The 230,686-nt window shown below is 61.7% G+C and carries 205 protein-coding genes, 9 tRNA genes, 2 pseudogenes and 1 riboswitch (1 of these 217 running past the window's edge); of the genes and pseudogenes, 92 read left to right on the plus strand and 124 right to left on the minus strand.

Features of this window, described 5'->3' with window-relative positions:
* Positions 1-66: 66 nt before the first annotated feature.
* The gene (locus ATH90_RS17740) at positions 67-612 is read right to left on the minus strand and encodes a sigma-70 family RNA polymerase sigma factor (RefSeq protein WP_257785540.1); all 546 of its coding nucleotides are present in this window, start codon (positions 610-612) and stop codon (positions 67-69) included.
* A gap of 190 nt (positions 613-802) precedes the next feature.
* Here ATH90_RS17740 and ATH90_RS17745 point away from each other — a divergent pair, with 190 nt between their 5' ends.
* From ATH90_RS17745 to ATH90_RS17810, 14 genes are all read left to right on the plus strand, one after another.
* Positions 803-1,972 (plus strand): efflux RND transporter periplasmic adaptor subunit, encoded by a 1,170-nt coding sequence (locus ATH90_RS17745; RefSeq protein ID WP_098466898.1) that lies wholly within the window; start codon positions 803-805, stop codon positions 1,970-1,972.
* Positions 1,962-3,944 (plus strand): MacB family efflux pump subunit, encoded by a 1,983-nt coding sequence (locus tag ATH90_RS17750; RefSeq protein WP_122712374.1) that lies wholly within the window; start codon positions 1,962-1,964, stop codon positions 3,942-3,944. Before ATH90_RS17745 ends, ATH90_RS17750 begins: the two co-directional genes overlap by 11 nt.
* The gene (locus ATH90_RS17755) at positions 3,937-5,340 is read left to right on the plus strand and encodes an efflux transporter outer membrane subunit (protein ID WP_098466899.1); all 1,404 of its coding nucleotides are present in this window, start codon (positions 3,937-3,939) and stop codon (positions 5,338-5,340) included. The genes ATH90_RS17750 and ATH90_RS17755 overlap by 8 nt, the downstream gene beginning before the upstream one ends.
* Positions 5,341-5,460: 120 nt before the next feature.
* A complete protein-coding gene (locus tag ATH90_RS17760) occupies positions 5,461-6,210 on the plus strand; it encodes an alpha/beta fold hydrolase (RefSeq protein WP_098466900.1) in 750 nt (249 codons plus the stop codon).
* A 107-nt stretch (positions 6,211-6,317) separates the two neighbouring features.
* Positions 6,318-7,088, plus strand: a complete 771-nt coding sequence (locus ATH90_RS17765) for a FadR/GntR family transcriptional regulator (RefSeq protein ID WP_034107352.1) — start codon at positions 6,318-6,320, stop codon at positions 7,086-7,088.
* Positions 7,089-7,330: 242 nt separating this feature from the next.
* Complete coding sequence (locus ATH90_RS17770; RefSeq protein ID WP_098466901.1) at positions 7,331-8,533, plus strand: ABC transporter substrate-binding protein; 1,203 nt, start codon at positions 7,331-7,333, stop codon at positions 8,531-8,533.
* Between the two features lie 57 nt (positions 8,534-8,590).
* Complete coding sequence (locus tag ATH90_RS17775; RefSeq protein WP_034107356.1) at positions 8,591-9,451, plus strand: branched-chain amino acid ABC transporter permease; 861 nt, start codon at positions 8,591-8,593, stop codon at positions 9,449-9,451.
* Between the two features lies 1 nt (position 9,452).
* On the plus strand, positions 9,453-10,463 hold the full coding sequence (locus ATH90_RS17780; protein WP_034107358.1) for a branched-chain amino acid ABC transporter permease: 1,011 nt from the start codon (positions 9,453-9,455) through the stop codon (positions 10,461-10,463).
* Positions 10,460-11,209, plus strand: a complete 750-nt coding sequence (locus ATH90_RS17785; RefSeq protein WP_098466902.1) for an ABC transporter ATP-binding protein — start codon at positions 10,460-10,462, stop codon at positions 11,207-11,209. The genes ATH90_RS17780 and ATH90_RS17785 overlap by 4 nt, the downstream gene beginning before the upstream one ends.
* Positions 11,209-11,904, plus strand: coding sequence for an ABC transporter ATP-binding protein (locus tag ATH90_RS17790; RefSeq protein WP_098466903.1), 696 nt, complete (start codon positions 11,209-11,211; stop codon positions 11,902-11,904). The genes ATH90_RS17785 and ATH90_RS17790 overlap by 1 nt, the downstream gene beginning before the upstream one ends.
* A 13-nt stretch (positions 11,905-11,917) precedes the next feature.
* Positions 11,918-13,186 carry a Zn-dependent hydrolase gene (locus tag ATH90_RS17795; RefSeq protein WP_098466904.1) on the plus strand — a complete coding sequence of 423 codons (1,269 nt, stop codon included), beginning with the start codon at positions 11,918-11,920 and terminating at the stop codon, positions 13,184-13,186.
* Entirely contained in the window at positions 13,183-14,589 is a 1,407-nt protein-coding gene (locus tag ATH90_RS17800) for an amidase (RefSeq protein WP_069077743.1), read from the plus strand. The genes ATH90_RS17795 and ATH90_RS17800 overlap by 4 nt, the downstream gene beginning before the upstream one ends.
* Positions 14,590-15,236: 647 nt before the next feature.
* Positions 15,237-16,100: a LysR family transcriptional regulator gene (locus tag ATH90_RS17805; RefSeq protein WP_034107370.1), complete on the plus strand. Its 864-nt coding sequence runs from the start codon at positions 15,237-15,239 to the stop codon at positions 16,098-16,100.
* Positions 16,101-16,158: 58 nt separating this feature from the next.
* Positions 16,159-17,163: a LacI family DNA-binding transcriptional regulator gene (locus tag ATH90_RS17810; protein WP_034107372.1), complete on the plus strand. Its 1,005-nt coding sequence runs from the start codon at positions 16,159-16,161 to the stop codon at positions 17,161-17,163.
* On the opposite strand, the gene ATH90_RS17815 is transcribed toward ATH90_RS17810, so the two are convergent.
* The 6 genes from ATH90_RS17815 to ATH90_RS17840 form a co-directional block, all read right to left on the minus strand.
* Positions 17,160-17,885, minus strand: coding sequence for an SDR family oxidoreductase (locus ATH90_RS17815; protein ID WP_034107375.1), 726 nt, complete (start codon positions 17,883-17,885; stop codon positions 17,160-17,162). The genes ATH90_RS17810 and ATH90_RS17815 overlap by 4 nt on opposite strands.
* A gap of 74 nt (positions 17,886-17,959) precedes the next feature.
* Positions 17,960-19,492, minus strand: coding sequence for an FGGY-family carbohydrate kinase (locus ATH90_RS17820; RefSeq protein WP_098466905.1), 1,533 nt, complete (start codon positions 19,490-19,492; stop codon positions 17,960-17,962).
* Positions 19,493-19,500: 8 nt separating this feature from the next.
* A complete protein-coding gene (locus ATH90_RS17825; protein ID WP_034107379.1) occupies positions 19,501-20,586 on the minus strand; it encodes an alcohol dehydrogenase catalytic domain-containing protein in 1,086 nt (361 codons plus the stop codon).
* A gap of 22 nt (positions 20,587-20,608) precedes the next feature.
* Positions 20,609-21,601 (minus strand): ABC transporter permease, encoded by a 993-nt coding sequence (locus ATH90_RS17830; RefSeq protein ID WP_098466906.1) that lies wholly within the window; start codon positions 21,599-21,601, stop codon positions 20,609-20,611.
* A complete protein-coding gene (locus tag ATH90_RS17835) occupies positions 21,567-23,075 on the minus strand; it encodes a sugar ABC transporter ATP-binding protein (RefSeq protein ID WP_034107384.1) in 1,509 nt (502 codons plus the stop codon). The genes ATH90_RS17830 and ATH90_RS17835 overlap by 35 nt, the downstream gene beginning before the upstream one ends.
* A gap of 63 nt (positions 23,076-23,138) precedes the next feature.
* Entirely contained in the window at positions 23,139-24,062 is a 924-nt protein-coding gene (locus tag ATH90_RS17840) for a substrate-binding domain-containing protein (RefSeq protein WP_034107387.1), read from the minus strand.
* Between the two features lie 294 nt (positions 24,063-24,356).
* On the opposite strand from ATH90_RS17840, the gene ATH90_RS17845 reads away from it, so the two are divergent.
* Together ATH90_RS17845 and ATH90_RS17850 are read left to right on the plus strand one after the other, a co-directional pair.
* Entirely contained in the window at positions 24,357-25,034 is a 678-nt protein-coding gene (locus ATH90_RS17845; protein WP_069077761.1) for a sterol desaturase family protein, read from the plus strand.
* Positions 25,031-26,131, plus strand: a complete 1,101-nt coding sequence (locus ATH90_RS17850) for an SMP-30/gluconolactonase/LRE family protein (protein WP_098466907.1) — start codon at positions 25,031-25,033, stop codon at positions 26,129-26,131. Before ATH90_RS17845 ends, ATH90_RS17850 begins: the two co-directional genes overlap by 4 nt.
* Positions 26,132-26,181: 50 nt before the next feature.
* Here ATH90_RS17850 and ATH90_RS17855 read toward each other — a convergent pair whose 3' ends face one another.
* The 6 genes from ATH90_RS17855 to ATH90_RS17880 all read right to left on the minus strand — a co-directional run bounded on the left by ATH90_RS17855 (position 26,182) and on the right by ATH90_RS17880 (position 33,438).
* Positions 26,182-27,624 carry a PPC domain-containing protein gene (locus ATH90_RS17855; protein WP_098466908.1) on the minus strand — a complete coding sequence of 481 codons (1,443 nt, stop codon included), beginning with the start codon at positions 27,622-27,624 and terminating at the stop codon, positions 26,182-26,184.
* 113 nt (positions 27,625-27,737) lie between these two features.
* The gene (locus tag ATH90_RS17860; protein WP_025854917.1) at positions 27,738-28,118 is read right to left on the minus strand and encodes a hypothetical protein; all 381 of its coding nucleotides are present in this window, start codon (positions 28,116-28,118) and stop codon (positions 27,738-27,740) included.
* A gap of 2 nt (positions 28,119-28,120) precedes the next feature.
* On the minus strand, positions 28,121-29,116 hold the full coding sequence (locus tag ATH90_RS17865) for a hypothetical protein (protein WP_098466909.1): 996 nt from the start codon (positions 29,114-29,116) through the stop codon (positions 28,121-28,123).
* Between the two features lie 138 nt (positions 29,117-29,254).
* A complete protein-coding gene (locus ATH90_RS17870) occupies positions 29,255-30,316 on the minus strand; it encodes a lipocalin-like domain-containing protein (RefSeq protein ID WP_098466910.1) in 1,062 nt (353 codons plus the stop codon).
* A complete protein-coding gene (locus ATH90_RS17875; protein WP_098466911.1) occupies positions 30,306-32,768 on the minus strand; it encodes an ABC transporter permease in 2,463 nt (820 codons plus the stop codon). The genes ATH90_RS17870 and ATH90_RS17875 overlap by 11 nt, the downstream gene beginning before the upstream one ends.
* Before the next feature lies 1 nt (position 32,769).
* The gene (locus ATH90_RS17880) at positions 32,770-33,438 is read right to left on the minus strand and encodes an ABC transporter ATP-binding protein (RefSeq protein ID WP_098466912.1); all 669 of its coding nucleotides are present in this window, start codon (positions 33,436-33,438) and stop codon (positions 32,770-32,772) included.
* A gap of 275 nt (positions 33,439-33,713) precedes the next feature.
* Here ATH90_RS17880 and pmrG point away from each other — a divergent pair, with 275 nt between their 5' ends.
* Together pmrG and arnT are read left to right on the plus strand one after the other, a co-directional pair.
* Positions 33,714-34,388: a lipopolysaccharide core heptose(II)-phosphate phosphatase PmrG gene (gene pmrG / locus ATH90_RS17885; protein WP_177431179.1), complete on the plus strand. Its 675-nt coding sequence runs from the start codon at positions 33,714-33,716 to the stop codon at positions 34,386-34,388.
* A gap of 178 nt (positions 34,389-34,566) precedes the next feature.
* Positions 34,567-36,222, plus strand: a complete 1,656-nt coding sequence (arnT, locus tag ATH90_RS17890) for a lipid IV(A) 4-amino-4-deoxy-L-arabinosyltransferase (RefSeq protein ID WP_098466914.1) — start codon at positions 34,567-34,569, stop codon at positions 36,220-36,222.
* 2 nt (positions 36,223-36,224) lie between these two features.
* Here arnT and ATH90_RS17895 read toward each other — a convergent pair whose 3' ends face one another.
* Together ATH90_RS17895 and ATH90_RS17900 are read right to left on the minus strand one after the other, a co-directional pair.
* A complete protein-coding gene (locus ATH90_RS17895; protein ID WP_034107407.1) occupies positions 36,225-37,151 on the minus strand; it encodes an ATP-binding cassette domain-containing protein in 927 nt (308 codons plus the stop codon).
* A gap of 320 nt (positions 37,152-37,471) precedes the next feature.
* Positions 37,472-43,693: a non-ribosomal peptide synthetase gene (locus ATH90_RS17900; protein ID WP_098466915.1), complete on the minus strand. Its 6,222-nt coding sequence runs from the start codon at positions 43,691-43,693 to the stop codon at positions 37,472-37,474.
* A 488-nt stretch (positions 43,694-44,181) separates the two neighbouring features.
* Here ATH90_RS17900 and ATH90_RS17905 point away from each other — a divergent pair, with 488 nt between their 5' ends.
* Entirely contained in the window at positions 44,182-44,976 is a 795-nt protein-coding gene (locus ATH90_RS17905) for a helix-turn-helix transcriptional regulator (protein WP_098466916.1), read from the plus strand.
* A complete protein-coding gene (locus ATH90_RS17910; RefSeq protein WP_141537496.1) occupies positions 44,976-46,418 on the plus strand; it encodes an efflux transporter outer membrane subunit in 1,443 nt (480 codons plus the stop codon). The genes ATH90_RS17905 and ATH90_RS17910 overlap by 1 nt, the downstream gene beginning before the upstream one ends.
* A gap of 6 nt (positions 46,419-46,424) precedes the next feature.
* Here ATH90_RS17910 and ATH90_RS17915 read toward each other — a convergent pair whose 3' ends face one another.
* The 7 genes from ATH90_RS17915 to ATH90_RS17945 all read right to left on the minus strand — a co-directional run bounded on the left by ATH90_RS17915 (position 46,425) and on the right by ATH90_RS17945 (position 52,268).
* Positions 46,425-46,829, minus strand: coding sequence for a RidA family protein (locus ATH90_RS17915; protein ID WP_098466917.1), 405 nt, complete (start codon positions 46,827-46,829; stop codon positions 46,425-46,427).
* A 277-nt stretch (positions 46,830-47,106) separates the two neighbouring features.
* Complete coding sequence (locus ATH90_RS17920) at positions 47,107-48,039, minus strand: pyridoxamine 5'-phosphate oxidase family protein (RefSeq protein ID WP_098467695.1); 933 nt, start codon at positions 48,037-48,039, stop codon at positions 47,107-47,109.
* Positions 48,040-48,118: 79 nt separating this feature from the next.
* The gene (locus ATH90_RS17925) at positions 48,119-49,003 is read right to left on the minus strand and encodes a LysR substrate-binding domain-containing protein (protein WP_098466918.1); all 885 of its coding nucleotides are present in this window, start codon (positions 49,001-49,003) and stop codon (positions 48,119-48,121) included.
* The gene (locus ATH90_RS17930) at positions 49,003-49,923 is read right to left on the minus strand and encodes a LysR family transcriptional regulator (RefSeq protein ID WP_034107419.1); all 921 of its coding nucleotides are present in this window, start codon (positions 49,921-49,923) and stop codon (positions 49,003-49,005) included. The genes ATH90_RS17925 and ATH90_RS17930 overlap by 1 nt, the downstream gene beginning before the upstream one ends.
* 18 nt (positions 49,924-49,941) lie before the next feature.
* Positions 49,942-50,562, minus strand: a complete 621-nt coding sequence (locus tag ATH90_RS17935; protein ID WP_098466919.1) for a glutathione S-transferase family protein — start codon at positions 50,560-50,562, stop codon at positions 49,942-49,944.
* Between the two features lie 240 nt (positions 50,563-50,802).
* Positions 50,803-51,594 carry an ABC transporter permease gene (locus tag ATH90_RS17940; RefSeq protein ID WP_098466920.1) on the minus strand — a complete coding sequence of 264 codons (792 nt, stop codon included), beginning with the start codon at positions 51,592-51,594 and terminating at the stop codon, positions 50,803-50,805.
* On the minus strand, positions 51,591-52,268 hold the full coding sequence (locus tag ATH90_RS17945; protein ID WP_034107426.1) for an ABC transporter ATP-binding protein: 678 nt from the start codon (positions 52,266-52,268) through the stop codon (positions 51,591-51,593). Before ATH90_RS17945 ends, ATH90_RS17940 begins: the two co-directional genes overlap by 4 nt.
* Before the next feature lie 132 nt (positions 52,269-52,400).
* On the opposite strand from ATH90_RS17945, the gene ATH90_RS17950 reads away from it, so the two are divergent.
* The 3 genes from ATH90_RS17950 to ATH90_RS17960 all read left to right on the plus strand — a co-directional run bounded on the left by ATH90_RS17950 (position 52,401) and on the right by ATH90_RS17960 (position 55,145).
* Positions 52,401-53,477 (plus strand): aldo/keto reductase, encoded by a 1,077-nt coding sequence (locus ATH90_RS17950; protein WP_098466921.1) that lies wholly within the window; start codon positions 52,401-52,403, stop codon positions 53,475-53,477.
* Between the two features lie 81 nt (positions 53,478-53,558).
* The gene (locus tag ATH90_RS17955) at positions 53,559-53,801 is read left to right on the plus strand and encodes a hypothetical protein (RefSeq protein WP_052211128.1); all 243 of its coding nucleotides are present in this window, start codon (positions 53,559-53,561) and stop codon (positions 53,799-53,801) included.
* A 150-nt stretch (positions 53,802-53,951) separates the two neighbouring features.
* Positions 53,952-55,145, plus strand: a complete 1,194-nt coding sequence (locus ATH90_RS17960; RefSeq protein ID WP_098466922.1) for a DUF1835 domain-containing protein — start codon at positions 53,952-53,954, stop codon at positions 55,143-55,145.
* A 14-nt stretch (positions 55,146-55,159) separates the two neighbouring features.
* On the opposite strand, the gene ATH90_RS17965 is transcribed toward ATH90_RS17960, so the two are convergent.
* On the minus strand, positions 55,160-55,696 hold the full coding sequence (locus tag ATH90_RS17965) for an ANTAR domain-containing protein (RefSeq protein ID WP_034107432.1): 537 nt from the start codon (positions 55,694-55,696) through the stop codon (positions 55,160-55,162).
* A 193-nt stretch (positions 55,697-55,889) separates the two neighbouring features.
* On the opposite strand from ATH90_RS17965, the gene ATH90_RS17970 reads away from it, so the two are divergent.
* From ATH90_RS17970 to ATH90_RS18010, 9 genes are all read left to right on the plus strand, one after another.
* Positions 55,890-56,573: a fimbrial biogenesis chaperone gene (locus ATH90_RS17970; protein WP_238339939.1), complete on the plus strand. Its 684-nt coding sequence runs from the start codon at positions 55,890-55,892 to the stop codon at positions 56,571-56,573.
* 50 nt (positions 56,574-56,623) lie between these two features.
* Entirely contained in the window at positions 56,624-57,577 is a 954-nt protein-coding gene (locus ATH90_RS17975; protein WP_234010337.1) for a fimbrial protein, read from the plus strand.
* Between the two features lie 57 nt (positions 57,578-57,634).
* Positions 57,635-60,451 carry an ATP-binding protein gene (locus tag ATH90_RS17980; protein WP_034107436.1) on the plus strand — a complete coding sequence of 939 codons (2,817 nt, stop codon included), beginning with the start codon at positions 57,635-57,637 and terminating at the stop codon, positions 60,449-60,451.
* Complete coding sequence (pvrR, locus tag ATH90_RS17985) at positions 60,438-61,631, plus strand: response regulator cyclic di-GMP phosphodiesterase PvrR (protein WP_034107438.1); 1,194 nt, start codon at positions 60,438-60,440, stop codon at positions 61,629-61,631. The genes ATH90_RS17980 and pvrR overlap by 14 nt, the downstream gene beginning before the upstream one ends.
* An 81-nt stretch (positions 61,632-61,712) precedes the next feature.
* Positions 61,713-64,898: a hybrid sensor histidine kinase/response regulator gene (locus ATH90_RS17990; RefSeq protein ID WP_034107440.1), complete on the plus strand. Its 3,186-nt coding sequence runs from the start codon at positions 61,713-61,715 to the stop codon at positions 64,896-64,898.
* A 23-nt stretch (positions 64,899-64,921) separates the two neighbouring features.
* A complete protein-coding gene (locus tag ATH90_RS17995; protein ID WP_098466924.1) occupies positions 64,922-65,569 on the plus strand; it encodes a response regulator in 648 nt (215 codons plus the stop codon).
* A 194-nt stretch (positions 65,570-65,763) separates the two neighbouring features.
* Positions 65,764-66,369, plus strand: a complete 606-nt coding sequence (locus tag ATH90_RS18000; protein ID WP_098466925.1) for a fimbrial protein — start codon at positions 65,764-65,766, stop codon at positions 66,367-66,369.
* A 76-nt stretch (positions 66,370-66,445) separates the two neighbouring features.
* Positions 66,446-67,177: a fimbrial biogenesis chaperone gene (locus ATH90_RS18005; RefSeq protein ID WP_034107446.1), complete on the plus strand. Its 732-nt coding sequence runs from the start codon at positions 66,446-66,448 to the stop codon at positions 67,175-67,177.
* Positions 67,178-67,233: 56 nt separating this feature from the next.
* The gene (locus tag ATH90_RS18010) at positions 67,234-69,744 is read left to right on the plus strand and encodes a fimbria/pilus outer membrane usher protein (RefSeq protein WP_098466926.1); all 2,511 of its coding nucleotides are present in this window, start codon (positions 67,234-67,236) and stop codon (positions 69,742-69,744) included.
* Between the two features lie 243 nt (positions 69,745-69,987).
* On the opposite strand, the gene ATH90_RS29405 is transcribed toward ATH90_RS18010, so the two are convergent.
* The gene (locus ATH90_RS29405) at positions 69,988-70,221 is read right to left on the minus strand and encodes a hypothetical protein (protein ID WP_170041132.1); all 234 of its coding nucleotides are present in this window, start codon (positions 70,219-70,221) and stop codon (positions 69,988-69,990) included.
* 25 nt (positions 70,222-70,246) lie between these two features.
* Between ATH90_RS29405 and ATH90_RS18020 the strand changes: the two genes are divergently transcribed.
* The 4 genes from ATH90_RS18020 (at position 70,247) to ATH90_RS18035 (ending at position 74,370) form a co-directional block, all read left to right on the plus strand.
* Positions 70,247-71,092, plus strand: coding sequence for a 5'-nucleotidase, lipoprotein e(P4) family (locus tag ATH90_RS18020; protein WP_098466927.1), 846 nt, complete (start codon positions 70,247-70,249; stop codon positions 71,090-71,092).
* 222 nt (positions 71,093-71,314) lie between these two features.
* The gene (locus tag ATH90_RS18025; RefSeq protein WP_098466928.1) at positions 71,315-72,133 is read left to right on the plus strand and encodes a transporter substrate-binding domain-containing protein; all 819 of its coding nucleotides are present in this window, start codon (positions 71,315-71,317) and stop codon (positions 72,131-72,133) included.
* On the plus strand, positions 72,130-72,960 hold the full coding sequence (locus tag ATH90_RS18030) for an amino acid ABC transporter permease (RefSeq protein WP_069077781.1): 831 nt from the start codon (positions 72,130-72,132) through the stop codon (positions 72,958-72,960). Before ATH90_RS18025 ends, ATH90_RS18030 begins: the two co-directional genes overlap by 4 nt.
* A gap of 36 nt (positions 72,961-72,996) precedes the next feature.
* A complete protein-coding gene (locus tag ATH90_RS18035; RefSeq protein WP_098466929.1) occupies positions 72,997-74,370 on the plus strand; it encodes an LLM class flavin-dependent oxidoreductase in 1,374 nt (457 codons plus the stop codon).
* Positions 74,371-74,417: 47 nt separating this feature from the next.
* On the opposite strand, the gene ATH90_RS18040 is transcribed toward ATH90_RS18035, so the two are convergent.
* Positions 74,418-75,749: an LLM class flavin-dependent oxidoreductase gene (locus tag ATH90_RS18040; protein ID WP_098466930.1), complete on the minus strand. Its 1,332-nt coding sequence runs from the start codon at positions 75,747-75,749 to the stop codon at positions 74,418-74,420.
* A gap of 299 nt (positions 75,750-76,048) precedes the next feature.
* On the opposite strand from ATH90_RS18040, the gene ATH90_RS18045 reads away from it, so the two are divergent.
* Complete coding sequence (locus tag ATH90_RS18045; RefSeq protein ID WP_080758313.1) at positions 76,049-76,426, plus strand: cytochrome c; 378 nt, start codon at positions 76,049-76,051, stop codon at positions 76,424-76,426.
* A gap of 3 nt (positions 76,427-76,429) precedes the next feature.
* Here the strand turns inward: ATH90_RS18045 and ATH90_RS18050 are convergent, their stop codons facing one another.
* The 31 genes from ATH90_RS18050 to ATH90_RS18205 form a co-directional block, all read right to left on the minus strand.
* Positions 76,430-76,864: a RidA family protein gene (locus tag ATH90_RS18050; protein ID WP_098466931.1), complete on the minus strand. Its 435-nt coding sequence runs from the start codon at positions 76,862-76,864 to the stop codon at positions 76,430-76,432.
* 11 nt (positions 76,865-76,875) lie between these two features.
* Positions 76,876-78,459, minus strand: a complete 1,584-nt coding sequence (locus tag ATH90_RS18055; protein ID WP_098466932.1) for a flavin monoamine oxidase family protein — start codon at positions 78,457-78,459, stop codon at positions 76,876-76,878.
* A gap of 12 nt (positions 78,460-78,471) precedes the next feature.
* Positions 78,472-79,395, minus strand: coding sequence for an ABC transporter substrate-binding protein (locus ATH90_RS18060; protein ID WP_098466933.1), 924 nt, complete (start codon positions 79,393-79,395; stop codon positions 78,472-78,474).
* 18 nt (positions 79,396-79,413) lie between these two features.
* On the minus strand, positions 79,414-80,187 hold the full coding sequence (locus ATH90_RS18065; RefSeq protein WP_034107465.1) for an amino acid ABC transporter ATP-binding protein: 774 nt from the start codon (positions 80,185-80,187) through the stop codon (positions 79,414-79,416).
* On the minus strand, positions 80,180-81,145 hold the full coding sequence (locus ATH90_RS18070; protein ID WP_069077786.1) for an amino acid ABC transporter permease: 966 nt from the start codon (positions 81,143-81,145) through the stop codon (positions 80,180-80,182). The genes ATH90_RS18065 and ATH90_RS18070 overlap by 8 nt, the downstream gene beginning before the upstream one ends.
* 16 nt (positions 81,146-81,161) lie before the next feature.
* The gene (locus ATH90_RS18075; RefSeq protein WP_098466934.1) at positions 81,162-83,555 is read right to left on the minus strand and encodes a TonB-dependent receptor plug domain-containing protein; all 2,394 of its coding nucleotides are present in this window, start codon (positions 83,553-83,555) and stop codon (positions 81,162-81,164) included.
* A 1,118-nt stretch (positions 83,556-84,673) separates the two neighbouring features.
* Positions 84,674-86,797 (minus strand): type II secretion system secretin GspD, encoded by a 2,124-nt coding sequence (gspD, locus tag ATH90_RS18085; RefSeq protein ID WP_098466936.1) that lies wholly within the window; start codon positions 86,795-86,797, stop codon positions 84,674-84,676.
* Positions 86,798-86,802: 5 nt separating this feature from the next.
* The gene (locus ATH90_RS18090; RefSeq protein WP_069077789.1) at positions 86,803-87,321 is read right to left on the minus strand and encodes a general secretion pathway protein GspN; all 519 of its coding nucleotides are present in this window, start codon (positions 87,319-87,321) and stop codon (positions 86,803-86,805) included.
* Complete coding sequence (gene gspM / locus ATH90_RS18095; RefSeq protein ID WP_034107475.1) at positions 87,318-87,920, minus strand: type II secretion system protein GspM; 603 nt, start codon at positions 87,918-87,920, stop codon at positions 87,318-87,320. Before gspM ends, ATH90_RS18090 begins: the two co-directional genes overlap by 4 nt.
* Positions 87,895-88,887 carry a PilN domain-containing protein gene (locus ATH90_RS18100; protein WP_098466937.1) on the minus strand — a complete coding sequence of 331 codons (993 nt, stop codon included), beginning with the start codon at positions 88,885-88,887 and terminating at the stop codon, positions 87,895-87,897. The genes gspM and ATH90_RS18100 overlap by 26 nt, the downstream gene beginning before the upstream one ends.
* On the minus strand, positions 88,884-89,585 hold the full coding sequence (locus ATH90_RS18105; protein WP_034107479.1) for a hypothetical protein: 702 nt from the start codon (positions 89,583-89,585) through the stop codon (positions 88,884-88,886). Before ATH90_RS18105 ends, ATH90_RS18100 begins: the two co-directional genes overlap by 4 nt.
* Entirely contained in the window at positions 89,582-90,151 is a 570-nt protein-coding gene (locus ATH90_RS18110) for a prepilin-type N-terminal cleavage/methylation domain-containing protein (protein ID WP_069077792.1), read from the minus strand. Before ATH90_RS18110 ends, ATH90_RS18105 begins: the two co-directional genes overlap by 4 nt.
* Positions 90,148-90,480 carry a type II secretion system protein gene (locus ATH90_RS18115; protein WP_034107483.1) on the minus strand — a complete coding sequence of 111 codons (333 nt, stop codon included), beginning with the start codon at positions 90,478-90,480 and terminating at the stop codon, positions 90,148-90,150. The genes ATH90_RS18110 and ATH90_RS18115 overlap by 4 nt, the downstream gene beginning before the upstream one ends.
* Complete coding sequence (locus tag ATH90_RS18120; RefSeq protein WP_069077794.1) at positions 90,477-90,902, minus strand: GspH/FimT family pseudopilin; 426 nt, start codon at positions 90,900-90,902, stop codon at positions 90,477-90,479. Before ATH90_RS18120 ends, ATH90_RS18115 begins: the two co-directional genes overlap by 4 nt.
* Positions 90,903-90,909: 7 nt before the next feature.
* Positions 90,910-91,299, minus strand: coding sequence for a type II secretion system protein GspG (locus ATH90_RS18125; RefSeq protein ID WP_010209194.1), 390 nt, complete (start codon positions 91,297-91,299; stop codon positions 90,910-90,912).
* 13 nt (positions 91,300-91,312) lie between these two features.
* Positions 91,313-92,509, minus strand: a complete 1,197-nt coding sequence (gspF, locus tag ATH90_RS18130; RefSeq protein ID WP_069077795.1) for a type II secretion system inner membrane protein GspF — start codon at positions 92,507-92,509, stop codon at positions 91,313-91,315.
* Complete coding sequence (gene gspE, locus ATH90_RS18135; protein ID WP_098466938.1) at positions 92,506-94,197, minus strand: type II secretion system ATPase GspE; 1,692 nt, start codon at positions 94,195-94,197, stop codon at positions 92,506-92,508. The genes gspF and gspE overlap by 4 nt, the downstream gene beginning before the upstream one ends.
* Before the next feature lie 374 nt (positions 94,198-94,571).
* On the minus strand, positions 94,572-95,363 hold the full coding sequence (gene fecE / locus ATH90_RS18140; protein ID WP_098466939.1) for a Fe(3+) dicitrate ABC transporter ATP-binding protein FecE: 792 nt from the start codon (positions 95,361-95,363) through the stop codon (positions 94,572-94,574).
* A 4-nt stretch (positions 95,364-95,367) separates the two neighbouring features.
* Positions 95,368-96,336 (minus strand): iron chelate uptake ABC transporter family permease subunit, encoded by a 969-nt coding sequence (locus tag ATH90_RS18145; RefSeq protein WP_098466940.1) that lies wholly within the window; start codon positions 96,334-96,336, stop codon positions 95,368-95,370.
* On the minus strand, positions 96,333-97,322 hold the full coding sequence (fecC, locus tag ATH90_RS18150) for an iron-dicitrate ABC transporter permease FecC (RefSeq protein WP_034107496.1): 990 nt from the start codon (positions 97,320-97,322) through the stop codon (positions 96,333-96,335). The genes ATH90_RS18145 and fecC overlap by 4 nt, the downstream gene beginning before the upstream one ends.
* A 2-nt stretch (positions 97,323-97,324) precedes the next feature.
* Positions 97,325-98,239: a Fe(3+) dicitrate ABC transporter substrate-binding protein FecB gene (locus ATH90_RS18155; protein WP_397457503.1), complete on the minus strand. Its 915-nt coding sequence runs from the start codon at positions 98,237-98,239 to the stop codon at positions 97,325-97,327.
* 184 nt (positions 98,240-98,423) lie between these two features.
* Positions 98,424-100,829, minus strand: a complete 2,406-nt coding sequence (locus tag ATH90_RS18160; protein WP_098466941.1) for a TonB-dependent receptor — start codon at positions 100,827-100,829, stop codon at positions 98,424-98,426.
* Positions 100,830-101,024: 195 nt separating this feature from the next.
* Entirely contained in the window at positions 101,025-102,635 is a 1,611-nt protein-coding gene (locus tag ATH90_RS18165) for a gamma-glutamyltransferase family protein (protein ID WP_098466942.1), read from the minus strand.
* 55 nt (positions 102,636-102,690) lie between these two features.
* Positions 102,691-102,903, minus strand: a complete 213-nt coding sequence (locus ATH90_RS18170) for a hypothetical protein (RefSeq protein WP_244905988.1) — start codon at positions 102,901-102,903, stop codon at positions 102,691-102,693.
* 22 nt (positions 102,904-102,925) lie between these two features.
* Positions 102,926-103,705, minus strand: a complete 780-nt coding sequence (locus ATH90_RS18175) for an amino acid ABC transporter ATP-binding protein (protein WP_098466943.1) — start codon at positions 103,703-103,705, stop codon at positions 102,926-102,928.
* 2 nt (positions 103,706-103,707) lie between these two features.
* Positions 103,708-104,484, minus strand: coding sequence for an amino acid ABC transporter permease (locus ATH90_RS18180; protein ID WP_098466944.1), 777 nt, complete (start codon positions 104,482-104,484; stop codon positions 103,708-103,710).
* A gap of 12 nt (positions 104,485-104,496) precedes the next feature.
* Positions 104,497-105,303: an ABC transporter substrate-binding protein gene (locus tag ATH90_RS18185; protein WP_098466945.1), complete on the minus strand. Its 807-nt coding sequence runs from the start codon at positions 105,301-105,303 to the stop codon at positions 104,497-104,499.
* Positions 105,304-105,367: 64 nt separating this feature from the next.
* Positions 105,368-106,036, minus strand: coding sequence for a GntR family transcriptional regulator (locus ATH90_RS18190; RefSeq protein ID WP_098466946.1), 669 nt, complete (start codon positions 106,034-106,036; stop codon positions 105,368-105,370).
* Between the two features lie 278 nt (positions 106,037-106,314).
* Positions 106,315-106,755: a hypothetical protein gene (locus tag ATH90_RS18195; RefSeq protein WP_098466947.1), complete on the minus strand. Its 441-nt coding sequence runs from the start codon at positions 106,753-106,755 to the stop codon at positions 106,315-106,317.
* A 57-nt stretch (positions 106,756-106,812) separates the two neighbouring features.
* On the minus strand, positions 106,813-108,096 hold the full coding sequence (locus ATH90_RS18200) for a HAMP domain-containing sensor histidine kinase (RefSeq protein ID WP_098466948.1): 1,284 nt from the start codon (positions 108,094-108,096) through the stop codon (positions 106,813-106,815).
* Positions 108,093-108,776, minus strand: coding sequence for a response regulator transcription factor (locus tag ATH90_RS18205; RefSeq protein WP_098467696.1), 684 nt, complete (start codon positions 108,774-108,776; stop codon positions 108,093-108,095). The genes ATH90_RS18200 and ATH90_RS18205 overlap by 4 nt, the downstream gene beginning before the upstream one ends.
* A 188-nt stretch (positions 108,777-108,964) precedes the next feature.
* Here ATH90_RS18205 and bamA point away from each other — a divergent pair, with 188 nt between their 5' ends.
* The 12 genes from bamA (at position 108,965) to ATH90_RS18265 (ending at position 123,231) form a co-directional block, all read left to right on the plus strand.
* Entirely contained in the window at positions 108,965-111,331 is a 2,367-nt protein-coding gene (gene bamA / locus ATH90_RS18210; RefSeq protein WP_098466949.1) for an outer membrane protein assembly factor BamA, read from the plus strand.
* A gap of 78 nt (positions 111,332-111,409) precedes the next feature.
* A complete protein-coding gene (locus ATH90_RS18215) occupies positions 111,410-111,844 on the plus strand; it encodes a YeeE/YedE family protein (protein ID WP_098466950.1) in 435 nt (144 codons plus the stop codon).
* 2 nt (positions 111,845-111,846) lie between these two features.
* Positions 111,847-112,266 (plus strand): DUF6691 family protein, encoded by a 420-nt coding sequence (locus tag ATH90_RS18220; protein WP_098466951.1) that lies wholly within the window; start codon positions 111,847-111,849, stop codon positions 112,264-112,266.
* A 238-nt stretch (positions 112,267-112,504) separates the two neighbouring features.
* On the plus strand, positions 112,505-113,497 hold the full coding sequence (locus ATH90_RS18225; protein ID WP_098466952.1) for a SphA family protein: 993 nt from the start codon (positions 112,505-112,507) through the stop codon (positions 113,495-113,497).
* A gap of 15 nt (positions 113,498-113,512) precedes the next feature.
* Complete coding sequence (locus tag ATH90_RS18230; protein WP_098466953.1) at positions 113,513-114,694, plus strand: MFS transporter; 1,182 nt, start codon at positions 113,513-113,515, stop codon at positions 114,692-114,694.
* A gap of 35 nt (positions 114,695-114,729) precedes the next feature.
* A complete protein-coding gene (locus ATH90_RS18235) occupies positions 114,730-116,175 on the plus strand; it encodes a carotenoid oxygenase family protein (protein WP_098466954.1) in 1,446 nt (481 codons plus the stop codon).
* Positions 116,176-116,398: 223 nt separating this feature from the next.
* On the plus strand, positions 116,399-117,250 hold the full coding sequence (locus ATH90_RS18240; protein ID WP_098466955.1) for a fumarylacetoacetate hydrolase family protein: 852 nt from the start codon (positions 116,399-116,401) through the stop codon (positions 117,248-117,250).
* Between the two features lie 3 nt (positions 117,251-117,253).
* The gene (locus ATH90_RS18245) at positions 117,254-118,072 is read left to right on the plus strand and encodes an IclR family transcriptional regulator (RefSeq protein ID WP_098466956.1); all 819 of its coding nucleotides are present in this window, start codon (positions 117,254-117,256) and stop codon (positions 118,070-118,072) included.
* Positions 118,073-118,093: 21 nt separating this feature from the next.
* On the plus strand, positions 118,094-119,740 hold the full coding sequence (locus ATH90_RS18250) for a bifunctional 3-(3-hydroxy-phenyl)propionate/3-hydroxycinnamic acid hydroxylase (protein ID WP_098466957.1): 1,647 nt from the start codon (positions 118,094-118,096) through the stop codon (positions 119,738-119,740).
* A gap of 22 nt (positions 119,741-119,762) precedes the next feature.
* Positions 119,763-120,611 carry a VOC family protein gene (locus ATH90_RS18255; protein ID WP_098466958.1) on the plus strand — a complete coding sequence of 283 codons (849 nt, stop codon included), beginning with the start codon at positions 119,763-119,765 and terminating at the stop codon, positions 120,609-120,611.
* Between the two features lie 70 nt (positions 120,612-120,681).
* The gene (locus ATH90_RS18260) at positions 120,682-122,160 is read left to right on the plus strand and encodes an aldehyde dehydrogenase family protein (protein WP_098466959.1); all 1,479 of its coding nucleotides are present in this window, start codon (positions 120,682-120,684) and stop codon (positions 122,158-122,160) included.
* A gap of 72 nt (positions 122,161-122,232) precedes the next feature.
* The gene (locus ATH90_RS18265) at positions 122,233-123,231 is read left to right on the plus strand and encodes a helix-turn-helix domain-containing protein (RefSeq protein ID WP_098466960.1); all 999 of its coding nucleotides are present in this window, start codon (positions 122,233-122,235) and stop codon (positions 123,229-123,231) included.
* Positions 123,232-123,243: 12 nt separating this feature from the next.
* Here the strand turns inward: ATH90_RS18265 and ATH90_RS18270 are convergent, their stop codons facing one another.
* Complete coding sequence (locus tag ATH90_RS18270; RefSeq protein ID WP_098466961.1) at positions 123,244-124,179, minus strand: AraC-like ligand-binding domain-containing protein; 936 nt, start codon at positions 124,177-124,179, stop codon at positions 123,244-123,246.
* 359 nt (positions 124,180-124,538) lie between these two features.
* Between ATH90_RS18270 and ATH90_RS29410 the strand changes: the two genes are divergently transcribed.
* The 11 genes and pseudogenes from ATH90_RS29410 to ATH90_RS18315 all read left to right on the plus strand — a co-directional run bounded on the left by ATH90_RS29410 (position 124,539) and on the right by ATH90_RS18315 (position 134,724).
* Complete coding sequence (locus ATH90_RS29410; protein WP_170041135.1) at positions 124,539-124,700, plus strand: hypothetical protein; 162 nt, start codon at positions 124,539-124,541, stop codon at positions 124,698-124,700.
* A 42-nt stretch (positions 124,701-124,742) separates the two neighbouring features.
* A complete protein-coding gene (gene oxdA / locus ATH90_RS18275; RefSeq protein WP_098466962.1) occupies positions 124,743-125,801 on the plus strand; it encodes an aliphatic aldoxime dehydratase in 1,059 nt (352 codons plus the stop codon).
* 84 nt (positions 125,802-125,885) lie between these two features.
* Complete coding sequence (locus tag ATH90_RS18280) at positions 125,886-126,752, plus strand: transporter (protein ID WP_098466963.1); 867 nt, start codon at positions 125,886-125,888, stop codon at positions 126,750-126,752.
* A 189-nt stretch (positions 126,753-126,941) separates the two neighbouring features.
* On the plus strand, positions 126,942-128,456 hold the full coding sequence (locus tag ATH90_RS18285; RefSeq protein ID WP_098466964.1) for an amidase: 1,515 nt from the start codon (positions 126,942-126,944) through the stop codon (positions 128,454-128,456).
* 71 nt (positions 128,457-128,527) lie between these two features.
* Complete coding sequence (nthA, locus tag ATH90_RS18290; protein WP_069077825.1) at positions 128,528-129,121, plus strand: nitrile hydratase subunit alpha; 594 nt, start codon at positions 128,528-128,530, stop codon at positions 129,119-129,121.
* Positions 129,122-129,162: 41 nt separating this feature from the next.
* A complete protein-coding gene (gene nthB / locus ATH90_RS18295; RefSeq protein ID WP_069077824.1) occupies positions 129,163-129,825 on the plus strand; it encodes a nitrile hydratase subunit beta in 663 nt (220 codons plus the stop codon).
* Positions 129,822-131,081 (plus strand): GTP-binding protein, encoded by a 1,260-nt coding sequence (locus ATH90_RS18300; protein WP_098466965.1) that lies wholly within the window; start codon positions 129,822-129,824, stop codon positions 131,079-131,081. Before nthB ends, ATH90_RS18300 begins: the two co-directional genes overlap by 4 nt.
* Before the next feature lie 354 nt (positions 131,082-131,435).
* Positions 131,436-132,098, plus strand: a pseudogene (locus ATH90_RS29970) (PAS domain-containing protein); the annotation flags it as partial.
* A gap of 48 nt (positions 132,099-132,146) precedes the next feature.
* Positions 132,147-132,368 (plus strand): annotated as a pseudogene (locus tag ATH90_RS29975) (methyl-accepting chemotaxis protein); the annotation flags it as partial.
* A 93-nt stretch (positions 132,369-132,461) separates the two neighbouring features.
* Positions 132,462-134,102, plus strand: a complete 1,641-nt coding sequence (locus ATH90_RS18310; RefSeq protein ID WP_098466967.1) for an AMP-binding protein — start codon at positions 132,462-132,464, stop codon at positions 134,100-134,102.
* Between the two features lie 58 nt (positions 134,103-134,160).
* On the plus strand, positions 134,161-134,724 hold the full coding sequence (locus tag ATH90_RS18315) for a TetR/AcrR family transcriptional regulator (RefSeq protein ID WP_098467697.1): 564 nt from the start codon (positions 134,161-134,163) through the stop codon (positions 134,722-134,724).
* Positions 134,725-134,787: 63 nt separating this feature from the next.
* On the opposite strand, the gene ATH90_RS18320 is transcribed toward ATH90_RS18315, so the two are convergent.
* The gene (locus ATH90_RS18320; protein ID WP_017478880.1) at positions 134,788-135,270 is read right to left on the minus strand and encodes an Lrp/AsnC family transcriptional regulator; all 483 of its coding nucleotides are present in this window, start codon (positions 135,268-135,270) and stop codon (positions 134,788-134,790) included.
* Positions 135,271-135,454: 184 nt separating this feature from the next.
* On the opposite strand from ATH90_RS18320, the gene ATH90_RS18325 reads away from it, so the two are divergent.
* Both ATH90_RS18325 and ATH90_RS18330 read left to right on the plus strand, forming a co-directional pair.
* Entirely contained in the window at positions 135,455-136,495 is a 1,041-nt protein-coding gene (locus tag ATH90_RS18325) for a zinc-dependent alcohol dehydrogenase family protein (protein WP_069078744.1), read from the plus strand.
* 170 nt (positions 136,496-136,665) lie between these two features.
* Positions 136,666-138,201, plus strand: coding sequence for a diguanylate cyclase (locus tag ATH90_RS18330; RefSeq protein WP_098466968.1), 1,536 nt, complete (start codon positions 136,666-136,668; stop codon positions 138,199-138,201).
* A gap of 99 nt (positions 138,202-138,300) precedes the next feature.
* On the opposite strand, the gene ATH90_RS18335 is transcribed toward ATH90_RS18330, so the two are convergent.
* The 4 genes from ATH90_RS18335 to ATH90_RS18350 form a co-directional block, all read right to left on the minus strand.
* Positions 138,301-139,002: an MlaA family lipoprotein gene (locus ATH90_RS18335; RefSeq protein WP_098466969.1), complete on the minus strand. Its 702-nt coding sequence runs from the start codon at positions 139,000-139,002 to the stop codon at positions 138,301-138,303.
* 85 nt (positions 139,003-139,087) lie between these two features.
* Entirely contained in the window at positions 139,088-140,482 is a 1,395-nt protein-coding gene (locus ATH90_RS18340) for an efflux transporter outer membrane subunit (RefSeq protein ID WP_098466970.1), read from the minus strand.
* The gene (locus ATH90_RS18345) at positions 140,479-143,613 is read right to left on the minus strand and encodes an efflux RND transporter permease subunit (RefSeq protein WP_098466971.1); all 3,135 of its coding nucleotides are present in this window, start codon (positions 143,611-143,613) and stop codon (positions 140,479-140,481) included. Before ATH90_RS18345 ends, ATH90_RS18340 begins: the two co-directional genes overlap by 4 nt.
* A 2-nt stretch (positions 143,614-143,615) precedes the next feature.
* Entirely contained in the window at positions 143,616-144,800 is a 1,185-nt protein-coding gene (locus tag ATH90_RS18350) for an efflux RND transporter periplasmic adaptor subunit (RefSeq protein ID WP_098466972.1), read from the minus strand.
* A gap of 144 nt (positions 144,801-144,944) precedes the next feature.
* On the opposite strand from ATH90_RS18350, the gene baeS reads away from it, so the two are divergent.
* Together baeS and ATH90_RS18360 are read left to right on the plus strand one after the other, a co-directional pair.
* Positions 144,945-146,330, plus strand: coding sequence for a sensor histidine kinase efflux regulator BaeS (gene baeS / locus ATH90_RS18355; protein ID WP_098466973.1), 1,386 nt, complete (start codon positions 144,945-144,947; stop codon positions 146,328-146,330).
* A 3-nt stretch (positions 146,331-146,333) separates the two neighbouring features.
* On the plus strand, positions 146,334-147,017 hold the full coding sequence (locus ATH90_RS18360; protein WP_098466974.1) for a response regulator: 684 nt from the start codon (positions 146,334-146,336) through the stop codon (positions 147,015-147,017).
* A gap of 840 nt (positions 147,018-147,857) precedes the next feature.
* Here the strand turns inward: ATH90_RS18360 and ATH90_RS18370 are convergent.
* Positions 147,858-148,061: a hypothetical protein gene (locus ATH90_RS18370; protein WP_098466975.1), complete on the minus strand. Its 204-nt coding sequence runs from the start codon at positions 148,059-148,061 to the stop codon at positions 147,858-147,860.
* A gap of 779 nt (positions 148,062-148,840) precedes the next feature.
* Between ATH90_RS18370 and ATH90_RS18380 the strand changes: the two genes are divergently transcribed.
* On the plus strand, positions 148,841-150,466 hold the full coding sequence (locus ATH90_RS18380) for a methyl-accepting chemotaxis protein (protein ID WP_069078743.1): 1,626 nt from the start codon (positions 148,841-148,843) through the stop codon (positions 150,464-150,466).
* 190 nt (positions 150,467-150,656) lie between these two features.
* Here ATH90_RS18380 and ATH90_RS18385 read toward each other — a convergent pair.
* From ATH90_RS18385 to thrS, 9 genes are all read right to left on the minus strand, one after another.
* Positions 150,657-150,733: transfer RNA gene (locus ATH90_RS18385), tRNA-Pro, on the minus strand.
* A 90-nt stretch (positions 150,734-150,823) separates the two neighbouring features.
* Entirely contained in the window at positions 150,824-151,180 is a 357-nt protein-coding gene (locus ATH90_RS18390; RefSeq protein WP_003174972.1) for a MerR family transcriptional regulator, read from the minus strand.
* Entirely contained in the window at positions 151,161-151,463 is a 303-nt protein-coding gene (gene ihfA / locus ATH90_RS18395; protein ID WP_002553164.1) for an integration host factor subunit alpha, read from the minus strand. The genes ATH90_RS18390 and ihfA overlap by 20 nt, the downstream gene beginning before the upstream one ends.
* A gap of 3 nt (positions 151,464-151,466) precedes the next feature.
* The gene (gene pheT / locus ATH90_RS18400) at positions 151,467-153,845 is read right to left on the minus strand and encodes a phenylalanine--tRNA ligase subunit beta (protein ID WP_098466977.1); all 2,379 of its coding nucleotides are present in this window, start codon (positions 153,843-153,845) and stop codon (positions 151,467-151,469) included.
* A gap of 26 nt (positions 153,846-153,871) precedes the next feature.
* Positions 153,872-154,888, minus strand: a complete 1,017-nt coding sequence (gene pheS / locus ATH90_RS18405) for a phenylalanine--tRNA ligase subunit alpha (RefSeq protein WP_003192486.1) — start codon at positions 154,886-154,888, stop codon at positions 153,872-153,874.
* A 108-nt stretch (positions 154,889-154,996) separates the two neighbouring features.
* Positions 154,997-155,353: a 50S ribosomal protein L20 gene (rplT, locus tag ATH90_RS18410; RefSeq protein WP_002553161.1), complete on the minus strand. Its 357-nt coding sequence runs from the start codon at positions 155,351-155,353 to the stop codon at positions 154,997-154,999.
* A gap of 30 nt (positions 155,354-155,383) precedes the next feature.
* The gene (gene rpmI / locus ATH90_RS18415) at positions 155,384-155,578 is read right to left on the minus strand and encodes a 50S ribosomal protein L35 (protein WP_002553160.1); all 195 of its coding nucleotides are present in this window, start codon (positions 155,576-155,578) and stop codon (positions 155,384-155,386) included.
* Positions 155,579-155,638: 60 nt separating this feature from the next.
* Positions 155,639-156,190, minus strand: coding sequence for a translation initiation factor IF-3 (gene infC / locus ATH90_RS18420; RefSeq protein WP_015884933.1), 552 nt, complete (start codon positions 156,188-156,190; stop codon positions 155,639-155,641).
* A complete protein-coding gene (thrS, locus tag ATH90_RS18425; RefSeq protein WP_034107518.1) occupies positions 156,190-158,112 on the minus strand; it encodes a threonine--tRNA ligase in 1,923 nt (640 codons plus the stop codon). Before thrS ends, infC begins: the two co-directional genes overlap by 1 nt.
* 367 nt (positions 158,113-158,479) lie before the next feature.
* Here thrS and ATH90_RS18430 point away from each other — a divergent pair, with 367 nt between their 5' ends.
* Together ATH90_RS18430 and ATH90_RS18435 are read left to right on the plus strand one after the other, a co-directional pair.
* The gene (locus ATH90_RS18430) at positions 158,480-158,794 is read left to right on the plus strand and encodes a hypothetical protein (RefSeq protein WP_016978147.1); all 315 of its coding nucleotides are present in this window, start codon (positions 158,480-158,482) and stop codon (positions 158,792-158,794) included.
* A 289-nt stretch (positions 158,795-159,083) separates the two neighbouring features.
* Positions 159,084-159,296: a cold-shock protein gene (locus tag ATH90_RS18435; protein WP_003234260.1), complete on the plus strand. Its 213-nt coding sequence runs from the start codon at positions 159,084-159,086 to the stop codon at positions 159,294-159,296.
* A gap of 74 nt (positions 159,297-159,370) precedes the next feature.
* Here the strand turns inward: ATH90_RS18435 and ATH90_RS18440 are convergent, their stop codons facing one another.
* Both ATH90_RS18440 and ATH90_RS18445 read right to left on the minus strand, forming a co-directional pair.
* Positions 159,371-159,691, minus strand: coding sequence for an I78 family peptidase inhibitor (locus ATH90_RS18440; RefSeq protein WP_025857833.1), 321 nt, complete (start codon positions 159,689-159,691; stop codon positions 159,371-159,373).
* 144 nt (positions 159,692-159,835) lie between these two features.
* Positions 159,836-160,144, minus strand: a complete 309-nt coding sequence (locus ATH90_RS18445) for a hypothetical protein (protein ID WP_034107523.1) — start codon at positions 160,142-160,144, stop codon at positions 159,836-159,838.
* A 171-nt stretch (positions 160,145-160,315) separates the two neighbouring features.
* Here ATH90_RS18445 and ATH90_RS18450 point away from each other — a divergent pair, with 171 nt between their 5' ends.
* Positions 160,316-160,528: a hypothetical protein gene (locus ATH90_RS18450; RefSeq protein ID WP_034107525.1), complete on the plus strand. Its 213-nt coding sequence runs from the start codon at positions 160,316-160,318 to the stop codon at positions 160,526-160,528.
* A gap of 33 nt (positions 160,529-160,561) precedes the next feature.
* On the opposite strand, the gene ATH90_RS18455 is transcribed toward ATH90_RS18450, so the two are convergent.
* From ATH90_RS18455 to ATH90_RS18485, 7 genes are read right to left on the minus strand one after another with little or no spacing between them, the layout of a single operon-like run.
* Positions 160,562-161,590, minus strand: a complete 1,029-nt coding sequence (locus ATH90_RS18455; RefSeq protein ID WP_034107527.1) for a nucleoside hydrolase — start codon at positions 161,588-161,590, stop codon at positions 160,562-160,564.
* Between the two features lie 26 nt (positions 161,591-161,616).
* Positions 161,617-162,021 carry a D-ribose pyranase gene (gene rbsD / locus ATH90_RS18460; RefSeq protein ID WP_034107529.1) on the minus strand — a complete coding sequence of 135 codons (405 nt, stop codon included), beginning with the start codon at positions 162,019-162,021 and terminating at the stop codon, positions 161,617-161,619.
* Positions 162,018-162,935 carry a ribokinase gene (gene rbsK / locus ATH90_RS18465; RefSeq protein WP_069077809.1) on the minus strand — a complete coding sequence of 306 codons (918 nt, stop codon included), beginning with the start codon at positions 162,933-162,935 and terminating at the stop codon, positions 162,018-162,020. Before rbsK ends, rbsD begins: the two co-directional genes overlap by 4 nt.
* 23 nt (positions 162,936-162,958) lie before the next feature.
* Complete coding sequence (locus ATH90_RS18470; RefSeq protein ID WP_098466978.1) at positions 162,959-163,981, minus strand: LacI family DNA-binding transcriptional regulator; 1,023 nt, start codon at positions 163,979-163,981, stop codon at positions 162,959-162,961.
* 3 nt (positions 163,982-163,984) lie between these two features.
* The gene (locus tag ATH90_RS18475; protein WP_034107535.1) at positions 163,985-164,962 is read right to left on the minus strand and encodes an ABC transporter permease; all 978 of its coding nucleotides are present in this window, start codon (positions 164,960-164,962) and stop codon (positions 163,985-163,987) included.
* Positions 164,959-166,512, minus strand: a complete 1,554-nt coding sequence (locus tag ATH90_RS18480) for a sugar ABC transporter ATP-binding protein (protein ID WP_098466979.1) — start codon at positions 166,510-166,512, stop codon at positions 164,959-164,961. The genes ATH90_RS18475 and ATH90_RS18480 overlap by 4 nt, the downstream gene beginning before the upstream one ends.
* 57 nt (positions 166,513-166,569) lie before the next feature.
* Positions 166,570-167,526 (minus strand): sugar ABC transporter substrate-binding protein, encoded by a 957-nt coding sequence (locus ATH90_RS18485; protein WP_034107538.1) that lies wholly within the window; start codon positions 167,524-167,526, stop codon positions 166,570-166,572.
* 562 nt (positions 167,527-168,088) lie between these two features.
* On the opposite strand from ATH90_RS18485, the gene ATH90_RS18490 reads away from it, so the two are divergent.
* The 3 genes from ATH90_RS18490 (at position 168,089) to ATH90_RS18500 (ending at position 170,298) form a co-directional block, all read left to right on the plus strand.
* Positions 168,089-169,177, plus strand: coding sequence for an asparaginase (locus ATH90_RS18490; protein ID WP_034107540.1), 1,089 nt, complete (start codon positions 168,089-168,091; stop codon positions 169,175-169,177).
* A 175-nt stretch (positions 169,178-169,352) separates the two neighbouring features.
* Entirely contained in the window at positions 169,353-169,604 is a 252-nt protein-coding gene (locus tag ATH90_RS18495; RefSeq protein ID WP_174555860.1) for a DUF1654 domain-containing protein, read from the plus strand.
* Between the two features lie 4 nt (positions 169,605-169,608).
* Complete coding sequence (locus ATH90_RS18500) at positions 169,609-170,298, plus strand: endonuclease (RefSeq protein ID WP_034107545.1); 690 nt, start codon at positions 169,609-169,611, stop codon at positions 170,296-170,298.
* A 31-nt stretch (positions 170,299-170,329) separates the two neighbouring features.
* Here the strand turns inward: ATH90_RS18500 and ATH90_RS18505 are convergent, their stop codons facing one another.
* Entirely contained in the window at positions 170,330-170,695 is a 366-nt protein-coding gene (locus tag ATH90_RS18505) for an SPOR domain-containing protein (RefSeq protein ID WP_098466980.1), read from the minus strand.
* A gap of 262 nt (positions 170,696-170,957) precedes the next feature.
* On the opposite strand from ATH90_RS18505, the gene csrA reads away from it, so the two are divergent.
* From csrA to ATH90_RS18520, 3 genes are all read left to right on the plus strand, one after another.
* Entirely contained in the window at positions 170,958-171,152 is a 195-nt protein-coding gene (gene csrA / locus ATH90_RS18510; protein ID WP_003192511.1) for a carbon storage regulator CsrA, read from the plus strand.
* Positions 171,153-171,363: 211 nt separating this feature from the next.
* A complete protein-coding gene (locus tag ATH90_RS18515) occupies positions 171,364-171,615 on the plus strand; it encodes a hypothetical protein (protein WP_098466981.1) in 252 nt (83 codons plus the stop codon).
* A 93-nt stretch (positions 171,616-171,708) separates the two neighbouring features.
* Entirely contained in the window at positions 171,709-172,002 is a 294-nt protein-coding gene (locus tag ATH90_RS18520) for a hypothetical protein (protein ID WP_098466982.1), read from the plus strand.
* A 19-nt stretch (positions 172,003-172,021) separates the two neighbouring features.
* Here the strand turns inward: ATH90_RS18520 and ATH90_RS18525 are convergent, their stop codons facing one another.
* Positions 172,022-172,699: an HAD family hydrolase gene (locus ATH90_RS18525; RefSeq protein ID WP_098466983.1), complete on the minus strand. Its 678-nt coding sequence runs from the start codon at positions 172,697-172,699 to the stop codon at positions 172,022-172,024.
* Between the two features lie 207 nt (positions 172,700-172,906).
* Here ATH90_RS18525 and ATH90_RS18530 point away from each other — a divergent pair, with 207 nt between their 5' ends.
* The 4 genes from ATH90_RS18530 (at position 172,907) to ATH90_RS18545 (ending at position 176,147) form a co-directional block, all read left to right on the plus strand.
* Positions 172,907-173,677 (plus strand): alpha/beta fold hydrolase, encoded by a 771-nt coding sequence (locus ATH90_RS18530; protein ID WP_098466984.1) that lies wholly within the window; start codon positions 172,907-172,909, stop codon positions 173,675-173,677.
* 113 nt (positions 173,678-173,790) lie between these two features.
* On the plus strand, positions 173,791-174,036 hold the full coding sequence (locus ATH90_RS18535; protein WP_034107557.1) for a DUF2790 domain-containing protein: 246 nt from the start codon (positions 173,791-173,793) through the stop codon (positions 174,034-174,036).
* 42 nt (positions 174,037-174,078) lie between these two features.
* Positions 174,079-174,750 (plus strand): heavy metal response regulator transcription factor, encoded by a 672-nt coding sequence (locus tag ATH90_RS18540; RefSeq protein WP_034107559.1) that lies wholly within the window; start codon positions 174,079-174,081, stop codon positions 174,748-174,750.
* Entirely contained in the window at positions 174,747-176,147 is a 1,401-nt protein-coding gene (locus tag ATH90_RS18545) for a heavy metal sensor histidine kinase (protein ID WP_098466985.1), read from the plus strand. The genes ATH90_RS18540 and ATH90_RS18545 overlap by 4 nt, the downstream gene beginning before the upstream one ends.
* Positions 176,148-176,188: 41 nt before the next feature.
* Here the strand turns inward: ATH90_RS18545 and pcp are convergent, their stop codons facing one another.
* Genes pcp through ATH90_RS18560 form a run of 3 tightly spaced genes read right to left on the minus strand, consistent with a single transcriptional unit; the run spans position 176,189 to position 178,501 of the window.
* Complete coding sequence (pcp, locus tag ATH90_RS18550; protein WP_098466986.1) at positions 176,189-176,830, minus strand: pyroglutamyl-peptidase I; 642 nt, start codon at positions 176,828-176,830, stop codon at positions 176,189-176,191.
* Between the two features lie 7 nt (positions 176,831-176,837).
* Complete coding sequence (locus ATH90_RS18555; protein ID WP_034107563.1) at positions 176,838-177,788, minus strand: DUF979 domain-containing protein; 951 nt, start codon at positions 177,786-177,788, stop codon at positions 176,838-176,840.
* Positions 177,785-178,501, minus strand: a complete 717-nt coding sequence (locus ATH90_RS18560; RefSeq protein ID WP_098466987.1) for a DUF969 domain-containing protein — start codon at positions 178,499-178,501, stop codon at positions 177,785-177,787. Before ATH90_RS18560 ends, ATH90_RS18555 begins: the two co-directional genes overlap by 4 nt.
* A gap of 207 nt (positions 178,502-178,708) precedes the next feature.
* Here ATH90_RS18560 and ATH90_RS18565 point away from each other — a divergent pair, with 207 nt between their 5' ends.
* The 3 genes from ATH90_RS18565 to ATH90_RS18570 are packed head-to-tail and all read left to right on the plus strand — an operon-like array spanning position 178,709 to position 180,599.
* Complete coding sequence (locus tag ATH90_RS18565) at positions 178,709-178,924, plus strand: hypothetical protein (RefSeq protein ID WP_098466988.1); 216 nt, start codon at positions 178,709-178,711, stop codon at positions 178,922-178,924.
* A gap of 9 nt (positions 178,925-178,933) precedes the next feature.
* Positions 178,934-179,119, plus strand: a complete 186-nt coding sequence (locus ATH90_RS29165) for a hypothetical protein (protein ID WP_105162577.1) — start codon at positions 178,934-178,936, stop codon at positions 179,117-179,119.
* A 58-nt stretch (positions 179,120-179,177) separates the two neighbouring features.
* A complete protein-coding gene (locus ATH90_RS18570) occupies positions 179,178-180,599 on the plus strand; it encodes an MFS transporter (protein WP_098467698.1) in 1,422 nt (473 codons plus the stop codon).
* Positions 180,600-180,685: 86 nt separating this feature from the next.
* Here the strand turns inward: ATH90_RS18570 and ATH90_RS18575 are convergent.
* Positions 180,686-180,762: transfer RNA gene (locus ATH90_RS18575), tRNA-Val, on the minus strand.
* A 184-nt stretch (positions 180,763-180,946) separates the two neighbouring features.
* On the opposite strand from ATH90_RS18575, the gene ATH90_RS18580 reads away from it, so the two are divergent.
* Positions 180,947-182,230 (plus strand): NAD(P)/FAD-dependent oxidoreductase, encoded by a 1,284-nt coding sequence (locus ATH90_RS18580; protein ID WP_098466989.1) that lies wholly within the window; start codon positions 180,947-180,949, stop codon positions 182,228-182,230.
* A 180-nt stretch (positions 182,231-182,410) separates the two neighbouring features.
* On the opposite strand, the gene ATH90_RS18585 is transcribed toward ATH90_RS18580, so the two are convergent.
* From ATH90_RS18585 to leuC, 19 genes are all read right to left on the minus strand, one after another.
* Positions 182,411-182,487: transfer RNA gene (locus tag ATH90_RS18585), tRNA-Asp, on the minus strand.
* A gap of 105 nt (positions 182,488-182,592) precedes the next feature.
* Positions 182,593-182,669 (minus strand) — tRNA-Asp (locus tag ATH90_RS18590).
* Positions 182,670-182,724: 55 nt separating this feature from the next.
* Positions 182,725-182,800 (minus strand) — tRNA-Val (locus tag ATH90_RS18595).
* Positions 182,801-182,907: 107 nt separating this feature from the next.
* Complete coding sequence (locus ATH90_RS18600; RefSeq protein ID WP_034107583.1) at positions 182,908-183,672, minus strand: SDR family oxidoreductase; 765 nt, start codon at positions 183,670-183,672, stop codon at positions 182,908-182,910.
* Between the two features lie 11 nt (positions 183,673-183,683).
* The gene (locus ATH90_RS18605; RefSeq protein WP_034107585.1) at positions 183,684-184,895 is read right to left on the minus strand and encodes an O-succinylhomoserine sulfhydrylase; all 1,212 of its coding nucleotides are present in this window, start codon (positions 184,893-184,895) and stop codon (positions 183,684-183,686) included.
* Between the two features lie 65 nt (positions 184,896-184,960).
* Positions 184,961-186,466: an amidophosphoribosyltransferase gene (gene purF, locus ATH90_RS18610; protein WP_034107587.1), complete on the minus strand. Its 1,506-nt coding sequence runs from the start codon at positions 186,464-186,466 to the stop codon at positions 184,961-184,963.
* A 41-nt stretch (positions 186,467-186,507) separates the two neighbouring features.
* The gene (locus tag ATH90_RS18615) at positions 186,508-187,065 is read right to left on the minus strand and encodes a CvpA family protein (RefSeq protein WP_003192538.1); all 558 of its coding nucleotides are present in this window, start codon (positions 187,063-187,065) and stop codon (positions 186,508-186,510) included.
* Positions 187,066-187,323: 258 nt separating this feature from the next.
* Positions 187,324-187,986 (minus strand): SPOR domain-containing protein, encoded by a 663-nt coding sequence (locus ATH90_RS18620; RefSeq protein ID WP_034107589.1) that lies wholly within the window; start codon positions 187,984-187,986, stop codon positions 187,324-187,326.
* Positions 187,970-189,277 carry a bifunctional tetrahydrofolate synthase/dihydrofolate synthase gene (gene folC / locus ATH90_RS18625; RefSeq protein ID WP_098466990.1) on the minus strand — a complete coding sequence of 436 codons (1,308 nt, stop codon included), beginning with the start codon at positions 189,275-189,277 and terminating at the stop codon, positions 187,970-187,972. Before folC ends, ATH90_RS18620 begins: the two co-directional genes overlap by 17 nt.
* The gene (gene accD, locus ATH90_RS18630; RefSeq protein ID WP_034107593.1) at positions 189,274-190,194 is read right to left on the minus strand and encodes an acetyl-CoA carboxylase, carboxyltransferase subunit beta; all 921 of its coding nucleotides are present in this window, start codon (positions 190,192-190,194) and stop codon (positions 189,274-189,276) included. The genes folC and accD overlap by 4 nt, the downstream gene beginning before the upstream one ends.
* 243 nt (positions 190,195-190,437) lie before the next feature.
* On the minus strand, positions 190,438-191,070 hold the full coding sequence (locus ATH90_RS18635; RefSeq protein WP_034107595.1) for a phosphoribosylanthranilate isomerase: 633 nt from the start codon (positions 191,068-191,070) through the stop codon (positions 190,438-190,440).
* 63 nt (positions 191,071-191,133) lie between these two features.
* Positions 191,134-191,958 carry a tRNA pseudouridine(38-40) synthase TruA gene (gene truA, locus ATH90_RS18640; protein ID WP_025856449.1) on the minus strand — a complete coding sequence of 275 codons (825 nt, stop codon included), beginning with the start codon at positions 191,956-191,958 and terminating at the stop codon, positions 191,134-191,136.
* 213 nt (positions 191,959-192,171) lie between these two features.
* Positions 192,172-194,739, minus strand: coding sequence for a motility hub landmark protein FimV (locus tag ATH90_RS18645; RefSeq protein WP_098466991.1), 2,568 nt, complete (start codon positions 194,737-194,739; stop codon positions 192,172-192,174).
* Positions 194,740-194,901: 162 nt separating this feature from the next.
* Positions 194,902-195,912, minus strand: coding sequence for an aspartate-semialdehyde dehydrogenase (locus tag ATH90_RS18650; protein WP_069077836.1), 1,011 nt, complete (start codon positions 195,910-195,912; stop codon positions 194,902-194,904).
* A gap of 238 nt (positions 195,913-196,150) precedes the next feature.
* Positions 196,151-197,263, minus strand: coding sequence for an aspartate-semialdehyde dehydrogenase (asd, locus tag ATH90_RS18655; protein WP_034107599.1), 1,113 nt, complete (start codon positions 197,261-197,263; stop codon positions 196,151-196,153).
* Between the two features lie 64 nt (positions 197,264-197,327).
* On the minus strand, positions 197,328-198,410 hold the full coding sequence (gene leuB / locus ATH90_RS18660; protein ID WP_029294134.1) for a 3-isopropylmalate dehydrogenase: 1,083 nt from the start codon (positions 198,408-198,410) through the stop codon (positions 197,328-197,330).
* 53 nt (positions 198,411-198,463) lie between these two features.
* Positions 198,464-199,228 carry a class I SAM-dependent methyltransferase gene (locus tag ATH90_RS18665; protein WP_098466992.1) on the minus strand — a complete coding sequence of 255 codons (765 nt, stop codon included), beginning with the start codon at positions 199,226-199,228 and terminating at the stop codon, positions 198,464-198,466.
* Between the two features lie 135 nt (positions 199,229-199,363).
* On the minus strand, positions 199,364-200,008 hold the full coding sequence (gene leuD / locus ATH90_RS18670; RefSeq protein ID WP_034107606.1) for a 3-isopropylmalate dehydratase small subunit: 645 nt from the start codon (positions 200,006-200,008) through the stop codon (positions 199,364-199,366).
* A 10-nt stretch (positions 200,009-200,018) separates the two neighbouring features.
* A complete protein-coding gene (gene leuC / locus ATH90_RS18675) occupies positions 200,019-201,437 on the minus strand; it encodes a 3-isopropylmalate dehydratase large subunit (RefSeq protein ID WP_034107608.1) in 1,419 nt (472 codons plus the stop codon).
* Between the two features lie 140 nt (positions 201,438-201,577).
* On the opposite strand from leuC, the gene ATH90_RS18680 reads away from it, so the two are divergent.
* Together ATH90_RS18680 and ATH90_RS18685 are read left to right on the plus strand one after the other, a co-directional pair.
* Positions 201,578-202,468, plus strand: a complete 891-nt coding sequence (locus ATH90_RS18680; RefSeq protein ID WP_034107609.1) for a LysR family transcriptional regulator — start codon at positions 201,578-201,580, stop codon at positions 202,466-202,468.
* A gap of 66 nt (positions 202,469-202,534) precedes the next feature.
* Positions 202,535-205,831 carry an EAL domain-containing protein gene (locus ATH90_RS18685; protein WP_098466993.1) on the plus strand — a complete coding sequence of 1,099 codons (3,297 nt, stop codon included), beginning with the start codon at positions 202,535-202,537 and terminating at the stop codon, positions 205,829-205,831.
* Here the strand turns inward: ATH90_RS18685 and ATH90_RS18690 are convergent.
* From ATH90_RS18690 to uvrB, 13 genes are all read right to left on the minus strand, one after another.
* On the minus strand, positions 205,828-207,537 hold the full coding sequence (locus tag ATH90_RS18690; protein WP_244906014.1) for a hypothetical protein: 1,710 nt from the start codon (positions 207,535-207,537) through the stop codon (positions 205,828-205,830). The genes ATH90_RS18685 and ATH90_RS18690 overlap by 4 nt on opposite strands.
* Positions 207,538-207,836: 299 nt before the next feature.
* The gene (locus ATH90_RS18695) at positions 207,837-208,787 is read right to left on the minus strand and encodes a hypothetical protein (protein WP_244905990.1); all 951 of its coding nucleotides are present in this window, start codon (positions 208,785-208,787) and stop codon (positions 207,837-207,839) included.
* A 79-nt stretch (positions 208,788-208,866) separates the two neighbouring features.
* Positions 208,867-209,613, minus strand: coding sequence for a hypothetical protein (locus tag ATH90_RS18700; RefSeq protein ID WP_098466995.1), 747 nt, complete (start codon positions 209,611-209,613; stop codon positions 208,867-208,869).
* 495 nt (positions 209,614-210,108) lie between these two features.
* The gene (locus tag ATH90_RS18705; protein ID WP_034107617.1) at positions 210,109-211,101 is read right to left on the minus strand and encodes a tRNA dihydrouridine synthase; all 993 of its coding nucleotides are present in this window, start codon (positions 211,099-211,101) and stop codon (positions 210,109-210,111) included.
* A gap of 55 nt (positions 211,102-211,156) precedes the next feature.
* On the minus strand, positions 211,157-211,591 hold the full coding sequence (locus tag ATH90_RS18710; RefSeq protein WP_098466996.1) for an acyl-CoA thioesterase: 435 nt from the start codon (positions 211,589-211,591) through the stop codon (positions 211,157-211,159).
* Between the two features lie 40 nt (positions 211,592-211,631).
* Entirely contained in the window at positions 211,632-212,465 is an 834-nt protein-coding gene (locus ATH90_RS18715) for an alpha/beta hydrolase (protein ID WP_034107621.1), read from the minus strand.
* Positions 212,466-212,480: 15 nt separating this feature from the next.
* Positions 212,481-213,020 (minus strand): TetR/AcrR family transcriptional regulator, encoded by a 540-nt coding sequence (locus ATH90_RS18720; RefSeq protein WP_034107623.1) that lies wholly within the window; start codon positions 213,018-213,020, stop codon positions 212,481-212,483.
* 180 nt (positions 213,021-213,200) lie between these two features.
* Positions 213,201-213,276 (minus strand) — tRNA-Glu (locus ATH90_RS18725).
* 79 nt (positions 213,277-213,355) lie between these two features.
* Positions 213,356-213,431: transfer RNA gene (locus ATH90_RS18730), tRNA-Ala, on the minus strand.
* A gap of 50 nt (positions 213,432-213,481) precedes the next feature.
* Positions 213,482-213,557, minus strand: a tRNA-Glu gene (locus tag ATH90_RS18735).
* A gap of 78 nt (positions 213,558-213,635) precedes the next feature.
* A tRNA-Ala gene (locus ATH90_RS18740) sits at positions 213,636-213,711 on the minus strand.
* A 147-nt stretch (positions 213,712-213,858) separates the two neighbouring features.
* Positions 213,859-215,340 (minus strand): glutamate--tRNA ligase, encoded by a 1,482-nt coding sequence (gene gltX, locus ATH90_RS18745; protein ID WP_025856465.1) that lies wholly within the window; start codon positions 215,338-215,340, stop codon positions 213,859-213,861.
* 198 nt (positions 215,341-215,538) lie between these two features.
* Positions 215,539-217,554, minus strand: coding sequence for an excinuclease ABC subunit UvrB (uvrB, locus tag ATH90_RS18750; protein ID WP_010209048.1), 2,016 nt, complete (start codon positions 217,552-217,554; stop codon positions 215,539-215,541).
* Positions 217,555-217,898: 344 nt separating this feature from the next.
* Between uvrB and ATH90_RS18755 the strand changes: the two genes are divergently transcribed.
* Together ATH90_RS18755 and ATH90_RS18760 are read left to right on the plus strand one after the other, a co-directional pair.
* Entirely contained in the window at positions 217,899-219,095 is a 1,197-nt protein-coding gene (locus ATH90_RS18755) for an amino acid aminotransferase (protein ID WP_098466997.1), read from the plus strand.
* A gap of 154 nt (positions 219,096-219,249) precedes the next feature.
* Entirely contained in the window at positions 219,250-219,459 is a 210-nt protein-coding gene (locus tag ATH90_RS18760; protein WP_017847720.1) for a hypothetical protein, read from the plus strand.
* Positions 219,460-219,493: 34 nt separating this feature from the next.
* On the opposite strand, the gene ptrR is transcribed toward ATH90_RS18760, so the two are convergent.
* Positions 219,494-220,363, minus strand: coding sequence for a putrescine utilization regulator PtrR (gene ptrR, locus ATH90_RS18765; RefSeq protein WP_098466998.1), 870 nt, complete (start codon positions 220,361-220,363; stop codon positions 219,494-219,496).
* A 103-nt stretch (positions 220,364-220,466) separates the two neighbouring features.
* Between ptrR and ATH90_RS18770 the strand changes: the two genes are divergently transcribed.
* On the plus strand, positions 220,467-221,849 hold the full coding sequence (locus ATH90_RS18770; RefSeq protein ID WP_098466999.1) for an aldehyde dehydrogenase family protein: 1,383 nt from the start codon (positions 220,467-220,469) through the stop codon (positions 221,847-221,849).
* Positions 221,850-221,880: 31 nt separating this feature from the next.
* Here the strand turns inward: ATH90_RS18770 and ATH90_RS18775 are convergent, their stop codons facing one another.
* Positions 221,881-222,789, minus strand: coding sequence for a LysR family transcriptional regulator (locus ATH90_RS18775; RefSeq protein WP_098467000.1), 909 nt, complete (start codon positions 222,787-222,789; stop codon positions 221,881-221,883).
* Between the two features lie 111 nt (positions 222,790-222,900).
* Here ATH90_RS18775 and ATH90_RS18780 point away from each other — a divergent pair, with 111 nt between their 5' ends.
* On the plus strand, positions 222,901-224,100 hold the full coding sequence (locus tag ATH90_RS18780) for an MFS transporter (protein ID WP_098467001.1): 1,200 nt from the start codon (positions 222,901-222,903) through the stop codon (positions 224,098-224,100).
* Positions 224,101-224,103: 3 nt separating this feature from the next.
* Here the strand turns inward: ATH90_RS18780 and ATH90_RS18785 are convergent, their stop codons facing one another.
* Positions 224,104-224,409: a protealysin inhibitor emfourin gene (locus ATH90_RS18785; RefSeq protein ID WP_034107641.1), complete on the minus strand. Its 306-nt coding sequence runs from the start codon at positions 224,407-224,409 to the stop codon at positions 224,104-224,106.
* Positions 224,410-224,423: 14 nt separating this feature from the next.
* Positions 224,424-225,485, minus strand: a complete 1,062-nt coding sequence (locus ATH90_RS18790; RefSeq protein WP_069077846.1) for a M4 family metallopeptidase — start codon at positions 225,483-225,485, stop codon at positions 224,424-224,426.
* A gap of 130 nt (positions 225,486-225,615) precedes the next feature.
* Here ATH90_RS18790 and ATH90_RS18795 point away from each other — a divergent pair, with 130 nt between their 5' ends.
* Positions 225,616-226,542, plus strand: coding sequence for a DNA/RNA non-specific endonuclease (locus ATH90_RS18795; protein ID WP_069077847.1), 927 nt, complete (start codon positions 225,616-225,618; stop codon positions 226,540-226,542).
* A 564-nt stretch (positions 226,543-227,106) separates the two neighbouring features.
* On the opposite strand, the gene ATH90_RS18800 is transcribed toward ATH90_RS18795, so the two are convergent.
* A complete protein-coding gene (locus tag ATH90_RS18800; RefSeq protein WP_034107647.1) occupies positions 227,107-227,550 on the minus strand; it encodes a hypothetical protein in 444 nt (147 codons plus the stop codon).
* 103 nt (positions 227,551-227,653) lie between these two features.
* Positions 227,654-227,848: riboswitch (cobalamin riboswitch) on the plus strand.
* A gap of 116 nt (positions 227,849-227,964) precedes the next feature.
* On the opposite strand from ATH90_RS18800, the gene ATH90_RS18805 reads away from it, so the two are divergent.
* The 3 genes in view from ATH90_RS18805 to ATH90_RS18815 are tightly spaced (each overlapping or abutting the next) and all read left to right on the plus strand, a layout consistent with a single transcriptional unit that may run on beyond the window.
* On the plus strand, positions 227,965-228,975 hold the full coding sequence (locus ATH90_RS18805; RefSeq protein WP_069077850.1) for an ABC transporter substrate-binding protein: 1,011 nt from the start codon (positions 227,965-227,967) through the stop codon (positions 228,973-228,975).
* Positions 228,972-229,976 (plus strand): FecCD family ABC transporter permease, encoded by a 1,005-nt coding sequence (locus ATH90_RS18810; protein ID WP_034107651.1) that lies wholly within the window; start codon positions 228,972-228,974, stop codon positions 229,974-229,976. The genes ATH90_RS18805 and ATH90_RS18810 overlap by 4 nt, the downstream gene beginning before the upstream one ends.
* Positions 229,973-230,686, plus strand: the 5' portion of a protein-coding gene (locus tag ATH90_RS18815) for an ABC transporter ATP-binding protein (RefSeq protein WP_034107652.1). It continues 51 nt past the right edge of the window; 714 of the gene's 765 nt are visible here — the first part of the coding sequence; the start codon lies at positions 229,973-229,975; the stop codon falls past the right edge of the window. The genes ATH90_RS18810 and ATH90_RS18815 overlap by 4 nt, the downstream gene beginning before the upstream one ends.

Here is a 230,686-nt window from a genome sequence, read left to right on the forward strand (position 1 = left end):
CCTGAACAACAGGCCGTGTGTTGATAGGAAACGAGGACAGTGAAATAAAATTTAACTGATCATTGATCAGTGGGCTTCCCACTCGCGCATCCGCACCCGACAGTGCTTCATGGCGTTGACGATGTGTTTTTCCACCAAAGCGCGGGAAATGCACAGGCGTTCGGCGATCTGTACGTGGGTCAGGCCGTCGAGCTTGCGCATCAGGAAGCTGTCGCGGCAGGCAGGCGGCAGTTCGGCCAACGCACGCTCGAGCAGTTCCAGGCGCTGGCCGTGGTCGTGGTGGGTGTGCGGCGAACAGGTAGCGAAACGCTCTTCGCTGTCCAGCACGTCCAACGGTTCGACCTGGCGCAAGGCATTGCGCCGATGGCCGTCGATCACCAAATTGAGCGCGGTGCGGTACAAAAAGGCGCGGGGTTGTTCGATGGGGGTGTCGCTGGAACGCTCCAGCACCCGGACATAAGCGTCATGCACCACATCCTCGGCCACCTGACGGTTGCCCAGCTTGGCGTTGAGGAAACGCACCAGCTCGCGATAGTAGTTTTCCAACATGACTCCCGACCGCCAGGTGGCGGCATTAGGTCCCTGGGTACAAAAAGACAGCGTTGAGGTGATGGCAGTTTGAGTGCGTGCAATTTATAGTAATTCTCATCTACTTTTAAAGCAGACTTGCATCAACGGACGATTTTTTTCTTCAAGGGAGCTGTAACTGCTTATGTAACCGCCTAAATCCCCATGCATTTCCCTCGTTTACTTGTCAGCTCCCCGCAACTGCGGTCCGAACTTTCCTGGCTGGAACCCAAGCATGAAACGCCCTCGACCTGCCCGACGCGCCTTGATCGTTATCGCGTGCCTGATCCCCATTATTGCCGTTGCGGCCTGGCAGGTGCTGCCGCCTGGGCGTGACACCCTCACCACCGTCACCGTTACCCGCGGCAATATCGAAAACAGCGTCACCGCACTCGGCACGCTCCAGCCTCGCCGCTACGTGGACGTGGGTGCCCAGGCATCAGGTCAGATCCGCAAGATCCACGTCGAGGCCGGCGACCAGGTCCAGGAAGGCCAACTGCTGGTGGAGATCGATCCTTCCACGCAAAAAGCCAAGCTCGACGCCAGCCGCTACGCCATCGAGAACCTCAAGGCGCAGTTGCAGGAGCAGAAAGCCCAGCACGAACTGGCGCGCCAGAAGTACCAGCGCCAGCAACGCCTGGCAGCCGGCAACGCCACCCGCGAAGAAGATGTGCAAACCGCCAAGGCTGAGTTGAGCGCCACCCAGGCCCGCGTCGACATGTTCCAGGCGCAGATCCTGCAAGCCCAGGCCAGCCTGCGCAGCGATGAGGCGGAGTTGGGTTACACGCGTATCTACGCGCCGATGACCGGCACCGTGGTGGCGGTGGACGCGCGAGTCGGCCAGACCCTCAATGCCCAGCAGCAGACGCCGCTGATCCTGCGGATCGCCAAATTGTCACCGATGACCGTATGGGCTGAAGTCTCGGAAGCCGATATCGGCCACGTCAAGCCGGGCATGACGGCCTATTTCACCACCCTGAGCGGCGGCAACCGGCGCTGGACCAGCACCGTGCGGCAGATCCTGCCGATCCCGCCCAAGCCGTTGAATGAGACCCAGGGCAGCGGCAGCCCCAACAGTTCGAATAAAAGCGGCAGCGGCCGTGTGGTGCTCTACACCGTGTTGCTGGACGTGGACAACAGCGATAACGCGTTGATGGCCGAAATGACCACCCAGGTATTTTTCGTCGCCAGCCAGGTCAAGGACGCCCTCACGGCGCCGGTTGCCGCACTGCTGGGCACGTCCAGTACCGACAAGCAGATCGCCCGGGTCGTGGGCAAGAACGGGCGTATCGAGGAGCGCCAGGTGCAGCTGGGCATCAGCGACCGCCTGCGCGTGCAGGTGCTCGACGGTCTGAACGAAGGCGATCGCTTGCTGATCGGCCCGGCCGACGGCAATGGGGGTTGAGTTGACCACACCCCTGATCGAACTCAAGAACATCCGTAAGTCCTACGGCGGCGGCGATAGCCCGCAGGTCGATGTATTGCGTGGCATCGACTTGTCGATCCATGCCGGGGAATTCGTGGCTATCGTCGGCACCTCCGGCTCCGGCAAGTCCACGCTGATGAATATCCTCGGTTGCCTCGACCGCCCCAGCGTCGGCGACTATTTGTTCGCCGGCGAGAATGTCGCCCACCTGGACAGCGACGAACTGGCCTGGCTGCGTCGCGAAGCCTTTGGCTTTGTGTTCCAGGGCTACCACCTGATCCCCTCGGGGTCGGCCCAGGAAAACGTCGAGATGCCGGCGATCTATGCCGGCATCAGCGCCGCCGAGCGCCATGCCCGTGCCAATGCCCTGCTCACGCGCCTGGGCCTGGCCGAGCGCACCGGCAACCGGCCACACCAGCTTTCCGGTGGTCAGCAGCAGCGCGTGTCCATCGCCCGTGCCTTGATGAACGGCGGCCATATCATCCTCGCCGACGAACCCACCGGCGCCCTCGACAGCCACAGCGGCGCCGAGGTCATGACCCTGCTCGACGAACTCGCCAGTCAAGGCCATGTGGTGATCCTGATCACCCATGACCGCGAAGTGGCCGCGCGGGCCAACCGCATCATCGAGATTCGCGATGGCGTGATCATCAGTGACTCGGCCGATACCAGCCCCGCAGTGCCCACGACCACGACAGGAGCCCTGCAAGCGGTAGACCTGCGCCAGCGCCTGGCTGACGGTGCCGAACACAATGGCGCCTGGAAGGCCGAACTGGTGGACGCGGTGCAGGCCGCGTGGCGGGTGATGTGGATCAACCGTTTCCGCACCGCGCTGACCCTGCTGGGCATCATCATCGGCGTGGCGTCGGTGGTGGTGATGCTGGCGGTAGGCGAAGGCAGCAAGCGCCAGGTCATGGCGCAGATGGGCGCGTTCGGCTCCAACATTCTCTACCTCAGTGGATCGTCGCCCAACCCGCGCACGCCTATGGGGATCGTGACCCTTGACGATGTCCATGCGCTGGCGGCCCTGCCCCAGGTCCAGCGCATCATGCCGGTCAACGGCAGCGAGGCCGGGGTGCGTTTCGGCAACGTCGACTACATGGCCTATGTGGGCGGCAACGACACTAACTTCCCGGCGATTTTCAATTGGCCGGTGGTCGAAGGCAGTTACTTCACCGCGGCCGACGAGCGTGCAGCGGCCACCGTCGCCGTGATCGGCCACCGCGTGCGCGAAAAGCTGTTCAAGGGCGAGGTCAACCCTATCGGCCAGTACATCCTGATTGAGAACGTGCCCTTCCAGGTGATCGGTGTACTGGCGGAAAAAGGCGCCAGCTCCGGCAACAAGGACAGTGATGACCGTGTCGCTATTCCTTACACCGCCGCCAGCGTGCGCCTGTTCGGCAGCTACGACCCCGAGTATGTGGTGATCGCCGCGGCTGACGCGCGCAAGGTCCAGGAGGCCGAGGTGGCCATCGACCAGTTGATGCAGAAGCTGCACAACGGCAAGCGCGATTACGAGCTGACCAACAACGCCGCCATGATCCAGGCCGAGGCCCGGACGCAGAACACCCTGTCGCTGATGCTCGGCTCGATTGCCGCGATTTCCCTGCTGGTGGGCGGCATTGGCGTGATGAACATCATGCTGATGACCGTGCGCGAGCGTACGCGTGAGATCGGCATCCGCATGGCGACCGGTGCACGCCAGCGCGACATCCTGCGCCAGTTCCTCACCGAAGCGGTGATGCTCTCGGTGGTCGGCGGCCTGTGCGGCATCGCGCTGGCCCTGCTGGTGGGCGGCCTACTGGTGCTGGCCAAGGTGGCGGTACAGTTTTCCCTGGTGGCCGTGCTGGGCGCATTTGGTTGCGCCCTGGTCACCGGCGTCGTATTCGGCTTTATGCCGGCCCGTAAAGCTGCCCGGCTCGATCCGGTTAAGGCGTTGACCAGTGAATAAACGATCCCTGTGCGTGCCCGGCCTGTGCGTGTTGCTCAGCGCGTGCGCCGGCAACCCGACCGCCCTCGAGAGCGGCATCGCCCCGCCCGCCGCCTGGCAATACGCTGAGCGTGACGCGGCGCAGGCGACTAATCAGCGCTGGTGGACCCAATTCGGCAGCCCGCAATTGAACCGCCTGGTCGACCAGGCCCGCCGTGACAGTTTCGATGTAGCCGCCGCCACTGCCCGCGTGCGCCAGGCCCAGGCCAGTGCGGTGATCGCCGGGGCACCGCTGTTGCCGGAGGTGAAGTTCAACCTCACCACCAGCCATCAGAAACTGCTGCGTGGCAAAGGTGGACCGGACCTTGACGCATCGCAAAGCGATGACGCCGTCGACAACTTCGGTGCCAACCTTACCGCCAGCTACGAAGTGGACTTCTGGGGTGGCCGCGCCGCCGCCCGGGACAGCGCCCTGCACAGTCTGCGCGCCAGCGAGTTTGACCAGGCCACCGTGGAACTGACCTTGCTCAGCAGCGTGGCTGACCGCTATGCCCAGACCCTCGCCGCCCACCAGCGCGAGCACATCGCCGAGTTGAACCTGGCCAACGCGCGCAACGTGCTCGACCTGGTGCAGACTCGCTATGACGCCGGCTCCGCCACTGCCCTGGAACTGGCCCAGCAAAAAAGCCTGGTCGCCAGCCAACAACGCCAACTGCCGCTGATCCAGCAACTGGCCGAGGAGTCGCGGATCACCCTGGCCGCCCTGCTCGGCCAACCGGTGCAGGCGCTTGACCTGGGCGCCGAGCCCTTCCAGGCACTCACCTGGCCGACCATTGGCGCTGGCATGCCCAGCCAATTGCTCAGCCGCCGGCCCGATATCGCCAAGGCCGAGGCACAACTGGCAGCGGCGCAAGCCGACGTCACCGTGGCCCGCGCCGCCATGCTGCCCGCCGTGACCCTCGGCGCAACCCTGGGCTCGGATGCCTATAAAGCCATGGACATCCTGCGCAGTCCCTACTACACGCTGACTGCCGGCCTGGTCGGGCCGGTCTTCAACAATGGCCGTTTAAGCGCTGAACGCGACAAGGTCCGCGCACGCCAGGACGAACTGCTGCAAACCTATCGCGGCGCGATCATCAACGGCTTCGCCGATGTGGAAAAAGCCCTCAGCAGCATCAGCCGGCTCGACCAGCAGCGCCAGTGGCAAAGTGAAGAACTGCAACAAGCGCAGAGCGCGTTCCAGATCGCCGAAAGCCGCTACCAGGCGGGCGCAGAAGACTTGCTCACCGTGCTGGAGACCCAGCGCACCCTGTATGCGGCGCAGGACCAGAATGTGCAGCTACGACTGTCTCGCCTGCAGGCCAGCATCACCCTGTACAAAGCCCTGGGCGGCGGCTGGCAGACAGAGCCCCGATAAACAATAGCTCCGATAAACAAAACTCCGGTTTCTTACACAAGCCGTCTTTTCACCCTACATTCTTCGACCCAAGGTCCTTGGTAAAAAAGCTGCTATTACACGGCCGCCCAGGACCTCTCGATGATTGTTGCAAGACACCTGCTGTGCGCCTGTCTCTGGCTGGTGGCAAGCATTGCCGCTGCCCAGCCGCTGATCCCGCCCACCGCCATCGACTGGCTGCTGGACTGCCCCCTCCCCGCCGTCAGACGCCTGGATTCCGAGGTGCTGCAACGCACTCAATGCGGCACCGTGACCGTACCGCGCAATCACGCCGCACCACGGCAAGGCAGCCTGCGCCTTTACCTCACCCGCGTCGGGGCCCGTGACCCGCTCAACCGCGAAGGCGTGGTGTTCGCCCAGGCTGGCGATGCCACCAGAAAGAACCAGGCCGGCACCTTTGTCATTCACCTGACGAGCCTCTGGGCCGGCCACGCCAACCCGGCCTATCGCACCCTGGTCAATCGCTACGACGTCATCGAGCTTGGCACCCGCGACCTGAGCAACGAGCGTGAAATCGAACAGGCCTCTCAAGACCTGGAGTTCGTACGCACCCAACTGGGCGAGGCCCAATTGCTCTACGTGGGCCACGCCAATGCCGCCCGCCTCGGCAACCGCTACGCCACACTGTTTCCCGAGCGCGTTGCACGCATGGTGCTGGTCAACGCGCAACAAGCCGGGACCAGCCCTCCATGGGTCGAACACCTGCGCCTGAAAGAGCCCACCAGGCAGGACGCCAGCGCGTGCGTCAACCGCTGGGTGGGCGACTTCCTGGTGTTCGGCAAGCAACCACCACGGTCCACGCGCTGCCTTGACCCTGCAGCCGGGGAGTAGCGACCCGTTTGCGACCTCTTGCCATCGAAAACGACACCCGGCGTTGACGCTGCAACCCGATCGTTATTAAGTACTATTTATCCGCATTAATACGATAAATCGAACCCATGCTAAGTCGCCCGCTACGACGCAAACGCCAGAAGCTGTCCGATGTGATTGTCGAGTCGGTCAAGCGCTCCATCGTCACCGACGCCTTGAAGCCCGGTGACCGCCTGCCCACCGAACGTGAGCTGATGGAAAGCTTCCAGTGCTCCAAGGGCTCGGCTCGCGAAGCGCTCAAGGCCCTGGAAGTGGAAGGCCTGGTGAGCACGCGCACCGGCCCCAGCGGTGGCGCCTACCTGAACCAGGCCGGTACCGAACCGGCCAGCCGCGCCTTGCGCAACTACCTGCACTTCCAGCACCTGGATGGCGAGCAGGTGTACCAACTGCGCAAAGTCATCGAAGTGGAATTGGCGGTGTCGGTCCTCGGGCGCTTGAGCGAGGCCGACTACCAGGCCCTGCAAGATAACGTGGATTTCTGCAGCGCCCCGGAAGACAGCGAGGCCGGCCAGCGCGAGCAACGCCTGGCGGAACTGGAGTTCCATAACCTGCTGGCCAAGGCCTGCCCCAACCCATTGCTGAGTTTCATGGCGCAGTTCCTCAACGACCTGCTGCGCGACCTGGTGGTGCTGAAAAAAGCCTACAAACCCAAGCGCAAGCAATTCGATGCGGCAAACCTGGATTATCACAAGCAGTTGCTGGCCGCCTTTCGCGCCGGTGATGAAAACGCCGTGCGCAATTTGATGCATGAACACATGTGCGATGCCGAACACCACATGACCGCCCTTGAAGGCCAGGTCAGCCCGCACTTTCTACTGGAGTTCGATCACACCCACTGACACATCACGGTACCTACTGTGCAAACCCGATCAATGTGGGAGCTGGCTTGCCTGCGAATGCATCGACTCGGTTTGACAGAAACACCGAGGCGCCTGCAGCGCAGGCAAGCCAGCTCCCACACTCGATCCAGTTCCAACCGTTAGAGCGTTTGCCCCAACCAATAACAGGCCTGCCCACAGGCCCTTGCTCCACCGTATCGCCATTGCCACTCCTGCCAATAACTAAACCAGGGAGTCACCCCATGCAGCGTCGTACGTTGTTGAAAGCCAGTCTTACCGCAGCCGCCGCCCTCAGCCTCCCGCTGAGCGTGCGCTCGGCATTCGCCGCCGAGCCCTTTACCTTTTACGGCCTCAAGTCCATGTCTGGCGCCTTTGCCAGCTATGGCAAGTTTGCCGACATGGGTTCGCGCCTGGCCGTGGAACAACACCCCGAGGTGCTCGGCCGTCCGCTGAACTACAAGGTCATCGACACTGAAGGCAACGCCGGCAAGGCCGTGCGCAAGGTGCAGGAAGCCATCCAGCAGGACGGCGCGCGATTCTTCCAGGGCTGCACGCTGTCGTCGTCGGCACTGGCGGTGGCCAAGGAAGTGGACAAGGTCGGTGGCGTGTTCATGACCCCGGTGGGCGCCGACGAAGTCACCGGCAAGGACTGCAACAAGGCGACCTTCCGCTGGTCCGTGCCCACCTATGGGGCTATCCGCGAAACCATCCTGCCGCTGATCAAGCTGCTGCCGGACGCCAAGCGCTGGTACACCATCACCCCGCAATACGTGTTCGGCGAAGCGCTGCTCGAGGGCGCAAAGACTGTGCTCAAGGAAAATGGCCTGGAACACATCGGCAACAGCTACCACTCGTTGCAGGAACAGGAATTCTCCGGCTACCTGACCAACGCCATCGCCGCCAGGCCCGATGTGCTGGTGCTGCTCAACTTTGGCAGCCAGTCGTCCAACACCTTGCGCCAGGCGGTGAACTTCGGCATCAAGGAACGCATGAAGGTGCTGCTGGTCTGGTCCGCCGGCCTCGACCAGTTCCAGGAACTGGGCAGCGATGTGCTCGAAGGCGTGTACCTCGGCGCACAGTACTGGCACCAGGTCGACACTCCGCTCAACCGTGAACTGGTCAAACTCACCCAGGCCAAATACGGCATCAACCCCACCTACCCGCTGGCCGCCGATTACATCAGCACCAAGGTCATGCTCGACACCATCATTTCCACCGGCAGCTTCGACGGGCCGACCGTGGCCAAGGCCATGCAGGGCCTGAGTTTCGAAGGGCCCACCGGCAAGGAATCGATCCGCGCCGGCGACCACCAGGTGATCAAGGATTACTACCTGCTGATCGGCAAGGCCGCTGCCGACATGGCCGACAAGGATGACCTGGCCAAGGTGCTCAGCGCCGGCCAGTCGTTCCCACCCGTGGAAGCCACGGGCTGCACGCTCGGCTGATCCCCTGAATTTTGTAGCGCAGGGCCGCGCAAGCGGCGTCCTGCCGAGGGTTCCTGCATGCTTAACCTGTACCTGTTCCAGATCCTCAACGGCCTTGGGCTAGGGATGATCTACTTCCTCATCGCGGTCGGGCTGACGATCATTTTCGGCCTGCTCAACTTCGTCAATTTCGCCCACGGCGCGTTCTTCCTGCTGGGGGCCTACATCTGCTACACCGCCGTGAGCCTGACCGGCAGCTTCTGGCTGGCGCTGCTGATCGCGCCGCTGGTGGTGGCCGCGCTGGCCTGGGCCATCGAGCGACTGTTGATCCAGCGGATCTATCACTTGCCGCACATGTTCCAGATCCTGGTGACCCTGGGCATCGCACTCATCATCCAGGAAGCCAGCGTGATGATCTGGGGGCCGGTGGGCAAGAGCGTCGCCGTGCCGGAACTGCTGCGCGGCGTGCTGGTGGTGGGTGATTTCGTCTACCCCTACTACCGCCTGTTCCTCATCGTGTTTTCCGGGCTGGTCGGCCTGGGCCTGTGGCTGCTGCTGGAACGCACGCGCTTCGGCGCCCTGGTGCGCGCCGGCAGTGAAAGCACCGAAACCGTGTCGCTGCTGGGCACGAATATTTTCCGCCTGTTCTCCATGACCTTCGCCCTCGGCGTTGCGCTGGCCGGCGTCGCGGGCGTGCTGTTCGCACCGTTGCGCGGCGCCCAACCTTTCGTCGGCCCGGAGATTCTCGGCGTCGCCTTCGTGGTGGTAGTGATCGGCGGCATGGGCTCGTTCAGCGGGGCGCTGGTCGGCGGTTTGCTGGTGGGCGTGGTGCAAAGCCTGATGACCACACTCTGGCCCCAGGGTGCGAGCCTGATGATCTACGGCGCCATGGCCGTAGTGATTCTGGTCCGTCCCTACGGCCTGTTCGGGAGAGCCTGACATGAGCGAGAAAAACCCCCTGCCGTTCGCCAAGACCCAATCCAAGGCCATGTTGCTGTGGGTGCTGGCCGTGCTGATCGGCCTACCCTTGATAGTGCCCTCGGCAACCCTGGCCACCGAGATCCTGATCTTTGCCATGGCGGCCCTGGCCTGCAACCTGTTGCTGGGCTACACCGGACTGCTGTCATTCGGCCAAGGCATCTTCTTCGGGGCCGGCGCCTACTGCGCCGCGCTGCTGATGATCCACCTGCAACTGGGCCTGTTCACCGCATTGCTCGGCGCCGCCATCGCGGGTGGGTTCCTGGCGTTGCTGGTGGGCGCCTTGGCGATCCGCCGCACCGGCATCTACTTCGTGATGCTGACCCTGGCGTTCAGCCAGATGGCCTACTTCGTTGCCTACACCCTCAGTGACTGGACCGGCGGCGACAACGGCCTGCTCAGCGTGCCGCGACCGGAAATCCGTGTCGGTGACACGGTACTGCTGTCACTGGCCGACGCCCGCGCCTTCTATGGTTTTGTCGCGGTGCTGTTCCTGCTGATCTTCATCGGGGCCCGCCGGGTCATCGCCTCCCCTTTCGGCAGCACGCTGATGGCGATCCGCGAAAACGAAACCCGTGCCTCGGCCATCGGCTACGACACACGCCACTTCAAGATCCTGGTGTTTGTGCTGTCCGGCGCGGTCACCGGGATTGCCGGCGCGCTGTACGCCATGCTGCTGCACTTTGTGCCGCTGTCGAATATCGACCTGGCGATGTCCGAGAACATCCTGATCATGACCATCGTCGGCGGCACCGGCTCATTGTTCGGTTCACTGCTGGGGGCCGGTTCCATCGTGCTGCTCGGGGATTTCCTCTCCGACCTGTGGCCACGCTGGTTGATGCTGCTGGGGGTGATCCTGATCCTGGTGGTGATCTTCATGCGCGGTGGTTTGTGGGGCGGCCTGGCGTCGCTGTTCGAGAAGGTGCGCGGCAGCCGCAAGACCGCCGCCGTCGCCAAGGAGGAAGGGCTATGAGCATCCTGCTGGAAACCAAAGACCTGGAACTGGCCTATGGCGCGTTCCATGCGGTCAATGGCGTCAACCTCAAGGTCGAGGCTGGCTCCATCCACACCATCATCGGCCCCAACGGCGCCGGCAAGACCAGCCTGTTCCACTGCCTCACCGGTGAACGCCAGGCCACCGCCGGGGCGATTCATTTCGACGGCAACAACCTGATGCGCAAGCCGGCCCACGGTCGCGTCGGCCTGGGCATGGCGCGCTCGTTCCAGCTGACGAGCCTGTTCCAGAACCTCAGCGTGCGCGAAAACCTGCGCCTGGCCGCTCAGGGCCGCGACGGAGCACGCGCGCTGAATTTCTGGCGCCGCGTGGACAGCAAGCGCGAGCACCTGGAGATGGCCGACCAGGTGCTGGAGCGCCTGCAACTCAGCGCCCGTGCCGACACCCTGGCCGGCGAGTTGTCCCACGGCCAGCAGCGAGTGCTGGAGGTGGGCATGTCGATCTGCTCCAAACCGAAACTGTTGATGCTGGATGAGCCTACCTCGGGTATGGGCATCGATGACATCCCGATCATGACCCAGTTGATCAGCGACCTCGGCCGCGATCACACGGTGCTGCTGATCGAACACAACATGAGCATTGTCATGTCCATCAGCCAACGCATCACGGTGATGAGCCACGGCCAGATCCTGGTGGAAGGCACGCCGGAATTCGTGCGCGCCGATGAACGTGTGCGTACGGCGTACCTTGGGGAGGCTGCCTGATGCTGATCGTCGAGAATATCCATTCCTACTATGACAAGAGCCATGTGCTGGAAGGCGTGTCATTGACCGTCAACCCCGGCGAGCTGGTCACGCTGCTGGGCCGTAATGGCGCCGGCAAGACCACTACCCTGCGCAGCATCCTCGGCATCATCTGCCCGCGCCAGGGCCAGATTCACTTCAACGGCCAGGCATTGGTCGGCCAGAAGGTCTTCGAAATCGCACGCCAGGGCCTGGCGCTCGTGCCGGAGCATCGCGGGATCTTCCGCCTGCTCACCGTCGAGGAAAACCTACGCATCGCCATGCGCAAGACCAGCCGCTGGCAGCTCGAGGACGTCTACGCCATGTTCCCGCGCCTCAAGGAGCGTCGCAAAAACACCGGCCACGCGCTGTCTGGCGGCGAGCAACAAATGCTCGCCATTGCCCGAGCCCTGCTCAACGACCCCAAGCTGCTGATCCTTGACGAGCCCACCGAAGGCCTGGCCCCGGTGATCGTCGACGAGTTGGTGAAGATCCTGCGCAAGGTCAAGGACGACGGTCTGCCGGTGCTGCTGGTGGAACAGAACCTGATGGTCTGCGACAAGCTCGCCGACCGCCACTACGTGCTCGAACAGGGCCGTGTGGTGTACGAGGGCAGCGCCGCCGAGTTCCGCGCCGACCCCACGATCAAGAACCGCTACCTGGCCCTGAGTGCCTGACCGGAGACTGCTGATGAATAGTTTTGCGCAACCGCTCCAGAGCAACGCCCCGCTGATCAACCGCGACCGCCTGTGGCAATCGTTGATGGACCTTGCCCAACTCGGCGCCACCGTCAAGGGCGGCGTGTGCCGCCTGGCCCTGACCGACCTCGACCGCCAGGCCCGCGACCTGTTTGTGCAATGGTGCGAGGCCGCTGGCTGCAGCGTCGGTGTCGACGCCATCGGCAATATCTTTGCGCGCCGTGCCGGACGCAACCCCGCCCTGCCCCCGGTGATGACCGGCAGCCATATCGACACCCAACCCACCGGCGGCAAGTTCGACGGTTGCTACGGGGTCATGGCGGGCCTGGAGGTGATCCGGACCCTGAATGACTTGAACATCGAAACCCAAGCGCCGATTGAAGTGGTGGTGTGGACCAACGAAGAAGGCTCGCGTTTCCCGCCATGCATGATGGGCTCCGGGGTGTTCGCCGGTCAGTTCGACTTGCAGGACACCCTCGACAAAGTCGATGACCAGGGCCTGTCGGTGGGCGACGAATTGCGGCGCATCGGTTATGCCGGCTCTCGCGCGGTACTCGGCCACCCGGTGGGGGCGTATTTCGAAGCGCATATCGAACAGGGACCGGTACTGGAAGACCAGGCCACCACCATTGGCGTGGTCATGGGTTGCCTGGGCCAGAAGTGGTTTGACCTGACCTTCACGGGTGTCGAGGCCCACGCCGGCCCGACGCCGATGCACCTGCGCAAGGACGCCCTGGTCGGCGCCGCCGAGGTGGTCAGCGCGGTCAACCGCATCGCCCATCAACAGCAACCCCACGCCTGTGGCACGGTGGGCTGCCTGAGCCTGCACCCGGGTTCGCGCAATGTGATTCCTGGCCAGGTGCACATGACGCTCGACCTGCGCCACCTGCACGCGGACAAGCTGCAAGCCATGGTCGATGAAGTGCGCAGCGTGATCGAAGCCACCGCCAAACAACACGGCCTGCACTTCGAACTGACCCCCACCGCCGACTTCCCGCCGCTGGACTTCGCCCCGGCCTGCGTCAACGCCGTGCGTGAAGGTGCCGAGGCCTTGGGCTTGAGCCATATGGACATCGTCAGCGGTGCCGGACACGACGCGATTTTCGTCGCCAAACTGGGCCCGGCCGGGATGATCTTTGTGCCGTGCGAAGGCGGCATCAGCCATAACGAAATCGAAAACGCCGCACCGGACGACCTCGCGGCAGGCTGCGCGGTGCTGCTGCGCGCCATGGTCAATGCGGCCCAGGGGGAAACGCCATGAGCGAGATCGGCCAACTGACGGCAGTGCAACTGCTGCAACATTTTCGCGACAAGACCTTGTCACCGGTGGAAGTCACCGAGGACACCTTGCTGCGTATCGAACGCTATAACCCGGTGGTAAACGCCTATTGCCACGTTGACCCGGAAGGCGCGCTGAACGCCGCGCGCGCCTCGGAACAACGCTGGCTCAACGGCCAGCCTTGCGGTGCATTGGACGGTGTGCCGGCGTCGATCAAAGACCTGACACTGACCCTCGGCATGCCCACTCGCAAGGGGTCGCGCACTTCATCGGCCGAGGGCCCGTGGGACGTCGACGCGCCCTTCACGGCTTTTATGCGCAAGGCCGGCGCGGTGCTGCTGGGCAAGACCACCACCCCGGAATTCGGCTGGAAAGGCGTCACCGACAACCCGCTGTACGGCATCACCCGCAACCCCTGGGACACACGCACCACGGCGGGCGGTTCGTCTGGCGGCGCGGGGGCCGCGGCCGCGTTGAACCTTGGAGTATTGCACCAGGGCAGCGACGCGGGCGGCTCGATCCGTATTCCCTGTGCGTTCACCGGCACGTTCGGCATCAAGCCGACCTTCGGTTATGTGCCACAGTGGCCGGCCAGCTCCATGACCATCCTCTCGCACCTGGGGCCGATGACCCGCACCGTGGAGGACAGTGTGCTGATGCTGCAGACCATCGCCCAGCCGGATCCGCGGGACGGCCTGATCGGTGCGCCGAGGGCCACGCCATGGTTGTCGGGCGCGGCTGATTTGAAAGGGTTGCGCGTGGCCTACAGTCCGAACTTTGGTTACGTGGACGTCGACCCGCAGGTGGCCAAGGTGGTCGCCCAGGCAGTGGCAGGCCTGGTGCAGCTGGGCGCGCATGTCGAGCAGATCGACCCGGGCTTCAGCGACCCGCTGGAAGTATTCAGCACCTTGTGGGCGGCCGGTGCCGCACGCCTGACCGGGCCGATGAGCGAGGCGCAGAAACAACTGCTGGACCCCGGCCTGCTGCGCATCGCTCAGCGTGGCGAGCAGTTGAGCCTGGACGACTTCAACGCAGCCCTTGAAGCCCGCGCCGCACTGGTGGCGCGCATGGCCGCGTTCCACGAACACTACGATGTGCTGGTATCGCCAATGATGCCCATCACGGCATTCGACGCCGGGCATGATGTGCCGCCCGGTTCCGGCTTGCAGGAATGGACGCAGTGGACGCCGTTCACCTACCCCTTCAACCTGACCCAGCAGCCGGCGGCGTCAGTGCCGTGTGGGCTGGCGGCGAATGGCTTGCCGGTGGGCTTGCATGTGGTGGGCGCACGGTTTGCGGATGAGCATGTGTTGAGGGTGTGCCAGGCGTATGCCAAGGCGTTCCCCACCGAGCACTTGCAAGCCCCAATCACCAGAAAAACCTAGCGCTCAATATGGGAGCGGCTCCCCCCAATAGCCATGGCTATCGTCATAGCAACCAACCCAAACCACGATGCGAAGCGAGCCGCTGTTGATCTGGCTGTTGATCTGGCTGTTGATCTGGCTTTTGATCTTGCCTTTGATCTGAGGCGCCCCATCAAACACGCTGGCCGGAATTCGACAGGGATTTGGGGGGTAAACCGGCAGGGATGCCGGTTTAGCCGCCCCGCGCCATGGAGGGCGCGTGGCGGCGGCCCCCCAAATCACTGTCGGATTACGGGCACACCGAGCGTGAGCGAGGTGCCGAGTGTTGGGGCAAGAGCCCTTTGGTTACTTTGGGGCTCTTTTCCAAAGTGACCCGCTGTAAGAGCGGAACCAATATCAGCCGTAACCTAAATAACGGATATGTACCCGGTCTGATCCAACATCCAGGTCGGCTGTCAGGCCGCCTTCGCGGGCAAGCCCGCTCCCACAGTTAGATCGCGGGATGACAGGTAGATAGTGGTTGGCTGTCAGGCCGCTTTCGCGAGCAAGCCCACTCCCACCTTTTTTGGATCGCGGGTCAGCTATCAGGTAGCCAGTCGGGGCAAAGCCCCCTGCCACAGGCTCGCCCGCATTCCATTACACTGTCCCCCATTCATCCCGGGGGCTTCATGGACATCGAACTGGCACGCACCTTCCTCGAAATTACCCGCTGCGGCAGCCTGGCCGCGGCGGCCGAGAAACTGCACGTCACCCAGACCGCCATCACCGCGCGGGTCAAGAACCTGGAAAGCCAGTTGGGCAGCACGCTGTTCGTGCGCAACCGCGCCGGCGCGCGCCTGACCGCCGACGGCGAAGCCTTCGTGGTGTACGCCAACCAGCTGCTGCAAACCTGGGAAGCGGCAAAACGCGACCTGCCATTGCCGGAGGGCTATCGCAATGTGCTGCACATCGGCGGCGAGGTCAGCCTGTGCAACCCGTTGATGCTCGGCTGGGCCCAGGCCCTGCGTCAACAAATCCCCGGCCATGCGCTGCGCACCGAAGTGCGCGAGGGCGACTACCTGTTGCGCCAGCTGGAACTGGGCGTGCTGGACGCTGCCTTGGTGTTCCAGCCGCAATACTGGCCGGGCTTGCAGGTGGAGCAGGTGCTGGAAGAGAAACTGATCCTGGTAGAACTGGTGAGCAACCCGGCCCCCTACGTGTACATCGACTGGGGCCCCGGCTTTCGCCAGCAGCATGACGCCGCCCTGCCCGACAAGGCCCGTGCCGCGCTGAGTTTCAACCTCGGCCCGCTGGCGCTGCAGTACATCCTGGAGAACGGCGGCGCCGGCTATTTCCGTACCCGCGTGGTGCAAAGCTACCTCGACAGCGGCGTGATGCAGCGCGTGCCCAAGGCGCCGGAGTTCAACTTCCCCACGTTTGTGGTGTATGCGCGGGCGCGGGATTCGGCGGTGTTGCAACAGGCGCTGGCGTTGCTGCGTGAAGTGGTCAAGGTGGAAAGTGACTGGTCGCAGCGCTGGGATCCGCTGATTTGAAGCAACAATATCGGCCGCGCATGCTAGCCTGCGGGTGTTTCCTTTTGCAGCCTTACCGATGAACAAGAAAAAGTCCGTCACCATCAGCGACATCGCCAAACGGGTCGGCATGACCACCATCACGGTGTCGCGCGCACTGAGCAAGCCCGACTTGGTCAAGCCGGCCACCCTGGCGCGCATCCTCGAAGTGGCGCGGGAGATGGACTATGTGCCCAACGCCTTCGCCCGCGGGCTCAAGCGCAGTGAAAGCCTGATCATCGGCGTGATCACCGCGTCGGTGGACAACCCGTTCTACAGCGAAATGATCAAGGCGATTTCCCGCGAGGCCAAACTGCACGGCTACACCATCATGCTGGTGGACACCGATGAGCTCGAAGAGCTGGAAAGCAAAGCCGTGGACACGCTGTTGGGCTACCGCGTGGCCGGGATCATCCTGTCGCCGGTCTCGGATGAGCCGAGCTACCAGCCCGATTACCTCGAACGCCTGGGCAACGGAAAGACCCCGGTGGTGCTGCTTGATCGCACGATCCACGAGAGCCCATTCAGCCGCGTGGTGCTCGACAACTACCACAGCGGCATCCAGGCCGCGCATTACCTGCTGCGCCAGACGCCCCAGCTCAAGCGCCTGCTGGTGCTGACCGGCCCCGAGCACTCACGCATCACCGTCGAACGCCTCAAGGGCCTGCGCGAAGTGTTGGCCGAACATCCCCAGGTGCAGGTCGAAGTGCAGGCCGGCGACTACACGCTGATGCCCTCCTACCTGCACACCCTCGACTACCTGGCCGAACACTCGGCGCCGGACGCGATCATGGGTTTCAACCAGTTGATCACCCTGGGCGCCCTGCGCGCGTTGCGCATGCACAATATCCCCCACGACAGCCTGACCATCTGCGGCATCGACCGCCTGCCCTTCGCTGATATCTTCGGCGTCCCCATCGCTTGCGTGGCCCACGACGCCTCGCTGGCTGGCAGCAGCGCAGTCCGCCTGCTGCTTGACCGCCTCGAAGACCCGTACAAGCCACGGGACAAAGTGGTGATCGCCGGCCAGTTGGAAAACGGCTAGCGGCTCGTGTAGCCACCGTCGATGGGCAGGCTGACGCCGCTGATCATGCTGGCGGCGCCGCTGAGCAGGAACAGGACGGGCAAGGCCACTTCTACAGATTGCGCAAAACGCCCCAGCGGGATTGCCGCCAGCGCCGGATCGCGCTTGGCTGGGTCCGACCAGGCCACGGCCGCCATGGGCGTGAGCGTGACCGTGGGGTTGACGCTGTTGACGCGAATGCCGAAGCGGCCCCATTCGGCGCATTGCACGCGGGTAATCGCATCGAGTGCGGCCTTGGAGGCGCAGTAACCGAGGTGATCGTCCAGGGCGACTAGCGCGGCCTGGCTGGAGACATTGACGATGCTGCCGGCAATCTTCGCCTCGATCATTTTTGCCGCCACACGGCTGCCGACCTGGGCGGCGGCACGGGCGTTGACCTGCATCACCTGGTCGAAGGCTTCGGCGCTGATGGCGGCAGCGGGCTCCAAGCGCGAGATGCCGGCGCAGTTGACCAGGCCGTGCAGCGGCGGCAGGGCCCGCAGGGCTTCGTCGAGGGCAGCGCTGTCGGCGATGTCCAGGCACAGGGTGTGGCAGCCAAGTTGGGCCAGGGCTTGCGCGTCACGCCCCAGGGCGAAGACTTCGGCGCCACTGGCGATCAACTGTTGGGCAATTTCGCGACCGATGCCGCTGCTGGCGCCGGTGACAAGGACACGCTGGTGGGTGAAGTCAAAGGTGGTGGTCATGGTCACGGTTCCCTAGACGATGAAGGTCCCCCGTGGGCGCTGGCTTGCCTGTGCCCACAAGGGATCGAGTTGATTCAGTGGGTTTGCAGGCTGTGCATGATCGGTTTCAGCGCCGGGTACAGCTTCAGGTACTCGCCAAACGCACGGTCATACGCCTCGACGTTTTCCGTCTTGGGCTGCGCCCGCAACGCCAGTTGCACCCACCCCTTGTCCATCTCCCCATCACTCACCAACCCCACCGTATGCGCCGCCAGCAACGCCGCCCCCATCGCCGCTTCCACCTCCTGGACAATGGTGTACACCGGGTACTGCGTGACATCCGCGATGATCTGCATCCACAGGTCCGAATGGCTCGCCCCACCGACCACGATCAAGCGCGGGTCCAGGGAATGCGCGCCGCGCGTGCCCGCTTCGATGTTGTGCCGCAGGGCAAAACTCACCCCCTCCAGCACCGCGCGATACAGGTGAATGCGACTGTGATAGAGGTTCAAGCCGACAAAGCTGCCGCTGGCACGGTCATCCCAAACCGGGCTGCGTTCACCCATCAGGTACGGCAGGAACAACAGGCCTTCGCTGCCCGCCGGGATGTTCATCGCGCGCTGTTCCAGCAACACCAGGCTGTCTTGGCCGGTGGCCTTGGCCTGCTGCTCCTCGGCCTGGCAGAACTGCTCGCGAAACCAGCTCACCGACGCACCGGCCGTGATCGCACCGCCGAAGATATACAGGTCGCGGTGGCCGTTGCAGACGTGGGGCATGCTCACCAACCCGTGGTGTGCATCCACCTGTTGGTTCAAGTAACCCCAGCACATGCTGGTGCCAATCATCGCCACGTGATTACCCGGCTGGGTAACCCCCGCGGCCAACGTGGCCATGGCCGCATCGACGCCACCGGCAAGCACCGGCGTGCCAGCTTGCAGGCCCAGGCGCGTTGCCCACGTCTCCAGCATCCCCCCTACCACTTCACCGGAATACACCAGACGCTCCGGCATCATTGCCTGGGGAATGCCCAGCGCATCGAGCATCTCGGCAGACCAGCCTCGCGCCTTCACATCGTAGACACCGCCGATATTGCCGGCACTGCTGTGGTCCACCGCCAACTCCCCGGTGAGGCACCAGTTGATATAGCTGTTGGGCGGCAGCAAGTAGCGGGTGTTCGCCCATACCTCTGGTTGGTGTTGCTTGAGCCAGAGCATCTTGGTGAAGCCGTAGTAGCTGTCCACCGAGTTCCCGGTCACCGCGAACAGCCGCTCCAGGTCCACCTGCTCACGCACCCAGGCCACCTGCTCGCCGGCGCGGCGATCCATCCAGATCAGGCACGGGTGCAGCGGTGTGATCTGCGCATCCACCGCAATCCCGGAACCGCCATACAGGCTGCTGATGCACAGCGCCTTTACGCGATCCTTGGCCACACCGGCCTTGGCCATGCAGTGCGCCACGCACGCCTCGACCGCCTCCAGCCAAACCTGTGGCCATTGCTCGGCCCAGCGCACTTTCGGGGTATCCACGCGATACCCCTGGCTGTGCTGGGCGATGATCGTGCCTTGAGCATCCACCAGCAGCGCCTTGGTGCTCTGGGTTCCGATATCGACGCCCATCACGTAATTCACAGTGCGACTCATGGAAGGGTAGCCGGCTTCAACAGCACCTTGATCGACTTGGTCGAGTTAGCGAGTTCAAAAGCCTCGGCCCAATCGTCCAGCGCGAAGTCATGGGTGACGATGCCTTTGGACGTGACCAGGCCACGCTCGAACAGATCGATGGCGATCGGGTAGCAATACGGGCCGAGGTGCGCGCCGCGAACGTCCAGCTCCTTGCGGTCGCCGATGATCGACCAGTCGACGCTGGTCTCGGCACCAAACACGCTGAACTCGACAAAACGCCCAAGCTTGCGGATCAGGTCCAACCCCTGGGTCACGCCCGCCGGTACACCGGTGGTTTCGATGTAGACGTCGCAGCCGTAGTTGTCGGTGAGGCCGTTGATGATTTCACGGGCGTTGTCGCGCGACGGGTTGATCACCACATCGGCGCCAAATTGCTTGGCCAGCGCCAGGCGCTCGTCGACCATGTCGATCACCACCAGCTTCTTCGGCGTCTTCAACGCGGCGACCTGGACCATGCACAGGCCAAGCGTGCCGGCGCCGGCGATCACTACCACGTCATCGAGCTGGATATCGCCACGGTTGACGGTATGGATCGAACACGCCATCGGCTCCACCAGCGCCGAGTCTTCCAGCGACACCGACTCGGGAATCTTGTGCACGATGGCGGTCTTGGGGATGCGCATGTACTGGGCCATGCCACCTTCAGCCACTTCACGCTGGAAGCCGAAGATATTGTGCACTTCGCACATCCAATACTTGCCCGACTTGCAGAAGCGGCACTTGCCACAGGGCACGATCTGCTCGGCGATCACCTTGTCGCCTACCGCGACTTCGAAATGCGCCTCGGCGCCCTCGCCCGCTTCCACCACATAGCCAAAAAACTCGTGCCCCGGCACCACCGGCGCCTTGACCCAAGGGTTGTCACCGCCCCAGAACATCGCCGCGCCGGAGTGGCACTTGCAGTCACTGGCGCAGATGCCACAGGCGGCGATGCGGATCACCAGTTCATTGGCACGCGCCTGGGGTTTGCCGATGCGTTCCAGGCGATAGTCTTTGGGGCCGTGGCAAACGACGGCTTGCATTTCGGTGTGCTTGTCCATGGTGTTCGGTCCTGTCTTGAGTTTATTTATGGCGCTGACGGCTGATAAAGATCGCCAGCAAAATGATCCCGCCCTTGATCACGCTCTGGACGTAGGGCGAAACGCCGAGCATGTTCAGCCCGTTGTTCAATACACCGAGCAGCATGGCGCCGAGCAAGGTGCCGACGATCACGCCACGCCCGCCGGCGATCGAAGCGCCGCCGAGCACCACGGCGGCAATCGCATCCAGCTCGAACGACACACCGGCATTCGGTTGGCCGCTCATCAGGCGTGAGGTGAGCACCAGCCCGGCAATCGCCGCCGTCAGGCCGCTGATGCCGTACACCAGCAGCTTGAAGCGCGCTGCGCGCACGCCGGACAAACGCACGGCCTCTTCGTTGCCACCGATGGCATAGATGTACCGACCGATGCGCGTGTGTTGCAGCAGCACATAGGCGGCCAGGTAGGTAAGCAGCATGATCAGGATCGGCACCTGGATACCGAACAGGCTTTCGCGGCCGAAGAACGCAAACCAGTCCGGCAACCCGGAAATCGGGTAGCCATCGGTGTACATCAGGCCCAGGCCACGGGCGATGCCCATGGTCGCCAGGGTGACGATGATCGGCGGCATGTGCAGGTAGGCGACAAACAGGCCATTGCCGATGCCGAACGCCACGCCGATCAACATCCCCGCGCCAATCGCCAAGCCGGGCGGCAGGCCCGCGACCATCAAGCCGGCAGTGAGCGTGCCGGACAATGCCATCACCGGCCCCACCGACAAATCGATGCCGCCCGTGAGGATCACGCAGGTCATGCCCACCGCGATAATCGCGTTGATCGACACCTGGCGAGCAATGTTCGACAGGTTGCTGGCGGTGAGGAAGGTGTCGCTGGCAAGGATCATCACCAGCGTCACCACCACCAACCCCACGAACGGGTAGAAGGCCGGTGAGCGCACCAGCCGCGCCAGATTCACGCGCAGCCGGCTGTCATCGCCGGTACTAATGGACGTATTCACTTGAGCCCCCTGTTGCATGGCGCATGACCTCTTGAGGATTGACGGCGGACGCTTCCAGCAGCTTGACGATGGCGCCCTTGTGGAACACGGCGACGCGGTCGCACATGCCGATGATTTCCGGCAACTCGGAGGAAATCATGATGATCGCGTAGCCCTGTTCGGTGAGGCTGCGCATCAGCGCGTAGATCTGCGCCTTGGCCCCCACGTCGATGCCACGGGTGGGTTCGTCGAACACCAGCACGTCGCAGTGGTGGTTGATCCAACGTGCGATCACGACCTTTTGCTGGTTGCCGCCGCTGAGGTTGAACACGCGGCTTTCGCTGCTGGGGGCCTTGATCGAGAGTTGTTTCATGAGCCCTTCGACGCTGGCGCATTCGCGGCTTTTGTCGATCAGGCCCGAGGCGTTCTGGTATTTGGGCAGGTTGTTCAGCGAGATGTTTTCACGAATGCTGAAGTCGGTGATCAGCCCCTCGCTCTTGCGGCTTTCCGGCAGCAGGCCGATGCCATGGGCCAGTGCCTGGGCCGGGTCGTCGAGGGTGATCTTTTCACCGCGCAGCCATACGTCTTTGCTCACCGATGGCAGCGCGCCCATCATGCCCAGCGCCAGTTCAGTGCGACCGGAGCCGACCAGCCCGGCAAACCCGAGGATCTCGCCCTTGTGCAGCTGGAAGCTGTTGTGGGGGCCGTTGCGTACCAGCTGGATGTCCTTGACCTCCAGCAACAGCGGGCCGCGGGCGCTGGTCGGCTTGGGTGGAAAACTGCATTCCAGGCGTCGCCCGACCATCATCTCGACCAGGCGGTCGATGTCGCTGTCGGCCACGTCCGTGACGCCCACATTGCCGCCGTCGCGCAACACACTGATGCGGTCGCACACCTGGAAAATCTCCTCCAGGTGATGGGAAATGAAAATCACCGCCACGCCCTGGCGCTTGAGCTCACGCATGATCTCGAACAGCAGTTCGGCCTCGCTGGGCGTGAGGGTGGCGGTAGGTTCATCCAGCACCAGCAGGCGCGCATCCAGGGCCAGGGCCTTGGCGATTTCGACAAACTGCTGTTCGGCTACGCTGAGGTGCTTGACCGCGCATTGCAAATCGATGGTCACGCCCAGGCGCTTGAACAACGCCTCGCAGGCCTCGACCATTTCGCGCTTGCGCAACAGGCCGAAGCGATTGCTCAGCTCGTGACCGAGGAAGATGTTTTCCACCGCCGTGAGGTAGGGAATCAGGCTGAATTCCTGGAACACGATGCCGATGCCGGCGGCAATCGCATCACGGTAGGTCGCGAATTGCTGCGCCTGGCCATCGATCAGGATCTGGCCTTCGTCCTGGTGCTCGACGCCGCCGAGGATCTTCATCAGGGTCGATTTGCCCGCGCCATTTTCCCCGAGCAAGGCATGGATCTCGCCGCGCTCGACTTGCAGGTTGATGGACTTGAGGGCCTGTACGCCCGGGTACCGCTTACAGATGTTTTCCAGCTTCAGAAGACTGCTCATACCGCCGACCTCGTATTCAGAAGGATGACCTGGGCCCCACGGGTTGCGTGGGGCCTGGGTGATTTACCAGCTGAAATCCTTGGCCTTGGCCTGGTCGATCAGGGTGATGTCCACCGGAATGGTGGCCGGTACTTGCGAGCCCCACTTCTTGGCCAGGGCGATGCCCAGGGCTAGGCGGATCTGGTCGCGAGGGTATTGGGCCGAGGTGGCGATGAATTTGCTGCCGGGCTTCTGGATCGCCTTGATGGCTTCGGGCGCGCCGTCAACGCTGACGAGCTTCACGTCCAGGCCACTGGCTTCGATGGCCGAGAGCGCGCCGAGCGAGCCGTTGTCATTGACGCTGAAAATACCCTTGAGGGTGGGCTGGGCCTGCAACATGTTTTCGGTAACGGTCAGCGCCTGGTCACGTTCCTGCTTGCCGTTCTGGATGCTGACGATCTTGATGTCCGGGTGCTTGGCAACCGCCTCCTTGCAGCCGCGTACGCGCTCCAGGATCGGCACCACGGCGATGCCGTCGAGGATGGCGATATTGCCCTTGTCGCCGATGTGCTTGGCCAGGTACTCACAAGCCTGGAAGCCGGCGTCGAAGTTCTTCGAACCGACGAAGGAGTCCAGCGGGCCGTCCGCCTGGGCGTCTACCGCGACGACCACGACACCGGCGGCGTGGGCGGATTTGACCGCCGATTGCACGCCGACCGAGTCGGTAGGGTTGATCAGCAGGATATCGATGCCTTTTTGCAGCATGTCTTCAACGTCACTGACCTGCTTGGACACATCGTGCCGGGCATCGGTGATGATCAGTTTCGCACCGATGGTCGCTCCGGCTTCTTCCAGGGCGTTTTTCATGGTGACGAAATAGGGGTTGTTGATTTCCTGGAAGGACGCGCCGATGCGGATGGGTTTCGCAGCGTCGGCAAAAGCAGGGGCAGCGGTGCCGAGGGCGATGCTTACAGCCAATAAACACAGGGTTTTCGGGAGCATTTTCATGGCATGGTTCTCTGTTTTGTTTTTATTGTTAGAGCAAATGTTATCGTTAACATTTTGCCAAAAGCTAGCAAGGAAATTCGACAGGCGCAAGGGGCCGCTGGTCGGTCGCCGTCGAAAGGTGGGAGCCGGCTTGCCCGTGAATGCGGTGCGTCGGTCACCCGATGTGTTGCCTGGCACGTCCTGTTCGCGAGCAAGCCCGCGCCCACACTCAGGCCTGTGTACGCTGTAAAACTCGCACATTCCCCACCACCAACTAAGCTCAGCCTCCAACAAAAAAAATCCGAGCCTGCTGCCATGCCCCACCCCACCGAGACTTTTCGCGCCCGTTACCGCGCCTCCATTGCGCCTCGTTACAACCCCTGGCTCCACGCCCTCTTCGTGTTCGGCTACGGCGCGGCATGCATCACCCTGGCCTGGTCCACCACACAGCACATCACGGCCCTGCAATGGCTGACCGTGCCCGCGACGCTGGTGTTCTTCAACCTCTGCATCTACCTGGTGCACCGCCACCTCGGCCACCACAAACACGCATTGGCCCGGCTGTTTTACGCGCGACATACCGGTGATCATCACAGCTTCTTTACCCCCGGCCATATGACTTACGACAGCCCCCGGGACTGGCGGGTGATCCTGTTTCCGGCCTGGCTGATCGTGCTGCACAGCGTGGCCATCACCCTGCCCGCCTGGTGGCTGCTCAAGCACTTGAGTCCCAACGTCGCCGGGCTGTTCGCCGGGTGCATGATCCTGGGGTATTTGCTTTACGAATTGTTTCACGCCTGTGAACACCTGCCCGTCGACCATCCCGTGGCGCGCTTGCCGTGGCTGCGCCAGATGCACCGACTGCACGCCCTTCACCACCGTCGCGAGCTGATGCAGGGACGCAATTTCAACATCGTCCTGCCGCTGATGGATTACCTCTTCGGCACCCTGCACTGGGAGCCGCGCGCCCAAGACAACCAGGAATCGTCATGAGTACCCGGCCAAAAAAACTGCGTCATCTGCTGTTCGTGCAGTTTCTGGCGGTGATGGCTTTTTTGCTGTTGATGCCGACCAAAGTGCAACCGGTGAACTGGACACCCCCCAAGGCGCCGTCGATGAAGGACGGTCCCTACGCCGAAAACCAGCGCCTGAAAGGCGTGCAGAAAATCGGCGCCCAGGACATCGCCGGCCCCGAGGCCTTATTGCTCGATGCCCAGGGCTACCTGATCAGTGGTTTGCATGACGGGCGCATCATCCGCACCGCACCCGACAGCCGCAGCCTGGAAGTACTCGCCAATACCGGTGGGCGGCCGCTGGGCATGGCACTGCACCCGGATGGACGCTTGATCATTGCCGATGGGGTCAAAGGTTTGCTGGCGCTGGACACCCATCGCCAACTGACCACCCTGAGCACGGGTGCCAATGACGTCGCCTTTGGTTTCACCGATGACGTCGCCGTGGACGCCAGCGGGCGGTATGCCTACTTCAGCGACGCGTCGAGCCGCTGGGGTTATGGGCAGGATGGTGAAGCCGTGATCGAACATGGCGGCGATGGTCGACTGCTGCGCTATGACTTCAGCAACGGCACCACCGAGGTGCTGCTGGACCAGTTGCAATTCGCCAACGGCGTGGCCCTGGGCCCGTATGAAAACTTCGTGCTGGTGAACGAAACCGGTGCCTATCGCATCAGCCGTTATTGGCTCAAGGGGCCGCGCGCCGGTACTCATGACTTGTTTATCGACAACCTGCCCGGCCTGCCGGACAACCTCAGCTTCAATGGCCAGGACCGCTTCTGGGTGGCGCTCTACTCGCCGCGCAATCCACTGCTGGACAGCTTTGCCGGCTACCCCCTGCTGCGCAAAGTGATGGTGCGGGCGCTGATGGTGGTACCCAAGCCCGTCGAGCGCAAAGCCTTTGTGCTGGGGTTGGACACCGAGGGGAAGGTCATCGCCAATTTGCAGGATGGCAGCGCGGGAAATTACTCGCCCATCACCACGGCCCGCGAGTATGGCGATTGGTTGTACCTGGGCTCGTTGAACAGCACGAGCATGGCGCGCTTGCCTTTGTCGCTCGCGTTGGCGGGCGAATGAAAAAAGGGGCAGCCTCACCAGGCTGCCCCTTCTCACTTACACCGTAGGAATCAGTGGATGATGTCCTGGGTGCAAATGTGCCCGAAGGTCACGTAAGGCACACTCTCGCCCCCCACGCCCACCCCCGGGAACTCGTCCAGCTCGATCCGCCAGCCGCCGAAGTTGAAGGTAGTGGCCCAGTTGTATTTGACGCCGGTGCTGCTGTCCGGGTATTCCACGCGGTAGTCACCGAAGCAGTCACCGATACCGGAGCTGGCCTGGGAGGTGCCCGCACTGTTGGTGGTGGCCTTGAAGTCGGTCCAGTGGAACTCGGCACCGTCGAAACGTTTGTCGATGCGCAGGACCGGCGTGACACCCAACAACGGTGCGCCAGTGGAATCGGACCAGTTGGTGGTCCAGTTCACCGTACGTGCAGCCTGGGTCGCCATCCAGAAGATCGAGGCCGGCACCCGCACCACGTTGTCACCCTTCACATCCGACGTGTTCAGGCGCGGCGTAGAGCCCAGGCTCAGCTGGTAGTGCTTGCTTGGGTCCTGAACCACGCCTGGGTTAGCCCGTACACGCACCTTCACCGTGGTGCCCGGCGTGACACTCGGGTAGGTCGAGGTAGAGCCCGCAGGAATGGTGACCCAATTGACGCCGTCGAAACGGTCGAAAATCCACTGGTTACGGCTGCCGTCCGCGTCACCGGCCAGGAACATGCTCACGCTCTGGCCACGCACCGCCTTGAAGTCGAAGTAATCGACGTCGGTGGCGTTGTCGAGGTTACCGGTCACCTTGTTCATCGAGTCCGGCAGCACAAAGGCAGTCTGCGGCGTGTCATTGGGCTCGTAGGCATCGATGTTGGTGTCTACCGCCACGCCAAAACTGAATTGCGCGTTGTTGGCGACCTTGGCGACCATGTACCAGTAGTAATCACCGGCCGGCAGTACACCGTTGAGGTATTCATCGGCATTGCCCGCCGCGTCCGAAGAACCCACCACGCTCAAATTACCCTGGCCATCATCCTGGAACAGGGTCAGCGACATGTCGGTGCCCGCACTCTGGTTGACCAGTTGCACTTGGATGCGGGCGTTCTCTGGCAGGTTGAAGTGATAAGCGAACTCTTCCCCCTGGGCCACACCGTTGAGGGTGTAGAGGGTGTTGATATCCAGGGTTGGGAACAGCGGCACGAAGGCCGCAACGGCAGCGCTTTTCAGCTCGGCCTGGCCAGGCTTTTTCAACTCGCCGACCACGGTATTGAAAGGCGCAGTCTTGATCGCCTGGGTGACAGCCCTGGACTGGCCGGTCTTGGCTGCCTGCAGCTTTTGCTTGAGGCTGGCCGGGACCTTCGCCGGGGTCAGCTTGCCGCCGGACTTGAGCGCTTTGTCCACGGCCTGCCTGACCGCTTCGGCGTTGAGTGACTGAGGGGGTTGCGCGGCCAGGGCAAAGGCCGAAACGAAGCAGGAGGCCGCCATGGCCGCACCCAGCATAAAGGCTTTTTTCGATTTCATTTTTTATCCATCCATAGTTAAAAACTGAAGGTCAGGTGACATCCGGTCACCTGGGATGGAATGTAAGATATGACTGTATGTATGTACAGTATTTTTTGAAAAAATTTCAATTCCTATGGAATGGGGATGTCACACCACCAGCGCCAGAAGCTCCAGACAGCCGTCCCGAAGACCCAGATATAGCCAACTTTATATGGCCACACCACCCAACGCTTAAGCGCTAAAGGAACTGCCGCTAATTCAGCCTTCGTCACAATACCGGCTTCCACATAGCGCTTTGAGTCTGAGAAAAACTCAGAAATAAGCAACATGCGATATTGCCTGTCGATCCACTGGTTTCGCCTCCAAAATCGCTTATTGTCTTGAACCCTTTCGTTCTGACAGAAATAACTTTCCACCTCATCGAGCTTTGCATATTCCGCAAAAATCATCAGTCCCAAGACAACAAACGTCCCGACAAACACCACGATGGTGTAGATGAGAAAAAAATCCATGGTTAGGCTCCCTCAGGCAGGAATATCAAATCCCCATCGACTTCCATGATCTCTCCTCCCAAAAACGCCCCAGCACTACCGACCCCATCACCTCCCACATACCCTCCCGCTGAGCCTCCGATTATTCCGCAGGCGAGTTCACCTTTTCCCTTCATGCGAATACCTAGGAACATTGTGCATGCCCTTCGAGCGGCTCCGGCACCGAGTCTTCCCAAAAGGGCAGCTCCTGAGACTCCACCTGCCAACCTCCCCGTCTCCACATACTTCGCCCTTCTACACTGCGCCTCCCTCCCCTCCACACACGCCTCCTTGATCTCCAACCCCGCCACCCCCACATCCAGCGCCAACCCCACATAGGTCCCTTTGCCCAACCACTTCGACATCTGCGCAATCTCCCGCATGCGCATGGCATACCCCGCGATCTCACCTTTATGCAGATAGCTCTTGGTCGACAGGCCCAACACCTTTTTCAACGACTCATTACCCTGCAACCCCGTCCCCAACCGCGCCGCGCCTTGCAGTTGCACTTCCAGCCGCCGGAACAACGCCTGGCGCTGCTGAATAAACGTAGCCCTGTCCAACGCACCGTCCTTCAACCGCTGATGCAACCGCTCGATCTCCTCCAGCGTCTGCGCCACGTCATCCAGATGCCGCGCCCAGGCTGATGTCGCACTGCCGACGCCAATCGAGGCATTCGCCATAAAACTCTGCAGCAAGTCATAGTTGGCGATCATCGCCGTGCCAGCCGCTGCATTCAGTTCCAGGTGTCGTCGGACCTCTTCGGCATGGCGCATCAACCAGGCCTCCTCGACCGAGCAACTCACGCGGTGGCTGTCGGGGATAATCACCAGTTGACCCGGCGCGACCAGGCCGGGCCGCAAGTGCCGGTTCAGCACATCAAAATGATCGGAACGCGGTCGGCTCAGGGCATTGCCCATCATTCGGGATTTGAGGCTGTGATAGTCCGTTGCGCGCTCGTTGATATAGCTCTGCGCCATGCTTTACATCCAGGATGCAATGAAAATGGCGTCGAAATATAAGCAAGCACCTACGCCCCGGACACACGTCCAGGGGGGGCTGATTCACATTTGGGAAGCTGCCTACACAGCGAAGAAATAGAACCTACAAAAACAACCCTAATACCCAGTCATCTCCAGGTAACCCACCCCGCCTTCGAACTGCACAGGTCCTTCCCAGTAGGGAATACTCAGGTTCATCCAGGCGTTCGGGTTAACGGCCCGAGTGGTGATATCCAGCTGTTTGCCGGGGATCTTCAGCGACCAGCGAGTAGGAATCTGACGCCCGTCAATGGCGGTGGTGTCCAGCGGTGTCAGTTGGATATCTGCATTGTGCAGCGTCTGGGTACGCCCTTCGCGATCAATCCAAGTGCCGGTCAGGTACGACGCACCGTCGGTTTGCCGCACACGGAACAGCATCAACTGCTCGCCTCGGTCCAGGTGCAGGGAGAACCAGTCCCAGCCGGTCTGGCTGGCGGTCAGCGGTTGGCTGCTCCATTCGCGGTCCAGCCAGGCCGGGCCGGTGACTTGATACACCTTGCCGTCAATGCTGACGCTTCCGCTGGCGTTGAAAAACGGCTGGCTGTAGTAGTACGACGCCTGGCCCTGGTCGGATTTGCGGCTATAGCCGTTGTCGCCTTGCAGCACCAGCGGACGGCTGGAGGTCAGGTGCAGGTCGTAGGCGAATTGAGTGCCGCTGGCCTTGAGTTGCATATCCGTCAGGCTGCTTGTCGCACCGGGACGGGTGGCGAAATTCCAGTCGTCGATCCAGGCGTTGAACGGCACCGCCTGGGCCCCGGCCTGGCCGACGCCACCGCGCGCGTAACGCTCGGCGGCATAGTGGTGGGTGGCCGACGTAACGGCTGCGTGGCCAAGCCAGACCGTCGGATCCTGCCAGCCCGCGTGCATCGGCCCGGCCTTGAGGGCATTGCGAAACAGTGTCCATTGCACGCCGAATACATGGCCCTGTTCATCCTTGAGGTTGGCGGTGACGTACCACCACTCGATACGAAAACCTTCGTGAGAGCCATGATCCTCGGGGAAGCTGAACACTCTGCCAGGCAGCACTTGGGCGAACTGCGACGCGTCGCTGCCCAAACCGGCGAAGCTTTCCTGTGGCGCGGGGACTTTGTCGCAAGCGACCAGTAACAGAAACACCCACGGCAGGCACTTAATCTTCATTGGCAAACGTCCTCAACAAGTCCGCAGGACGGCTGCGGTACAACTGCCACAACGGCCAGGCCGAGGCCAGCAAGGTGGCGAGCATTGCCAACCCGAGCAATTGCGCCAGCTGCCACGGAAACACCTGCAACGGCAGGCGCCAGCCAAAGGCCTGCACATTGATCACCGCATCCAGGCACCACGCCAGCAACAGGCCAAGCGGCAACGCCAGGACCAGGGTGAGCACTGCCAGCAGCCAGGTCTGGCCCAGGTTGAGCAGCATCAATTGCCGGCGCGTGACGCCCAGTGCCCACAGCGGGGCGAGTTGGCCAAGGCGGCTCTGGCTCTGGGTCAGCAGGCTGATAAACAGCGCCACACCGGCCACGCCCAACGTCAGGCTGTTCAGGGCTGCAGTGGCGGCGAAGGTGCGTTCGAACACCTGGCTCGACCAACCCTTGAGTTGTTGCTGGTCGACGATACGGCTGTCTTCCAGGGCAAAGGCGCGTTGCACCTCGCGCACCAGCGGGGCCACCTCCGCCGGCGACACCCGCAGGTTGAAACGCGCCGGTGACAGCGTCGGCCAGTGGGCCAGCAGGTGTTGGGCGTTGACCAGCACATGGCCCTTGGGGTTGCCGTAGTCGGCGTAGATACCCACCACTTTCGGCGCCCACACACCTTGGGGCGTAGGAATACTCACGCTGTCGCCCAGCCTCACGTCGAGCCGACGCGCCAGTTGCTCGCTGAGCATCAGGGTATCGTCGTGCAGCAACTGATCCCAGGGTTCACTTGCCGCCTCCAGCAGCGGCCAATGCTGGCGATAGGTGGGGTCGTCGACCACGCCAAACAGGTCCGCCGGCCAGCCCTGCAATTGCACCGCGACCTCCCAGGTGGGCAGCACGGTCTGTACACGGGGCTGTTGCGCCAGCCAGGTACTGAGTTGTTCAGCCTGGGCCGGGGTTTGTGGGTTTAGATACAGCTCGGCCGTCAGGCGTTGCTCCAGCCAGTTGTTGAAGGTGTGACGAAAACCCGAGGTCATGGAGCCGGCACCGATATTCGCAGCCAGGGCCAGGAGCAACGCCATCAGGGCCAGGCTCAAGGCCGGCAATTGCTGGCGGCAGTCCGCGAGAAACCATTGGCCGAGCACCGAGCGGCTGCGCCCCAGCACAGCCTTGAGCAGGCCATTGAGCACCACCGGCAAACCGAGGGCGGCCCCAAGGAGCAACGCCGCCATCAGCACAAAACCGGCCGCCAGGCTGTTGCCCAGCCACAGCGCCAACAACGCGATCAACAGTGCCGCACCGGCCACCCAGCCTTGGCGACGCAACCAACGGCCATGCGCCTCATGCCAGGCCTGGGCGTTGGCCAGCGCCAGCAATGGCAAGCGCGCTGCCCGCCACAGGCTGCTCGCACCGGCTAGCAAGGCACCGAGCAAGCTCAAGCCCAACCCAGCGCCCCACCACCAGGGACTGAGGCTCAACTGGCCCGGCACCTCGGCGCCATACAACCCGCGCAGGCTGGCGGCCACATCCGGCAGCAACAGGCTGGCCAGCAGGTAACCGCTGGCCACACCGAGCACGCCGCCGAGCAACGAGAGCACGCCCAACTCCACGCCAAGGCTGGCAATCAACATCCGCACGCTGACGCCACAGGCCCGCAGCGTACGCAGCAACCCGCGCCGTTGCTCCAGGGCCAGGCCGATGGCGGCGTGCACGATGAACAGCCCGACCACGAAGGACAGGACACCCAGTGCATCGAGGTTCAGGTGAAAGCTCTCGGTGAGGCGTGCAAGGTTATTGTCCTCGCCCTGCTTGAGCTGCAACCCGGCGGGCGGCGTGGGATGGCCTGCGGCGAATGCCTTGTCCACCAGCAGGCGCGACAGGCGACCCGGCATTTCCAGCAGCGGTTGGGCAAAACCGATATCAGTGAGCAACAGGCCGGGGGCCATGTCCGCTTGAGTTTGCAGCGGCGGCAATAGGTGCCCGCCCAGGGTGATAGGCCGCTCACCTTCGCGCAACCCCAGGGCCTGCAAGGTCTGTGGCGCGATCCAGGTGCGCCCTGGCGGGTCGAAGAACGCCAGCATCTGCGCCTGGCTCAAGCGCTGCCCCGCCACCGCGCCACTGCCGGGCAACGACACGGGGTCGATGCCCATCAATTGCAGGCGGGCTTCTTCCTGCCCCTTGAGTCGAACCCGCCCTTGCACCACCGGCGACACTGGCCAGCCGGCACGACGCAATTGGGCAAACAACGCTTGGGGAACACTGGCACCGTCCGGCGCGCTGAGACTGGCCTGGGGTTCACCACCGATCAATTGGCTGGCACGCGCATAGCTGTCGCGCGCCTGATTGTTGAGGGCTTGCACACCAATCAGCAGCGCGGTCGCCAGCCACAAACCGGTGAGCACGCTGAAAAACTGCACGGGATGCCGCCGCCAGTGGCTGAGCAGCGCGCGTAATGTCCAGTAGAACACCGCCATCTCAGGCGACGCCTGTGGGGACGACACGACCGCGATGCAGCACCACCTGCCGGCCCAGTCGTGCGGCGATGCGTGGGCTGTGAGTGACCATCAACAGGCTGGTGGGGCTGTCGCGCAACAGGTCCAGCAACAGTTGCAGCACTTCATCGCTGGTGCCTTCATCAAGGTTGCCGGTGGGTTCATCAGCCAACAACAACCCTGGTCGCGACGCCAGCGCGCGCCCGACCGCCACCCGTTGTTGCTGGCCACCGGAGAGTTGTTCCGGGTAGCGCTTGAGCAGGTCGCCCAGTCCCAGGCGCTCCACCAACTGTGCCTGCCATTGCGGGTCAAAACGCCCTGCCAACCGCGCCTGGAACGCCAGGTTGTCCTCGACCCGCAGGCTGCCGATCAGGTTGAACTGCTGGAACACCAGGCCGATTTCAGTGCGTCGCCAATGGGCCAGTTGCGCTTCGCTGAGCTGGTCGAGACGTTGCGCGCCAACCTGGATGCTGCCGCCATCCACCCGGTCAAGCCCGGCCACCAGGTGCAACAGGGTGCTCTTGCCACTGCCCGACTCGCCCATCAATGCCAGGCTGCTGCGCTCGGCCAGGTGCAGGTCCACCCCTGCCAATACCGCCAGCGGCCCTTGGGGAGTGGCATAGCTTTTAAACACCTCGTGCACCTGCAACATGGCAACTCTCATTTGATGGGCGGCAATCGAGAATAACGGCTGCCGCTCAGGGCCATGCAAATTTTTCACATGGATTTCACCGGTTACCCACCCCTGCCACTTTAAATTGCCGCCCAAGGGTCATTGGTCGGCAACTTGTTAGTTGCCCTGACTGGCAACTTTTAACCGCCCTATGTTCAGCGTAAAGACAGCCTGCCTGTGACAGCCTCCTGCTTCACCGCGGGTATTCGCCAACACCTTGAACCCAACTCATTACAACGCTGACAACGATGCCCATGGTGAATGAAGTGGTTGACCTTACCCTGACCAAACCGCGTTCGCGCCGGGCCTTTATCAAGCGCCTGCGACCGCTGTGGCTGGGGATCCTGGTGATCGGATTGCTGTGCGCTGGCAGCCTGCTGTGGCACGCCTCGCCACGAGACCTGGGCGTTGGCAACCGCCTGCTGACCTCCCAAGTGCTGCCCCTGTGGCGCGATGGCGACCTGATCGTACTGGTACGCCACGAAGAGCGCTGCGACCGCTCGACCAACCCCTGCCTGGGTCCCATGGAAGGCCTCACGGCCAGCGGCAGCCAGCAAGCCGAAACACTGGGTAGAGCCTTTAAAACATTGGGCATGGAGGGCAGCGATGTGCTTGCCAGCCCGGCCATCCGCACCGCCCAGACCTTGCGGTTCATGTTCGGTAAAAACGAATTGACCTCAGGCCAGCAAGCCGTCTGCGGCGCGGCCATGGGCGAGGAACTGCTCAGCCACAAAACCCCGGGGCGCAACCTGGTTTTCGTCACTCACAGCGGCTGCATTGCCGACTTTGAAAGCACCCTGGGCTTTCCCCATGCGACGTTCCCCCAGTACGGCAGCGCCCTGTTCGTGCAGGTGCTGCCCAATGGCAAATTCAAGGCCTTGGGCATCGTCAATAACTCGGACTGGCCCACCGCACTGAAACAACTCTAACAACTTACCCGTGCGCCCTGTTCAGCAAAAAGACAGCCCTGCTCTGGCATGTTGAGTTGCGCCTTTTAACTAAGCACTTCATGAAGACCTTCTGCAACTCAGTGAACGCTGTGAATCCTTTCGCTATTACTTCATTACTTCTAACCTCTGCCACTAAACGTCAGGGAGCGACGTTTTCATGACCCGATTAAAACCCCTGCCCGTATTATTACTGGCCGTTGTCGCGTTTTACCTGTTGCCCCTGGGCCTGCACGGTTTATGGACGCCCGACGAAACCCGCTACGCCCAGATCAGCCAGGAAATGCTCCAGAGCGGCAACTGGGTGGCGCCACATTTCATGGGTATCCGCTACTTCGAGAAACCCGCCGGCGGCTACTGGTTGATCGCCCTTGGCCAGGCCGTGTTTGGGCAGAATCTGTTCGGCGTGCGCATCGCCTCGGCCCTCACGACTGGGCTGAGCGTGCTGTTGGCCTACCTGATCGCTCGTCGCCTATGGAGCGACCCGCGCAAAAGTTTCGCCTGCGCCCTGCTCTACCTGAGCTTCGGCCTGGTGGCGGGGCAAGCGGGCTATTCCAATCTCGATCCGCAATTCACCCTGTGGGTCAACCTCAGCCTGGTAGCCTTGTGGTATGCGTTGGACAGCACCACGACACGTGGCCGCCTGGGCGCCTGGACAGTGCTGGGCCTGGCCTGTGGCATGGGGTTCCTGACCAAGGGTTTCCTGGCCTGGGCCCTGCCAGTGCTGATCGCCGTCCCCTACATGCTCTGGCAGCGGCGCCTGGGCGAACTGCTGCGCTATGGCCCGCTGGCCATAGCGGTTGCCGTGTTGGTGTGCTTGCCGTGGATGCTGGCGATCCATCTGCAGGAACCGGACTTCTGGCGCTTCTTTTTCTGGAATGAACACATTCGCCGCTTCAGTGCCGACAACGCGCAGCACGTGCGCCCATGGTGGTTCTTCCTGCCAATCATCGCAGTGTCGTGCTTGCCCTGGGCGGGACTGTTGCCCAGTACCCTGCGCGCAACCTGGCAGCAAAAACGCCAGCCGGCCATCGCCTTCCTGGCCCTGTGGCTGCTGCTGCCCCTGGGCTTCTTCAGCCTGAGCAACGGCAAGCTGCCGACTTACATCATGCCGTGCCTGCTACCCCTGGCGCTGCTGATGGGGCACACCCTTGCAGACCTGATCAGCAATGGCCGCGCGCGCACCGTCTGCCTCAACGGCCTGCTCAACTTCGTGATCGGCATGGTCACGATGATCGGCCTGATCTACCTGCAAATCGCGCGACCGCTGTACAGCAACAGCCACGCCGAAATGTTCAGCCTGTCCCTCGCGTTTATCGTGTTGCTGGTGTGGATCCTCACCAACCTGCTGCAAGCGTTTCGCCCACTGACGCTGTGGGCCATGCCGGCCCTGGGCATCGGTGTGCTGGTGATCCTGTTGCCGGCAAGCATGCCGGCGTGGATCGCGGACAACGAAATGCCCGACCAGTTTGTGCTCGAACACTTGGATGAATTGCAGCAGACCCAGGCCCTGCTGAGCAATGACCTGAGCAGTGCCAGCGCCCTTGCCTGGCGCCTGCAACGCCCGGAAGTGGCGCTGTATGACACCGAAGGCGAGTTGCGCTATGGCTTGCAGTACGCGGGGGTGGTGCATCGCAAAGTGGAATTTGAAGCGCTCCAGAGCTGGCTCAAGGACGCACGCCAGCGCGGCTCGGTGGGCGTGCTGATGCGGGTCAGGAGCACCAGCGAGATGCGTGAGGCGGGGCAGTTGCCGCCTGGGGGCAAGCGGTATCACAAAGGGTACCTGGAGTTGATTGTGTACCCGCAACTGCGATGAAATCAGCGAGGCTTGGTCTGAGCCGGGTCCACCCCATCGAACGGTGCGACACTACTGCCCAACCTCCCCACCTGCTCCTGCAACGCCCGCCCCTCCGCCCGGTTGCGAATGAACCCGGCGCGGGTAAACCGTTCCAGGAACGGCACCGGCATGGCCTTGTCAGGCGTCACCGCAGGATGCTCGGCCACCTCCCCAAGCAAGGTGCACGCCGCACTCGGCAGGTGCCGGGTATTGAGGTCACGGGCCAGTCGGCCTTCCTGCAGCACGATCGCGCGATTAGTCACCCGTTGCAGGTCGGACAAGCGCTGGGAGATGTAGAGGATCGCCACGCCCCGTGCGCGCTGGCTGTCGATCAGGCCCAGCAGGCGTTCAGCGTCGGTTTCCGACAAGGCCGCGGTAGGTTCGTCGAGGATCAGCAACTTGGGTTGCAGGGCAAAGGCGCGGGCCAGTACCAGCAATTGACGGTCTGCCCTATTGAGGCGTTCGACCGGGTGTTGCAGCGGCAGGTCCAGGCCGAGTCCGGCAGCAATGGCTTCGGCGCGTTGCAGCAGGCTTTTGCGATTGAGCAGGAAATCCGCGTCAGGCAGCCCCAGCTCATCGAGCAACAGGTTCTCTGCCACGCTTAGGCCAGGAGCGATGGCGTCGTCGGGCTGTTGGTGCACGGCCACGATGCCGACCCGGCGTGCCGACAGCGGCGAGGTGAAGCGTTGACGCTGCCCCTCGACCCATAGCTCACCGGCATCCGGCGCAAGGCCGCCGCTGAGGAGCCTGACCAACGTCGATTTGCCCGCCCCCGCCGCACCGAGCAAGGCCACGCCCTCTCCAGGGTAAATATCCAGGCTCACCTGATCCAGCGCCCGCTGGGTGCCAAAGGTCTTGCACAGGCCAAGCAGGCGGATCAGGGGCTCGGGGACAACCGGGTGGCTCATGGCTAATCTCGAAGGCGCAACGATGACTCATTACAACGCACGATAGCGCTGATTTATTCCGAACAACAATGAGTTAGGCCCTGAATTAAATGCATTACCTCATGAACAATCCAATAGCTGGATCGCATAGACGAATTGTTTTGAGTTATAAGGCACTTGACTGCAGTTGGGTGAATGCTTTCAGCACCTTATCGGTGCCTCCAGCATCCATTGATGCGCAAGAGTTGCCACGGTGGCGCGGGATCGACACCACACGACGAGCATGAACACCTCCCTGCGGCGCCGGCAAGCCGGCGTCCACACGGGGTGCGTTCCACCGCCTAGAGGCGGCGCCGGCGGTTAAGCTGAGGGATCGCAGCCTGGGGGACCTCCACGCGCGGCACATGCGTCGCCGTTTGCGCAGCCAGCTGTGCCAGGGTGGGATGACTGAACAACATCCGCGCATCCACCTCCAACCCGGCCTTGCGCATCCGCGCCACCAGGTTAACCGCCAGCAATGAATGCCCGCCCAGTTCAAAGAAGTGGTCATGCCGCCCGACCCGTTCGAGCTTCAACACCTCGGCCCAGACCCCGGCCATCAAGGTTTCCACGTCCCCGACCGGCGCTGCATAGGCACGGCTCACCACCGACTCCAACCCCGGCTCCGGCAATGCCTTGCGATCAAGCTTGCCCGCAGGGTTGAGGGGCAATGCATCAAGCTGCACAAAGGCTGCGGGCACCATGTACTCCGGCAATTGCGCCAACACATGGGTGCGCAGCGCTTCCAGGCTCGGCGCCTCTGCACGCACGGTGAAATAGGCCACCAAGCGCTCATCGCGAATCAACACCGCCACTTCACGCAATGCCGGGTGCGCCGCCAGGCGTGATTCTATTTCTCCCAGCTCCAGGCGCACGCCGCGCAGTTTGACCTGGAAGTCGTTGCGCCCGAGGAACTCCAGGTTGCCATCCGGCAGATAACGCACCAGGTCACCGGTGCGGTACAGCCGATCCCCTTGCACAAACGGGCTGACGATAAAACGTTCGGCCGTCATCTGTTCCAGCCCAAGGTAACCACGGGCAACCCCAACACCGCCGATATGCAACTGGCCGCTCACGCCCATCGGCACGGGTGCATCGTGCTCGTCCAGCACATACAAGCGCGTGTTGGTGATCGCCCGCCCAATCGGCAATTGCAGCGCAGGCACCGCCGCGCCGGGTTCCAGGGTCCAGGCGCTGCTGTCCACCGTGGCCTCGGTGGGGCCGTAGACGTTATGCAGGCGCACCTTGGGCAAGCGCTTCTGCACACCCCGGGCCAGGACTTCGGTGAGTTCGCCGCCGCCGCACAACACATCGGTGAGGCTGGTGCACAGGGCCGACTCTTCCAATTCAAGGAACTGCTGCAGCATCGCCGGCACAAACTTGATCACCGTGATCTGCTGCTCGCGAATCACCTGCGCCAGGTAGGCAGGCTCGCGATGACCATCGGGCCGCGCCAGGACCAAGCGCATGCCGTTGGTGAGTGGCCAGAACAGCTCCCACACCGAACCGTCGAAACTGAACGGCGCCCGTTGCAACAGCGCGCCGCCTTCGGCATTGGGGCACAGCCGAGAGCCCCAGTGCATCAGGTTGCCGAGGCCGCGATGTTCGATCATCACCCCCTTGGGTGTACCGGTGGACCCTGAGGTGTACATGACGTAAGCCAGGTTGTCGGCGCCCAAGCCCGGCACCCGCGGATTGCCGATGGGCGCCTGGCTCCAGCCACAGTGGTCGAAGTCGATCACCGGGATCGACACCTCGCCAGGCACGTCACGGGTCGCGGCGTGTACCAGCAACGCAACCGGTTGGCTGTCGCGGAGCATGTACGCCAGGCGCTCGCGCGGGTAGCCAGGGTCCAGCGGCACATAGGCGCCGCCGGCCTTGAGGATGGCCAGCAGGCCCACCACCAGGTCCAGCCCACGCTCGACACACAGCGCCACGCGGGCGTCCGGCTGTACGCCGCGTTCGCGCAGGTGGAAGGCCAGTCTGTTGGCGCGCTCGTTGAGTTCGCGGTACGTCAGTTGCAACGCGCCGGCCTGCACAGCCACGGCGTGCGGGATATGCCGCGCGTGGGCTTCGAACAACGCCTGCACGGTGAGGGTCTCGGGGTAGTCGGTTTGCGTGGCGTTGAAGTCCACCAGCAAGGTGTTCAATTCGCTGGCGGGCAGCACCTGCACCTCACGCAACGGCCGTTGCGGCGCCTGCTCCAAAGCGTCCGCCAGGTTGATCAGCACGGTTTCGAGGTAGTCCAGCAAACGCTCGGCGCCGACCTTGCGCGGGGCCTTGGCCTTGAGGCGAAAACCGCTGGCGCTGTCGTCCACGGTCAACATCAGCGGGTAGCTGAGAATGTCCTCGCTGCTGAGCAAGGCAATGCCCGGTACCAGGGTGAGGTCGCGCTCGGTGTCGGTATGCCGGTAGTTGAGCAGGCTGTTGAACAATGGCGAGGCGCTGCTGCAGCGTTGGGCCAGCGCAAGGGAGGCCTGTTCATGGGCAAGCAACGCGCTAAGTTGGGTGTGGGTGTGCATGAGCGCATCGGCCACCGTTCGTCCGGCCAGGCGCACCCGCAGCGGCAGCGTGTTGATGAACATGCCCAAGGCCCGGTCGGCGCCCTCGCCCGCCAGCAAACGGCCGAGCAGCACGGTGCCGAACAGCACATCGTCGCGGCCTGCGACACGGCTGAGCACCTGGGCCCAGGCCAGATGGAACAGGCTGGCGGCGCTCACGCCCATGCCGCGCGCCTGGGTCCGCAAGCGCTGATTGAGAGCGTCGCTCAGCCCACGCTCGGCCTCATCGGTCTGTGCGCGGTCCGCCTGGCGCTCCGGCAGCGCGAAGGCCAGCGTCGGCTCGTCCACATCCCCCAACTGTGCGCGGAAAAACGCTTCATGCCCTGCCTGTCGCGCCGGGGAACGGGCTTGCACCACGACATTGCGATACGGCACCGGCACCGGCAGTTGAGCCTGTTGGCCGAGCAAGTGGGCGCGAATTTCCTGCATCAGGATCGTGGTCGAGGTGGCGTCGTTGACCAAGTGATGGAAACGCAGCCGGGCAACCCAGCGTGGGTGCTGCGGCTCCTCGGCATAGTCCAGGGCCATCAGCGGCGCCTGGCGCAAGTCCAGCGGTGCATGGCCATCGCGCAGCGGTTCGACGCGCAAGTGCGCCTGGCGCCACACTACCTGCATGGGCTGCTCCAGGGCCTCCCACGCCAGGCTGGTACGCAGGATGTCGTGGCGGTTGATCACCTGCTGCAGGGCCTGGGCGAACGCGTCCAACTGCTCGCGCCGCGCAAAGCTGAACAGTGCCTGTTGTTGATAGGGATCACGCGCATCGGTGAGGTGATGGAAGAGCAACCCTTCCTGCAACGGCGCCAACGGGTAGATGTCCTGTATGTTGGCCGCGCCGCCGGGAATGCTGGCAGCGATCAGGTCCAGGCTGGCGGGGTCCAGTTCGGCCAGGTCCGCCTCATCTACATCGCTGTATTCACTCGCCGCCGCCAAGGCCGCCAGGGTCGGCTGGCCAAACAGCACCTGCACGTCGGCGCGCAGCCCGACCTGGCGCATGCGCTGCACCAGTTGCACCGCCAGCAGCGAATGCCCGCCGAGTTCAAAGAAGTGGTCGTGACGCCCAACCTGATGCACGTGCAACAGCTCGGCCCAAATCTGCGCGAGTAGGCTTTCCACCCCAGCGTGCGGCGCTTCATACAGGCGAGTGACGAAGGCGTCCTGGGCCGGTGCCGGCAACGCCTTGCGGTCGAGCTTGCCGTTGGCGGTCAAGGGCAGCGCCTCCAGTGGCTGGTAGGCGGCCGGCAGCATGTAGGCGGGCAACGAGGCTTGCAGGTGGGCGCGCAGGGCCTCGACCTGCACGGCTTCGCGCGGGACGAACCAGGCGAGCAACTGCCCTTCGCGCGACTGCACCACGGCTTCCTGGACGTGCGGGTGAGTGGCCAGGGCGGATTCGATTTCGCCCAGTTCGATGCGCACGCCACGGATTTTCACCTGGTCGTCATTGCGGCCCAGGTATTCGAGGTTGCCATCCGGCAGCCAGCGCACCAGGTCGCCGGTGCGGTACATACGGCCCTGTGCGAACGGGTCGTCGAGGAAACGCTCGGCGCTGAGTTCGGGGCGATTGAGATAACCCCGCGCTACACCTTTGCCACCGACGTACAACTCCCCCGCGACACCAATGGGCACTGGCCGTTGCTGGGCGTCCAGCACGTACACGCAGGCATTGGCGATAGGTGCGCCGATATGCAGCGGCGCGCCCACCTGCATACGGCCGGAGGTGGCAACCACAGTGGCTTCGGTGGGGCCATAGTTGTTGATCACCGCGAAAGACTGCGCCTGGGGGAAGGAACGCAGGCGGTCGCCGCCGATCAGCAGGGTGCGCAGGGTCGGGTGTTGCAGGCCCTGGCTGAACGCGTATTCGGCCACGGGGGTCGGCAGGAAGCACACGTCCAGCGGCTGCTTGCGCCACCAACCGAGCAACGCGTCGAGGTCTTCGGCGCCGTCATGGGCGGGCGGCAGGTGCAGCGTCGCGCCCACGCACAACGCCGGCCAGACTTCCCAGGCCATCGCGTCAAAACCAAAGCCGGCGACACTGGCCGTGTGGCTGCCGGCATGCAGGTCGAAGGCCTGGCAGTGCCAATCCACCAGGTTCGAGACGGTGTGGTGCTCGACCATCACGCCCTTGGGCAGGCCGGTCGAGCCGGAGGTGTAGATCACGTAGGCAAGGTGGGATGGGCTGACCGAGACGCGGGGGTTGGTGCCCAGGTGAAAGGTTGGGCGGTCGAGTTGAATCACCGGCACATCCAATGGCGGCAAGCGCTGCACCAATTCGTGCTGGGTCAACACCACGACCGGCTCGCTGTCCTGTAGCAAGTAGTTCAGGCGTTCGGCGGGATGAGCCGGGTCAACCGGTACGTAGCAGGCACCGGACTTTAGAATCGCCAGCAACCCCACCAGCGTGTCCAGCCCCCGCCGCGCCAGTATCACCACACGGTCGTCCGGCTGTACCCCTCGCTCCAGCAGTTGGTGGGCCAGGGCGTTGGCCTGCTGGTTGAGTTGGGCATAGGTCAGTTGCCGGCCCTGATGCTCCGCCGCCACCGCGTCCGGCGTGCGCGCGGCCTGGCCTTCGATGCGCGCGTGCAGGGTTTGCGGTTGCGCGTTGGGCTGGGCGGTAGCGTTCCAGTGTTGCAACTGGGCTTTTTCGGCGGGCGTTACCAGGGAAAAGTCGCAGATCTTCAGTGTGGTGTCTTCCAGCCCCTGCTCCAGCAGCCAGGTAAAGCGCTGCGTCAGGGCGAGCACTTCGTCGTGCTGGAAGTACGCTTCGTTGTAGACGCAATGCAGGCAGGCAGTGTCCTGATAGCGGTTGCTGCGCAGGTGGATAGCCAAAGGCAGCGGCTCATGGTGGTTGGACACCTTGATCGCACGGGCCTCAGTGGTGCCGTAGCGCAGTTCATGGTCGTCCTGCTCGAAGGACACCGACAGGTCGAACAACTGCCCGCGATCGCTGCGGCGCAGGCCCAGCTCACGGTTCATCTCGCTGAGCGGGAAACGCTGATGGCGGAAGTCCTGCTTGAGCTGGTCACGCACCCCGCGCACCAAGGCGCTGAACGACAACTGTTCATCGAACTGCAGACGTACCGCGCTGACCTGGGTAAACAGCCCGACGGTAGAACGGAACCGCGCATTGGAACGGTTGAGAATCGGCAGCCCCACCACCCAGTCCTGACGCTGGGCCGTGCGGGTGAAATACACGTGCATCGCCGCCAGCAACACATGAAACGCCGACGCCTGGTAACGGTTGGCCACGTGCTCCATGCGGTTGAGCAGTGCCACCGGAAACGCTTGCGCCAGGGTATTACTGGGGGCCTTGGCGGTGTGCCGTGGGGTCAGCAATGGCTCCGGAAGTACCCGGTATTTGTCCAGCCAGTAGGCCCGGTCGCGGGCATAGCGGGCCGAGGCTTGATAGCGCGTGTCCGTGTCGATGAAGTCGATGTAGGACGGTGCCAGCGGCTCGGATGGCCGGCCTTGTTCCAGGTCCGTGTACAGCCGGGCAAGCGACTGCAGCATCTGGCCAAAGCCCCATCCATCGAGAATCAGGTGGTGGGCCTGGGTGCCGAGGCGGTAGTGATGGGTATCGAGCTTGACCAGGAAGAAGCGGAACAGCGGCGCGCCCTGCATTGCAAAAGGCAACGCCATTTGCGCCTGCATCAGGGCGAGGCTTTCGGCGTGTGGGTCGGGCACTGCGCAAACATCATGCAGCGCGAGGTCAACGGCCAACGTGGCGGCGAAGGTCTGCCTGGGCAGGCCATCGGCATCGCTGTACAGGTGCGTGCGCAAGGCGTCGTGCTTGGCCACCAGTTGCTCGAGGGCACGCTGCATGAGGCCGGGGTCGATGGCGCCGGCGAAATCCACATAGCCGCCGATATTGTACAGCGGTGAGTCGCCCACGCGCAGTTGGTCGAGCCAGATGTCCTGTTGGGCAGCGGTGAGGGGGAAGCTGGCCGGCAGGCGGGTGGAATGCTTCATAAGATCCTTCTCATGGGGGTCAGGCACTGGCCGCGCAGGGAGGCCCATTACGACGAATGGGCCGGATTGGAGCATGGGGGCCAGGGGCTGTCTGTCACCCTAAACCCGGACATCCCCGGGCGAAAACAGGCTTGGCTGGGGGTTCAGTGCTGAAACGATTAAAGAGGTGTAGGACATTGACTATATTTGACCGATGTCGGATTTGATCGGCCTCGTTTGGAATTATTTTTTTCCTTTATTTATCAGATGTTTAATTAATTTATCGGGCATTTCCTGAATTATTTTGGCCGGAATTGCCTCTCAGAAACGTCGAATTAATGACGTGGTTTTTATGGCACGTTGTGTCCCTCGTTTCCGCTACATACGTAGGAACAATCCCCTGGCTAAATGCAATCTCGAGTACCGACTCTGGTGTGTGAGCAAAGGATCGCCCCCGCAGAGGCCCAGGGAATCTGTTGACGGTTTTCGACATCAAGGATGAGATGGCTATGAGTTTGACCAGCAGTATTGCCAACACGGAAAGCCCTAATTTCTACGCTGAAATGGGCGAGTTGATTGCCAACAGTGGCCACGCGGACTTTGCCGCACACATGCTGCACCTGGTGGACAAGTGGGTACCTATCCACCTGGTGGACCTCAGCGAATGGACCCTCGACGAGCTGCGCAACCGCGTGCTCGATATCAAGCTGTTGGGCAGCGCCGGCGAGAAGCAGGACCTGCCGCCGCCCCTGACCCTGAACTCGATGGACGACCACCCGCTGCTGCGGGACATCCTCGGCATGCAGGACCCGCTGCTGATCCAGCTCAAAGCCAAGGCCAAGAGCCTGTACCCTCGCGGCACGTCGCACCAGTGCAACCTGGTATCACGCCAGGGCAACCGACGCTGTGTGATTTCGTTTTATCGACCGCCCAACCATCGCGGGTTTTCGCTGGCCGAGCTGTCGTTTCTCAAGTGCCTGTCGGACACCCTGCTGCCGCTGATCGAATGCCACGCCCAAAGCCTGCGCCAGGCACCCCATACCGAGGTCGAACCGGCCCACACCTTGCTGGAGCAATCCCAATTGCAGCGTGAGTTCTACAAGCGCCTGTCCCTGGGCGACATCACCCTGTCGGCACGCGAGCAAGAGGTGTGCCTTGGCCTGTTGACCGGGGGCACCGTGCCGCAGATGGCGCAGAAGCTCAGCGTGAAAAACAGCTCCATCGAAACCTACCTCAAGCGCGCCGCTGCCAAGCTCGGCGTGAGTGGCCGGCATGGCCTGGCCAAATGGATGATCGGCGCCTGATGAACAAAATGTGCACCTTGGCGATAGCATCGATGCTCAGCGGTTGCTCGTTGATCCCGGACTATCAACGGCCGCCGGCCCCGGTACCGGCACAGTATCCCCAAGACGGTGTGTACGCACTGGCGCAGTCCGGCACGTCGGACTGGCAGGCATTGTTCCATGACCCGGCGCTGCAACAGTTGATTCGCGATGCCCTGGTCAACAACCGTGACCTGCGGGTAGCGGCGTTGAACGTCGAAGCGTTCCAGGCGCAGTACCGTATCCAGCGCGCGGATCTGTTCCCGGCCGTGTCCGCCACCGGGGCCGGTCAACGCCGGCGGTTACCGGGGGATGTGAACGGCACCGGCAAGCCCGCCATCACCTCCAGCTACTCTGCGACCCTGGGGGTCAGCGCCTACGAACTGGATTTTTTTGGCCGCGTACGCAGCCTCGGCGAACAGGCCATGCTCACCTACCTGGGCACCGAAGAGGCCCGGCGTAGCGCGCAACTGAGCCTGGTGGCGAATGTCGCCAATGCTTATCTCACCTGGCGCGCCGATCAGGAACTGCTGGCCCTGGCCGGCCAAACCCTGGTGGCCAACGAGCACAGCCTGCGCCTCACCCGTCGCAGCAAAACCGCGGGTAAAGCCTCGGCACTCGATGTGGTGCAGGCCCGCACCAGTGTCGAAAGCACCCGCGCCAGCGTGGCCCGCTACGAGCGCCAGGTAGCCCAGGACCTCAACAACCTGACCCTGCTGGTAGGCGGCCCGGTGGATGAAAAACTCCCCGCCCGCCCACTCGCGGCTGACTGGGTGGCGCGCGTGCCAGCGGGCCTGCCCTCGGACCTGCTGCAACGCCGCCCGGACATCCTCCAGGCCGAGTATCAACTGCGCGCCGCCAACGCCAATATCGGTGCGGCACGCGCTGCGTTTTTCCCTTCCGTGAGCCTCACCGCCAACGCCGGCAGTGCCAGCACGCAATTGTCAGGCCTGTTCAAGGGTGGCTCGGGTAGCTGGACGTTCCAGCCGCAGATCAACCTGCCAATTTTCAACGCCGGCAGCCTGCGCGCGAGTCTCGACTACGCCAAGCTGCAAAAAGACATCAGCGTGGCGCAGTACGAAAAATCGATCCAGACCGCCTTCCAGGAAGTTGCCGATGGGCTGGCGGCGCGGCAGACCTTCATCGACCAGCTGCAGGCACAACAGGATTTTGTGGCCGCCAACCAGCAGTATTACGACCTGGCCGAACACCGCTACCGCAGCGGTGTCGATAGCAACCTCACCTTCCTGGACGCACAGCGGGCGCTGTTCAGCTCGCAACAGGCGCTGATCGTCGACCGCCTGGCGCAGTTAGTCGCGGAGGTGAATTTGTATACGGCGCTGGGGGGCGCATGGGCAGAGGGCGCCACGTCCCCAGTGACGAGCAGGCTTGCCACACAAAACCCGCTTGCTTCAGGTTTTTAGTGCTAGTCAAACTTGTGGAATAACCGCCTCCGCCTCAATTTCAATCAACCACTGCGGCAACGACAATCCGCTGACGAGTATCCACGAAGACGGCGGCGGGTTGTGCGGGAAACGCTCACGCAACGCCTGCGCGATCGGCTCCTGCTGGTCACGGGCCGACTCGACGATATACAACCGCAGCATGATCACATGGGACAGGTCCCCCTCGACCTCGGCCAGGACCTTTTCGATATTGTCCAAGGCGGTGGCGGTCTGCTCGGCAATGCCAGGGCCGAAGGTGCGTTCGTCCGCATCCACGCCCACCTGCCCGGAAAGCAGGATGCGTCGGCCTTCCGGGACTTCAAGGGCCTGGCTGAAGCCGTACTGCAGGGAGTTGAATACCGTTGCGGGATTGATGACCTTTCGCTGCATGACGCGTCCTTGTTGTCCGTGGGAAAACAAGCCTAACCCAAAGGCATCGCTCAATCTGACGGTTCAACATCCCGCAACATATCGGGCTCGAGTGACCACCGGACGCGGCGCAATGGGGCAGTGACCTTGTGGGAGCCGGGCTTGCCCGCGATAGCGGCGTGCCAGGCGACAGCAATGCCGGCTGACACGCCGTCATCGCAGGCAAGCCAGCTCCCACATTGGATCTGCGTGATGACCAAGCGGGTGTTCCCGAATGCCTACTGCGGCCCGAGTCAGCCTACCAATGCCCCATCGCCAGACTGAATGGCGAAAATTCCGCAAACTGCCACCGCAACGCCAACGCCGCCGGGCGGCGGACCACCTGTTCCACGGTGACCGTCCATAGCCGCTGGGCACCCTCGAACAGGGCCACTTGCGGGCCGTCCAGAATCAACGCAGTGCGCCCGGCCACTTGCAGCACATCACCCGATTCGAAATCGATGAACAACAGGCCCGCCACCGGGTTCACCTGCAGATTACCCAGGGTGTTGAAGAACAGGTTGCCGGCGAAGTCAGGGATGGTCAGCACGTTGCCTTCTACCTGCACAAAACCCGTGTTGCCGCCCCGATGAGAAACGTCCACCGAGCGCTGGCCGTCGACCTCGACGTAGCTGGCGACGAAGAACGTGTCGGCGTTGCGAATCGTGGTTTGGGCCGCGTCGTCCAGGGTGTCGGAACGTTCGACCCGCGTGCCGGGTTTGCGCGCGATGGCGTCGACCGGCCGCAGCTGGATGTACTTGGGGCAATTGCCGAAGGTGTGCACCACGTCGACCGAAAAGCCATCGTCATCGAGTGCGCCGATACGCCCGTTCATGCGATTGCGGCGGCGGGTGTTGAGGTCGATGCCCAGCAGGCCGATGGAAGCACCGCCGAGCAATGCGCCGCGGGCCGGGTCGCTCGCGCAGGGCAGGCTGTCGATCTGCAAGGTTTGCGGATCCGGCGAATGCGCAAAGCCTGGGGCGCCTTCAAGCATGGTCGCCCAGGGGATGCCCTGCTCGTCCACCACGCCCAGCACCAGATACGGCAGCAAAGGGTAGAAATCCCGATGTTGTTCCGGCAGGTGATCACGTATCACCTTCGGCCCGACCACAGCCATGCGGTCGGCGACGCCAACCGCTGCTTGCAGGTGCCGTTCGCCGGCATGCCAGGGGGATTGTTCGATCAGGTTCATGGCGAGCACCTCAGAGTGGATGCCCCGATGCTGCGCCTTGCCAGGCATTGAGAGAATAACCACGCCAGGCAATCCACTATTACGCCAGCTGAAATGCCGGGTGCTCGCGCAGGGCTGCCAGGCAGTGGTCGACAAAACTGCGTACGCGCATCGGCGCATTGCGGCCTTGGCGATACACCATATGCACAGGCACTGGCGCCAGCTCAAAGTCCGGCAGTACGCGGCGTAACTGCCCGGTGAGCAGATGCTCGTGAACCGGGTAACTCAAGCAGCGAATCAGCCCGGCGCCCTGCACCGCCGCGTTGATCGCCCCCTGCACCGTGGTGCAGCCCAGGCGTGCGCGGGCCTTGAGCTGATAGCCGTGAAAATCCCAATGCACCTGTTCGGCACCGGCGATCAGCCTGTGCTGCTTGAGGTCTACGGGGTGCCGGGGTTCGCCGTTGTCAGCCAGGTAGCCGGGACTGGCGCAAAGGATGTGCCGCACGTGCCCCAACGGTCGCGCAGTCAACGCCGAGTCGGGCAGTTCACCGACGAGGATCGCCACGTCCAGTCCCTCTTCATGCAGGTTCGGGTAATAGTCGTGGTAATGGACTGCCAACTGCACGTCGGGATAGCGGTCCATGTAGCCGGCCAATACCGGCGCCATCACATAGCGGCTGAACAACAAGGGCAGGAACACCCGCAGATTGCCCTGGGCTTGCACATGCAAACCCTTGGCCGACGCTTCGGCAGCCTCCACAGCGGCGAGCAGGCGCAGGCAGTCAGCCAGGTACGCACTGCCGGCGTCGGTGAGGCTCACGCCCCGCGTACTGCGCTCAAGCAACGGCATGCGCAAACGCGCTTCCAGGCGCGCTATCGCCCGCACCAGCGTCGGCCCCGAGACTTGCGCCGCCCGCGCCGCCGCGGCCAGGCTCGGCTGCCCTGCCAGCGCGGCGAAGAGCTGCATATCGCGATAACGCTCCATCAACTGCGCCGTTTCATTGTCGGATTGAGGGCGGCGTCCTGGCCCAGTCGATGGGTGAGGAAATCCACAAAGGTGTTGATCTTGGCAGGCACGCGCGCACTTTTCTGGAACACCACCTGGATCGGCAGCGGCGGCGCCTCATAGGCGTCGAGGACAATCTCCAGCTCCCCCGCCGCCACGGCGGTTGCAACCTGATAGGACAGCACGCGCGTCATGCCCCAGCCCAGGCGTGCCAGGTTGATGGCGGCGTTGTTGGCCGTGACCACCAGCCGTGGCTCGATGGGCACGGCCAACGGCTGGCCGTCGTCGACGAACTCCCAGCCACTTACCAACTGGCTGGAAGACGACGTGGCAATCTTGGCCTCACGCAATTGCGAAGGGTGCCCGGGCCGCCCGTGCTGGTCGAGATACGCCGGTGACGCGCACACCACCCGGCGCACCTCGCCAACCTTGATCGCCTGCTGCCCGGGCTCGTGCAGATGACCGATACGTACCGCCACATCAACGCCCTCGTCGACCATGTTAACCACGCGGTCAACCAGCAAGGCGTTGATGTTCACCAAGGGGAACCGGTCGAGGTAGTCCCCCAGCACCGGCGCCACATACAGTTCGCCAAACAGCACCGGCGCGGTGACTGTCAGGTGGCCACAGGGGATGGAATAACTGCCCGCCGCCGCTTCTTCGGCTTCATCGAGTTCGGCCAGGATGCGCCGACAATCTTCCAGGTAGCGCTGGCCGGCTTCGGTCAGGTGCAGGCTGCGCGTGGTACGCGCCAGCAGTTGGGTGCCGATGCGCTCCTCCATGGCGGCGATGGCCCGCGTCACGCTGGGAGGTGAGGTGTTCAGGCGACGCGCTGCGGCGGCAAAGCCCTCCTCCTCGGCCACCGCCACAAACACCTGCATTTCATGAAATCGATCCATCGGCGCGCCTCCATGCAGTTAAAGCGACCGCAACCCCACCGGCGTACGCGGCATGCCGACAAACCCCGGCAACGCCTCGATGCTGGCGAGCCAGGCGCGCACATGAGGGTAGTCGGCCAGCGAGACATTGCCTTCGGGCGCGTGGGCCACGTAGGTGTAGAAGGCCACATCGGCAATGGTCGGCAGCTCGCTGGCCAGGAAGCGGCTTTGGCTCAGTTGCGCTTCCATCAGCTTCAGCAAGGCGTGGGAACGGGTAATCGCGGCGGCAGTGTCGACGTCAGCACCAAACACCAAGGCCAGGCGCGCAGTCGCGGGCCCGGCATGGAGTTGCCCGGCGGCGGCCGAGAGCCAGCGCTGCACGCGGGCTTGGCCCACCGGGTCACTTGGCAGCCATTGGCCGTTGCCGTAGGTGCTGGCGAGGTAGACCAGAATCGCAGTGGAGTCGGCCAGTAGAACGCCGTTGTCATCAATGGCGGGCACTTGGCCAAATGGGTTGATCGTGGCAATAAAGTCAGCAGCTTTATGCGCGCCTTGCTTGAGGTCGACCAGCACAAATTCCGAGGGCAAGCCCAGCAGGGACAGCATCAGCTCGACCCGGTGGGAGTGGCCGGACAACGGGAAACCGTAGAGTTTGATCATGAAAGGCTCCAAAAGAAGGGGTATCGACGCCCCGCATGTTCCATCGCTGCCCCGTCCGTTGGAATCACCAGGATTTACAATCCAGCATTTCATCCAGCGAAACAATAGCTCACTTGGATGCAGCCAAAAAATCCCACGATCGAACCCGCCCCCTGTGGGGCTCGACAGCGCCCACAGTTGAACTTCGGCGTGCCTCAAATTCCGCCAACGACGTAGGTGCTGCACAGGCCAGGGGTGTGCTCAACGCTCTTGGAGGCGATCGCGCAGGAATCGATGGCTGCTGGAAAACAACCGCCGATAGGTGAGCAACACCGCCCCCACCGTGCCTAACGCCGATGACGCGGCAATCAGGAACATGATCACGATCTGATACCGCACCGCATCCTCCGGGCTCTCCCCCGCCAGCACCTGACCGGTCATCATGCCGGGCAGGCTGACGATGCCCACCACCGTCATCTGGTTCAGCGTCGGGATCATGCCCGCGCGTACCGCTTGGCGTATCGCGTCCTGCGCCGCTTCCCAGCGTGAGCCGCCGAGGGCCAGGATCATCTCGATGGTGTTGCGCCCCGAGGTCAGTTCCTGGGTCATGCGCTCGATGCCCAGGGAGACGCCGGTCAGGGTGTTGCCCAGGATCATGCCCAGGATCGGGATCGCATACTGCGGCTCGTACCACGGGTGGATGCGGATCACCGCAAACAAGCCCACGGCCGTGACCAGCCACGAGCTGCCCCACACCGACAGGATGCTGTCGACCCGCTGGCCCCGGTACGTGCGCCGCCCTCGCCCGGCGGCCGAAAGCCCGGCGGTCAGGGTCATCGCACACATCAACGGCAACACCACGTACCAGTAGGCAAACTCGAAGACCCAGCCCAGCAGGTAACCGATGGCCAACAATTGCACCACGGTGCGCACCGCCGCCCACAGCAACTGGCGGCCAAGGCCCAGGCGCAGCAGCAGCGACAGTGCGCCGTTGATCAAAATCAACGAGGCGGCAATGCCCATGTCCAGCGCGGTGAGGTTCTGATAGTTCATGGCTGGGGCACTCCGCTCAACACACCGGCACTCATCTGCAAGTGGATGTCACTCATGCGCCGGGCCTGGTCCAGGTCGTGGGAGACCCAGATACAGGCACGCGCAGGGTCACCGGCAAACCAGGCATCGATCAACGCCTCCACCTCGCGGGATGAGGTTGGGTCGAGGGCGGCGGTGGGTTCGTCCAGCAGTAGCACTTCGGGGTTCAGTTGCAGGGTGCGGATCAACGAGACCACCTGGGATTCGCCGCCCGACAGGTCGCCGGCGCGCTTGGCGAGAAAATCCGGCGCCTTGCCGGCATGCCCGAGCAGCGTGGTGACGGCCGCCAGATCGAAGCTGCGCTTGCGCAACGTCTTGAGGCTGAAGGGGAACCGCAGGTTGTCTTCCACCGAACCATCAAGCAGCGCCGGACGTTGCGACAGGTAGCTGATATGGCTGCGATAGTGGGGAATCTGCGTATTGCCGATCGGCTGGTTATTCCACAGGATCTGCCCGGACGTGGGCGCATCCAGCAGCGCCAACGCGCGCAGGAATACACTTTTGCCAGAACCGGACGCGCCGGTGATGGACACGCGGTCGCCGGCATGCAGGGTAAAATCAATGGGCTGGAGCAACGGCACTTGGCGGCGCTCGTCCAGGCGCGTGAGGGCGCGGGTTTCGATCAGTGCGCTCATGGACGCGGTGTTCCTCTTAAATCCTGTTGGCCGCAATGGTGAGGCAGGCGCGGCAAGATTTCATGAAAAAATTCAAACTATCGCCACCCGTGCGGCTCAGAACTTCAGGTTCAACGTAGATACGGAGGCGACATGCACTACCGACAACTGGGCCATTCCGGCCTGCTGGTGTCCGAAATGATCCTGGGCACCGTGCCCTTTGGCGGTCGCGCCGAATTTGAACAATGCGGATCGGTGGACGTGCCCCTGGCCAAGCGCATGTTCGATATCGCGTTCGACGCGGGTGTGAACATGGTTGACACCGCCGACCTCTACTCCCACGGTCTGGCTGAAGAAGTGGTTGGCAAAGCCTTGGGCGACAAGCGCAACGATGTCCTGTTGGCTACCAAGGGCCGTAGCCCGGTGGACAGCAACCCGAACAATTCCGGTTCCTCGCGCTACCACCTGATTCGCGCGTGCGAGGCCAGTTTGAAACGCTTGGGCACCGACCATATCGACCTGTACCAACTGCACAATTGGGATGGCATGACCCCCATCGAGGAAACCCTCGAAGCGCTGCGGCTGCTGGTGGGTTCGGGGAAAATCCGTTACTTCGGCACCAGCAATTTCACCGCCTGGCAAATGATGAAAACCTTGGGCAAGGCCGAGTTGCACGGCATGCTCAAACCTATTACCCAGCAGATCTACTACACCCCGGAATCCCGCGAAGCCGAGTACGAACTGCTGCCCATGGCACTGGACCAGTCGGTGGGCACGCTGGTGTGGGGCCCGATGGGCGAAGGCCTGCTGACCGGTTCCACCCGCCGCGGGCACACGCCGCCGGCCAACACTCGCCAGGGCAGCGGCTGGCCGGAACCCTACGTGCATGACCAGGAGCGTGCGCTGGACATCATCGAAACCCTCGCCGCTGTCGGCGATGAGCATGGCGTCTCGGTCGCCCGCACGTGCCTGGCGTGGTTGAAGGATCGGCCAGGGATCACTTCGCTGATTGTCGGCGCGCGCACCGAAGAACACCTGCGCGACAACCTCGCAGCGACTGAACTGAAGCTCACCGAGGAACAGTCTGCGCGCATCGAAGCCGTGACGCGGCGCCAGCCGTTGTATCCCTACTGGCATCGTTTCACCGCCGGGATTGATCGCTTTGATCCAGCGGAGCAGCCGTTCCTGGCCGAGCACCAAAAGACCATGGATGCGCGCAAGGACAAGTAACCGCTATCGCCGTCAAGCCGGCGTCTATAGGCCGATATCCCTACAGGCGCTGGCTTGCGTCAACCCGCAAGGAGAAAGCCCGTGATCGCCCAAATCATGATCGCCGCCCTCGGCGTCGTCGCTATCTGGTTCAGCCAGAGCAAGCGCTTGAAGGTGCGCCGCTATGCCTGTCTGTTCGGTATGGCGGGACAGCCGTTCTGGTTTTGGTCATCGATCAATGCCGAGCAATGGGGGATCGTGCTGCTGAGCTGTTTCTACACGGTGGCATGGGCCAAGGGTATAAAGACCCACTGGATTGACCGCAAGCCGGACGTGCAAGGCTGATTTGCAATCGAGCGCCGCACTGCCTATATTTCCCGCCTGGCGCTCTCTACGCCACCTTCCGCGGAAAGGGCTGCGCCCAAGACACTGCACCCCCCTCATTTTCTACGACTCCCAACCTTGAAGCGGAACAGGTTTGTGCAAGGAGATCGTATGCCCCGACACATCAACACCGATGGCCGCCTCAACCTTGAGCAACAGCGCAAGCGCGCCAAGGAATTGCTGCCACACCTGAAAACCCAAGACCCGAACGCAACCCTGTCCCAGGCACAATGGGCGATCGCCAAGCAGCTGGGTTTCAGCAGTTGGCCCAGGCTCAAGGCCCATGTCGATGCCATCGCCTTCGCCGCGAACCACCCCGACTTCGCCGCCGGCGATGAAGCGCGCACCACCCATTGGCGCTGCGGCAATGACATTGCCCACAGCCTGCAGGTCGCGGGGTTCAAGGGACGTTTTCAGATGCTCACCGACCCCCTGTGCATGGGCCCGGTTCGCGATGTGCCCAGCGCCGCATTCCGTGCAATGCGCAGCGCATTTATCAGCCAGGCCTTCGCCCTGGACGAAGCACAGGTAGCGCGCCGCGTCGCCGATGAATATGACCAGCTCGAAGCCTTGGCCGACGCCGATCACAGCGTGCTGTGGTGCGAAGCGGATGCCTATGACCAACTGTTCCTGATGCGTGCACTTGCGGGTCTTGAGCAAGCCCCCCGCACACTGGAGCTGATCGAGGTGGACCGCATTCCCGGTGTGGAACGCTTTATCGGCATTGGCCAACTGGCGCCCGACCTGCTCGCCTGGCTCTGGCCGCAACGACGGCTGATCGACGACGACGCGGTGCACTTGGCCAAGCGGGCCTGGGCGGCATATTGCGCACCGTCACCAGAAAGCCTGGCGCAGCTGGCCCACGGCACACATTCGGCGCTGCCTCTGCTGGCCCCTGCGCTGTTGCGCCAATTGCAGGAACTGCCGGGCATTCGCGACGGTTTATCGCTCACCGAACGCCTGGCACTGACCTACATTGCCGAAGCCGGCCTCGTGCCGTTTGGTCGGGTGTTCGCCGAGTTGATGAGCAAGCGCGAACCACTGCCGTTTCTGGGGGACATGATGTTTCATGCGCTGATGCGGCCGTTGATCGACGGCAAGCAACCCTTGCTGATCGAGACACAGGTGGACCGGGACTGGCCCCGCCGTGAGTTGGCGCTGACGCCATTGGGGTATCAGGTGCTGAGCGGCGATGCGTATTGGCTTGAGCATGCCAGCCATGAACGCTGGGTCGGCGGTGTGTGCCTGAGCCCTGGCCGCCCTCACTGGGCGATAGACGCCACCCAGCCGGTCTGGCACGGCTGACGCCCGCCCGGCGGTTACCGCTTGGGCGATAGGCCAATCGCACAGGCGAACACCGCCGGGTCCCCCTGGCAAATGGCGCGCTTAGCAATCGACACCTTGCTCGCGCGGGGCGCCGCTCCCTCCGTATCCACCGCGCGCAGTACCGGGCGCTCAAGGGTCGGCAGATTCTGCAGGGGATCGACGATTTCCATGCAGCGACGCAACGAGTTGAAGTCCGGCGACTGCGACAGCGACAAGTGCAACGTCTGGCTCACTGACACCGACACCAGCGAACTCTGCGCACAGTGCCCGTCGTAGATCAGCGTGTGGCGTATCAGCGGGTTGTCGTGGCAATACTTCAGCAGGTTCACCTGCCGTGAGCGCACCAGCGCGGTGTCGATGATCAACAGGTCGAATGCCACGCCCTCGGAACGCGTCAACGCCTGCAACTCGTCGAACGAACTCAGTGGGGCGATGCGGTAGTAGCCCAGTTGGTTGAGCATTTTCTCTATCTTGATCCGTTGCAAAAGGTCGGCATCGGCAATCAGCAGGCGTAACGCTTTATTGGACATAGGGTAAACCTGACAGTTGGGCATCAGCGTCGATCACGGTAACGGTCAGGGCCAAACATGACTTTAAGGCGATTCTGAAACGGTATCCGGGGGCAGTGGCGCACTTTTAAGAATCGCCTCAAAGCCCTCGCACCGCCCGCGCCCTACCATGGCGTGCGTCCCTATCAACGCCCCATGGAATTCACCTGTGTTCATGTTTCTACTCAGAATGGTGCTGCTGGCCGGTGGGCTGCTCGCTCTCGCGCCTCCGCCCGCCGACGCCGCGCTGCAGATCGAAGGCACGCGCCTTATCTATTTCGGCCAGGACAAGGCCGCCGGTATCAATGTGGTCAACCAGGCACCGCGTGAAGTCGTGGTGCAAACCTGGATCAGCGGGGAAAACGAATCCGCCGGGCGCGAGGTGCCGTTTGCCGCGACCGAGCCGTTGGTGCAACTGGCTGCCGGCGAGCATCATCGCCTGCGCATCCTGTATGCGGGCGAAGGCTTGCCCGTGGACCGCGAGTCGTTGTTCTGGCTGAACATCATGGAGATCCCACTCAAGCCGGAGGACCCCAACAGCGTGCAGTTTGCGATACGCCAACGGCTCAAGCTGTTCTATCGGCCGCCCACGCTCGAGGGCGGTTCGGCCGAAGCGGTGCAGCAGTTGGAATGGAACACCGACGGGCACACCGTCACGGTCAGCAACCCCAGCGCGTTCCACCTGTCGCTGATCAATGTGCAAACAGACGACCAGGCGCTCAGTGATTACCTGCTGCTCGAACCCCATGAGCGCAAGACCCTCGACGCGCCCAGCCCCTTGCCCAAAGGCACCACACTCCACTTCACCGAAATCACCGATATCGGCTTGCAAGCCCGCCACAGCGCGGCGCTCAAGTGATAGACCGCGGGGAATATGCACCTATGTCACTCACCAAACGACTTCTACCCATGTTGCTGTGGGCCTGCGCCGCCCTGCCCGCTACCAGCCATGCGCTGGCCTGCCGCGAGGACGGCACCAACTCGATCATCACCCAGGAGGCCCTGGGCACCGCGCTGGCGGTGGCGGCCGATGCCCCCAACGGCAGCATCATCTGGGAGTCCGGCCCACGCTCCACCAATGTGATCTGCAAAGACGACTACAACTACGGCCGCGAGGAAATATATTTCTACGTCAACCCGGCCAACGTGAGCATCGGCACCGGCATTCGCGTGGGCATCCGCTACAACAACCAGCCCATTACCCAAAGTACCGGCAAGGTCGGCACCGGGTTCTTTTCCGACCGAGGCTGCACCTCCAACTGCATCGGCTGGGACAAGGCGCGTTTCACCCTCAACTTCAGCGTGTTCATCGAGAAATACGACCCCACGCCCCCAAGCGGCCAGGCCAGTACATTGACCTCGTACCGCGTGTTCCAACTGGACGGCGTGCGTGGGCTCAACTCACGCCCCAACAGCAACTTCAACTACGTGGTCACTGGCATGAACGGCATCCGTTTCGTGCCGTGCACGCCGGAGCTGACCATCACCCCCAGCGTGGTCAACTTCCCCACGCCGTCACGCAAGGCTGCGGTCGGTGAAGTCGCCAGCACCGCGAACTTCAGCCTGAACCTGCGCAAAGGCTGCGACACGCCCTACACCGTCAGCGCGCGCTTCGCCACCACCGCGGGCGGCGGCAGTGTGATCAACGGATTGCTGGTGCCGGACAACAACAGCTCGGTGGGCATCTCGCTGTCCCGCGCCGAGAGCCAGCAACAATTGCCGTTCAACAACTGGTTCACCCTGCAGGAACTCATGGGGCTGGGCCAGAGCCACGACGAATTCCGCGCCGACCTGAAATGGCGCACCCTGCCGCTGCCGGGGGCATTCGACGCCGCCGTGGTGGTAGATATGTATTACAAATAGACGGCTTTTAAGGATCGTCTTATGCCCGCGGTGCACGTCGCTATTTAAAGTGCGCCGATGCGATTGAAAAGTTATCTGCTCCAGATCAACCCCGTCCTCTCCCGACCCGAAGCAGCCAGAAGGCTGCTTCGTATTTTTGCGACCGTACTGCTGATCGGCATCCTCAGCGGGGTCTATACCTTCCTGCTGTCCACCTTCAACAACGATATTTCCCAGCGCCGCGGCTACATGAGCAGCGCCATCGCCGAAGCCCACACCTTTTTCACCAACCGCCAGGCCTTGCTCGAAAGCCTCAGCCTGTCCGCGGTACGCCGGCCCTCAAAGGCCCCGGCAAACACGTTTTCCCCGGAAGAGCAGCACCTGCAACTGGGCGATACACCGAGCAACCAGTGGAGCATCTGGCTGACCACGCGCCTGCGCGACTACCTCAAGGCCAAGCAGCTCAACCTGCTTTACGTGAACGCCGGCAACACCCCCCAGATGACGCCCCAAGTGACGCGCTTGTACGATGCCACCGCGCAGGTGCTGCCGATTTCCAAATGCATGCTCAACCGCCTCAAGGCCCTGCAGCACAGTGACCCGGCCACCCTCAACGAGCTGTGGCTGAGTGACCGCACCGAGCACCACTCGCACCTGTACATCTTCATCCGCCTGGATGATCGCGATCCCGACTCCGGCTGGCTCGGCCTGGAAATGGAGAGCCGCGAAGTGTCCTCCACCCTCAGCGACCAGAGTGCCGGCGAGTTCATGATGCTCAACTCCCAGGGCATGCTGGTGTTCACCAACAGCGACAATGCGCAGTTGAGCCAACAACACCCGCGGCCCGGGGAAGAGAGTTTTTTCGGGTTTGTCGGCAGCGGTTGGCTGCCCGATCACCTGGTGATCCGCAAGCACCTGAAATCCTCGGACTGGCAACTGATGTACTCCATCGACCTGCGCGCCGTGGTCACCGGCCTGTGGAAGCAGTTGCTCGGCTCACTGCTGTTCTGCCTGTTCAGCCTGACGCTGATCTGGCTGGTGATGAGGCGCGTCGACCAGCGTTTCATCATTCCGTCGATCCACCGCATCCAGGCGCTGATCGAAAGCGAAGCGTTCGGCCGCGACGTGATCCAGACCGCACCCGTCGCCCTGTGCGTGCTGCGGCGTACCGATGGCCAGGTGGTGCTGGAAAACACCCTGGCCCAGCAATGGCTCGGCCACGGCCCGGAGCGCGAGAGCTTGCGGGCCGGCTGGATCGAGCAGGCGTTTGCCGACGGGCCGTCGGAACGCAGCGACTACTTCGAGACCATCGACGGCCGCCACCTGTACCTGAGCAGCGCGCCGACCCGCTACAAAGGCGAGGATGTGCTGTTTTGCGCCTTCAGCGATATCAGTGCACGCAAGCAGGTCGAGGCGGCACTGGAAGAAGCGCGACACTCTGCGGACGCGGCCAACGCCGCAAAAACCTTGTTCCTGGCCACCATGAGCCATGAAATCCGCACGCCGCTGTATGGCGTGCTCGGCACCCTGGAACTGCTGGCACGCACGCAACTGGATGCCCAGCAAAAAGACTACTTGCACGCCATCGAGGGTTCATCCTCGACCTTGTTGCAACTGATCTGCGACGTGCTGGACGTGTCGAAGATCGAGGCCGGCCAGTTGGCCCTGGAATTGAGCGAGTTCTCACCGCTGGACCTGGTGCACGAGATCATCCAGGGCTACGCGGCCGCCGCCCAGGGCAAGGGCCTGCAACTGTATGCCTGCTTCGACCCCAAGTTGCCGGAACGCCTGATCGGCGATGTGACGCGTATTCGCCAGATCCTCAACAACCTGCTTAACAACGCGGTGAAGTTTACCGACTACGGGCGCGTGGTGCTGCGGGTCAAGGTCCTCGGCCGCGATGGCGAACGCTCCAGCCTGTTGTGGCAGGTCTCGGACACCGGCAAGGGCATTACCCAGGAAGACCAGGCGCTGATTTTCGAGCCGTTCTACCAGAGCGAAGGCAACACCAACGTGGTTGCCGGCACCGGCCTGGGGCTACCGATCTGCCAGCGCCTGACCCAGTTGATGAACGGCCATATCCGCATGGTCAGCGAACTGGGCCTGGGCAGCAGTTTCAGCTTGACCCTGCCGCTGGAAGAAGCCCCCACCGCGCCAATGACCCCACTGCTGGCCGAGACCATCTACGTGGCTTCGCCGATCCCGGAACTGGCGCACTCCATCAGCGGCTGGTTGCGTCGCTGGGGCGCTCGGGCCCAGACCGGCCTGCCGACCCTGCCGGAAAGCCATCTGCTGCTGCAATTGCACCCCGGCAGCGTCGACCCGTTGCTGGTGCCCGACTGGCCGGGGCCGGTGATCCATGTCAGCAGCAACGCCTGTAACGCCCTCGAAGCCGAAGCTGGCGCCTGGCATGTCAACCTCAACCACCTGGGTGCGATTCACCAGGCGGTCAGCCAGGCCCAGGGCCTGTGGGTGGCACGCGCCGATGAGCAAACGCGCCAGCGCGACCTGAAGAAGCTCAACCTGCACCTGCTGGTGGCCGAGGACAACATCATCAACCAGCTGATCCTGCGCGACCAGCTCGAGGAACTCGGCTGCACCGTGGAGCTGGCGGCCGATGGCCAGGAAGCGTTGCAGCTGTACGCCGCCGGCCAATTCGACGTGGTGCTGACGGACGTGAACATGCCCCACATCAACGGTTATGAACTGGCGCGCGAACTGCGGCGCCAGGACTGCCCGTTGCCAATAATCGGGGCCACCGCCAACGCCATGCGCGGCGAGGCCGACCTGTGCCTGGCCGCCGGCATGAACCATTGCCTGGTCAAACCCTTTGCGTTGCGGGCTCTATTCAACTCCCTGGCGCCTTATGCACGGATCACCCATGAAGCCCCTTAGTATTCTGATCGTTGAGGACCATCCCCTGCAGCACATCTACCTGCAGCACCTGCTCAGTGAGTTAGGGGATTTCATGCTCGAAACCGCCGAAGATGGCAAACAAGCGCTGGAGCGGCTGCGCCAGCGTGATTTCGACCTGGTACTGACCGACCTGCTGATGCCCGGCATGGACGGCGTGCAATTTATCCAGTGCCTGGCCAGCCTGCGCTGCAAGCCGGCACTGGCGATCATGAGCGCCGCGTCACGCCGCATGCTGATGGCCGCCAGCCTGGTGGCGAAGAACCTCGACGTGGAGGTGATCGGGCTGATTTCCAAGCCGGTCGCCGCCGACGCCTTGCGCAGCCTGGTGGACCAATTGCGCAACCGCGTACGCAGCCCCTCCCCCGCATTGCCCGAACACCTGGACATCGACCGTCACACGCTGATCCAGGCCATGGGCAACGGCCAGTTCCAGGCGTGGTTCCAGCCGAAGAAATCCCTGGCCAACGGCCGCATCGTCGCCGCCGAAGCGCTGGTGCGCTGGATGCACCCCGAGCAAGGCGTGATGCTGCCCGCTGCATTCCTGCCGGCCATCAAGGCGTTCGAACTGGAAGAGCGCCTGTTGTGGGTGGTGCTCAAGCAGGCTATCCACGCCCAAGAACGCTGGCGCCAGCGTGGCTATGAAATCCCGGTGGCGATCAACCTGCCCACGCACCTGCTCAACAGCCACGACCTGGCCGACCGCCTGCTGGAGTTCGTGCTGCACCACGATGGCATCCCCGGGATGATCTGCTTCGAGTTGATGGAGTGCTCGGTGCCCCAGGACATCAGCAACTTCTACGCAGGCGCCTGCCGCCTGCGCATCAAAGGCTTCGGGTTGTCCCAGGACGATTTCGGCAAAGGCTACAGCTCGTACCTCAACCTGGTGTCCACGCCCTTCACAGAACTCAAGATCGACCAGGCACTGGTGCAGGGCAGCCATGACAACGAGGGCATCGCCCAGGCCCTCGCCAGTATCATCGCGCTGGGGCGAAAACTCGGCCTGACCGTGGTCGCCGAAGGCGTGGAGACGCCCCAGCAACTGGCGCTGTTGCGCAAGATCGACTGCAACCAGGTGCAGGGTTTCCTGATTTCCCACGCGGTTTCTTCGGAACAATTTCAACAACTACTGAACAATGATGGCCCCGCGACATCTCACTAGGAACCGGCCACGGATGATGCGTCCAATATAGGACTAAGCTCAATCCAGTGCCGATGTGTCCTGCGCCTGCGGAAACCCATGATGAAGCACAACAACGCGATCCTCGAAGCCTTTACCCGCAGCTCCCTGCGCTTGAATATAGGCCTGATGGTGCTGATAGGGATCGCGTTGCTGCTGGTCCTTACCAATTACTGGTCCCTGCAACGGGGGGTCGAGACCCGCTACGGCGCCACGCGCTTTCATTTCGCGCGCCTGATGGAAAACCTCCAGGAACAGCAGTCGTACCTCAAGAGCCTGAGCCACCCGGGGATCCAGGCCGAATTGTTGCGTGAAACCAACGTTCAGGTCAGCCTCAAGAGCCGCATGCTCGAAAACCGCCGCACCCTGTATGAAGGGCAGAAGTACTCGTATTCGGTCCCGTTCAGCGTCACGTTCGATGAACAGCAGGTCGGCGCCGCCGCCAGGCCGCAGATATTCGCCCTGGGTGCGCACCTGACCAGCTACTACAGCGCCTTCTGGTCCTCATCCCCTTACGAGGCGCCGCAAACCTTCCTGCTCGACCGCCAGACGAACTACGCCATCACCGTCCCGTCCGTGGGCTACCAGCGTCGGGAAAGCACAGAGGACACCGGTAACCTTGTAGCCCTGGTCAACGCGGTGCAGCAAACCCTTAAAGAGACGCCGCAGCCCCTGGAGCAGGATCGCGTGTACTGGCAGGCCGGCCCCGCCCCCGACCACTTGCTGGCCTACATCGGCCTGCCGCTCGAAGGCACGGCCCAGGCGGTGGTGGGCACCCTGCTGGACCTGGCGCGGGTCGACGACGTGCAGCGCGCCCTGGAACACTCGGCGTTTGACCGCTTTACCCTGATCGCGCCCGACGGCAGCCGGCTGGTCGGGCCGGACGCAGCCACACCGCTCAGCGACGGCGTGCACTTCACGCTGGACGGCTTCGAATTCAAGATAACCCAGGCCGGGGACCAGCCTTGGAGTGCGGTCTATGGCCTGAATTATTCGCACTTCTTCCATTCGGCCTTGTGGCCGCTGAGCAGCCTGGCGCTGTTCTTCGGCAGCCTGCTGACCCTCGGTTGGGCCGGCAGCCGCTGGTACCGGCTCCAGGTGATTGCGCCGGCACGCCTGGCCCACGAACGCATTGCCGAAAGCGTGGCGTTCAGCCGGGTCATCATCGACACCGCCCCCACCGGGTTATGCGTGGTAAGGCGCAGCGACGCCAAGGTGTTGATCGAGAACCAGCGCGCCCAGGAATGGCCGGGCACTGCGCGCCTGGTGGCCGCCCTGGCCGGCGTGCACGAGGGCGCCGAGAGCGGCGAAACCCATCTGGAGATCGAGGGCCGGCACCTGCAGGTCGGGTTCGTGTCCACGCGTTATCAGGCCGAAGACGTGCGCCTGTACGCCTTCAACGATATTACCCGGCATATCGAGGATGCCCAGGCGCTGGATGATGCTCGCCACGCTGCCGACGCCGCCAATGAAGCCAAGACGCTGTTCCTGGCGACCATGAGCCATGAAATCCGCACCCCACTGTATGGGGTACTCGGCACCCTTGAACTGCTCGGCCTGACCGACCTGGACCCGCACCAGAAAACCTACCTGCACACCATCCAGCGCTCCTCCGCCACGCTGTTCCAGCTGATCAGCGATGTGCTGGACGTGTCGAAGATCGAGTCCGGGCAAATGGCGATCGAAACGGCCGAGTTCTGCCCGCTGGACATGCTCGAAGACACGTTGCACACCTACGCCGCCTTCGCCCAGCGCAAAGGCTTGCAGCTCTACAGTTGCATCGACCCGCAACTGCCCGACTGCGTGATGGGCGACCCGATGCGTATCCGCCAGATTCTCAACAACCTGGTGAGCAACGCCATCAAGTTCACGGACATCGGCCGCGTGGTGATTCGCGCCCGGGTCACGGCACTGGACAGCGAACACGTTGACCTGGAATGGCAGGTCACCGACTCCGGCGTGGGCATTCCCGAAGCGCAGCAAGCCAAGTTGTTCGACCTGTTCTACCAGGCACCGGACACTGCAGGTGAAGGCGGTGCCGGCCTAGGCCTGCCGATCTGCCGGTGGCTGGCGCAGATGATGGAGGGCGAGATCAAAGTGGTCAGCGAGCCGGGCCTGGGCAGCAGCTTCACCTTGAAGATGCGCCTGCCCCTGAGCAGCGGCACCCTGACTCACCTGCCGCTGATCGATCCCAGCCCGACGCCGGTGTACGTGCAGGCGCCGGTGCGCGAGTTGGCCCAGTCGCTGTGTGACTGGCTCAACCGCCTGGGCATCAGCGCGGCACTGGCGGCGAACGGGCAGGAACAGGACAACCGCCACGCGGTGCTATTGGATGCACTCCCCGGCGAGCTCGCCCACCCCTGGGCCGGCCCGCGCGTGGTGTGCCTGCCGGGCGCCCATAGCCCGCCGCTGCATACCGACCAGGGCTGGCGCGTGGACCTGCACGATGTGCGCAGTATCGCTGCCACCGTATCCCTGGCCCAGCACGGCAAACAGGAGCCACCGCCAGCCGCCCAGACGCAGAGCGCCGGGCACTTGGGATTGAGCATCCTGGTGGCGGAGGACAACCCGATCAACCAGGCCATCATCAAGGAACAACTGGAGGCGCTGGGCTGCTCGGTGACCGTTGCCGCCAACGGCGAACAGGCGCTGCACCTGTGGCAACCGCAGGCGTTCGACCTGGTGCTGACTGACGTGAACATGCCGCTGATGAATGGCTATGACCTGGCCCGGACGCTACGTGCCCATGATCCGGGCTTGCCGATCATCGGCGTCACCGCCAACGCCATGCGCGAAGAAGGCGTGCGCTGCCTGGCGGTGGGCATGAATGCCTGGATCGTCAAACCCTTGAGCCTGCAAACCTTGCGTGCGCAACTGGTCAAGCTGTGCAAGGTCAAGCCTGCGCTCGAGCCACGCCCCGAACCACTCGCCGAAACCTGCCGCGACACTGTGCAGATGTCGGACAAAATGCGTCCGCTGTTCATCAGCAGCGTGCAGCACGACTTGCAGCGCATCGGCGCGGCGCTGGAACAGCGTGACGCACGCGGCCTCGGCCAACTGCTGCATTCGGTCGCCGGCGCCCTCGGCGCCGTGCAGGCCCTCAACCTGGCCCAAGACTGTATCGAACTGGAAAACGCGCTGAACCGTGGCAGCCTCGACACCGCGCTGGCACTCAGGGTGAAGGCTGTAATGCAGCGTCTGTCTGCGGTGCTGGACACGCTCCAGCCCGGACACACTTCACTCACTTGAACTGGCATTACGGACGGCCCTTTATGAAAAAATTCAACGTGGTAATCGCGGACGATCACCCGATCGTGCTGCTCGGGGTACGCGAACTGGTGGAGCGTGACACACGCTTTCAGGTGGTCGGCGAGGCGGTCTGTTCGGCGGGCTTGATCGAGTTGTTGCAGCGCCAGGGCGCCGACATCGTGATCACCGACTACAACATGCCCGGCGACTCGCCCTACGGCGACGGCCTGAAACTGGTGGAGTACCTGAAACGGCATTTCCCGCAGGTGCAGATCCTGATCCTGACGATGATCTCCAACCACCTGATCCTCACCCGCCTGCAGGAACTGGGTGTGGTCGGCATCATCCAGAAAAGCCAGTTGCACACCGAGATCCAACTGGCGCTCAAGGCGATCGCCCAACACAGTGCCTACCGCAGCCTGGAGCCGGCCAAGACCTCCGTGATCGAGACCCTCACGGCCATCGACGAGCGCTTCTCGACCTTGTCACCCAAGGAGTTTGAAATCCTGCGCCTGTTTATCTCCGGCATGAGTGTCAGCGATATTGCGCGCAGCCAGAACCGAAGTTCAAAAACCATCAGCGCGCAAAAAATATCGGCCATGCGCAAACTTGAAGTCAGCAGTGACCAGGATCTTCTTGCCTATTGCCTGGCGCGTAACATTTTCAACTAAGCGGTAACTTAAAAGCCATTCAGGGACAATGGCTTGAGCCTTTGTTTTCCGGCTAAAAACCCTCCATAAGTGCAACTAGACCGCTCGCTGCGGCGCTTATAAGAATCGTCTTATTTGCCTGACTGCCCTCGCCTCTTACTATTTCCTGGCAGTTCAGAAACCGCACTTTCCAATTCACACTTATGGACATCATCATGAAGAAGTTTTCCCTGGCTGTTATCGCCTCGGCCATTCTCTGCGCCTCCGGCAGCGCATTCGCCGAAGAGACTGCAGCTCCGACGCCGACGCTGGGCGGCAGCGGCAAAATCACCTTCACCGGCGTCATCAACAACGATGCTTGCTCGGTAGACGGCGCCAACTCCGACCGCACCATTTCGGTCGACATGGGCAACGTCTCGATCAAGGACATGGGCACTGCGGAAAACCCAACCGCAGGTCGCGTAACCGCCAAAGACTTCAACCTGAACGTCAACTGCAACCAGGGCACCAAGGTCGCGATGATCTTTGACGCCAACAACGGCGGTTCGGGCCTGGTGACCGGCAAGAACGTCCTGGCCCTTAACCCGGGTTCGGCCACCGCGCAAAACGTCGGTATCGCCCTGCTCGACAGCAAAGGCACGCTGATCGACCTCAGCTCGCCAGCCACCGCACGCATCGAAAGCACCATGCACGGCCAGGGCACCGACGGCGGCGACGCCACCTTGAGCTTCGCCGCTGCCTACGTCACCACCGGTGCCGCCGGTGCATCGACGGCCGGTCGCGGTGACGCCACCCTGCCGTTCATCCTGCAATACGAGTAAACGCGGCGCTGTGCACCGTGCGCGCGAGGCCTTGCGGCCTCGCCATTCCCCCTTCTGATGACACCGGACAAACCTCATGCTGCCTCGTTCTATTGCCGTAGGCTTCGGCCTGCTGGGCATGCTCATGGCTGCCCAGGCCGCCGCCAGCATTTCATTGAATGCCACTCGCATCGTGTTCGATGGCGAGCACAAGGAAGCCAATATCACCGTGCGCAACGGTAACCAGGACGTGCTGATCCAGTCCTGGGTCGACCGCAACGACTCCAGCGGCAGCCGCGCGCCGTTTGCCGTCACCCCGCCGCTGGCACGCGTGTTCGCCAAGGAACAACAACTGCTGCGCATCTTGTACGAAGGCACTGGCATGCCCACCGACCGCGAGTCAGTGGTATGGCTGAATGTGCAGGAGATCCCCAAGGCCAGTGAAGCCGAGAACACCTTGCAGTTGGCCATCCGCCAACGCATCAAGATTTTTTTCCGCCCTGCGGGCTTAACCGGCAGTGCGTTGCAGGCCCCTGCCCAACTTGAGTGGACACTGGCCAGACACGGTGCGCAGAGCGTGCTGACGGTGAAAAACCCGACGCTGTACCACGTGTCCATGGCCGACATCAAAGTGCAGGAACAACTGGCCAGCGACTCCACCATGGTCGCCCCTGGCGAGGAAAAACAGTTCCCGCTCAAGGGCCTGGCGCCCAGCGGCGCGATGCAGTTGTCGTTCTCCAGCATCAACGACTACGGCGCCCAGAACCACTACACCGCCGCCCTGGCAGGCGGCACCACACACGCCAGTGAATCACGCCGCAAACCCTGAGCACTTCGCCTCAGGCTCACGCTTGCTCGCCAACCAGGGATGCCACAGGTCTTCGCATGTCTTTTCTTTCCAGCAACAGGTCCGCGCGTGGCGCACTGAAGTTAAAGACGCTGTCGCTGGCGATCGCCGCCAGCCTGCCCGCCTGGGCCATGGCTGACGAGGCCGCGGAGACCTTCAATACCACGTTCCTGCAGGGCTCGCAGTCATCGGTCGACCTGCAGCAATTGCTCTCGGCCAACAGCGTGTTGCCCGGCAACTACCGCGTGGACCTGTACAGCAACGAAGTGCTGGTGGGCCGGCGCGACATCGACTTCAAGCGCAATCCGCAAAACGGTCGGGTCGAAGCCTGCCTGACCCTCGATCTGCTCAAGCAATTGGGCATCGACATGGCCCGCCTGGAGGCCCAGGGCAAACTCGACCCGCAGCATCCTCAGGAATGCTACCCGCTGGCGGAGCTGATCGAAGACGCCACCGTGCGCTATGACAGCAGCCGCCTGCGCCTGTTGGCGAGTATTCCGCAGGTGGCCATGCAGCGCGGCCTGCGCGGCTACGTCGACCCGCAGTTGTGGGACGAAGGCGTGCCCGCCGCCTTCATCAACTATCAGCTCAACAGCAGCCGCACCGCTGGCGACTACAACACGCGCATCGCCAATAACCTCGGCCTGCGCAACGGCATCAACCTGGGCGCCTGGCGCCTGCGCAACGAGTCGAACCTGAGCGGCGGTACCGGGCGCTCGAACACCTACACGAGCAACCGCACCTATGTGCAGCATGACGTGACCGCTATCAAGGGCCAGTTCAGCGCCGGTGAGATCTTTTCCGACACCGACCTGTTCGACAGCGTGCGCTACCGCGGCGTGAAACTGGCCTCTGACGACGGCATGCGTGCCGACAGCGAGCGTGGCTATGCGCCGGTGATCCGCGGTGTGGCGCAGACCAACGCGACGGTGGAGATCCGCCAGAACGACTACATCCTCTACACCGCCAACGTCGCACCGGGGCCGTTCGAGATCAACGATATCTACCCCAGCGGCTCCAACGGTGACTTGCAGGTCACCGTGATCGAGGCCGACGGCACCCGCCGTGTGACGATGCAGGCGTTCTCCAGCTTGCCGATCATGGTGCGTGAGGGGCAGGTGAAGTACAGCGTCTCGGCGGGCCGTTTCAACAGCAACACCGACGGCCTGGCGACCCCGCGCTTCCTGAGCGGCACCCTGGCGTATGGCTTGACCAGCAACCTCAGTGGCATCGTCGGCGTGCAAGCCAGCGACGACTACAGCGCGCTGTCCCTCGGCGCCGGCCGCAACACCTCGTTGGGCGCAGTGTCGCTGGATGTGACCCACTCATCGAGCAAGGCCCAGGGGCAAACCACCCAGGGCAGTAGCGTGCGTGCGCTGTATGCCAAGACCTTTGCCGGCACCGATACCAACTTTACCCTGGCCGCCTATCGCTACTCCACCGAGGGTTATCGCAGCTTCAACGACCATGTCGAAGACATCAGCGACAGCATCCGCGTGCGCAGCGGCCATTCGAAAACCCGCACCGACCTGACCATCAACCAGAGTATCGGCCGCAACAGCGCGTTCGGCAGCGTGTATGTGAACGCCAGCGACCAGCGTTACTGGAATCGCGGCGGCTCGCAGAGTTTTTCCGCCGGCTACACCAGCAACTGGGGCAACCTGAGCTACAACCTCGGCGTGACGCGTACCAAGCAGATCGTCACCTGGGGCGAACCGAGCAGCGACACCCAGGTGAACCTCTCGGTCTCCTTCCCGCTGGGCAGCCAGGCCCGAGCGCCCCGCGCGTTTGTCACCACCAGCCACCAGCGCGACAACACCACCACCCAGGCGGGCATCAATGGCTACGTCGCCGATGCCAGCGACACGTTCTATTCGGTACAGGCCGGCCACAGCGACACCAGCGGCGATTCCGGCTCGGTGAACATTAACAGCCGCACCTCGGTGGCGGATGTCAGCCTTGGCTACAGCCAGGGCCAGGGCTACAACTCGCAGAACGTCAACCTCGCAGGTTCCGTGGTGGCCCATGGCGGCGGGATCAACCTGGGGCAGACCGTCAGTGAGACGTTCGCACTGGCCGAAGTGCCGGGCATTTCCGGAGCGAAGATCAGCAGCTACAGCGGTGTGGAGACCGGTTATAACGGCTATGCGGTGATCCCCAATGCGCAGCCCTACCGGGTCAATTGGGTCAGCCTGGATACCCGCGACCTGGGCGGCGATGTGGAAATCGCCAACGCCACTCAACAAGTGGTGCCACGCCGGGGCGCCGTGGTGGTCGCGCGTTACAGCGGTACCACCGGGCGGCGGGTGCTGTTCGAACTGATGGATGCCCAGCATAGGCCACTGGGGTTTGGAGCTTCGTTGGAGGACTCGACGGGGAAGCAGTTGGCGATTGCTGACCCGAACGGGAATGCGCTGGCGTTGGTGGAAGCAGACCAGGGAACATTGGTCATCAAGTGGGGGGAACGCAGGTGCAGCGCTTCGTATGTGTTGCCCGCGCAGAACAAGGCGCTGAATTATGAGCGACAGGCTTTGGTGTGTTCGCCTTGAGATGCCGGGTACACGTCCGTTGCTGCGGTAACGGCTGCCATGGGTTCTACCCTGACGAAGGCTCACCGTTGCAGCGCGCAACAGCAAGCAAAAACGTCCGTACCCTGACGCTCGGTGTGGCTGATGTACCGAGGTGCCTGCATCGCAGGCAAGCCAGCTCCCACAAAAAAGCAGATGTGTGATTGATCTCCCAACCAAGCGCGGCGGCCTTAGCGCTGAACAGTTTCTGACTGCCAAACTCGGTCAAAGGTGGACTACAGCGCCAGCAAATAAGCCAACCACGAAACCACGGCAAAGGTCGACGACGATGCGGTGCTCGATGCAGGTGGCCGCGACACCACCAAGGCCGGCAATTACGCTACTGTGCTGCGCCTGACCATCGACAATCTGTTCGACAAACGCTTGCGGTGCGACGTGAGAATCCGCAGGCGCCACCCTGTCCCTGGGTACGCCGCGCACCGCGCGGTTGTCCGCCACCGTCAATTTCCGAGGCTGAGTGTTTATGCGTAACCTGATATTTACCAGTGTGTGCCTGCTCTCCACCACCGCCCTGGTGGGCTGCCAACAGCAACCGCCCGCCAACGACCAACTGGACGCGGTGCTGTGGACCCAGACATCCATCGAGCACGAGCTGATTTATCGCCAGGTGTTCGCCAGCGCCACGCGCCAACTGGATACCGCACTGGCCGACCCTACCTGGGACGCCATGCCCCTGCCGCCGCGCAACCTTGCGGGCCTGCCGCCGGCGGTCGTGGTGGATATCGACGAAACCCTGCTGGACAACGTTCCGCTCAACGCCCGGGACATCCTCAATAACCAGGTGTACGCCTACGACCGCTGGGACACCTGGGTCGACCAGGCCAAGGCCCAGGCACTGCCCGGCGCCGTCGAGTTCCTGCGGGCGGCTGATGCAAAAGGGATTACCGTCTACTACATCACCAACCGCGAACACAGCCAGGTGCAGGCCACGGTCAACAACCTGCGCCTGCGCGGCTTCCCGGTGGCGCGCAACGAACAGGTGCTGGCCGCCAGTACCCCGACTGGTCACTGCGAACACGCCGGCTACGGCAAACAGTGCCGTCGCCAATGGGTGGCCAGCCACGCCCGTGTACTGATGCTGGCGGGTGACTCCTTCGGTGACTTCGTGCAAGCCGAGCACAACACCCTGGCCGATCAGCGCAAGGCCGCCGCACCGTACCTGGCGTGGCTGGGGCAACGCTGGTTCCTGCTGCCCAACCCGACCTACGGCAATTGGTACAGCGCGCCCTACGGCGACCAGGAAAAACTGCCTTTTGAACGCAAGCGCCAGCTCAAGCAACAGGCGCTGCACCTGGAAAATGAGTCCTGAAACAACCCTATGTCGCCACTGGAATCGTCGCCGTGATCGCGGCGTACGTCGGCCTCTTCCTTTTCAAGGGCCTGCACCTGGCTGCCTGGGTCTGCGGGCCCGGCAACATGACCTGCGGCAGCAAAAGCATATAACCAAAGCTTCGGTTTACAGCGTTTAATATCATTAAACATTGGTGCATCTATCGCGTTTAAATATAAAAAACCTCGCTTGGATGCTTTTATGAACTTACGCACAGCTGCCGCCCTCAGCGCCACCCTCCTTTTGGCAACCCCGGCCGTGTTCGCCGGGCAGACCCTGGACCGCATCACCCAATCCAAGCAATTGGTCGGCGTGCTGATGGAGAATTACCCACCGTTCTCCTTCCTCAACGAGCAAAATCAACTGGACGGTTTTGACGTCGATGTGACCAAGGCCGTGGCGGACAAACTCGGCGTGAAACTCAAGCTGGAGACCCCGTCCTGGGAAGTCATCGCCGCGGGCCGCTGGAATGGCCGCTACGACGTCTGCATCTGCTCGATGACCCCGAGCGCCGCGCGCGGCCAAGTGTTCAACTTCCCGTTTGAGTACTACGCCTCGCCCGCGGTGGTCGTGGTGAATGCCAGTGACAACTCGATCCAGTCCGCCGCCGACCTCAGTGGTAAAAAAGTCGGCGTGGGCAGCGCCTCCACCTACGAAGCGTACCTGGCCAAGGACCTGGTGATCGAAGGCGCCGGCAAGCCGATCGACTACCCGTTCAAGGCCGTACAGGCCGTGCCCTACGACAACGAAACCATTGCGTTCCAGGACCTTGCCCTGGGCGCCGGCAAGCGCCTGGATGCCATGGTCACCAACCTGGTCACCGCCAAGGAACGCATCGACCACGACCCGCGCTTCAAGATCACCGGCACTGTGCTGTACGCCGAGCCCAACGTGGTCGCCACCGAGAAGGGTGATCCGCAATGGGATGCCAGGCTGACCCAGATCCTGGCCGAGCTGAAAAGCGACGGCACGCTGGCGAAGATCTCGCAGAAATGGATCGGCTCAGACATTACCCAATGAGTGTCTTTCCTACGCCACCGACGACGGTGAAACCACCCGCCGTCAAGCGCACCCTCCTGTCGTTCCGCGTTCGACTATGGCTGACCTGGGGCGTAATGCTGTGCCTGTTCACCGCGATGTTCCTGAGCTTCGACCTCCAGTTCGCGATCGTCGCCGCCAAGTGGCAGAACCTGGTGGGGCTGCACCTCTCGCCCCAGGGCTTTCTGCAAGGCGCGGCACTGACGCTGTTCCTGTGTTTCTGTTCGATCTGGCTGTCGGTAGCCCTGGGTTTCGCCACCGCCCTCGCGCGTCTGTCGAGCAGCGCGGTGGCGTTCGGCATCGCCAGTTTCTACGCCTCGTTCTTTCGCGGCACGCCGCTGCTGATCCAGATCTTGCTGATCTACCTCGGCCTGCCGCAGCTAGGCGTGGTACCGGGTGCGATCAGTGCCGGCATCATTGCGTTGTCGCTGAACTACGGCGCCTACCTGAGTGAGATCTTCCGTGCTGGCATCCTTGGGGTTTCCCAGGGCCAGCGTAATGCGGCCGCTGCACTGGGGATGGCGCGCGCGGTGACGTTCTGGCAGATCGTACTGCCCCAGGCCATGCGTACCATCATTCCACCGACCACCAGCCAGTTCATCTCGATGCTCAAGGACTCGTCCCTGGTCTCGGTGATGGGCGTGTGGGAAGTGATGTTCCTCGCCCAATCCTATGGCCGGTCTTCTTACCGCTATATCGAAATGCTCACCACCGCCGCCGTCATCTACTGGCTGCTGTCCATCGGCCTGGAATTGATCCAGGCGCGGCTGGAACGCCACTACGGCAAGGCTTACCTTCACGGGCGATAGCCTGTCGCCCTCTTCCATTTGCACGCAGGAAGCACCATGTCCGATCCCACCCCGCTGTTATTCGGCCTCTATGAACAAGCCAGTGTCGGCTGCGGCGGCGCGCCCAGCCTGTGGACCCACCCCGCCGATGAAAGGCTGGGCATCAATACCCTCAAGTACTGGTCGAACCTGGCCCGCATGGCGGATGAAGCGAATCTCGACCTGATGTTTTTCGGCGACGTGCTGGGCTTTTACGATGTGTTCGGCGGCTCTGAAGCGATGGCGTTGAAATGGGCGGTGGAAGCCCCGGCCAACGATCCGTTGACAATTATTCCAGCCCTCGCGGCCCTGACAGAAAAGCTCGCCTTCGGGGTGACCGTCACCACCACCTATGAACACCCTTTCACCCACGCCCGGCGTTTTAGCACCCTGGATCATTTGTCGGATGGCCGCATCGGCTGGAACATCGTCACCTCGTACCTGTCCAGTGCAGCGCGCAATTTCGGCCTGGAGCAAATGATCAAGCACGATGACCGCTACGAACGCGCGGAAGAATTCCTCGACGTGGTGTACAAGCTCTGGGAAGGCAGCTGGGCCGATGACGCAGTGCGCGCCGATAAACGTTCGCACACCTACGCCGACGGTTCCCGCGTGCGGCCGATCCTGCATGCGGGCGAGCATTACCGGGTAGCCGGGCCGCACCTGACCTCGCCATCGCCGCAGCGCACACCGTTGCTGATCCAGGCGGGCTGGTCGGCACGCGGCCGGCAGTTCGCAGCCAAGCACGCGGAGCTGGTGTTTATCGCCAAGTCCAACCCGCTGGAAATCCGCCAGGGCCTGGAAGATATCTGGCGCCAGGCCGAAGCCCGAGGCCGCCGGGCTGCCGACGTGAAGTCACTGACGGTGCTGCGTATCGTCACCGCAGCCACCGCCATCGAGGCGCAAAAAAAGTACGACAGCCTGCAAAGCAACTATCACCTGCAGGCACAGCTGGTGAGCTATGCCGGCGACACCGGTATCGACATCAGCCGCTACGCCGACAACGAAGCACTGTCGACCCACACCGAAGGCATGACCTCCTACGTGATGAAGCCCGACGGCAGCGGCAAACCGCTGACCGCCGGCGAGGTGCGCCAGCGCTTCGCGAATGTCACCCGGGGCAGTGACCTGATCCTGGTCGGCACGCCGGAACAGATCGCCGACAAGATCGAGGAACACGCACGCATCTCCGGTACCAGCGGCTATATGCTCAACCCGCTGATCAGCCCCGGCTCGCTGAACGACTTTGTCGAGCTGGTGATCCCGGCTCTGCAAAAGCGTGGTCTGTACCGCACCACCGCGCAAACCGGCACGCTGCGCTCGCGACTCAGCGTCGATGGCAGTGATCGCCTGCCGGCATCTGCCCATGGCGCATCGTTCCGCTTTGCCTGAAGCCTGCGTGGGATCAGGTGACCTGCACGCAGAGTCACCACCCCACGTCATGCCTGCGCACGCGCCGCCGTATGCCGATTCACCGGCACCGGCAATCCCAAATGCCCCCGCAACGTGCTGTGGCTGTACTCACGGCGAAACAGCCCCCGCGCCCTCAGCAGCGGCAACACCTGATCAGTAAACCGCGCGAAATCCTCCGGCGCACCTACATGGATGTTGAACCCATCCACCGCCCCCTCGACAAACCAACGCTCGATCTCATCCGCCACGCGCTGGGGCGAGCCCACGAAACTGGAAAATGGCTTGGCAAACCGCAACGCTGCCTGGCGCAAGGTCAACCCTTGGGTACGGGCCACATGCTTGATGTTCTCCGCATGCCCGCGGTAGCCATTGCTACCCAGGTCGCCCAGCTCAGGAAACGGCTCATCCAGCGCGTACTGGCTGAAGTCGTGGTAGTTGAACGGCCGCCCCAATTGCACCAGCGCCTTGTCCAGGTCCAGCTCGCCATTGCGCTCGCGGTCGATGGCCTGGGCTTGCTCGTCGGTGTCGGCAATGATCGGTGAGATACCGGGCAGGATGGTCACGTGATCAGGGTTGCGCCCGGCGGCAGTCGTGCGTTGCTTGATGTCGCTGTAATACGCCTGGGCGTCTTCGAAATTACCCACACCGGCAAAAATCCCCTCGGCATACTTCGCCGCCAGACTGCGACCAGACTCGGAAATACCCGCCTGAAAGATCACCGGCTGGCCCTGGGCCGAACGCGAAATGTTCAGCGGCCCGGTGACGGAGAAAAACTCGCCGTGGTGATCGAGGCGGTGCTGGCGTTGCGGGTCAAGGAACATCTTGCTCTGCTTGTCTCGCACGAAGGCGTCGTCTTCGTAGGAGTCCCACAACCCCTGCACCACTTCGAGGTGCTCGGCCGCCCGGCGATAGCGCTCGGTGTGATCGATATGCTGCTCACGCCCAAAATTGCCCGCGGCACCTTCCAGGCCAGTGGTCACCACGTTCCAACCGGCGCGGCCGCCGCTGATATGGTCCAGGGACGCGAACTGCCGCGCCACGTTGAAAGGTTCGGTGTAGGACGTGGTGAGTGTCGCTACCAGGCCGATCTTCGAAGTGGCACCGGCGATGGCCGAGAGCAGCGTCAACGGCTCCAGGCGGTTGAGGAAGTGCGGCGCGGAGTCCGGAGTGATATAGGGGCTGTCGACGATGAACACCAGGTCGAACTTGGCCGCTTCCGCTCGCTGGGCCTGGGCGCGATACCAGTCGACATCCACACTGGCATCGCCGGGGATCTGCGGGTGCAGCCATTCGTTTTGTGCGGTGCCGACACCGGTGAGAATGGCGCCGAACTTGAGTTGTCGGGGTGAGGTGGACATCAAGGTATTCCTTCGTGGATGGCAGCAGCGCTGGCCTTGGGAGATCGACCTTAATGCCCGCGTGCGGGGCCTGTGAAAGGCTTTGTAGATCTATGCTAATTATTAAAAATACTGATCTAAAACAAACAAAGACATCCGCAATAAGCATAACGATAGACAGCACCGCGCCCCGGCCGTCGAAGCGGCTTTGGACACGGTCGCGGCACAACAAGGAGAATGGCGACCTTTCACACTTAACGCGCTTGCATCAGGCGCGTCCCTCGATCCAAATCGGGTTCAAACCACGAGGTCATATGGATATGAAACGGGTACTTATCGCTTGGTTCGGCATTTTGTCGCTCACCCAGCCCTTACTGTCCCTCGCGGATAACCTCAACGGCAAAACCCTTTTTTCCCAACGGTGTGCGATGTGCCACGGCGCAGATATCAAAGGCACAGGCCCCTTGGCCAATAAGAGCAACCCTCCAACACCTGACCTGACCACAGCCGCGTTCAAAAAACGCTTGCGTGATTACCCAGGCGTTATTGTTTCTTCAATAATTCTGCGCCCCAATGGAGACTTGATCCCAAGAACGTTGCGTGAGAACGGCGTAAAACTACCGCCGTTCGCTTGGAGGGTTAACGACTTCCGCGATTTGAATCAATACATGAGCGGCGTGATTGCACAGAGCCGATGAGCCTCACACCGCTCTTGCCGCGATCGCCTCCACTTCAACCAGCGCGCCGGGTAACGGCAACGCCACCACCTGCAACGCCGTGCGCGCCGGTTTGTTCGGCTGCTCCGGCGTGCCAAAGAACTGCGTGTAGCCCACCTGCAAGCCGGCGAAATCCAGCTTGCCGCCGGTCTCTTCGGCGCCGACCAGGAACACCCGAAGCTGCACGATATCCCCAAGGTCCAGGTCCTGCTGGCGCAGGATCTTGCGAATTTTGTTGAACACCGACACCGTCTGCACTTCGGTATTGCCATAGGCAGCCGGCGTGCCCGCCGCAGCATTGGCGTCATGCAGGTCGGGCAAGGTGCCGCTGACGAAGATCAGGCTGGCGGATGCGGGTACGGTGACTGTTTGCGAAATCGGGAAATCGCCGACGCTGGTACGTTGAATGCTGTCGCTCATGATGCATCTCCTTACGAGGCGGCCAGTGCCGCGCTGTGCCGTTGTTGAGTAACCCGTTCGGCCAGTTGCCCGACCACATGGCGCGCCGAATTGGCCGCCGACTCCTGCCAGATGCCGACGCCGCTTTGCACCAGGCCGTCGCCGGCGAAGTACACCCGGCCGTGACCCGCCTCGAGCAAGGCGCTGGCGTCGGCCGGGAAGTGTTCACGCTGCAGCCACGGGCCTTCGCTGTAGGGGATCTGTTCCCAGGACACCGCCAGAGGGTGGCGCAGATGTTTTGAATAGCCTGGATGCAACAGCTCCACCGCCTCCCTGGAGGTGGCGTACTGTTTGTCGAGCGGTTGCGCGCCAAATACATCGGCGCCCTCCCCAGTCACGTAGCCCGCCACCAGCAGGCCTTCGCGGGTGTTGAGGTCGTTGCTTGGGTACCACAACAGGCGCGCCGGGTGTTCGATCCACGACAGGCCACCGTAGGTGCGGTAGTCGGTTTCCCAGAAGCGCGGTGATTGCCACGCAACTTTGGTGGCCTGGTCGTTGCGGGTGCTGAGCAAGGCGGCCTTGATCGGGTCGCTGAAATCAGTGTCGAGCTTGGCCAGCAGCGGCAGCGGCAGGGTCGAGATCAGGTAATCGGCGCGTACGACCTGTTCGCGGCCGCTGAACGTGTCGTGGTAGGTCACCGCCACGCCGTCCTCCAACTGGCGGATCTGCCGCACGTGGGCGCCCAGCTGCACGTGGCCCCTGACACGCTGGTAGAAGGCATCGGTGATGCGGTCCATGCCTCCCACCGGCTGGAACATGGTGGCGCAGAACTCCGGAAATTCGGTGTGCAGCAGCGCGCCCCACAGCGCCGGGTGCAGCAACTGGTCCAAGGCCAGCGGGCGGCGACTGGCGGGCAACGCCCCGGGGTGCGCAGGCGATTCCAGGTGCCCCGAACGCAGCGTGCCCTCGAAGGCCAGTTCTTGGGACAGGTCGCCATACACTTGCAGGAACGCCAGCAACCGCGCGCGTTCCTCACCACTCAACACATCGTCGAGGGCATCGCGCTGCACCGCTTTGGCCAGCAGGCCGGAAAGGTGGCCGCGCGCATCGTTGATCGCCTGGCCAACGCTGAACGCCGGCTTGCTTACATCTGGCCGCACCTGGGCGCCATGGCTGCTGTTGACCAGCACCTCCAGTGGTACACCCAACTCGCTGCAATAGTCGAGGAGCGTACGGTGCTGGCTGGGAATCCGCGCAGGCCCGGCATTGAAGTAATGCCCTGGGTCGAACGCGGCGGTCTGCGTGCGGCCATCCTTGTAGTCCACGCGGTCGCCGTTGCGGATCGTCCAGGTGCGGCCGCCCACCCGTTCACGGGCCTCCAGCACCTGCACGTCGAATCCGGCACGGGTCAGTTCCAGGGCGGTGACCAGCCCCGCGATCCCGGCCCCCAGTACCAGCACGCGGGTGCCCTGCCCCAGGCCGCTCTTGAGTTTCAGCGGTTGCGGGCGACGGTGTGACGACGGCCCCAGGCCCAATACCGCCAGCGCATCCTTGACTGCCTGCTCGCCGCCCACGGCAGCAATGCTCGACAGCGCTTCACGTCGTGTCAGTCCCATGCTCGATGCTCCTTAATCCGGCAGGCCCGGTGGGTTGATCAGTGACTTGTCGACACGCTCCACGTCCAGGCCCCAGCGTTGCAGCACCTGTTCGTATTGACCACCGGCAATCGCGCCTTCCAGTGCCGTGTGGATCGGCTTGACCAAACCGTTGTCCTTGCGCGTAGTGACGGCGATATCCGCCTGCAACGGCCAGCCACCATTCACCGTACCGACACGTTTGATACCGCCGGTGATCGCCGCGGAATACGCGTACACCGAATTGGGCCCGAACAGTGCGTCACTGCGACCGGACTGCACCGCCAGTTGGGCGGCGGCCTGGTCGTCGAAGTACTGCAAGAGTGCGGGCTTGAGACCGGCCTTTTCATTGGCATCGTTCCAGGCCAGCAAGACTTTTTCCTGGTTGGTGCCGGAGCCGACGATGATCTTCAGCCCGGCAATGTCCGCCGCTTCCTTGATCTCGCTGATCCTGCTGGTGCTCTTCACGTAAAACCCGAGCACATCCTGGCGGTAGGTGGCGAAGTCGAAGCGCTTCTTGCGCGCTTCGGTCACGGTGACGTTGCTGATCACCGCATCGTACTTGCCGGAACTGACGCCCAGGGGCCAATCCTCCCAACTGGTCTGCACCACGTTGAGTTGCAGGCCCAGGCTGTCGGCGATCAACTGCGCGGTGTCAGCCTCGCTGCCGATGGTGGTCTTGTCGTCGTTGGCCAGCAGCGCCAGCGGCGGTCCGGCTACACCGGACACGGCCACGGTGAACTTGCCCGGTTGGGCGAACTTGAAGCCCGACGGGATCTGCGCGATGGCACCATCGTTACGCGGCACATGGATACGCGGGCGGTCGGGGCTGAGGTCGACCTGTTGCACGGCCAGCGCGGTGTGCGCGGTGCTGGCGGCAAGCGCCAGCAAGGCCACGCGTGCAGTATGGATAAACATGGACAGTCACTCCTTGAACTAAAGCACCTTGCCAAGAAAGGCCACGGTGCGGGGATGTCGGGGTTGGCGGAAAACCTGTTCGGGCGGGCCTTCTTCGATCAACTGGCCGTCGCAGAGGAACACCACGTGGTCGGCCACTTCGCGGGCAAAGCCGATCTCGTGGGTGACAATCACCAGGGTCACGCCCAGTCGGGTCAGGCCCTTGATCACGTCGAGCACTTCGCCCACCAGCTCCGGGTCGAGGGCCGAGGTGGGTTCATCGAACAGCAGCACCTTGGGGTCCAACGCCAGGGCGCGGGCAATGGCGACGCGCTGTTGCTGGCCGCCGGAGAGCTGGCGTGGGTAGGCCTCGACCTTGTCCGCCAGGCCGACCTTGGCCAGCAGTTCGGCGGCCTTGGCCTGGGCGCCGGCCTTGTTCCAGCGCTTGTGGGCCAGTGGCGCTTCGGCGACGTTTTCCCAGGCGGTGAGGTGCGGGAACAGGTTGAAGTTCTGGAACACGAACCCCACGTCGATGCGGCGCTTGAGGATTTCGCGTTCCTTGAGTTCGTAGAGCAGGTCGCCCTTGCGGCGGTAGCCGACGTATTCACCGTCGATGGTGATATGCCCGCTGTCGATCTTCTCCAGGTGGTTGATGGTGCGCAGCAACGTGGATTTGCCCGAGCCGGACGGCCCGAGGATCACCGTGACCTTGCCCGGATCGATCGTCAGGTCGATGTCCTTGAGCACCTGCTGGTTACCAAAGCGCTTGCCCACGCCCTGGATCTGGATGCGCCCGGCGCGTGCTTCACCCATGGGTTTTCTCCTTCACCCAGTGGCGCAGGCGTTGCAACGGCGTGGGCGGTAGCACCCGTGCGGTGCCGCGCGCAAAGTGACGTTCGACGTAGTACTGCGCGCTGGTGAGCACAGTGGTGATGATCAGGTACCAGACAGTGGCCACGATCAGCAGCGGGATCACTGCCTGGGTGCGGTTGTAGATGACCTGCACGGTATAGAACAGCTCGGGCAGGGCCAGCACGTAGACGATGGACGTGCCCTTGACCAGGCCGATGATTTCGTTGAACCCCGACGGCAGGATCGAACGCAGCGCCTGGGGCAGGATGATCCGGAAGATCCGTCGCGAGGCTGGCAACCCGAGGGCTGCCGCGGCTTCATGCTGGCCGGCGTCGACGCCGATCAGGCCGCCACGGATGATCTCCGCCGCATAGGCGGCCTGCATCAGGCTCAAGCCCAGCACGGCCACGGTGAACTGGCTGAGTACATCCACGGTGGACCACTCGGCGAACACCACGCTGGTAAACGGTACGCCCACCACGATGTGATCGTACAGGTAGGCAAAGTTGTAGAGGATGATCAGCACCAGCAGCGCCGGCATCGAGCGGAAGAACCAGATATAGCCCCACGCCAGGGCCGCCAGCAGCGGCGATCCCGATAACCGCGCCAGGGCCAGCGCGGTGCCGAGGAAGATGCTGAACACGGTGCTCAGCAGGGTCAGCAACAGCGTCTGCCCCAGGCCGCGCAGCACCGACGGCGAGAAGAACCACTGGCCGAACACGCCCCACTCCCAGCGCGGGTTGGTGGCCAGGGAATGCGCGATGGCCAGTAGCACCAGCGCCGCGAAGATCGACCCGGCCCAGCGCCAGGGATGTCGCGCGGGCACCACCTGCAGGGCCTTGATCGGCGTGGAGACGCGGGCCTGGCGCACCGGGCTGGGCGCTTCAATCAGGTCATAGGATTTGGCGACAATGGGCATGGTGTATTCCTCGGCCTCAGAAGGCATAGGTCAAGCGGGTGTAGTAGTACCCGCCGGTAAAACCGTAGGGCGAATAGACGCCGTAGCTGCTGACCATGGTGCTGCTCGGCACCCCTTGTTTCTTGGGGTAGATGTCGAACAGGTTCTTGGCGCCGACGGCGATGTTCAGGTCTTTGGTGAGGTTGTAGCCAAGGTCGAGGTCGGTGATCCACTGGGCGCTGTAGAGGCGGTCCAGGTCGCGATTGGCCGATGAATTGACTTCCTTGTAGGAGCCGTAGCGAGTCAGGGCCAGGTTGAGGTTGAAGCGGTCGATGCTCCAGTCACCACCCAGGATCAGCTTGGTGTTGGGCTGCACGCCGGTGATCAGGTTGCGCGCCTCACGGTTCATCAACTCGTAGGAAGTGCCGAGGATGTTGGTCGACTCCTTGTAGTTGAGGATTCGGGTCTGGTTCCAGTTGAACGCAGCGGTCCATTTCAGCGAGCCGTACTGGCCGAGGTCCTGGTTGTAGCTACTGACCAGGTCCAGGCCTTTGGTGCGAGTGTCGGCGCCGTTGATGAAGTACTGGCCGCCGGAAGTGGAGTTGATGCCGTTGTTTTGCAGCACCTGGGTGATCTCGGGGCCCAGCAAGGTGCCGGTGAGCGTGATGCGGTCGCGCAGGTTGATCACGTAGGCGTCGGCGGTGAAGCTCAGGCGATCCGTTGGCGTAAGGGTGAAGCCCAGGCTGAAGTTGGTAGAGCGCTCCGGCTTGAGGTCCTCGGCCCCCAGCGCCCTGGCCGCCGCCGAGCCCACCGGCAGCACGCCGTAGTTGATCGACTGATACACACCGTCCACTACGCCATAGGTGGTGGAGCGCGCACTGAACAGGCTGTTGGCCAGGGACGGCGCGCGAAAGCCGTTGCTCACGGTGGCGCGCACGGCGAACTGCGGGGTGAAGTCATAGCGCGTGGTCAGCTTGCCGCTGCGAGTGGCGCCGACGCCCTGGTTGTAGTGTTCGTAGCGAAACGCTGTGCCGACGTACCAGTCCGGTACTGGGTTGAAACCCACATCGACATAACTGGCCAGGCTGTTGCGCGAGGCACTGCTTTCTTCGTCCGGCGAAATGCCGTTGGTGACCTGCGCCCCTGACGACGCACAATTGCCCGGCGCCACGCAGTAGCCGCCGTTGGCATAGGACGCGTAATCACCGGCCTGTACCTCGTAGGTGTCACGCCGATGCTCGAAGCCGTAGCTCAGGTCCAGCGGCTTCTGCAGGCCGATATCGAAGCCGCGCTTGAAGTCGAGGTTGGTGGTCAGCTCGGTGGAGATCCAGGTGCCAGAGGTGAAGTGATTCGGCGTAGCTTCGCCCAGCGACGGGTTCTGGTTATGCGTAGTGCCCTGCTCCGCCTCGTTGCGCCCGTAGGTGGTGGACAGGTCCCAGTCCCAATCGCCGAGCGTGCCCTTGCCACCGAACGCGGCCTGGAAATCGTCCTCGTCGATATACCAGGTCGGCGTATAGCCCGATGGGTAGCCATTGGGCCCGGTGGTGATGGTGTTGGTGATGGTGGGCAAACGGAAATTCTGCCCCTGCTCGGCCTTGCGGTGGGAATAGGTGGTGAAGGAGTACAGGCTCAAGCTGTCATCGATCGGCAGTTCAGCGTTATAGCCCAGGGTCAGCAGGTTGGTCTTGGGCGTGCCGTAGCCGCCATACGTGGACTTGCCCGCTAGGCCGTAGGCTTGCTCATAGGTGTAGCCGTTGGCGCTGGCCTTGTTGTCGTCGTTCTGGCTGCGGGCGTCGAGCGCCAGTTGCACGATGCCGCCGTTGCCGATCTCGAAACCCTTGTTGAGGCTCTGTTGCACGGTCTGCTTCTTGCCGTCATAGCCGAGGCCGGCGTTGGTCACCGAGGTGCCACTTGTGTCGGCCTTGAGGATCACGTTGATCACCCCGGCGATAGCATCGGAGCCGTATTGGGCAGCGGCGCCGTCGCGCAGTACTTCGACGTGGTCGATGGCGCTGATGGGAATCAGGTCTAGGTCGGCTGGCGCGGCCCCGGTATTGATGCCGTTGATGTTCAGCGTGGCGCTGGTATGGCGGCGCTTGCCGTTGACCAGCACCAGCACTTCGGCGGCGCTCAGGCCACGCAGGTTGGGGGCTCGGGCAATGCCGCTGGCGTCCCAGCCGGTTTTTTCCGGCAGGGTCAGCGAGGGGATCACGGCGCTCAAGGCTTCCATGAGGCCGGGCTTGCCGGTGTTCTGCAATTGCTTGGCGCTGACCACGTCGATCGGCACCGGGCTGCTGGTGACGGTGCGCTGTTCGGCGCCGCGGTTACCGGTGACCACCACGGTGGACAGGGTGCTGTCGTCCTGGGCTTGTGCGGTGTTGGCCAGGACGGCCAGTGCCAGGGCGGCGGTCGGTTGTAAGGCTCGCTTCATATGCATTCCTGCGGTTCCAAATCGCGAAGTCGGGCAATCACGCGGTCGCGCGCGGTGCTCGGGTTTTCCAGGGGTGTCTCGGCGATGTGGAACTAGGTGTGGAGCGAGTGCGGGGTTTGAATTGGCAACATACGTTGAACTCCCTTCCAACGATTCTGCTGTGGGGTGGTTACCCGCTTTGGCAGCGCAGAATCCGATTGACGATTGGTACCATCCGAGGTCAGGGGTAGGCTGTTGAGTTCAAACATAACGGAATGGATTTTAAAAATATAATGCTATTTGGGTATAAGCTAATATTCTTGTATTTCATTATTTTTGAGTTTGTTTATTCATATAAGTAATGTCTTTTTGCGATCAGCTCGCGTGGGGTTGGGTGCCCAACACTCGGCACCTCGCCTAGGCTCGGCCTGCGCGAACGAGGGCTTGAATCCGTGAGCCGGCCAAGAACAAAAGCCCCTTCGTCTGATGAATAGAGAACCAACTGTGGGAGCTGGCTTGCCTGCGATGCAGGCAGCTCGGTACATCAGGCAGATCCGGTTGATGCTGTCGCAGGCAAGCCAGCTCCCACCTTTTTCCGAGGTCGACAGTCAGAGATCGATCGGCTTTCAGGCCGCTATGCTTGGCTGGGAAATCAATCACACATCCGCTTTTCTGTGGGAGCTGGCTTGCCTGCGATGCAGGTAGTTTGGTACATCAGGCGCACCGGGTTGATGCTATCGCAGGCAAGCCGGCTCCCACCTTTTTCCCGAGGTCGGCAGTAAGAAATCGATCTGCTTTCAGCCCGCTGTGCTTGGCTGGGAAATCAATCACACACCCGCTTTTCTGTGGGAGCTGGCTTGCCTGCGATGCAAGCAGCTCGGTACATCAGGCAGAGCCGGTTGATGCTATCGCAGGCAAGCCAGCTCCTACCTTTTTACCGAGGTCGACAGTCAGAGATCGATCGGCTTTCAGGCCGCTGTGCTTGGCTGGGAAATCAATCACACATCCGCTTTTCTGTGGGAGCTGGCTTGCCTGCGATGCAGGCAGCTCGGTACATCAGGCAGATCCGGTTGATGCTATCGCAGGCAAGCCGGCTCCCACCTTTCAGCCGTTACCGCAGCAATGGATCTGTACGCCACCTACCTCCCCACCTCCCCCCCAGGCCGCAACAACTGCATCTGCTGCCGATAATCATCGGTCACCTGCCGCGCCTGCCCACTGCTGGTAATCACCTTCGGCGTAATCAACACGATCAACTCCGTGCGATCCTTGGACTTACTGGTACTCCCAAACAACCACCGCAACCCCGGTATCTTCCCCAGATACGGCACCGCACTCACACTCTCTGCGTTGTCCTGCTTGATCAACCCCCCCAGCAACACCGTCTGCCCACTCTGCACCGCCACCTGCGTCGACACCGAACGCGTCGAGATACGCGGGTTCACCGGTGTGTCGCTGTTACCACTCTGGTTCTCGGCGTCACTGACCTGCTGCTGGATATCCATGTACACCAAGCCCCCCGGATTGATGCGCGGCACCACGTCCAGGATCACCCCGGTCTGCACATACTCGACGCTGCTCAAGGTGGTGTCCGCATCCCCGGTGTTTACGGTGGTCTGGCTGATGGGAATGTTGTCCCCCACCTGAATCTGCGCCGGCTGGTTATTCATCACCACCAGCGACGGCGCCGACAGCACCTGGGTGCGGCCGTTGGTTTCCAGTGCATGCAATGCCACCTGCAAATTCGAGCTGACGAACGAATAGAACAACGAATCCGTGGCCCCCAGCCCTGCCCCGCCGCCGCCGAGCGCGCCTTGGCTCCCGGAGGCATTGCCCACGGTGGTGCTGGAGGAATTGCCCGCCAGGCGCCCCAGGTACCACTGCACGCCAAGGTCCAGTTCACCGGTCAGTTTGACCTCAAGGATGCGCGTCTCGATCTGCACTTGCAGGGGCGGGTTGTCGAGGCGCTTGATCGCCGCCTCGATCTCTTTCCACTGCGCGGGCCGGGTGCGCACCAGCAGTTGGTTGCTGCTTTTTTGCGCGGTGATGCGGGTGCCGGCCTCAAGGCCGCTGGCAGGGGCGACTTCCTTCTCTTCCGGCTCCGCTTCTTCAGCCGCAGGCGGGGTGTTCTGCAAGCCACCGTTAGTGGGTGAAGACAAGGTGGTGGTGCGCAACCCCGGCGCGACCTTGGCCGGCGTGTCGTCCTTGATCGCGCCGGTACCGTAGATCTGTCGCAGGTACTTGGCCAGGTCGGCGGCCTTCATGTTGCGCACGTCGTAGACGTACATCTGTGGCTCGTTGCCGCCGCCCTCGTCGATGGTGCGGATCCAGTCGCCCACTTCACTGAGGTACTGGGGCTGGGAAGAAATCGCCACCACCGAGTTGGTCCGTTCGATCGGCAAAAAGCGCAGCATGCCGGCCAGGGGCATGCCGCTGTCGGGGCCGAACATGCTTTGCAACTGGGGCATCAACTCGGCCACGGAAGCCCTTTGCAAACCGAAGACGCCCACCGACATGCCCTTGAGCCAGTCCACGTCAAAGGTGTCAATGGTGTCCTGGTAGTTGGCCAGTTCATCCGGCGTGCCGGCCAGGCTGAGTACGTTGCGCGCCGGGTCGACCAGCAAAAATGCATTTTCGCGGGCGAACGGCTTGAGCAACTTCTGCATCTCGGTGGCGGAGATGTAGCGCAGTGGAAACAACCGCGCCGACAGGCCGCTGGACGGTGGGGCCACGCTCATCTGCGGTACCAGCTTGCCCGCCACCGCCTGGCTGGCGGGCAGGATCACGTAGCGATTGCCTTGCTTGATCATCGCATTGTCGGTCCAGGACAGCAGGGTTTCGAGAATCGACAGCGCCTGCTGCTTGTCCACCGGCTTGGACGTGGAAAAGCTCACGTTGCCCTTCACGCCTTGGGCGATGCTGTAGTTTTCGTGCAGCAGGTCACCCATCACGCTGTTGATCACTGCCTCGATAGGCTGGTCGGCAAAGTTGAACACGATATCGCCGCCCTCCTCCTTCGCCACCGACTGCGCTGCGGGCGCGCGGACGAATTGCTGGTTGCCGCGAATCAGTTGGCGCTGCGGCGGTGATTTCACCGAGGGTTGCACCGTTTCGGGCACGGGTTGCTCAACCGGCGGGCGCTGCGAGCCGGTGCCCTGCATGGCTTCGTGCAGCAGGTCATCGTCGGGGTCGAGACGGTCGGGGAAAGTGCCGCAGCCACCCAGGGCAAGAGCGGTGGCCAGGCAAAACGTTGAGGTGCGCATGTCGATCAAGGGAGGGGCTCGCGGGGCAAAGTAATGGGGAGCCGGTTGGATGGCGGCGGCAGGCGCTTGGCATAGAGACTCAAGGTCTGGGTGCGGCCATCCAGGCTGAAACGGGCGTATTGCGGGGTCAGGTGGTCCAGGCGCCAGCCGTTGGGCAGGGCCTGGCCCAGGCGAACGGTCAGCAGCGGGCCGTCGACCTGCTTGAGCATGGCCATTTGCAGATTGCCGGTGATCATGATGCCGCTGAGGGTGAGATTGGCCAGGCTGGTGACCTGTGCCTTGCCCACCACGCGGTCGGGGCTGCGATCGGGACTGAACAACGGTGCCTGCCAAGTTGCCGCAAGATTGTCCAGGGAGACCGTGGGCGCAACTTGCACGGTGGCCGACGCGTGGGCACGCGTCGGCGGTTCAGGCAACCACTGCGGCTCGTCACCGATGCTGCTGAGGATCACCGCCATCAACAGGCCCAGCAACCCGGCCAGGCCGAGCAAGCCCCACTCCACGGGGCGCAATCTGCCGATCATGGCGTCACCCGCGACGGTTGCAGGTAACCACGCACCAACAGGTGCACCACCAGCTTGCCCGCTCCGCCACTGGCCGGCGCCTGCTGGCTGCGGCGGATGCGCAGTTCATCGACAAACAGGAATGGCGGCTGGTACTCCAGTTCATGCAACAGCACTTCCAAGGGTTCGATGGCGCAGTTGAGGGTCAGGCTGACCTGGACCTGGCGATACGGCTCGCCGTCGTCCTGCTCCGGCGTGATGGGCTTGCGCTGGGTCAAGCTGCAACCGCCGCCGAGATCGGCGTGGCTGTTGATCAGGTCGGCGAGGCGTTGCATCAGGTCGGCGGCCACCACGTCGGGGTCATCGCCGGGCAACAGGCTGGTGTTGCTGGCCGGGTCCTGCCGCGCCTGCTCAAGCTGTTGGCGCAGCGCATCGCGTTGGCGCAATACACTGGCGTACCGTTGCTGCTGCTCCCGCAATTGCTCGGCCTGTTCGCCCATGTCGCGCAGGGGGCCGGCGAACCAGCTGTCGATCAACAGCCAGTAGGCCGCGCCGACCACCACGGCCAGCACCAGCAACGCGGCGCCGCGGCGTTCACGGGGTGTGAGGGGTCGGCGCATCGGCGGCCTCCTGGCGTAGATGAGCACGCAAGGCAAACTGGTCCTTGCCGGTACGTGCATCGGGCTGGATTACCCCTTCGAACTGGGCGTTTTCCAGGCTGCGGCAACCTTTGATACGGGTGATCAGCGCACTGGCCTTCGCGCTCTGCCCGGAGAGTGAAATCTCGCCGTCCTTCACATCCAGTTGATCCAGCCAGGTGTCGGCGGGCAGGCAGGTGGTCAGGTCGTTGAGCAGCGCGGCCAGCGGCGGTTGCGCCAGTTTGCGCCGAATGAGGTACTGCGCAGCGCCCCGGGTAGTGAGCAGTTGCTGGCGCAGGGCATGCACCTCGGCGACTTGGGCTTTTTGCGCTTGGACGCTGGCGTGCATGGCGTCGATGACGCGCTGACGGTCGTTGAGCCACAGCAGCATCGCGGCAATCAGCAAGGCGCCGCACAGCCATGGCAGGCTGCGTTGCAAGCCCATCCCGGCGGGGCGTTGGCGCGGTCGCAGCGGTGTGGGCAACAGGTCAATACCGAGGTTGGCCGCATCCACGCGATGGGGATGCAGGCCGAGGGCGGCGCAGTCGGCGAGGATCTGGTCCAGGCGCTCGCGCAGGATCGCCACCAGTGTCACCTCAAGGTGAGTGGGCGTGCGTCGTTCCTGCCGTGCGACAAAGTAGAGTTGATCGGCCTCGTACGGGGTGTAGCGGTCCAGTTCATAACCGACCACGGCACTCAGGTTGCGTCCGGCGGCCAAGGGCAGTTGTATGCGCTGCACCAGCACAGCGTCGGCCGCGAGCATCAGCACCTGGCGCGTGCTGCCCGCGGTAACCGGCGCTGCCAATGGCCAGTGATGGACCTGTTCGGGCGGTTCTTGCCGTGCCAGCCAACTCGGCACACAGGCACGCAATTCGGTTAGCCACACACGCCAACCCTGTTGCAGCAGGCTGCCGCGCCAATGCCGGGCGATGGGTTCCAGTCGATTCATTCTTGCCAACGCAACACCCGATAGGGTTGTGCGCTGTCCTCCGATGGGCTCAATAAAACGGTGACTTGCAGCCGCGCCTGATACCCGCCGGGGCGCTCGGCCCGGCTGTCGACCACCAGCACTTCGCCAGGGTCGACACCTTCAGCGTTTTGGCGCGGCAGGTTCAGCGCCTTGCGCATCAGCGGGCTGGCGAAGGCGGGATCGGGGCGATCCAGGTCGCTCCACAACGTGATCTCGGGCAGCAATTGGCTGTAGAGGGTTTGGGTCATGCCGGGCAGTTGGCGCACTTCCTCCAGCACCCGGAACGGCGCCAGGCCCTGGTGACGGCGTGCTTCGAGTGCCTTGGCCAGTTGCGTGGCCTGGGCCGGGGTGGCGCCGCAGGCCAGGGCCAGGTGCGTAAGGTCCTGCAGGTCGGCGTTGATGAGGTAAAGCTTGCCGCGCTCGCTGCGCAGGCTCACGTGCAATTGGGCGTCGTCAAAGGCCAGGGGGATATCACGGCCATCGGCGACCCAGCGTCGGTCGGCCATCACTTGGGCGATCCCGGCTTCGGCGGCCAGGACGGTCTGGGTGTGCTGGCGCAGCCACAGGGCCTGGCGGCTTTCCAGTTGCACCCACCCCGCCAGGCCGCCGAGCAACACGCTGAGCAACGCCAGCACCCACAGCACCAGCAGCAAGGCCGCACCGCGTTGGCGCTTCATTCTTCGACACTGCCGCTGGACAGGTTAAGGCGCAGGGCAATCACCTGGGTGACCCAGGGTACCGGCCCCCCGACGCTGACAGCGATGCGCACCGCTGAAGGCAGGCGCCTGGGCCACGGCCACGCATTGACCCAGCCGGTCGGCTGACCCAGCGGCGATAGGCCGCGATAACTGAACTGCAAACCCTCGATGTTGTTCAACAGCACCTGGGGTTCTCGTTGGGAAAACCCGACCTGCAAATCCCGTTCGACCTGTTGCAGGCTGAACCGATGAATCCCACCACCGAGCACACCGGGCAAGGTCGAGACAAACTCCAGGTGCTGCGCCGTGCCGACAAAAAAACCATCGTCCTCGCCCACCGCCAGCGGCAACGCTTCGCTGATCGCCGTGCGCAAGAACTGTTGGGCGGCGCGTACTTCGTCCAGGGTCACCGTATACGCCTGGGCCTTGGACACCGCCCGATTGGCCCCCAGCAATGCGCCCCCGACCAGCACCAGCAAAACGCCGAGCAAGCTGAGCACCACGAGGATTTCCAGCAAGGTAAAACCCTGCTCGCGGCGCTTCACAGGCGCGCCTTCAAGGTGCTGAAACGGGCCTGGTGCGGGCCCTCGGTGAGGACCAGGTCGAGACGAAAAATAGCGGCTTGCTGCCGGGTGCTGGTCAGTTGCCAGTGGATGCCGTCGAGTTCGCCCTGGCTGACACCGTTGCTCAATCGCCCCGCTGCCTCCTGGTCGAAAATCGTCAGCGCTGCGTGGGTGAGCCGGTCACTGTGGGCCACCTGGGACAACGAGCGCGCGCTTTGGCCGAACGCAACCAGCAGCACCGTGCTGCATACCGCCATCAGCGTCAGGGCGGCGAGCATTTCCAGCAACGTGAACCCGGCCTGGCGCTTCATGGCAGTGCCTTGGACTGCACGCTGCCAGTGAGCCAGCCGATATCGATGCGCCAACGCCGTGTGCCGTTGGCCACGAGCAGATTGCCGCCGGTGGAGCTGCCGTCAGGGTAGAACTCGACGGCAGCGCCGACCTGTTCGGCGGTGTGCAGCGTGACACGCAGTTGCGCCGGCCAGCGTTGCAGCGCTCGCCCCGGCGCCTGGAAGGTGCGCTCACGTAGATCGAACGACGTACGCGCGGCCTGCCCGCTGACAATCGCTCCCGCCCGTGTGGTACGCAGTGCCTCCACCATCTGCCCGACCGCCTGGCGCTCTTTCGCCGCCTGCAGGCCCTGGTGCACGCCCAGCCCCAGCAAACTGGCGGCCAGGCTGATCAACAGGATCACCACCAGCATTTCCAGCAGGGTAAAGCCGCGCTGGAACATGGCGACATTACTCCCAATTGCCCAGGTCGGCGCTGTAGCCTTCGCCGCCCGGCTGGCCATCCTGGCCATAGAAGATCAGGTCGAAGGCCCCATGTTCGCCGGGAAAGCGATAACCGAAGGCGTGCCCGAACGGGTCCTTGAGGTCTGAGGGCTTGGCATAGCCACCTGGCCTGTCCACCAGCTGTTGCAGGCTGGTGGGCGGTGCGCCGACGTCAAGGGCGTAGCTGTCGATCTTCATGCTCAGGCTGGCCAACTGGGCCTTGCCCGCGCCGTACTTGCCCTTGTCCACATTGCCGCCGACCTGGCGCACGACAATGGTGGCGACGATGCCCAGCAGCACGATCACCGCGAGCATTTCCAGCAGGGTGAAACCGCCTTGGCGGCGTGGTTTTCTCATGGGTTCAGCTCCTTCATATATGGCTGGTCAGGCTCATCAGCGGCAGCATGATCGCCAGCATGATCACCGCCACCAGCACCGCCATGACCACGGTCAGGGACGGCACCAGTGCGGCGAGCAGGCGGTCGATGCCGCGCTTGGCGTCGACATCGAAAATGTCGGCGACCTTGAGCAACATGCTGTCGAGTTCGCCGGCCTGTTCGCCGACTTCAATCATTTGCAGGGCCAGTTCGGGCAACAATGGCTGGCTGCCGAACGCGCTGGCGAGGGTGCCACCGCCTTTTACCGACTCCGCCGCACGCCCGACCTGGGCCTGCAGCGCGCGATTGGTGCAGACTTGCCGCGCAATCACCAAGGCGTGCAGCAACGCCACGCCATTGCTGAGCAGGGTGCCCAGGGTGCGGGTCAGGCGTGCTGCCTCGACACGTTGCAGCAACGGGCCGATCACACGAATGCCGAGCAGGTGCCGGTCGTGTTTTTCTCGAAATGCGGGGTCACGCAGGCGTGCGGCCCATAGCCAACCGGTCAGGACCAATCCGGCCAACAGTGCCAGGCCATAGCGGCCGAGGAACTCACCCAACGCCAGGATCACTTCGGTGATCCACGGAATCGGCACGCCCAGGTCCTGGAAGATCGGCACGAATTGCGGCACCACATAGGCCAGCAAGAGGGCCAGGGAACCAAGCACGCCCACCACCAGGAAGGCCGGGTAGATCAGCGCATTGACCACTTCGCCGCGCAGCCGCTGGCTGCGATCCAGGTAGTCGCTGAGCTGGCGCAGGGTGCTTTCCAGTGCGCCACCGGCTTCACCGGCCCGCACCATGCTCAGGTACAGCGGCGAGAAGCTGGCACCCTCCTGTTCCAGGGCTGCGGACAAGGGCTTGCCGGCCTTGACGTGATCACGCACGCGTTCGATCAGCGCGCGTACCTGGGCTGGGCCGGGTTGCTTGAGTAACAGGTTCAACGCACGTTCAAGCGGCTGGCCAGCCCCCAGCAGCGTCGCCAATTGCTGGGTAAAACTCACCAACGCCTGGCCCTTCAACTGCCCGCGTGCGTTGCGCAGCAGGGGGCTGGCAGCCGACTCAATCTGCAGCAGCAGCAGGCCGCGCTTGTGCAGGGTCGCGACCGCGGCGGCTTGGTCCGGGGCTTCCAGCGTGCCGTTCTGTGGCACGCCCTGACTGTCGAGGGCGCGGAATTTGAACAGGCTCACGCGCCCTCTCCACGGGTCACGCGCAGCACTTCTTCCAGCGACGTAATCCCCGCCAGCGCTTGGCGCAACCCCTCTTCATGCAGGGTGCGCAGACCCGCACGCCGGGCAGCCTGCTCAAGGGTGGCGGCGTCCGCATGGCGCATCAGCAAGCTGCGCAGTTCGTCGTTCATCACCAACAGTTCGGTGATGGCGCTGCGGCCGTGATAGTCCCCGCGGTAGAGCAGGATCGGGCGTTGTTCAGTCAGGCGGTCCAGCCCATGTTCAGCGATCAGTTCGGGCGGCGCCTCGAAGGCAACACGGGTGGCCGGGTCCAGCCGCCGCACCAGGCGCTGGGCGAGGATGCCGCTGACGGTCGAGGCGATCAGGTAGCTTTCCACGCCCATGTCCAGCAGCCGCGTGATGCTGGCGGCGGCGCTATTGGTGTGGAGGGTGGAGAGCACCAGGTGCCCGGTGAGGGACGATTGGATGGCGATGCGGCAGGTTTCCAAGTCGCGGATCTCGCCGATCATGATCACGTCCGGGTCCTGGCGCACGATGGAGCGCAGTGCCCCGGCGAAGTCCAGGCCGATGGCTGGCTTGACCTGGATCTGGTTGATGCCTTCAAGCTGGTATTCCACCGGGTCTTCCACGGTGATGATCTTGCGTTCGGCGGTGTTGAGCCGCGACAGCGCGGTGTAGAGCGTGGTGGTCTTGCCGGAACCGGTGGGCCCGGTGACCAGCAGGATGCCATGGGGCCGTTCGAGTAGGTCGAGGAACGCGGCCAGGCGCTGGCCGTCGAAGCCCAGGCTGGGAAAGTCGAACTGCACGGTTTGCCGGTCCAACAGGCGCATGACCACCGACTCGCCAAAACTGGTGGGCACCGTGGACACCCGCAGGTCCAGCTCCTTGCCCTGGATACGCAGCATGATGCGCCCGTCCTGGGGCAGCCGACGCTCGGCGATATCCAGCCGCGCCATGATCTTCACCCGTGAAATCACCGCGGCCGATGAACTGGCCGGCGGCGCCTCGGCGTCGTGCAGCACGCCGTCGATGCGGTAGCGCACCTTGAGCTGGTTTTCGAAGGGTTCGATATGGATATCCGAGGCGCGCTGTTCCACCGCGCGCTGCAGGATCAGGTTGACCAGCCGGATCACCGGTGCTTCAGAGGCCATGTCCTTGAGGTGTTCGATATCCTCCTGGGCCCCGCCCTGCTCATCGAGGTTTTCGATCAGCGTGCCCATGGCGGAGCGGCCCTGGCCGTAGTAGCGCTCGATCAGCGTGTCGACTTCATTGCGCGGGCCGATCGCCAACCACACCGGCACCTGGAACGCATAGGCCAGGGCCTGGAACGGGTACAACTGCGCCGGGTTGGCGGCCAGCACTCGCAGGCCGCCCTGGGTCCACCCCATGGGCACCACCTGATAGTGGCGCATGAAGCGTTCGGTCAAGCCGGGCAACGGATCGAGCAACGGCGGCGCGGCGTCGGCCAGCAGCAGCGGCGCGCCGAGCAGGGCAGCCCAGGCGCGGGCCAGTTCGACTTCGGAGACCAGGCCCAGACGTGTCAGCAAGCTCAGCAGGTCATCCGTGGACACGCGTCGGGCGCGCTCCAGGTCGACGGTTTTCAACCCGGCATGCTGCATCAGCCACGCGCACACCTGTTCTGTGTGCGGGATCTGCATCTGGCAGGCATCGATAGGCGCTGACGACATAATGTTCAGGTATCTAGTATTGCGGAAAAGTATGGCTATTTGGAACTACATGAAGAAGCCATTAGTTAGCCACAACCCAAGCGAGAGTAAGCCGGGGTTATCGACTGGAAGTTATAGCTCTAGTTCCTGAAGGAGGGGAATAAAATAAACACAATTGCCAAGAAGACCGGTACAGAGCCTTAGCAGCCATTTGCCATTACCTCACTAGTTGCAATTAGCCACTTATTCACTCTCACGCGTAATCAAACGACATCCCAATAAATTCAAACGGCTTACTTCATCTTCAACCGGCAGCACCCCCAAACTTTCGATGAGAGGCCAACCGTACTTTTGGGGCCTGACATGAGGGAGCCAGCGCTTACCTGTAAGCCGAGTCAGGCATGAAAACGGGTGCTTTTTTCTACCACGCACATCGGCGTGCCGGACACCGGTTCATTGATAATCTGCACCTGCACCTCAAACACCTGCCGCATGAGCTCGGTACTGATCACGTCCCCCGGCGCACCATCGACCACCAGCGTGCCGCCGTGCATCACCGCCAGGTGATCGGCGTAGCGGCACGCCTGGTTGATGTCATGCAGCACAGTGATCACGGTCTTGCCTTCAGCCGCCAGTTCGCACATCAGGTCGAGCAGTTCGACCTGATGGCTAATGTCCAAGTAGGTCGTCGGCTCATCCAGCAACACCACCGGCGCGTTCTGCGCCAACACCATGGCCAGCCAGGCGCGCTGGCGTTGGCCGCCGGACAGGTCCGCCAGGGCGCGGTCGGCCAGGGTGTCCAGTTCCAGGCGTTGCATGGCCTGGGTGACGTGCGCTTGATCGTTGCCGCTCAGGCGCCCCCACAATGAGTTATGCGGGCTGCGGCCATAGGCGACCAACTGGCGCACGCTGACGCCTTCCGGCACCGGCAATACCTGCGGCAGGAATGCGATCTGCCGTGCCAATTGGCGGGCGGACAGGCTGGCATAGGCCTGGCCATCGAGGGTCAACTCGCCCTGGGTCGGCTTGAGGATGCGGGCGAACGCCTTGAGCAAGGTGGATTTGCCGCAGCCATTGGGGCCGATCAAGGCGGTGACTTTTCCGGCGGGCGGCGCAAAGGACAACCCCTGCACGATACGCGTGGCGCCGTAGCCGATATCCAGCTCGCGTGCTTGAAGAATACTCATGTCATCAGCCCTTGAACCGTGCCAGCAACCAAAGAAAATACGGCGCACCAATCACCGCGGTGAGCACCCCGGCGGGGATTTCACTGGGCGCGATCAACGTACGCCCCAGCGTATCGGCCAGCACCAGCAACAGCGCGCCGATCAGCATCGCGGCCGGCAGCAGGCACTGGTGATGCCCGCCCACCAAGCGGCGCGCCATGTGCGGCGCCACCAGGCCGATAAAACCAATCGGCCCGATCACACCCACCCCCAGGCTGGTCAGCACCACCGCGCAGGCCATCGCCAGCCAGCGGGTGCGGCTCAGCGCCGTGCCGAGGCTGTGGGCGGCTTCATCGCCGAGGGCGATCAGGTTCAGCGGCTTGGCCAGGCACAGGCCCAGGGGGATCAGCACCAGGAACGGCAGCACCAGCGCCACATGGTGCCAGTTGCGACTCCACAGGCTGCCGGTCAGCGCGAGCAAGGCGGTGTTGATATCCAGTGGGTGGGACAGGATCAGGAATTCGGTGACGCTGGACAGCGTCACCGCAATCGCCACCCCGGACAACGCAAAGCGCACGCCAGAAAAACTCACCCCGGTGTTGTACAGCGCCAGCAGCAACGCGCCAGCGGCACCGCCCGCGCAGGCCACCAACGGCAACCAGGCGATCGGCAACTGCGGCCAGCCGATGATCGCCACGGTCAGCGCCAACCCGGCGCCCTGGGTGACACCGAGGATTTCCGGCGAGGCCAGCGGGTTGCGGATCACGCCCTGCACAATCGCCCCGGCCAGGCCGAACGCGCAACCGGCCAGGATCGCGATCAGGCTGCGCGGCAGGCGATGGTTCCACACTTCGAAGTCGAGGGCGTCGTGGGCCAGCAGGCGCTCCAGGACGGTGTGCGGCGTGAGCCACAGGGTGCCGGCGCTGAGGCTGGCCAGGGTGGCCAGCAGCAACAGGCCGAACAGCAGCCAGAGGCGCAGTCGTGGGCGGATCATAGGGCGCGCCTGGCAAGAAAGAGGAAGAACGGTGCGCCGATCAGGGCCGTGACCACACCGGCCGGGGTCTCCACCGGAAACGCCACGGCGCGGCTGAGCAGGTCGGCACCGAGCACAATCACAGCACCCAACGCCGCGCTGAGCGGGATCAGCCAGCGGTAGTCGTTGCCCAGGAACTGGCGAAGGATATTCGGTGCGATCAGCCCGACAAAACCGATCGGCCCCACCGCACACACGCTCGCGCCCACCAGCAGCAAACTGGCCACGAACACCTGCAGGCGCAGGCTGGCGATGCCCACGCCCAGCGAGCGTGCCGCGTCTTCGCCGAGGTTGATCAGGTTCAGGCGTGGCGCACACCAGAGCGCCCACAGGCCGCCGATCAAGGTGCAAGGCCACAGCAGTTGCACTTGCGCCGTGCCGACATTGGCCAGGGAGCCAGCCAGCCAATTGAGCACGCTTTGCGCCTGGGCCTCGACCAGGATCACCGTGAGCCGGGTCAGGGCCGCGCACAACGCCGCCACGGCCACGCCGGCCAATACCAGGCGGCCTTGGGCGGTGGTCGGCGACCAGGCTCCGCCGAGGCTGAACACGGTGACCCAGGCCAGCGCGCCCCCCAGGCAGGTCATCAACAACGCACCGCCCGCAAAGGGCGGTGCGACCAGCCCGGTGGAAAACAATGCCAACCCCAACGCCGCTCCCGCCGTCACACCAAACAAGGACGGCGAGGCCAGGCGGTTGCGCGTGATGCCCTGCATCAACGCACCGGCCAGGCCCAGGCAGGCACCGACCAACGCCGCGCACACGGCACGTGGCACGCGCAACTGGGCAACGATGTAGGCCATGTTGCCGCCCACGCTGCCTTGATGCACCAGGCCATTCCACGCGTCCGCCGCGGTGAGGGTGAACGGCGACCAGCTGTAGAGCGAAAACCAGAACAACCCAGCGCCCAACAGCAGGATGCCAACGGCGGCGAAACGGCGTTGCACGGTTATTGGCTCAGTACGGCTTTGCCGCCTTTGAGAATCGCCAACGCGTCTTCGGCGATCTGCTCCGACGCCAACACGCCGCGGTTGCGCGCCCAGCTGTCGCCATCCACTTCGGCCACGTGTTGAGTGCGCACAGCGCCCAGCACCTGCCACAGCGGCTGCTTGCTCCAACTGTCGACGATGCTGGGGCGGCGGTAATGGCCGACCAACAACCAGCCGGGGTCAAGCGCCAGCAGTTGCTCCAGGCTGACGAATTCGGTGGGCGCGGCGTTGGCGCGCACCGCCGGGACTTTCAGGCCAATGGCCTCGAGCACGCTGCCGGCGTAGGAGTCCGGGCCGTGCACGGAAAAGCTGTCTTCCCGCGCCACCCCGAACAACACGCTGGCACCCGCAGGTATCTGTTGCGCAATGGCCTTGAGGTGTTCACGGTTCTTCTGGATGCGTGCTTCCATCTGCGCACTCTTGCCCAGGGCCTTGCCGATCAATTCGGCGGACTTCAGGCTGCCTTGGTAATCCTCACCACGCGACGGCAGCAACAGGGTCGGCGCGATGCTCGCCAGGTCGCTGTACAACGCCTGGTGGCGATTGAGGTCGGCCACGATCAGGTCGGGCTTGAGCCGGGCGATTTCCTCGATGCTCGGCTGCGAGCGCAGGCCCACGGACGTCCACTGGCCAATGGCGTGGCGCACACGGGGCAACACACGGTTGGCATCGCCATCATCGGCGGCACCCACCGGCGTTACGTCAACGGCAGCCAGGCTGTCGAGGAAGGAAAACTCCAGCACCACCACACGCTTGGGCGTATCCGGCAGATGCACCGCGTGCTGGCCGTCGTTGAGGTCGATGGGGGCGGCGCTCAGCTGGCTTGAAGAGAACGCCAGGAAGCAGGCGGCAAGGACGGGGATGGAGCGCAGCAATCGCATGACAAGGACCTCGGCGTTAAAACACCCCAGCTAGGTGGGCTGGGGAAAACGGCGGGTACTATTCCATATCGACGCGGCGTGATCAAAAAACATTCTCATTAGCACCAAAAATCAAGGCTGGGCGCTGGCTTGCCTGCGATGGCACGCCAGCTCCCACCTGTCGATCGGTGTACACCCCTTAGAAGTCGACGGTGGCCGAGAGCAGGTACGTACGCGGCGTCGATAAGGTCAACCCCGGCTCACTGTCATCCGACGCGCCGGCCGAACTCCAGTAGCGTTTATCGGCGACGTTTTCCACATTCGCCCGCAGGGTGATGTGTTTGTCGTCGACCTTGAACGCATAGCGCGCGCCGACGTCGAGGCGGTTCCAGGCGTCGATTTCCTTGACGTTGGACTGGTCCAGGTACTGCGAGCTGGAGTAGATGCCACGGCTGGTCAACGTCAGGCCTTCAAGGCCCGGCACGTCCCATTCGGCGCCGAGGTTGACGTTGTACTTGGGCGTGGCCGGGGCGCGGTTGCCGTCGAAGGTGCCGTTGGTGGTATGGGTCAGCTCACTGTCGATGTACATCACCCCACCCAGCAGGCGGAAGCCCTTCAGCGGTTCGCCGAATACGCTCAATTCCATGCCGGAGTTTTCGCGCTTGCCGTTGGGACCAAAGCGCCGCGTGGTGGCATTGGTTTCATAAGCTGGCTGCTTGATGCGGAACACGGCGGCGGTTACCGCGAACGCGCCAGCATCGTACTTGGCACCCACTTCCACCTGGCGGCTGATGAACGGCGGGAAGATCTCGTCTTCGTTTATCGAGGTCGAGGGCGCAATCTTGCCCTGGCTCAGGCCTTCCATGTAGTTGGCGTACAGCGACAGCTTGTCGGTGGCTTTAAACAGAATGCCACCCGACGGCGAGACCTTTTCTTCATCGTAGGCAGTGTCGCCTTTGATGCCGTCGCTCCAGTCATCCACCTTCACCCGCTGCCAGCGTGCGCCCAGGGTGAGCAGCAGGCGGTCGTCGAAGAAGCCCAGGGTATCGGACAAGGCCACGCCGCTGAATGCGTTTTCGGTGTACACCTTCGGATCAAACCGCGTCGGCCGCGAAGGCGTCGGCGTTTGCACCGGGTTGTAGAGATTGCTCGACGGTGACGTATAACGCGCACCGCCGTTGGTGAAGTCCATGTAGAAGTAGCTGGCGGCCAGGTTGACCTCATGGCTCACCGGCCCGGTATGGAACCAGTTGCGCACACCGGCCGTGTAGGTGCGTACGTTTTCATCACGGGTAAAATCCCGCGGCTGAACGCTGAAATCACCGGCCGCGTTGGTCACTGACACCGCGTGGCGCAGGAAGTCGTGGTTGCTTTTACGCGCGCCCACGCCGCCATAGAGCATCACGCTATCGCTGAGGTCGTACTCACCGTTGACCGTCCCGAACGTGTCGTTGGTGCTGGCCTTGCTCCAGGACTGCGCGTAGTTGCGACGCACGTCGTTGGCACTCGGCACCGGAGCAGCCGCCGCGACCTGCACGCGCTCCTGCGGGGCATCGGTGTCGCGTTCGGTGTGGCCGATGTCGGTGGACAGGCGCAGGCGCTCGCCGCGAAAATCCAGGCCCAGCACCGCCATTTCGCGATCGACGCTCTGGTGGTCCCACGCGGTGTCGCCGGACTGCTTCACGCCGTTGAAGCGCAGGCCGAACTTGTTGTCTTCGCCAAAGCGGCGCCCCACGTCGACCGCACCGCCAGCCTGGCTGTCGGAAGCCCAGGTGCCGGTAAACGAATTGATGTCCTTGTCGGTGGCGCGCTTGGGTACCACGTTGATCCCGCCGCCCACGCTGCCGCGCGGGGAGATGCCGTTGATCAACTGGCTCGGGCCTTTGAGGATGTCGACGCGATCGGCCATTTCCATGTCGATGGTGTACGTCGGCAGCACGCCGTACAGGCCGTTGTAGGCCACGTCACTGTTGAACAGGCTGAAGCCGCGAATAGTGAACTGCTCGTAACGCCCGCCGGCCGGGTTGGTGGCACGTACCGAAGGGTCGCTGGCGACAAGGTCGCCCAGGGTGCGCGCCTGCTGGTTCTTCACCGCATCGGCGGTGTAGGTGGTGATGCTGAACGGGGTCTCCATGAAGTCCCGCGTGCCCAGCATGCCCTGTGCCGTGCGGCGTGCCACCTGGCCTCCGGCGTAAGTGTCGCCGTCATACAGGCCGGTGGTGCCGAGGATCGAGGTGGGTGCCAGTTCCAGGCTGCTGCCATCCGGCGCCGGTATTACCCTGTAAGCCTGCTCACCCATCGGTTGCAATTGCAGGCCGGAACCTTGCAGCAAGCGGGCAAAGCCCTCCTCTACCGCATACTCGCCAGACAGCCCGCTGCTGCTGCGCCCACTGACCAGCGCCGGGTCCACTGACAGGTTGACGCCCGACAGCCCGGCGAAACGGGTCAACGCGGCACTCAGGCTGCCGGCTGGCACCTGATAGCTGCGGCGGGTGGCGGTGTCTTCGGCGTAGCTGACGGCGGCGAGCAAGGGGCTGGCGCTGAGGCTCAGCATCAGGCTCAGTTTCAGCAACGGGCGCAAGCGCAAGGATCGGACTGCGGGCATTGGAGTAAGCTCTCGATGATGTTCACTTACCTGGAATGACCGATGGCGCCAAAAAAAGGGACAGGTTTATTTGATTATTTTTTTCAACACCGCCCACTGCCTCGGTTTGTTGCCCTGGCCTTTCCAGCAATGCGCCCACTGTCCGACCCGCACTGCGCCCAGTGCGCCTGCTCATCAATAAACGCGTGACGCGGCTTACCACACCGCAATATGGGAATCGGCCCGTGGCTCGGTCCCTCCGCACAGCACGCCGCTGACCGGGTCGCGCAGGATGATTTGCCCGCGCCCGTAATCCGTGAGGTCGCTGGCGATCTGCACGTGGTGACCCCGCCGCGCCAGGGCATTGGCCAGGTCGCGGGAAGCGCCTTGTTCGATGCCGACCTTCATATCGCCCAGCCACTGCCAGCGCGGCGCATCCAGGGCCGCTTGCGGGTTGAGGCCGAAGTCCACCAGGTTCATCACCATCTGCACATGGCCCTGGGGTTGCATATAGCCGCCCATCACGCCGAACGGTCCGAGGGCCTCACCGTCCTTGGTGAGGAAGCCAGGGATGATGGTGTGAAAGGTCTTCTTGCCCGGCGCCAGGCAGTTGGCATGGGTGGGGTCGAGGCTGAACTCCTGCCCGCGATTCTGCAGCGCGATACCGCTGTCGGGCAGCACCACGCCGGAGCCGAAGCCGTGGTAGTTGCTCTGGATGAACGAGACCATATTGCCTTCGGCGTCGGCCGTGGCCAGATACACCGTGCCGCTGGCGTGGGGGTCGCCGGGCCTGGGCGGCTGGGCCTGTTCGCCGATCTGGCTGCGCCGGCAGGTGCTGTAGTCATCACTGAGCAGGTCGGCGACGGCCATGCGCATGTGCGCGGGGTCGGTGATGTAGTGCAGGCCATCGCTGTAGGCCAGCTTCATCGCCTCCAATTGGCGATGCCAGGTTTGCTGACTGTCGCGATGATCGAAGCTGAAGCCTTCGAGGATCTTCAGCGCCATCAAGGCCACCAGGCCCTGGCCGCTGGGCGGAATTTCCCAGACGTCCACGCCACGGTAATTGATGTGGATCGGCTCCACCCACTGGGCGCGGTAATCCTTGAGGTCGCTGACGCGCAGGTAGCCGCCACTCGCCTTGGAATGGGCGTCCAGGCGCTCGGCCAGGGCGCCGCGATACAGGCTTTCGCAGCCGGTGGCGGCGAGCTCTTCCAGGGTGCGCGCCTGGGCCGGGTTGCGGAACACCTCCCCAGCCCGTGGCGCGCGACCGTCGATCAGGTAGGTGTCGAACCAGGCGTCGAGCACCGAGTCGCGATGGGGGCTGAATTCGTCCAGTGCAATCTGCCATTGATGAGCAACCACCGGCGACAACGGGAAACCGTCGCGCGCCAGGCTGATGGCCGGTTGCAGCAACTCGGCAAACGGCAACTTGCCGAAGCGTTGCGACAGCTGCGCCCACGCCGATGGGCACCCCGGCACGGTGACCGGGGTCCAGCCATACAGCGGCATCTGGCCATGCCCTGCGGTCTTGACCGCTTCGATACTCAAGGCCGCCGGTGCGTGGCCGTTGCCGTTCAGGCCGTGCAGCCGGCCCTTGCTCCAGACCAAGGCAAATGCATCACCACCGAGACCACAGCCGGTGGGCTCGACCACCGTCAGCGCAGCCGCCGTGGCGATGGCGGCATCGATGGCGTTGCCGCCCTTTTGCATGATCTCGATGCCGGCCTGGGCGGCCAGTGGCTGGGACGCTGCGACCATGCCTCGGCGGGCAAACACGCTTTGGCGCTGCGAGGGATAAGGGTACTCATGAGCAGAAAATTTCAACATGGCAAAGGCTCTTCGATTCGTTGGCCGGACTTGATGCGGTTCCATTCCCGGGTCATCAAGCGCTGGATGTAAACGTGGCTTCGAGCATCTCGTGGGTGTCGAAGATGTCGTATTGCACCTTGATGCCGCTGTCTTTCTCGACGCTCTTCAGGGTGTCGGGACCGGTGTAGTCGGACCAGTTATAGACCTTGACCACCGACTCGGCAGCCTGGCCCATGGGCCCAACGGCGGCGCAGCACAGCGCCGCGAACAATCGGGTTAATCGCATCGCACAGTTCCTCGCGGGGGGTTCATAGCACGCGGCTGAGAAACGCCTGGGTACGGGGGTGGCTAGGGCGGCTGAAGATCTGGTCCGGTGGCCCTTGTTCGATGAGTTCGCCCTGGTCGAGCACCACCACGCGGTCGGCCACTTCACGGGCAAAGCCCATTTCGTGGGTGACCACCACCATGGTCATGCCCTCCTCGGCCAACTCTTTCATCACCTGCAGCACTTCGCCGACGGTTTCCGGGTCGAGGGCGCTGGTGGGTTCGTCGAACAACATGGCCTGGGGTTTCATCGCCAGGGCGCGGGCAATGGCGACCCGTTGCTGCTGGCCGCCGGATAGCATCGACGGATAATGGCTGGCCTTGTCCGCCAGGCCGACCCGCGCCAACAGGGCACGGGCTTGCTCCAACGCTTCCGCACGTGGTGTGCCAAGCACCTGGATCGGCGCTTCGATGATGTTTTCCAAGGCGGTCATATGGGGGAACAGGTTGAAGCGCTGGAACACCATGCCGATGTCACGCCGCTGGCGGGCGATATTTCGCTCCGAATCGCGCACCAGGCTGCCGTCGCTGCGCTCGCGATAGCCCATGGCGCGACCGTTGACACGGATACGCCCACCCTGGATGTCCTCCAACAGGTTGATGCAACGGATAAAGGTGGTCTTGCCCGAGCCCGAGGCGCCGATCAGTACCACCACTTCACCGCGCCGCACCTGCAGGGAAATGCCCTTGAGAATCTGCAACGCGCCGAACGACTTGTGGATATCCAGCGCCTCAATGATCAGTTCTTCACTTTGATGCGCCATGGTTATCGTCCCCTCAGCAATTTCAAGGTGCTGCGCCCGAACAGGCGACCGGATGCCGTCGGCGGCACGTCGGGCCGGTCGGACTGGCTGAAGCGCGTTTCCAGCCAGCGTTGGAAAAAGCCCCACAGTGTGGTCAGCGTCAAGAAGTAGAGGGCGACCACCAGGTACAGCTCAAATACGCGGAAGGTCGCCGAGGTGATCATCTGAGTACTGAGCAGCAACTCCTGCACACCGATCACGCTGACCAGGGTGGTGTTCTTGAGCATCACGTTGAACTCATTGCCCAACGGCGGCACGATCACCCGGAACGCCTGGGGCAGCACGATGCGGCGCATCAGCTTGGCAAAGCCCATGCCCAGGGAGCGACCGGCTTCGTATTGGCCCTTGTCCACCGCACCGATACCGGCGCGGATGATCTCGGCCATGTACGCGCCCTCATTCAAGCCCAGCGCAATGATCGCTGCCTGGATATTGCCGGGGACGATCAGGCCGAACAGCTCGATGTCCTCGAAGCGGAATATCCCGCCTGCCGCCAGCGCGGTGTACAGAAACACGATCTGGACCAGCAACGGTGTGCCGCGCATCAGCCACACATAAAAACGCACCGGCAGGTGCAGCAAGGGGTTCTTCGACAAGCGCAACAACGCCGCCGCCAACCCCAGCGCGCACCCCAGCAGCATCGCCGACACTGCGATCAGGCAGGTCAGCCACAGCCCGGTGAGATAAACCCCGCTGGGCTGCAACAGGTACTGCCAGAACACGTCCCAATTGAAGTTCATCAGAGTGGCGCCTCAGTCGAGTGTGTCGCTGCTGACATGCCATTTGTCCAGCAACTGCAGGTAGCTGCCATCGCTGCGCATGTCGCTGATCACTTGCTGCACGGCGGCGGTGAGTTGTGGGTCGTCCTTGCGCATGCCCAGCCCGGTGAGGATGCGACTGAACGCCGGCACGCCTTCCTGGAACAGATCCGGCGCCATCGCGGCGTAGTAGCCGGCGGTTTCCACGGTGGTGCCATAGGCGTCGACCTGGCTGATGCGCAGGGCCTGGAAGGCATCGGTGTCGGTGTTGTACACCACCAGTTTCATCGGCGGCTTGCCGGCCTTGGCCAGGCTGTCGTTCTGCGTATCCAGCAAGGTCTTGATGGTGGAGCCGTTGAGTACCGCGACCTTGTGCCCGGACAGGTCATCCAGCGTCTTGATGCCCTTGGGGTTGCCCTTGGGCACCACCACCGACTGGCTGGAATACATGTAGTTGACGATGTCGATCACCTGGCGCCGCTCGGGCTTGTCAAACAACTGGTCGACGATCATGTCGCACTGCTGGGCGAGCAATGCCGGCACCAGGCCAGAGAACGGAATCACCCGCCATTGCACCTGCTTGTCGCCCAGGCGCCTGGCGATTTCCAGGCCCAGGTCGACGGTCAGGCCACGTGGCTTCTGCGCTTCATCGAAGGACACCAGGGGCGGTGAGTCCATCCCCGAGCAGTAGGTGAGTTTGTCGACACTCTTCAGGCGCTCCGGTACCTGGGGCGCAGCAAAGGCCCATTGGCTACAGAGGCCGAGGGAGAAAGCCACCAGCAAGGCGCGGCGTTTATGCATGACCAGACACTCCAGTTCGTTGAATAACGGGGGCAGGAATCAACGTCAAAACACGACAGCTTTTTTATTGTTCGTTTTGCAGGAATTGGATCAGCGCCGGCACCGTACCCTCGATGTGTTCGCGCACCACGGCTTCGGCGCGCGCGGCATCACCAGCCCGGATGGCGTCAAGAATCACCGCGTGCTCCTGGCGGGCACTGAGGGGCTTTTCGCCGTGTTGCAGCCACAGGCGCATGGGCGCCTCGACCAGTGAGTACAGCGCGCCAATCTGCTTCATCAGGCGCGGGCGGCCGCTGAGGCTGCACAGGTATTCGTGGAAGGCGCGGTGGCGGCTGACCCATGCGGCGCTTTCATCGCGGTAGTCGTCCATCGCGTCGAGCATGCGCTCAAGGGCCGCCAGCTGGCGCTCGCCGATACGCCCCACCGCAACGCGCACCGCCAAGCCCTCAAGGGCGCTGCGCATCTCGAACACCTCGTGCAACTCGTCGATATCCAGCCCGCTGACAATGGCGCCACGGTTGGGCCGCAGCGTCACCAGGCCCTGGGCATCCAGGCGCCGGAAGGCTTCGCGCACCGGCATGCGGCTCATGCCGATTTCACCAGCGATGTCTTCGGCGATCAGCCGATCACCCTTGCGGTAGCGACCACTACAGATGGCATCCAGCAGGAAGTTGTAGGCCTCCTCCTCCGCCGTGAGCGGCTGACGTTCAACATAAGCAGGGGCAAATTGCATCGGCGGCACCTTTTGAATTTTTGTATCCAATTATCCACGAATACAAAAAAGCAGAATGCGTGCCACATGACGCAAAGGTTGGCCAAGTGATTGATTTGGATGGACAGCGGGGAAGTGACGACAGAGGGTGCGCAACGACGCCGTAGGCGTGTGCTACCAAACAGCTCAGAAAGTGCCCCGTGGGTGGGCGCACGTAACAGGTGGCGGGCCACGCCGGGGCACATGCCTAGACACGCCCCTTGGCCCGCAGATCCAGAGTGAAGGCAAGCCGGCCTTTTTCAACCCGGTTCGGCCGAGTAGATGATGGTTTGCGCACTGTTTTCAGCGACGGGTGGGCGCGTGAAGTAGGTATCACCTTCGTCGGTGAGGATCTCGTAGTCGACTTTGCGGGTGTTGCTGGCGTGCTTGATGATTTTCAGCACACGTTGGAATTTCACGCTTTGCGTACCGTTCTGGTTGGGTCCGGTCAGCACGCTGACGCTTTGAAACCAGCCGCTGTGCTGCTTGTTGCCCAACAGCGCAGAGGTCATCGCCTCGAACCGCTCCAGCCGCGTAAACCCCCACAGCGTCTGCTCCTCGATCGCCGCGCCCGGGGTAGCGGCACCGGTAAACACGAAGAGATTGATCGCCGGGTTGTCTTCGCAAAAGAAATCATAGGGGACCAGGCCGTCGACCATCTTCCTGCCGGGCACAAAGCCCTTTTTATGCACCTGAAACATTGCCACCTCCGCTCGATCACTGGCGAGCAGTCTAATGAGGGGCGACGTACAGAGCGGTCAAGCCAATGTAATGTCGTGTAAAGATCGCGCGCTGTGGAGGTTGATCTCCACGGTCAGCCCGCCCCCCGGCTCGTTGCGCGCCTCGATATGGCCGCCATGCATCTGCACCGCCCTCGCTGCAATGGCCAGACCCAGGCCAAAGCCGACGGTGGTGTCGCCCACACCGCGTTCGAACGGCTGGAAGATCGTGCGCAATCGGCCAGGCGCCACCCCAGGCCCATGGTCGCTGATGCGCACGTTCAAGCGATTCGCCTCGCGGTTGACCTGCGCCGATACCTGCACGGTCGTTCCCGGACGGGTATAGCGGACGGCGTTGCGAATCACGTTTTCAAAACAGCGGTACAGCAACTCGCCGCTGACACAGGCAATAAACGGCGGGCAAGCCTGCAGATGAACGCGACAGTCCTTGATACCCGCTTCGAATTGCGCGTCGTCGACGATCATCACCAGCAACTCAACGATATCCACCGGCTCGCGCTCGATGCTTTCGGGGCGGCCCTGTAGACGGGCCAGGGTCAGCAGCGCCTCGATCAGCGTGTCCATGCGCTCGGACTCGTGTTCGATGCGCTCGAGCATTTCCAGGCGCGCGGCGTCCTGGCGCAACAGGCCGATGGCCGCTTGCATGCGCGTCAACGGCGAGCGCAGTTCATGGGAGATGTCGTGCAACAGATGCTGCTGGGCTTGCACCAACACCTTCAACTGGTTGGCCATGCGGTCGCAGTCTTCGGCCAGGTCGACGATTTCATCGCGGCGCTTGCCCATGGAAGGCTTGACCCGGGTTTCGAAGCGCCCCTGGGCCACATCGCTCATTGCCCGGCGCAAGTGCGCCAACGGCCAGGCCAGGTAGTACGCCATGTACCCACTGAACAGCGCGCTCATCAACGTGCCAATGATCAGCGGGACCTGTTGCCAGGGCCTGCCGCCGTCATCACCGGGGGCGTGGCTCGAGCGCAGTAAAAGCGCCAGGCCTTCCTTGCTGGTCACCGCGCGTTCAAAAGCTGGCTCTGCAACTGCTGACCCAGCCAGTAACTGGCCGCTGCGATCATAAATGCCGATGACCTCGTCTGGCGGACGCTCCCATACCGCCAGGAACTGGCCAGCGGCCTCGACACCAAATTGTTCCAGCAGCTTTTGCTCACTCGCGAGGATGGCGCCCACATGCGGGTCGCCCGGGCGGAAGCGGCTCAGTTCCAGCACACCGACCCCCACCAGGAACGTCAAGGTGGTTGCCAGCCAGAACGCCAGGAACAGTTTCCAGAACAGCAGGCTGGGCTTGGTCATTCGGCAATCAACAGGTAGCCGAGGCCACGCACGCTCTGGATCCAGGCCTTGGCGTCAGGGCGCGGCCCCAGCTTTTGCCGGATGCTGCTGATATGCACGTCGATGCGCCGGTCATAGCGGGTCAGTGGGCAACCCAGGGCATTGAGCGACAGATCCTTTTTGCTCACCACTTGACCAGCGCTGCGGGCCAGTTCTTCGAGCAGGCTGAACTCGGTGCTGGTCACGCCCAGTTCGGCACCGTTCCACAAGGCCTGGCGCTTGCCGGGCCATAACACCAGCGAGCCGGTCTTGATCACCTCGGTGGTCGGCTGGCCCACCGCCTGCACCCTGCGCATAATGGCCCGCAGGCGCGCCACCAACTCGCCCGGGGAGCTGGGCTTGGGCACGTAGTCATCGGCGCCAAGTTCCAGGCCGGTGATGCGGTCAATGTTGTCGCCACGGGCGGTGAGCAACACCACCGGGACTTGGCTGACGGCACGGATACGCCGCAGTACCTCGATGCCCGAACGCTGGGGCAGCATCACATCCAGCACCACGATGCTGTAGCGACCCGACAGCGCCTCGGTCTCACCCGCCTCTCCCGTATGCACGGCCGTGGCCTCGAACCCTTCGCACTCCAGGTACTGGCGCAGCATTTCAGTCAATTCCTGGTCGTCGTCGACTAGCAGTACGGAGATCATGACGGGCTCGTCCGAGGGGTGGGCGCGCATTATCAGCCTTGCAGGCGGAATTCGGGCCAACCTTTACCTAACTTGACATTCAGTTAACCGCACCAAACGCCGCGCACTCTTATGCTGGCTCTTCACCGGTCGGCGAGTGAACCAAGCGCGCCGGCGCTGCTTGTCGATGTGTTCTGGAAAAGATCTTGATGAATTTTTCGCGCCTGCTCTGCTCGGTTGCGCTGCTGCTCAATGCCTCACTGGCACTCGCCCAAGGCTTCAAAATCTCGGATATTCGAATCAATGGCCTGCAACGGGTCTCGGCGGGCAGTGTGTTCGGTGCATTGCCGCTGAACGTCGGCGACGAAGCCGATGACCGGCGCCTGGTGGATTCCACCCGGGCGTTGTTCAAGACCGGTTACTTCCAGGACATCCAGTTGAGCCGCGAAGGCGACGTGCTGATTATCAATGTAGTCGAGCGCCCTTCGGTTGCCAGTATCGAGTTCGAGGGCAACAAAGCGATCGCCACCGATGACCTGATGAAAGGCATGAAGCAATCAGGCCTGGCCGAAGGCGAGATATTCCAGCGCGCCACCCTGGAAGGCGTGCGCAATGAACTGCAGCGCCAGTACGTGGCCCAGGGGCGCTATTCGGCGTCGGTCGACACCGAGGTCGTGCCCCAACCGCGCAACCGCGTGGGCCTGAAGATCAAGATCGACGAAGGCGAAGTGGCATCGATCCAGCACATCAATGTGGTCGGCAATACGGTATTCGCCGACGACGCCTTGCTCGACCAATTCACGCTCAAGACCAGTAACTGGCTGTCCTTTTTCAGGAACGACGACAAATATGCGCGGGAGAAACTCTCCGGCGACCTTGAACGCCTGCGCTCCTTTTACCTGGACCGCGGCTACATCAACATGGATATCACCTCGACGCAGGTCTCCATGACCCCGGACAAAAAGCACGTGTACATCACCGTGAATATCCAGGAAGGCCAGAAATACACGGTGCGCGACGTCAAGTTGAGTGGCGAGCTGAAAGTCCCGCAGGATCAGGTCCAGGCGTTGTTACTGGTGCAAAAGGGCCAAGTGTTTTCGCGCAAATTGATGACCACCACGTCGGACCTGATCACCCGCCGCCTGGGCAACGACGGCTACACGTTCGCCAACGTCACCGGCACGCCGCAGGTGCATGAAGCAGACCACACGGTCGATATCACCTTCAGCGTCGATCCCGGCAAGCGGGCCTACGTCAACCGTATCAACTTCCGGGGCAATACCAAGACCGACGACCAGGTGCTGCGTCGCGAAATGCGCCAGATGGAGGGCGGCTGGGCCTCGACCTACTTGATCGACCAGTCCAAGGTGCGCCTGGAGCGCCTGGGGTACTTCAAGGAAGTGAACGTCGAGACGCCAGCGGTGACCGGGTTGGATGACCAACTGGATGTGAACTACACCGTGGAAGAGCAAGCGTCCGGCTCGATCACCGCCAGCGTCGGCTTCGCCCAGAGCTCGGGGCTAATCCTTGGCGGGTCGATTACCCAGAACAACTTTCTCGGCACAGGCAACTCCGCCAGCCTGGGGCTGACCCGGTCGTCCTACCAGAGCAAGTACAACATCGGTTTCACCGATCCCTACTTCACTCGTGATGGAGTGAGCCTGGGTTACAACGCGTTCTACAACAAGACCGACTACAACAAATACTACGATGACGGGGTGTCCTATTACGCCATCAACAGTTATGGCCTGGGCGCCAGCCTCGGCTACCCGATCAATGAGACGTCGCGCCTGAGTTTCGGCCTGACCGCCCAACACGACAGTATCGAACCGGGCACCTACAGCGCCGACGAGATCTACGACTTCATCGAGCGCGAAGGCAAACAGTTCACCAACTTCAAAGCCAACCTGGGCTGGTCGGAATCGACCTTGAACAAAGGCGTGCTGGCAACGCGTGGACACGCGCAAAACCTCAACCTGACGGTGACGGTGCCTGGCAGTGACCTGAGTTTCTACAAAATCGACTACACGGGGCAAACCTTCCTGCCGGTCAGCAACAACACCGCCCTGCGCTTGCATACCAAGCTCGGTTACGGCAACGGCTACGGTTCCACCGACGGCTTACCCTTCTATGAAAGCTATACCGCCGGCGGTGAAGGCACGGTACGCGGTTTTGAAAGCGGCACGCTCGGCCCACGCAGCACCCCGGCGACCGGGGCTTATGCCAGCGCCGGCCAGGCATACTATTCGGACCGGGATACGGAGGCGCTGGGCGGCAATATCCTGATTACCGGCGGCGCGGAGTACTTGTTCCCGGTGCCGTTCATCAAGGACAACAAATCCGTGCGCACTTCGCTGTTCTGGGATGTGGGCTCGGTGTATTCGGACAAGTGCTACCTGAGCACGACCCAAGGCTGCGGCGGCGTAGACCTGAGCCAGATGGCGAGTTCGGTGGGGGTGGGAGTGACCTGGTACAGCCCGCTGGGGCCGTTGAGCGTCAACCTGGCTTATCCGATTCGCACGCCTGAGAACGCAGACAAGCAGGTCTTCCAGTTTTCCATGGGGCAGACGTTCTAACGGGGCCTGAGCGATTTTTCCACAGTCACTGGCGACGCTGAAGCACAATAGCGCCGAATCACTCAGGAGCAATGCTTCATGACTGTCGACTGGCTTAACTTCACACCTTGGTCGTCTCTGGCAGGCGGCGCATTGATTGGCCTGGCGGCCAGCGTGTTCGCCGTCAGCAACGGCCGTATCGCCGGCATCAGCGGCCTGATCGGCCATCTTCTGCAGCGGGAGGGCAAGGGCATCAGTGAAACAGCACTGTTTCTGCTCGGCCTGCTCGTCGCCCCGCTGCTGTGGGCTGTATTCGCCACGCTGCCGCTGATTGAATTCCAGAGCGGCTGGCCCGCATTGATCCTCGCCGGTGTCCTGGTAGGGGTGGGCACGCGGTACGGCTCAGGGTGCACCAGTGGTCATGGAGTCTGCGGCATATCGCGTCTATCGCCGCGTTCAATGGTCGCCACTGCCTGTTTCATGGTCAGCGGTTTCGGTACGGTGTTTGTGCTGCGCCATCTACTGGGAAGTTGAACATGATCAAACTCACCGCATTCATCGCCGGCTTGCTGTTCGGCCTGGGCCTGCTTCTGGCAGGCATGGCCAACCCGACAAAAGTGCTGGCGTTCCTGGATATAGCCGGCGCCTGGGATCCGTCCTTGGCGCTGGTGATGATTGGCGCCATTGTCGTTGCGATTGGCCCGTTGACCTGGGCCCGCCGGCACACCCATTCGCTGCTGGGCGTGCCCATGCAATTACCCGCCAAGCGTGGGCTGGACCGGCGCCTGGTTGGCGGCAGCCTGTTGTTCGGCATCGGTTGGGGCATTGCCGGGATTTGTCCTGGTCCGGCGGTGGCCATTCTGCTGACAGGGCGTTGGCAGGCCATCCTGTTCACGGCGGCCATGCTGGGCGGCATGCTGTTGTTCACGGCGCTGGAGAACCGGCGCAGGCGTTAAGTGCCGATCCAACTTATTGGCTGAAAGGGGACAAACCACGATGGCTGCGCGAGCGCTATTATCATCGGCGCGAATACCCGTCCCTGAAACGCTGTGATAGGGCAAATCAACCGACGTGATATGACGCTCTCAGTCAACTCTGACCGCTGTGAACAAGTAACAGCAACGCTCGAGAACTAAAGTTGAAGTGCCAGGGGAAGCAACCCCAGCTCACAACTCCAATAATAGAGCGACGTCAATGAGACTGACACCATCCTTGCCAGCGTGCCTGGCCCTCAGTTGCGTATCACTTGCCGCCTTTGCTGCCGAGGGCCCACCACCGCCCTCGGTCAGCCAACCCAGCGGCATCAACCTGGGCGGCACCAGCTTCTACGACGGGTTCGCCGGGCCACCGGGGCTGACGCATCAGACCTATTTGAAGTTCAGTACGTCCAGCAGCATCCGTGACAATGGCGGCAAGGACAACGGCAACTTCGATAACCCGAAGATCAATGTCATTACCCTGATCAACCAGTTCAGCTATTACTCACCGGACACCATCGGCGGCGGCGCGCACCTGGGCTGGAGCCTGTTGGTCCCGGTGGTTTCCCTGGACGGCGACTTCGGCGACAACGGCGTCAAACTCAAGGACAACGGGGTCGGCCTGGGTGACGTCACTGTCGGCCCGCAGATCCAGTTCGATCCGCTCGTCAACGCCGAAGGCCGACCGTTCTTCGTGCAACGCGTGGCCTTCGATACGATCCTGCCCACAGGCAAGTACGACAAACACAAGGACTTGAACCCCGGCTCCCATTACTTTTCCTTCAACCCCTACTGGGCCGCGACCTTGATGCCAGCACCGCGCTGGGAAGTGAGCTGGCGCTTGAATTACCTGTACAACTTCAAGAACGACGATCCGGCGAGCAGCTCGGCACAGTTCTTTGAAGGGCGCCCCGTGCGCGACACCCAATCAGGGCAATCGGCCTGGGCCAACTTTACCGCCTCCTACGAGGTGTACCCAAAAGTCTCGGTCGGGATCAACGGCTATTACTTCCGGCAGATTTCCGATGACCAGGTCAACGGCGACCGCCTGAGCAACTCTCGTGAGAAAGTCCTTGGCATTGGCCCGGGCCTGTTCTGGAAGATCACGGAGGACAAGGCGTTCTGGCTCAATACCTATAAAGAAACCGGCGTAGAGAACCGCAGCAAGACCGATTACGCCGTGCAAGTTCGCTACGTCCATAAGTTCTGACTGAGGTGATGTGTGATGAATGCGCTCGACTCCATCGACAGCAAACAATCACTGGGCGCTATTTGCCTGATGATGGTCATTTCCCTGGGAACACTGCAGATCCAGCCGATCCTGGGCGGCGCGCTGATTGATCAACTGGGGGTGCCGCTCAATGCCATCGGCGTGATCTTCGCCGCCGAGCTGATAGCGATGGCCATCGCCTGTGGCGTATGTGCCCTGCTCATGGCGCGCGTCGACCGCCGCCGCTTTGCACGGGTAGCCTTGCTGATACTGGCCGTCGGCAACCTGGTTAGCACCCAGCTTCACAGCCAGACGTGGCTGGTGGTCTTGCGGATCATCTGCGGCGCCAGCGGTGGCGCGGTCATGGCGGTGGTGTACGCGACCGCTGCACTGCGCCGGTCCAAAGATGCAACGTTTGCAGTGATCAATATCGGCAACCTGTTATGGGGCATGCTGCTGGTCACCTCGATGCCTCTGCTGCTGCAGGTCTTCGGCGTGCGCGGTGCCTTTGGCCTGCTGGCCATCACCAGCCTGCTCGCCGCACTGGGTTGCGGGAGAATCCCCAGGTACTACCCGGACGCCCAACGCATCGCCCATGGCGCGGCCCGACCGTTCGGGCTGACCTCGCTGCTGCTGATCGCGCTGTTTGCGCTGCTGTTCTTCGGGCATTCCGCCCTGTGGGTGTACCAGGAGCGAATCGGTAAAAGCCTGGGCCTGGAACCTCAGCAGATCGGGGCTATCCTCGGTGGCAGCATCCTGGCGGGTGCCCTGGGTGCGGGCCTCTCCGGGCTGATCGGACGGCGGCTTGGCCTGTTGTTCCCGCAACTGTTGAGCTTCGGTGCTGCGTTAGTGGCGACCTTGATCATGGTATACGGCGACAGTACCGTTGCCTTTGCCACCACGGCGTGCCTGATCCATATGGTGTGGTTTTTCAGCTTGCCGTACCTGCTTTCCATGGCTGCCGAACTGGATCCCTCCGGGCGCCTGGCGGGCCTGGGCAATGCCGCGATATTCATCGGGCAAGGGCTTGGCCCCTTTGGCGCCGCGCTGGTGGTCGGCGAGGGGCATTTCCGTGCGGTGGGCTGGCTGGCCGCCTGCGCTTATGGGCTGGCCTTGATTATCTCGTGCCTGGTGGTGGCCCGCTTCCGTCGCGGCGTCAAGCCTCGCGGGCAGGCCCTGTCAGCCCAATCCGCCTGAACGATGTCAACCGAACCGATCAATGAGATAACCCGATGAATACGCCATTCCCCAACACCCCGGAGTTTTCCGGGGCACTGTATGCACCCAGCCGCGTCGAGGGCGACGTGTATGACCTTGAGATCGAAGGCGCCCTTCCCGAGGCGATCCGTGGCGCCTTTTACCAGGTATCACCCGACCCGCAGTACCCGCCCATGCTCGGCAGCGATATTTTCTTCAATGGCGATGCCTTGGTCAGCGGCTTTTATTTTGCCGATGGCAAGGTCTCACTGCGCCGCCGCTATGTGCTGACCGATCGCCTGGTCGCCCAGCGCCGCGAAGGGCGTTCGCTCAATGGTGTGTACCGTAACGTCTACACCAACGACCCGCTGGCGGCCAAGAACAACACCACCGCTAACACGTCGGTGATCCCGCACAACAACGTCCTGCTGGCCCTCAAGGAGGATGCCATGCCCTGGGCGCTGGACCCGCAGACCCTGGAGACCCTCGGCGAGTGGAATTTCGACGGGCAGATCGACGCCGCGACGTTCACTGCCCACCCCAAGCTCGACCCCGTCACGGGAAACCTGCTGGCCTTCAGTTACGAAGCCAAGGGCGACGGCACACCCGACATGGCCTATTTCGAGATATCGCCGGAGGGCAAGCTGCTGCATGAAATCTGGTTCCAGGCGCCCTACGCCGCGATGGTCCACGACTTCGCGGTCACGGAAAGGTATGTGGTGTTCCCGCTGATCCCGTTGACGGTGGACGTCGAGCGCATGAAAAAAGGCGGCCAGCATTTTCAGTGGCAGCCCGAGTTGCCCCAGCTGTTTGCCGTAGTGCCCCGCCACGGCCATGCGCGCGACGTGCGCTGGTTCAAAGGGCCCAAGGACGGCTTCCAGGGCCATACCCTGAATGCGTTCGATGAAGACGGCAAAGTCTATGTGGACATGCCGGTTACCGGCGGCAACATCTTCTATTTCTTCCCCCAGGCGGACGGTTTCGTACCGCCGCCGGAGACCCTGGCCGCCAGCCTGATGCGCTGGACATTCGACCTGAACAGTGCGCAGGATGAGCTGCAACCCCAGGCGCTGACGGACTATCCCTGCGAATTTCCCCGCTGCGATGACCGCTACATCGGCCGCAAGTATGAACATGGGTTCCTCCTCGCCTTCGATCCAGAGCGCCCGTACAACCCGTCGAACGGGCCGATGCCATTCCAGTTTTTCAACCTGCTGGTTCACCTCAACCTCACGACCGGTGTCACCGATGCCTGGTTTCCCGGCGACAGTGGCTGTTTCCAGGAACCCATTTTTATTCCGCGCTCCGCGCAAGCCGCAGAAGGCGATGGCTATGTCGTCTGCCTGCTCAACCTGATCGCCGAAGGCCGCAGCGAACTGGTGGTGCTGGACGCCACTGACATGGCCGCCGGCCCCCTCGCACGCATCAAGATCCCGTTCCGCATGCGCATGTCACTGCACGGCTGCTGGGCACCGCGCTAAGTCGCACCCTCCCTCTCCTACAAGCAACACGCCCGTGACCATCCACTTGCTGGAAGGACGCGGGCTGCCCGATTGCCGGTCTGGATCCGATGATCGAACAGAAAAATCGCATTTATTTCGCATTGCAGGATTTATGCATAAATCCCACTTTACAGGATTAATGCGCAGGACTAGATTGAACCCATTGCCGCCATCTCCCGCATCCTTTTCGAGAGGACACTTCATGAAACTCGCAAGCTTCAGTCTTCACGGTCGCACAACCTACGGTGTGGTCGACGGTGATCAACTGATAGACCTGGAATCGGTCAAACCCACCTTTGGCACCGACCTAAAGCACGCCATCGCCGCCAATCGCCTGGGGGAACTGACCCCAGCCGTGCTCGCGCCACTGCCCCGCGTGCCAGTGGCCGACGTGACCTTCCTGCCAGTGATCGCCAATCCCGGCAAAGTGCTGTGCATCGGCATCAACTACGCCACCCACGTGCGTGAGACCGGGCGTGACATGCCGACTTATCCAATGATCTTCACGCGCTTCGCCGACAGCCAGGTCGCGCACCTGCAGCCGATCATCCGTCCGAAGGTGTCGCACAAACTGGATTTCGAAGGCGAGCTCGCGGTGGTCATCGGCAAAACCGCAAGGCACGTCAACGCCGCGGACGCGCTGGACTACGTGGCCGGCTATGCCTGCTACAACGATGGCAGTGTGCGCGACTGGCAGAAGCACACGCTCCAATTCGTGCCCGGCAAGAATTTCCCCCAAACCGGTGGATTCGGCCCCTGGATGGTGACCCGCGATGAGATCAGCGACCCGCAGGAGCTGGAACTGACCACGCGCCTGAACGGCGAAGTGATGCAACACACCCGCACCAGCGACATGATTTTCGACGTGCGCCAGTTGATCGAGTACTGCTCCACGTTCACCGAACTGGCACCCGGCGACGTGATTGTCAGCGGCACCACCGGTGGCGTCGGAGCCTTCCGCGAACCGCCGGTGTGGATGAAGCCCGGCGACACCGTCGAAGTCGAGATAAGCGGCATCGGCCTCCTGCGCAACAGCATCGCCGACGAGCAGTGAGTCATGAATCTACTTGAATCAGAACGCCCGTCTGAGCTGGAAGCCGATAGCAAAGGCTCCAGCCTGGAACGCATGCTGCGGGTGCTGGATCTGTTCACCGAGGCCAGCCCGATCTGGGCGGTGGACGAAATGGGCGCTGCGCTGGGTTACACCCGCTCGACCATCTACCGCTACGTACGCGAACTGGCCGAGGCGAGCCTGTTGTTTCAGGTCGAAGCCGGACGCTATGCGCTGGGCGCACGGATCATCACCTGGGACCGCCAGTTGCGCCTGAGCGACCCTCTGGTGCGCGCGGCGCAGTCGCTGGAACAGGCTCTGCCACGCTGGAGCGAGCAACAGGTGTGGCTGATCTGCCGGCTGTTCAAGGATCAGGTGGTGTGTATCCACCAGCATGGCGAATTGTTCAGTGAGGTCAGCTACTCCCGGGGCTCACCCAGGCCGTTGTTCCTTGGCGCGACATCGAAAGCGATCCTCGCCAACATGACCTCGCGCCAGCACCGCCAGCTGTTCCTGGAAAACCCGGACGAAGTGCGCGCCAGCCACTTGGGCCAGACCTGGGAACAATTCCGGCGCGCGCTGCAGCAACTGCGTCGCCAGGGCTATGTCGCCAGTGCGGCGGAAATCGATCCCGGCGTCTACGGCCTTGCGGCACCGATCTTCGACAGCGACGGCAAGGTGCTGGGCAGCATCAGTTGCGTGCGCCCGATCCAGGAGCGCGACAACACCCAGGAAGCGCAACAAGGGGAACAGATGCTGGCCCTCGCGCAGACACTCTCGCAACGCATGGCGGCCTTGACTCACCGCCCCGCGCAGCCGGACTGAAACCTTTGGAAGGGAATAACAATGACAACCCTCAACAGCTTCAGCACTCAAGTCCTGATCATCGGCGCCGGCCCCACCGGACTGACCCTGGCCAACCTGCTTGGCCAGGGTCAGGTGGATACCCTGATCATCGACCGCAAGGCCGGCACCGTGACCGAGCCCCGCGCTGTCTCGATCGACGATGAATCCCTGCGCACCATGCAGGCGATCGGGCTGGACGCCGCCGTGCTACGCGATGTGGTGCCCGGCTACGGCGTGCATTACTTCACCCGCGCGGGCGGGCGTTGCTTTGGCAAGGTCGAGCCCACCGGCAAGGTGTATGGGTTTCCCAAACGCAATGCCTTTCGCCAGCCACTGTTCGAACACACACTGAAGACCGGCCTTGAGCGCTTTGCGAGCGTGACGGCTCGCTTCAATCATGAACTGCTGGAGTTCACTCAAGACGCGCACGGCGTGCGCGCCCTGATCATGGACGCCGATGGCCAATTGCTCGACGTCAAGGCCAACTACCTGGTCGCCTGCGACGGCGGCCGCAGCCCGGTGCGCAAGCAACTGGGAATCGAGATGGTCGGGTCGAGCTTCTCCTCGCGCTGGCTGGTGGTCGATACCGACCAGGACGAAGACCCGTTCTGGCAGACCCGCGTGTACTGCGATGCCCGGCGCCCGGTGGTAGAAGTTCCCGGCCCGCACCGTACGCGGCGTTTCGAATTCATGCTCCGCCCGGACGAAACCGAGGACCAAGTGCTCAGCCCGCAAAGCCTGCACACGCTGCTGCGTCCGTTCAAAGGCGATGCCCCGGTGTCAATCGTGCGCAAGACGGTCTACACCTTTCACGCCCGCGTGGCCGAGCGCTGGCAGGTGGGCCGCGTATTGCTCGCCGGCGATGCCGCACACCTGACCCCGCCTTACGCTGGGCAAGGGATGAACAGCGGCGTGCGCGATGCACACAATCTGGGCTGGAAGTTGATCGGCGTACTCAACGGCAAATTGGCCGTGACCGCCTTGCAGTCCTACGAAAGCGAACGGCGCGGGCATGCCTGGGCCTTGATCAAGTTGGCGCTGAACCTGGGCGTGGTCATGGCGCCGGCTACCGTGCTGCGGGCTCGCCTTATCAGCGCAGCATTCGCATTGGTCGGCCTGGTGCCGCCGCTGCGCGACTATTTCCTGCAGATGCGCTTCAAGCCAAAACCACGCTTTATCCAAGGCCTGGTACTGCCCGACGGCAAGGCCGGAAAGCTGGCCTGTGGGCAAATGTTTCCTCAGCCGCTGCTGACCGATGCCCAAGGCCACACCCAGTTGCTGGACGCGAGCATCGGTGCCGGCTTTGCCCTGATCCAATATGGCGACCCTACTCGCCAGCGCCTTGATGAACTGCGCCACGGTCTTTGGGATCACCTGGAGGCCAAGCGCATCCTGATCCTGCCTGCGCACGTCCAGGCCCTGCCTTCGCTGCCTGGCTGCACCGTACTTCAAGACCATGAGGATGCGCTCAAGGACCTGCTCGGCGACAGCCAAACGTTTGTGTTGCTGCGCCCTGATCGCTATGTCGCCGCCCTCTTCGACCGGACCACCCAAGACCAGGCCGCCGCCGCCTTGCAGGCGCTGTTCGGCATCCCCCCGACAAGCGCCTGCGCGGATCAACCGGCCATGGCCCCCGTCTACCCCTGAACCTTCAGCCCCAGAGGTGTTTATGCAAACCTTGCAGACTTCTACCCCCGCACGCTTGTGCTACTTGCACCTGGCGAGCAAAGCGCCCCAGCAGCAAGTTGACTTCTATCAGCGCCTGCTGGACATGGACGGCCTGGCGCAGGCAGACGGCAGCTGGCTGCTCCAGGGGCCGCAACGGGCCATGCTGATCTCGCCCGCCGACCACAGCGGCCTGCTCGCGGCCGCGTACGACCTGGGCAGCCAAGCGCGCTTGAGCGAACTGCGCACGCGCCTGGTGGGCAAGGGTTGTAGCGTCGAAGCGCTCGACTCGCCGCTGCTGGAAGCCGGCGCCTTTCAAATCCGTGACCCCCAGGGCCGGCAGACCGTGTTTGGCGTGTCGCGTGGCGCCGTCGCCACCGACCGCAAGGGCATGCCGGGTCGCCTGCAGCATGTGGTGTTCCAGACCACGGAACTGGAAGCGATGATCGACTTCTACGTCAACACGGTCGGGTTCACGGTCTCGGACAATGTCGTCGATGAGCAGAGCGGCCAGCTCACGACCTGCTTCCTGCGTTCAGACGACGAGCACCACTCGCTGGCGTTTTTCCGCGGTTCGAAAAACGAATGGGATCATCACTGTTACGAAACCAACGAGTGGAATGACATTCGCGACTGGGGCGACCGTTTCGCCAAGGAGCGGATTACATTGTTCTTTGGCCCGGGTCGCCACGGTCCGGGCAATAACCTGTTCTTCATGGTGGTCGATGCCGATCGCAATCGCCTGGAGTTCTCGGCGGAGCTGGAAATTACCGAAGCTGGCCGCGCGCCAGGCGTCTGGCCCCAAGAGGAATACACCCTCAACTCCTGGGGACGCGCCTGGATCCGCAGCTGAAAAGACACACTTCAACGGGTCTGCCCTCACCCACCCTCAATCAACGCGGCTACCTGCCCAAGGTAAGACAATGACAATTAAAACCTTCGCGACCTACGCCATCAGCGGCGACCAATACATCAACGGCACCTGGCGCACAGGTCGTTCGACACGCCGCCTGGATGACCGTAACCCGTTCAACGGCGAACGCTTGCTGGAAATGCCCCTGGCCTCGGTGGCCGACCTGGATGACGCCTACCAGGCTGCCCAGCGCGCACAGACCGACTGGGCAGCGCTGCACCCGACCCAGCGCGGTGCGCAGCTGGAAAAACTCGCCCAAGTCATTCAGGACCGTAGCGAAGAAATCATCGACTGGCTGATCCGTGAGTCCGGCAGTACCCGTATCAAGGCGGGGATGGAATGGCAGTTCACCCTCAACCTGGTTCGCGAGTGCGCAACGCTGCCGATGCAGGTTGAGGGGCGGATCCTGAGCAGCTACAAGCCTGGCGAACAGAGCTTCGTGTTTCGCGAGCCGCTGGGCGTGGTCGGCGTCATCAGCCCCTGGAATTTCCCGCTGTACCTGAGCATGCGCTCGGTGGTCCCGGCCCTGGCGCTGGGCAATACCGTGGTGCTCAAGCCCGCCAGTGACACGGCGGTCACCGGTGGCCTGCTGATTGCGCATCTGTTCGAAGAAGCCGGGTTCCCCGCGGGTTCGCTGAATGTGGTGGTCGGCGCGGGCTCGGAGATTGGTGATGCATTCGTCGAGCACCCGATACCAAGCCTGATCTCCTTCACCGGTTCCACCGACGTGGGCCGCAATGTCGGACGCATCGCCACCGGCGGCAAGCACATCAAGCGCGTGGCGCTGGAACTGGGCGGCAACGCACCGCTGGTGGTCCTGGACGATGCGGACATCGAGATCGCGGCGCATGCCGCCGTGGTCGGGCGGTTCCTGCATCAGGGCCAGATCTGCATGAGCGTCAACCGCGTCATTGTCGATCGTTCGCTGTATGCCGACTTCGCCGCGCTGGTGGTCGAGCGCGTGCGCAACCTCAAGACCGGTGACCCGGCCAAGGCCGATACGGTAATCGGGCCGGTGGTCAACCAGAGCCAGCTCGATGGCCTGCTGGGGAACATCGACGCAGCCGAACGTGCCGGCCTCACGCAACTGTGTGGCGGCCAGGCGCAGGGGCTGGTGCTGCCGCCCCATGTCTTCGGCGATGTGGGCGCCGACCAGGCATTGGCCCGCGATGAAACCTTCGGCCCGTTATTGCCATTGATGATTGCACGCAATCAGGCCCACGCCCTGGAATTGGCCAACGCAAGCGAATATGGTCTATCCAGCGCCGTGTTCACCCGGGACATGGCGCGCGGCCTCAGTTTTGCGCGTGGCATCGTGGCGGGCATGACCCATATCAACGACATCACCGTCGATGATCAACCCAATGCACCGTTCGGTGGCGAGAAGAACTCCGGCCTTGGGCGTTTCAACGGTCACTATGCCCTGGATGAGTTTACCCGGGCCCATTGGGTCACCTGGCAAGCAGGGAGCCACCGCTACCCATTCTGATCGCATGCCAGAATCGGGCAAGGCACTGTCCTTGCCCCTTCAGCCATAACAACAAGACAGAAGGCGAAACCAATGAATAACCTAGCCTGTGTGTCCACCGAACAGGTCGTTCGCTCTGACCGGCTGATGAAGTGGAAAGAGTTCATGAGCGACCACCTGGGCCGCACGCCGGAGTATATAAAGCGCCTGGAAGCCACACACATCGACCCGTTGCACAACGGTAACTTCCAGGGGCGGCTGGAATACGGCGACCTGGGCCAGCTGCGTTTCTGCCGCATGACCGCCAGTGCCCATCGCTATTCACGCCACTTGAGCAAAGCGCTCGATGTCGTCGACACGCCGCGCATGCTGATCCTGCAAGTCGCCGGTGTCAGTCACTTCGAGCAAGGCCAGCAAAGCAGTACCGTCGCACCGGACGAAATGCTCCTGGTCGATTGTGGCAAGCCCTTCAGCGTCACCAGCACCCAGGGTTGCGAACACTTTATCCTGCTGTTCCAGGGCGCCGCCGGGCAACTGACGCAGACCGGCGACATGCACTTGAGTGGCCGCAACGGGCTGGGGCGTATGCTGATGCACCTGATCAGCGACGCTTACCATCAATACCCGTTGCTCAACAGCCAGTCGGCCGGACTGATCGGCGACAGCATCGCCGGGTTGCTGAACAACGCCTTGAAGAACAAGCAAGATGAAAAGCAACTGGACCACGACTTCCGTTTCTTCAAACAGAATCGCCTCAAGGCCTATATCGAGCGCCACCTGGCCGACCGCGACCTCAGCATCGAGCGTATCGCCAATGCCGAACAATGCTCGGTGCGCAGCTTGCACCGGGCCTTTCAGGATGAATTGGGCTGCAGCGTCAGCGAGTATATCTGGCAGCGCCGGTTATCCCGTTGCGCCGAGGACCTGCGCAACCGCGAACAGGCCCATCGCTCACTCACCGAGATTGCCTATGCCTGGGGCTACGGCAGCAGTTCGCATTTCAGCCGGCACTTCAAATCGACATTCGGTATGTCACCACGACTGTTCCGGGAAACGGCCAGCGACAACCGCGCTCAATCGTCAGCCGTCTGAGCGCGAAGCACCTCAATTGCGGCGCAAAAGGGTATTCGGTGCAACGCCAAAGGCCTTGCGAAATGCATGGCTGAAATGGGAAAAGTCGGAAAACCCGAAGTCCAGCGCCGCCTGGGACACGCTGCGCACCTGGCCGCGCTCGATCGCTTCACGGCTGGCATTCAGGCGCTCTCTCCAGATCTCGGCAACGGGGGTTTTCTGGTAGCGCGCGAACGCACGTGTCACGGTTCGCGTGGACACATTATGGGCCTGCGCGATGACGTCGATGGACAGGTCCGGCTCGGTCAAGTGCCGCTGGATGTACTGCATGATACGACCGTAGAGGTCCAGCTCCTGGTGGGTTGTCTTCAGGTCCTGGAGTTCCAGGCTTATCACCAGCAGGTCAATCAATGCGCCGGAATAACGATTGGAGATGTGCTCATCCTGCAACGACATCGGCGAGCTGGCGGCCTGGCGCAACATTTCACGCAAGGGAACGACGCCGGGGCGGCGGTCGTCGAGGACCATCGCAGTGTAATCGGCGATTCGTGGCAGACGCTCGGTCAGTAAGGCACGCGGAATACGGACCAAGTGGTTTTCGGTACCACCGAAGCTGAATCGAAACGCCTGTGTTGCGTCATAAAGAAACAAATTTCCAGTTGCCAGATTGGCTTTCCTTCCGCCTTGCTCAATTTGTCCATGGCCATTTCGGGAGAACCCCAGCCATAAATCTTCAGCCGGGCCGCTGCGCAAGTGTCGCTCGGAACGCTCCCAGTAATGCAGCGGCGAAGACAGCGAACAGATGTCCAGGTCGCCAAGCGTGTTGATCGCGAGCGCGCCATCAAAACTGCTCTGGGACAAGGGTTTGCTGTCTGCTGCCAGACAATGGCGGCACACCACTTCCTTCCAGTAATCAAAGCGACGCGGTGCCGACACTGCAAGGGTTGAATACTGAGTGCTCGGGTTCATGACACTGACCTCGACATCAATGCAAAAGGCGCTAGATAAGGTGTAACTTGCGGCCGATTTTCAACCATCAGAAGCAATTTACAGGCCAAGCACCGGGGCAGTCCGCCCAAGCACGCTGCCGTGCGATGTCCAATGCAACACTCCCCAGGCCGCTGGCGATTGCCTGCGCCGCCCTCCCCATTTAGAGGCACGGCACGTCACGCGGTTGGCGCAGGTGCACCAACGCGGACCACGGCGCAATGTCAGGTCCTGCGGTGTCTTTTCCAACCAAACGGTTGTCCCGTCGAACAAAGCGCCCCCTTGCCACCCAGCCTAATTTCAACCTCACAGCAGCCCATACCCCGCTGATGAGGTACGCCATGCATCGACACTATTCACAACAATTGGCTGATTCCTCCTGGCTTCTGCAGAGGCGCGACCTTGCCCCTGAAGAGTCGGCTTATTGGTTGATTGAATGGGGGGCCATGACGCTGCTGCACCGACGGCAAGCCGCCAAGCGCGACCTGCCGGCGAAGCGCTGACGCCCACCCGTAGGCCTGAACGAAAATAACGAGGAGCTCACCATGGAATCTGCAATCGATACACATCTCAAATGCCCACGCACCCTGTCCCGCCGGGTGCCCGACGAGTATCAACCGCCGTTCCCGATGTGGGTCGCGCGCGCTGATGAGCAACTGGAACAAGTGGTGATGGCTTACCTCGGCGTGCAATATCGCGGCGACGCCCAGCGCGAGGCCGCGTTGCAGTCGATGCGCCACATTGTCGGCAGTTTCAGTCTGGCCGATGGCCCTCAGACCCATGATTTGACCCACCACACCGACAGCAGTGGGTTTGATAACCTGATTGTGGTCGGGTACTGGAAAGATCCTGCCGCCCACTGTCGCTGGTTACGCTCCCCCCAGGTGAATGACTGGTGGAGTTCGCCGGATCGGCTCAGTGAGGGCCTGGGCTACTTCCGCGAAATCACCGCCCCACGCGCCGAGCAGTTCGAGACCCTGTACGCCTTCCAGGAAAACTTGCCCGGTGTCGGCGCGATCATGGATACCACCAGTGGCGAGATCGAAGAACACGGTTACTGGGGCTCGATGCGCGACCGCTTCCCGATCTCCCAGACGGACTGGATGAAACCCACCAGTGAGCTGAAAGTGATCGCGGGTGACCCTGCCAAGGGTGGGCGGGTCGTGGTCCTGGGGCATGACAACCTCACGCTGATCCGCTCAGGCCAGGACTGGGCGGATGCCGAGGCGGACGAACGCTCGCTGTACCTCGATGAGATTTTGCCGACCTTGCAGGATGGCATGGACTTCCTGCGTGACAACGGCCAACCGCTGGGCTGCTACAGCAACAGGTTCGTGCGCAATATCGACATTGACGGCAACTTTCTCGACGTGAGCTACAACATCGGCCACTGGCGCTCGGTGGAGAAACTCGAACGCTGGGCAGAGTCGCACCCTACCCACCTGCGTATCTTCGTGACGTTCTTCCGCGTGGCCGCTGGGTTGAAAAAGCTCCGGCTGTACCACGAAGTGTCCGTGTCAGACGCCAAGAGCCAGGTATTCGAGTACATCAACTGTCACTCGCAGACCGGCATGTTGCGCGACGCGCTGTCGCCCACCGCCTGAGCGCCGTCGGCGCTTACCCCCCCATTTCCTGCTTCCTTGCCACCCTCACCGGGTGGCGCGGTTTCCTGTGCGAGGAATAAAAAGATGAACAAGATCCGCCTGCTGACACTTTCCACCCTGTTGCCCGCGCTGCATGCGAACGCCGGCGAAGTAGCCCCTGGCGACTATGAGCAGTACCCGGTCGGCGCGACCATCGGTGCGATTTATTACCAGCACTCCACCACGGACTCGGCGTACGCCAACGGGCACAAGGTCAGTTCTGACTACACGTTGAGCTCAGACGTCGGCATTCTGCGTCTGCTCCATGTCTACGCGCTGAGTGACACAGTCACCATCGACCCGCAATTCCTGCTGCCTTTCGGGCACGTCTCCAGTGGCGGTGACGCCTCGACGCTGGGCAGTACCCGTGGCATCGGCGACTTGATCCTCACCGCACCGTTCAAGTGGCGGCTCAACGAAGCCCGCGACACCCTCAGTATTGCCCCCTATCTGTATGTACCCACTGGCACTTATGACAAGGATGACGCGCTCAATATCGGCGAGAACCGTTGGAAGTTCGAACTGCAGAGTGCCTACGTCAAGCACTTCACGGAAAAATGGGCAATGGACCTGGTCGGCGGCGCCACGTGGTATGGCGACAACACCGATTATGGTGCGAATGCCGACCGTCTGAAGCAAGACGTTTCCTATGCAGCACAGATCATGGGGCGTTACATGCCAGACGCCACCACAGCGTTTGGTATCGGCTTGGGGCGCACCTGGGGAGGTGAGACGAACGTCGAGCACGTCAATCAGGATAACGAGTTGGGTACAACCAACTTCCGTCTGACGGCCACCAAATTCGTCACTCCCCAGGACCAGATCCAGCTGCAGCTGGGCAGGGATCTCTCGGTGGACAACGGCGCCAAGGAAGACTTCCGCATGAACCTGCGCTACGCCCGCGTGTTTTGACACACGCGTCCATCGGACAGCGACCCCAGCCCTCTGCTGCCTTGGCGCAGGGCTGTCCGGCTCAGCCAAGTCGCTGTCTTTTTCAACCAAGCCTCCGACTGGAGGCGCGGACTATCTTGAGCACCAGGCCCACTGACCTTGATGAGTATGCAGTGCTCTTCGGCCACAGACGATAAGGACAGCCCCACCATGGCAATCGTTCGCCCCACCCTTGAGCAGCTATTGGATATCGCGAGCCGCCTGCACATGCAGCTCAGCCCCGAGCAAGCGCGGGAATACTTGCCGCTGATGCAGGCGAGCTTCGACGCCTATGACCTGATTGACGAGCTGCCCGATTTCATCCCACTTGTACGTTACGAACGCAGCTCGGGCTATCGCCCATCGGCTGCGCACAACCCACTCAACGCCTGGTACGTCCGAACGGAAGTCAGCGGTGCCCGTGACGGCAAACTGGCGGGTAAAACGGTCGCACTCAAGGACAATATCTCACTGGCTGGCGTGCCCATGATGAATGGTGCCAAGCCACTGGAAGGTCACGTTCCATCGTTCGACGCCACCGTCGTCACCCGATTGCTCGACGCGGGCGCAACCATCCTCGGCAAGGCGACATGCGAGCACTACTGCCTGTCCGGTGGCAGCCACACCTCCGACCCCGCACCGGTTCACAACCCTTACCGCCACGGGTTTGCCTCGGGTGGGTCGTCTTCCGGCAGCGCGGCGTTGGTCGCTGCGGGCGAGGTCGACCTGGCAGTCGGCGGTGACCAGGGCGGCTCGATCCGGATTCCTTCCGCATTCTGCGGCACTTACGGGATGAAGCCTACCCACGGCCTGGTGCCTTACACCGGGATCATGGCCATCGAAGCGACGATCGATCATGCCGGCCCCATTACCGCCAATGTGCGAGACAACGCCTTGATGTTGGAGGTCATGGCTGGAACGGACGGGCTCGATCCCCGGCAAGCCGCGCCCCGGGTCGACACGTACAGCGATTACCTGGAACGCGGTGTGAGCGGCCTGAGGATCGGCGTCCTGCGTGAAGGCTTCGAACTGGCCAACCAGGATCCGCGCGTGGCGTCGTCTGTACGCAATGCCATCGCACGGTTTTCGCAACTGGGCGCGCATGTCGAGGAGGTGTCGGTGCCTGAGCACAAGATCGCCGGTTCGCTGTGGCACCCCATCGGCTGTGAGGGCCTGACGATGCAGATGATGCACGGCAATGGGGCGGGCTTTAACTGGGAAGGGCTGTATGACCTGGGGTTGCTGGACAAGCAAGCCGGATGGCGCGATCAGGCGGATGACCTGTCTGCCTCTCTCAAGCTGTGCATGTTCGTCGGCCAATACGGTGTGGAGCGCTACAACGGGCGTTTCTACGCCAAGGCGCAAAACCTCAGGCGCCTGGCACGCTCGGCCTATGACGCGGCCTTGGCGCGCTACGACCTGCTGGTGATGCCGACCGTCCCGATCATTGCCCAGCCCCACCCGGAACCGGGTTGCTCGATCACTGAGTACGTGGCTCGAGCACTGGAAATGATCGGCAATGCCTCGGCCCAGGACATCACTGGCCACCCTGCCATGTCGATCCCCTGCGGTCTGGTAGACGGTCTGCCTGTGGGGCTCATGCTGGTGGGCAAGCACTATGCCGAAGGCACGATTTACCAGGCTGCCGCGGCGTTCGAGGCGTCTGTCGACTGGAAAGACTGTTAGCCGCCCCCCGCAGCGCAAAAAGAACAAGCCGCCAGGCGCTGCCCAGAAGCTCAATGATGAGGAATAAACCGATGACCACACCTGAAAAAAACACATCAACCCCGGGCGAACGAGCACAAGCGTTACTGCAAGTGCTCAAGCAGAAGGACCTGATCCCCGACGGTTACATCGAGCATATGACGCAACTGATGGCGCACGAATGGAGCCCGGAGAATGGCGCTCGAGTTGTGGCCAAGGCCTGGGTAGACCCGCAGTTTCGCGAACTGCTGCTCAGGGACGGCACCGCCGCGTGTGCTCAATTTGGCTACACCGGCCCGCAGGGTGAATACATTGTTGCCCTGGAAGACACGCCCCACCTGAAAAACGTGATTGTGTGCAGCCTGTGCTCCTGCACCAATTGGCCCGTCCTCGGCTTGCCGCCGGAGTGGTACAAGGGCTTCGAATTCCGCGCGCGGCTGGTGCGCGAAGGGCGCACCGTCCTGCGCGAACTGGGCACGCAACTGCCGGACGACGTCACCATCAAGGTGTGGGATACCAGCGCCGAAAGCCGCTATCTGGTGCTGCCTATGCGACCGCAGGGGAGCGAGTCCATGGATGAAGAGGCGCTTCGAAAATTGATCACCAAGGATGTCCTTATCGGCGTGGCGCTACCGCACGTCGCGTAACCGGGGCGCTTTGTTTCCTTCACTTTTCAGAGGTATTCACGATGGATGGTTTTCACGATCTCGGTGGTTTTCAAGGCTTTGGCAAGGTCCCTCACACCATTAACAGTCTGAGCTATAAACAGGTATTCAAGCAGGACTGGGAACACCTGGCCTACAGCTTGATGTTCATCGGTGCCGATCACTTGAAAAAATTCAGCGTGGACGAAGTGCGCCACGCCGTCGAGCGCCTGGATGTCCGCCAACATGTCGGCACCCAGTACTACGAACGCTATGTCATTGCGACCGCCACCCTGCTGGTCGAAACAGGCGTCATCACCCAGGCGGAACTCGATGAGGCCTTGGGCTCCCACTTCAAGCTGGCCAATCCCGCTCAGGCTGAAGGTCGCCCGGCGATCACCGGTCGACCGCACTTCGAGGTGGGCGACCGGGTTGTCGTGCGAGACGAGTACGTGGCCGGGCATACCCGCATGCCAGCCTATGTGCGTGGCAAGGCAGGCGTGGTGCTGCACCGCACATCGGAGCAGTGGCCGTTCCCGGACGCGATTGGCCATGGCGACCTGAGTGCGGCGCACCAGCCGACCTACCACGTCGAGTTTCGCGTGAAAGATCTCTGGGGAGACGCGGCAGATGATGGTCTCGTGGTGGTCGATCTTTTCGAAAGCTACCTGGACCACGCCGATGGCGCTCAAGCGGTGAAAGCATGAGTGACGGCGCCCTGACAGGCCGACTGCCGGTGACGGTGCTTTCCGGCTTCCTCGGCGCCGGCAAAACCACCCTGCTCAACCATATCCTGCGCAATCGCGAAGGCCTCAGGGTGGCGGTCATCGTCAATGACATGAGCGAGGTCAACATTGATGCCCAGGAGGTGCAGCGCGATGTGTCACTGCACCGTGGCAGCGATGAGTTGATCGAGATGAGCAATGGCTGCATCTGCTGCACGCTGCGCGCCGATTTGCTCGAGCAGATCAGTGCCCTGGCGCGCCAGCAGCGTTTCGATTACCTGCTCATTGAGTCCACTGGGATCTCTGAGCCGATGCCGGTTGCGGAGACGTTCGCCTTCCTGGACGCCGAAGGCTTCAGCCTCAGCGAGTTGGCACGGCTTGATACCTTGGTGACGGTGGTCGATGGCAGCCGTTTCCAGGCGTTGCTTGAGTCACCGGACACCGTGCACCGCGAGGCGGCACAGGAGGATACGCCCAAGCGCCATCTGGCAGACCTGCTGATCGAGCAAGTGGAGTATGCCAACGTCATTCTCGTCAACAAACTCGACCTGATCGATGAGCCTGGCTACCAGGCCTTGCACGCGGTCCTCGCAGGCCTTAACCCGACCGCGCGGATCGTGCCAATGACGCAGGGTAGCGTTGAGCTGTCCGATATCCTCGGCACCCACCTGTTTGATTTACCCCGCCTTGCGGCGTCGCCGGGCTGGATGAAGACAATGGAGGCCAGCGACGCACCGGCCTCCGAGTCGGATACCTATGGCGTGACGTCCTGGGTGTACCGCGAGCGCGCCCCTTTTCACCCGAAGCGACTGTTCGATTTTCTCCAGCGACCCTGGTGCAACGGGCGACTGCTGCGCAGCAAAGGTTACTTTTGGCTGGCCAGCCGACACCTTGAAATCGGCCTGCTGGTGCAAAGTGGCAAGCACTTCCAGTGGGACTATGTCGGCCGCTGGTGGAACTTCATCGAGCCGTCGCAATGGCCCCGGGATGAATATCGGTTGCAGAGCATCATGGCCAAGTGGGACAGCATCGTCGGGGACTGCCGGCAGGAGTTGGTCTTCATCGGCCAGGATCTGGACACCCATAGGTTGCAACACGAACTCGACAACTGCCTGCTGAGTGCCCAGGAAATCGCCGCCGGCCCGTCGGCCTGGCAAGCCCTGCCGGGAGCGACAGCCTTTGACACCCGGGCCTTGTCGGCAGGCCCCTCCCCCCTCCCGCAGGCGGATCCCATTTGACCGAGGTAGAGGTGCTCCATGCTTTTTTTCAGCAGAACCACCCGTTGGGTACTGGCGCCGCTTGCCGAGAGGCTGGAACAGCCAGACCAGCCGAGCACGCCGTTATCGTCGAACAACCCGTTATTGCGCCGCATTCTGTCAGGCGTCGATCAACTGCTACAGGAGCGGCGTGCCTTGGAGGAGCAAGCGCGCGCACTGACATTGAACGTCAGCCAATTGGACGAACGCCTGGCCTGCCGCGACAAGCATTTGCGCGAACTGGAGACACGCTGGGCACTGATCACCCAAGGTGCAGATGAACTGTTCTGGTCGCTGCAACTGGCTGCAAACGGCGCTCCCGCGCCGGAATGTGCGATGGAGTGGACGGGATCGGCGTCGATCCAGGCCCAAGGTATTGATCAGCTTGGCCGTTGGAGCGAACAGCTACATCCCGCTGATCGGCAACCGCACCTGGGGGCGCTTGCCCGGCATCTTGCCGACCGCAGTGGGCGGACGCCCTTTGCGCTGGAGGTGCGCCTGAAGGCCACATCAGGCGGTGACTATCGCTGGTGCACGATCAGCGGTAACGCAAGCCGTGACCCGCAAGGCGTACCTCTTGCCATCGGTGGGACCCTTCGTGACATTCACGAACAACGCCTGCACAACGAGACACTTGAACTGGCGGCCACACGTTTCGACATTTCCAGGGAAATGCTGCACGACGGGCTCTGGGACATCGAGGTGGTGGCCGGAGACCCTGCGAATCCGAAAAATACCATCTGGTGGTCGTCGCAAATGCGTCGACTGCTGGGGTGCAGCACGGTTGAGGAGTTCCCCAACACCCTGGAAAGCTGGACTTCGCGCCTGCATCCCGACGACAGCGAACGGGCGATCGCAGCGTTTGTCGCCCACGTTGACGACCGCAGCGGCAAGACACCGTTTGATGTGGATTATCGACTCAAGCATAAAAGTGGCGCTTACCGCTGGTTTCGCGGCCGGGGGCAAACGCGTCGCTCACCGGACGGTTCCCCGCAACGCGTGGTGGGCGCCATCACCGATATCCATGCCCACCATGAAGAAAGCACGATGCGTGAGGCGCAGGCGGAACAACATCGGGTGATGCAGGACACGCTCAGCAAGTTGACGCACATTGTCGCCACCATCCAGGGCATTGCCAGCCAAACCAACCTGCTGGCGTTGAACGCCGCCATCGAAGCAGCACGCGCCGGCGAGGCCGGGCGCGGGTTTGCCGTGGTCGCTGATGAAGTTCGCAAGCTGGCCACTCGAACCAGCCAGGCCACACAGCAAGCGGCCGAAATGATGGACAGCTAGCGACAACAAAGCACGCGCACTGGGCGTGCCCACACAGAACATCCTCCAACAATAACAATCAGGTACGGTATGCGCGATTACGACTCGGCAGTGACATCTTTCAATTATCGACAGCTGGCCGCACAGGACTTGCACGGCGAGCTGGGGGCCATGAACGCCTGCATCGAATGCTGCGACCGACACGCCCTGGGTGATGCCGTGGCGTTGTACTGCGAAACGCAGGATGGCCGCGCCACGCGCTACACGTTCAGCGAACTGCAGGCCCACGCTGCGCGCTTCGGCAACTTCCTACGCGAGCAAGGGGTCAAGCCGGGAGAGCGTGTAGCGGGCCTGATGCCACGCACGGTTGAACTGTTGATTGCCATTTTGGGGACCTGGCGCATCGGCGCGGTCTACCAACCGCTCTTCACCGCATTCGGCCCCAAGGCGATCGAGCAGCGCCTGGGTTGCTCCGAGGCGCGCTGGGTGGTGACCGATGCCCATAATCGCCCCAAGCTGGACGACGTCATCGACTGCCCACGCATCATCGTGACCGGCGCTGACCCACGCAACCCGGACGATTACGACTTCTGGACCGCCCTGGATCGTCAACAAGCCGATTGTGCGCCTGAGTTGCTGGACGCCAGTGCGCCGTTCCTGCTGATGTGCACGTCAGGCACCACGGGGCCGGCCAAGCCATTGGAAGTGCCATTAAGCGCCATCCTGGCCTTCAAGGGCTATATGCGTGATTCGATTGACCTGCGAGAGGACGACCATTTCTGGAACCTCGCCGACCCCGGCTGGGCCTATGGTTTGTATTACGCGGTGACCGGCCCGCTGGCATGTGGCCGTGCCACGCTGTTCTATGACGGCCCTTTCGCGGTGGACAGTACGTGCCGGATCATTGCCAAGTATGCGATCACCAACCTGGCCGGATCGCCGACCGCCTACCGCCTGCTGATCGCGGCGGGGGCTGCGTTCGCCGACACCGTACGCGGTCACCTGCGCGTCATCAGCAGTGCCGGCGAACCCCTCAACCCGCAGGTCATCCGTTGGTTTGCCGAGGAACTCGGCGTGGTCATCCACGACCATTATGGCCAGACTGAAATCGGCATGGTGCTGTGCAACCACCACGGCCTGCGTCACCCGGTACGTGAGGGCTCAGCCGGTTATGCGGTTGCGGGGTACCGGATTGTCGTGCTGGATGAAGCTCATCGGGAACTGCCACCTGGCCGGCCAGGCGTGTTGGCGGTGGATCGCGAGCGCTCGCCCCTGTGCTGGTTCGACGGCTACCTGGGGATGCCTACCCAGGCGTTTGTCGACCGTTATTATCTGAGCGGCGATATCGTGGAGCTCAATGACGACGGCAGTATCAGCTTCGTGGGCCGTAACGACGACGTGATCACCACCTCCGGCTATCGCGTCGGACCTTTCGATGTGGAAAGTGCGCTGATCGAACACCCTGCGGTGGTTGAAGCAGCGGTGATTGGTAAACCGGACCCGCAACGCACTGAGTTGATCAAGGCGTTTATCGTACTGAGCGGTCAATACCTACCAAGCACCGAGTTGGCGGAAGTCCTGCGCCTGCATGTCCGGCAGCGCCTGGCCGCACACGCGTACCCGAGGGAAATCGAGTTCGTCGAACACCTACCCAAGACACCCAGTGGCAAATTGCAGCGGTTCATTCTGCGCAACCAGGAAATCGCAAAGCAGCAGGCGTTCGACACATGACCCAAGGCCGGGGCCGTCGGCCGTGGTCGCGTGTGCGCAACACAGCGTACGTGTTGTGCTGAGTCGCTCGGAATTCCAGCGCAGAGCCCTGGAGTTGTTCCAGGAGCGCAGTTTCAGCCAGGTCAGCATGCGTGAACTGGCGGCGCATATCGGCATCACTCCGGGCGCGATTTATCACCACGTGGAAAGCAAGGAAGCACTGCTTTTCGAGTGGCTGATGGAGCTGTATCAGACGTTGTTGTCGCACGTCGAGCTGATCAAGAAGCGAAGACTGACGCCCGCGCAACGTCTGACAAAACTGATCGAAGGCCACCTTCGATTGCATGAACACATGGCCGGGCAGTTCAAGCTGGCCGTCATGGACACCGGCTGCCTGAACGCGCCGATGGAAGCACGTGTACGGCGATTGAGGGACGCTTATGAGTCAGAAATACTGAGCCTGGTGGGGCAGCTATGTCATCAGCCTGGTGGCCCCTTGCGCGAAGGTGCACTGCAGGCCATCGTGCCCATGCTGAACAGCCTGCCAGCATGGCTGAGCCCGATGATGGACAAAGCCCAGCGCCGGGTCATCGCCCAGGCCATCGTCAATGCGGTCGTCCAGGCGATAAAGGCCCTGCCGTGAGCCAGGTAAGCAATGCGCCTGGACAGGGCCCGGTAATCAGGCCACCGCCCGGATCCGAGGTCCTCAGATACTCAGGAGCTCGGCCACTGGAAAACGGTGGGTGGTCTTCATTTCTCGCAGTGAAAGGTTCGAGCGGATACTCAATACGCCCGGGAGCTTTCTCAGCACTTTTTCCACGAATCTGCTGTAGCTGTCCAAATCTCTTGCGACGACTTGAAGTAAAAAATCCGCTTCGCCAGTTGTATTGTGACAACTGAGCACCTGCGGCGCCGACGCTATGATTTTCTCAAATTTTTCCGTGGCTTCTTCACTGTGATCGCTGCAGGAAATCTGCACGAACGCCATCACCCCCAGGCCCAGTTTCCGGCGATTCAGGATGGCTTGATACCCCTCGATCACACCGCATTCTTCCAGGCGTTTCTGCTTGCGCCAGCAAGACGCTTCGCTGAGGGAAAGTTGCTCCGCCAACTTGACGTTCGAGAGTCGCCCATCTCGCTGCAGTCGCTCCGATATTGCAATATCCACCTTATCCAGACGCTCAAGCATGGTTGATCCTTTCAATTATGTAGGAGCTCACGAAGATTAATTTCATTCATTGCCCACTATCAACCGCAATCTGAAAAGCAATTTCAAGGCATTCGCACATAATGGATCAGCACTGATTCGAGCCGCCACGCACCTGAAACCCATCGAATACAGCGTCGTGTCCATCCAAGCAGAGGTGACTTTCATGAAAGCAGTTGTCTACGAAGCCTTTTCCCAACCGCCGCGCCTGATGAACGTCGAAGACCCGACGCCGGAGCGTCACGGCGTGGTCATACAGGTGCGGGGCACGGGGGTCTGCCGCAGCGACTGGCACGGCTGGAAGGGGCATGATCCGGACATCCAACTGCCGCATGTTCCCGGGCATGAGCTTGCCGGCATCGTGACGGCGGTTGGCAGGGATATCACCCGGTGGAAGGTCGGCGACCGTGTAACGGTGCCTTTTGTCGGCGGGTGTGGCGCCTGTCCCGAGTGCAACAGCGGTAACCAGCAAGTCTGCAATACGCAGTTTCAACCGGGCTTCACTCATTGGGGGTCGTTTGCGGAGTACGTCGGCATACACCAGGCCGACCTGAACGTCGTCGCACTCCCGCAGAGCATGGACTTCGCGACTGCTGCGAGCCTGGGCTGCCGCTTCGCCACTTCATTCCGCGCCGTCGTTGACCAAGGCAACGTCAGCGCCGGACAGTGGGTCGCGGTGCATGGCTGCGGAGGCGTGGGCCTGTCCGCCGTGATGATCGCCCAGGCCCTCGGCGCCAATGTCATCGCCATCGATATTTCGCCGGAAAAACTCGAACTGGCACGCGCGCTCGGCGCCGTTGCAACCGTGAACGCACACAGCGTTGCGGACGTCACCGAAGCCGTGCTGGAAATCACCCAGGGGGGCGCCCACGTATCGCTGGATGCATTGGGCCATCCCACCACGTGCTTCAACTCCATCAACAACCTGCGCCGTCGAGGCAAGCACGTCCAGGTAGGCCTGATGCTCGCGGACCACGCCACGCCGGCGATCCCCATGGGCAAGGTCATCGCGCACGAGCTTGAGATCTACGGCAGCCACGGCATGCAAGCACATCGTTATGACGCCATGATCCAGATGATCACCTCGGGAAAACTGGCGCCGGAAAAACTCGTGGGTAAAACCATCAGCCTGGCGCAGTCCATCGACGCGTTGATGAACATGGACCGCTTCGAGACCGCTGGCGTAACCGTCGTGACCGAGTTCTAGAGCACACAGGACGCAACCGTACAACCGGCTGGCGGAGTGACCCTGTCCCTCACCGTGGCCGTGAATATTTCATCGTCTTATCTTTAAAGATGTTGGCAGGCGTGCCGATAATCGAAAAAGCCTACCGGGTGGCTGCAGGTTGTTTTGGGCGATGAGCAAGGAACACGAAAATGATGTCTTTTCGTATGGGCGCCCTCAAAGCATCCGACGTGACCCTGTGCGTTCTCGTGTGCCTGGCTGGGGTGGCCATCACGACCTTGGTACTGATACTTTTCGTCGGGTCGGAGCAGCGCACCGTTAGCGTTGCGTTTCAACGGGAAGTTGACGAACGATTCAGTCGCCTGCAGCGACGCTTTACTTTCCAGGACTTGAAATTGGACACCGTCAGGCGTTTCTTCATCAACGCCGACGATGTCACGGAAAAGGAGTTCATGGGGTTCGTCACGCCTCTCGTCGAAGAGGGTGAAACCTACGGCTGGGTACCGAGGATTCTCGAGCAGGATCTACAAGCGTTTCGCAATAAAGCGCTACTCAATGGTGCGAGTGACTTTTCGTACCATGAGATTGACCCCATGACCCAGACCGAAGCCCCCCTCTCCAGCCGTCCGGAGCACATGGTCTTGCTCTACTTGTCCAAGCGCGATGACGTGAAGATAACACCCGGCATGGATGTACTCGCCCGCCCGGATCGCGAGGCCTTGTTGAGAAAGGCACGGGAAACACATCGAATGGTCGTGTCCGAACCCTTGAAAATGACCAGTGGCCAGACCGGGGTTTTCTTTGTCGCGCCTGTATTCAAGGAACCCTCGGAGGCCTCACTGGACGATGATGGTTTGCAGGGGTTCATCGTCTCGACGATACGCTTGGCGTCCTTGATGGAACATGGCATTCCGTTACCCAGTCTGCAACGCCTGAACGTGACCCTGTCATTGATCGACACACCGCGTCAGAACGACATTTTTTATCAGAGCTTATCGCCGGCCGCCCCTTCGGCGCTTTACGCTCAACGCGTGTTGAAAGTAGCCGACCAGCACTACTCGATGCAGTTTCGCCCAAGCTCGACATTTTTGAGCTCTAACAGCCACGCAGCGTTTGTCATTCTGATCGTCGCGTTCGGAACAGGATTGACGCTGCTGATGACGTTCATGGTGTACATGCTGATCACACAGCGTGCGCGCGCGCTTTCTCTGGTTGATGAGCGCACGCAAGACTTGCGCTTATTGAACATTACCGACCACCTGACGGGCGTGTATAACCGCCGGCACTTCGAAGCGTTGATGGAGCGCCTGCTCGTTGAGGCCGACGCGCAACGCAGCCCCTTATCGCTGATCATGTTCGACGTCGATCACTTCAAACGCATCAACGACCTCAAGGGGCATCAGTGTGGTGATAACGTGCTGAAGTCATTGTGCGTACGACTACGTTCGGCAATACGCAAAACCGATCTTCTGTGCAGGACGGGTGGGGAAGAGTTTGCATTGATCTGCCCTGGAAGCGACCTGAACGATACGAAACTGTTGGCAGAAAAGCTCCGATCCCTCGTAAGCGCCCTCCCCTTTGAGGAGGCCGGTCAAGTAACGTGCAGCTTCGGCGTCGCGACGTGGAGTCCATCGGAATCATTTGACGCTCTCGTTCGGCGTGCGGACAGCGCCATGTACAGCGCTAAATCAAATGGTCGTGACCAAGTCCAACTCGCCGATAGATAACGTACCGAACGCAGGGGCGCGGCCCATCAGCGCCGAGCCGTTGATGGGCGGCTGTAGTGGGCAGATCTCATGCCTGAACATGCTGCCGTCGCGCGCCGGTCAAAAGTCATCCTTTACGGTTGCGCCGTTGATCTTGAACGCTCGGCTTTGCAGATAGGCACTTCGAATAAACGTGTATTTATCGCCGGTCATGAGCTTTTCGGCTGTCAGGTATTGAGCCCGTCCGTCGATCACGCCCAGGCCGTACAGGCTATTACGCGTAGGCACGTCGCCAATGTAGCGAACCGGATTGGCGTAGGCATCGGGAAGGATGGCTGGCGCATCGCGCAGTGTACTTGGCCCCAGGAACGGCAGCACCAGGTAAGGCCCGCTATTGACCCCCCAGTAACCGAGAGTTTGCCCGAAATCTTCGTCACTGCGCTGTAGCCCCATGGGGGTCGCGACATCGATCAACCCCACCAGGCCAATCGTGCTGTTGAGCAAAAAGCGGCTTGTGTCGACGCCAGCACTGTGGAACTTCGCCTGGAGGACATCGTTAGCCAGGTTTTTGACCTCCCCCAGGTTGTTGAACACATTATGAATGCCGTCCTGGACAACACCGGGCGTGATGAATTGATAGCCCTGGGCGAGGGGTTTCATTGCATAGGTATCCAGTACGTCATTGAATGCGAAGATCGGTCGGTTAACACCTTCCCATGGGTCCGCGTCGGAATTCGCAAGGCACAGCGGTGACATCATGATGAAACAGGCGCAGCCCAGCACTTGGACGCAACCGCTTAAAGTGGAACGAAAAGCACACATGTTGATTCCCCGTTGAATGAACTAGCCGATTTGATCCGCGCAAGCCGTTCCATCGCTGCGGTGATGTGTGCGTGTGCCAGCGCCGTTAATTCCAACCGCCCCCCAGCACTTTGTACAGCGTGATGCGGTTACTCTGCTCGGTCAGGCGCAGGGTGATCAGGTCCTGTTGTGCGCTGTAGAGCGAGCGTTGCGCATCCAGGGCTTCGAGGTAGCTTTGGGAGCCGCCCCGATACAAGGCGTCCGAGAGTTCGAAGCTTTTGCGGCTGGCGTCGGTCAGCGCTTGTTGCGCGGCAATACGGCGATCCAGGGTGCTGCGCACCGCCAGCGCGTCGGCCACTTCGCGGAATGCGGTTTGCAGGGTTTGCTGATAGGTCTGCACCTGAATCTCGCGTTCGACTTTGGCCGAATCCAGGGTTGCGCGGTTACTGCCCGCGTCAAAAATCGGTACGCTGATGCTCGGGGCAAACGTCCAGGCGCCGCTGCCGGACTTGAACAGGCCGGCCAATGCCGAGCTGGAAGAGCCGGCGTTGGCGGTCAGGCTGATGCTCGGGTAAAACGCCGCACGGGCCGCGCCAATATCGATGTTGGCGGACTTGAGTGTGTGTTCGGCCGAGAGCACGTCCGGGCGTTGTTGCAACAGGCTGGAGGGCAGGCCTGCTGGTATATCCACCAGCACTGACGCCGACTCCAGGCGCGTGCCCGGCAAGAGGGCCTCGGGTAGATCACTGCCCACCAGCAGGCGCAAGGCATTGCGGTCCTGCAGGATCTGGCTTTCATAGGACGCTACATCGCCCCGTGCCGATTCGACGGTGGTCTGGGCTTGCGCCACTGACAACGCGGAAGAGCCGCCCAAGGCGTAGCTGCGCTGGGTCAGGTCGTAGGTGGCCAACTGGCTGGTAAGGGTTTCCTGGGCCAGCAGCAGCCGTTCGTTGTCGGCGGCCAAGGTCAGCCAGGCGGTGGCAACTTCCGCCACCAGGCTGATTTGCGTGCTGCGCCGGGTTTCCGTCAACGCCAAGTAGTCTTCCAGCGCCTCATCGCGCAGGTTGCGAACCCGGCCGAACACGTCCAGTTCATAGCTGCTCAGCCCCAACTGAGCGCTGTAGTCGTGCGTGGTGACTGCCGTGCCGGTGTTGGACAACGATCCCGGCGTACGGCTATGAGTGCCGCTGACGCTCGCGTCGACGGTAGGAAACAGGTCAGCGCGCTTGATGCGGTACTGCGCCCGGGCCTTTTCAACGTTAAGGCTGGCCAGGCGCAGGTCGCGGTTATTGGCCAGCGCCAATTGCTGCAACTGCGCCAGGCGGCGGTCGGTACAAAATTGCTGCCACTTGATATCAGCCCCAACCTGTCCTTTGGGCAGGTTGGCCGCCGGCAACCATTGCTCGGAGACGGGGGCCTCAGGGCGTTCGTACTGCGGCGCCAGGTTGACGCAGCCGCCCAGGGCCATGGCGGCCAGCAAAGGCCAGTGTGACTTGATCATGCATCACCTGTCGGGGCAGATTGACTAGCGCTGCGCACGCGGCCGAAACGACGGCGGATCAGCACGAAAAACAACGGTACAAAGAAGATCCCCAGCGCCGTGGCGCTGAACATGCCGCCCAGTACCCCCGTACCAATCGCCTGGCGCCCGGCGGAGCCTGCACCGGTGCTCAAGGCCAGCGGCAATACACCGAACATGAAGGCAAGGGACGTCATCAGGATTGGCCGCAGGCGTTGACGCACCGCGACCAGCGTCGCGTCGATCACGCTGCTGCCCTGCTCTTGCAAGTGCTTGGCAAACTCAACGATCAGGATCGCGTTTTTTGCAGCCAGGCCCACGGTGGTCAACAGCCCGACCTGGAAATACACGTCGTTGCTCAGCCCGGCGACTCGGGTCGCCAGCACCGCACCGATGACCCCCAGGGGCACTACCAGGATCACCGAAAACGGCACCGACCAGCTCTCGTAGAGCGCGGCCAGACACAGGAATACGAACAGCACGGAAATGCCGTAGAGCAGCGGCGCCTGGGACCCGGATAATCGCAGTTGATAAGACTGCCCGGTCCACTCGTAGCCGATACCCTGGGGCAATTGCCGGACAATGGCCTCCACCGCGTCCATCGCATCGCCGGAACTCACCCCTGGCGCCGGGTCGCCCACAATTTCCAGGGAGGAGTTACCGTTGTAGCGTTCCAGCAGCGGCGAGCCGTAGCCCCAGGCGCTGCTGGCAAAGGACGAGAACGGCACCATTTCATTGTTACTGTTGCGCACAAACCAATGATCGAGGTCCGCAGCCTGCATGCGCGAGGATGCCTGGCCCTCTACATAGACCTTTTTCACCCGGCCCTGGTTGAGAAAGTCGTTTACATAAGTGCCGCCTAACGCCGTCGCCAGGGTGCTGTTGATATCGCTGGTACTCAGGCTCAGGGCCCCGGCCTTGCGGTCGTCAATGCTGACCTTGAGCTGCGGTGCATCGTCCAGCCCGTTGCTGCGCACGCCCAGCAGGCGGTCATCTTTCCTGGCCAACTCAAGGAACTGTTCGCGGGCGGCCACCAACGCATCATGGCCCAGGCCACCGAGGTCCTTGAGCTGCAGGTCGAACCCCGAGCTCTGGCCCAGGCCGCGCACGGTCGGCGGCTGCATGACGAACGCATCGGCATCACCGATGCTGGACAGTGCCAGGGTCGCCCGCTGGGCAATGGCGGCTGCACCCTGACCAGAGCCACCGCGTTCGGACCAATCCTTGAGGCGGATAAACGCCCGAGCGGTGTTCTGGCTGTTACCGCCCATGCCCAAGCCGCTGATGCTGATCATCGCTTCGACCTCGGGCTGTTGCAGGATGTAGTCCTCAAACTGCTTGATCACCGCCTGTGTGCGGCTGTCCGTCGCGCCGACCGGCAACTGGATCTGCGCCAACAGAATCCCTTGGTCCTCGTCCGGCAGAAACGAAGTAGCCAGGCTGACGTAACCCACCGCCATCACCACCAGCACCACCCCATACAACAGCAGGCTGCGCGCCCAACGCCGCAACACCACGCCCACCCAGCGCTCATAACCGGCGCCGGCGCGCTCGAAGGTGCGGTTGAACCAGCCAAAGAACCCACGCTGAGCGCCATGCCCCTCGCCATTGCGCGCTTTGAGCAACGACGCGCACAGCGCGGGTGTCAGGGTCATCGCCACCAACACTGAGAGGACCATGGCCGAGACGATGGTCACGGAGAACTGCCGATAGATGATCCCGGTGGAACCACCGAAAAACGCCATGGGGATAAATACCGCACTCAGCACCAGGGTGATGCCGACCAGCGCGCCACTGATTTCACGCATCGATTGACGCGTGGCCGCCACGGGCGACAGCCCTTCGCCCATCAGCCGCTCCACGTTTTCCACCACCACGATGGCATCGTCCACAAGCAAGCCAATCGCCAGGACCATGGCAAACATGGTCAAGGTGTTGATCGAGTAGCCGAACAGCGCCAACACGCCGAACGTGCCCAGCAGCACCACGGGCACGGTAATCGCCGGGATCAGGGTTGCGCGCAGGCTCTGCAGGAACAGGAACATGATCAACACCACCAGCACGATGGCCTCGCCCAAGGCCTTGACCACCTCCTCGATGGACAAGCTGACAAAGGGCGTGGTGTCGTAGGCAATCACGTTTTTCAGTTGCATTTGCGCCGGATAGAACGGTTCCATCTCCTTGAGCTTGGCCTTGACCGCGTCGCCTACGTTCAGCGCGTTGGCGCCGGCGGCCAACTGCACGCCCATGGCCGCCGCGGGCTTGCCATTGAGGGCTGTGCTGATGTCGTAGCTTTCACTGCCCAGTTCCAGGGTCGCGACATCGCCCAGCAGTACCACGGCACCGTCGCTGTTGGACTTGACCACGACCTTGCGAAACTCTTCCACGGTCTGCAGTTTGCTGCGGGCGCTGATCGTAGCGTTCAGTTGCTGCCCCTTGATCGCGGGCAAGGCGCCGAGCTGTCCAGCCGAGACTTCGGTGTTCTGCGCTTCCAGGGCACTGCTGATGTCCGACGGCATCAACGCATACTTTTCCAGCAAGGCGGGGTCCAGCCAGATGCGCATGGCGTAGCCGGAGCCCAACGTCTGCACATCGCCGACGCCGTCTATCCGGCTGATGGAGTCGAGCAAGGTGGTGGAAATGTAGTCACCTATCTGGGTGCCGGTGACACTGGGGTCGTCCGATGCCAGGGCGACAATCATCAAGAAGTCAGAGCCGCCCTTGGTCACGGTCAGGCCTTCGCTTTGTACCGACTGCGGCAGCCTCGACTCGGCTTGTTGCAGCTTGTTCTGCACCTGCATCTGGGCAACGTCCGGGTCGGTGCCGGCAGTAAAGGTCAAACTGATGCTGGCACTGCCTGCCGAGCTGCTGGTGGCCGACATATAGGTCAGGTTATCCAGGCCCTTCATCTGCTGCTCGATGACCTGGGTCACCGAGTCTTCGACGGTCTTGGCCGAGGCCCCGTTGTAGGTGGCGGAAATCTTCACCGTGGGCGGCGCGATATCCGGGTATTGCTCCAACGGCAACTGGCTGATGGACAGGCTGCCACCGAGCATGATCACGATGGCAATGACCCAGGCGAAAATCGGTCGATCAATAAAAAAGTGCGCCACGCTCAACCCTCCTTCGCGGGGGTGGGAGGTGTCGCCGCCTGAGCATTGGCATCCTGCACTTGGACCGCGGCGCCGGCACGGACTTTTTGTCCGCCTTCGACAATCAATTGGTCCCCCGCCTGCAGGCCTACCGTCACCCACCACTGATTCCCCACCGCCCGATCGATGGTCAGCTCACGCTGTTCGACCTTGCCGTCGACCACCAGCAACGCGGTGGTCACGCCACTGGCGCTGCGGTTCACGGCTTTTTGCGGAACCAGGATGGCCTGCTCGTCGCGCGCCTGTTCGAGCACCGCGCGGACATACATGCCCGGTAGCAGCAGGTGCTCCGGGTTGGCGAACTCCGCACGCAGGGTGACCGTGCCCGTCCCCTCGTTGACACTCACACCACTGACTTTGAGCCGCCCCTGCTGGTTGTAGGCGCTGCCATCGTCCAGCTTCAGGCTGACCCGTGCCTGGCCATCACCGCTGGACTGCAGCGCGCCGCTGGCCAGGTCGCGCTTGAGCTTGAGCAATTCGGTGGTCGATTGGGTCACATCCACATAGATCGGATCGAGTTGCTGCACCGTGGTCAAGGCACTGTCCTGATTAGCCACCACCAACGCCCCCGGGGTCACGGTGGAGGTTTCGATGCGCCCGCTGACCGGTGAGGTAATACGGGTGTAGGCCAGGTTGATCCGGGCGGTCTGGACTTCGGCCTCGGCAACTTGTACGTCGGCGGCGGCCGTCAGCAAGGTCGCCTGGGCGTCTTCGTTATCTTGCTGGCTGATGGCATTGATCTTCACCAGGTCGGCATCGCGCCTGGCGGTGGCCTGCGCCGATTTGAGCGTGGCGCGGTACTTGGCCAGGCTCGCCTGGGCCTGTGCCAGCGCGGCGGTGTAGGACGCCGCATCCAATTGGTACAAGGCTTGCCCGACCTTGACATCCGCACCCTCGACAAACAGTCGCCGCTGGACGATGCCGCCGACCTGCGGACGAATCTGCGCCACCATGAAGGCCTGGGTGCGCCCCGCCAGCTCAGTGGTCAGCACTTGGCTCTGGGGTTTTATGCTGATCACCGAGACTTTGGGCGTGACTGCCTCAGGAGGTGGCTCGCCGCCGGAGCAGCCGCCGAGCATGGCCAGAACGATCAAGGACAGGAAAACCGCGGCGGTTACCAGGTATTTGGCGATTATTTTCGTGGACATAGCGGCCTCTGCAACACGGAATGGCTTGAGTCAGCGCCATCCTGCAAGGCAAATGTGCAGGAAAATTGAAGATTGCCCAGCCCGGTTGAATCTTTCCTTTACCAGGGCCTAAATGGTCCCACCTATTCTTGATGGCCCACCTGCATGAAGTTGAGTATCTCCACCAAACTGTTTATTGCGGTACTGGCCGGTGTGCTGCTGGTCATCCTGAGCATGGGCCTGGCGACAAGCTGGAGTTTTGGACGGGGCTTTCTCGGGTATCTCAATGAGCAGGCACTGGAGCGCATGGCGCCGGTGCTGCCACGCCTGGCCAGTGCTTATGCGCGGGAGGGCAATTGGGAGTTCCTGCGTAACCAGCCGGATCGCTGGTTCGACATCATGCGGCCCGAGCTCGGCGAAGATCCGGCGAAGAACGACTTGCGCACCCCCTTGGCCTCGGACCTGACGGGCGCCCTGTTCCGGATCGCCCTGCTGGATAAACATAAGAAGCGCGTGAACGGCTACCCGGATATTGGCACCGACGCGCTGTTACGCCCGATTGTGGTGGCCGATGAAACCGTGGGCTGGCTGGCCGTGACCCCGTTCCAGAGCGTGACCGAAGCCGGCGGCGAACGGTTCCAGCAATACCAGTTACGCACCAGCCTGGTCATGGGCGCCTTCTCGCTGTTGCTGGCGATGCTGATTGCCTGGTGGATCGCCCGCACGCTGCTGGAGCCGGTCAAGCGGGTGGCTGCGGCAACACATCGCCTGGCCAGCGGCGAATTCAGCAGCCGGGTGGCGGTGACTTCCAATGACGAAGTGGGCCAATTGGCCCGTGACTTCAACCAGCTCGCCTACACCCTGGAACGCAATGAGCAGATGCGCCGCGAATTCATGGCCGATGTGTCCCACGAACTGCGTACCCCGCTGTCGGTACTGCGCGGCGAGCTGGAGGCCATCGAGGATGGCGTGCGCACCCTCGACCAAGGCTCGATGCAGTCCTTGCAGGGCGAAGTGAGCATGCTCAGCAAGCTGGTGGATGACCTGTATGAGCTATCCCTGGCGGATGTCGGGGCGCTGACCTACCGCAAGAGCGCGTGCGCACTGGAGCCGCTGCTGCGCGCCAGTGTGTCGATGTTCCAGGAGCGCTTGAACGCGCGCCACCTGCGCATCGAACTGGATTTGCCAGCGCCGCCCGTGGAACTGCTGGCCGATGCCGGTCGCTTGCAGCAACTGTTCTCCAATCTGCTGGAAAATACTGTGCGCTACACCGACCCGAATGGGCTAATACGTATCAGCGTCGTCCTGGATCGCGCTGACGTGTGCATCGACATCCTCGACTCCGGCCCTGGTGTTTCGGCCGAGCAATTGCCGCGCCTGTTCGAGCGCTTCTATCGCGGCGAATCCTCGCGCAACCGTGCCAGCGGCGGGGCCGGACTGGGGCTCGCGATCTGCCACAGCATCGCCCTCGCCCACGGCGGCAGCCTCAGCGCCGCTCACTCCCCGCTCGGCGGCCTTTGGCTGAGCCTGCGCCTCCCCCGGAATACCTGACTCATGAGCGAAGATAGCCCGATCCTCATCGTTGAAGACGAACCCAAGCTGGCCGCATTGCTGCAGGATTACCTGGTCGCCGCGGGTTACCCGACCCTGTGCCTGGACAACGGCCTGCAGGTGGTACCGAGCGTGCGCGCCCAGCCCCCTCGCCTGATTTTGCTCGACCTGATGCTGCCTGGGCGCGACGGTATGCAAGTGTGCCGGGACCTGCGCGGTTTCAGCGCCGTGCCGATCATAATGATCACTGCCCGCGTCGAAGAAGTAGACCGCCTGCTCGGCCTCGACCTGGGCGCCGACGACTACATCTGCAAGCCCTTCAGCCCTCGCGAGGTGGTCGCCAGGGTCAAGGCCATCCTGCGCCGTGGCCCCCAACTGCTGAGCACTACCCCAACGCGACTGCGGATCGACGAAACGCAGTACCGCGCGTCACTCGATGGCGTCGCCTTGGACCTTACACCGCTGGAGTTGCGACTGCTGAGCACGTTTGCACGCTCCGCCGGCCGGGTATTTTCCCGCGACCAACTGCTCGACAAGCTCTACTCCGACCACCGCGTAGTCACCGACCGTACGGTGGACAGCCATATCCGCAACCTGCGGCGCAAGCTGGAGCAGGCGTGCCCGGGGGAAACGCCCATCGAGTCCTTGTATGGGGTGGGCTATCGGTTTCAGTTGTCCGGCGCCTGAGGACTCGAAGGGTCAAGGCTATTCGAGGTAGCGCTATAGTGAGCAGCCCCTAGGTCGAATGGCCCTCGTTACGATTTTGTTGTTTTTTAACGCTTTTCCCGTTCTTTCGCTCATGTTGGTGGTGAATGAACCAGGCGACTAAAAGTAGACCTGCCACCCCAAAAATGAATAACAACAGCTCTATTGCGGGACCTTCGTGTGAAAACATGTTTCGTTCCTCGTCCTGAAGTATCGCGCCTCAACAACCAGCGCTACCGAAATTATTCGTAACAATTCATACATTTTCAGAGTAGTCGCCAAAGCCAGAGGTGACAACCCTAAAAGCCTCAGAACCATTGATCTAGACACGTCACCCGTCGAAAAAACCGCGCAGGGTCATCAGAAGTTGAGGCTGTAGGACTGGGCGCGCGCGCCTTGGAAGCGCACTAACACGCTTAGCAAATTGGCCATTAGCAGGCGCCCCGCCACCGTGCTCACTGGATGATGACGGCCAGAGCGGTGCGCCGGCAGTGAACCGTTGGCACTTTTTCAACTGGGGCCTGTCAACCGTGCATCAATGCCAAGTGATAGCTCATCATGCACAGCTGGAAGAAAATATCGTTGACTGAGGGTTTAGAGCGGAGCCTGCCTGGGCACCAGGTAGATTGCATCCTGGTGAATGGCTGGACTGCGACCATACTGGTACGACAGCCCGAACATGACGCTATGTTCTGCACGACAGGTATCAACCTTGCCACGCTCGCAGATAGCCCAAGCATTCAGAAGCTTGCTGATGAACTTGTGTTTGAAATAGACATGTCGAGGGGCGGGAGAGCCGGCTAGCTCCCCCCTACTTACTTGTTATTCTGCGGTACTTGCGAGAAATTCGCCCGCTCTACGAACGAGCATCCTCCACTCCTTCCCGTTGATGAGGCCGGTGCTCTCCATATCGTCGGCCTGCCTCAGCAACTCGAAATATTTATCCTCAATATCCTGTTCGTCTACCGCATGGGCGTAGATAGCCGCCCAGGCTTTTACCGCAGAACGCTGCGTTGATGGTTGCATTTGAGCACCTGATTATGTCCGCGGAAATAGAGCGGTGCCCATCAAAAATCGTTCATCTGCGCGGCGGTCGATCCGACCAGTGGTGGCATGTGGCTATGACTGATTCTTATTGCACAGGCCGCCGCGACATCGAGCCTGTGCCGATGTCGCCAAGCCCCGGCAACGGGCATCTGCAAGCCCGCGCCGCTTGATTATCAGCAAGTGCCAGGCGGTATCCCGTCTTTGTTGAAATCCTTCAGGCGCTCGCGCTCCTTCTCAGTTGAATGCGCCGGGGTTTCTTGCTCTGGCTCGGTGTTCTTTTCTTCAGTCATTACGATGTCCTCTGGGTGGTAGCTATTTCGGCACCTGCCGGAATCAGCAGTTCAAACCAATACCACCCCACCTTCCATACAGCGCCCGACAAGAACGCCCCGCAACCCTTAATGACCTGACGATGCCACCCTCGAGAACGAAGAGTTCATAACGCTGACTCCGGCCGGAGTGCGCACCGCGCAAGGGTGAGCTGATGCAGACCGAGCGTGGGCGTGGCGCACACAGCCCGTGGCATCGCCGAACTCTTCTTGCTGGACGCCGATAGAAAGCGCAGCCCCAATTGATTAGCGCGCAATCATTTGGCGCGCCTATCACTTCCATACATTCTTTTGCATTCCTCGTTTCAGGCCTAGCCCGCAAGCTGCAACCGAATCTCACTGTGCTGCATAAAAAGGCCGCCTTTGTTCGTGATCAACGACATGGCGTGGGAGTGCCACGCCACTAAACTCCGGCCCTTGGAGGCCTCTATGAAATTAAGATCCCTGAGTATCGCGCGAAGAGCCTTTGTCTGCTTTGGCCTGATTACATGCCTGCTCATCAGCTTGGCAGCCTTCTCTTATCTACAAATTAATCGGCTACGTGCCGCTGAGCAGAACATCGAGCAAAACTCCCTCCCCAGTATCCAGGTCATTGACGATATCCAAATCGCCCTGCTTCACGCCCGCCTTGAAAGTATTCGCATGCTCTCTAGCGCCACCCGCGATGTGCATGACTTCTCGCTGTCAAAAGTCCAGGAAGCTATACAGACACTTCAGTCGAAGACTGATTATTATCGCGCGCACCTGATGTCTGGGGAGCAAGACGAAATCCAATTCGCGAAGGCCAACCAGGCCATGACTGCCTACATCGACGGCCTCAGAAAAGTCATTGCAATGGATTCATCCGACCATGATCAAGCGGTTATTTTTGCCAATACCGAGCAAGCGCAAAGAGCCACCGACTATCAAGAGCAACTGACCGTTCTGCGCGATCAAAATGCACGCCAGGCCATGGTGTCTGGTGTAGACGCTACCGACGTATACAACCATAGCGTCCAAGTCCTGGTAGCGGTGCTGATCGTGGCATTTATGTTAACCATCGCCTTGGCCATTTTGTTCACTCAGAGCATCGTGGGCCCAATCAGCTCATCACTTAAGTTGGCGGAGGATATCGCCGCTGGCGACCTTACCCATGACCTTGAAGTAACAGGCTCAGATGAAGCTTCGCGCTTGATGCATGCGCTGAACTTGATGCAGAAAAATTTACGCAACACCATTTTAGAAATCTCGGGTGCTTCTTCCCAGCTGAGTACCGCTGCCGTGGAAATGACCTCGATTACTGAAAGTGCTGATCGCACCCTTCAGCAACAAAATAGCGAAATAGAGCAAGCTGCTACCGCGGTCACCGAAATGAGTGCTGCGGTTGAAGAGGTTGCACGTAACGCCAACTCCACTTCTGAAGCAGCCATGCAGTCGAGCATCGCCGCAGATTTGGGTAACCAAAAAGTCACTGAAACGTTAACGGCAATGCGCGGGTTGACGGGGTTGGTTGAAGTGTCATCCGATCAGGTGAAAGAACTGGCAGCCCAAGCTCAAGACATCAGCAAAGTACTGAGTGTGATCAGGGCGATTGCTGAGCAAACCAACCTGCTTGCCTTGAATGCCGCCATTGAGGCGGCTCGTGCAGGAGAACAGGGTCGCGGTTTTGCAGTAGTCGCAGATGAAGTTCGAGCGCTGGCACACCGGACACAAACCTCAACGCAAGAAATTGAACAGATGATATCCACGATTCAAGCGGGCTCTTCTGCCGCGGTCGAATCAATGCAAAAGAGCACGTCCGAGGTTTATAGCACGCGAGATACTGCAGAACATGCAGGCCAGTCGCTACGCCAAATTATTGATTCCGTGCTCGAAATTAACGACCGGAATATCCAGATTGCCACCGCGTCTGAGGAACAAGCACACGTGGCGAGGGATGTTGATCGCAGCCTGATAAGCATCCGCGACCTTGCAGTGCAGAGCAGTGAAGGCACTCGCCAAACACTCACAGCGAGCAACGAACTTTCTCGCCTGGCTGTCAACTTGAACGATCTGGTTCTTCGCTTCAGGACGTAGGAGGTGGTCGCAGAGAAGGAAATGCAGCACCGGGCAAGGCCGGGCACGGGGTAGTCCATGGAACGTATCCGGCTTCGCGGCCAAGTGATTGCAAACCTTAACATCAGCGACGTCACTGGGTAGTTTTGCGCAGCCACAAAAAAGCCGATCTAGCTGATCGGCTCAAGTGTCTGATTTTACTCAGGAATAATGGTCGGGACGGAGTGATTCGAACACTCGACCCCTAGCACCCCATGCTAGTGCGCTACCGGACTGCGCTACGCCCCGACTAGGCGTGTTACTGGGTTCGCTTCTTAAGGAAGCGAACCGGAATATACCGCAAGCTTTTGAAATGTGGAAGTATTTTAAAAGCCGGAATTACTTTTTCAGAACCACCAGCACATCTTCGAGCTCGGAGATCATCTGGCGTATCAGTTGCTTGTATTGGGTGGTGTCGTCTTTGGCTTCATCACCGGACATGCGCTGGCGCGCGCCGCTGATGGTGAACCCCTGGTCGTACAGCAACGCGCGGATCTGTCGGATCATCAGCACGTCCTGGCGCTGATAATACCGACGGTTCCCGGTGCGTTTGACGGGGTTGAGTTGAGGAAACTCCTGCTCCCAATAGCGCAGCACGTGCGGCTTTACCGCACAGAGCTCGCTGACTTCACCAATGGTGAAGTAGCGTTTGCCTGGGATGACGGGTAGCTCGTCGTTATGACTTGGTTCCAGCATAAGCCTCAACTCGGGCCTTCAACTTCTGCCCTGGACGAAAGGTGACCACACGGCGAGCCGTGATCGGGATTTCTTCTCCCGTTTTTGGATTGCGGCCAGGCCGCTGGCGTTTGTCCCGCAGGTCAAAATTGCCGAAACCGGACAATTTGACCTGTTCGTTGTCTTCCAGAGCGTGTCTGATCTCTTCAAAAAACAGCTCGACCAATTCCTTGGCCTCGCGCTTGTTCAGACCCAACTCTTCGTACAGACGTTCCGCCATCTCAGCTTTCGTCAAAGCCCCCATACGTCACTTCCTTAACGTGGCGTTCAACCTTTGTTCGAGCGAGGTGAGGATATTTTGTGTCGTGGTATTCACCTCATCGTCATTAAGAGTGCGCGATGGATGCTGCCAGGTCAAGCCAACTGCAAGGCTTTTTCTATGCGGATCAATGCCTTTACCCTGATAGACGTCAAATAGCCTGAGGTCTGTCAGCCATTCCCCTGCATTTTCACGGATTACATCCAGAACGGCAGTGGCGGCCACTTCGCGGTCGGCAATCAACGCCAAGTCACGACGCACTTCAGGGAAGCGCGACAGCTCGCTGAATTTAGGCATTTTGCCCGAAGCGACTTCAGCCAGGACCAGCTCAAAGACAAATACCGGACGGTCAAGACCGAGGGTTTTCGACAGCTCAGGGTGAATAGCACCGACGAAGCCGACCAAGCGCCCTTCGCGCTCGATGCGTGCCGTCTGGCCAGGGTGCAACGCCGGGTGGCTGCCCGGTACGAAGGTGAACGCATCCAGAGCACCGGCAAAGCCCAGCACCGCTTCCACGTCAGCCTTGACGTCGAAGAAGTCCACGGCATCGCGACCCTGCGCCCAGCCTTCCGGCAGGCGGCTACCGCACACCACGCCAGCCAGCATCGGCTCTTGCTTCAGGCCATCGAGTTGGCCGACGAATCGCAGGCCGCTTTCGAACATGCGCACGCGATCTTGCTGACGGTTCAGGTTATGGGAAAGTGCCTTCACCAAGCCTGGCCACAGCGAAGAACGCATGGCTGCCATATCGTTGGAGATCGGGTTGGCCAACAGCAGCGGCTCGACGCCTGGATTGAACAGCTCGAACTGCTTGGGATCGATGAAGCTGTAGGTCACTGCTTCCTGGTAGCCACGGGCAACCAACAGACGACGCAGGTCAGGCAGGTGCGCGCGCGCTTCAGCCTTCGGCTGGGGTGCCAGGCGCGCTTGCGGGTAACGAACCGGCAGACGGTTGTAGCCGTACAAGCGAGCCAGCTCTTCGATCAGGTCGACTTCCAGGCTGATATCGAAGCGATGGCTTGGTACTTCAACGGTCCACTGCCCTTGTGCACCTGCGGAAACACCCAGGCCGAGGGCAGACAACAGTTGCTCGATTTCAGCCGGCTCGATGACCAGGCCAAGCATTTGCTCGACACTTTTGGCGCGCAGGGTAATCGGCGCAATGGACGGCAGGTACTGCTCGTTCACCGTTTCAGTGATCGGGCCGGCTTCGCCGCCGGTGATTTCCAGCAGCAGGCCAGTGGCGCGCTCCATGGCTTCACGGGCCAGCTTCCAGTCCACGCCGCGCTCGTAGCGGTGCGACGCATCGGTGTGCAGGCCGTAGGAACGGGCTTTGCCGGCAATGGCGATCTGGTCGAAGAACGCACTCTCAAGGAACACGTCGCGAGTCTTCTCGGAAACACCGCTGTGCTCACCCCCCATCACGCCGGCAATCGCCAGGGCGCGGGAATGGTCGGCAATCACCAGGGTGTCGGCACGCAGGCTGACTTCCTGGCCATCGAGCAGCACCAGCTTCTCGCCTTCTTCCGCCATGCGCACACGGATGCCGCCATTGATTTCGGCGAGGTCGAACGCATGCAGCGGTTGGCCCAGTTCCAGCATCACGTAGTTGGTGATGTCGACGGCAGCGTCGATGCTGCGCACGTCGGCGCGACGCAGGCGCTCAACCATCCACAGCGGGGTTGGCTTGGACAGGTCGACGTTGCGGATCACACGGCCCAGGTAACGCGGGCATGCGCTTGGGGCCAGCACGTCGATCGGGCGCACTTCGTCGTGCACCGCAGGCACGGCGGCAACCACTGGACGAGTGACCGGGGCGTTGTACAACGCGCCCACTTCACGTGCGAGGCCCGCCAGGGAAAGGCAGTCGCCACGGTTCGGGGTCAGGTCGACCTCGATGCTGGCGTCTTCCAGTTCCAGGTAAACACGAATGTCCTGGCCCACTGGCGCGTCGGCCGGCAGTTCCATCAGGCCATCATTGCCCTCGCCCACCTGCAGTTCCGCCTGGGAGCACAGCATGCCGTTGGACTCAACGCCACGCAGCTTGGCCTTCTTGATCTTGAAATCGCCCGGCAGCTCGGCACCGATCATAGCGAACGGGATCTTCAGGCCCGGGCGCACATTGGGCGCTCCGCAGACGACCTGGAAAGTTTCCGTGCCATTGCTGACCTGGCATACACGCAGCTTGTCGGCATCGGGGTGCTGCTCGGTGCTTAGCACCTCGCCCACTACCACACCACTGAAGACACCGGCGGCCGGGGTAACGCTATCGACCTCAAGACCGGCCATCGACAGACGAGCAACCAGCTCGTCGCGATCTACCTGCGGGCTTACCCAGCCACGCAGCCATTGTTCACTGAATTTCATCCTGCTCTCCTAAAGATTCGTTACGACTAGCGAAATTGCGCGAGGAACCGCAAGTCGTTGTCGAAGAACAGACGCAAGTCGTTCACGCCGTAACGCAGCATGGCCAGACGCTCAACGCCCATGCCGAAGGCGAAGCCCGAGAACTCTTCCGGATCGATGCCGGACATGCGCAGCACGTTAGGATGAACCATGCCGCAGCCCATCACTTCCAGCCAACCGGTCTGCTTGCAGACGCGGCAGCCTTTACCGCTGCACATCACGCATTCCATGTCGACTTCAGCGGATGGCTCGGTGAACGGGAAGAACGATGGACGGAAACGCACCGCCAGTTCCTTCTCGAAGAACACCCGCAGGAACTCTTCGATGGTGCCTTTGAGGTCGGCGAAGTTGATATCGCGATCAACCAGCAGGCCTTCGACCTGGTGGAACATCGGCGAGTGGGTGATATCGGAGTCGCTGCGGTACACACGGCCTGGGCAGACGATGCGGATCGGCGGCTTGTTCGCTTCCATGGTGCGGACCTGTACCGGCGAGGTATGGGTGCGCAACAGCATGTTCGCGTTGAAATAGAAGGTGTCGTGCATCGACCGGGCCGGGTGATGGCCAGGGATGTTGAGCGCCTCGAAGTTGTGATAGTCGTCTTCGACCTCAGGGCCTTCGGCGATGCCGTAGCCGATGTGGGTGAAGAACTGCTCGATACGTTCCAGAGTCCGGGTGATCGGATGCAGACCGCCCGAGGCCTGGCCACGGCCAGGCAAGGTGACGTCAATGGACTCGGCGGCGAGCTTGGCCGCAAGATCGGCCTCCTCGAGCGACGCCTTGCGCGCATTGAGAACCTCTGTGACACGCTCCTTGGCGACGTTGATCAGCGCACCGACTTGCGGACGCTCTTCAGCCGGCAAATTCCCCAGGGTCTTCATCACCTGAGTCAATTCACCTTTTTTGCCAAGGTAGTGAACCCGGATTTGCTCCAGGGCATTTACATCTTCAGCGCTTTGCACAGCCTCAAGGGCTTGGGCGACGAGCGCGTCCAGGTTTTCCATGTACAGACTCCAGATACAAAATAGGGGAAGAGCTTGAAGGCTCTTCCCCTATTTATGACGTTTAACACCTTGGGCTACGGAGTAACCCAGGGTGACTGTCGGGGGTACTTAAGCCAAGGTGGCTTTAGCTTTCTCGACAATCGCAGCAAACGCCGCTTTTTCGTTCACTGCCAGATCAGCCAGAACCTTACGGTCGATCTCGATGGACGCTTTTTTCAGGCCAGCGATGAAACGGCTGTAGGACAGACCGTTAACACGTGCACCAGCGTTGATACGAGCGATCCACAGAGCGCGGAACTGACGTTTTTTCTGACGACGGTCACGGTAGGCGTATTGGCCTGCCTTGATTACCGCTTGCTTGGCAACACGGAATACGCGTGAACGCGCGCCGTAGTAGCCTTTAGCAAGTTTCAGAATTTTTTTGTGACGTTTACGGGCAATGACGCCACGCTTTACACGAGCCATGAGTTACTTCCTCTATTCTTGAACCAAAAATTAACGAAGGCGCAGCATGCGCTCGACTTTTGCCACGTCAGACGGATGCAGCAAGCTGCTACCGCGCAGTTGACGCTTACGCTTGGTCGACATTTTGGTCAGGATGTGGCTCTTGAAAGCGTGCTTGTGCTTGATACCGTTAGCAGTTTTCAGAAACCGCTTAGCAGCACCACTTTTAGTCTTCATCTTTGGCATGTTCGGATACTCCGCATTCAGTTGATAAACATAATCAGAAGGCCTGCCGTGCCCTGTTGATTACTTCTTCTTTTTCGGGGCGATGACCATGATCAGCTGGCGTCCTTCCATCTTAGGATGCTGTTCGACCGAACCGTACTCGAGCAGGTCAGCTTCAACCCGCTTGAGGAGTTCCATCCCCAGCTCCTGGTGGGCCATCTCACGGCCGCGGAATCGCAAGGATACCTTGGCCCTGTCCCCATCACTCAGGAAACGTACCAGGTTGCGCAGTTTTACCTGGTAATCCCCTTCCTCCGTCCCTGGACGAAACTTGATTTCTTTTACTTGAATCTGCTTCTGGTTCTTCTTCGCCGCGGCAACCTGCTTCTTCTTTTCGAAGATCGACTTGCCGTAGTCCATCACCCGGCATACGGGTGGGATTGCATCGGCGGAGATTTCCACCAGGTCCAATTTGGACTCTTCTGCAATACGAAGCGCTTCATCAATCGAGACGATGCCAATCTGCTCGCCGTCAGCGCCAATTAACCGAACCTCGCGTGCCGAGATATTCTCGTTGATCGGGGCTTTCGGTGCAGCTCGTTTATCTTGTCTCATTTCACGCTTAATAATAATTACTCCGAATCTGGGCGACCACGCCGGGAAACCGCTTGCGCGAGGAACTCAGCGAACTGGGCGACGGGCATCGAGCCCAGGTCAGCACCTTCACGAGTACGCACAGCGACAGTCTGCATCTCGACTTCCCGATCTCCGATAACCAAAAGATAGGGAACCTTGAGCAAAGTATGCTCGCGGATTTTAAAGCCGATCTTTTCATTTCTCAAGTCGGACTTGGCACGAAATCCGCTTTCGTTGAGTGTTTTTTCAACTTCAGCGGCAAAATCTGCCTGTTTATCAGTGATATTCATGATCACTGCCTGGGTCGGAGCCAGCCACGCAGGGAATGCACCCTCGTAGTGCTCGATCAGGATCCCGACGAACCGTTCGAACGAGCCGAGGATCGCCCGGTGCAGCATAACCGGGTGTTTACGGCTGTTGTCTTCGGAGACGTATTCGGCTCCCAGACGGATCGGCAGGTTAAAATCGAGCTGCAGAGTACCACACTGCCAGACGCGGCCAAGGCAATCTTTCAGAGAAAACTCGATCTTCGGACCGTAGAACGCGCCCTCGCCCGGCTGCAAGTCGTACGCAAGCCCCGCACTGTCCAGTGCTGCGGCCAGTGCAGCTTCGGCGCGATCCCACAGCTCATCGGAGCCAACGCGCTTTTCCGGACGAGTGGACAGCTTCATCTCGACTTCGGTAAAGCCGAAATCGCGATAAACGTCCATGGTCAGCTTGATGAACGCGGCGGATTCGGCCTGCATCTGCTCTTCGGTGCAGAAAATGTGGGCGTCGTCCTGGGTGAAGCCACGCACGCGCATGATGCCGTGCAGCGCACCCGATGGCTCGTTACGGTGGCAGGCACCAAACTCGGCCAGGCGCATCGGCAGCTCGCGGTAGCTCTTCAGGCCCTGGTTGAACACCTGCACGTGGCATGGGCAGTTCATCGGCTTGATGGCGTAGTCGCGGTTTTCCGACTGGGTGGTGAACATGTTGTCGGCGTAGTTGGCCCAGTGCCCGGATTTCTCCCACAGGCTACGGTCAACCACCTGAGGTGTCTTGATCTCCAGGTAGCCGTTCTCGCGCTGAACCTTGCGCATGTACTGCTCGAGTACCTGATACAGGGTCCAGCCGTTCGGGTGCCAGAACACCATGCCCGGCGCTTCTTCCTGGAGGTGGAACAGGTTCAGGCGCTTGCCGATCTTGCGGTGATCGCGCTTCTCGGCTTCTTCGATGCGCTGGATGTAGGCAGCCAGTTGCTTCTTGTCAGCCCACGCAGTGCCGTAGATACGTTGCAGTTGCTCGTTCTTCGCGTCGCCACGCCAGTAGGCACCGGACAGCTTGGTCAACTTGAAGGACTTGAGGAAGCGCGTGTTGGGCACGTGGGGGCCACGGCACATGTCGACGTATTCTTCGTGGTAGTACAGGCCCATGGCCTGCTCGTCCGGCATGTCTTCCACCAGGCGCAGCTTGTAGTCTTCGCCACGGGCGGTGAACACGTCGATCACTTCGGCGCGAGGCGTGACTTTCTTGATCACGTCGTAATCTTTTTCGATCAGCGCGTGCATGCGTTGTTCGATGGCGGCCAGGTCGTCCGGGGTGAAAGGACGCTCATAGGCGATGTCGTAATAGAAGCCTTCGTCAATGACCGGGCCGATCACCATCTTCGCGGTTGGGTACAACTGTTTGACCGCATGGCCAATCAGGTGCGCGCAAGAGTGGCGAATTATCTCCAGCCCCTCTTGATCCTTGGGCGTAATGATCTGCAGGCTGGCGTCGCCGGTGATCAGGTCGCTCGCGTCGACGAGCTTGCCGTCGACCTTGCCGGCCACGGTGGCCTTGGCCAGGCCTGCGCCAATGGATGCGGCGACCTCGGCTACGGAAACCGAATGATCGAATGAACGTTGACTGCCGTCGGGAAGAGTAATAGTTGGCATGGCGCCTCCTCTCCTAGTGGTGACCCCTACCAAAGGTCACGTGGGTTGGGATGAGCCAGTACAAGATCCAACACCAGGCCGTTCAGTGATGAACGCCTGCCTTACAGCGGCAGGAGCCTTTCGGCCAACCGATAATCGAACCAGAGTGACTGGAGTGAGCTAAAAAGAACATGGCAAGGCGGCAATTGGCTCGCCTGGAAATAGCCAAGCGCAGAATGCTAGCACAGATGAACGGTCATCGCCGCGCCGCTGGCTTGCGCAAATACAAATTCCGGCCTTTATAGCTGCAAAAGTGAACTTGAGCTGTACGCAATGCCTCAAACCCACTGAGAATCGCCGTTCGTCCTCGACCCAAAGGAGCATCCTCATGATGCGTTTTACCTCTACCCTCGCTCTCGCCGCTTCCCTGACCCTCCTTTCCCTCGGCGCGCAGGCGGCAGCCCCGTCAAACTGGCCAGCCGGTGCTCGCGACAGCTTCGTCAGCGATTGCAGCGCAGCTGCCAGCCAGAACGTAGACGTCAAAACTGCCAAAGCCCACTGCGAATGTGGCGCCGACAAGATCAACGCCGAATTGAGCACCGCGGAAATCAAAGAACTCATGACCAACCAGAACGCCAGCCCGGAGCTTAAAAACAAAGCAGTCGCGGCGATTTCGTCCTGCAAAGTCGTGAAGAAAAAGTAAGATTTGCCACTGATCACACGGCTTTTTTACGGTTAAAACAGCCCGAAAACTGCCATTTCTCACAAATTACACAGCTTTTACGGCTTTTTTTACCAGTTGATATTTCGAGCCAAAGCCCCGTAGATCGGGGCTTTCAGCCGAACTTGGTAGCAAACGCAACGCTATTGATTAGCAAACAATGCCTTGGGGGGGCTCCCAAGCCGAACATTTCGACTATGATAGCCCAGTGTGCCCAGTTGGCCTGAGCAGCACAGCACTACTGAAAATATATGTTTCTTGGAGATACACCATGTCTAATCGCCAAACCGGCACCGTTAAATGGTTCAACGATGAAAAAGGCTTCGGCTTCATCACTCCTCAAGGTGGCGGTGACGACCTGTTCGTACACTTCAAAGCTATCGAAAGCGACGGTTTCAAAAGCCTGAAAGAAGGCCAAACCGTTTCCTTCGTGGCTGAGAAAGGCCAAAAGGGTATGCAAGCTGCACAAGTTCGCGGCGAGTAATTCTCCGCTGAGCTAAAAAAACCCCGTCCATGTGACGGGGTTTTTTGTGGGCGCTGCAAAAGCCTTTTAAAGGCTCAGCCGCAATTGACCCGCGTGATCACCAGGTTGTCATCGGTGTTCAGGTTCAGGCGGTCGGAGCGGTATTCCAGGGTGATCATATCGTTAGGCTTGAGGATGCGTGCGTTCTGCGCACCGGCACGGGTACGCGCCTGTTCCAGCAACTGGGGCGAAGCTTTCTGGCCGATAGTGAACTCGGCGGCCTTCGACTCACAGCGGCTATGACCGGCATCGGCCACGGCGGCGTCTTTGGCTGGCTCAGAGGCACCCGGGGTGCTGCAACCCGCCAACGCGAGTGCTGCCAACAAAGTACCGAATGATGCGAGCTTCCAAGGCATGAAGCCTCCTATGATAAAAAATGGACAGAGATCGTGCGACAGCGATTGGGCGGATTGGTTTCAAGACGTAAACCGCCGCAGGGCAAGTCTGCCTGACTCTCGACGGGCATTCGCCCGATCAATCGTGACCAGATATGAATATGCTCAGTAGATGTCGATGTAGTCGAACGCCGGCTTTGGCCAGTTTTCCTTCAATGCATTGAAGATCTGCGTCACCCAGACTTCATCGCTGGCGGCCACATTGCCTACGTATCCGGAACCCTTGGCCCAGGTCTCCAGGCGAAACAGCAGCCCGTCGATCTCCACACCGCCTACGACCTTCCCTGAGGAGATGTAGGCAATGCCGGCCTTGGTTACCCGCAACTGGGCATGTTCGTCGTCACTGGCACTGGCGAGAAGCAGGCGCACATTCGCCAGCGTCAGGTTCTCGGGGTTGTTCAAGTCGATCTGCACGCGGTGTTCCCCGGCAATTAAACAGGCAGACAGTGTCGCACAGCGACGCCGTCATTCCGAATCGACTCATGCCTAAGTATCAGTGCCAAAGACGATGCAAAATGGTTAACTGGCCCGGTAAGAACCGCGTTCCAGCGCATTGCCCAGTACTTTCAGCCCCGCGAGACAGTCATGACCACCGTAACGCTCCAAGCCGACATCAAAGCCAAATGGCCACAGGGACAGAGCTCCTACAGCCCCGGAAGCCCCGAGGAATTGGCAATCATCGGTATCGACCTGTTGGTCAAGGAACTGGGTACACGAGCGGCGCAAGCATTCATCGGCCAGATATTCGAGAAATACCCGGCCGACCACATGGGGGCACACAACCCCGAGCGCGCATAAGAACCGGCCAGCGAACGCCGACCGGTCAACACATTACTTCAGACGCGCCAGGCGTTCGGTCAGCAGGTCAAAGAAGCCCTGGGCATCACCGTTCTCCACCCAGAACGCGTTCTTGGGGTGCTTCAGGCCGTCGTACCAGTCGACGATGGTCTGGCCGAAGGTAGGGCCTTCACGGCTGTCCACGACCACGTTGACGTCACGTCCGCTGAACAGCGAAGGCTTGAGCAGGTAAGCAACGACGGTAGCGTCATGCACCGGGCCGCCTGGAATGCCGTAGTGCTCCATGTCGCCCTTGACGTACTCATTGAGAATATCGCCCACGACCTTGCTCGCGTTGTTCTTGATGTCGGCAATCTTTTTCAGGCGCGCTTCGCTGGTCAGTACCTTGTGGGTCACGTCCAACGGCAGGTAAGTCAGCTTGACGCCACTCTTGAGCACGATCTCGGCCGCAACCGGGTCCGCGAACAGGTTGAACTCCGCCACCGGCGTGATATTGCCGCCGTTGAAGTGCGCGCCGCCCATCACCACCACTTCCTTGATGCCCTGGGTGATTTCGGGGGCCTGGGTCAGTGCCAGCGCCAGGTTGGTCTGCGGACCGAGCATGGCGATGGTGATGCTATGAGGCTTGGCGGTGCTCAAGGTCTTGATCAGGTAATCAACGGCATTGCCGTCAGCCAGACCCTTTTTGGGTTCATGTACGGTGACGCCGGAAATACCTTCCTTGCCGTGGATGTTCTCGGCGTAGATAGGCGTGCGCAGCAGTGGCGCTGGCGCACCGGCATACACCGGGATGTCCTCGCGCCCTGCCCACTCACGGGCCAGGCGGGCGTTGCGGGAGGTCTTGTCCAAGCGCACGTTGCCGGCGACGGTGGTCAGCGCACGAATGTTCAGCTCATCCGGGGAGGCCATGGCAAACAGCAATGCCACCACATCATCGGCGCCTGGGTCGGTGTCGATGATCAGGTCAATTTTTTCCGCCGCCTGGGCGCTTGCAGCAGTGAGTGCGGACAAAAGCAAAACACTCCGGAACAGGTTTTTCAGGATTGGGAGACCGCGTTGCATAAAAACACTCCTTGTCGTTGGGAATTCTAAAACGTTACGCCGGACACCAGCGCGATATTGCAGTACGGCTGACACTCACCGGTGCGCACCACGGCGCGCGCCTTGTGGCTGAGTTGCTTGAATTCTTCGTGGCTGACCAGGCGACGCTCACCGAGCGCTGCCTGTTCTGTGAGCGTATTGAGTTCGACCAGCGCCGGTGGCTGCTTGAGCAGGATTTCTTCCGCCAGCACGTGACGCTCCACCTGCATCTCGCTGAGCACGATACGCAAGGTACTGACGAAGTCCGGGATGCCCTGGGTCAACGCCAGGTCAATCAGCTCGACGCCCGGCGGAACCGGCAGGCCAGCGTCGCCGATCACCAGGATGTCACCATGCCCCAGGGACGCGATGACACGCGACAGGGCGATATTGAGCAGGGGTGTCTTTTTCATGAGGGGACAAAACCTTGTACGTCGTGCAGCGTTGGAATGGAGGGTTGCGCACCGGCGCGTGTCACCGACAATGCCGCAGCGACCTGGCCAAAACGGATGGCCTCGGCCTCGCTTTTACCATTGGCCAGTGCCGCCGCAAAACCACCCACAAAGGTGTCGCCCGCTGCCGTGGTGTCGACCGCCCTGACTTTCGGTGCCAGCAAGTGTTCGAAGCCCTGGCCGTCAGTAAACAGCGCGCCCTGGGACCCCAGGGTGATGATGACTTTGCCGGCGCCCGCCTGGATCAATTGGGTCGCCGCCGCCTTGGCACTGTCAATGGAGTCGACCGTCACGCCGCTCAGTGCGCCGGCTTCGCTTTCATTAGGAATCAGGTAGTCGATGGAGGCGTACCACTCCGCGGGTAACGGAGCGCTGGCAGGGGCCGGGTTGAGGATCACCGTCTTGCCCAGCTCACGACCGCGCTTGAGGGCATAACCCACGGTATTCATCGGCACTTCCAGCTGGCAGACGATCACGTCGGCCGCTTGCAGCACCGAGTCGAAAGCCTGCAACGAGGCTGGCGTCAGTTCGCCGTTACTGCCCGCCACAATCACGATCGCGTTCTGGCTGCTGTCATCGACCACGATCAACGCCACGCCACTGGAGCCGTCCACCGTGCTGACGGCCTGGCAATCGATGCCCTCCACGCGCAACGCTTCACGCAGTTGGGTGCCGTAGGCATCGGTACCGACACAGCCAATCATCGAGACATCGGCCCCCAGGCGTGCCGAGGCTACCGCCTGGTTGGCACCCTTGCCGCCAGGCACGGTGGAGAACGTCTGGCCAATCAAGGTCTCACCGGCGCGCGGCAACCGGCTGGCGCGGGTCACCAGGTCCATATTCAAGCTGCCTACTACCACTACTTTTGCTGGCATACATCAGTACTCGTCAATTCGGTTCAGCGGTATTGGGCGAACGTACCGGCGACAGGCGCCGTCGACTCACGCAACACGATGCTTGGCGTCACGATGCGTTGATCGATCGGCAGTTGGGGTGTCGCAATTCTTCGCAGTAAAAGTTCGGCCGCCGTCTCGCCCAGTTGCAGGATCGACTGCCCGACCGTGGTCAACGCCGGGTAGACGTAACGGCCCATTTGAATATCATCGAAACCAATCACCGACAGCTCGCCCGGCACGCGGATATTGCGCTCTGCCGCTGCGCGCAACACACCGAAGCCAATCATGTCGTTGCTGGCAAAAATGGCGCTGGGAGGATTGTTCGCCAGCAACTGCACGGCAGCGGCATACCCGCCGGTGCTGGTGAAGTCGCTTTCGCGACTGCGATTGGCCACCACTTCCACACCGGCCTCTCGCAGCGCACGGTGATACCCCGCCAGGCGCATTTGCGCGACACGGGTATGGGCAGGGCCGCCGATGCAAGCGATGTCGCGGTGCCCTAGCTCGAGCAAGTGCCGGGTCGCCAAGTAGGCACCCTCCTCATGATCGATACGCACCAGGTCCACGTCAATGCCATCCAGCGCGCGGTCGACAATCACCATGGGCGTACGCACTGCGCTCAACCCGGCGGCCAGGCCACTGTCGTCGCCGCCCACCGAGGTCACGATCAAGCCGTCGATACGCTTCTCCAGCAACACGCGCAAATAGCTGCGTTGCTTTTCAGCGTTGTCGTCGGAGTTGCAAAGGATCACGCAGTAACCGTTACGCTCGCAGTAATCCTCGATGCCACGGGCCAACTCCGCAAAATACGGGTTGAGGCTGTTGGGCACCAGCAGACCGATGGTGGCCGTGGTCTTGGCCTTGAGCGAACGTGCGACGGCGCTGGGCACGTAGTCGAGCTGCTTGATCGCCGCTTCGACCTTGATACGTACCGGCTCACTGACCGGGCGCGTCTTGTTCACCACATGGGACACGGTGGTGTAGGAAATACCTGCAAGCGCTGCCACATCCTTGATCGTTGCCATGGTTCAGCCTCGCCGACTGGCGCGCTGGCTGCGGTAAGTATCGAGGACCACGGCAATCACGATCACGGCACCGGTGATGATGCGTTTCGTAGGTTCCGTTGCACCGATCTGCGCCAGGCCAGCCGCCAATACCGAAATAATCAACACACCAAAAAAGGTACTGATCACCGAGCCGCGCCCACCCATCAAGCTAGTGCCGCCAATCACCACCGCCGCGATCACTTGCAATTCCAGGCCAGACCCGGCGTTCGGGTCCGCCGCTTCCAGGCGAGAAATCTGGAACAGCGCGGCCACACCGGCCAGCAGGCCCATGAGGCTGAACACCAGGATCTTGTAAGGCTTGGGATTGATCCCCGCCAGGCGCACCGCCTCTTCGTTGGTGCCGATACCGATCAGGTAGCGACCAAACACCGTACGGGTCAAGACCAACTGCGCGACGATGATCACGAGCAAGGCAATGATGAATGACGGCGAGATACCAAAGGCAATCGGGTTGGACAGCCAGGCAAACGAATCACCGATGTAAGCGGTGCGCGAGCCGGTCATCTGGTACGCCACGCCACGGGCCATTTCCAGCACGCCGAGGGACACGATAAATGACGGAATGCGCCAGGCCACGGTGATCGAGCCGGTGATGGTGCCGGCCAATGCCGCGCAGCCCATGCCCAGCACGGCGGCTGGCAACACGCTCCAGCCCCAGCCGAGAATCGCCACGCTGACCGCCGACGCCGCCAGCGCCAGCACCGACCCGACCGACAGGTCGATACCGCCGATGATGAGGATGAAGGTCATGCCCACCGCAAGCACCATCAAGTCCGGAATCTGGTTGGCCAGGGTGCTGAAGGTGTCATAGGACAGGAAGTGATCGCTGAGCACCGAGAACAGTGCAATCATCGCCAGCAAAGCGCCGGCCAGTCCCAGGTAGGTGCCCAGGCCGTAGAAGTTACCGCCAGTCTTGCCGGGGGAAGTTGTGGTTTTCATGGGGTATCCCTAAGCACTGCGTCGTTGAGCAGCGCATCACGTTTCTGATAGCCGGCGAAGGCGGCGGCGAGCAATTCGTCCTGGGTCCAGCTGTCGCGCTCGAACGTCTCGATCAGGCGTCCGGCGGACAACACGCCGATGCGGTCGCAGATCAGCATGAGTTCACGCAAATCACTGGACACCACCACCAGCGCTTTGCCCTGGCGGGTCAATTCGCCCAGCAAGGCATAAATATCGAATTTGGCACCGACGTCGATGCCACGGGTCGGTTCATCGAACAGCATCACCGAGCAGTCGCGCTCAAGCCAGCGGCCAATCACCACCTTCTGCTGGTTGCCGCCGGACAACTCGGAAACCAACTGCGCCGGACTGGAACTGCGGATGCGCATGGCATCGATCTGACGCTTGGCCAAGGCCGTTTCGTCGCGACTGTTGACCACGCCACCGCCGGAAATTTCCGGCATGTTGCCCAAGGCGATGTTGGCGCTGATGGACTGGGTCAGCAGCAGGCCTTCGCCCTTGCGGTCTTCGGTGATCAGCGCGATTCCGTGGCCCACCGCATCCACGGGCGAGCGAATGCTCACCACTTGGGCCGGCGAGCCAAGCGCGACGGTGCCGCTGTCCGCCAGGTCGGCGCCGAAGATCAGTCGCAACAACTCGGTGCGACCGGCGCCGATCAGGCCGGAGATGCCATAGATCTCACCCGCGCGCACTTCGAAGGACACGTCGCGGACCTTGTCCGAGCGCGTCAGGCCTTTGACCGTCAGGGCCGGACCACCGATGGTGCGAAGCCCCAGGTCGATGTGCTCGCCCAGTTCGCGACCGACCATCAAGGTGACCAGTTGCTCACTGTTGTAATTGGCCATCGGCTCGACGCAGACCAGCTTGCCGTCGCGCAATACCGCAATGCGCTGGGCAACACGGGCCAACTCTTCCAGCCGGTGCGAAATATAAATGATCGCCACGCCCCGAGCCTGCAGGCGGGTGATTTGCTCGAACAGCATCTCGACTTCACGCGCGGTAAGCATGGCCGTGGGTTCATCGAGGATCAGTACATGGCAATCGCCAATCAGGTTGCGGGCGATCTCGACCATCTGCTGATGGCCAATGCCCAGGCTGCCAACCAGCGTATCGGGGTCGATGGCGTCCAGCCCGACCTGCGCCATGGCCTCTATCGCGGCCTTGCGCAGTTGCTTGCGACTGATCCAGCCACAGTGGCTGGGCAGGTTATCCAGGAACAGGTTTTCGGCGACGGTCAGCGTCGGCAGCAGATTGAGTTCCTGCATGACCATGCGCACGCCCAGTTCTTCGGCCTGGGTGCGGCTGCCCGGGCGGAAATCCTGGCCATTGAACTGCATGTGCCCGGTGGTCGGTGTGACCAGCCCGCCGATGATCTTCGACAAGGTACTTTTGCCTGCGCCGTTCTCACCGGTCAGCGCCAGCACTTCCCCGCGATTGAGCGTCAGGGTGATGTCGGACAGAACCGGTTGGGCATAGGTCTTGCCGATACCGCTGACCGAGAGGACAGCGTTCGGGGCGGAAGATGACATAGGAAAATCTCCAGGCGCCCGCTCAGGACGAGCGGGCGCTGTTGGGTGCTGCCAGGATTACTTCTTGAGGACGAGTTCGACCGGGGTTTCGATCACGCCGTCCTTGGCATCGACTTTCTCACCCTTGACCAGCTTGAGCGCATTCTGGATACCGAACACGGCTTGCTGGGCAGCAGCCTGGTCAGCGGTCGCCAGTACACGGCCGTCCTGCAGCATCGGCTTGATGGCCTCGATGTTGTCGTAGCCCACAACCAGTACCTTGCCGGCCTTGCCTGCCGCACGCACGGCGGAGACAGCGCCCAGGGCCATGTTGTCGTTACCGGCCAACAGGGCCTTGAGGTCCGGGTACTCGCTCAACATGGCAGACGCCACTTTCTGGCCCTGGTCGATTTCCCAGTTGCCGGATTGGGTGGAAACGATCTTCATCCCGGCAGCATCCATCGCATCCTTGTAGCCTGCGGTACGCTGCTGGGCGTTGGTGGTCGTCGGTACACCTTCGATGATGCCGACCTTGTCACCCGACGCCAGTTGCTTGGCCAGGTAGTCGCCCACCAGCTTGGAGCCTTTGCGGTTGTCTGGGCCTACGAACGGGATGTCGAGGTTTTTGCTTTTGAGCACGTCCGGGTCCAGGCGGTTATCGATATTGACGACCTTGATGCCGGCATCCGAGGCTTTCTTCAGCACGGTGACCAGGGCCTTGGAGTCGGCGGGAGCGATCACGATGGCGTTGACCTTGGCGAGGATCATCTGGTTGACGATATCGATCTGCGCGCTGGTATCGGTTTCGTTCTTGATCCCGTTGGTGATCATGTCGAAATCGGCGGCGTGCTCTTTCTGATACGTCTTGGCACCTTCTTGCATGGTGACGAAGAATTCATTGGCGAGGGATTTCATGACCAGGCCGACCTTGGGTTTGGCGGCGTCATCGGCAAATGCAGAGGAGAGAGGCAGGGCAGCGGATGCGGCGGCAAGCACAGCGACAGCAAGAAGACGTCCAGCGAATGGCAGCTTCATGGGTTCACTCCGATCTTATGATTATTGTGAGCAACGCTTGCACCGAAGTGTGCTTCGGCAGCCTTCCCACCCGGGTGGCTGATACGAGCTTTCACGGTACTCAAAGCGTGTTCCGTGAAACATCTCGCAAACGTTTGCGTTATTCAAACTATGAGAACCTTGTCGAGATTTGTCAACGGGTGAAAACAGCCTTTCATCTACGTCCTCCCAGCGCCCCCCTCTCGCCAGGCAGGGTGATCCATTAAACATTGCCCTCTCCCGGTCGTTCTCTGAAACGACAGGCTTTGCCGCGTCGCTCGTGCAAATCCAACGCCCGGTCGCCAGCGTCTTCGGACAACCGAACGCGCTACAGCCAGATGTTCGGAAAGCCGGACGCCGAAATGACGTCCTGGGGCAGATACTCAGTATAACTTGTTATAAATCAATACGTTATTTTATATCCGCGATCACAATCAGCCTGGTACAGATCGTGCTCTACCCCCATCACCTCGGGTATTCAGAACCGCCCGGGTGTTCTAGATGAACCTGCTACAGCACTCATCAAAAACCAGAGAGAAAAATAATGAAATCTGCACTGAAGACTTTTGTTCCGGGCGCGTTAGCCCTCCTGCTGCTGTTCCCCGTTGCCGCCCAGGCAAAGGAAGCTGAAACCAAGACCAAACTGTCCAACGTGGTAATCCTCGCTACCGGCGGCACCATTGCCGGCGCCGGCGCCAGCGCGGCCAACAGTGCCACCTACCAGGCGGCCAAAGTCGGCATCGAGCAATTGATCGCCGGCGTTCCTGAGCTTAGCCAGATCGCCAATGTGCGTGGCGAGCAAGTGATGCAAATTGCGTCCGAAAGCATCAACAATGAAAACCTGCTGCAGCTGGGTCGCCGCGTCGCCGAACTGGCTGACAGCAAGGACGTGGACGGCATCGTGATCACTCACGGTACCGACACCCTGGAAGAAACCGCCTACTTCCTGAACCTGGTGGAAAAGACCGATAAGCCAATCGTGGTGGTCGGCTCCATGCGTCCAGGTACTGCCATGTCGGCCGACGGCATGCTCAACCTGTACAACGCCGTGGCCGTGGCAGGCAGCAAGGATGCACGCGGCAAAGGCGTGCTGGTGACCATGAACGACGAGATCCAGTCGGGTCGCGACGTCAGCAAGATGATCAATATCAAGACCGAAGCATTCAAGAGCCCGTGGGGCCCACTGGGCATGGTGGTTGAGGGCAAATCCTACTGGTTCCGCCTGCCAGCCAAGCGTCATACCCTGGATTCGGAATTCGATATCAAGAACATCAAGAGCCTGCCTGATGTCGAGATCGCCTATGGCTATGGCAACGTGAGCGACACCGCCTATAAGGCCCTGGCTCAAGCGGGTGCCAAAGCTATCATCCACGCTGGCACCGGCAACGGCTCTGTATCCTCCAAAGTCGTGCCTGCCCTGGTGGAACTGCGCAAGCAAGGTGTACAGATCATTCGCTCTTCCCACGTAAACGCTGGTGGCATGGTGCTGCGCAACGCCGAACAGCCTGACGACAAATACGACTGGGTGGCTGCACTTGACCTGAACCCACAGAAAGCCCGCATCCTGGCGATGGTCGCCATGACCAAGACCCAGGACAGCAAAGAGCTGCAACGAATTTTCTGGGAATACTGATTCCTGGTCGTTCAATGCAGGAGCGAGGCGCCGTCCTCGCTCCTACACTCCTCCTCTCCCGCCCTACACGAAATTGCCTGAATTGCCGTCGGACGAACTTCTTTAAGTTTAAGCAGTTGCGAAATTGCCTACAGTTAAATACTGTATGTGCGTACAGCTTATTAAGGAATACTCCGTGGCAAAGTCCTCTTCCGCAGAACCAACTCCGCCCGATGCCTACGAACGCCTGGCCATCCGTGTGCAAAAGATCATCAACTCGACCAACGCGCAGAAAGCCAAGGCGGCGTTGATCTTCCGTTTGCCGGATGAACCTGAGGATGAATGGGCGCGTTTGCTGGAAGAAATCGCTGAGAACGACAACGTCACCCTCGCCTATCGGGACGACGGCGGTGTGCAGATTTTCTGGGTTGTACCGAAGGAAGATTGATTCAATGAGTGTCCGTTTTATCGCTGTGTGCTGCCTGTTTTTTGCAATCACCGCCCAGGCCCAGGCACCCCGCACGTTCAGCGAAGCCAAGAAAGTCGCCTGGAAGCTGTACGCCCCGCAATCCACCGAGTTTTATTGCGGCTGCAAATACACCGGCAACCGCGTTGACCTGAAAGCCTGTGGCTACATCCCGCGCAAAAATGCCAACCGCGCTGCGCGCATCGAATGGGAGCACATTGTTCCAGCCTGGCAGATCGGGCATCAGCGCCAATGCTGGCAGGATGGTGGGCGCAAGAACTGCACGCGCCACGATGACGTGTTCAAGCGTGCCGAGGCGGACCTGCATAACCTGGTACCGAGCATCGGCGAGGTCAACGGTGACCGAAATAACTTCAGTTTCGGCTGGCTGCCAGTGCAAAGCGGGCAGTACGGTTCATGCCTGACCCAGGTGGACTTCAAGGCCAAGAAGGTCATGCCGCGTCCGTCAATCCGGGGTATGATCGCCCGTACCTATTTCTATATGAGCAAGCAGTACGGCTTGCGACTGTCCAAACAGGATCGCCAATTGTACGAAGCCTGGAACAAGACCTATCCAGTGCAGGCCTGGGAGCGCCAGCGCAACCAGACCGTGGCGTGTGTGATGGGGCGCGGCAACGAGTTTGTAGGCCCGGTGAATCTCAAAGCCTGCGGTTGAACAGGGGCGAGACTTGCGCCCGACCAGGCACTTACTGCGCGGTTTTGTGCTCAATGACCTCTGACACCGTGTCGGTTTTCTTGGCGCGGGCCATCTTCTCGTTAAGTAGCGTCTGCTTGGCCTCCGCCTCCGCCTTGGTGGCAAACGGGCCCAGCAGTACTTCGTCCTTGCCGTCCACCTTCACGATATAAAAATTGAAACCATGTTCCAGCAACCAGGCCGTAAGGTCGGTGATCGCCTGCAACTTGTGGTCCGGCGGGCCTACCCGCACATCCCATTCCTGGGCAGCAATCGCGCCGGTCTGGGGCTGGCTTTCGTTCGCGGCAGGCTTGGTCCTGGGCGCATCGACGCTTCTGCCTTCACCGCAACCGGCCAATGCCAACACCGCAATTGCCATCGCTACTTTACGCACTGCCCTGCTCCTTCGAAGATAAAGAGGCGACTTTATCATTCACTGTCTATTCTGGCCGTCATAAACGTTGGCTTAAACAATGCGAATCATGTATCGCAGACCTGTATGATGCCGCCATGGGAATTAATGTCGCCTCTATGCGTCCTAAAAGAGGCAGTCACAGGGAAGCGCTTAGCAGTAAGCTACACACATCCGACACCTGCCCTGTCTGAAACATGTGTCCTTAAAAGTAATCAAGGAGAAGTCCATGCTTATACTCACCCGCAAAGTTGGTGAAAGCATAAACATCGGTGATGACATCACGATCACCATCCTGGGCGTCAGCGGCCAGCAAGTACGAATCGGCATCAACGCACCCAAGGACGTTGCCGTGCATCGCGAGGAGATCTACCAGCGCATCCAGGCTGGCTTGACTGCCCCGGACAAAAACCAGACGCCTTGAAGCACCCTCAGTAGCCAGCCCTTTCGTTCACTGTAACGGCTGGCGAAAACCCCTTCGGACTGCTCTTGTCTTTGTTGCGTGACTGACGTCGCCAATGTGTTCATCTTCATGGAAAGATGAAACTGTCTTCACGCCCGGAACTTGTTGTTTCATTCATAGCCGAATCTGCTGACTGACACTGCGCCATCCGTGTGCATTCGGGAGCACGTCGATGAGGCCTAGCACCGCACCGCCATTTGCCTACAGGTCCTGGATGATCGCCTTATTGATAGGGCTGGTCTTCGTCGGGCTTGCCTACGGCTTGAGGTATGAAGTCGAAGGCTCGGCCTCTGCCGATCAGCACTCCTGGCTGGACCTGGCGCTGTTGCTCTGCGGGTACTTGTTCCTGTTCTGTCTCAAACCCATCCAGCAAGCCGTGCAGCGCAGATTGTGCCGGCGGGCACCTGAAGAAACGCCACGCTGATGCCCGGTCTTCGCTGTCAGAGCGCCGGTATTTACAGCGTCGCCACAGCACCTATGCTTGGGCGTGCACGATCAGTAAAAGGGGCTGAGGCAAATGGACACCCTGAGTAAATCCCAAATCGAATCGGCACTGGCAGCCCGCCTGCCCAGCTACACGGTGACGTGTACGGTGCACGCCGATGGCACCCTTTCGGTCGTGCTCAGCGGCCCGGAAACCGACCATTTTGCAATTACCGGGATCGTGCGCACGGATTACCGCGGCGCCGAAGCGATCGCACAGTTGGCCAATGAAATACTCAGGGAGATGGTGCTCTCACGCCAAGCCATGAGGAATGACCGCAAGCAGCCGCCCGATCCAGCCAATGCGGGAAAAGGCCGAGACCGGTAACGGGCTCGGCCTTTTCGTGTCAGCCCGCCGCGGCCTGCACGTACAGCAAGCCTTGCGCGTCGCGCTGTACGTCTAACTCCCCGTACCCGTCAATCGAAGGATGCTCGGTAACCATCGGCGTATGATGCGTCGAGGTCACGACCATCACATCCGCCCCTGCGGCCTCTCCCGCACGAATGCCTACTGTCGCATCCTCAAATACCAGGCACTCCTGCACTGGTACGCCCAGGCGTTGCGCCCCCAGCACGTAGCAGGCGGGGTTCGGCTTGCCGACGGCAACGTCTTCGGCCGTGACCAGCACCGCCGGTGGCGCAATGCCCGCCGCTTGCATTCGACGCAACGCCAGCTCCCTGGGGGCCGAGGTGACCAGCGCCCATTGATCACCCGGCAGGCTGTTCAAAAATGTGACGGCGCCGGGAATCGCGACAACACCCTCGACGTCATTGACCTCAGCCTCGGTAATCCACTGCGCCTCAACCTCGGGATCCACGCCGGGCAGTGCCTGGCGCGTGATGATATCGATCGCGCGGGCCCCGTGAATCGTCTTCAAAAACGCGGGCACATCCAGGCCATGGCGTTCAGCCCAGAGGCTCCAGACTCGCTCGGCGGCAGCAATGGAGTTGAGTAACGTCCCATCCATATCGAACAGAAAGGCACGGTAACGGCGGTTGAACACGGCTGAACCTCGGATGGACACTGCGCGGCTTCCTCATGGACAGAGACAAATGATCGGCCCACTGCAATCTACGGATCGCCTCGGCACTTGTAAACGCTACCGAACTCGATTGCATTACAGCTTTGTAATCAGGCTGTAAGTCTTGTTGGCACCCTCACTTCATACAGTGGAGTCGTCAGTCACCCATCTTGGATGACGCCGCTTCCTACTGATGAAAAGGCCCCGCCCATGAAACCCGCAAGCAAACTCTGCCTGATCGCCGCCAGCCTGCTGATGCTGGGCACCGGCACCGCCATGGCCGCCACCGTCGCGCCAGTCAAAGCCAATAACGTAGTGCTGGTGCACGGTTCCTGGGCCGACGGTTCAAGCTGGTCCGAGGTGATCACCCGCCTCCAGGCCGCCGGCCTGCACGTTACCGCCGTACAGAATCCGCTGACCTCGGTGGCCGACGATGTCGCTGCCACTAACCGCGTGTTGGACCAACAAGATGGCCCTACGGTGCTGGTCGGCCATTCCTACGCCGGGACCGTGGTGAGCGACGCCGGAGTAAACCCGAAAGTCAGTGCCCTGGTGTACGTCGCCGCACGTGCGCCGGACGCCAATGAAGACTTCGTCGCCCTTTCGGCCAAGTACCCGACCATGCCTGTGCGGGCCGGTGTGGAAGAGCACGACGGCTACCTCACCCTGAGCCAGGACGCCTTCCTCAAGTACTTCGCTGCCGATGTGCCGCACGCCAAGGCCCTGGCGTTGTACGCCGTGCAGCAGCCCATCACCAAGGCCCTGTTCAGCGGCCGCACCGTCAATGCCGCCTGGCACACCAAGCCGTCCTGGTACGCGGTGTCGGCGAATGACCAGACCATCAACCCGGACCTGGAGCGCTTCCTCGCCAAGCGCATGAACGCCACCACGATCGAGCTGCCTTCGAGCCACTTGTCGTTGGTGTCCCACGCCAAGGAAATCACCGACCTGATCCTCGAAGCCTCTGGCCGCCAGCCCTGAAAACACGGCATTACAAACTTGTCATCATCCTGTTGGTTGGCTGTTCGGGGCGCCTGGTTACTGTGAACTCACTGCCACGACCTGGCAGCCAACCCTTTAAGAGAGATACCGCCATGAAACTGTTCATCCTCGGCTTCACCGCTTTGCTCGCTACCGGCTCCGTGTTGGCTGCCGAACCGGTCATTCACGACCAGACGGGCTTCTTTGTACACCTGGACGTGGCCAAAGTGCTGTCGAGCACCGACACCTACGGCCAGTGCGGCATCGTCCCCGCGCGCCTCGACTACCTGGACAGCCAGGGCCGCGAACATGTGCTGGACTATCAGGTCCAGGGCATCGGTTGCGCCAGTGACAATTGATCGGGCTACACTTGCGCCACGCATTGAGACAGGGCACTTCCCATGAACATTCTCGTAGTCGAAGACGAACCCAAGGCTGGCAATTACCTGCTCAATGGCCTGCAGGAGCTGGGCTACTCCGTCAGCCTCGCCCGGGACGGCGTGGACGGCTTGCACCAGGCCTTGGAAACGCCGTTCGACGTGATCGTGCTGGATGTGATGATGCCCAAAATGGATGGCTGGGAAGTGCTGCGCCGCCTGCGCAAGGAAGCCGATACGCCCGTGCTGTTCCTGACGGCGCGCGACGACATCGCCGACCGCATCAAGGGCCTGGAACTGGGTGCCGATGACTACCTGATCAAGCCGTTTTCCTTCGCTGAACTGGTGGCACGCTTGCGCACCCTGACACGCCGCGGGCCGAGCCGGGAAGAGGAACAGTTGCAGATCGCAGACCTGCAAATCGACGTGCTGAAGCGTCGCGTCACCCGCGCTGGCACCCGCATCACCCTGACCAACAAAGAGTTTGCCTTGCTGCATCTGTTCGCGACCCACCAGGGCCAGGTGCTCTCCCGTTCACTGATCGCGTCACGGGTGTGGGACATGAATTTTGACAGCGACACCAACGTGGTCGACGTGGCCGTGCGGCGCCTGCGCTTGAAAATCGACGATCCCTTCCAGCTCAAGCTGATCCACAGCGTGCGTGGCATCGGCTACCGCTTCGATACCCAGCCATGAACAAACCCCGTCATTATTCCCTGACCCTGCGCCTGGCGTTGATCTTCGCCCTGCTCGCCTTCGCCCTGCTGGCGACACTCGGCGTGGCGCTGTACCGCGAGCTGGAGCGGGAGTTGGTCATGCGTGACGACGCGGCCTTGATCTACCGCATCGATCAATTGCGCAACCTGCTCAACGACAGCAACACCCTGGACTTGATCAAGACCAAGCCGGAGCTGTTCCAGAACATGCTGGGCAACCGCGAGTCGGTGCTGAGCATCACCGCGCCAGGGCAGAAGCCATTGCTGACGGTCAACCCCGGCAATATCGACCTGCCTGCCGTGCCGCCCGTCCCCAAGAACCATCAACTGACGTTCGCCGACGTGCACCATTTCCCCGGCATCAATGGCGTTCCCTTTGCCACCCTGGCCGCGTCCATCGACTCCGGCGACCTGGGCAGCCTGCAAGTCACCACGGGGCGCCTGATGACCGAGCGCACCGCCGTGCTCGCCAGCTACCGCTTGAGCGTTTATATCCTGGCGAGCATCGCGGCAATCCTACTGGCCGTGGTGGGTTACCTGCTGGTTCATCGTGGGTTATTGCCGTTGCGCCGCCTGGCGCGGCACGCCCAAGGCATCGGCGTCGGCAACCTCGCCGAGCGCCTCGACAGCCACGGCGCGCCGAAAGAACTGCTGCCGATGATCGATTCGTTCAACACCATGCTTGAGCGGCTGGCCAAGGGTTTTGTCCAACTGGGCCAGGTGTCCACCGACATGGCGCACGAGTTGCGCACACCGATCAACAACCTGCTGGGGGAAACCCAGGTCGCCCTGCAACAGAACCGCAGCATCGAGAGTTATCAGCAACTGCTGGCATCCAATGTCGAAGAACTTGAACGCCTGGCGCGGATGCTCGACAACATGCTGTTCCTGGCCCGCACCGACCCGGCCAGCGCCCTTCGCCAGCGCCAGGAACTCAGTGCGGCGGACGAGGTGGAACGTATCGCCGAGTACTTCGAGGGTTTGGCGGGTGATGTGGACATCAGCATTCATGCCGAAGGTGAAGGGGTGATCTGGGCGGAGCCGATGCTGCTGCGCAGAGCCCTGGCGAACCTGTGCGCCAACGCCATCAAATATGGCGCGCCGGGTACTGAGTTGGAGATCCGGGCGGTGCCCAGCGCCGAGGGCATTCACCTGAAGGTCAGCAACCAAGGCGAGACCATCGCCGCCGAGCACCTGCCGCGGCTGTTCGAACGGTTTTACCGGGTGGATGAGTCACGAGAACGTTCGGCGCAGTCCAATGGATTGGGCTTGTCGATCGTGGCGACCATCATGCAGTTGCATAGCGGTCGTTACAGCGTGAGCAGCGAGGCGGGGGTGACGTGTTTTGAGTTGTTCTTTCCGAAACGGGACGACTGAGCGGCAATCACTTGTTTGCACTGTGAGAAGCGTCGGCCCGGTCAGCTGACCTGCCCGCCCGCTTCCTTTATATCCACAGGTGCTTGCCACGCCGTCAGTACTGCCGCCTGCAAGCCCGCAACCATCGTATCCAGCGCCATCGAGGGGCGCTGCGAGCCCGTCACCTGCTCCGGCAGCAACGGTACGTGGATAAACCCACTGCGTACCCCAGACCCTGCAAGCGCATGCTGCAACAGATAAAAAATTTGATTACACACGAACGTCCCTGCCGTCTGCGATACCGAGGCCGCGATTCCCGCGTCGCGCACCGCCTTGACCATCGCCTTGATCGGCAGCGTCGTGAAGTAGGCCGCCGGACCTTCAGCCACGACCGCCGTGTCGATAGGCTGCTCGCCGAGGTTATCGGGGATGCGTGCATCGTTGATATTGATCGCCACTCGCTCGACTGAAATATCGCTACGCCCCGGTCCCAAGCCGATAGCGATCACCATCGCCGGGTGCAACTCGTCGATCAGCCGGGTCAGGCACTCGCCAGCCGTGGCAAATGCGCAAGGCAATCGACGCGCAACAATCTGAGCATCGCCTCCCAATTGCACGCCATCCAGTTGGCGCACAGCTTCCCAGGACGGATTGAGCCGGTCTTGATCAAAGGGTTCGAACCCCGTCAGCAGTACGATTTGCATCCTGGCCTCACATCAGCAGGTAAAGCAGCACAATATTGACCACCAGCATCATCAACGCAGTCGGCAACTGAGCCTTGATCACCGCGTTCTTGTCCGGCAGCTCGAGCAACGCCGCGGGGACGATATTGAAGTTGGCGGCCATCGGGGTCATCAGGGTACCGCAGTAGCCGGAGAACATGCCGATCGCCGCCATCACCGCCGGATTACCGCCGTAGATACCCACCAGCACCGGCACGCCGACACCGCCGGTCATCACCGGGAACGCCGCAAAGCCATTGCCCATGATCACCGTGAACAAGGCCATGCCCAGCACGTAGACCATCACCGCCACCAACTTGAAGTCCAGGTTGATATAGGTAGTGGTCACATGCGCGACAGCCGTGCCGACCCCAGCTTCGTTAAACAGCAAACCCAGCATCGCCAGCATTTGCGGCAGCACCATGGCCCAGCCAAGGGCTTCAGTCAGGCGGCGCGATTCGCGCAAGGCTTGCACCGGCGTATCGCGGGTCAGCCAGCAGGCCAGGCCAAGGGCGATCAGGCAACCGATACCGAGGGAGACGAAGGTGGTGTTTTTCGGGTCCAGCAGCGGTACGCCGCCGATCTCGGTGTGCTTGAGCAATACCGAGCCGATCACCGTGGTCAGCGGAATTGCCAAGGCTGGAATAAACAGCTTATGACCCAGGCGACCGGCACTCGCGCGGGATGCCTTGTCGTGCAACTCGGCATGCGTGCCACGGCCAACACCGCCCATGCCAGCGATCAATGCCATCAGCACTACGCCTGCACCGATGACCACCGACGGCAGACGTTCACCGACCAGGAACGGAATGGCGAACAACAGCCAGAACAGTGCACTGGACCAGCGCTTGGGATGGGTCCGGTCCATCAGGATCATGCCCGCCGTGATCAGCAGCAGAACCCCGGCCAGCCAGTACAGGTATTGAATGGAAATGATCATTGCGCGGCCTCCACGGGGGTGGCGGCCGGCGTCATCTCACGGGTGAGCCTTCGGTCAAACCGATGCAGGCGGATCGCGTGAATGATGAAGGCGCAGATCGCCGTAGGAATACCCCACACCGCAATGTGCAGCGGCTCCACATCAATTCCGGAACCGAGCAAGAAGGTGTGCATCAATGCGATGGCGCCGAAGGCAACAAAAATGTCCTCACCAAAAAACAGGCCGACGTTATCCGTCGCGGCGCACATGGCCAAGACCTTGTGACGCAAATTGTCCGGCAGCTTGCCGTAGCGTTTCTCCGCAGCGCCCTCGGCCATCGGTGCCAGCAACGGACGCACCATCTGCGGGTGCCCGCCCAGGCTGGTCAAGCCCATGGCGGCCGTGGATTCACGCACAAACAGATAGATGATCAACAAGCGCCCCACCGTGGCGCGTTCGAACCGTGCAATCCAGTTCTGCGCATGCAGGCGCAACCCGTGGCGCTCCAGCAGGCCGATGACGGCCAGGGGCAGCAATAGAATCAACTGCAGTGCACGGGTCTGAAGGAAGCCATCGCCCATGGTGGCGAGGATTTTTTCCAACGGAAAATGGGCGGCAAGCCCGGTGGCGATAGCGGCGGCGGTGACCACCAACAGCGGGTTGAAGCGCAAGACGAAGCCAACCACGATCACAAGTACGCCGATCAACGGCCATAAGTTCACAACAGTTTGCATGGCGATGAGGTCCTTAAGTGCGCGCTGCGGCGCCATTACAGCAGGATGTGAACAAAGGGTTCACAGCAAGAAGTGGCGTGCAGTCGGCTCGGTTTTTTATTGTTGACCCGAAAGGTCGAGCGTCAGTGGCGGCAACTTTGCTGCCTGGGGACGGGGGGTGTCCAACAAGAAAAATTGTTGCTGCAAACCAATAAATTTTGTGGGTGATTGAACAATGCGCAGGTAGCGAGGTGTGGACAGGCCGGAAGGGATTCATGCATTTTCGCGCCGCCTGCTTATCAGGCGCGCGCACCGATTGGCTCGCGCATCTACGATACGTCCTCATCCGCCTGGGAAGGCACTGCCTCGTCCATGACGCAAAAGCCGGTGCAGGCGATTGCCAAGCCGATGATCAGCGATATCAAGCATGCCAAGGCCAAGTAAACCGACACCGTGAGCGAATTCCTCGAATTTATCTGGAGACTCATCGATGTGCTGTACAGGCTGCTTGAGCTGTCCAGCGACTACACACCTTCGCGGCGAAAACGCGTGTTTTCATTTGGGTTTGTCATGTATTTACTGCTGGTGGCGGTCGTTGAACGTGCGTTGCTGCAGTTTTCTCTTGACGGTAGCGCCTGAGGCGACCGCCCGGTATCGTCAGGCCCAAGCGACCTTCACTGAACAAGGGCCTGCACCGGTGACCTCTTCCACAACACCCGACACCCCGCTCAGCGTAAAAACCCGCTTGATAGCCCTGGTGGTCGCTGTGACCTTCTTCATGGAAAACCTCGATGCCACGGTGATCGCCACCGCCCTGCCGACCATGGCATCGGCCTTCGGGGTGACGCCGGTCGACATGAACATCGGCATCACCGCCTACATTCTCGCCGTGGCGATCTTCATCCCGCTGTCCAGCTGGGTCGCGGATCGCTTTGGTGCGCGCCGGGTCTTTGCCGGCGCGATCATCGTCTTCACCCTCGCCTCGCTGCTTTGCGGGTTGAGCCAGAGCCTTGAAATGTTCATCTTTGCCCGCGTGCTGCAGGGCATCGGTGGCGCGCTGATGGTGCCTGTAGGGCGTTTGGCGGTGCTGCGCAATACCGACAAAAAAGACTTGGTGAACATGATCGCGATCATCACCTGGCCAGGGCTGGTGGCGCCGATTCTGGGGCCATTGGCGGGCGGATTGATCGTGACACATGCCTCGTGGCCGTGGATTTTCTACGTAAACCTGCCGCTGGGCGCCGTGGCACTGGCCGCCGCGCTGTGGCTGGTGCCGGAAGGCCGTGAGGCCAGCGTGCGCCCGTTCGATGCCAAGGGCTTTTTGCTGCTGGCAGGTGCCTGCGTGGCATTGCTGGGTGGGCTGGAATGGCTGGGCAGCCAGGCCGGCGAAATGCTCATCCCCGGCGCAGGGCTGGTAGCGGCGGGCTTAGTGCTTTCGGTGTGGGCCGTGCGCCATTGCCGACATTCCTCCGATTCTTTGTTGCCGCTGGAAACGCTGTCCATCAATACCTTCCGCGTCAGCCTCTATGGCGGCTCAATGTTCCGCCTGGCCATCAGCGCCGTCCCCTTCTTGCTGCCGCTGCTGTTCCAGGTTGCCTTCGGCTTGTCCCCGGTGGACGCGGGCTTGTTGGTGCTGGCGGTATTCGCCGGCAACCTGGCGATGAAGCCCTTTACCACGGCCATCATGCAGCGCTTCGGGTTTCGCAAGGTGCTGATGGTGAATGGGGTGATCGGTGTGGTGTCGATCGCCGCCTGCGCCTTGTTCACGGCACAAACACCGTTTGCCGTGATTGCGGCGGTGTTGTTTGTGGGCGGCCTGTCACGCTCGATGCAGTTCACCTGCTACAACTCGATTGGCTTTGCCGACGTGCCCAAAGCGCGCATGAGCGAAGCGTCGGCGTTGTTCAGCATGTCGTTCCAGCTGGCGATGGGGATGGGTGTGACGGTGGCCGCGCTGTTGTTGCGTGCATCCATGACCGTGCAGGGGCATGAGGTTCAGGCGCAGGTTGCGGATTTCCGAGTGGCGTTTATCGGCGTGGCGGTGCTGGGGGTGTTGGCGTTGGTGGATGTGTATCGGTTACCGAGGCAGGCTGGGGAAAGTGTGCTGAAGCGAAGTTAAGCAGGAGATTGCCAAATCCCGGGCAACAAAAAAGGGCCCACCTTTCGGTGAGCCCTTCTAGACCGCCCAGCAGAGCGGATTTTGTTTGGTAGGCGCGATTGGACTCGAACCAACGACCCCCACCATGTCAAGGTGGTGCTCTAACCAACTGAGCTACGTGCCTGCTGTGAGGCGGCATTCTACGGAATTCCGGAGGGGTGTCAACATCTTTTTTGCAGCTAAGCCTATGAATATGCGAATTTTTTATTTGCGTGGGGGACGCCCGTGAATTTCGGGTGGCTGGCAGGCAATTTTCAACTCAGGTAGGATCGGCTCACTCGTAAAAAATATAAAACAGAGGTTCCAGGATGGCGAACACCCCCTACCCCCAGTCGTATTACGCCGCTTCCGCGAATGCCGCTCCTCCTCGCCCGATGCTGCAAGGCGAGGTCGAAACCGATGTGTGCGTGATTGGCGCCGGCTACACCGGCCTTTCCAGTGCGCTGTTCCTGCTGGAGAACGGTTTTCGCGTGACGGTGCTGGAGGCCGCCAAGGTGGGTTTTGGCGCCTCGGGCCGCAACGGCGGGCAGATCGTCAACAGCTACAGCCGTGATATCGATGTGATCGAGCGCAGCGTCGGGCCCAAGCAGGCGCAACTGCTGGGGCAGATGGCGTTTGAGGGCGGCAAGATCATTCGCGAGCGGGTGGCCAGGTATCAGATCCAGTGCGACTTGAAGGACGGTGGCGTGTTCGCCGCCCTCAACAGCAAGCACATGGGCCATCTGGAATCACAGAAGCGCCTGTGGGAGCGCTACGGCCATACGCAACTGGAACTGCTGGACGAGCGCCGCATCCGCGAAGTGGTGGCCTGTGACAACTATGTGGGCGGCTTGCTGGACATGAGCGGCGGGCATATCCACCCGCTCAACCTGGCACTGGGCGAAGCGGCTGCCGTGGAATCCCTGGGCGGTACGATCTACGAACAATCGGCAGCGGTACGTATCGAACGTGGCGCCAGCCCGGTGGTGCACACCGCCGAAGGCAAGGTCAGGGCCAAGTTCATCATCGTCGCGGGCAATGCCTACCTGGGCAACCTGGTGCCAGAGCTGGCAGCCAAGTCCATGCCCTGCGGCACACAAGTGATCACCACGGCACCCTTGGGCGACGAACTGGCGCAAACGCTGCTGCCGCAGGATTACTGCGTCGAAGACTGCAACTACCTGCTCGACTACTATCGCCTCACCAGCGACAAGCGCCTGATCTTCGGCGGTGGCGTGGTGTATGGCGCGCGCGACCCGGCGAATATCGAGGCGATCATTCGTCCGAAGATGCTCAAGGCCTTCCCGCAGCTCAAGGATGTGAAGATCGACTACGCCTGGACCGGCAATTTCCTGCTGACCCTGTCGCGCTTGCCGCAGGTGGGGCGCCTGGGCGACAACATCTATTACTCACAGGGCTGCAGCGGCCATGGCGTGACGTACACGCATTTGGCGGGCAAGGTACTGGCCGAAGCCCTCAGAGGTCAGGCAGAGCGATTTGATGCGTTTGCCGACTTGCCGCACTACCCGTTCCCGGGCGGGCAATTGTTGCGCACGCCGTTTGCGGCGATGGGGGCCTGGTATTACGGTTTGCGCGATAAATTGGGGTTCTGAGCCAACTCAATGATGAGAGCGAGCTTGCTCGCTCCCACATTATTTGACCGAGACAGAGCCAAGGGGCAAATCGCAGACACAAAAAACCCCGGTCTTTCGACCAGGGTCTTTGCTATCGGATCAAAGTAGCCAGAGGCTTTCTTTGTGCTTCAAGGCGTTCAGTGGGCCTTGAGGCAGATATGGCGCAGCGGACGGGACTCGAACCCGCGACCCCCGGCGTGACAGGCCGGTATTCTAACCGACTGAACTACCGCTGCGTATCGCTTGACCGGCCGAGGTCAAACCCTCGCCCGTCTTGAAACATCTGATCGACCAGCCTTGGCTGTTCAATCTCAAGCCCGACACATCGGACCTGGAAAATATGGCGCAGCGGACGGGACTCGAACCCGCGACCCCCGGCGTGACAGGCCGGTATTCTAACCGACTGAACTACCGCTGCGCGTCGGTGCAACCTTTAACGTTGCGTCTTGCCCTAGGGCAGAACTCTCAAGAAGTGGTGGGTGATGACGGGATCGAACCGCCGACCCTCTGCTTGTAAGGCAGATGCTCTCCCAGCTGAGCTAATCACCCTTTGCTTCGTTGAGGCCGCGAAATTTACGCAGGTAGCGGACCTAAGTCAATAGCCCGCTTGAAGTTTTTCTGAAAAAGACAAAATAGCTTCAAGACGGCTACCCGCCCTACTCGCTGTAAATCATCTTCTTGCTCATGCCACCGTCCACGACAAACTCTTGCCCGGTGACAAACCCCGCCTGACGCGACAGCAACCATGCGACCATCGCCGCCACGTCTTCTACGGTACCCACCCGGCCCGCCGGATGCTGGGCGTGATCGGTATCGCTCAACGGCTCGGCGCGACGGGCCGCAGGATCACGCGCATCGATCCAGCCAGGGCTGACCGCATTCACCCGGACTTCCGGCCCCAGGCTCATCGCCAAGGCATGCGTCAGGGCCAGCAGGCCACCTTTGCTCGCCGCATAGGCCTCGGTGTCCGGCTCCGACTGGCGAGCCCGGGTCGAAGCCAGGTTGACGATGGCACCGCCATGGGCACGCAGATACGGCGCGCAGTGCTTGGCCAATAACATCGGCCCACTGAGGTTCACGGCGAGCACTCGGTTCCAGTAGGCCAGGTCGAGGCTTTCCAGGGTGATGTTGCGCGGGTCGGCCACGGCCGCGTTGCAGACCAACGCGTCCAGCCGCCCAAACTGCCCCAATACTTCGGCGACACCCTGGGCCACTTGCTTCTCGTCGGCCACGTCCATGCTGATAAACCAGGCGTTTTCGCCCAGCACCTTGGACACCTTGGACCCACGCTCGCGGTCCAGGTCGGTCAACACCACCTGCCAGCCTTCACTGATCAGCCACGCGGCAATCCCGAGACCAATGCCCCGGGCCGCGCCCGTGACCAGCGCGACACGCCCGTTACCGGCGGCCGCGGCTTCCATGGACCACTCGATCACAAGGCCGCCAGCCCGCGAGCCAGGTCAGCTTGCAAGTCAGCGACGTCTTCCAGGCCGACCGCAATGCGGATCAGGCTGTCACGGATACCTGCCGCTTCACGCTCCTGTGGCGCCAGACGACCGTGGGACGTGGTGCTCGGGTGGGTAATGGTGGTCTTGCTGTCACCCAGGTTGGCCGTGATGGAGATCAGGCGCGTCGCATCGATAAAGCGCCAGGCGCCCTCTTTGCCACCCTTCACTTCAAAGCTCACCACAGCACCGAAACCACGCTGCTGGCGCTGGGCCAACGCGTGTTGCGGGTGACTCTTGAGGCCGGCGTAATGCACCTTCTCGATACCGTCCTGCTGTTCCAGCCACTCGGCCAGCGCCTGGGCGTTGGCGCAGTGGGCCTTCATGCGCAGGCTGAGGGTTTCCAGGCCCTTGAGGAAGATCCAGGCGTTGAACGGACTCAAGGTCGGGCCAGCCGTGCGCAGGAAGCCGACCACTTCCTTCATCTGCTCGCCGCGACCCGCGACCACACCGCCCATGCAACGACCCTGGCCGTCGATGAACTTGGTGGCCGAATGCACGACAATGTCAGCGCCCAGCTTCAACGGCTGCTGCAGCGCCGGGGTGCAGAAGCAGTTATCGACCACCAGCATGGCGCCCTTGGCATGCGCCACTTCGGACAACGCAGCGATATCCACCAGCTCGGCCAATGGGTTGGATGGCGACTCGACGAACAGCAACTTGGTGTTGGCCTTGATCGCTGCCTCCCAGCCGGACAGGTCCGCCAGGGGCACATAGTCCACTTCGATGCCAAAGCGCTTGAAGTACTTCTCGAACAGGCTGATGGTGGAACCAAACACACTACGCGATACCAGCACATGGTCGCCGGCACTGCACAGGCTCATCACCACGGCCAGGATTGCTGCCATGCCGGTCGCCGTGGCCACCGCTTGCTCGGCACCTTCCAATGCCGCGATACGCTCTTCGAACGCACGCACCGTCGGGTTGGTATAACGCGAATAAACGTTGCCCGGCACTTCACCAGCAAAACGCGCAGCGGCGTCGGCCGCCGTGCGGAACACATAGCTGGACGTGAAGAACATCGGGTCACCGTGCTCACCTTCCGGGGTGCGGTGCTGGCCGGCGCGCACAGCCAGGGTATCGAAAGCTACGCCATCGAGGTCGCTGTCCAAGCGACCAGCATCCCATTCCTGACTCATGCTGCGACTCCTTACTCAATTCTTTATTTAAGATACAAAACCGGCCCCTCAGGGCCGGTTGTCACTCAGTTGTTGTACAGGTCGATGATCGCGCTGACCGCCTGGGTCTTGATCTTCGACGAGTCGTTCCGCGCCTGCTCGATCTTGTTCAGGTAGGCGTCGTCGACGTCACCGGTCACGTACTTGCCGTCGAACACGGCGCAGTCGAACTGGTCGATCTTGATCTTGCCACCGCCGACCGCTTCGATCAGGTCCGGCAGGTCTTGATAGATCAGCCAATCGGCACCGATCAAGTCAGCCACGTCCTGGGTCGAACGGTTGTGAGCGATCAGCTCGTGGGCGCTCGGCATGTCGATACCGTACACGTTCGGGTAACGCACGGCAGGCGCTGCGGAACAGAAGTAGACGTTCTTCGCACCGGCTTCGCGGGCCATCTGGATGATCTGCTTGCAGGTGGTGCCACGTACGATGGAGTCATCCACCAGCATCACGTTCTTGCCGCGGAATTCCAGCTCGATGGCGTTGAGCTTCTGGCGTACCGACTTCTTGCGCGCAGCCTGGCCAGGCATGATGAAGGTCCGGCCAATGTAGCGGTTCTTCACGAAGCCTTCGCGGAACTTGACACCCAGGTGGTTGGCCAACTCCAGCGCAGCGGTACGGCTGGTGTCCGGGATCGGGATCACCACGTCAATGTCGTGCTCGGGACGCTCGCGCAGGATCTTCTCGGCCAGCTTCTCGCCCATGCGCAGGCGCGCCTTGTACACCGAAACGCCGTCGATGATCGAATCCGGACGCGCCAGGTAGACGTGTTCGAAGATGCACGGGGTGAGTTTCGGCGCCACGGCGCACTGGCGGGTGTGCAGCTTGCCATCTTCAGTGATGTACACCGCTTCGCCTGGCGCGAGGTCGCGGATCAGGGTGAAGCCCAGCACGTCCAGGGACACGCTTTCGGAAGCGATCATGTACTCGACGCCTTCGTCGGTGTGACGCTGGCCGAACACGATCGGGCGAATGCCGTGGGGGTCACGGAAGCCGACGATGCCATAACCGGTGACCATGGCCACCACTGCATAACCACCGACGCAACGGTTGTGCACATCGGTGACGGCGGCGAACACGTCTTCTTCGGTCGGCTGCAGCTTGCCGCGCTGGGCCAGCTCGTGGGCGAACACGTTGAGCAGCACTTCCGAGTCGGAACTGGTGTTGACGTGGCGCAGGTCAGATTCGTAAATCTCCTTGGCCAGCTGTTCAACGTTGGTCAGGTTACCGTTGTGCGCCAGGGTAATGCCGTAAGGCGAGTTGACGTAAAACGGTTGAGCTTCGGCCGAAGTCGAGCTACCGGCAGTCGGGTAACGCACATGGCCAATGCCCATGTGCCCGACCAGGCGCTGCATGTGACGCTGGTGGAACACGTCACGTACCAGGCCATTGTCCTTGCGCAGGAATAACCGGCCGTCGTGGCTGGTCACAATACCGGCAGCGTCCTGGCCGCGGTGCTGGAGGACGGTTAGCGCGTCATACAGCGCCTGATTGACGTTCGACTTACCGACGATACCGACGATGCCACACATGCGACGCAACCCCTACTTAATGAATCTTGACTGAACACAGCTTACTGAGGCGTTTTGGCCGGTAAGAGGTGTTCCTTGAACGGAAGATCAGCGGGTACGCTGATTCCGCTGGCCAGCCACTGACTGCTCCACCCCAGAATGAGGTTCTTGGACCAATCTGCAACCAATAGAAATTTTGGCACGAGTACCGACTCCTGCCACCACGAATCCTGCTGTACCGGCCCCAGGCTCAACAGCCCGACCGCCACGACCACCAGCAACGCGCCTCGCGCGGCGCCGAAGGCCATGCCGAGAAATCGATCGGTCCCGGAGAGGCCGGTGACACGTATCAACTCGCCAATAAGATAATTGACCATTGCTCCCACCAGCAGCGTGGCGATGAACATGATGGCGCAGCCCGCGATGACGCGAGCCGAAGGTGTCTCGATGTATCCGGCCAGGTAGACCGACAATGAACCGCCGAACATCCAGGCTACGACTCCTGCGATGATCCAGGTCAGCAACGACAGTGCTTCTTTTACGAAGCCGCGGCTTAGACTGATCAAAGCGGAGATGGCGACGATGGCAACGATCGCCCAATCAACCCAGGTAAATGGCACGTTTGAGCCTACGGACGGATAAGGCGGCGCATTTTAGCAGAGCGTCGGGCTGTCGGTAAGCTGTGATTGTCAGTGCCTTGCAAATCAGTAGTTTGGGGCGAGCGAATCCGATCTCAACCCCATCACCAAACCAATGTGGGAGCGGGCTTGCTCGCGAATGCGGTGGGCCAGTGACAAATACGTCAACTGATCCACCCTATTCGCGGGCAAGCCCGCTCCCACATTTGAAGCGCATGGCCAACCGCAGTCGGCAGTTGCTCAGCCGCGCTCAGGCTGGAAACGGGTCACGAAACCCTTGAGGTTCTGCTGGCGATCCAGCAGGTCCCGCAGGCGGTCCGCCTCGGCACGCTCGATCAGCGGACCGATAAATACGCGGTTCTTGCCGTCGGCGCTACGGATATAGGCGTTATAGCCCTGGCTACGCAGTTTCTTCTGCAGGGCGTCGGCACCTTCGCGATTACCCAGGCTGGCCACCTGGATCGACCAACTGATGGGCAAGCCATTCGGATCGATACGGCTCTGCCCCACATCCGGCTTGCCGGGGGCGGCAGGTTGCGGTGCGACCGGTTTGGGCGCAGGTGCGGGCGCAGCAGGCTTCGCGGCGACAACCGGCGCGGTGGGCGCTGGCTTGACCACGGGCACACTAGGTTGCACCGGCATCGACGGTGCCTGCTGTGCAGCCACCTCCTCATCGGTCGGTACGGGCTCTTCTTCCGGCAACGCCTGGGGCTCAGGCACCACCACCGGCTCAACCTGAACCTGAGGCACTGCGGGCGCCTGGGGGGCGGCCGGGGCTTCGACAACCACCTGACGCTCTTCGTCCTGGCGAGAGAACAACATCGGCAGGAAAATCACCGCCAATGCCACCAGAACCAGGGCTCCGACCATTCGCTGCTTGTATGCGCTATCCAGTAATGCCATGTGCAGCTTCCTCCGTGGAGCGCCGGGCCAACCACTCAAGCGCCTCGGCAACACAATAAAATGACCCGAACAACAGAATCTCATCATCGGGCGTGGCAATGGCGCACTGTGCTTCAAGGGCATCGGTCACGCTTGCATACGACGCCACCGGTGCACCAAGGTTCTGCAAGGCCACTTCCAGCTCAGCGGCCGGACGGCCGCGCGGCGTATCCAGCGGCGCTACGGCCCAGGCGTGGACATTGCCGAGCAAGGGCGCGACCACGCCTTCCAGGTCCTTGTCGACCAGCAAGCCAAATACGGCGAGGCGACGACCGACCGGCGGCGTGCGTGACAGGCGCTGCGCCAGGTACTCGGCCGCATGCGGGTTATGCCCCACATCCAGCAGCAGGTTCAGGCGCTTGCCCTGCCATTCGAACTCGCGACGATCCAGGCGCCCTGTCACGCGCGTCGCCAGCAAGGTGGCGGCGATCTGCTCGGCATTCCACGGCAGATCCAGCAGCAGATACGCCTGCAGCGCAAGCGCGGCGTTTTCCATCGGCAGGTTCAGCAGCGGCAGGTCGCGCAGCGCTACAGCCTGGCCGCGGGCATCGTGCCCCTGCCATTGCCAGCACTGTTCACCGATCTCAAGGTTGAATTCGCGGCCGCGCAGGAAAAACGGGCAGTCCAGCTCGCGCACCTTATCCAGCAGGGTGTGCGGCGGATCCACGTCACCACACAGGGCAGGCTTGCCCTGGCGGAAGATCCCGGCTTTTTCATAGGCCACGGATTCGCGGGTATTGCCCAGGTAGTCGGCATGGTCCACACCAATACTGGTGACCAGCGCCAGATCGGCGTCCACCACGTTGACCGTATCCAGGCGCCCACCCAGGCCGACTTCCAGCACCACCACATCCAGTTGCGCACGCTCGAACAGCCAGAACGCCGCCAGGGTGCCCATCTCGAAGTAAGTCAGGGAAGTCTCGCCTCGGCCAGCATCGAGTGCGGCGAAGGCCTCGCAGAGTTGCTCATCAGTGGCTTCGACGCCATTGAGCTGCACCCGCTCGTTGTAACGCAGCAGGTGCGGGGAATTGTAGACGCCAACTTTCAGGCCTTGGGCCTGCAGCAGCGCCGCGACAAAGGCACAGGTAGAGCCCTTGCCGTTGGTGCCGGTCACCGTGATCACGCGCGGTGCCGGCCGGCCCAACCCAAGGCGGGCCGCTACCTGTTGCGAGCGCTCCAGGCCCATGTCGATGGCGGACGGATGCAACTGCTCAAGGTAGGCGAGCCACTCGCCCAGGGTACGCTGGGTCATAGGTTCGCAGGCACCGGCGGAACAACGATCGGCTCGACTTTAGGCGCGACGTAGACTGGGGTCGGCAGGCCCATCATTTGTGCCAGCAGGTTGCCCAGGCGTGGACGCAGCTCGCCGCGCGGGATGATCAGGTCGATCGCACCGTGCTCCAGCAGGAACTCGCTGCGCTGGAAGCCTTCTGGCAGTTTTTCACGCACGGTCTGCTCGATCACGCGCGGGCCGGCAAAGCCGATCAGTGCCTTTGGCTCGCCAACGATCACGTCACCCAGCATTGCCAAGCTGGCGGATACGCCGCCGTAGACCGGGTCGGTCAGTACGGAGATGAACGGGATGCCTTCTTCACGCAGACGCGCCAGCACCGCAGAGGTCTTGGCCATTTGCATCAGGGAGATCAGGGCTTCCTGCATGCGCGCGCCACCGGAGGCGGCGAAGCAGATCATCGGGCAACGGTTTTCCAGGGCGTAGTTGGCGGCGCGAACAAAGCGCTCACCGACGATGGCACCCATGGAACCGCCCATGAACGAGAACTCGAACGCCGACACCACGACAGGCATGCCCAGCAGCTTGCCGCTGACGGAAATCAACGCGTCTTTCTCACCGGTCTGCTTCTGCGCAGCGCTCAGGCGGTCCTTGTACTTCTTGCCGTCGCGGAACTTGAGACGGTCAACCGGTTCCAGGTCGGCGCCCAGCTCGTTGCGGCCTTCGGCGTCCAGGAAGATGTCGATGCGGGCGCGGGCGCCGATACGCATGTGGTGGTTGCACTTGGGGCAAACGTCCAAGGTCTTTTCCAGCTCCGGGCGGTAGAGCACCGCGTCGCAGGATGGGCACTTGTGCCACAGACCTTCAGGAACCGAGCTTTTCTTCACCTCGGAACGCATGATCGAAGGGATCAGTTTGTCTACTAACCAGTTGCTCATGCTTTCTTTCTCCAGTACCGGTGGCTTGAACACAGCCCCGCGTATGCCCTTGAGCTAAATTCATATGTGGCGATGACGCATGCTGGACGGGGTCAGACGTTCGACCGGCCTGTTCCCGCATGTATCCTCAGCCTTCCAGACAACCTGCCAGCGCAGGGTGCCACTTCATGTCCGGGCTACCCACAGGTGGCACCGGGCTGTTTTACACAGTGGTAGTTATGGACGGCGGCAGACTGCCAGCCGTCACATCCCTCCGCTGCTGTTGCGCACGGCCTGCATGAATGCGCGAATCTTGCTGTGATCCTTGATGCCCTTGCCTTGCTCCACCCCGCCGCTGACATCCACGGCATACGGACGGACCTGCTTGATCGCCGCCCCGACATTCTCGGGGTTGAGCCCGCCGGCCAGGATGATCGGCTTGCTCAACCCGACGGGAATCAGCGACCAATCGAACGCTTCGCCGGTACCGCCAGGTACGCCTTCGACATAGGTGTCGAGCAGAATCCCGCGAGCGCCGCCATAGGCTGCACACGCCGCCGCGATGTCATCCCCGGCCTTGACGCGCAGCGCCTTGATATAGGGGCGCTGGTAGCTTTCGCACTCGTCGGGCGTTTCGTCGCCGTGGAACTGCAGCATATCCAACGGTACGGCATCCAGGGTTTCGTTGAGTTCGCAGCGGCTGGCGTTGACGAACAACCCCACGGTGGTCACGAACGGCGGCAATGCGGCGATGATCGCCCGCGCCTGCAACACATTCACCGCCCGCGGGCTCCTGGCATAAAACACGAAACCGATGGCGTCCGCCCCCGCCTCGACGGCCGCCATCGCGTCTTCTATGCGGGTAACCCCGCAAATCTTGCTGCGAACGGCTGACATGTCGTGGAAACCTCAGGGTTGGACCGATAAAGTCCCGGATGGTAACAAAAGCTTTTCCGGGCGTCAGCCGCCAAGTTCGCTGAAACCCGTGAGGAAGTGGGGGCCGATGAAACGCTCGGGCAATTCAAACTCGTCACGGTACTCAACATCCACCAGATAAAGGCCGAACGGATGGGCTGTGACGCCGCCGGTACGCCGAACACGACTTTCCAGCACTTCCTTGGCCCACTCCACCGGGCGCTCGCCAGTGCCGATGGTCATCAGCACCCCGGCGATATTGCGCACCATGTGATGCAGGAACGCGCCGGCACGGATATCCAACACGATCATTTTGCCGTGGCGGGTCACGCGCAGGTGATGGACCTCCTTGATCGGCGACTTGGCCTGGCACTGGCCGGCACGGAAGGCGCTGAAATCATGCACGCCCACCAGGTGCTGCGCCGCTTCGGCCATGCGTTCGGCGTCGAGCGGGCGGTGGTTCCAGGTGATTTCTTCGTTGAGGTGCGCCGGGCGGATCTGGTCGTTGTAGATCACATAGCGATAACGACGGGCGATCGCCTTGAAGCGCGCATGAAAATGCGCCGGCATCACCTTGGCCCAGCTGACACTGACGTCATGGGGCAAATTGATGTTAGCGCCCATCACCCAAGCCTTCATGGAGCGTTCAGCCTGGGTGTCGAAGTGCACCACCTGCCCGCACGCATGCACGCCCGCATCGGTGCGCCCGGCGCACATCAGCGACACCGGCGAATCGGCGACTTTCGACAGGGCATTCTCCAGGGTTTCCTGCACCGTCAGCACACCCGACGCCTGACGCTGCCAGCCGCGATAGCGCGAGCCTTTATATTCCACGCCCAGGGCGATGCGGTAAAAGCCTGCGGCCGCCATTTCGGCGGCCGGATTATCTATATTTGCCAAGAACTGAGAGCCTGATGAGTTGCGCAAAGGCGGCCATTATGCCGAATTGTGCAGACGCTGGCTTGCCGGCAATACCCTCCACCCGGTTTTACTGGAAGACCGGTGGGCTTGCATCGCCGGTAAGCCTGCGCCTACAAAAGCAAACGGCGACCCGAAGGTCGCCGCTGCGTCACCAATTGGCGGTTACGCCAGCCGGCCGAGCATTTCCTTGGCCTCGCCACGCTGAGTCTCGTCACCTTCGGTCAGCACTTCAGAGAGGATGTCCCGTGCGCCGTCGGCGTCGCCCATGTCGATATAGGCCTGGGCCAGGTCGAGCTTGGTAGCAACTTCGTCGGTGCCGGACAGGAAATCAAACTCCGGTTCATCATCGCCCTGTGCCGCGTCTTCGGCAGTAAAGGACGGCTCGATGGACGGATGTTCCAGGCTCTGGGACAGGCGGTCCAGCTCAGCATTGACATCGTCCAGCTCAGACGCGAACGCATCAGGCTTGGCGGGCGCTTCGGGCTCATCGGCCAGGGACAGGTCGAAGTCTTCCGGCAGGTCGAAGTCGTCCAGTGCCGCAGGCGTGAGGGTCGGCGGCTCGACGGCCGGCACATCCTTCATCTGGTCTTCGAGGCCCGACAGGAAGTCGTCATCGGACTGCGCGGAAGCCGGGGCGTCCAGCTGCAGGTCCAGGTCGAAGTCCGAGAGGTCATCGGGGTCAGCCTTGGCTTCGGTCTGCTGCTGCAGAAGCGATTCGAATGTCTGCTGATCATCCTTGACCTCAGCCGGCGATGCTTCCTCCAGATCGTCCAGGCTCAGATCGAAATCGGTATCGAACGCCTCCGGCGCAGCGGCAGCCGGCTTGTCCTCGAGCAGATCCTTGACGTATTGAGCATCCAGCGCAGCAGCGGCCACCGCAGCGCTGACGCCCGCGGCCAAGACCGCCATGGCCGGGAAACGACTCTTGAGTTGCTCGACCTGGGCATGGTTTTCACCATTGGCCACCAGTTGACGCTCCTGGGTGACAAAACCGTCCTTGTCGTTTTGCAGGCCGTAGACTTCCATCAGCTTCAGACGCAGGTCGCTGCGCTTGGGCTCATGCTTGATCGCCTGCTGTAGCACATCAGCGGCCTGGTTCAGGTGACCGCGATCGATATGGGATTGGGCTTGCGCCAGCGCATCGTTGGCGTTTACCGGAGCCACGGCAACGGCGAGCGGCGCGAGTACAGAAGCAACGGTCGGCACCGCGACGGCCGGCTCAGCCACCGGGGCCGGTGCTGGCGCGGTGGCCAGCTTGACGTTTGGCGGCGGCACTTCCAGACCTTCGAAGCTGTCTGGCGGCAGATCGTGATCAATATTCGAGGTGAATTCCGGCTCTTCAGCCAGGGCCCGTGCCATGCGCAGGTGTTTTTCCTCTTCGCGGCGCGCATTGCGGTGGCGCACCCACAACAGCAGGAGCAGCAACACCAACAAAATTGCCGCCCCACCGAGCACGCCGAGCACGACCGGATTGGTCAGCAGGTCGTTGAATTTGCCTTCGGTGGTCGCCGGTGCAGCATCGGCCTTGACCGGCTCAGGCGCTGGCGCGGCGGGCGTTGCGGCAGCGGTAGCCGGGGGTGTGGCGGTATCGGGCGCTGCCGGGGCAGGCGTCGGCTCGCCTGCCAACTGCGCAGGCATCGCCGCAGTGGCCGAAGCCGCAGGCACACCCTTCTCAGCCTGCAAACGGGCGAGTTGATCGTTTTTCAGTTGAATCAGCTTTTGCAGCTTGTCCAACTGGCTTTGCAGGTCTGCCGCGCGGCTTTTCAGCTCTTCGTTGTCGCGACGGGTGGTGTCCAGTTGCTCTTGGGTCATCGCCAGTTTGTCGCTCAGGGCCGAGCTATCGCCCGCCTTGCCTTTGGCGCCCTTCCTGGCCGCCTCGGCCGACACCAGGCTCAAGTTGTCCTTAACATTGGTGCTCGCTGGCGCGTTGCCGGCCTGGGTGCGCTTGGTGGCGTCCAGTTGCTGCTTGCCCGCCGCCGGGTTAGTGGCGGCACGCCGGCCCTGGCGCCAGGCGGCATTCTGCGCGCTCACTTCGGCAATCGCCTGGGGCTGGGGCAGTGCGGTGCTTTGTACGGTATCCGGCAGACGCAGGACCTGGCCGGTTTTCAGACGGTTGATATTGCCGTCGATAAAGGCATCCGGGTTCAGCGCCTGGATCGCCAGCATGGTCTGCTGAACCGAACCGCCGTTGCGGTTTTTCGCGGCAATTTCCCACAAGGTATCGCGGGACGTGGTGGTGTGCTGTGCGGACTTGCTCGCAGCCGGTGCGGTGCTGGCCGGCGCGGCCAGGCGCGGTGCAGGCGCGGCGGTCGTCGGAGCCGGCTGGTCGAACTTGGCCGGGTCGAGCAAGACGCTGTAGTCACGCATCAAGCGGCCACTGGGCCATTGCACCTGCAACAGGAAGCGTACGTAGGAATCAGGCAACGGCTTGCTGGAGGTGACACGCACCACGCTGCGGCCATTCGGATTGACCACCGGCGTAAAGGTCAGGTCATCCAGGAACGCCTGGCGATCAACGCCCGCGTCCACGAATGCCTGGGACGAGGCCAGGCTCGGCGTGATCTCGGACGCCGTGAGGCCCCCGACATCGAGCAACTCGATCTCCACTGCCAATGGCTGGTTCAACTTCGACTTGAGGGTCATCTCCCCCAGCTGCAGCGCCTGCGCCATACCGGAGGACAGCGCCGAGGCGGCCGCTATTGCTAACACCAGTTTGCGAACTTGAACCATAGCCTCATCCTTTGTTTGAACACTCCCCGGCCTGCGAGAAGGTTGGTAACCGCTGCCATAAGGCATGGCGAGCCGATAGGTCACCGACGCGCAACTTTTCCTGCCTGGGACCAAGCATAGCGCCTGGCTAGAATCAATCTACAAATTGCCGCCAAGTATCTTTTACGCAAGGCCTTTTATCAACAACTGCGCCAGCTGCACGGCATTCAACGCGGCGCCTTTGCGTACGTTATCTGACGTCAGCCACAGATTTAGTTCCGCCGGGTCATCCACGCCTGTGCGAACCCGCCCTACATAGACCACGTCCTGGCCGACTGCGTCGCCCACTGCCGTGGGGTAGTCGCCCTCGTCCACGCGCTCAATACCGGGGGCTGCTTCGAGTGCACGGTTCACGGCGTCAAGGTCGACCGGCGCGCCCAGTTGCAGAGACACAGTCAGGCTATCGCCAAAAAACACCGGGGCTTGAACGCACGTTGCGGAAATCTTTAGTAAAGGAGTTTCCAGTACGGCACGCAGCTCGTGTATCAGCCTTTTCTCCAGGTCGGTATGGCCCTGGGCGTCTGGCTTTCCAACTTGCGCCAGGAGGTTGAAAGCCATCTGCCGGTCGAAGAACTGCGGCTCCAGCGGACGAACATTCAACAGCTCGGCGGTTTGCCGGGCCAGCTCGCTCACGGCCTCGCGCCCCAAGGCAGACACAGCCAGGTTGGCGGTGACACTTACGCGCTGGATATCCAGCAAACCCCGCAATGGCGCGAGCACCACCGCCAGGTTGGTCGCCGACGGGCTTGGGCTGCCCACCTGGAAAGGTTTCTGCATACCCTCCAATACATGCGCATTGGCCTCGGGCACCACCTGTGGCGCCTGCTCGGCGGGCAATGCACCCGACAGATCAATCAAGGAGCAGCCCGCCGCCGTAGCGCGCGGGGCGAAACTCAAGGTGACCGCAGGGCCCGCCGCAAAGAACGCCAGTTGGACTTTACTGAAGTCGAACTCATCAACCTCCCTCACCCGCACGTTCTTGCCACGAAACGGCACCGATGCACCGGCAGAGTTGCTGCCTGCCAGCAGATGCAGGGTACCGACCGGGAAATCCAGCTCTTCGAGGATCTGCACCAGGGTTTCGCCAACGGTACCGGTGGCGCCGATCACGGCGATATCAAAGGTCTGGGTCATGGGGGCTGCCTCGGGCATTGCGGGGGGATCGGCACTTTACCGGGTGACTGGGGGTGAGGCAATTAACCCAGGGTTGTGGTGTGGCTGATGGCGCCATCGCAGGCAAGCCAGCTCCCACATCCGACGGGTTCGCCAATCAATAGGTGGGGGCCGGGCTTGCTCGCGATGGCGGCCTCGGGCACAACAAAAAACCCGCGCCTGTCACCAGTACGCGGGTTTCTCTGTTTGCTCTACGCGATCAACGCTCCAGCAGAATCCGCAGCATGCGACGCAGCGGTTCGGCAGCACCCCACAGCAGCTGGTCGCCAACGGTGAACGCGCCCAGGAACTGGCTGCCCATGTTCAGCTTGCGCAGACGGCCCACCGGTACATTCAGGGTGCCGGTGACCTTGGTCGGGCTCAGCTCCTGCATGCTGATGTCGCGGTTGTTCGGCACCAGCTTGACCCATGGGTTGTGCTGGCTGATCAACGCTTCGATATCGGCGATCGGCACGTCTTTGTTCAGCTTGATGGTCAGCGCCTGGCTGTGGCAGCGCATGGCGCCGATGCGTACGCAGATACCGTCCACCGGGATCGGGTTCTTGAAGCGGCCAAGGATCTTGTTGGTCTCGGCCTGTGCCTTCCACTCTTCGCGGCTCTGGCCGTTCGGCAGTTCTTTGTCGATCCACGGGATCAGGCTGCCGGCCAATGGCACGCCGAAGTTCTCCGTCGGGTACGCGTCGCTGCGCATGGCTTCAGCCACACGGCGGTCGATGTCGAGGATCGCACTGGCCGGGTCGGCGAGTTGATCGGCGACAGCCGCGTGGGTCGCGCCCATCTGCTTGATCAGTTCACGCATGTTCTGCGCGCCGGCACCGGAGGCCGCCTGATAAGTCATGGCACTCATCCACTCGACCAGGCCGGCTTCGAACAAGCCACCCAAGCCCATCAGCATCAAGCTGACAGTGCAGTTGCCGCCGACGTAGTTCTTGGTGCCAGCGTCCAGCTGCTGGTCGATGACCTTGCGGTTCACCGGGTCAAGGATGATCACGGCATCGTCCTGCATGCGCAGGCTCGAGGCGGCGTCGATCCAGTAACCCTGCCAGCCGGCTTCGCGCAGCTTGGGGAAGACTTCGCTGGTGTAGTCGCCACCCTGACAGGTCAGAATCACGTCGAGGGTCTTCAGCTCTTCAATGCTGTAGGCGTCCTTGAGCGGAGCAATATCCTTGCCCACGGACGGACCTTGGCCACCCACATTCGAAGTGGTGAAAAACACCGGCTCAATAAGATCGAAATCCTGCTCTTCCAGCATCCGCTGCATGAGCACGGAACCGACCATACCGCGCCAACCGATCAGACCTACACGTTTCATCGCAACTACACCTTGTTAAAAAGTGGGCCGCCTTGCAGCAACAACTGCAAGCGGGCCCGAGAGATTACAGATTCCGCAGCGCGGCGACTACTGCGTCGCCCATTTCTTGCGTACCAACCTTGGTGCAACCCTGCGACCAGATGTCGCCGGTGCGCAGGCCCTGGTCCAGCACCAGGCTCACGGCTTTCTCGATGGCATCTGCCGCTTCGCTCAGATTGAAGCTGTAACGCAGCATCATCGACACCGACAGAATCGTCGCCAGCGGGTTGGCAATGCCCTGGCCCGCGATGTCCGGCGCCGAACCGTGGCAAGGCTCGTACATGCCCTTGTTGTGGGTGTCCAGGGACGCCGACGGCAGCATGCCGATGGAGCCCGTGAGCATCGACGCCTGGTCGGAGAGGATGTCACCGAACAGGTTGTCGGTGACGATCACGTCGAACTGCTTCGGCGCGCGTACCAGTTGCATGGCGGCGTTGTCGACGTACATGTGGCTGAGTTCGACGTCGGGGTAGTCCTTGGCCACTTCTTCGACGATTTCGCGCCACAGTTGGCTGGAAGCCAACACGTTGGCTTTATCCACCGAGCAGACCTTCTTGCCACGCACCCGGGCCATGTCGAAACCGACACGGGCGATACGGCGGATTTCACTCTCGCTGTAGGGCAGCGTGTCGTAGGCCTGGCGCTCGCCATTTTCCAGCTCGCGCACGCCACGCGGCGAACCGAAGTAGATACCGCCGGTCAGCTCACGCACGATCAGGATATCCAGGCCCGCGACCACTTCCGGCTTGAGGCTCGACGCGTCGGCCAGTTGCGGGTAGAGGATGGCCGGGCGCAGGTTGCCGAACAGGCCCAGTTGCGCGCGGATTTTCAGCAGGCCGCGCTCAGGGCGGATATCACGTTCGATCTTGTCCCATTTCGGTCCACCCACGGCGCCGAGCAGCACGGCATCGGCCGCACGGGCGCGGTCCAGGGTTTCGTCGGCCAGCGGTACGCCGTGCTTGTCGATGGCGGCGCCGCCGATCACGTCGTGGCTCAGCTCGAAGCCCAGGCTGTACTTGCTGTTGGCGAGCTCCAGCACCTTGACCGCTTCGGCCATGATTTCCGGACCAATACCGTCGCCAGGGAGAATCAGAATCTGCTTGCTCATGCGTTCCTCATTTCATCAAGCGACCCGCCCGTGGGCAGGTCGGGAAAAATCAATCAGCGTTCGGCGAAGACCACCAGCACGTCGGTGCTGAAGGTGCCGTCGGCTTGGATTTCATAGTAATCACGCACTTCCTGGCCCATCGCCTGCTGCAACTCAAGGATCGCAGTACGCAGGGCTGGCGGCGTGCGCATGCGCTCGACCCAGGAGGTGTACTCCAGGCGCAAACGCTGGCGGCTGCTGTTGCGTACATGCAAGCCAGACTCGCTGAGCTGCTGCATCCATTCGGCGGCGGCATAGTCGCGCACATGGCTGGTGTCGCGCAGTACTTCGACGGTTTGCAGGTAAGTGTCCAACAGCGGGCTGCCCGGTGACAAGACGTCGACAAACGCCGCTAAGCCGCCCGGCTTGAGCACGCGGCGCACTTCACGCAGGGCCAGGCCAAGGTCGCTCCAGTGGTGGGCCGAATAACGGCTGAATACGAAGTCGAACTCGCCATCGGCGAACGGCAGGCGTTCAGCGGCGCCGTGCACGGTACGGATGTTGTCCAGGCCACGATCGACCGCTGCGGCAGCGACCACGTCGAGCATTTGCTGGGACAGGTCGTAGGCCACGACTTCATTAACCAGCGGCGCCACGTGGAAACTCACATGACCGGCACCGCACCCCAGGTCCAGCAGGCGCGCACTGCCCTGCCCGGCCAGTTCGGCCTGCAGCAGTGCGAATTCGGTGCCTTGGGCGTGCACGGCACTGCTCAGGTAAGCGCGGGCTTGCTCGCCGAATTGTTTTTGCACGACTTGGGTGTGGGCGTTGCTGGTCATGGTGGTTTCCTTAAGTTTTGTGGTGTGGGTACGGGCGCTATCGCCGGCAAGCCAACTCCCACAATTGACCGTGTTCACAGGTCAAGATGTGGGAGCGGGCTTGCCCGCGATGGGGCCCGCACGGTCTACCGCAAATCAGGCATCGCGAAACAACCAAGGCTGGCTTGCCCGGTGCTTGGCTTCGAACGCCGCAATCGCATCGCCGTCTTGCAGCGTCAGGCCGATATCATCCAGGCCATTGATCAGGCAATGCTTACGGAACGCATCCACTTCAAAGTGGTACACCTTGCCATCCGGACGGGTCACGGTTTGGGCGGCCAGGTCAACGGTCAACTGGTAGCCTTCTTGCGCCTCAACCTGCTTGAACAGCTCGTCGACTTCTTCGTCGGTCAGGATGATCGGCAACAGGCCGTTCTTGAAGCTGTTGTTGAAGAAGATGTCGGCGTAGCTCGGCGCGATGATGCTGCGAAAGCCATATTCTTCCAGGGCCCACGGCGCGTGTTCACGGCTGGAGCCGCAACCGAAGTTTTCCCGGGCCAGCAGCACGCTGGCGCCCTGGTAGCGTTCGGCGTTGAGCACGAAGTCCTTGTTCAGCGGGCGCTTGGAGTTGTCCTGGTAGGCGTAGCCCACGTCCAGGTAGCGCCACTCGTCGAACAGGTTAGGACCGAAACCGGTGCGCTTGATCGACTTCAAGAACTGCTTGGGGATGATCTGGTCGGTGTCGACGTTGGCGCGATCCAAAGGGGCGACAAGGCCAGTGTGTTGGGTAAAAGCACGCATCGGGTATTCCTCAGATCAATTCGCGAACGTCGATGAAACGACCGTTGACGGCAGCGGCGGCGGCCATGGCCGGGCTGACCAGGTGGGTACGCCCGCCGGCGCCCTGACGCCCTTCGAAGTTACGGTTGGAGGTAGACGCGCAATGCTCGCCCGACTCCAGGCGGTCCGGGTTCATCGCCAGGCACATCGAGCAGCCTGGCTCGCGCCATTCAAAACCGGCCTCGAGGAAGATCTTGTCGAGGCCCTCGGCTTCAGCCTGCGCCTTGACCAGGCCTGAACCCGGCACCACGATCGCCTGCTTGATGGTCGAGGCAACCTTGCGGCCCTTGGCAATCACGGCCGCGGCGCGCAGGTCTTCGATCCGCGAGTTGGTGCAGGAACCGATAAACACGCGATCCAGCTGGATGTCGGTGATCGCCTGGTTGGCTTTCAGGCCCATGTACTTCAACGCACGCTCGATGGAGCCGCGCTTGACCAAGTCGGCTTCCTGAGCCGGGTCCGGCACGTTCTGGTCGACGGCCAGAACCATTTCCGGCGAGGTGCCCCAGCTGACTTGCGGCTTGATCTGGGCAGCGTCGAGCTCGACCACGGTGTCGAACACCGCGTCGGCGTCGGAGACCAGGTCTTTCCAGGCTTCGACGGCGGCGTCCCAATCCGCGCCTTGCGGGGCGAATGGACGGCCTTTGACGTATTCGACGGTCTTTTCGTCCGCCGCCACCATGCCCACGCGGGCACCGGCTTCGATGGACATGTTGCAGATGGTCATGCGGCCTTCGATGGACAGGTCGCGAATCGCGCTGCCGGCGAACTCGATGGCATGGCCGTTACCGCCGGCGGTGCCGATCTTGCCGATCACGGCGAGCACGATGTCCTTGGCAGTCACGCCGAACGGCAACTTGCCTTCGACCTTCACCAACATATTCTTCATCTTCTTGGCGACCAGGCACTGGGTGGCGAACACATGTTCCACCTCGGAGGTGCCGATGCCGTGGGCCAGGGCGCCAAAGGCACCGTGGGTAGAGGTGTGGGAGTCGCCGCAGACCACGGTCATGCCCGGCAAAGTTGCGCCCTGCTCCGGACCGATCACGTGCACGATGCCTTGGCGCACGTCATTCATCTTGAATTCAGTGATGCCATATTCGTCGCAATAGTCGTCGAGGGTCTGTACCTGCAGACGCGACACCTGGTCGGCAATGGCCTCGATACCGCCTTTGCGCTCAGGGGTGGTCGGTACGTTGTGGTCCGGGGTGGCGATGATGGAGTCGACGCGCCACGGCTTGCGGCCGGCCAGTCGCAGGCCTTCGAACGCTTGGGGCGAGGTCACTTCATGGATGATGTGACGGTCGATATAGATCAGCGACGAGCCATCGTCGCGCCGTTTCACTTCATGGGAATCCCAAAGCTTGTCGTAAAGCGTTTTGCCGGCCATCAGTCGGTCCTCATCAACGGTGTTTCTCTATGCCGGGCTTTTCAATAACCCTTTGGCTTGTGAGGCTGATGGTATGGCGCTACATTAAATAACTCAAATTCATATTTTTTATGCTTTGGATTACCAACTGGAATAGCACCATGGACCTGGCCAACCTCAATGCCTTTATCGCCATCGCCGAGACTGGCAGCTTCTCCGGTGCCGGCGAGCGCCTGCACCTGACCCAACCGGCCATCAGCAAACGTATTGCCGGCCTGGAGCAACAATTGAAGGTACGGTTGTTCGATCGCCTGGGCCGTGAAGTCGGCTTGACCGAAGCCGGGCGGGCCTTGTTGCCGCGTGCCTATCAGATCCTCAACGTGCTGGACGACACCCGCCGCGCCCTCACCAACCTGACCGGTGAGGTCAGCGGCCGCCTCACACTGGCCACCAGTCACCATATCGGCCTGCACCGCCTGCCACCGATCCTGCGCACCTTTACTCGCCAATACCCCAACGTGGCGCTGGATATTCAGTTCCTCGATTCGGAAGTGGCCTACGAAGAAATCCTCCATGGCCGTGCCGAAGTGGCGGTGATCACCCTGGCGCCCGATCCCCACAACCTTGTACAGGCCACGCCGGTGTGGGATGACCCGCTGGATTTTGTGGTGGCTCCGGAGCACAGCCTCACCACCAACGGCAGCGTCAGCCTGGCTGATATCGCCGGCCACCCGGCGGTTTTCCCAGGCGGCAATACCTTTACCCACCATATTGTCAGCCGGCTGTTCGAGGCCCAGGGCCTCACGCCGAACATCGCGATGAGCACTAACTACCTGGAAACTATAAAGATGATGGTGTCCATCGGCCTGGCCTGGAGCGTCTTGCCGCGCACCATGCTCGATGATCAGGTGGCAAGTATCGCTTTGCCGGGCATACAGCTCAGTCGCCAGCTAGGCTATATCGTGCACACCGAAAGGACGCTGTCGAATGCTGCGCGGGCTTTCATGAGCCTATTGGATGCACAAGTCGATCTGCCAGGGATCCCGGCATGAAACTGTGCGCCCTCAAGGTCTGAACTGAACCGCGCCTTACGCCCATCGAGCCAAGGCCCTTTGATAATGCGCAACCCCGTCGACTCCGTGCCACCCCTGCCCCGCATTTACGCCCTGGACCCTCAAGAGGCGGAACAAAGCTGGGACAGCGCGCCGCAACTGCTGGCAGCGCTCAACGCTGCCCGGCTGGGCGCGTGGTGCTGGGAAATCGACACCGGCAGGATAAGCTGGTCGCGAGGTACCCAGGCGTTGTTCGGCTTCGATCCGCGCCAACCCTTACCCAAGGACCTGGACTACCTCGACCTGCTGGCGCCCCAGGACCGCGCCCGTGTGGTGCGCGCCTTTCACGCCGTTCTGGCGGGGGAGCCGTTCGAACAGGCCATGCATCACCATATCCAGTGGCCGGACGGCACCCACCACTGGCTGGAGATCAATGGCAGCCTCGCCCCCGATAAAGCCGGGCGGCGTCGCATGATCGGGGTGATCCGCGAGACCACTCGCCAGCGCGAACGGGAGCACGCCCTCAGCCACTCCGAAAAGCGCTTCGCCACCCTGTTTCACCTGTGCCCCAACATGGTCCTGCTGACCCGCCAGTCCGACGGTTTGATCAGCGAAGCCAACCAGTATTTCGAAATGCTCTTCGGTTGGCCGTTGGCCCATGCCATCGGCCGCACTACCCTGGACCTGGGCCTGTGGCGCCACCCCGAGCAGCGCGCGCAACTGGTCAAGGCCACCCAGCGCAAGCGCGAGCCCATCACCATGGAGGTGCAGTTTTGCGCCAGCAACGGCCAGATCCATGATGGCACCCTCAGCGCACAAAAAGTCGAATTGGAGGGCGAGGCCTACCTGATCAGTACGTTTCTGGACACCACCGAACGCAAAAACGCCGAGCAGGCCCTCAAGGACAGCCAGGAGCGACTCGACCTCGCACTGGACTCGGCGCAACTGGGCACCTGGGACTGGCACATCCCCACCGGCATGCTTTACGGCTCGGCGCGCGCCGCGCAACTGCACGGCTTGCCGGCGGAGCCGTTCCATGAGTCCTTCGACGCGTTCTTCGAGGGGATGCCCGATGAAGAGCGCGAAAGCATGCGCGATGCCTACCGCACGCTGCGCGAGGGCCCGGCCGGCAACTATCAGCTGACTTATCGCGTGCCGATGGAAGACGGCAGTTCACGCTACCTCGAAAGCCGCGCCCGCCTGTACCGCGATGAGCATGGCGCACCGCTGCGCATGGCCGGCACGCTGCTGGACATCACTGACCAGGTGGAACGCGAGCAACGCCTGACCGCCTCCGAAGAAAAATTCGCCAGCCTGTTCCAGGCTAGCCCACATCCGATCTGCGTGACCAACGTGGACAGCGGCGCGTTTATCGAGATCAACCCTGCCTTTACTCAGACGTTCGGCTGGACGGCCGACGAGGTGATCGATAAAAGCGCCGAGCAGATCGGTCTCTGGGATGAGTCGAGCAAACGCCTGGAGCGTATCGAGCGGGTGATCCGCGAACAGGCGCTGAGCAATGTGGCGGTCGTGGTGCATCACAAGAGCGGCCAGGCGCTGACCTGCGTGATTTCCAGCCGGTTGATCACCGTGGGCGACCAGCCGTGCATCGTCACCACCTTGCGCGACATCACCCAGCAGCAGCGCTCGGAAGCCGCGCTCAAGGCCAGCGAAGAGAAATTCGCCAAGGCCTTCCATTCCAGCCCCGACGCGATTTCCATCACCGAGCGCGATACCGGCCGTTATGTGGAGGTCAACGACGGCTTCTGCCGCCTGACCGGCTATCGTGCCGATGAAGCCAAAGGCCTGACCCTTTACCAGATCGGCATCTGGGCCGATGAAAACCAGCGCGCTGCACTGCTGGCCGAACTGCAGATCAAAGGCCGCATCCACCACCTGGAAATGCTCTGGCACAACAAGCGCGGCGAGTTGCTGGCGGTGGAAGTGTCGGTGGAGCCCATCACCCTGAATGAAACCCCGTGCCTGTTGCTGACCGCACGGGACGTGAGCCTGCTGAAAAACGCCCAGGCGCAGATCCGCCACCTGGCCTATCACGACCCACTGACCAACCTGCCCAACCGCGCCCTGTTGATGGACCGCCTGAGCCAGCAGATCGCCCTGCTCAAGCGTCACAACCTGCGCGGCGCGCTGCTGTTCCTCGACCTCGACCACTTCAAGCACATCAACGACTCCCTCGGCCATCCCGTGGGTGACACGGTGCTGAAGATCGTCACCGCCCGCCTGGAGGCCAGCGTGCGCATGGAAGACACCGTGGCACGCCTGGGGGGTGATGAGTTCGTGGTGCTGCTCAGCGGCCTGGATGGCACTCGCACCGAAGTCAGCGCCCAGGTACAGGAGCTGGCCGATACCTTGCGGGAATTGCTTTCGGAGCCGATGTTCCTCGATGGTCACCGCCTGCAGGTCACGCCAAGTATTGGCGTGGCGCTGATTCCCGATCACGGCTCTACGCCTGCGGACTTGCTCAAGCGTGCCGATATCGCCCTGTACCGCGCCAAGGATTCAGGGCGCAACACCACGCAGATGTTCCACCACAGCATGCAAAAAACCGCCAGCGAACGCCTGCGGATGGAGACCGACCTGCGCCTGGCCTTGTCGCGTGGAGAGTTCAGCGTGCATTACCAGCCGCAGGTGGATGCGCGTGGCAACCGGATTGTCGGCGCCGAAGCCCTGGTGCGCTGGCAGCATCCGCAACTGGGCGCGCAGTCGCCGTCCGAATTCATCAAGGTGCTCGAAGACAGCGGCTTGATCCTGGAAGTCGGCACCTGGATCCTTGATGAAGCCTGCGCGGCCTTTGAGCAATTGATCGCGGAAGGTTTGGTGGACCCGTTGAATTTCAGCCTGTGCGTGAACATCAGCCCTCGGCAGTTTCGCCAGAACGACTTCGTGGAACGGGTGGAGCGCAGCCTCAAGCAGCACCAGCTGCCGTTCAGCCTGCTGAAGCTGGAAATCACCGAGGGCATCGTTATTCAGAACCTGGACGACACCATCAGCAAGATGCGCCGCCTGAAAAAGCTGGGTGTGAGCTTTGCGATGGATGACTTCGGGACCGGCTACTCGTCGCTCACTTACCTCAAGCGCCTGCCGGTGGATGCGCTGAAGATCGACCAGTCCTTCGTGCGCGACGCCACCCATGACCCCAACGACGCCGAGATCATCCGCGCTATCGTCGCCATGGCCCGCAGCTTGAACCTGGAGGTGATTGCCGAAGGCGTGGAAACCCAGGACCAACTGGCCTTCCTGCAGGGCCTGGGCTGCCATCTGTACCAAGGGTATCTGCACAGCCGCCCGCTGCCCATGATCGGATTCAGGGAGCGCCTGCTCGCGGGCGACGGCCGGGCTTAAACCAGCTTGAGTGCGTCAACGCCCTGTTGCATCCAGCGCGAGCTTTTCAAGTCGCGCCTGGCGCCATACTCATCCAGCGCGCCCTCTACAACGACGACCGAATGCCAGGCGTCCGCCAGGGTGCCTGGCACGCCTGACGCCAGTTCCTGCACGCTGCTGGAGCGAGTAAAAGCGTACAAGCCAAGACGGCGCAATGACTCACCCGGACTTTCACCGTCGTTCAGCGTCTGCAGGGCGACGTCATAACCGGCAGCGGCGCGAAACTCATGGTTTTCCAGCTGGGCCCGCTTGGCGCTCGCCGCGTAAAGGAATACGGCATCAGCCACCAGACCTTTATCCGCACCACGGAAATTGGCCGCTGCACGGGCGATTTCCAGCTCGGCATGGGTGAGGTACACCGTGCAGTTGTCACGCATGGTGATGGTAAAACCCTTCGGCGTTTCAGTGACACGCTTGTAGATGCCGGTCGGGTTTTGCCCGTACTTCATCATCGCCGCCTTGATCGCCGACACCGTGACACAGTTGCCCTGCGCGCCTTGATAGAAACCCGACCAGATATTCACCGGCGGGACACCCACGGACGCCGCCGGGAACCGGGCAGGCCTGCCGCTGGCGGGGTCGACGGGCATATCGGCGGCAAGTTGGTAGCCATAGTCCTTGCCGACGGGCTCCGTCTGTCCATTGCGATGCTTGATCCCCTCCACCACCAGCGCGCCCGCCGTGTCAAAGGGGCTGATGACGCCAACGCTGCCGGGCTGGCGCAGCTGATCGGGTTGCACAAACCGCAGATAGCCCATCAGGCCCATGCCCTTCAACACGTTGTAAAGGTGCTCTGCGCGCAAGGTCTTCGATAACGCCGCATCAAACAGCATATTGCCTTCGACTTGCTTGCGCTTGGCAAAGGCCGCCAACATGAAATTGGCGGCGCAGATCATCGGCGCATCAGCACCGGTAAATCGCGTGGCTTTGGCAGTGAGCGCCAGCTCCTGCCTTGACAGCTTCACTTCAAAGCCATCTTTGAGGGTGACATTGTAACCGTCCGCCAGGGTCTCGATTTTTTCAAGCATGTCAGCGGGTGAACGACCAAACCTGAGCATCATCATCTTGATCACTGCGACATGGCTGCTCAAATCGACTACTTCGCCGAAATGCCGCAAGGGCGTGTTGAAGCCCTGCAAAACCTCGGAAGCCTGGGGACGCGAACGCGTCGTGGACGGGCCGGTGCTTGGCAAAACGTTCGCAGGGGCAGCAAGAGGTGGAACCCGATCCTGGATAACGCGGCGTTTTGGCGCGCTATCGTTCACCAGCACATACACGTAGTGGCTACGACCGGGTGAGCCCTCCCTGCCGAACTGGTGCGCCTTGCCCGCCTGAATAAGCTGCGAACCAAAGTCATAGCTGTCCGCCACCCCCACCCCGCCTTCGGCGATAACGTTTGCAGTGAAAACGCGCTGGAGATGCCCGGACATGCCCATGCCCTTGAACAGGTTGTAGGCGGTTTCACCCTGCAAGGACGTGGCCAGGACCGACTCGAAAGCAGGTCGATCACCAGCGCTGCCACTGCCCAACTGTTTGCGCTTGATGAACGCAGCCAGCGCGAAATGGGCACTGACCACTGCACCCTTGTCGTCGCCGGTAAACCGTGACGCAGTGGCTGCCTGTTGCAACTCCTGTGCGGAAAGATGCAGCCGGTAACCATCTTTCATGGTCACGGCATAGCCATCACCGCGGCCCTGTATATCGTCGAAAAAATCCGCAGGACGCGCTCCAAAAGTATGCATCACCAGCCTGATCACGGCACTGTGCGAGCTCGCATTGAAATACTCACCGAAACCACGCTCCGGGGCATCAAACGCTGGAATGCGAGAGGTGCCTGAAGGGATTGATAGCGGTGTGGCCATGGGGTTTGAGCGAGCGGAAGATCCAATCGCAGTACTCATATCGTTACCTGGCTATGAAATAGGTGGACGTGTTGGCGACCGTTAGTCCAGAGCAAGCGGCGTTGTCAGATCAACGCAATGGCTTGCCCGTTGGTGGGTCGGCCACCTTTGCGCCCGAAGATTTCTTCACTGCCCTCCACGACGGCCACCGAATGCCCGCGCCTGTTGACCATACCGATCAACGACTTATCGGCGAAGGCACGCACCGAAACGTGCCTCATGTAATCTTTTAACCCCAGTCGCTTGAAACCCTCTCCCGGCCCCCATTCATCCTCACCATCGTTAAGGCTTCTGATAGCGGCGTTGAAACTTCTTCTCGCCCACCCATCATTGTTTTCAATTTGCGCCCGCTTGGCAGAACACGCGAACAGGAAGTGTGCATCCTTGAGCATTTCCGGATCATTCAGCCCGACAAAGTTTGAACCACGAACAGCGCTATTCAACTCAGCGTGTGTCAGTTTCAATTCGAAACCATCGCGCATGACCACGTTATAACCCTCTGCAACTTTCTCGACAGACGTGTAGATATCCATGGGGCTTTGGCCAAACTTCATCATCGCCGCCTTGATGGCAGAAATGGTCACGCAATTACCATTTTTCCCTTGGCGAAAACCGTTCCAGATATTGTCGGGTTTTGCACCGTTACGTTTAGTGGACAGTTCAGACAGGGGCTCGCTTCGCTTATTGACCCGTGTTCGCGCGTGAGTGGGTAACACATGGGGCTGCGTGAGCGTTATATCGCTGCTTTTCGGGGCTGACGGGAGTCCACCTGTGAGCAACAGGGACTGCAACTGGCTGAATAACGTCATGAACAGGTTGACCAGGCGCCCCATCAAGGCCGCAGGGTCTGCGTTATCGCCGGCCCTTTCGGACTTGGCGCCTAGGCGTGCAGCCTGTGTTTCAGTGCTGGATGTGTGCGGGCCTACAGTCTCCAACGACGCAGGCGCTGAATACGCTGACACCTGGCAAGGATCAACGACCGGCTGTGCAAAACGGTTTTGGCTTATCGATAACATGCGTCAAACCTCTTTGAGTACTCCCTGGCCGCGCGGGTCAAGGAGCGAACTGGGTATTCAATGCCTCAAGACCGCAAGCTCAAAAGCGCGAACGAAGACTGGGCCTCGCGGCTCGGGGGTTACCTGAAAGGCCCCCGGAGTGCCTATTGAAATCATCCGTTTCATGAGGCGCGGGACGGGAAAGGTCCGGAGTGGGCCGGGTATCAGATTGAAGATCCAACGGCGTCAGCGTGAGCGGTGGCTGCGGCGATGGTTGCGAATCGACCTTTAGAGCGGGCTGGGCCTGTGGCGCAACGCCTTCATCGGTATGTGGGCAGTGACAAGTCTGGACCTGCACCGTCACGTTGATATCAGGCGTCAGCTGGGTATTGAGCTTGCCGCCAGGGGCGAGGGTTACCTGGGCGCTCCCATCCGACACGCGCCTCTGCACGCCCGGCCTCACCTGTGGCTGGTTATCGACGCTGGACATCACTTGGGGCTGTGCGTCTGCATCCGGGGCAACCTTGGCGTCAGGCCCAGGCGTCACCGGGTGCTGAGCCTCCAGCTCACCGGCCAACGGGGGAAGCCGCCCCATACCGGCAAGCAGGCTACGCATCGCCTTGACCGCGAACTCAAACAGGGCAAATAACTTTTCCAGGGATTCCTTATTCACGCTCACCGTATGTTCTGTTGACGCTGGACGTCCGTCTTTTAGAGACGTATTCAAATTGCCCACCGAAGCGGACGGCGCCCCCTCAAGCGACTTATTCACCCGCACAGAGGAGTGACCAAGTTGCGCGTAGTCTGTACTTCCGGGCATGAACTGCTGACGCGATACATTAGGCATATTGTTATTCCTTAAACGGTACCCGCCCCCACCGTTGCGGAAGAGGGGCACTGATTGACTCGAAGTTAGAAACATCGGTGAGTTCGACAAACTCGCTAGATTCGTGGGACTTAACCGCGATGAGTTCCGAAGATTCGCAGTTCACATAAGGAAACTAAAATGACCGGCTGAGAGTTTTCCCATGGACATTCAATGAATCACCGAGGCGCGACGTCAACATTCGCCCAACGAGTGCACATACCAGGTAACACCTCGGGAACAAAGCAACGTGAAGAAAACAATAACCCGATCGAATTCATAGAACTTATGGTATTTGACGCGCCCGCTGTTAATTGCACTGCCACCTTGCGCCCAACACCTTGAACTTCGTCGCCATCCACTCAGTGCCCTACGTTTCGAAAGACAGTCCGACTCTCGGTTGGTTATGTCTCAACGTATCTTTTCAGACAAAAAAAAGGCGCCTTTCGGCGCCCGTTACAGCAACAGGTGAAGCACTTATAGCGCGTGAGCCTGACGGTGCAATGCCACCGACTCTTCGCTCTGGCTGGGCATACCCAGCAAACGTCCGACCTGCTCCAGGTCGGTCTCCCGACGCATCAGGGTAAATAACTCCACCGCTTCGGGGTAATTGCGCGTGAGCATCGCCAGCCATTGCTTCAAGCGCCCGGGCGCTTGACGCTCGGTCAGTTGCGCCACTGACTGGGCCCAGAAATCCTGGAGCATGGGCTGCATCTCGGCCCAGGTCATCTCAACCACCTCCTCACCCGCCCGCGCCGCCGCAATCTGCCGCGCCAGGTCCGGCCGCGCAACCAGGCCACGGCCGAGCATGATGTCTTCGACGCCACTGATCTCGCGACACCGCTTCCAGTCTTCGACGCTCCAGATATCGCCATTGGCGAACACCGGCACCTTGACCACGTCCTGGACGCGCGGGATCCATTCCCAGTGGGCCGGCGGCTTGTAGCCATCGGCCTTGGTACGGGCATGCACCACGATATGCGCCGCACCACCTTCGGCCAGCGCCGTGGCGCACACCAGGGCGCCGTCCGGGCTATCGAAGCCCAGGCGCATCTTGGCCGTGACCGGGATGTGGGCCGGCACGGCGCGGCGTACGTGCTCGACGATCTGGTTGAGCAGCTCCGGCTCCTTGAGCAGCACCGCCCCGCCCCGGGACTTATTGACGGTCTTGGCTGGGCAGCCGAAATTGAGGTCGATGACTTGCGAACCCAGCTCACAGGCCAGCGCGGCGTTTTCCGCCAGGCATACCGGGTCGGAACCGAGCAGTTGAACACGCAGCGGTACACCGGCGGCGGTGTGAGCACCGTGCAGCAATTCGGGGGCAAGCTTGTGGAAGTACGCCGGGGTGAGCAGGCGGTCGTTGACGCGGATGAACTCGGTCACGCACCAGTCGATACCGCCGACACGGGTCAGCACGTCCCGCAGGATGTTGTCGACCAACCCCTCCATGGGCGCCAAAGCAATTTGCATGGAAAACACTCAACAAAAATCGTGGCGCAGTTTACTGGGTTTCCTACGGCAACCGTTAACCCCCCGTCAGGGCAGGGCCGTAACCGTCGAGAAACTCGGCGGGCATGCGCTTGGGCTTGCCGCTGGACAGTTCGATGCAGACAAACGTGGTTTGCGCACGCAGCAAGGTGACACCGTCGCGGGGGCGAAGCAGCTGGAAGCGCCGGGTCATCTTCAGGCGCTGGTCCCAGTCGACGATCCAGGTGGCCAGTTGCAGCTCGTCGCCTTCATAGCCTGCGGCCAGGTAGTCGATCTCGTGCCGCACCACGGCCATTGCGCGATCCAGGCGGCGATACTCGGTGAGGTCCAGGCCCAGGCGCTGGGAGTGCCGCCAGGCGCAGCGCTCCAGCCAGGATACGTACACCGCGTTATTGGCGTGTCCCAGGCCGTCGATGTCTTCAGGTGCAACCTGCAGATCAATGATAAACGGCGTTGCCATATCCCAGCCCATGCCTTGCTCCCAGTCGATTAATGTCGGCGGGGAGAGTGTATCAGGCGGTTTGCCGCTCCTGTAGACGACGGCCGGCCAGCAGCGCCAGCACGGCGTCGACCACACGCGGATCGGCCAGCACTTTCTGGTGACCACCCTGCTCCAGGCGCAGCAGGCGACTGTCGAACCAGGCTTCATGGATGGCTTGGGATGCCTTGACCGGAACGAACGTATCGTCCTCGGCATGCACGATCAGGCCGGGGATATTCATCTGGTAGTGAGCGACGTCCAAGTGCTTGAGGGGCATCCCGAAGGCCATCTCGACTTCCTGGATAAACGCCGAGCGCGCGCGCGCCGGCAAACCGACCATCCTGGTAAAGCCACGCAGCACATCGAGAAAGCGCGAAGGCGCGGCGATGCTCACCAACGCTTCGGTACGCAGGCCCAACTGCACCGCCAGCATCGCACTGGCACCGCCCATGGAATGGCCGATCACAGCGTGCAGCGGCGGCAACTCGGCGGCCGCCTCAAGCATGGCGCGCGCAAACAGCAGCACATGGGCTTCACGCCCCGGCGACCGGCCATGGGCGGGACCGTCCAGGGCTATCACCGAGTAACCGTTAGCGACCAACGCCGTGATCAGACTGGCGAACTGCGTGGGCCGGCCTTCCCACCCGTGCATCAACAACACCGCAGGTCCCTGCCCCCAGCGCAAGGCGGACAAACCGAAGCGCAAGGTGATGCGCTCCGATTGCGCCAGCAGCGGCAACTCCCAGTCGCGCGGCGGCAAGTCGCGTGGCGTCATGAAGGCGCGACGCATCCGGCTGGCCACCGTTTGCGGTGCCAGGTGCCCCATAGTGCCGTTGAAGCGACGAATCCAGGTCAGCGTGCCCATGATGCAGCCCTCTTCCTAGCGCACGGCCGATTTGGCAGCGCGCAGCACACGGTCAGACAATTCCCCCGGCCCTAACGCGCGAGCCAAGGACAGGCCACCGATCATCAGCGCCATGTCAGCCAGCGCTTTGTCGGTGTCCTCGGGGCTGGCAGCCAATTGGGCCGCCATCAGTTCGCAGTGCTCATTCAGTGCCTGGCGAAACGTTTCCGGTAGACGGCTCATCTCGCCGACGGTCGCCGGGATCGGGCAAGCCTGGGCGGTTGAGTCACGGTGCTTGCGCGACAGGTAGAAGGCCGCCACCAGGCTTCTGCGCTCTTCTCCCGTCAGCTGTGAATCCATGTCGTCAATCGACGCACGACGCTTGGCCAGCAGCTGAGTGAAGGCCTCCAGCATCAGCGCGTCCTTGCTTTCAAAGTGGGCGTAGAAACCACCGACGGTCAGCCCCGCCGCCCCCATGACTTCCCCCACACTCGGCTCGGCCGGGCCGCGCTGGATCAACGCCGCGCTGGCGGCCTGCAGAATACGTTCGCGGGTTTGCGCTTTTTTATCGCTCATCATTGCCTCCGTCGTTCATGGGTTGAATATTATTACCATAATAATATTTCGCAAGCGACAGGCACGACCGTTGGTCAGAAGAGAAAAGGAATCAAAGGGAGGATTGGCCAAACGCCAGACAAACAAAAGGGCCATTCAATAATTGAATGACCCTTAAAAATCCCGCAGAGCGGGTAATCGTGGCGTCCCCTAGGGGACTCGAACCCCTGTTACCGCCGTGAAAGGGCGGTGTCCTAGGCCACTAGACGAAGGGGACACAAACCTTCTATACAACTGATCAGCGCTGAGGACTGATCGATTCAAGGACGGTGTGGCCAGACCTTGAACCTGTAAATTGGTGGAGCTAAACGGGATCGAACCGTTGACCTCTTGCATGCCATGCAAGCGCTCTCCCAGCTGAGCTATAGCCCCGGATTTTTCGTCTCGCGACGCAGCAGACCTTTCGAGCTGCTTGTTGAAACTGGCGTCCCCTAGGGGACTCGAACCCCTGTTACCGCCGTGAAAGGGCGGTGTCCTAGGCCACTAGACGAAGGGGACAAAACCTTCTGTACAGCTGATCAGGGCTGAGACCTGATCAATTCAAGGACGGTGTGGCCAGACCTTGAACGTGTAAATTGGTGGAGCTAAACGGGATCGAACCGTTGACCTCTTGCATGCCATGCAAGCGCTCTCCCAGCTGAGCTATAGCCCCTCATCGGTGAGGACGGGGCGAATCTTAATGGCGGTTTGGAAACGTGTCAAATTTATTTTCAACAATTTCCAAAATTTTTTGCCGGGATAACAATCACTTACCGTTCAAACCCCGGAAAACCGGGGTTTGACCGTTACAACGGCTGAGTCAGGCAATCGCGCCCAGCAGCTTTTCCCACTCTTTGTTTTCTTTCTTCGACACACCACCAAGCAAATCAAGGGCTTGGCGCAGACGGAAACGCGTCAGGTCCGGGCCCAGGATTTCCATCGCATCGAGCACCGACACCGAACTGGCCTGCCCGGTGATCGCGGCAAACATCAACGGCATCGCGTCGCGCAACTTCAGCTCCAAGGACTCCACCACTGCCTGGATCGTTGCAGTGATCGCATCCTTCTCCCACTGGCGAAGGCTTTCCAGCTTCCACAGGATCAACTGCATCAACTGGCGAACCTGGTCGCCCGAGAGCTTCTTGGATTCAAACAGCTTGGGATCCGGGTTGACGCCCCCGGCAAAGAAGAAGCTGGCCAACGGTGCGACCTGGCTGAACGTCTCTACCCTGCCCTGCACCAGCGGCGCGATCTTCATCATGTACTCAGGGTTCAACGCCCACTGTTGGACACGGCTGGCGAACTCCTCGACCGGCAGGTCACGCAACCACTGGCCGTTGAGCCACGACAGCTTCTCGATGTCGAAGATCGGCCCGCCCAGGGACACGCGCGACAGGTCGAAGTTGTCGACCATTTCCTGCAGCGAGAACTTCTCGCGCTCGTCCGGCATCGACCAGCCCATGCGCCCCAGGTAGTTGAGCATCGCCTCAGGCATGAAGCCCATGCGCTCGTAGAACGTCACCGACGTCGGGTTCTTGCGCTTGGACAGCTTGCTCTTGTCCGGGTTACGCAGCAGCGGCATGTAGCACAGCTGCGGCTGTTCCCAACCAAAATACTCGTAGAGCAGGATCAGCTTGGGTGCCGAGGGCAGCCATTCTTCGCCGCGCAGCACGTGGGTGATGCCCATCAAGTGGTCGTCGACCACGTTGGCGAGGAAGTACGTCGGCAGGCCGTCGGTCTTCATCAGTACTTGCATGTCCATGCGGTCCCACGGGATCTCGACGTCACCGCGCAGCATGTCCGGCACCACGCACACGCCTTCGCTTGGCACTTTCATGCGAATCACGTGAGGCTCGCCAGCGGCCAGGCGACGGGCCACTTCTTCCTTCGACAGCAGCAGTGCACGGCCGTCGTAGCGCGGGGTTTCGCCACGGGCCTGTTGCTCGGCACGCATCTGGTCCAGCTCTTCTGCGGTGCAGAAACAAGGGAACGCGTGGCCCATGTCGACCAGTTGCTGGGTGTACTGCTTGTAGATGTCGCTGCGCTCGCTCTGGCGATACGGGCCGTGCGGGCCGCCGACGTCCGGGCCTTCCGCCCAGGTAATGCCCAGCCAGCGCAAGGCATCGAAAATCTGCTGTTCCGACTCGCGGGTGGAGCGCAATTGGTCGGTGTCTTCGATCCGCAGGATGAATTCACCGCCGTGCTGCTTGGCAAAGCAGTAGTTGAACAAGGCGATGTAAGCAGTGCCGACGTGGGGATCCCCAGTAGGCGATGGCGCGATGCGCGTGCGGACGGTGGTCATGGCAGGTCTCGAATGGGCGATAAAACTGAAAATTGAAACAAGGGGCGAATGGTAACACCAGCTTGGGTGATTCTGGCAGACCGAGGTGCCTGCATTCGCGAGCAAGCCCGCTCCCACACTCCATCGCATTCCCTGGTAGGGAATCAGTCAAGGTGGGGGCGGGCTTGCTCGCAAAGAGGCCATCACTGCCTCTACCAATCAAACAGCCAGCAACCGCTCGCGCAACTTACCAATCTCGTCCCGCGTCTGCGCTGCCGCCTCGAACTCAAGATCCCGCGCCAACTGGTACATCTTCTCTTCCAGTTGTCGAATCCGCTTGGTGATCTCACTCGGCGAGCGCAGTTCGTTCTCGTACTTGGCGCTTTCCTCGGCAGCCTTGGCCATGCCCTTGCGCTTCTTGCTGCGCGAGCCCGGCACGGTGGCGCCTTCCATGATGTCGGCAACGTCCTTGAACACGCCTTTCGGAGTGATGCCGTTTTCCAGGTTGAAGGCAATCTGCTTGTCGCGACGCCGTTGGGTCTCGCCAATTGCCCGCTCCATGGAGCCGGTAATGCGGTCCGCGTAGAGAATCGCCCGGCCATTGAGGTTACGCGCGGCACGGCCGATAGTCTGGATCAGCGAACGCTCGGAGCGCAGGAAGCCTTCTTTATCGGCATCGAGGATGGCCACCAGGGACACTTCGGGCATGTCCAGGCCTTCGCGCAGCAGGTTGATCCCCACCAACACATCGAAGGTGCCCAGGCGCAGGTCGCGGATGATTTCCACCCGTTCCACAGTGTCGATGTCCGAGTGCAGGTAACGGACGCGCACGCCGTGGTCGGCGAGGTAGTCAGTCAAGTCTTCGGACATGCGCTTGGTCAGCGTGGTGACCAGCACCCGCTCCTCCAGCGCCACGCGCTTGGTGATTTCCGAGAGCAAGTCGTCGACCTGGGTCAGCGCCGGGCGGATTTCAATTTCCGGGTCGACCAGGCCCGTCGGGCGCACCAGTTGCTCGATCACGCGGCCGGCATGCTCGGCCTCGTAGTTGCCCGGCGTGGCCGAGACAAAAATGGTCTGCGGGCTGATGGCTTCCCACTCATCAAAGCGCATCGGCCGGTTATCCAGCGCCGACGGCAGGCGGAAACCGTATTCCACCAAGGTTTCCTTGCGCGAACGGTCGCCCTTATACATCGCGCCCACCTGCGGCACGCTGACGTGGGACTCGTCGATCACCAGCAACGCGTCGGGCGGCAGGTAATCGTAGAGGGTCGGCGGTGGCGCGCCGGATTCACGGCCCGACAGGTAGCGCGAGTAGTTTTCGATACCGTTGCAATACCCCAGCTCCAGGATCATCTCCAGGTCAAAGCGGGTGCGCTGCTCCAGGCGCTGGGCCTCCACCAGCTTGTTGTTGGAACGCAGGTACTCCAGGCGCTCGGCCAACTCGACCTTGATGCCCTCGATGGCGCCCATCAGGGTTTCGCGCGGGGTCACATAGTGGCTTTTCGGGTAAAAGGTGAAGCGCGGCAACTTGCGGATCACCTCGCCGGTCAACGGGTCGAAGGCCGACAGGCTCTCGACTTCATCGTCGAACAGCTCGATGCGGATCGCTTCCAGGTCCGATTCCGCCGGGTAGATGTCGATGACATCGCCGCGCACGCGGAAAGTGGCACGGGCGAAGTCCATGTCGTTGCGGGTGTACTGCAGGCTCGTCAGCCGGCGCAATAGCTCGCGCTGGTCGAGTTTGTCGCCGCGATCGACGTGCAGCACCATCTTCAGATAGGTTTCCGGGCTGCCCAGGCCGTAGATGCACGACACCGTGGTGACGATGATCGCATCCTTGCGCTCCAGCAACGCCTTGGTCGCCGACAGTCGCATCTGCTCGATGTGGTCGTTGATCGAGGCATCCTTCTCGATAAAGGTATCGGAGGACGGAACATACGCTTCGGGCTGGTAGTAGTCGTAGTAGGAAACGAAATACTCCACCGCGTTGTTCGGGAAGAACGCCTTGAACTCGCCATAGAGCTGCGCCGCCAGCGTCTTGTTCGGTGCCAGCACCAGGGTAGGACGATTGATCTGCGCAATCACGTTGGCGATGCTGAAGGTCTTGCCCGAACCGGTCACCCCGAGCAGCGTCTGGTGGGCCAGGCCGGCTTCGATGCCCTCGACCATCTGACGAATGGCTTCTGGCTGATCGCCAGCGGGTTCAAAGCGGGTGACGAGTTGGAAATCCGACATAACGTACCTCGTGTAGTCACCCCCAGACTGTAAACCCGTCGAGGACGAAATAGACCACCACCCGCGAAGATTCAAAGCGGGCCGTAGGAAAAAACCATGATAGCCATAGAAGTGGTGGCGAATGTGACGGGTTTCAAGGCAATCGTCCCACCTGCCGTCCAGGATCAATGTTGCAATAAGACTAACGGTCGGCAAATAAACCGAAAAACTTGGCCGAAAAGCCGTTTCGGCTGTCGCCCTTGGCGGTGATGGCCTCTATACTAGCTCCCCGTTTGTGCACCGCTCTAGTGCATTCGGCTGGAGCGCGACACGTCCCTCCCTTCCCCCATAGAGCTGCCGCAAAAATGAGCCTGTTCTCCGCTGTCGAAATGGCACCACGCGATCCTATCCTGGGCCTCAACGAAGCATTCAACGCCGACACACGAACCACCAAGGTCAACCTTGGCGTGGGCGTTTACTGCAACGAGGAGGGGAAGATTCCACTCTTGCGTGCCGTTGCCGAAGCGGAAGCCATTCGCGTGGCGCAACATGCCGCCCGTGGCTACTTGCCGATCGACGGCATCGCGGCCTACGACAAGGCCGTACAGACCCTGCTGTTCGGTGCTGAGTCGCCCCTGCTCGAAGCCAGCCGCGTCGTTACCGTACAGGCGGTAGGTGGCACTGGCGCGCTGAAGATCGGCGCCGACTTCCTCAAGCAGCTGCTGCCAGACGCCGTCGTCGCCATCAGTGACCCGAGCTGGGAAAACCACCGCGCCCTGTTCGAAACCGCCGGTTTCCCGGTGCAGAACTACCGCTACTACGACGCCGCTACCCACGATGTAAACCGTGCCGGCCTGCTCGAAGACCTCAACGCCCTGCCGCCACAGTCCATCGTGGTACTGCACGCCTGCTGCCACAACCCGACCGGCGTCGACCTGAGCCCGGCCGACTGGCAGAACGTGCTGGACGTGGTCAAGGCCAAGAACCTGGTGCCGTTCCTCGACATGGCCTACCAGGGCTTTGGCGACGGCATCCACGAAGACGCCGCAGCGGTTCGCCTGTTCGCTGAGTCGGGCCTGACCTTTTTTGTGTCCAGCTCGTTCTCCAAGTCGTTTTCCCTGTACGGCGAGCGCGTAGGCGCACTGTCGATCGTCAGCGAGTCCAAGGAAGAAAGCGCGCGCATCCTGTCCCAGGTCAAGCGCGTGATCCGCACCAACTACTCCAACCCGCCGACCCACGGCGCGGCCATCGTGGCCGCCGTGTTGAACAACCCTGAGCTGCGCGCCCAGTGGGAAGCCGAACTGGCTGAAATGCGCCTGCGCATCCGTGGCATGCGCGAGCAGATGGTAGCCGAACTGGCCAAGGCTGCTCCGGACCACGACTTCAGCTTCGTCGGCCGCCAGCGCGGGATGTTCTCCTACTCCGGCCTGACGGTTGAGCAAGTCACCCGCTTGCGCAGCGAGTTCGGCATCTACGCGCTGGATACCGGGCGTATCTGCGTGGCAGCGTTGAACCAGTCGAACATTGGTGCAGTCACAAAGGCGATTGTCCAGGTGCTGTAAGCCTGGCGGCGCTGCGGAAAGGGAAGCCACGGCTTCCCTTTTTTTATGCCTGTCGGAAAACGCCCCGCTCCCCTAGACTGAATTCAAACGACGATCCTGTAGGAGCCGGGCTCCTACAGATAGAGTGTTCCGCCATTATCCCTATGAGTAACCTATGAGAAACGACGACCTGGACCTGCGTGCCGACCGCGACGAGCTGGACCACTTCACCCCACGCGCACCGCAAGCCAAGCGCCAGAAGAGCCTGGTGCTGCAAGTGGCCCTGGGGGTGTTTCTCGGTGGCCTGGCCTTGTGGCTGGTGCAACTGGGCGCGACGGCAATCATGGCAAAACTGGCAATGGGTACCCTGCAATTTGGCGGCTGACAACGCCTCCCTGCAGGCGTTGGCTGGCCAGCGCCTACAGGGGAGTGACACGCTCTTCGAGCAACTTCACAAAACAGTTCAAACTCTGCGACACCGTCCCCCGCCGCCAGATCAGCCAGGTATTCAAGATCCGGAAGTTATCCGTCAGCGGCCACACACTCACTGCCGCGAACCCCGGCATGTTCTCCAGCATGCTGCGCGGCATCAGCGCCAGCCCCGCCCCGGCGCTGACGCACGCAAGCATGCCGTGATAGGACTCGATCTCGAAGATCTTGCCCGGTACCGCGCTGTCCTGTGAAAACCAGCGCTCAAAGTGATGCCGGTACGAGCAGTTGGAGCGAAAGGTGTAGATGTTCTCGCCATTCACATCCTGGCCGCGGTTGATCGGCGCGTGATGCAGCGGCGCAATCACCACCATTTCCTCTTCAAACACCGCCACGCCTTCCAGGGTGGAATGCAGCACCGGCCCGTCGACAAAGGCCGCCGTCAGCCGCCCCGACAAGACACCTTCGATCATGGTGCCCGAGGGCCCGGTGCTCAGGTCCAGCTCGACCTTGGCGTGCTTCTGGTTATACGCCGCCAGCAACGCAGGTATGCGCACGGCAGCGGTGCTCTCCAGCGAACCAAGGGCAAACGCGCCCTGAGGCTCCTCCCCCGCCACCGTCGCCCGGGCTTCCTGCACCAGGTCGAGGATACGCCGCGCGTAGCTGAGGAAATTCCACCCGGCCGGTGACAGGCGCAGGCGGCTTTTCTCGCGGATAAACAAGTCTACGCCCAGGTCCTGCTCAAGCTGCTTGATCCGCGTGGTGAGGTTCGACGGCACCCGATGAATCAACTGCGCGGCGGCGCTGATGCTGCCTTGCTCGGCAACGGCCTTGAAGATTTCCAGCTGCACCAGATCCAAGTCATTCTCCAATTGTGAATGTATTGCTTAATATTATTCAGTTTCCAGAAAAGATACAGCCCCGTACGCTGAACCCAACTCAACCCTTCAGCAGGACGGTGCCATGAACGCAACTACCCACGCCCTCTCCATCAACCCAGCCAACGGCGAGACGGTCGGCAGCTATCCCTACGAAACCGAGCAACAACTGGACGCCGCCCTCGACCGCGCCACCAGCGCCTTCCGCACGTGGCGCCGCCAGCCAGTGAGCCAGCGCGCCGAATTGCTGCTGGCGCTGGCCTGCGCCCTGCGCGAGCAAGGCGAAGACATGGCACAGATGATCACCCTGGAAATGGGCAAACCCATCGCCCAGGCCCGTGCCGAAATCGAAAAATGCGCACAACTGAGCGAATGGTACGCCGCCCACGGCCCGGCCATGCTTGCGCCGGAACCCACCCTGGTGGACAACGGCAGCGCCCAGATCGAGTACCGCCCGCTGGGCCCTATCTTTGCGGTAATGCCGTGGAACTTCCCGGTGTGGCAAGTGCTGCGCGGTGCGGTGCCGACCATGCTGGCCGGCAACACGTACGTGCTCAAACACGCACCGAACGTGATGGGCAGCGCTTACCTGATCCAGCAAGCCTTCCACAAAGCCGGTTTCGCCAAAGGCCTGTTTGAAGTAGTCAACGTGACCAACGACGGCGTGTCCAACGCTATCGCAGACCCGCGCATCGCCGCCGTTACCCTTACCGGCAGCGTACGTGCTGGTATCGCCATTGGCTCCCAGGCCGGCGCCGCGCTAAAAAAATGCGTGCTGGAACTGGGCGGCTCCGACCCGTTCATCGTGCTCAACGACGCCGACCTCGATGCAGCAGTGCAAGCCGCCCTGATCGGTCGTTTCCAGAACAGCGGCCAGGTCTGCGCCGCCGCCAAGCGCCTGATCATCGAGGAAGGCGTGGTGGAAGCCTTCACCGCGAAATTCCTGGAAGCCAGCCGTGCGATGGTGATGGGCGACCCGACGTCGACCGCGACCTACATCGGCCCGATGGCGCGTTTCGACCTGCGCGACGAGCTGCACGACCAGGTACAGGCCACGCTGGAAGAAGGTGCGACCCTGCTGTTGGGCGGCAATAAAGTGCAAGGCGCCGGCAACTATTACGAACCCACCGTACTGGCCAACGTCACCGACCAGATGACCTCGTTCAAACAGGAACTGTTCGGCCCGGTCGCCTCGATCATCACCGCCCGCGACGCCGACCACGCCGTGGCCCTGGCAAATGACAGCGAGTTCGGCCTCACGGCCAGCATCTTCACCACCGACCCGGCAAAGGCTCGCGATATCGCTGACCAGCTGGAAACCGGCGGCATCTTCGTCAACGCCTTCAGCGTCTCCGACCCTCGGGTGGCGTTTGGTGGAATCAAGAAGAGCGGTTTCGGACGAGAGTTATCGCACTTTGGCGTACGGGAATTCTGCAACGCACAGACGGTGTGGGTGGATCGCAAGTAAGACGCTTTGGTGGCGTGGGCAGTGGTGGACGCTATCGCTTCCCGAGCCCCGCCACCAATGCTTCCAGCACCACACGGACTTTGGGCAGCGCCTGGCGGTTTTTAACCCAGGCCAGTCTGATGGCTGCCCCTTCGGTGGCCAATTGCGGCAAGACCTCGACCAGCCTGCCCTCCTCCAGCGGTTGCTGGATCAACCAGGACGGCAGTTGCACGATCCCGCAACCGGCCAACGCGGCCTGCATCAAGCCATCGCCATTGCCGATCACCAGGTGCGGCGTCATCTGCCAGCGCCTCGGGGTGCCTTGTTCGCCCGCAAAGCTCCACGGGCTGACCCGTCCGTCCACCCAGCCATAGGCGATGCACCGATGGTGCTCAAGTTCACTGTCGGACGTCGGCACCCCATGGCTCGCCAGGTAGGCCGGCGAGGCGCACAAGGTATGCCATTCGTGGGCCAGCACCCGCTGGCCGACCGATTCCGGCCAGACATCCGCACCACCGACACGCACCACCACATCCACGCCCTCCTTGAACGGGTCGACGAATCCATCACCGAAGGACATTTGCGGCACCAAGGACGGGAACGCCTGCAGCAAAGGCAGCAGGGCCGGCACCACTTGGGCACGGCCGAACACACTCGGCAGGTCAATGCGCACATGTCCACGCGGTTCACTTTGCTCCGCGCGCAGCGACAGCTCGGCGTCCTCCAGGTCAGCGAGTACGCCCGTGCAGGTACGGTAGAACGCCACGCCAGCCTCGGTGAGGGATAAACGCCGCGTCGTGCGTTGGAACAGTCGAGTCCCCAGGCGTTTCTCCAATCGCGCGATGCTTTTACTGATGGCCGAGGCGGTCAGGTTCATTTTCTCGGCAGCGGCAGTAAAGCTGCCGTAGTCCGCGACACACACAAACACATCGATACCTTTCAAGCGTTCGGAAGAAAACATGGACGTCCTGTATTCGTGAACTCAGTTCAGGCTACTTGGTAAAAAGCATCCTAAATCAGAACTGCACTCAACAGTAAGCTGTCACCGTTAAACCCTGGTACTGAGGCTCGGATGCTGACCACGCTGAAAAACTACCCCTTGACCGTCAACCTGCTGCTGAGTGCGTCACTCGTGTTAACGCTCGCCAGGGCTATCACCCTGCCTTATCTCGTGATCTACCTGTCGGGCCAATTTGAATTGGGCGTCGCCGACATCGGCCTGGTGATCGGCAGTTCGCTGATCATCGGCTCAGTGTTGAGCCTGTATGGCGGCTTTCTGGTCGACAGCCAGCCTGGTTACCGGTTGATACTGGGCTGTTGCACGGTATTCACCCTGGGGTTTCTGGGGGCATTTATCACGCAGGATCTGTGGATATTCTTCACCTGCCTGGTCGCGATCAACCTGGCGTATGCCGTGATCGACATCGCGGTCAAATCCGGGTTCGGGCGGCTGCTTCCCGTCGATGCGCGTAGCGAAGCGTTTTCGATCAAATACACCCTGACCAATATCGGTTATGCGGTCGGCCCCTTCCTCGGTGCAGGGCTGGCCACACTGGCCATCAGCCTGCCCTTCCTGGCGTCGGCGGGGCTTGGGGTGGGGTTCTTTATCGTTTATGCCGTGTGGGGCGACAGGCATTGGGCGCCACCCCACGCAAGCCAAGCCGGCGCGCCGTTCCTAGCGGTGGGCAAATTGCTGCTCAATGACTACCGCCTTGTGTGCTTTACCTTGGGCGGGATCCTCAGCGCCGTGGTGTTTGGCCAGTTCACCGCTTACCTCTCGCAATACCTGGTCGTCACCACCACACCCGAGGCGGCGTACCGGATTATCAGCAGTGTGGTGGCAACCAACGCGGTGATGGTGATCAGCCTGCAATACCTGATCGGCAAGCGGATCACCCATCAGCACCTGCACCTATGGCTCGCAGGAGGGCTGGGCCTGTTCATTGTCGGCCTGGCGGGGTTTGGCTTGTCCAACTCGCTGATGTTCTGGGTGTTGTCCATGGCGATCTTCACCCTGGGAGAGATCATCGTGTTCCATGCCGAGTACATGTTCATCGACATCATCGCGCCCGAGCCTCTGCGAGGCATGTACTACGGCGCGCAAAACCTGGGCAACGTCGGCGCAGCCCTGGGGCCGGTGCTGTGCGGGATCGTGCTGTCGACACAGCCCGCCCACTCCATGTTCTACATGCTGGCGCTGTTCGTGATCGCGGGCGGTTTGCTATACAGCCTGGGCGCTTCCCTGGCGAGTACTGCAAACGCGCGCACCTGAACCTCAGCAGCGGATATGCCGACGCACGCACTGCACCAGCCCATCCAGCGCCTGCGACTTCACCGGGGCCAGTACGCACACGGTGTGCTCGCGCTGGCCCTCGGTCACCGTCAGGGTGTAATGCACCTCGCCCGGATTACCGCGCTCGGGCGCTTTGCTTTGCGGCAGCTGAAAGAAGTCAGAGGCCTCGATAAGCTGCCGCAACTCCTGCTGGTCCTGCTCGGGCAGCGTGTCCAGCTCCACCGTCTGCGGCTTGGCCAGGCCCGGAAAGAACCCAGGCCCACCGTTTTCCTTGATCGAAATGTGCATGGCTGTTCCTCACGTCAGACAGAAATGCCGACCGCTTTCCAACCCTCCTGGACCGCCTTCTGTTCATCCTTGTTCGCGCCGTAGAGTCGGCCGGCAACATCATGGGTAATGCGAGCAAAACGCAAAAACCCGGAGTTGGGCCGCAGTCGCGCATCACGCAGCGCGTCATACCAGATACGCCCCGCGCGCTCCCAGGCAAACCCGCCCAGCTTGGTCGCCACCTGGTAGAACGCATGGTTGGGAATGCCTGAATTGATATGCACCCCGCCATTGTCCTCGTAGGTTTGCACAAAATCATCCATGTGCCCGGGCTGAGGGTCCTTGCCCAGCAGCTTGTCGTCAAACGCCGTTCCGGGGGCTTTCATCGAGCGCAGGGCACTGCCTTTGATCTTCTGGGTGAACAGCCCTTTGCCGATCAGCCAATCGGCGTCTTGCGCGCGTTGCTTCAACGCGTATTGCTTGATCAACGAACCGAACACGTCCGACAGCGATTCGTTCAACGCCCCGGACTGGTTGAAGTACATCAGCTTGGCCTCGTCCTCGGTGACACCATGGGCCAACTCATGCCCGATCACGTCAAGGGCCACCGTGAAGCGGTTGAACAACTGCGCGTCCCCATCGCCAAACACCATCTGGGCCGAGTTCCAGAAGGCATTGTTGTAGTCCTGGCCAAAATGCACGGTCGCGTCCAGTGCCATGCCGGCGTCGTCGATGGAGTTGCGATCAAAGACCTCGTCAAAAAAATCGAACGTGGCGCCCAGGCCGTCATAGGCCTCGTCCACTGCGGCATCACCGCTGGCGGGCTGCCCTTCGCCACGGATCAGCGTGCCTGGCAGGCTATCGGTGCCGTTGGCGCTGTAGATCGATCGGCGCTTGCCTGCGCCCATGGCCAGGGCCATTTGCGCCGGGCCTTTGGCGGGCACGGCGACCATGCGCAACGAGCGGAACGTGCTGTCTTTGGCGCGCGTGCGCAACGCGACCTCCCGTTGCGCCTTGTCGCCGTTGCGCGCGATCTGGTCGAGCATATAGGGCGGTATCAGGCAGAAAATCGGGTTACGGTAATGGCGATCACACATTGGCTGGCTCCCTGTTGGCGTGTGGTGAACGTCCGGGTGACCGTTTGAGGATAGTCCCCAGGGGTTAACGCGCATCATCAATTGTCATTAACTTATGTTGCAGTCGTGTTTATCCAAGGAGGACTTACCGATGCCAGCACGTAAAGCCAAAATCGACCTTTCGTACCGCCCCAGGCTCGCCGACCTGCGCCCATTGATCGCGCCGAGCCCTACGCTACTGGAGGCGCGAGCGACGACGCCCCGTGTCACTTCGGCCAAAGACTTGAAGGACCGGGGCGGCTATGCCGAGGATTTTCTCGGCAGCTTCGGGGTGCCCTGGCCCACGGTCGAGGAGGCCTTGGCGGGCGATACACAGCAGCGCCTGGACTACACGCACTTCTCGATAACGATGTCACGCGCCAAGCGACTTGCGCTGTATGTGGGCGTCAACATCGACGGCGGCCAGCACGTGGACATTATTCGCAGCAACGACACCTGGGCCTACGACGGTCGCCTGCCGAACGATGCGCAGGTGGGCGAAGCGCTCTATGCCAGTAATGGCCTCGATCGCGGCCACCTGGTCCGCCGCCAAGACCCGAACTGGGGCGACGCGGCGCAAACCGCCAACGTCGATACCTTTCATTTCACCAACTGTTCGCCGCAGATGAGCGGGTTCAACCAGAAGACCTGGCTGGAGCTCGAAGACTACATCCTCGACAACACGCAACGCTGGAAAGCCCGGGCCACGGTGTTCACCGGCCCGGTGTTCGCTGACGACGACCGTGTGTACCGAGGCGTACAGATCCCGAAGGCCTTCTGGAAAGTCGTCGCCTACCTCAGCGACGACGGCAAGCCTTCTGCCAGTGCCTACATGATTGACCAGAGCCGCGAGCTCGGCCAGTTGGACCTGGTGTTCGGCCAGCTCAGGACCTACCAGCGCAGCGTGATCCAGATAGAACGCCTGACCGGCATCCGCTTCGCCAACCTCGCCGACTACGACGGTTTCAGCAACGAAGAACGCGCCACCGGCACACGAATTGAAGCACTGATACAAGGCCCCGAAGACATTCGTCTGTGACCAGCGCTTCAAACAGCACCCACCTGTTAAGCGTCGTCGACAACCATCGCTAACCACGATGCAAAGCGAGCCGCTCTTGATCTTGATCTTGATCTTGATCTTGCTTTTGATTTCAGGCGCCCCATCAAACACGCTGGCCGGAATTCGACAGGGATTTGGGGGGTAAACCGGCAGGGATGCCGGTTTAGCCGCCCCGCGCCATGGAGGGCGCGTGGCGGCGGCCCCCCAAATCCCTGTCGGATTACGGGCACACCGAGCCTAGGCGAGGTGCCGAGTGTTGGGGCAAGAGCCTTTTGGTTACTTTGGGGCTCTTTTCCAAAGTGACCCGCTGTAAGAGCGGAACCAATATCAGCCGTAACCTAAATAACGGATATGTACCCGGTCTGATCCAACATCCAGGTCGGCTATCAGGCCGCCTTCGCGGGCAAGCCCGCTCCCACATTTTTGGATCGCGGGGTGACAGGCAGATGGTGGTTGACGGTCAGGCCGCTTTCGCGAACAAGCCCGCTCCCACATTTCAGGATCGCAGGGTGACAGGCAGCAGGCGAGGCAACGGGCGGGCCCTCATTGCGCATTGATGTAATGAAACTGCGCCTGGGTTTTCTCGACCGCCGCACGCACTTTGTCTTTCTGCGCATCAGTGCCCGAGTAATAAATCTGCATCCCCTTCAAGTCCTGCCCCTCAACGGCTTTGCTGATCACGGCAACATCAACCGGCGTGCTGGCACCGATAATCAAAAAGAACACATCGCCCAAGCGCTTGGCATCGAGCAGTTCTCCCCTGAGGTAGGCGGCGTTTTGCTCACCGGCCATGGAAATCGCCAGGGTATCGCCGAACATCCCGCTTTTGGGGATGCTCATCGAGTGCAAACGGAGTTTGTCCGACCCGGCCGGCATCGACTTGACATAGGCGGTGGCGGCCTCGTCAAGAATCTGTTGTTCAGATTTACCTTGGGCGGCACAACCGGCGAGGGTGGCGACGAGGGCGAGCGCGACGAACGATTTCACTGTGTATTCCTTGTGATAAAGCGATCCATTGGCTGCGCATCATAGGAGCCCCACCATCAAAGAGCTACCGTTGGCTTCACGGCCTCCCGTTAAACCTCGCGATCGACTACCATACCGCGCCGGTTCCCAAACGGGACTAATAGGGAATCCGAAGCGCCGTACCCTCGCGCCAATCGGAACTGCCCCCGCAACTGTAGGTGCTGAGCCTGCTCCTTGATGCCACTGGACCTTGTCCGGGAAGGCCGGAGCCTGGCGACGATGCATCAGTCAGGAGACCTGCCGGCTCACGCTCAATAACTAACCGGCGGGGTGTCCGGGAAGGACACGCTTGCCTGCCTCAACCACAGCGCTCGAGGGTGTATTTCCAAACCGTGCCTCCCCAGTTCCACGTACGGTTCACTCGGAGATTGCTCCATGCTGCCACGCGTTACCGCCCTGCTTACCGGCATTGGCTTCTGTGCCCTGGCCCACGCTGCACCCACCCACTACCCGCTGACGGTGGAAAACTGCGGCAGCACCCTCACCTTCCAGCAAGCCCCTGCCCGCAGCGTGACCATCGGCCAGGCCGCCACCGAAATGCTGTATGCGCTGGGCGTGGGCGACAAGGTGGTGGGCACCTCGCTGTGGTTCAACAGCGTGTTGCCGCAATACAAGGCGCAGAACGACAGCATCGAGCGCCTGGCCAATAATGAGCCGAGCTTCGAGGCCGTGATCGCCAAGCGCCCGCAACTGGTGGCTGCCGAGCTGGAATGGGTGGTCGGGCCACAAGGCGTGGTCGGCACCCGTGAGCAATTTCATGAACTGAAGATTCCCACCTACCTGCTGCCCTCCGACTGCGAAGGCAAGGACAACCTGGTAGGCGCTGACGGCACGCGACTGGAGCCGTTCCACATCGAGACTATTTATAAGAGCATCAGCCAGCTGGCGCAGATTTTCGATGTACAGGATCGTGGCCTGCAGTTGAACGACGCACTCAAGGCCCGCCTGGCCAAGTCCGTCGCCACGGCACAGGGCAAAGGCCTCAAGCAGGCCAGCGCGCTGGTGTGGTTCTCCAGTTCGGAGATGGCCAGCGACCCTTACGTGGCCGGCCACAAAGGCATTCCGGAGTTCATGCTGCAAACCCTCGGCCTGTCCAACGTGGTGCAGTCCGATGAAGAGTGGCCCGCCGTCGGCTGGGAAACCATTGCCAAGGCCAACCCGACCTTCCTGGTGATCGCGCGCATGGACCGCCGCCGCTACCCCGCCGACGACCATGAAAAGAAACTGGCGTTTCTGCGCAGCGACCCGGTGACCCGCAACATGGACGCGGTGAAAAACAACCGCATTATCATCCTCGACGCCCTGGCGTTGCAGGCCAGCATCCGCATGTTCGATGGCCTTGAACAACTGGCCACGGCCATCGACGGCTACGACCTGCCGAAATGATGCGTACCCTGCTCGCCCTGGCCCTGCTCCTCGCCGCCGTACTCGCTGGCGTGGCCATCGGCGAAACCGCCATCTCGCCGCAGGTCGTGCTCCAGGTACTCGCCAACAAACTGTGGGCGGCCGGCTACGTGCTCGACCCCATCGATGAAGGCGTGGTGTGGAACTACCGCCTCACGCGCGCCCTGGTCGCCGCCGCCTGCGGTGCGGGGTTGGCGACCTGCGGGGTGATCCTGCAGTCGCTGTTGCGCAACCCGCTGGCCGATCCGTACCTGCTGGGCATCAGCGCCGGTGCCTCGACCGGCGCGGTGTTGGTGGCGTTGATGGGCGTGGGCGGCGGCTTGATTTCGTTGTCGGCCGGCGCGTTTGTCGGCGCGATGGCAGCATTTGCACTGGTGATCCTGTTGGCGCGTGCCAGTGGTTCGGCCAGCGGCACCGGCCAGATCATCCTCGCGGGCATCGCCGGCTCGCAGCTGTTCAATGCGCTCACCGCGTTCCTGATCACCAAGTCGGCCAGCTCCGAGCAAGCGCGCGGCATCATGTTCTGGCTGCTGGGCAACCTCAGCGGCGTACGCTGGCCCTCGGTGTGGCTGGCCGTGCCGGTGGCTGTCGCTGGCTTGGCCGTGTGCCTGTGGCACCGTCGCGCGCTGGATGCGTTCACCTTCGGCAGCGACTCGGCGGCATCCCTCGGCATCCCGGTGCGCCGCGTGCAGTTTGTACTGGTAGGCTGCGCAGCCCTGGTGACAGCGGTGATGGTGTCGATTGTCGGCTCCATCGGTTTTGTCGGGCTGGTGATTCCCCACGCCGTGCGCCTGCTGCTTGGCACCGGGCATTCGCGCTTGCTGCCGGCGAGTGCCTTGGGTGGCGCGCTGTTTTTGATTGCGGCGGATGTGCTGTCACGCACCTTGATCAAGGGCCAGGTGATACCGGTCGGCGTGGTCACTGCGCTGGTCGGCGCGCCGGTGTTTGCGCTGATCCTGATCGGCCGGAGAAACGCGCGATGACGGTGCTGAGCTGCACGGACCTGGGTTTCAAGGTGCGCGAGGTCGAGCTGCTGCGCGACATCCACCTGGAGGTTCACCTGGGCGAAACCCTCGGTATCGTCGGGCCGAACGGCTCCGGCAAATCCACCCTGCTCAAGTTGCTCGCCGGCTTGCGCACACCGGCGTCCGGCGAGGTGTTATTGGGTGGCCAGCGCTTGGGCAAGCTGTCGCGCCGCGCCATCGCGCAGCAACTGGCGGTGGTGGAACAGCAGGCTGACACCGACGACGCCATCCGCGTGTTCGACGCCGTGGCCCTGGGCCGTACGCCGTGGTTGTCGGCACTGAGCCCCTGGTCCAGCGAAGACGACGCCATCGTGAAACAGGCCTTGCATGACGTCGACGCCACCCACCTGAGCCAACGCGCCTGGCGCAGCCTTTCGGGCGGGGAACGCCAACGTGTGCACATCGCCCGCGCATTGGCGCAACGGCCGCAGATTCTGTTGCTGGATGAGCCGACCAATCACCTGGATATCCAGCACCAACTGGGGATTCTAAAAGGCGTGCAGGGCTTGCCCGTCACCACCTTGATTGCCCTGCATGACCTCAACCAGGCGCTGACCTGTGACCGCTTGGCGGTGCTGGATCACGGGCGGCTGGTGTCGCTGGGCAAACCGCTGGAGGTGCTGACACCGCAGCGCTTGCAGGAAACCTTCGGGGTGCAGGCGCATTAC

It is taken from the genome of Pseudomonas lurida (assembly GCF_002563895.1).
Classification (GTDB): domain Bacteria; phylum Pseudomonadota; class Gammaproteobacteria; order Pseudomonadales; family Pseudomonadaceae; genus Aquipseudomonas; species Aquipseudomonas lurida.

Bases quoted from the DNA above. Each gene is read 5' to 3' on its own strand.
- ATH90_RS17745 (WP_098466898.1), top strand. From the start codon at position 803: ATGAAACGCCCTCGACCTGCCCGACGCGCCTTGATCGTTATCGCGTGC.
- ATH90_RS17750 (WP_122712374.1), top strand. From the start codon at position 1,962: ATGGGGGTTGAGTTGACCACACCCCTGATCGAACTCAAGAACATCCGT.
- ATH90_RS17760 (WP_098466900.1), top strand. From the start codon at position 5,461: ATGATTGTTGCAAGACACCTGCTGTGCGCCTGTCTCTGGCTGGTGGCA.
- ATH90_RS17765 (WP_034107352.1), top strand. From the start codon at position 6,318: ATGCTAAGTCGCCCGCTACGACGCAAACGCCAGAAGCTGTCCGATGTG.
- ATH90_RS17770 (WP_098466901.1), top strand. From the start codon at position 7,331: ATGCAGCGTCGTACGTTGTTGAAAGCCAGTCTTACCGCAGCCGCCGCC.
- ATH90_RS17775 (WP_034107356.1), top strand. From the start codon at position 8,591: ATGCTTAACCTGTACCTGTTCCAGATCCTCAACGGCCTTGGGCTAGGG.
- ATH90_RS17780 (WP_034107358.1), top strand. From the start codon at position 9,453: ATGAGCGAGAAAAACCCCCTGCCGTTCGCCAAGACCCAATCCAAGGCC.
- ATH90_RS17785 (WP_098466902.1), top strand. From the start codon at position 10,460: ATGAGCATCCTGCTGGAAACCAAAGACCTGGAACTGGCCTATGGCGCG.
- ATH90_RS17790 (WP_098466903.1), top strand. From the start codon at position 11,209: ATGCTGATCGTCGAGAATATCCATTCCTACTATGACAAGAGCCATGTG.
- ATH90_RS17795 (WP_098466904.1), top strand. From the start codon at position 11,918: ATGAATAGTTTTGCGCAACCGCTCCAGAGCAACGCCCCGCTGATCAAC.
- ATH90_RS17800 (WP_069077743.1), top strand. From the start codon at position 13,183: ATGAGCGAGATCGGCCAACTGACGGCAGTGCAACTGCTGCAACATTTT.
- ATH90_RS17805 (WP_034107370.1), top strand. From the start codon at position 15,237: ATGGACATCGAACTGGCACGCACCTTCCTCGAAATTACCCGCTGCGGC.
- ATH90_RS17810 (WP_034107372.1), top strand. From the start codon at position 16,159: ATGAACAAGAAAAAGTCCGTCACCATCAGCGACATCGCCAAACGGGTC.
- ATH90_RS17815 (WP_034107375.1), bottom strand. From the start codon at position 17,885: ATGACCACCACCTTTGACTTCACCCACCAGCGTGTCCTTGTCACCGGC.
- ATH90_RS17825 (WP_034107379.1), bottom strand. From the start codon at position 20,586: ATGGACAAGCACACCGAAATGCAAGCCGTCGTTTGCCACGGCCCCAAA.
- ATH90_RS17830 (WP_098466906.1), bottom strand. From the start codon at position 21,601: ATGCAACAGGGGGCTCAAGTGAATACGTCCATTAGTACCGGCGATGAC.
- ATH90_RS17835 (WP_034107384.1), bottom strand. From the start codon at position 23,075: ATGAGCAGTCTTCTGAAGCTGGAAAACATCTGTAAGCGGTACCCGGGC.
- ATH90_RS17840 (WP_034107387.1), bottom strand. From the start codon at position 24,062: ATGAAAATGCTCCCGAAAACCCTGTGTTTATTGGCTGTAAGCATCGCC.
- ATH90_RS17845 (WP_069077761.1), top strand. From the start codon at position 24,357: ATGCCCCACCCCACCGAGACTTTTCGCGCCCGTTACCGCGCCTCCATT.
- ATH90_RS17850 (WP_098466907.1), top strand. From the start codon at position 25,031: ATGAGTACCCGGCCAAAAAAACTGCGTCATCTGCTGTTCGTGCAGTTT.
- ATH90_RS17855 (WP_098466908.1), bottom strand. From the start codon at position 27,624: ATGAAATCGAAAAAAGCCTTTATGCTGGGTGCGGCCATGGCGGCCTCC.
- ATH90_RS17860 (WP_025854917.1), bottom strand. From the start codon at position 28,118: ATGGATTTTTTTCTCATCTACACCATCGTGGTGTTTGTCGGGACGTTT.
- ATH90_RS17865 (WP_098466909.1), bottom strand. From the start codon at position 29,116: ATGGCGCAGAGCTATATCAACGAGCGCGCAACGGACTATCACAGCCTC.
- ATH90_RS17870 (WP_098466910.1), bottom strand. From the start codon at position 30,316: ATGAAGATTAAGTGCCTGCCGTGGGTGTTTCTGTTACTGGTCGCTTGC.
- ATH90_RS17875 (WP_098466911.1), bottom strand. From the start codon at position 32,768: ATGGCGGTGTTCTACTGGACATTACGCGCGCTGCTCAGCCACTGGCGG.
- ATH90_RS17880 (WP_098466912.1), bottom strand. From the start codon at position 33,438: ATGTTGCAGGTGCACGAGGTGTTTAAAAGCTATGCCACTCCCCAAGGG.
- pmrG (WP_177431179.1), top strand. From the start codon at position 33,714: ATGGTGAATGAAGTGGTTGACCTTACCCTGACCAAACCGCGTTCGCGC.
- arnT (WP_098466914.1), top strand. From the start codon at position 34,567: ATGACCCGATTAAAACCCCTGCCCGTATTATTACTGGCCGTTGTCGCG.
- ATH90_RS17895 (WP_034107407.1), bottom strand. From the start codon at position 37,151: ATGAGCCACCCGGTTGTCCCCGAGCCCCTGATCCGCCTGCTTGGCCTG.
- ATH90_RS17900 (WP_098466915.1), bottom strand. From the start codon at position 43,693: ATGAAGCATTCCACCCGCCTGCCGGCCAGCTTCCCCCTCACCGCTGCC.
- ATH90_RS17905 (WP_098466916.1), top strand. From the start codon at position 44,182: ATGAGTTTGACCAGCAGTATTGCCAACACGGAAAGCCCTAATTTCTAC.
- ATH90_RS17910 (WP_141537496.1), top strand. From the start codon at position 44,976: ATGAACAAAATGTGCACCTTGGCGATAGCATCGATGCTCAGCGGTTGC.
- ATH90_RS17915 (WP_098466917.1), bottom strand. From the start codon at position 46,829: ATGCAGCGAAAGGTCATCAATCCCGCAACGGTATTCAACTCCCTGCAG.
- ATH90_RS17920 (WP_098467695.1), bottom strand. From the start codon at position 48,039: ATGAACCTGATCGAACAATCCCCCTGGCATGCCGGCGAACGGCACCTG.
- ATH90_RS17925 (WP_098466918.1), bottom strand. From the start codon at position 49,003: ATGGAGCGTTATCGCGATATGCAGCTCTTCGCCGCGCTGGCAGGGCAG.
- ATH90_RS17930 (WP_034107419.1), bottom strand. From the start codon at position 49,923: ATGGATCGATTTCATGAAATGCAGGTGTTTGTGGCGGTGGCCGAGGAG.
- ATH90_RS17935 (WP_098466919.1), bottom strand. From the start codon at position 50,562: ATGATCAAACTCTACGGTTTCCCGTTGTCCGGCCACTCCCACCGGGTC.
- ATH90_RS17940 (WP_098466920.1), bottom strand. From the start codon at position 51,594: ATGAACTATCAGAACCTCACCGCGCTGGACATGGGCATTGCCGCCTCG.
- ATH90_RS17945 (WP_034107426.1), bottom strand. From the start codon at position 52,268: ATGAGCGCACTGATCGAAACCCGCGCCCTCACGCGCCTGGACGAGCGC.
- ATH90_RS17950 (WP_098466921.1), top strand. From the start codon at position 52,401: ATGCACTACCGACAACTGGGCCATTCCGGCCTGCTGGTGTCCGAAATG.
- ATH90_RS17960 (WP_098466922.1), top strand. From the start codon at position 53,952: ATGCCCCGACACATCAACACCGATGGCCGCCTCAACCTTGAGCAACAG.
- ATH90_RS17965 (WP_034107432.1), bottom strand. From the start codon at position 55,696: ATGTCCAATAAAGCGTTACGCCTGCTGATTGCCGATGCCGACCTTTTG.
- ATH90_RS17970 (WP_238339939.1), top strand. From the start codon at position 55,890: ATGTTTCTACTCAGAATGGTGCTGCTGGCCGGTGGGCTGCTCGCTCTC.
- ATH90_RS17975 (WP_234010337.1), top strand. From the start codon at position 56,624: ATGTTGCTGTGGGCCTGCGCCGCCCTGCCCGCTACCAGCCATGCGCTG.
- ATH90_RS17980 (WP_034107436.1), top strand. From the start codon at position 57,635: ATGCGATTGAAAAGTTATCTGCTCCAGATCAACCCCGTCCTCTCCCGA.
- pvrR (WP_034107438.1), top strand. From the start codon at position 60,438: ATGAAGCCCCTTAGTATTCTGATCGTTGAGGACCATCCCCTGCAGCAC.
- ATH90_RS17990 (WP_034107440.1), top strand. From the start codon at position 61,713: ATGAAGCACAACAACGCGATCCTCGAAGCCTTTACCCGCAGCTCCCTG.
- ATH90_RS17995 (WP_098466924.1), top strand. From the start codon at position 64,922: ATGAAAAAATTCAACGTGGTAATCGCGGACGATCACCCGATCGTGCTG.
- ATH90_RS18000 (WP_098466925.1), top strand. From the start codon at position 65,764: ATGAAGAAGTTTTCCCTGGCTGTTATCGCCTCGGCCATTCTCTGCGCC.
- ATH90_RS18005 (WP_034107446.1), top strand. From the start codon at position 66,446: ATGCTGCCTCGTTCTATTGCCGTAGGCTTCGGCCTGCTGGGCATGCTC.
- ATH90_RS18010 (WP_098466926.1), top strand. From the start codon at position 67,234: ATGTCTTTTCTTTCCAGCAACAGGTCCGCGCGTGGCGCACTGAAGTTA.
- ATH90_RS18020 (WP_098466927.1), top strand. From the start codon at position 70,247: ATGCGTAACCTGATATTTACCAGTGTGTGCCTGCTCTCCACCACCGCC.
- ATH90_RS18025 (WP_098466928.1), top strand. From the start codon at position 71,315: ATGAACTTACGCACAGCTGCCGCCCTCAGCGCCACCCTCCTTTTGGCA.
- ATH90_RS18030 (WP_069077781.1), top strand. From the start codon at position 72,130: ATGAGTGTCTTTCCTACGCCACCGACGACGGTGAAACCACCCGCCGTC.
- ATH90_RS18035 (WP_098466929.1), top strand. From the start codon at position 72,997: ATGTCCGATCCCACCCCGCTGTTATTCGGCCTCTATGAACAAGCCAGT.
- ATH90_RS18040 (WP_098466930.1), bottom strand. From the start codon at position 75,749: ATGTCCACCTCACCCCGACAACTCAAGTTCGGCGCCATTCTCACCGGT.
- ATH90_RS18045 (WP_080758313.1), top strand. From the start codon at position 76,049: ATGAAACGGGTACTTATCGCTTGGTTCGGCATTTTGTCGCTCACCCAG.
- ATH90_RS18050 (WP_098466931.1), bottom strand. From the start codon at position 76,864: ATGAGCGACAGCATTCAACGTACCAGCGTCGGCGATTTCCCGATTTCG.
- ATH90_RS18055 (WP_098466932.1), bottom strand. From the start codon at position 78,459: ATGGGACTGACACGACGTGAAGCGCTGTCGAGCATTGCTGCCGTGGGC.
- ATH90_RS18060 (WP_098466933.1), bottom strand. From the start codon at position 79,395: ATGTTTATCCATACTGCACGCGTGGCCTTGCTGGCGCTTGCCGCCAGC.
- ATH90_RS18065 (WP_034107465.1), bottom strand. From the start codon at position 80,187: ATGGGTGAAGCACGCGCCGGGCGCATCCAGATCCAGGGCGTGGGCAAG.
- ATH90_RS18070 (WP_069077786.1), bottom strand. From the start codon at position 81,145: ATGCCCATTGTCGCCAAATCCTATGACCTGATTGAAGCGCCCAGCCCG.
- ATH90_RS18075 (WP_098466934.1), bottom strand. From the start codon at position 83,555: ATGAAGCGAGCCTTACAACCGACCGCCGCCCTGGCACTGGCCGTCCTG.
- gspD (WP_098466936.1), bottom strand. From the start codon at position 86,797: ATGCGCACCTCAACGTTTTGCCTGGCCACCGCTCTTGCCCTGGGTGGC.
- ATH90_RS18090 (WP_069077789.1), bottom strand. From the start codon at position 87,321: ATGATCGGCAGATTGCGCCCCGTGGAGTGGGGCTTGCTCGGCCTGGCC.
- gspM (WP_034107475.1), bottom strand. From the start codon at position 87,920: ATGCGCCGACCCCTCACACCCCGTGAACGCCGCGGCGCCGCGTTGCTG.
- ATH90_RS18100 (WP_098466937.1), bottom strand. From the start codon at position 88,887: ATGAATCGACTGGAACCCATCGCCCGGCATTGGCGCGGCAGCCTGCTG.
- ATH90_RS18105 (WP_034107479.1), bottom strand. From the start codon at position 89,585: ATGAAGCGCCAACGCGGTGCGGCCTTGCTGCTGGTGCTGTGGGTGCTG.
- ATH90_RS18115 (WP_034107483.1), bottom strand. From the start codon at position 90,480: ATGAAGCGCCAGGCCGGGTTCACGTTGCTGGAAATGCTCGCCGCCCTG.
- ATH90_RS18120 (WP_069077794.1), bottom strand. From the start codon at position 90,902: ATGTTCCAGCGCGGCTTTACCCTGCTGGAAATGCTGGTGGTGATCCTG.
- ATH90_RS18125 (WP_010209194.1), bottom strand. From the start codon at position 91,299: ATGAGAAAACCACGCCGCCAAGGCGGTTTCACCCTGCTGGAAATGCTC.
- gspE (WP_098466938.1), bottom strand. From the start codon at position 94,197: ATGTCGTCAGCGCCTATCGATGCCTGCCAGATGCAGATCCCGCACACA.
- fecE (WP_098466939.1), bottom strand. From the start codon at position 95,363: ATGAGTATTCTTCAAGCACGCGAGCTGGATATCGGCTACGGCGCCACG.
- ATH90_RS18145 (WP_098466940.1), bottom strand. From the start codon at position 96,336: ATGATCCGCCCACGACTGCGCCTCTGGCTGCTGTTCGGCCTGTTGCTG.
- ATH90_RS18160 (WP_098466941.1), bottom strand. From the start codon at position 100,829: ATGCCCGCAGTCCGATCCTTGCGCTTGCGCCCGTTGCTGAAACTGAGC.
- ATH90_RS18165 (WP_098466942.1), bottom strand. From the start codon at position 102,635: ATGTTGAAATTTTCTGCTCATGAGTACCCTTATCCCTCGCAGCGCCAA.
- ATH90_RS18170 (WP_244905988.1), bottom strand. From the start codon at position 102,903: ATGCGATTAACCCGATTGTTCGCGGCGCTGTGCTGCGCCGCCGTTGGG.
- ATH90_RS18175 (WP_098466943.1), bottom strand. From the start codon at position 103,705: ATGGCGCATCAAAGTGAAGAACTGATCATTGAGGCGCTGGATATCCAC.
- ATH90_RS18180 (WP_098466944.1), bottom strand. From the start codon at position 104,484: ATGAACTTCAATTGGGACGTGTTCTGGCAGTACCTGTTGCAGCCCAGC.
- ATH90_RS18185 (WP_098466945.1), bottom strand. From the start codon at position 105,303: ATGCATAAACGCCGCGCCTTGCTGGTGGCTTTCTCCCTCGGCCTCTGT.
- ATH90_RS18190 (WP_098466946.1), bottom strand. From the start codon at position 106,036: ATGCAATTTGCCCCTGCTTATGTTGAACGTCAGCCGCTCACGGCGGAG.
- ATH90_RS18195 (WP_098466947.1), bottom strand. From the start codon at position 106,755: ATGTTTCAGGTGCATAAAAAGGGCTTTGTGCCCGGCAGGAAGATGGTC.
- ATH90_RS18200 (WP_098466948.1), bottom strand. From the start codon at position 108,096: ATGACCAAGCCCAGCCTGCTGTTCTGGAAACTGTTCCTGGCGTTCTGG.
- ATH90_RS18205 (WP_098467696.1), bottom strand. From the start codon at position 108,776: ATGATCTCCGTACTGCTAGTCGACGACGACCAGGAATTGACTGAAATG.
- bamA (WP_098466949.1), top strand. From the start codon at position 108,965: ATGAATTTTTCGCGCCTGCTCTGCTCGGTTGCGCTGCTGCTCAATGCC.
- ATH90_RS18215 (WP_098466950.1), top strand. From the start codon at position 111,410: ATGACTGTCGACTGGCTTAACTTCACACCTTGGTCGTCTCTGGCAGGC.
- ATH90_RS18220 (WP_098466951.1), top strand. From the start codon at position 111,847: ATGATCAAACTCACCGCATTCATCGCCGGCTTGCTGTTCGGCCTGGGC.
- ATH90_RS18225 (WP_098466952.1), top strand. From the start codon at position 112,505: ATGAGACTGACACCATCCTTGCCAGCGTGCCTGGCCCTCAGTTGCGTA.
- ATH90_RS18230 (WP_098466953.1), top strand. From the start codon at position 113,513: ATGAATGCGCTCGACTCCATCGACAGCAAACAATCACTGGGCGCTATT.
- ATH90_RS18235 (WP_098466954.1), top strand. From the start codon at position 114,730: ATGAATACGCCATTCCCCAACACCCCGGAGTTTTCCGGGGCACTGTAT.
- ATH90_RS18240 (WP_098466955.1), top strand. From the start codon at position 116,399: ATGAAACTCGCAAGCTTCAGTCTTCACGGTCGCACAACCTACGGTGTG.
- ATH90_RS18245 (WP_098466956.1), top strand. From the start codon at position 117,254: ATGAATCTACTTGAATCAGAACGCCCGTCTGAGCTGGAAGCCGATAGC.
- ATH90_RS18250 (WP_098466957.1), top strand. From the start codon at position 118,094: ATGACAACCCTCAACAGCTTCAGCACTCAAGTCCTGATCATCGGCGCC.
- ATH90_RS18255 (WP_098466958.1), top strand. From the start codon at position 119,763: ATGCAAACCTTGCAGACTTCTACCCCCGCACGCTTGTGCTACTTGCAC.
- ATH90_RS18260 (WP_098466959.1), top strand. From the start codon at position 120,682: ATGACAATTAAAACCTTCGCGACCTACGCCATCAGCGGCGACCAATAC.
- ATH90_RS18265 (WP_098466960.1), top strand. From the start codon at position 122,233: ATGAATAACCTAGCCTGTGTGTCCACCGAACAGGTCGTTCGCTCTGAC.
- ATH90_RS18270 (WP_098466961.1), bottom strand. From the start codon at position 124,179: ATGAACCCGAGCACTCAGTATTCAACCCTTGCAGTGTCGGCACCGCGT.
- ATH90_RS29410 (WP_170041135.1), top strand. From the start codon at position 124,539: ATGCATCGACACTATTCACAACAATTGGCTGATTCCTCCTGGCTTCTG.
- oxdA (WP_098466962.1), top strand. From the start codon at position 124,743: ATGGAATCTGCAATCGATACACATCTCAAATGCCCACGCACCCTGTCC.
- ATH90_RS18280 (WP_098466963.1), top strand. From the start codon at position 125,886: ATGAACAAGATCCGCCTGCTGACACTTTCCACCCTGTTGCCCGCGCTG.
- ATH90_RS18285 (WP_098466964.1), top strand. From the start codon at position 126,942: ATGGCAATCGTTCGCCCCACCCTTGAGCAGCTATTGGATATCGCGAGC.
- nthA (WP_069077825.1), top strand. From the start codon at position 128,528: ATGACCACACCTGAAAAAAACACATCAACCCCGGGCGAACGAGCACAA.
- nthB (WP_069077824.1), top strand. From the start codon at position 129,163: ATGGATGGTTTTCACGATCTCGGTGGTTTTCAAGGCTTTGGCAAGGTC.
- ATH90_RS18300 (WP_098466965.1), top strand. From the start codon at position 129,822: ATGAGTGACGGCGCCCTGACAGGCCGACTGCCGGTGACGGTGCTTTCC.
- ATH90_RS18310 (WP_098466967.1), top strand. From the start codon at position 132,462: ATGCGCGATTACGACTCGGCAGTGACATCTTTCAATTATCGACAGCTG.
- ATH90_RS18320 (WP_017478880.1), bottom strand. From the start codon at position 135,270: ATGCTTGAGCGTCTGGATAAGGTGGATATTGCAATATCGGAGCGACTG.
- ATH90_RS18325 (WP_069078744.1), top strand. From the start codon at position 135,455: ATGAAAGCAGTTGTCTACGAAGCCTTTTCCCAACCGCCGCGCCTGATG.
- ATH90_RS18330 (WP_098466968.1), top strand. From the start codon at position 136,666: ATGATGTCTTTTCGTATGGGCGCCCTCAAAGCATCCGACGTGACCCTG.
- ATH90_RS18335 (WP_098466969.1), bottom strand. From the start codon at position 139,002: ATGTGTGCTTTTCGTTCCACTTTAAGCGGTTGCGTCCAAGTGCTGGGC.
- ATH90_RS18340 (WP_098466970.1), bottom strand. From the start codon at position 140,482: ATGATCAAGTCACACTGGCCTTTGCTGGCCGCCATGGCCCTGGGCGGC.
- ATH90_RS18350 (WP_098466972.1), bottom strand. From the start codon at position 144,800: ATGTCCACGAAAATAATCGCCAAATACCTGGTAACCGCCGCGGTTTTC.
- baeS (WP_098466973.1), top strand. From the start codon at position 144,945: ATGAAGTTGAGTATCTCCACCAAACTGTTTATTGCGGTACTGGCCGGT.
- ATH90_RS18360 (WP_098466974.1), top strand. From the start codon at position 146,334: ATGAGCGAAGATAGCCCGATCCTCATCGTTGAAGACGAACCCAAGCTG.
- ATH90_RS18370 (WP_098466975.1), bottom strand. From the start codon at position 148,061: ATGCAACCATCAACGCAGCGTTCTGCGGTAAAAGCCTGGGCGGCTATC.
- ATH90_RS18380 (WP_069078743.1), top strand. From the start codon at position 148,841: ATGAAATTAAGATCCCTGAGTATCGCGCGAAGAGCCTTTGTCTGCTTT.
- ATH90_RS18390 (WP_003174972.1), bottom strand. From the start codon at position 151,180: ATGCTGGAACCAAGTCATAACGACGAGCTACCCGTCATCCCAGGCAAA.
- ihfA (WP_002553164.1), bottom strand. From the start codon at position 151,463: ATGGGGGCTTTGACGAAAGCTGAGATGGCGGAACGTCTGTACGAAGAG.
- pheT (WP_098466977.1), bottom strand. From the start codon at position 153,845: ATGAAATTCAGTGAACAATGGCTGCGTGGCTGGGTAAGCCCGCAGGTA.
- pheS (WP_003192486.1), bottom strand. From the start codon at position 154,888: ATGGAAAACCTGGACGCGCTCGTCGCCCAAGCCCTTGAGGCTGTGCAA.
- rplT (WP_002553161.1), bottom strand. From the start codon at position 155,353: ATGGCTCGTGTAAAGCGTGGCGTCATTGCCCGTAAACGTCACAAAAAA.
- rpmI (WP_002553160.1), bottom strand. From the start codon at position 155,578: ATGCCAAAGATGAAGACTAAAAGTGGTGCTGCTAAGCGGTTTCTGAAA.
- thrS (WP_034107518.1), bottom strand. From the start codon at position 158,112: ATGCCAACTATTACTCTTCCCGACGGCAGTCAACGTTCATTCGATCAT.
- ATH90_RS18430 (WP_016978147.1), top strand. From the start codon at position 158,480: ATGATGCGTTTTACCTCTACCCTCGCTCTCGCCGCTTCCCTGACCCTC.
- ATH90_RS18435 (WP_003234260.1), top strand. From the start codon at position 159,084: ATGTCTAATCGCCAAACCGGCACCGTTAAATGGTTCAACGATGAAAAA.
- ATH90_RS18440 (WP_025857833.1), bottom strand. From the start codon at position 159,691: ATGCCTTGGAAGCTCGCATCATTCGGTACTTTGTTGGCAGCACTCGCG.
- ATH90_RS18450 (WP_034107525.1), top strand. From the start codon at position 160,316: ATGACCACCGTAACGCTCCAAGCCGACATCAAAGCCAAATGGCCACAG.
- ATH90_RS18455 (WP_034107527.1), bottom strand. From the start codon at position 161,590: ATGCAACGCGGTCTCCCAATCCTGAAAAACCTGTTCCGGAGTGTTTTG.
- rbsD (WP_034107529.1), bottom strand. From the start codon at position 162,021: ATGAAAAAGACACCCCTGCTCAATATCGCCCTGTCGCGTGTCATCGCG.
- rbsK (WP_069077809.1), bottom strand. From the start codon at position 162,935: ATGCCAGCAAAAGTAGTGGTAGTAGGCAGCTTGAATATGGACCTGGTG.
- ATH90_RS18470 (WP_098466978.1), bottom strand. From the start codon at position 163,981: ATGGCAACGATCAAGGATGTGGCAGCGCTTGCAGGTATTTCCTACACC.
- ATH90_RS18475 (WP_034107535.1), bottom strand. From the start codon at position 164,962: ATGAAAACCACAACTTCCCCCGGCAAGACTGGCGGTAACTTCTACGGC.
- ATH90_RS18480 (WP_098466979.1), bottom strand. From the start codon at position 166,512: ATGTCATCTTCCGCCCCGAACGCTGTCCTCTCGGTCAGCGGTATCGGC.
- ATH90_RS18485 (WP_034107538.1), bottom strand. From the start codon at position 167,526: ATGAAGCTGCCATTCGCTGGACGTCTTCTTGCTGTCGCTGTGCTTGCC.
- ATH90_RS18490 (WP_034107540.1), top strand. From the start codon at position 168,089: ATGAAATCTGCACTGAAGACTTTTGTTCCGGGCGCGTTAGCCCTCCTG.
- ATH90_RS18500 (WP_034107545.1), top strand. From the start codon at position 169,609: ATGAGTGTCCGTTTTATCGCTGTGTGCTGCCTGTTTTTTGCAATCACC.
- ATH90_RS18505 (WP_098466980.1), bottom strand. From the start codon at position 170,695: ATGGCAATTGCGGTGTTGGCATTGGCCGGTTGCGGTGAAGGCAGAAGC.
- csrA (WP_003192511.1), top strand. From the start codon at position 170,958: ATGCTTATACTCACCCGCAAAGTTGGTGAAAGCATAAACATCGGTGAT.
- ATH90_RS18515 (WP_098466981.1), top strand. From the start codon at position 171,364: ATGAGGCCTAGCACCGCACCGCCATTTGCCTACAGGTCCTGGATGATC.
- ATH90_RS18520 (WP_098466982.1), top strand. From the start codon at position 171,709: ATGGACACCCTGAGTAAATCCCAAATCGAATCGGCACTGGCAGCCCGC.
- ATH90_RS18530 (WP_098466984.1), top strand. From the start codon at position 172,907: ATGAAACCCGCAAGCAAACTCTGCCTGATCGCCGCCAGCCTGCTGATG.
- ATH90_RS18535 (WP_034107557.1), top strand. From the start codon at position 173,791: ATGAAACTGTTCATCCTCGGCTTCACCGCTTTGCTCGCTACCGGCTCC.
- ATH90_RS18540 (WP_034107559.1), top strand. From the start codon at position 174,079: ATGAACATTCTCGTAGTCGAAGACGAACCCAAGGCTGGCAATTACCTG.
- ATH90_RS18545 (WP_098466985.1), top strand. From the start codon at position 174,747: ATGAACAAACCCCGTCATTATTCCCTGACCCTGCGCCTGGCGTTGATC.
- pcp (WP_098466986.1), bottom strand. From the start codon at position 176,830: ATGCAAATCGTACTGCTGACGGGGTTCGAACCCTTTGATCAAGACCGG.
- ATH90_RS18555 (WP_034107563.1), bottom strand. From the start codon at position 177,788: ATGATCATTTCCATTCAATACCTGTACTGGCTGGCCGGGGTTCTGCTG.
- ATH90_RS18560 (WP_098466987.1), bottom strand. From the start codon at position 178,501: ATGCAAACTGTTGTGAACTTATGGCCGTTGATCGGCGTACTTGTGATC.
- ATH90_RS18580 (WP_098466989.1), top strand. From the start codon at position 180,947: ATGGCGAACACCCCCTACCCCCAGTCGTATTACGCCGCTTCCGCGAAT.
- ATH90_RS18600 (WP_034107583.1), bottom strand. From the start codon at position 183,672: ATGGAAGCCGCGGCCGCCGGTAACGGGCGTGTCGCGCTGGTCACGGGC.
- ATH90_RS18605 (WP_034107585.1), bottom strand. From the start codon at position 184,895: ATGAGTCAGGAATGGGATGCTGGTCGCTTGGACAGCGACCTCGATGGC.
- purF (WP_034107587.1), bottom strand. From the start codon at position 186,466: ATGTGTGGCATCGTCGGTATCGTCGGTAAGTCGAACGTCAATCAGGCG.
- ATH90_RS18620 (WP_034107589.1), bottom strand. From the start codon at position 187,986: ATGGCATTACTGGATAGCGCATACAAGCAGCGAATGGTCGGAGCCCTG.
- folC (WP_098466990.1), bottom strand. From the start codon at position 189,277: ATGACCCAGCGTACCCTGGGCGAGTGGCTCGCCTACCTTGAGCAGTTG.
- accD (WP_034107593.1), bottom strand. From the start codon at position 190,194: ATGAGCAACTGGTTAGTAGACAAACTGATCCCTTCGATCATGCGTTCC.
- ATH90_RS18635 (WP_034107595.1), bottom strand. From the start codon at position 191,070: ATGTCAGCCGTTCGCAGCAAGATTTGCGGGGTTACCCGCATAGAAGAC.
- truA (WP_025856449.1), bottom strand. From the start codon at position 191,958: ATGGCGGCCGCAGGCTTTTACCGCATCGCCCTGGGCGTGGAATATAAA.
- ATH90_RS18645 (WP_098466991.1), bottom strand. From the start codon at position 194,739: ATGGTTCAAGTTCGCAAACTGGTGTTAGCAATAGCGGCCGCCTCGGCG.
- ATH90_RS18650 (WP_069077836.1), bottom strand. From the start codon at position 195,912: ATGACCCAGACCTTTGATATCGCCGTGATCGGCGCCACCGGTACCGTT.
- asd (WP_034107599.1), bottom strand. From the start codon at position 197,263: ATGAAACGTGTAGGTCTGATCGGTTGGCGCGGTATGGTCGGTTCCGTG.
- leuB (WP_029294134.1), bottom strand. From the start codon at position 198,410: ATGAGCAAGCAGATTCTGATTCTCCCTGGCGACGGTATTGGTCCGGAA.
- ATH90_RS18665 (WP_098466992.1), bottom strand. From the start codon at position 199,228: ATGACCAGCAACGCCCACACCCAAGTCGTGCAAAAACAATTCGGCGAG.
- leuD (WP_034107606.1), bottom strand. From the start codon at position 200,008: ATGCGTGCTTTTACCCAACACACTGGCCTTGTCGCCCCTTTGGATCGC.
- leuC (WP_034107608.1), bottom strand. From the start codon at position 201,437: ATGGCCGGCAAAACGCTTTACGACAAGCTTTGGGATTCCCATGAAGTG.
- ATH90_RS18680 (WP_034107609.1), top strand. From the start codon at position 201,578: ATGGACCTGGCCAACCTCAATGCCTTTATCGCCATCGCCGAGACTGGC.
- ATH90_RS18685 (WP_098466993.1), top strand. From the start codon at position 202,535: ATGCGCAACCCCGTCGACTCCGTGCCACCCCTGCCCCGCATTTACGCC.
- ATH90_RS18690 (WP_244906014.1), bottom strand. From the start codon at position 207,537: ATGAAAGATGGTTACCGGCTGCATCTTTCCGCACAGGAGTTGCAACAG.
- ATH90_RS18695 (WP_244905990.1), bottom strand. From the start codon at position 208,787: ATGTTATCGATAAGCCAAAACCGTTTTGCACAGCCGGTCGTTGATCCT.
- ATH90_RS18700 (WP_098466995.1), bottom strand. From the start codon at position 209,613: ATGCCTAATGTATCGCGTCAGCAGTTCATGCCCGGAAGTACAGACTAC.
- ATH90_RS18705 (WP_034107617.1), bottom strand. From the start codon at position 211,101: ATGCAAATTGCTTTGGCGCCCATGGAGGGGTTGGTCGACAACATCCTG.
- ATH90_RS18710 (WP_098466996.1), bottom strand. From the start codon at position 211,591: ATGGGCTGGGATATGGCAACGCCGTTTATCATTGATCTGCAGGTTGCA.
- ATH90_RS18715 (WP_034107621.1), bottom strand. From the start codon at position 212,465: ATGGGCACGCTGACCTGGATTCGTCGCTTCAACGGCACTATGGGGCAC.
- ATH90_RS18720 (WP_034107623.1), bottom strand. From the start codon at position 213,020: ATGAGCGATAAAAAAGCGCAAACCCGCGAACGTATTCTGCAGGCCGCC.
- gltX (WP_025856465.1), bottom strand. From the start codon at position 215,340: ATGACCACCGTCCGCACGCGCATCGCGCCATCGCCTACTGGGGATCCC.
- uvrB (WP_010209048.1), bottom strand. From the start codon at position 217,554: ATGTCGGATTTCCAACTCGTCACCCGCTTTGAACCCGCTGGCGATCAG.
- ATH90_RS18755 (WP_098466997.1), top strand. From the start codon at position 217,899: ATGAGCCTGTTCTCCGCTGTCGAAATGGCACCACGCGATCCTATCCTG.
- ATH90_RS18760 (WP_017847720.1), top strand. From the start codon at position 219,250: ATGAGAAACGACGACCTGGACCTGCGTGCCGACCGCGACGAGCTGGAC.
- ATH90_RS18770 (WP_098466999.1), top strand. From the start codon at position 220,467: ATGAACGCAACTACCCACGCCCTCTCCATCAACCCAGCCAACGGCGAG.
- ATH90_RS18775 (WP_098467000.1), bottom strand. From the start codon at position 222,789: ATGTTTTCTTCCGAACGCTTGAAAGGTATCGATGTGTTTGTGTGTGTC.
- ATH90_RS18780 (WP_098467001.1), top strand. From the start codon at position 222,901: ATGCTGACCACGCTGAAAAACTACCCCTTGACCGTCAACCTGCTGCTG.
- ATH90_RS18785 (WP_034107641.1), bottom strand. From the start codon at position 224,409: ATGCACATTTCGATCAAGGAAAACGGTGGGCCTGGGTTCTTTCCGGGC.
- ATH90_RS18790 (WP_069077846.1), bottom strand. From the start codon at position 225,485: ATGTGTGATCGCCATTACCGTAACCCGATTTTCTGCCTGATACCGCCC.
- ATH90_RS18795 (WP_069077847.1), top strand. From the start codon at position 225,616: ATGCCAGCACGTAAAGCCAAAATCGACCTTTCGTACCGCCCCAGGCTC.
- ATH90_RS18805 (WP_069077850.1), top strand. From the start codon at position 227,965: ATGCTGCCACGCGTTACCGCCCTGCTTACCGGCATTGGCTTCTGTGCC.
- ATH90_RS18810 (WP_034107651.1), top strand. From the start codon at position 228,972: ATGATGCGTACCCTGCTCGCCCTGGCCCTGCTCCTCGCCGCCGTACTC.